Genomic DNA, 230,686 nt, shown 5'->3' with positions numbered 1-230,686 from the left:
TGGTTTTGGATCATAGTTTCCTTTTTCTAAAAATCTTGGAACCGTATCGTTAGCATTCGTTGAAGCTACAAAGTGAGCTATAGGCAATCCTAATCTTTTGGCCATAATACCAGCACAAATATTACCGAAGTTGCCGCTAGGGCAAGAAAGAATAATCGGTTTGTTGTGTTTTTTTAATTGTTGGTACGCAAAGAAAATATAAAACATCTGAGGCAACCAACGAGCTATGTTAATCGAATTGGCTGAGGTTAGGTTTTTGTGTTTCAAACTTTCATCTAAGAAGGCCTTTTTGACCATATCTTGACAATCATCAAAAACGCCATCGACTTCTAACGCCTTTATATTCTGACCTAAAGTAGTCAATTGTCTTTCTTGAATATCACTGACTTTACCTGATGGATATAGAATAATTACTTCAACCCCTTTAACACCTAAAAACCCACTAGCTACAGCCCCTCCAGTATCTCCAGATGTTGCTACTAAAACGGTAACGTGTTTGTCATCATTACGGTTAAAATACCCCAAACAACGCGACATGAAACGAGCACCTACATCTTTGAATGCCATTGTGGGGCCGTGAAATAATTCTAATGAATAGACATTATCTTCTACTGGCACACAGGGAAAATCAAAACATAAGGTTTCCGCTATGATGCGTTTTAGTTCCTTTTCTGGAATTTCATCACCCACGAATTGTTTAATGGCTTCATAAGCTATTGCTTCATGGGAAAGTTGTTCTATATTTTGAAAGAAAGAATCGGGTAGAGGAGTTATGCTTTCTGGGAAATACAACCCCCTGTCGGGTGCAAGTCCAGCAACAACTGCTTCTTGAAAACTAACTTTATGAGATTTATTGTTTAGACTGTAATAGTTCATAATTCGTAATTCGTAATTTCTAATTAACTTCGTTCAGTTCGGCTTTTTAGCCTCGAGTCGTAATTATTTTTGTTCCTTCATCATTTACTTTTGAAATGTGAATATCAAAAGCAATTCCGCTGTTGGAGTAGGCATTACTCATGCTTTTGGCAACAGTATGAGCACTGCATTCTCCTTTGCACAAAGCAAATATTGAGGGTCCAGCACCAGAAATTCCAGCACCTAAGGCACCAGCTTCTAAAGCACTATTTTTTACTTGGTCAAAATTCGGAATCAAGTGCTTTCTAGCGGGTTCTACAATAACATCTTGCAAAGAACGACCTATGAGTTCGTAATCCTTAGTATATAAACCAGCAATTAATCCACCCAAATTTCCCCATTGGGTAATGGCACTTTTTAAAGGAACCGTTGGTGAAAGTACCGCACGAGAATCGGAAGTTTTGACTTCAATATGCGGATGTAACACCACAGCATAAAGTTCGCTAGGGCTTTCGATTTGAATAACATCCAAAGGATTATACCCTCGCACTAAAGTAAAACCACCTAAGACACAAGGCGCTACATTATCGGCATGTTCGCTACCGCTGGCTACTACTTCGCCTTTCATGGCAAAATAGACTAACTCGTGTTTGGAAAAAGGTTTTCCTAAAAGTTCGTTGATACCAAAAACAGCACCAGCAGCACTAGCAGAAGAACTGCCAATACCACTACCAGCTTTTATCTTTTTATGGATTTCGATTTCAAAACCAAAGTCGGATGAGGTCGCATTCAATAAGGCCAAACCTGCTACTCCAGCTACATTTTTTTCAGTTTCTAAAGGTAAATCGGCCCCAACAATTTTAGTGATTCTGATTCCTTTTTCTGTGACTTTTCTAATAATCATTTCATCACCAATGCCTTCTAGACACAACCCCATTACGTCAAAACCGCAATTGAGATTGGCTACAGTGGCGGGGCAGAATATTTTGATTTCGTTTTCCATGAGTTACACGTTACCAATTCGAATCACATCTGCAAAAATACCAGAGGCAGTAACCGCAGCACCAGCACCAGCACCTTTGATAATTAAGGGTTGATCAACATAACGGTCGGTATAAAATTCTACGATATTGTCTTTTCCTTCTAAGTTATAAAACGGACTTTCTTTTGGAATAAATTGCAAACCAACCGAAGCTTTTCCGTTATCGAATTTGGCTACGAATTTAATACGAGAATCTTTTGATTTGGCTTCAGCTAATAGTTTGTTGAAATGGTCATCATGTTTGGTTAACGATTTAAAGAAGTCGTCGTTATTAGTGGTGTCCATGCATTCTTTCGGAAGGAAACAATTGTTTTCGATTTCTTCAATATCCATTTGGTAACCGCTTTCACGGATTAGGATTAAGATCTTACGAGCCACATCAACGCCACTTAAATCAATTTTTGGGTCGGGTTCTGTAAATCCTTGAACACCTGCTTCTTTAACTACATCATGAAAATTGTATGTCTCATTAAAATTATTAAAAATAAAGTTCAAACTACCTGATAAAACGGCTTGTATTTTGTTCACTTTATCTCCTGAAGCAATCAAGTGTTTTAGGGTATCGATGATAGGTAATCCAGCCCCAACATTCGTTTCAAATAAGAAAGGAGCATTGTATTTTCTAGAAAGGTTTTTTAGGTTTTTATAATTGTTGTACTCAGAAGAGCAAGCAATTTTATTACAAGTAACCACTGCGATATTTTGGCTTAAGAACTTGTCATAGATATTGGCAATGTCATAATTGGCGGTAATATCTACAAAAATACTGTTGCGTAAGTTGAGGTCTTTAGCTTTGGCAATAAAACTATCAACATTAGCTTTTTCGCCATTAGTTAAAGCTGTTTTCCAATCTTTTAAATCGATTCCGTCTTCGTTAAAAACCATAGTTCTTGAGTTGGCCATGGCAACAACACGAAGATTGATTTTTAGATTCTCTTTTAGGAATTTCTTTTGTTGACTGATTTGGTCAATGAATTTCTCACCCACATTTCCAACCCCCATTACGAAGAGATTTAATTGTTTGGTATTGTCTTCAAAGAAACGTTCGTGTAAAGTGTTTAGTGCTTTTTTAACGTCTTTTTCATTGATTACCACTGAGATATTTCTTTCAGAAGCCCCTTGAGCAATAGCTCGAATGTTGACATTGTTTTTACCCAAAGTACTAAACATTTTACCGCTAATTCCTTGATGGTTTTTCATGCTTTCGCCTACCAATGCTACTATGCATAAATCTTTCTCAATACTAGTTGGGTCTATTTTGGCTTGAGCTATTTCTAATTCAAAGGCTTTATCAATGGCTGCTTTGGCTCTATCGGCATCCGAGCTCAAAATCCCGATACAAATCGAGTGTTCTGAAGACGCTTGAGTTATAAAAATAACATTGATACCTTCGTTTGACAAAACTTCAAAAAGTCTTTTTGACGAACCGGCAACACCAATCATTCCGGAGCCTTCTAGAGTAAGTAATGCTATATTATCTATATGTGATATTCCTTTAATTGGATTCGCGGAAGCATTTGGATTATTGGAGATTAGCGTTCCGTATACTTCAGGTTCAAAAGTGTTTTTGATGAAAATTGGAATGCTGTCTTTTAGTACAGGTTGTATCGTTGGCGGATACAATACTTTGGCTCCAAAATGAGACAATTCCATAGCTTCTTGATATGAAATAGTTTCAATAGGTTGGGCTTGTTTTACCACTTTCGGATTGGCAGTGAACATTCCGTTAACATCGGTCCAAATTTCTAAAACATCGGCTTTTACGGCTGCTGCAATAATGGCTGCTGTGTAATCAGAACCTCCTCTTCCTAGAGTAGTAGTATTTCCATCTAAGGAAGACGCTATAAATCCTGGGAATAAAACTACTTGATTGGTATTGCTTTTGAAATAATCAGCAATTAGTTTATTAGTGATATCAAAATCAACACTGGCTTTTCCAAAATTGGAATTTGTTTTTATTAGTTCGCGACTGTCTTTAAAGGTGGAATTGCTTACTTTTTGTTTTAATGCTACCGCAATAATTTGAGAAGATAACAATTCGCCAAAACCAGCCACAATATCAGCCGTTCTATTCGATAATTCACCCAAAAGGTAACAACCGTCAAGTAAAGTTTTTAAAAGGTTAATCTCGCTGTTTATTTTTTCGATAATCTCACTTTGATCACTTAATGGAATCAATTGGTCAATTGCTTCTTTGTGTTTTTTATCGATATCACTGATAATCTCTTTGTAACTTTTATCTTTTGAGGAGGCTGTTTTTCCTGCCAATATTAGCAAATCAGTCACTCCACTGAAGGCCGATACTACGACAGCTAGTTTATCTTCTTTGCTTTTGTTGCTAACAATTGCTATTGTTTTTGAAATATTTTCTGCATTGGCTACTGAGGTACCGCCAAATTTTAATACTATCATTCGTTCTATTTTTTAGGGAAATATAAAGTCATTATTTTTTCTCTTTCGCAAGGAAAGAACAGGCATAGGATTATATGAAATGATTATACCCCAAATGGGGTTGTAGTTGTTGTGGTTGTAGCAACAGTAGTAACCGCTAAAGAATTAGCTGAAGGCGTTAAAGATTGTATGTTGCTAGTTTTCCACATAAGTTTCCCAAAAATAGCATTTTTTGTGTAGTAAAAAAGGTTTGGTGTTATTTTTATTAAAATCTTATTTTTAAAGGAATGCAGAAAATATATTGGTATTTTTTCTATCAGATAGACATTTTTGTTACTAATTCTACAATAAAATAGTAGAGACAAAACTTGTTTTTTAACGATTGTTTATGGAATTTTGAGCACAATTTGAACACAAACAATGGAAAACATACACTACATCAGTACGGAAGTATTGAGTTTAGAGCAGTTACAAGAAATTATCTCTCAGCATAAAACACTTTCTCTTTCGGAAGAAGCCAAAGTCAACATTCAAAAGTGCCGTGATTATTTAGATAAAAAAATGGCAACTAATGATAAGCCTATTTATGGCATTAATACTGGTTTTGGGTCGTTGTGTAATGTTAAAATTTCCAATGAAAACTTATCACAATTACAGGAAAATCTTGTAAAGTCGCATGCTTGTGGTACTGGCGATGAAGTTCCTGGTGAGATTGTCAAGATTATGTTGTTGCTGAAAATTCAATCCTTGAGTTATGGACATTCGGGTGTACAGTTGGTTACAGTAGAGCGTTTGGTAGATTTTTACAATTATGATATTCTTCCTGTAATTTATACACAAGGGTCACTTGGGGCTAGTGGCGATTTAGCACCTTTGGCTCATTTGTCATTGCCCTTATTAGGAGAAGGAGAAGTCTATTATGATGGATTTCGTCAACCGGCCAAAAAGGTCATGGAAAAGATGGGTTGGGAGCCGATTGTATTGCAATCGAAAGAAGGATTAGCCTTGCTTAACGGCACACAATTTATGAGTTCGTATGGAAGTTATATTTTATTGAAAGCGATGAAATATTCTTATTTTGCTGATGTAATTGCCGCTATTTCTTTGGAAGGATTTGATGGTAGAATAGAACCTTTTGATGAATTGATTCATATGGTTCGTCCTCATAAAGGGCAAATTGTAACCGCTAGGAGAATGAAACAATTGCTAGAAGGAAGTCAAATTATTGCTCAACCTAAAGCACATGTTCAGGATCCTTATTCTTTCCGTTGTATTCCACAAGTGCATGGTGCTTCAAAGGATACCATTGATTATGTAAAAAAAGTTTTCAAAACCGAAATCAACTCGGTTACCGATAATCCTAATATTTTTATTGGGGAAGATGTCATTATATCAGGTGGAAATTTCCATGGACAACCATTGGCTTTAGCTTTAGACTTTTTAGCCATCGCTTTAGCAGAACTAGGTAGTATTTCTGAAAGAAGAACCTACCAATTAATTTCTGGGTTACGTGGTTTACCTGCGTTCTTAGTAGATAATCCTGGATTGAATTCTGGATTTATGATTCCACAATACACAGCAGCGAGTATTGCCAGTCAAAATAAACAATTGGCTACTCCAGCCAGTGTGGATAGTATTGTTTCGAGTAACGGACAAGAAGATCATGTGAGTATGGGGGCCAATGCTGCTACGAAATGCCTTAAGGTTATGGAAAATCTAGAACGAATTTTGGCCATAGAATTGATGAATGCTTCTCAGGCTATTGCTTTTAGGAATCCGTTACAATCGAGTGAATTTATAGAGATGTTTTTAAAATCCTATCGCGAAGAAGTTTCTTTAGTGAAAGAAGATAGGATTTTGCATTACGATATTGAAAACTCGGTAGCATTTTTGAATAGCTTTATGGTGGAGATAGAGGACTAGTAATCTTTAATAACTAGGCTTTTATTATAGTGGTTATCATTTTGAATTCACTATTAGCTTTGAAACAATGGACGGTGTTTACTGGAATTATCATGCCTTCACCCAAAGTGAGTTTCCAATCTTTATTGCCTATAGTCACTTCTGCTTTACCATCAATGATTTGGACGTAGGTATCATATAATGCTGTTGCTTCACAAAACCTTTCTTTTTTATCATAAGCCACAACTGATAATTTTCCACCGCTATTCTTTATAATAGTTTTACAAACGATAGTATCGGGAACGTACTCTACAATTTCGAGTATGACGTGAGCTTGTGATTTTGGTAAACCATTATGGCTTTTCTTATCACAGGTTTCAGTGTTTTTTGATGGCATTTTGTCTTTTATTCAAAGTTCACCAAATAACAGCCGTTTTGGGTTATAGAAAAAAATAAATAATTTATATAATTCATAGAATTAGGCTAAACTTATTGGGATAATTAAGGTATTTAATTCAAATGCAACATAAAACTTAACAAGCCTAAAATAGCAGGAACTGCTTGAACAAAGAAGATTCTTTTAGAAGCGGTCATAGCTCCATAAACTCCAGCTACTAGTACACAAGCTAAGAAAAAGATAGCGATGTATTTACTCCAAGTAACATCAGTAATAAATAGCGACCAAATCAAACCAGCGGCAAGGAAGCCATTGTACAATCCTTGGTTAGCGGCCATTACTTTTGTCTTTTCAAATTGGTCTTCGGGTATGGTTTTAAAAACCTTTTTGCCATAAGTAGTCCACGCAAACATTTCGAGCCAAAGAATATAGACGTGCAAGGCTGCAGTATATATAATGATAAGTTGGGAAAGTAAGTTCATAATTATTGGTTTTGGTTATCAAAAATCCGTTCAATTCGTTTATCAGGCACTAGCCACATCAAGGCCACAAAAATGTATATTCCTCCAGAGATAGCAGGATAATAATTGGCAAACAATACTGCAATGACGTATAGAATAGGGGATGATTTTCCTTTAATATCTGACCCTAAAGCTTTTGATAATAGCGAATCTTTACCATGTTTTTTCAGAATTAGACTTTGTAAAATATAATAAGCTATTCCATTCATCAAAAGTATTATACCATATAACATCATTGGAAAAGGAGCAAAGTGATTCTCTCCATTCCAGGCTGTAGCAAATGGAATTAGGGATAACCAAAATAGCAAATGCAAATTTGCCCAAAGGATTTTACCATTTACTTGTTTTACCGTGTGCATCATATGATGATGGTTATTCCAATAAATGCCAACGTAAATAAAACTTAAGATGTAACTTAAAAACTTAGGCAATAAAGGTTTTAAAGCTGCACAAGAAGCCCCTTCAGGAAGTTTGAACTCTAATACCATTATGGTAATAATAATAGCTAAAACGCCATCGCTAAATGCTTCTAGTCTAGTTTTGTTCATGTTCTAATTGTTTAAGGCTCCCAATGTTTTATGAATTTTTCTTTTGTGATGGGTTTGTTTCAATGTTTTATCTCCCGAAATTACACTAATGTTTCCGTCAATTTCCATCATGGCTAATTTTACATCTTTAAAATATTCTACACCATGTTCCCGAATAACTTCTTCTAATTCTTGTGAAGTAATTTCTAATTTAGCTAAAGCTTTAAAATCAATAATGCCATCATGAATTAAAATTTCAGGTTTGTCTTGTACCAATTGCGTGATGGTTTTTGAGTTGTACATGATTTTTTTCAGAATAAAATTGATAACAAACAAAACTAAAGCTGCAACTAAACCGCCTTCAAGTGAAGAATTATTACCCACCATTGCATTTTGAACGGCATTACTAATTAACAAAATCAGAATAATATCCGCTGTGTTGAGTTGTGAAAGTTCTTTTTTACCAAATACACGTAGGGCTATCACCATAAAAAAATAAACGGCTATACTTCGAAGTATTATGTCGAGATAAGGATTCATAACGGTTTGATTTCTGTTTTCAATTTAAAATTCTTTTCAATGGCTTTAATCATTTCGCCTGCAATGTCTTTATTGGTAGCGCCTTCGATACCTTCTAATCCTGGTGAAGAGTTTACCTCCAATAGCAAAGGTCCTTTTGAGGAACGAATAATGTCAACACCAGCTACTTTTAAATCCATGGCTTTTGCAGCTTTAATAGCTATTCGTTTTTCTTCTGCTGTTGGTTTGATAATAGAAGCTGTTCCTCCCATATGAATATTGGCTCTGAACTCCCCAGGAGCTGCGGCTCTTTGGATAGCTGCTACAACTTTACCATCTACAACAAATAAACGCAAATCTTTCCCATCGGCTTCTTTTATAAATTCTTGTACTAAAATGTTAGCATTCAAACTTTTGAAGGCATTAATTACGGATTCTGCTGCTTTTTTAGTTTCTGCTAAAACGACTCCCTTTCCTTGTGTGCCTTCTAATAATTTCACAATCAAAGGAGGGCCACCAACCATTTTTATCAAATCGTCGGTATCTAAAGGAGAATTGGCAAAACCTGTAGTAGGAATATCAATTCCATTTCGCAATAATAATTGTAATGAAAATAGTTTGTCTCTCGATTGTGTAATGGCTGCAGCCGAATTTAAACAATATACTTTCATGGCTTGAAATTGTCTGGTTAGTGCGCAACCATAAAAAGTAATGCTAGGACGAATTCTAGGGATGATAGCATCAAAATTATCTAAAATTTTCCCACCTCTATAATGAATCTCGGGTTTATCGGCATCGAGTTTCATATAACATTCCTTGATGTTTAGAAAATGCATTTGGTGTCCACGCATTTCTCCTGCTTCCATTATGCGTCTGTTACTATACAAATCCGGATTACTGGCTAAAAGACCAATTCGCAACCCTTTATTATTCGGCTCAGAATCGGCGTATAAATCTTTTAAATTTTCTGCAGAGGTTTGTCCTAAAAGGTATTTCTGTTCAGGATCAACCAAAATCCTACCACTCATAGCCTCACGACCTAGTAACATTCGAAATCCCATGGAGTCCCGATTGGTTAAAGTCATTTCAATTTCCCATAGGTCATTCCCAATTTTGATATTGGTTTGAATCACATAACGTTGTTCTCTAAAACCACTGGAGCTTTTAACTATTCGTTTGTCAATCAGCTTGGCTTCACAATGAATAATGGTTTTGAGATTATTTTGTATGGGGTTGATATCAAATTTCACCCAGTTTTCTCCTTCTTTTATAAAAGGCGCAATGTTGATGGCATGTAAAGCAGAAGTTTTGGCTCCAGAATCTACACGAGCTTTAATGGCAGGCAAACCTAATTCGGGAAAGGTGCACCATTCCTCAGAACCTAATATGATTTTATCTTGTGGCATGGAAAAAAATTAAAAAACCACGAATTCTCGAATTACATATTGTTATTCATTCGGGAACTCGTGGTCTAAAATTAATTAATTTAACTCTTAACTAGTTGGCTTTTTCGCTTTTTTTATGGTAACGGTCAACTCTTGCATTGTTTCGTCTAAATCCATAAAAATTTCATCACCTGATGCTATTTTCGAAGTAATTATTTCTTCTGCTAGAGCATCTTCTACATATTTTTGAATGGCTCTTTTTAATGGTCGAGCACCAAATTGTTTATCAAAACCTTTTTCAGCAATGAACGCTTTGGCTTTGTCAGAAAGATTTAATGTATATCCTAATTCAGCAACTCTTCCATATAATTTTTTCAATTCAATTTCGATAATCAAATCGATATCGTGTTTCTCTAACGGATTGAATACAATTACATCGTCAATTCTGTTTAAGAATTCAGGAGCAAAGGTTTTCTTCAAAGCATTTTCGATAACGCTTTTAGAATTGTCATCAGCTTGTGCAATTTTAGCAGCAGTTCCGAAACCAACTCCTTGTCCGAAGTCTTTCAATTGACGTGCTCCAACGTTAGATGTCATAATGATGATAGTGTTTTTGAAATCGATTTTACGACCCAAACTATCAGTAAGATATCCATCATCAAGTACTTGAAGCATCATATTAAACACATCTGGATGTGCTTTTTCAATCTCGTCTAAAAGTACTACACAGTATGGTTTTCTTCTAACTTTCTCTGTCAATTGTCCGCCTTCCTCGTAACCAACATATCCAGGAGGTGCACCAATCAAACGAGAGATAGCAAATTTCTCCATGTATTCACTCATATCGATACGAACTAATGCATCTTCTGAATCAAATAACTCTTTGGCTAATACTTTAGCTAACTGTGTTTTTCCAACACCAGTTTGTCCCAAGAAAATGAACGAACCAATTGGTCGATTTGGATCTTTCAATCCAGCACGATTTCTTTGAATTGAACGAGAGATTTTAAGTACTGCTTCGTTTTGTCCAATTACTTTGCCTTGAATTAATTCAGGTAAGTGAGCTAATTTATTGCTTTCTGTTTGTGCAATACGATTTACTGGAATACCAGTCATCATTGATACAACATCGGCTACATTATCTTCGGTTACTCTAATTCGATTGGTTTTCGAATCTTCTTCCCATTGTTCTTGAGCGATGGCAAGATCTTTTTCTAATCGTTTTTCATCATCACGAAGTTTGGCTGCTTCTTCATATTTCTGTTTTTTCACGACAGAATTTTTAAGGTCACGCACTTCTTCTAATTGACGTTCTAAATCTAAGATTTGTTTAGGAACATCAATATTAGTTATGTGAACTCTAGAACCGGCTTCATCCAAGGCATCAATAGCTTTGTCTGGAAGGAAACGTTCTGACATATATCTGTTTGTTAATTTAACACACGCTTCGATTGCTTCGTCTGTGTAAATTACATTGTGGTGATCTTCGTATTTGTTTTTGATATTATTCAAAATAGTAATCGTTTCTTCAACAGAGGTTGGTTCTACAATTACTTTTTGGAAACGTCTTTCTAAGGCACCATCTTTTTCAATATATTGTCGGTATTCATCCAAGGTTGTAGCACCAATACATTGTATTTCCCCTCTTGCTAAAGCTGGCTTAAACATGTTAGAAGCATCAAGAGATCCTGTTGCTCCACCAGCACCAACGATAGTGTGAATTTCATCAATGAAAAGAATGATATCGTCATTTTTCTCTAATTCATTCATCACCGCTTTCATTCTTTCTTCGAATTGTCCACGGTATTTTGTTCCAGCAACTAAAGAAGCCAAATCTAATGTTACGACTCTTTTGTTGAACAAAATTCTAGATACTTTCTTTTGGATAATACGCAAAGCTAAACCTTCGGCGATAGCAGATTTACCAACACCTGGTTCTCCAATAAGCAATGGATTGTTTTTCTTTCTTCGACTTAGAATTTGTGAAACTCTTTCGATTTCTTTTTCACGACCAACAACTGGGTCGAGTTTACCTTCTTCCGCTAATTCTGTTAAGTCACGTCCAAAGTTATCTAAAACAGGTGTTTTGGATTTTTTATTGGTCTTGTTAGCCGGATTATTGAAACTACCTTCTTTCAAACTGTCATCTTGTCCTGAGTCATCATTATAAGATTCGTTTGTTGGTAAATTATCATTAAAATCTTCTTCGTTTGGTGTCATATTCAAATACTGTTCTTTAACTACGTTATAGTCTATTTTTAGACGATGCAATAGTTTGGTTGTTGGGTCATTCTCATTTCTTAAGATACACAATAATAAATGTGCCGTACTGATCGACGAACTTTGAAAAACTTTTGCTTCTAAAAAGGTAGTTTTCAAAGCGCGTTCCGCTTGACGAGTCAAGTGTAGGTTCTTTTTTTCGTTACTGATTTCAACATTTGGGTTAGCTGGACTTAATATTTCAACCTTTTTTCTCAAATGTTCTAAATCAATGGAAAGATTATTGAGAATAGTAATTGCTTTGCCATTCCCATCTCTTAATATTCCAAGCATCAAATGCTCAGTCCCAATAAAATCGTGACCTAAACGCAAAGCTTCTTCCTTGCTGTAGGTTATCACGTCTTTTACTCTTGGTGAAAAATTATCATCCATAAATATATAATTGGTAATGTAAATTTAGTTATTCGAATTGATTCTAACAAAAACCATTCCCGCTAAAAGTACTGTCAGCTAATTGACAAAAAAAAAGCCAATAATAAAAGTAGTTTCATCACTAACTTATTAACCAAAAAACGTCCCTATTTTGTTAATAAATCATTGAAATTTCTGGACTAAAAATGCCTCTAATTTTTTTTAATTACCCTATATTAGCACGTTTCGAATTAAAAGTAATTTTTATTAAATAATTTATAAAATATGTCTGACGGAGAAAGGTTAATTCCTATTAACATCGAAGATGAAATGAAATCAGCTTACATCGATTATTCGATGTCAGTTATTGTCTCAAGAGCATTGCCAGATGTGCGTGACGGTTTAAAACCAGTGCACCGAAGAGTGTTATATGGAATGTATGATTTAGGAGTTTTTTCTAATAGAGCTCACAAAAAATCCGCAAGAATTGTTGGAGAAGTTTTAGGTAAGTATCACCCTCACGGAGATACTTCGGTTTATGATGCCATGGTTCGTATGGCTCAGGAATGGAGTTTACGTTATTTATTGGTTGACGGTCAAGGTAACTTTGGTTCTATTGATGGTGATAGTCCAGCAGCAATGCGTTATACTGAGGCCAGAATGAAAAAGATGTCGGAAGACATTATGGCAGATATCGACAAAGAAACCGTTGACTTTCAATTAAACTTTGACGATACGTTACAAGAACCAACCGTAATGCCAACCCGTGTTCCTAATTTATTGATTAACGGAGCATCAGGGATTGCAGTAGGTATGGCCACTAACATGGCGCCACACAATTTAACTGAAGTTATTGATGGGACATTAGCCTATATTGATAATAATGATATTGAAATTGACGAATTAATTACACACATCAAAGCACCTGATTTTCCAACGGGAGGAACCATTTACGGAATGGAAGGCGTTCGTGAAGCTTTCAAAACAGGAAGAGGAAGAATCGTTATTCGTGCTAAAATAAGCTTTGAAGAATCCAACGGTAAAGAAGCGATTATTGTTTCTGAAATTCCATATCAGGTTAACAAGGCAGAAATGATTAAGAAAACTGCCGATTTGATTAATGATAAAAAAATCGAAGGTATTTCAAATATCCGAGATGAATCGGATAGAAACGGAATGCGTATTGTTTACGAATTAAAGCGTGATGCTGTTCCCAATGTAGTTTTAAATACGTTATATAAGTTCACTCAGCTGCAGTCTTCTTTCAGTGTCAATAATATTGCATTGGTAAACGGAAGACCACAGATGTTGAATGTAAAAGAATTGATTCATTATTTCGTAGAGCATCGTCATGATGTTGTTATCAGAAGAACACAATTTGAATTGCGTAAAGCCGAAGAAAGAGCTCATATTTTAGAAGGATTAATTATTGCTTCCGATAATATTGATGAAGTTATTGCCTTAATTCGTTCTTCTAAAGACGGAGATGAAGCTCGAGGTAAATTGATTGAAAGATTTAGTTTATCTGATATTCAAGCTCGTGCTATTGTAGAAATGCGTTTACGTCAGTTAACAGGTCTTGAACAAGACAAGTTAAGAGCGGAATATGAAGAAATCATGAAATTAATTCAACGCTTGAGAGATTTATTAGCAAGCAAAGAATTGAGAATGGAATTGATTAAAGAAGAGTTAATTGAAATCAAAGATAAATACGGGGATGCTCGTCGTTCTCTTATAGAATACTCTGGTGGCGATGTTAGTATTGAAGATTTGATTGCGGATGAAAATGTTGTAATCACTATTTCTCATGCGGGTTATATCAAACGTACTAACTTATCAGAATACAAAACACAGAATAGAGGAGGAGTTGGACAAAAAAGCGCAGGAACCAGAGATCAAGATTTCTTAGAGCATATGTATGTAGCGACTAATCATCAATACATGATGTTCTTTACACAAAAAGGGAAATGTTTCTGGATGCGTGTCTATGAAATTCCAGAAGGAAGCAAAACTGCCAAAGGAAGAGCGTTGCAAAACCTTATCAACATTGAATCTGACGATAAAGTAAAAGCATTTATCTGTACACAAGATTTAAAAGATAAAGAATACACCAACAGCCACAACCTTATTATGGTGACCAAAAAAGGTCAGGTTAAGAAAACATCGTTAGATAAATATTCGAAACCTAGAGTTAATGGAGTTGCTGCCATCACCATCAGAGAAGATGATGAGTTATTAGGAGCACAATTGACTAATGGTCAAAGCCAAATTATATTAGCTGTTAAGTCTGGAAAATTAGTTCGTTTTGAAGAAACTAAGACTCGTCCAATGGGAAGAACAGCTTCTGGAGTTCGTGGAATTACTTTAAAAGATGAAACTGACGAAGTGATAGGAATGGTAACCGTAAACGATATGGAGAGCGAAATCCTAGTGGTGGCAGAAAACGGTTATGGAAAACGTTCTTCACTTGATGAGTACAGAATTACCAATAGAGGAGGAAAAGGAGTGAAAACCCTAAACATTACCGAGAAAACAGGAAAACTGATTTCTATCAATTCGGTTACAGATGCTGATGATTTAATGATTATCAACAAATCGGGATTGACTATCAGAATGGCTGTCGAAGATTTACGTGTAATGGGAAGAGCCACTCAAGGCGTTAAACTGATCAACATCAAAGGAAACGATTCTATTGCAGCCGTTACCAAAGTAATGAAAGATGATGTGTCTGAACCCGAATTAGATGAGGATGGAAATGTAATCGAGGTGGAAGCTATCGAAAGAGTAAAACCAGTATTAGAAGTTCTTGAAGACGATGGTTCAGTAGATGATGATGAGGAAGATGACGACGATATCGTTGAAGATGATGATAGTGAAGACGATTCAGAAGATGATGAATAAGTAATCAATAATCACCAATTAAATTATTTTAATTGGTGATTTTATTTATAAATAATAAAACAAAAAAAATGAGAATTAAACACATTATGCTTGCTTCGGCAGTATTAGTTTCTGTTTCGTCTTTTGCGCAAAAAGATGAGTTAAAAAAATTAAAAAAAATTTATGACAAAGAAACTCCTTCAGCAAACGATTTAGTTGAATATAAAGCAAATTTGGATAAACTAGCGCCTCTTGCCACAGAAGAAGGTGACAAGGTTTATTATAATTTTTATAAAGCAAATACCTCAGGAATTGAAATGGCATTGTTAGGACCAAATCCTAGTCCAGCTCAATTATCAAAATTTCTTTTACCAAATACTATTTCTGAGTATGCAGAAGCATCAAGTGCAACTTTAGCGTATGAGAAAAAAACAGGTAAAAAGATTTTAACAGATGATATTGAAAATGATGTGGCGGTCTTAAAACCTATTCTTTTTAGTACAGCTATTAGTTTTGGTGAAGCCAAAAAATATAAAGAAGCAGCAGATGTTTTGTACGCCTTATATCAATTGGATAAAAAAGATCAAGACAAATTATTTTATGCGGCTAGTTATGCTGTTAATGCATTAGATTATGATAAAGCATTAGATTATTACAATCAATTAAAAGTATTAAATTATTCTGGAGAGGGAACGGTATATTGGGCTACCAATAAAGCATCTAAAAAAGAAGAAACTTTTAATACTAAAAATGAAAGAGATGTTTTTGTAAAAACAGGTACTCATGAGAAGCCAAGAGATGAAAAGTTAGAATCTAAACGAGGTGAAATTTATAAAAATATTGCCTTAATATTAGTCGATAAAGGTAAAATAAACGAAGCTAAAGCTGCTGTAGCTGAAGCAAAAAAAGAAAACCCAAATGATAGCTCCTTAGTATTGACAGAAGCAGATTTGTATTTGAAAGTTAACGATTTTGATACCTACACTAAGTTAGTGAATGAAGCATTAGCCAAAGAACCTAATAATGTTGATTTAGTATATAACTTAGGGGTTATTAGTGGTAATGCTAACAAACTTGACGAAGCGGAAAAATATTATAGAAGAGCGTTAGAAATAAATCCCAATTATTTTGATGCTAATTTAAATTTGGCGGAATTAAAACTGAGAGCAGACACTAAACTTGTTACTGAAATGAATAAGTTAGGCACTTCAGAAAAGGACAACAAAAGGTTTGAAGTTTTAAAAGGGGAAAGAGACAAGAATTTTAGATCGGTATTGCCTTATCTTGAAAAAGCAGTCGAATTGAAAGGGGATAATGATGCTGCTAAGAAAACATTATTAGGCGTTTATAAAGCACTTGAAATGACTGATAAGGTTAAAGAGCTTAAAGCTAAAATGTAAATAAGAATCAATAATTAAATATAATAAAAAAGTCCCGACCTAAAATCGGGACTTTTTATTTCCTAAACTAACCAAATTATATTAAAAAATAATTATGCAACACCGTTTTCTTGAGTAGAAACTTTTTTCAAGAAAGATCTGATTAATACACTGTTTGTATTGATACCAGAATTAATTAATTGTTTTTTGCTGAATGTTCCGTTTGATGTATTGTTTGAAGTTTTTTTAGAACCCATAAACCAAACTGCGAAATCCATTGAAGAAGCAACAGCGTTATCAGTAGCGATAACAGTTGTAGTATCTTTAGAAACAGAAACCTGAGTTGAAGTAGTTGCAACAACACTTGTAGTGTTAGTTTGAGCAAATGCTCCAGTTGATGATACTACTAATAATAAGAATGCAACAAATAATTTGATGTTTGTTTGAGTTCTGTTGTTATTAGCTGTTGTCATAATATTTTGGTTTTGTTGTTATTTCTGATTCAAAACTACTGCAACACCTCAACGGATGGAAATATTTTCGATAACTAACCTTAAAAGTCGTTTAATCGACAAATTCAATGAATTCGGGGGTTTTCAGCGTTTTTTTTGTGCAGTTCATCTATAAAATGTTAAAAAAAGAGGTATTTCATCGATGAAAAACCATAATTTTCTATGAACTACATCATCAGAAAGATTATCGTAACAACAAATGACCAAATAGTGACAAAATCTTAGTAAATTAGCCTCATAATATTTTATTCTGTCAAAATGAAAGTCGAGCAAAAAGGACATACTACTACTATTAGAAACACACAATGTAGTTCCGCAGAGTTTTTTCAAAAACTAAATCATGAATACGCTAGCTATAAATCTCAAAACTTAATTATCGATTTATCTCATGATAAAGAGGTAACGATGAATGATATTAAACTGTTCCTTGACATGTCTAATAAGCATAAGGAGAGTAAAAAGTCAATTATATTAGTTACCGATTCCATTAATTTTAATGATGTTCCTTCCCAACTCATTGTAGTACCTACTCAGCTTGAAGCACATGATATTATAGAGATGGAAGAAATAGAACGTGATTTAGGTTTTTAAAATAACCTTTCAACGCACTCTAAATTTTATAACTGTAAACTAAATAATGAAGTTAACCATATTGGGCTGTTATGCCGCAACTCCACGATCCATTACTAATCCAACTTCACAAATATTAGAAATTAGGAATAGAATGTTCTTAATAGATTGCGGAGAGGGAACTCAAGTTCAGTTACGTAAAAACAAACTCAAGTTTTCTAAAATTAATCACATCTTTATTTCCCATTTGCATGGTGACCATTTTTATGGTTTGGTGGGTTTGATTTCAACTTTTATGTTGCTCAATCGACAAATGGATTTACATGTATATGGTCCAAAAGGCATTAAAGAGATTATTCTATTGCAATTGCGTTTTTCTAATTCTTTTACTGGATATAATTTATTTTTTCACGAATTGACTTCTACTGAAAGTATCATTATTTATGAAGATGAAAAAGTATTGGTAAAAACAATTCCTTTAAAACATAGAGTATATACGAATGGTTTTCTTTTTCAGGAAAAGATAGGAGATAGGAAACTTAATATTGATGAAGTTAATAAGTACAAAATAGAAGCTTGTTATTTTCAGAAAATTAAAAATGGAAGTGATATTACACTTGATAATGGTACTTTGATACCAAATGCTGCAATTACTTTTGATCCAATTCAACCCAAAAGTTATGCTTTTTGTAGCGATACTATGTATGACGAAACGGTAATTCCATTAATCGAAAATTGTGATGTACTATATCATGAAACCACTTTTTTAGAATCGGAAGCTGAAAAAGCCGAATCAACCATGCATAGCACCGCAAAACAAGCCGCAGTGATTGCCAAGAAAGCAAATGTTAAGCAATTGATTTTAGGACATTATAGTACTCGTTATGCTAATATTAATTTGTTTCAACAAGAAGCTCAAACTATTTTTCCAAATGCACTTCTTGCGGATGATGGTAAAGTTTTTGAATTTGAATAACTATAAACTCTTTAAATTTGCAATTATATATCTAAACAATGGAAGATTTAAGCAACTATAGAAAGTCCTATGAAAAAAGTCAACTTTTGGAAAGTACTATTCCAGAAGACCCAATCAATTTATTTCACCGATGGTTTTATGAAACCAAAGAATCGGGTGGAGTAGATGAGGTTAATGCTATGACAGTCGCTACTATTGGTTTGGATGGTTTTCCAAAATCGAGAGTGGTACTGCTTAAGAAATTTAATGAGGATGGTTTTATTTTTTATACCAATTATAATTCCGAAAAAGGGAAAGCTATTCTCAACAATCCTAATATTTGTCTTTCTTTTTTTTGGCATAGTATGGAACGACAAGTCATTATTAAAGGTATTGCAGAGAAAACTTCGAATGCCATTTCTGATGCATACTTTGAATCTAGACCCGATGGAAGTAAGCTTGGTGCAATTGTTTCCCCTCAAAGCGATATCATCCCCTCAAGAGACTATTTAGATGCTAAATTAAAAGAACTCGAAAAACTATATGAGGGTAAAGAAATTCCTCGTCCTATTAATTGGGGTGGTTTTTTAGTTCGACCTTTAGAAGTAGAATTTTGGCAAGGAAGGCCTAATAGATTGCATGATAGAATAAGATATAAATTACAAGATGACTTCAATTGGAAAATTGACCGACTTTCTCCATAAAGTTACATAATATAACATTTTATAGTAAACCATTCTTTTTGAATGGTTTTTTTGTTTTAAACAAACTATAATTTATCATCGACGAAATGCAATAAAGTAGGAAATATTCTTATTATAAACACAATAAAGTGTATTTAATCGATTTTATTTGCTATTTAAACGGTAAAAGTAGTAGTATTGTCTAACCAAATCAAACAATACGTTCTGTCAATATTAACTAAATAAAGTGTTTGCCCCACATCTACTTTATTAAAAACTTAACCTACTACTATGAAAGCAAAAATGTTTAGAGCATTGTTGCCGTTAGCAATCGTGTTCACTATGGTTTCTTGTTCTTCTAACTCTTCAGAAGATAATTCAACTGCCAATAAAGTTGTAACTACTTACAACTATAATGACACCGAATTAAAACTAATCACGCTTATCAACAATCACCGTCAAAGTATTGGATTGAATGCTCTAGAAGTAATCAATCACATCTCTTACAAATCAGAAGAGCACAATATTTACATGATTGATAATAAAGTGGTGAACCACGATTATTTCCAACAAAGATCAGACAATCTTATTGCTGTATTAGGAGCTACAAGAGTAGCCGAGAACATCGCCTACAATTACCAAAACGCAGAAAGTGCTTTCAGTGCTTGGATGAATAGTTCAGCTCACAAAGCCAACATAGAAGGTGATTACACTCACATAGGTATATCAGTTTCCATAGATCCTACAACAGGAAAAAAATATTACACAAATATGTTCATTAAGAAAAAATAATGACATACTGTACAAAAGAAAAATAGTTTGATTATTGTTTTGTTTGATTTTGACAGATCGGAAAACCCACTAACTAAAGTGGGTTTTTTTATTTAATTATTTTAAACTTCCTACCATATCTTCTGGTTTCACCCAGGCATCAAAATCATCAGCAGAAACATACCCTAATCGAACAGCTTCCTCTTTTAAAGTGGTTCCGTTTTTATGAGCTGTTTGGGCTATTTCAGCAGACTTATAGTAACCAATCTTAGTATTTAAAGCTGTTACAAGCATCAAAGAATTATCTACTAACTCTTTTATTCTAGTATAATTAGGTTCAATACCACTAGCGCAATGCTCTTCAAAGGAAACACAAGCATCTCCAAGTAAACGAGCCGATTGCAAAAAGTTAGCTGCCATCACTGGTTTAAAGACGTTTAATTCGTAATGGCCTTGCATGCCACCAACTGAAATCGCAACATCATTCCCAATAACTTGAGCGCAAACCATAGTCAAAGCTTCACATTGTGTTGGATTTACTTTTCCTGGCATAATGGATGATCCTGGTTCATTTTCAGGGATTAGGATTTCTCCAATACCAGAACGTGGACCAGAAGCTAACATTCTAATATCATTGGCAATTTTATTCAAGGAAACGGCTAATTGTTTCAAAGCGCCATGACTTTCCACAATGGCATCGTGCGAAGCTAAAGCTTCGAATTTATTAGGTGCAGTTACAAACGGATGACCTGTGAATTTGGCAATATATTCGGCAACTTTTACATCATAACCTGCTGGTGTGTTTAATCCAGTTCCAACAGCAGTTCCGCCAAGGGCAACTTCTGATAAGTGAGCTAAAGTGTTTTTTAAGGCTTTAATTCCGTAATTTAATTGAGCTACATATCCTGAAATTTCTTGACCTAAGGTAAGAGGTGTAGCATCCATCAAGTGGGTTCTTCCAATTTTTACCACATTCATGAATTCTTTAGATTTTGCATCCAAAGTATCACGAAGTTTTTCTACTCCAGGTAAGGTGGTTTCAACAGCAGCTTTATAACAAGCAATGTGCATTCCAGTAGGGAAGGTGTCATTTGATGATTGCGATTTGTTTACATCATCATTGGCTTTTACTAGTTGTTCGCCTTCGCCAATTTTAAATCCAGCTAACACTTGAGCTCGATTAGCAATTACTTCATTCACGTTCATGTTGCTTTGCGTTCCTGAACCCGTTTGCCAAATTACCAATGGAAATTCATCGGCTAATTTACCAGCAAGGATTTCATCGCAAACAGTGGCAATGGCATCGCGTTTTTCAGTTGAAAGCACTCCTAAGTCACAATTAGCATATGCAGCAGCTTTTTTTAAATAAGCAAAACCTTCTATAATTTCTTTAGGCATTGAGGCCGATGGCCCAATTTTAAAGTTATTTCTAGAACGTTCCGTTTGGGCACCCCAATATTTATCGGCTGGGACTTTAACTTCACCCATTGTGTCTTTTTCTATTCTGTATTCCATTGTGTATTATTATATGTTAATAAGTAGTTTTAAATCTAGCCCCGATAGCAGTGGAAATCCTTTTTATTGTTTTCTGTAAAGTGTTCGTCATTTGCAATTTACATCCTGAACAATAAAAAGATTGCAACGGATAGCGGGAATTGGCTCCTAAAATCCAGCCCAAATTTACGGATAAAAACTAGTTAATAAAAATTGATTTTGTTTTTGGATAGGAGAATTATTCGGCTTACATTTGCGTATAATTCAAAAAATTCCGGAAAACATGTTTGAATTTCAACAGTATTTAGGTTTCTTAGCTTTCTTAACCATTTTAACCATTGGTTTTTGGTTAATGATGTTCTTAATCACTTTCATAGTTCCTTATTGGATTTTTGGAGGAATGAGAGAATTTCTACAAGAAAGAAGAGCTAAAAAAGAAGCCGAGCAAACAGCATAGTTTAGTCTATTTGTTTATGAAAAAGCCCCGAATTTCGGGGCTTTTTTATTGTTGTTATCCTGGGAAATCTCCGTTATCATTATTGTCTTGATTTCCTTTTGGTCTTTTGTCTTTCTCTTTTTCGTTTTTCTGAACATTAAAGCGATACACAAAAGTTAAGTTAATTTGTCTCACTCTCATTTGCATTTCGTTGTAGGAACTCAGACTTGGAATATTAGTTTCTGATATTCTTTTTCTGGAATTGAAAACATCGTTTATATTCAAAGTTATAGTGGCTTTATCTTTTAAGACATCTTTACTAAAACCAAGATTGGCTGCTAAGATTCCGAGTGTGCTTCCTTGTGTCGTATTTTGTGGAGCGTTATAGGTGGCGTTGGTTTGAAACTCAATTTTATAAGGAAGCGTAATTCTTGAATTTAGTTTAGCAAACCAACTACCTGCTGCTATATCAGTAGTTTGATATATTACGGTTGGAGAGCCATTTAATTGGTATTGATAATCGCCTTTTAGTTTGCTTTTGAAAATATTAAAATTACCATTCAATTTCCACCATTTAATTGGGGAGTAGTTTATGTTAAATTCAAAACCAACTCTGATATCAGTGTCTAAATTTACTGGAGTTGATATTGTTACTGGAGTTACAACTGTTTGTCCATTAACTGTAGAAGTCACGACGTCGCCATTGGGTCTTCTTATAAATTGAAAAGGAGCATTTGTCTTGTTGTAATACAAAGTTGAAGTAATAATAGTTTTTCCGATTTTTTTCAATACGCTAAGCTCTACAGCATCCGTTAAAGAAGGATTGATGTCAGTGTTTCCAACAAATAAATTGATATTACTAGAATAGTTGGAGAATGGGGATAAGAATCGGTAACGTGGTCTTGAAATTCTTTTACTATAATTTAAAGAGATATTAGTATTGTCATCAACCTCATAATTCAAGAAGGCACTTGGAAAAAAGTTATGGTATTTTTTGTTTTTGAAATCATTGGTTGTTAGCAAATTGATGTCAATATTAGAATCTTCATAACGAACACCGAATTGATAGGATAACTTTTTAAATTTTGACCCAAATTGAGTGTATAAAGCATTGAACTTTTCTTTGTAATCAAAAGTATTTGTGTAACTAGTATATGGAGTATAATTGCCAAAACTATCAAGACTTCCAACATTATATTTCGTTAATAATGTATTGAAATCTCCTTTGTATCCCGCTTCAAACCTACTTTCTTTACCGATAGGTAATGTATAATCAGCTTGTAGTAGATTTTTGCCTTGTGTTTGTAAATTATTGGTAGACTCAATTAATAAATCGCTTATAGCTCCAGTATAACTATTAGTAATTGTTGCGTAATCGTTATCTAAATTTTTTGAAGTTGTGAATAATAGCGTAAGATTGTGTCCGTCTTTTTTGAATTGTTTAGAAAAAATAGAATTGTATTCTATGTCTTCCGTTTTGGTGAACTGATCTGTAAATCTATTTTGATAGAATACGTTATTAGTTTCATTATTGTATAAATCATCATAAATAGGACTTGACCCGTTAGCTTTTCTGTATGAAAATGAATTGGTCCATGTAATTGATGGGTCTAAATACCAATCGGTTCCAAATCCATAATTAAAACCTTTTCTAGCATTTTCTCGATTGATGTTTTCGTCAATGGTTTTGGTTAATGCTCCGTTAGTATCAAAATATTGAGTATTGTTAATTCCTTTTCCTTTTGATTTACTATCGTTTATTCCGAGATTAGTGAAAAGATTAAAGTTTTTCGTTTTGTAATTAAATGTTCCAACTAAGCTATAGTTTTTTGGATCTCCTGCAGTAGCAGCAATAGTTCCATTAACTCCTAGATTTTTCCCTTTTTTCAAAACGATATTGATAATTCCACCACCCCCTTCAGCATCATATCGGGCAGAAGGATTTGAAATAACTTCAATTTTATCTAAGGCATCGGCAGGAATTGATTTTAAAGCATCGGCAATATTAATAGCTGTTGAAGGTCTTCCATCAATGAATATTTTTACATTGCTATTCCCTCTCAAACTTACATTTCCATCACCATCTACGGATACAGAAGGCACATTATCAAGAACATCACTTGCTGTTCCTCCTCTTGCCGTTAAATCTTGTCCAACGTTGTAGACTTTCTTATCCAACTTGATTTCAACAGCTGCTTTTTCCGTTTTGACTACTACTTCTGTCAATTGAGTAGCATCTTCATCTAAAGCTGTAGTCCCCATATTGGTGTTTCCAGAAAATTGTTTTTTAGATAAAACAGTAGGTTTAAATGAAATGAATTCTAATGTTACATCATAAACTCCTGGAATAATTTCAACAGAATAATCTCCCTTGTTATCCGTTATTCCACCAAAAACTAATTTAGGATTTTTATTGTTTTTTAGAGTAATCGTAGCATACTCAAGAGGAAGTTTACTAGTTTTTTCAATCACTTTTCCTGTTATAATGATTTTAGCTCGTTCAGGTCTTTGTTGAGAAAATAGTAAAAAACTATTGAAAGTAAAGAGTAAAGTAACTAAGAGTTGAAATTTTTTCATCAGAAATTTTTTCTAGATTAATGTCGCAAAAGTACGTTTTGGTTGAAACTTCATTTCCCAAATCTTTGTTAAATAACAAATGTTTAGGTTAGATAAAACTTTCTAATTTGTCTATTTCTCTACCAATTATTGCTTTATCTCCATCAATGACAATAGGTCTTTCGATTAAAATGGGATGCTTTGCCAAAGCTATTATTATATCCGAATCAGACATGGATTTGTCTTTGTAATTTTCAATCCAAATGGTTTCCTTTTGACGAACGATTGCTATCGTTTTGAGATTGAGTTTTTTAAGTAATACCTCTATTTCATTTATGGTAAGAGGATTTTTTAGATAATCAATAATTTCAAATTGTTTATTAGAATTCTTTAGAAAAACTAAACAATTCCTTGATTTTCCGCATCTTGGATTATGAAGTATTTGCAACATCTTTTTTTTACAAAGTAATATATATTTTTAATAGAAAAAAGTTAATTTAGGCGAAACAAAAATGAACCCTATGTTTTTAGAAAATGGCTTTTTACCACAAAATAAATTTTGGCGTTATTTAGTTGGATCATTAATAATATTTCTCGCTGCTACTTTGGGTCAAATACCTTGGGTAGTTGCAGTTGCTATAAAATCTTTCAAATCAGGGAAACCATTTCCAACAACAGAAACGGGAATGATGACTTTTTTAAATCTAAATATCACCCTTTTTTTATTGTTATTTTCCTTTGTCGTTGCTTTTATTGCGATCATTTTAGTCATAAAGTATTTTCATAAACAAACCTTATTATCGGTTACAACCTCTAGAAAAAAAGTAGATTGGAAAAGAATTATATTTTCCTTTTCACTTTGGGGTTTATTTACTGCAGGCTCAACATTGGCAATGTATTATAATAATCCATCTGATTTTGTTTATAATTTTAAACCTATTCCGTTTTTAATTTTAGCAATTATAGGAACCCTTTTAATTCCAATTCAAACCAGTACAGAAGAATATGTTTTTCGTGGGTATTTAATGCAAGGTTTTGCAGTTTTAGCAAAGAACCGCTGGTTTCCTTTAATTATGACTTCTGTAATTTTTGGTTCTATGCATATTGCTAATCCAGAAGTAGAGAAAATGGGGTATATCATTTTAGTATATTACATTGGAACAGGTTTTTTTCTGGGTATAATTACATTAATGGATGAAGGAATGGAGCTGGCTCTCGGGTTTCATGCCGCCAATAATTTAATTACAGCATTATTAGTAACATCTGATTGGTCAGCTTTTCAAACGAATTCTGTTTTTAAAGATGTTTCTTCCCCTTCAACAGGCTTTGAAATTTTGATTCCGGTTTTCGTTATTTTTCCGCTGCTATTATTTATCTTTAGTAAAAAATATCATTGGTCTAACTGGAAGGAAAAACTTACTGGAACCATTGAAATTAAATATTCTGAACCTACACAAAATCTAGAAAATAATGAGTAATCCAACCTACGAAAATGTACACAATCAGTTCAAATTGAATGGCTTTCATCTCGACAGAGAAGATTTGTGTCGTGTTGCCTACAGTTTTATTAAAGAAGGAGAAGATTTTGAGAAGCCTGTAGGTAATTTTCTATTAGATTGGTTTGACAGTAAAACTTACATCCAAATGGAAACTTCTGGAACAACAGGAGATCCTAAAACAATATCTGTGAGTAAACAGGCTATGGTAGATTCTGCCATAGCAACAGGTGATTTTTTTGATATTCATCCAGGAAATAGAGCATTACAATGTTTGCCAGTAAAATATGTAGCAGGGAAAATGATGTTAGTTCGCGCCATGATTTTGGGACTCGACTTAGAATTTGTAGCTCCAAGTTCACATCCCATGAAAAATAATGAGATCAATTTTGATTTCGTGGCTATGGTTCCGTTACAAGCTCAAAATTCTTTATCAGAATTAAAAAAAGTAAAGAAATTGATAGTTGGTGGAGCTGCAGTTAGTAAAGCATTGGAAAAGCAATTGCTAAAATTGCCAACGGAGGTTTATGAAACTTACGGTATGACCGAAACCATAACACATATTGCTGCTAGAAAATTAGGAGAAAAAGCGTTTACTGTTTTACCAAATGTTACCATTTCTTATGATGATAGAAATTGTTTAGCGATACATGCACCCAGAATTTCTCCCGAAGTAATTATAACCAATGATATTGTAGAATTGCTAAATGAAAATCAATTCATTTTCCTAGGAAGGATGGATAATGTCATCAATAGTGGAGGAATAAAACTAATTCCTGAGCAAATCGAAAATAAGTTAGCCAATAAAATACACCAACGATTTTTTATTACTTCCAAACCTGATGCTGAATTAGGTGAAAAAGTGATTTTAGTTATTGAAGGTGAAAAGCAAGATTTTGATAACACTCTTTATGAAGGCTTAGATAAATATGAAAAGCCAAAAGAAATTATTTTCATTTCTAATTTTAAAGAAACTGCTTCTGGTAAAGTTTTAAGGAAAGAAACCATGATATAAAAAAATCGTCCCTATTGTGTAGGGACTTTTTTTTATATAATGTATTTTATTTTTCCATTTTAAAATAATAATCTGCCGAGTGTTTTCCGCTACCATAGATAGTGTAAAAAATACTAAAACCTAAAGTTATTGTTGCTATTAACAAATTCATCACATTCATTTCGCCAATAAAATTGAGTAAAACAGCACCAATAAGTATGGGCAACTGAGCAATCAAAGCCCAACGAGTAAGTAGTCCAAAAGTAATCATAATTCCTCCCATAATATGAGCAGCAGCTATATAATGAAAGGTTAACATGCCTCCAAGAAAGTTACTAATAGGAGCAATGACATCTTCAAATCCTCTGTTGTTGCTTATGAAATAACCACCTTTATAAATTAAAAATAAACCTAATGTAATTCTTCCTGCATCGAACCATAATGTAGAATGGGAGTTGGCCCATTTATTCAAGCCTTTTACTGAAGTATCCATAATAACAAAGTTTAAAATTTAAACTAAGTTACTAATTTTAAGTTAAATACGTGTTATTTGGATAAAAAAATTATGTACGACTTAATTAACATTGATGTAAAAATCATTGGTTTTAACTTCTATTTCTTCTATGGATTTTATCTTTAATTTTGAGGTTGTCCATTTTATAGTTGGAGTTATTATGGTATCTTTTCCTTTAATTTTTATCCCCACAGGCATAGAAAAACTTTTCTCGTCTAATTTCCAACGATATTGTAATTTTCCGTTATTTATTTTTAGTTCTAATACAGGAATATTGGCATGTCTTAGATATTGGTCAAAAATAGGGTTTAGCTTTAATCCTGTTTCTTTATTAAAAAAAGCAACTACAGTTTCCGTATCGATAATTTTATTGTGGAATGTCTCAGAATACTTTAAGAATGTTTTCCACCATTTGTCATCATTATTTACAACATGTCGCAATGTATTCAAGAACAACGCTCCTTTTTCATACATATCTGTTGCTCCTTCTTTATTGACGCCAAACGGTCCAATGATAGGTTTTAGATTTTCAATATTTCTTTTTAATCCATTGATGTATTGTTGCCCTTTTTCATAACCAAATTGGCATTCTACATAAACAGCTTCCGTGTAGGTTGTAAATCCTTCATGAATCCACATATCAGCGGAATCTTTTGAAGTGATGTTGTTACCAAACCATTCGTGACCACTTTCGTGTATGGTTATGTAGTCAAATAGTAATCCAATTCCAGTAAAAGAACGATCCATACCAAGGTAGCCTTGTAGATATTTATTACCGTAGGCAACAGCACTTTGATGTTCCATACCTAAATAAGGAGTTTCTACTAATTTGTATCCATCATTGGCAAAAGGATAGGGACCAAACTTACTTTGAAAACAATCCATCATAGGTTTCACTTCTTCAAAATGAACTCTGGCTTTGGCTTCATTTTCTCGTAAAACATAGTAATCTAAATCTAAACCTTTATAGTTTTCATGGATATGAACATAATCGCCAATACTGACATTTATGGAGTAGGTGTTTATAGGATTTTTGACTTCCCAATCCCAACGTGTATAACCATTTTTTAAATCTTCACTTCCCGTCAGTCTTCCATTGGAAACATCCATCAACCCATTGGGAACGGCTACTTTTATAGTGGCTCCAAAATCAGGCTCATCGCTTTGAGAATCTTTTACAGGATACCATAAACTAGCTCCAGTTCCTTGACAGGCAACACCAACCCAAGGTTTTTCTTGGCCATCTTTAGTAAATACAAATCCACCATCCCATGGAGCTCTCTTGGCAATTATGGGTTTCCCCGAATAGTAAAAACGTATTTTTTCATTGGCCCCAGTTTTTAAGCCTGATGGGAAATTGATAAAAACAGCGTCAAATTCTCTTTTGTAATCTAGTTTTTTAGTGTTATAAATTATAGAATCGATTTGCATGTTTTCAAATAAATCGACTTGAATTTTAGTCGTATTTGAAGCAACTTTAAAGGAAATATCATTATAACCTGAAACCGATTTGTCATCAATATTGACTTTGATATTCAAATCATAATGCAATACGTCATAAGAGGTGCGCTCCGGTCTTAAACCACCTTGAAGAGAGTCTTTTCGGGTAAAAGTTTCTTGAGATGAAATGAATTGGAAACTAATTAAAGCAAGGAAAATGTAGTGTGTTTTTTTCATTATTATGACTATAAAATCTTAGGAGTTAGTAGAATGGGTTTTAGCTTTGTTACACCTGAATAACACCCAAATTAAATTTCTTTTCAATAGGGGAGTGGTTTGCTGCTTCTATTCCCATAGAAATCCAGGTACGAGTTTCTAAAGGATCAATGATGGCATCAGTCCACAATCTTGCTGCAGCGTAATAGGGAGAAACTTGGGCATCATACCGTGCTTTGATTTTGTCAAATAATTCTTGTTCTACTTTTTCGTCAACGGTTTCGCCTTTAGCTTTTAGCGATGAAGCTTCGATTTGTGCTAATACTTTAGCAGCTTGAGTTCCTCCCATAACGGCTAGTTCCGCACTTGGCCAGGCAAATATTAACCGAGGGTCATAAGCTTTTCCACACATAGCATAGTTTCCGGCACCATAGGAATTCCCAACTATTACTGTGAATTTTGGTACCACCGAATTAGAAACAGCATTTACCATTTTGGCACCATCTTTAATGATTCCACCATGTTCTGATTTAGACCCCACCATAAATCCAGTAACATCTTGAACAAATACTAATGGGATTTTCTTTTGATTACAATTGGCAATAAATCGTGTGGCTTTATCAGCAGAGTTGGAATAAATTACTCCCCCAAATTGGATTTCTCCTTTTTTGGTTTTAGAAACCGTTCTTTGATTGGCCACAATTCCCACAGCCCATCCGTCAATACGAGCATAGCAGGTGATGATAGATTGTCCATAATCGGGTTTGTACATGTCCATTTCTGAATTATCGACAAGACGTTTTATAATTTCCATCATATCGTATTGGTCACTACGCGATTTTGGCAGAATTCCATAAATATCTTTTTCTTCTAAGGCTGGTTTTTGAGAAGCTTCTCTGTTGAAACCGGCTTTTTCATAATCCCCAATTTTTCCAACGATACTTTTAATTCGATCTAGAGCATCTTTATCATCTTTTGCTTTATAATCAGTCACACCTGAAATTTCGCAATGTGTTGTGGCTCCACCCAATGTTTCATTATCAATATTTTCACCAATAGCTGCTTTTACTAAATAACTTCCAGCCAAGAAAATACTTCCCGTTTTATCTACAATCATGGCTTCATCACTCATAATAGGAAGATACGCTCCTCCAGCAACACAACTGCCCATAACTGCTGCAATTTGAGTAATTCCCATGCTACTCATTATAGCATTGTTTCTAAATATACGTCCAAAGTGTTCTTTATCTGGAAAAATTTCATCTTGCATTGGCAAATAAACTCCAGCAGAATCGACTAAATAAATAATCGGCAATCGATTTTCCATGGCAATCTCCTGAGCGCGAAGATTCTTTTTGGCTGTAATAGGAAACCAAGCGCCAGCTTTTACTGTAGCATCATTGGCCACAACAATGCATTGTTTTCCTTTGATGTATCCCATTTTCACTACAACTCCACCAGAAGGGCAACCACCATGTTCTTTGTACATTCCGTCCCCAACAAAAGCTCCTATTTCTACACTTTTTGCTTTAGCATCAAGCAGATAGTCTATTCTCTCTCGAGCTGTCATTTTACCTTCGGCATGTAATTTTTCTATTCGTTTCTCTCCACCGCCAACTCTAACTTTAGCAAAGCGTTGTTTTAAATCAGTTAGTAAAAGTTTGTTATGATCCTCGTTCTTATTGAAGTTAATGTCCATAGTAGTTAAAGGTGCTTTTAAGTATTGTTTTGATTGAGTGCTAAAATACGAAAACGTTTTCAATAACATAAAGTAGTATATTTGATTTTATCCTATAAGTTTTGGAAAGCTTTTTTAATTTGTTAATATTCTCTTAACATTAGAAGAATACATTTGTACCATTAAAATGAAATTAAAATGTCTTTAAATACTATTTTCCAGTTTTTAGTTCCGAAGGATAAAAAGTTTTTTCCTCTATTTGAACAAGCTTCAACTAATTTAATTTTACTAGCTGAAACATTGCACGAAGCAGTAAATGCTCCAAAATCAGAAAGAGAAGAATATTACAGAAAAGTTGAAGAACTTGAAGCTGTCATCGAAGAAATTACCCATAAAACACACTTAGAATTAAGCCGAAACTTTATCACTCCATTTGACCGTGAGGACATTCACTCTTTAATAAAAGCGATTGATAACGTGGCTGATAATATGCACGGTGCAGCTAGTAGAATGCGTTTGTATCAAATTGAAAAAATCACTAAATCTATTCGTAAGTTAACCGAAATTAATTTGGAAGCTTGTCAATTAATTGGTCTTGGAATCAAAGAATTGAAAGTGATGAATCACAAGAACATTAAAGATACCTGCAAAAAAATCAATAAGTTAGAGAGTAAAGCAGATTCTGTATTTGATAAAGCAGTTGCTGATATCTTTGAAAACGAAACTGACGCTAAAAACGTTATCAAATACAAAGAAGTGCTTTCTGCTTTGGAAATGGCCTCTGATAAATGTAAAAGTGTATCGAATGTAATGGAGCAAATCTCTGTTAAACATTCATAAATTATAATCAATTAGGAAATTATGACATTACTAATTGTAATTATTGTCCTTGCCCTGATATTTGATTATATCAATGGTTTTCATGACGCTGCTAACTCGATTGCGACTATTGTTGCCACTAAGGTATTAACACCTTTTCAGGCTGTACTTTGGGCTGCTTTCTTTAACTTCTTAGCCTATTGGGTTTTTGGATTTGGAGTTGCCGATACGGTTGCTAAAACAGCCAATAGTGCGAGTATTGACTTGGTTGTAATCTTAGCCGGAATCATTGCGGCAATTATCTGGAATTTATTTACCTGGTGGAAAGGAATTCCATCATCATCTTCACACACACTTATTGGTGGTTTTGCAGGAGCAGCTATTGCTCACGGTTTTCGTGGAGTTACCGATCCGGAGCATTTTGGATTTAAGATTGTTAACTGGTACAAAGCAGCTAAAGAAGGCGAGTTATTGCCATCGGGCGTGTTCGTCGTTATTGCTTTTATTGTTTTTGCACCGTTGTTGGGAATGTTAATATCTTATTTCATTTCCTTATGGCTTATGTATTCCTCCAAGAAAAATATTTACCCAAAAATACTCACTGTTGTATTGATGTTTTTGGTTGCCTGGTTTTTATCAAGTGTTTTAAAATTTGATATCGAGGCAGACCCAACAAAAAAATATTTATTTAATAGCCCATTTTGGTATTTCGTAAGTGAACCATCCAATATTAAATGGTTTTTGGTTGGAATTATATTTTATAGTCTGGCAATTTTTAATTTATTCTTCAGTAGCTTTTCTACGGCTAAAGCCGAAAAAGTTTTAAAAAGAATGCAGTTGCTTTCATCAGCAGCATTCAGTTTAGGACACGGTGGAAATGATTCTCAAAAAGTAATGGGAATTATAGCAGCAGCAGTTGCCGTTTATTTAAGAATAAATCCACACGTAAATATGTCAACAGGTTGGTTAGATTTAAATGTAATTTTACCAGATGACGATAAAGGAATTAAAGCACATATGCCGGGCTGGATTCCGTTAACCTGTTACACAGTTATTGCTTTAGGAACATTGAGTGGCGGTTGGAAAATCGTTAAAACAATGGGGTCTAAAATTACTAAAGTAACTGCTTTTGAAGGCGTAGTAGCAGAATCTGCAGGTGCATTAACTTTGTTTACAACTGAACATTTTAAAATACCGGTATCAACAACACATACTATTACAGGATCTATTATTGGGGTTGGAGTAACCAAAAGAGTTTCGGCCGTTAGATGGGGCGTTACTGTTAAACTTCTTTGGGCTTGGGTATTAACCATTCCAGTCTCAGCTCTTTTAGCAGCTATGGTTTATTATTTACTTAGATTATTTTTATAAAAATTTCATATACCGAAAAGCCAACTGTACTGTTGGCTTTTTTTATAAGCAGTTCTTATAGGTTAAGAAATCATTTGCTAAACATCAATTAATTGTAAATCGCAACACAAACAACACTACAATATGAAAAAAGCACTACTACTGATTGTCTTACTAACTTCAGTATCGATGTATTCCCAAGTCATTACGACTAATAAATACAACGACCTTAAATTATCTACTTCGCCTTATTACAGTTATAAAAAAGGAATAGGCTTAACCACTCCGGATAGCTTATTTCAGTTGAACATTCGATTTAGAATGCAAAACAGAATAACCTACATCAAAAACGAAGATGAAAATGGAGGTTATGACGGACAAGTGCGTCGTTTGCGTTTGCGTTTTGATGGTTTTGTTGTCAATCCAAAAATTCTGTTTGCCTTGCAATTATCATTTGCGCCCGGTGATGTTGGTGTAACCAAAGAGGGGCAAAATTTAAATGTAATACGCGATGCGGTAGTTTATTACAGACCAAACAAACACTGGAGCCTGGCATTTGGACAAACCAAATTACCAGGAACAAGGCAAACTGTAAATTCATCCGGAGCATTACAGTTGACGGACAGAACAATCAATAATGCCAGATTTGGCATTGACAGAGATTTTGGTTTTCAGGTACATAATTTAAATGAATCGCCAGATAAATTCTCGTATAACTTCAAAACCGCACTTTCGGGAGGAGAAGGTCGAAATCAAACCGGTAAAGCCGATGATGGTGTGGCTATCACAGGAAAAATTGAGCTAATGCCGTTTGGTTCTTTTGCCAAAGACGGAATCTATTTTGAAGGCGATATTCAACGCGAGAAGAAACCAAAATTATTGCTTTCAGGAGCCTTTCAGCAAAATAACCATGCCAGAAGAACCATGGGAGAAACGGGAAGCGATTTGTATGAAACCAGAACCATAAAATCGGTTTTGCTTGATGCAATGTTTAAATACCGAGGTTGGGCAGCTATGATGAGTTATATGTCGAGAACCACCAATGAAAATGCCATAACCGAAAATCCGGACGACACAACTATAACTAATTATGTTTATGTTGGAAGCGGCTTTGATTACCAACTAAGTTATATTCTTCGCTCCAATTATGAAATAACTGGAAGGTTTTCGACACAAAAAGCGGGTGATGATATAAAAGCATTGACTCCAAATACCAATGAATATAGTCTTGGTGTTACCAAATATATTTGGGAACACACATTTAAACTGCAAAGCGAATTGACATTTGACAAATTGAAATTCGATAATGGTGAAACTAAAAATAACTGGTATCTGCGCTTTCAGGTTGAAATCGGAATTTAATTGACAATTAACAATTGTTTCATTTTTGATTTCCTAAATTTGATATTCTAAAATTGAAAAAAATATGAAAACTAAATTACTCTTGTTGGCTCTGATAATGCAAAGTACGACTTCCGTTTTTTCACAATCTAAAACAGTGGAATATAAAGATGGTAATCAAGTGCTAAGTGGTATCAGCGTTGCCCCTTCTAAATCATTAAAAAATAAACCAGGTATACTAATTCTTCCTGCTTGGATGGGAATTGATGATCATGCCAAAGACAGTGCTAATCGATTGGCTGCTATGGGCTACACTACTTTTGTAGCTGATATATATGGTGTAGATCAAAGACCTAAAGATTATTCTGAAGCAGGAAAGAAAGCAGGTTATTTTAAGAAAAATATAAAGGAATATCAAACTAGAATTCAACTAGCATATGACCAATTGATTAAACAAGGAGCTAATCCAGACGATATTGTAGTGATGGGTTATTGCTTTGGTGGAACAGGGGCAATAGAATGTGCTAGAACGAACATGAAAGTAAAAGGGATTGTATCTTTTCATGGAGGTTTAGGTCGTGATGAAACTAGAACAATTGATGCCATTACTCCAAAAGTACTTGTACTTCATGGTGCCGATGATCCATATGAATCAAAAGAAGAAATCGAGAAGTTTCAAACCGAAATGAGAACCGCAAAAGCCGATTGGCAAATGGTTTATTATGCTAATGCTGTTCATTCTTTTACCGACAAAAATGCAGGAAATGATAATTCAAAAGGAGCCGCCTATAATGAAAAAGCAGAGAAGCGTTCTTGGGAAGCTATGCTTACTTTCTTAAAAGAAGTTTTATAATAAATTATCACTTTTAAAATAAAGCCCAAAACCTACATAAGTTTTGGGCTTTATTTTTTTAGAAAACTGTTGAAAACGATAAACTTAAACCCTGTCAGCAATTCTCTTAACATAAATTTAATACAAAGGAAATCTAATAGTAATGAACCGATAACATCAACTTAATTTAGCGGTTGTTCCTTTGCCTCAAAATTAAAACAAACTTTATGTTAAGATTTAAATCATTATCGGTTATCTTTTTTTTGTTGCTAGTTAGTATAGCAAAAGGACAAATTACAACTTCATCATTAACGGGAAGTATCTCTAGTCAAAATGCCCCTGTAGCTGAAGCAAATGTATCGCTAATTCATTTGCCAACCAATGCTACTTATGAAACAACAACCAATAAACAAGGAAGATTTAGTTTAGACAATCTAAATGTTGGAGGTCCGTACAAAATTGTGGTAAAAAGTATGGGCTTTCAAGATTATACCAATTCTCAAATTCAATTATCATTAGGTGATAATGACTTGCACGCTATCGAAATTGAAAAAAATGTTAATGCATTGCAAGAGGTAACAGTGGTTGGGAAAAAAGGGTCTAGCAGAAATGGTGGTACCAATATTACCCAAGCTGTTATCAATGGGTTGCCTAACATAAACAGAGGTATACAAGATGTAACTAAACTTGTTCCTCAAAGTGCCAATAACTCCTTTGCTGGTACTAACTTCAGATATAATAATGTTACTATTGATGGTTCTATAAATAATGATGCTATTGGATTTAGCCCTTCCTTAGGTGGACAATCTGGAACTTCAGGAATGCCAGGAAGTAGCACCCGAACTAATTCTATAAGTTTAGATGCTATTCAAGACGTTCAAGTTTATATCGCTCCTTATGATGTGAAATTAGGAAATTTTCTTGGAGGAAGTGTAAATGCTGTTACTAGAAGTGGTACTAACAAAATCTCAGGATCAGTTTATAGCTATGGAAGAAATGCGGCTATCACTGGCAAAAACAATGCAGGAGATGGTTCAAAAATGCCAAACTCATTCGAAGATTACCAATTAGGTTTCAGATTGGGATTACCAATAGTGAAAGACAAAGTGTTTTTCTTCACTAATGTTGAATACACTAAAAGAATAGATCCGTTATTCTATAACTCAGGCGATACAGATGCAAATGGAAATGTTACTTCATTAATTGATAATACAGTTGCTCAAACCATCACTAACTTTGTACAAACGAAATATGGTTTTGATGTTGGTTCATACAATAGTTATGACAACTATTCGATGAGTAGAAAGTTTTTTAATAAAATTGATTGGAAAATAAACAACAAACATTCGCTATCGATAAGAAATAATAGTGTTTTTGGAGAAGCTTCCAACTTAGAAAGAGACAATAAAAACTTCCGTTTTGCTAGTTTGAATTTTATACAAAAAAACACCGCTATTAGCACAGTACTTGAATTCAAAAGTCACTTTAATAGCAGATGGTCAAACTCTTTTATAGCAGGGTATTCGAGTATTAAGGATTATCGTGAGCCAACATCAGGAAATATCATGTTTCCACAAGTTGAAATTGGATATAATGGTGGTACCATATTTTTAGGAAATGATAGAGAAGCTACCGTTTTCAACATGAAACAGAACACTACTGAAATTACCGATAATTTGACTTATAAAGTGGGTAATCATACCTTATTATTTGGAACACACAATGAGCTTTATGATATCAATTATGGATTTGTAAATGCCTTAAACGGACGAGTTTCTTATAAAACTTTGGCTGATTTCTATGCAGGAACACCATCACGTGTAAGAGGAACATATCCTTTTGATGGTTCAACAAGAGACGAGATTTTCAATAATCCTTACGCAAAATTTAATGTAAACATGTACAGTGGTTACATACAAGACGAAATTAAAATTGGAAACAAATTGAAAGTGGCAGTGGGTTTAAGAGTTGATTATACAGATTTACCTAATAAACCAAATTTAAGCTCTCAAGTACAAACGTCACCTAATGATCCAAATTATGGTACTACATATGAATACACTCATTTAAGTGATATCAAAAATAACTTCTTTACTTCCGCTTCTCTTTCACCAAGATTTGGATTTACCTATAACGTAAAAGAAGATAAATCCATTGTACTTAGAGGAGGTTCAGGGGTATTTACTGGAAGAATTCCTTTTGCGTGGTTAGGATATGCTTATTACAATGATGGTGTAGGTTATGCTAGTTTTGATAGAAACAATTTAACAGCGGCCCAAGTTGCTGCCAACGGAGACCCATTAGCCGCAGGAGGATTGAACGGATATCATGATGCTTCTCCAAAAATTCAGGCTGATTTAATTGACAATAAGTTTAAAATGCCACAAATCTGGAGAAATTCATTGGCAGTTGATTATACTATTAAAGGATACAAATTATCGTTTGAAGGAATTTATACAAAAGTAATTCAAGATTTGATGTTCCAACAAGTGAACAAAACTGATAATCCTACTTACTTCTCCTACGATGTTAATCACGAAATGCCAATTTATTCCGCTAACATCAATCCCGCTTTTTCTAATGCTTATATGTTGTCTAATACCAATCAAGGATACCGTTATAGTTTAACAGAAATGGTTTCTAAGACTTATGATTTTGGATTAAACTTTATGGCTGCTTATACTTATGGACAAGCCAAAGACATTAGTAACGGAATTAGAAATTCGATGGAAAGTAACTTCCAATTGAATCAATCTTTAAGTCCTAATAACCCTCAATTGGCCACCTCTAATTTTGATATCAAACACAGAATTGTTGCTAATCTAGGATATGCTGTTAATCTAACTAAAAATAATACATTATCAGCTAATGTTTTCTTCAATGCACAATCTGGAAATCCATTCACTTGGGGATTTGTAAATTCTACAATAGCAGGAACTGGACAAGCTGCAGGTTTGGCTTATATCTTTAAAGACGCTACACAAGCGGCTCAATATATTGGTGTAAATGCTGCTGGAGTTCCTTCGGCTACTGCTGCACAACAGGTTGCCGATTACGAAGATTTTATCAATAACAATGATTATTTGAGTAGTAGAAGAGGAAAGTTTACCGAAAGAAATGGTGATTTCACTCCATGGAACATCCAAACTGATATGAGAATTATGGATGAATTTAGAATATCAGATAAAAAAGATAATGTTCATACAATCCAATTTTCAATTAGTATTATCAACGTTGGTAACTTAATCAATAAAGATTGGGGAAGAAGTTATTTTGTTCCCAATACGTTCAATTCAACAGCAAGTATTGGATTAACTAAAACAGGAAATTTAAGTGCTAATGGTGACCCAATCTATTCCTTTAGTAAACCAACTTCAGCACCTTATGTTGTTGATCAATTTGCTTCAAGATTCCAAGCGCAATTTGGAGTAAGATATTCATTCTAATACCCATAAAATGAAAAAATTAAAACCAGTTATCATCGTATTTTTTATGTTTTTATCTACAGTGGTTTCAGCTCAAATCACTTCAGCAACATTAAATGGTAAAGTAACCGATGGCGAATTACCCATTGCCAATGCTACAATAAAGATTATTCATTTGCCAACTAATGCTAGTTTTGATACTACAACGGATAAGAAAGGAAGATTTAGTTTAGATAATTTAGATGTTGGAGGTCCCTATAGAATTTTGGTTACCGGAAAAGAAATTGACGATTACAAAAAATCAGGGATTCAATTAGTCTTAGGCGATAATGATATGGTTAAAGATATAATTGTATACAGAAAGGATGTTAGTGTTGATAAGGAAACATCAACCAATGATGCAACACTCACTTCTCAATAAATAAAGATGTTTGTTTCTAAAAAGGGTATGACTGTTATAAGTTGTACCCTTTTTGTATAAAATACAAAAGTCGATCTGGAGCGATCGACTATTGCGGTGAGGTGTAACTTCCTTTCGGAATCCTCGTTGCAAATATAGGACTTAATTGTGAATGGTAAATGATGAATTGTGAATTATTTTTAATTCTTTATTTTCATTCACATTTATTTTGAGTCTCTTACTAATCTTTTTAAAATAGCCCATTGTTTTAGCGCATCACGAGCATCAATAGCTGGATACCCTAATACTGTTTTTCCGGCTTCAACATCACCCGCTACGCCTGAACCAGCTCCAACAATAGCTCTGTCTCCAATTGTAGTATGATCTTTTATAGAAGCGCTTCCGCCAATGATAACTCCGTTTCCTAAAGTTACAGAACCAGCTAAACCTGAATTACCAGCCATAATACAAAACTTTCCAAGCTTTGAATTGTGTCCAATTTGAACTAGATTATCTATTTTGCATCCATCACCCAGTACAGTAGAACTGAATTTTCCTCTGTCTACACAAGAGTTAGCGCCAATTTCAACACCATTTCCAATGATTACATTCCCGATTTGAGGAATTTTTACCAAGCCTCTTTCAGCACAAGGTCGGAATCCAAAACCGTCTGCACCAATGGTACAATTGGGATGTAAGATGCAATACGCACCAATATGACAACGTTCTCTTACTACGGCACCTGACCAAATAGTGGTATTTTTACCAATGCTGCATTCATCAAGAATAGTAACATTAGGATATATAGTAACATTTTCACCAATGGTGACATTAGGCCCAATATAACTTCCAGCACCAATCCGAACTCCATTTCCAATCGAAACAGAATCATCAATTACAGCTGTGGGATGAATATCTACTGAAAAAACAGGAGCAGCAGGAGCAAAGAGTTCTAGCACTTGCGACATCGCCAAATCAGCATTTTTTACTTTAATAAATGCACGATTTTCGCCTGGTTCTATAGCAATATCTTGATTTACTACTGCTACACAGGCTTTAGAATCTGCCCAAAACTTTTCATATTTTTTATTGCCAATAAAGGAAATTTCGGTTTCGGCTGCAATTTCTAATTGTTCTGGTGCTGTGATTTGGCAAGATGTTGAACCAACAATTTCGCCATGCAAAACATCGTTGATTTCCTGAATGGAGTATGAAGTCATTTTAAAGGTTTGGTTAGGATAGGAAGCAAATAAAGGAATTTGAATTTAAATTTCCTAAAAAGAAAGTCAAAACTATTCTTCTTTTTGACCCATCATCATCAAATAAGCTTTTAAAAATTTATCAATATTCCCATTCATAACTCCATCTACATCGCTAGTCTCATAGCCTGTTCGTACATCTTTTACGAGTTTGTAGGGTTGCATCACGTAGTTCCGAATTTGGGAACCCCACTCAATTTTCATTTTACCAGCTTCTATATCTTTACGTTGTGCTTGTTGTTTTTTTAATTCAATTTCGTACAATTGGGAACGAAGCATTTGCATAGCCCGTTGGCGATTGTCTTGTTGTGAACGTGTTTCCGAACACTGAATCTGAATTCCAGTAGGTTTGTGTACCAATTGGACTTTGGTTTCTACTTTGTTTACATTCTGTCCACCTGCACCACTGGAACGTGAAGTCGTGATTTCAATATCGGCTGGGTTGATGTCAATTTCAATACTGTCATCTACCAAAGGATAAACATAAACAGATGCAAAGGAGGTATGGCGTTTAGCATTACTATCAAAAGGTGAAATTCGCACCAAACGATGTACTCCATTTTCCCCTTTGAGATAACCAAAAGAATACTCTCCTTCAAACTCTAAAGTCACCGTTTTAATACCTGCAACTTCACCTTCTTGAAAGTTCAATTCTTTGATTTTATAACCTTCTTTTTCGCCCCACATCATGTACATACGCATCAGCATAGAGGCCCAATCGCAACTTTCTGTTCCTCCAGCACCAGCCGTAATCTGAAGTACAGCACTTAAACTGTCTCCTTCATCAGAAAGCATGTTTCTAAATTCTAGATTTTCAATATGGGTATTGGTGAGTTCATAATGCGAGTCGAGTTCTTCTTCTGAAGCATCGCCTTCTTTGAAAAATTCGTAAATAATTTGAAGCTCTTCCGCCATAGCATTGCCTTTCTCAAAATCTTCCACCCATTTTTTCTTTGAGCGCAAGTTTTGAACAATAAGTTCTGCTTGTTTTGGATTGTTCCAAAAGTCGGGAGCGAAGGTCTTTTCTTCTTCGTTGGTAATTTCTATAAGCTTGGCATCAATGTCAAAGATACCTCCTCAACGCACCAAGGCGCTCTACAATACCTTTTATTTGTTCGGTATTTGTCATAAATAATGTAGTTTTGTAATCGCAAAAATAGGGACAAATCCCGAATACTAGGTATATAAAAAAATATTTATGGAAATTAATTTAATCAGTGATACGGTAACTAAACCATCAGCAGAAATGTTGCAAGCTATGTTCAATGCCAAAGTAGGGGATGATGTGTTTAAACAAGACCCCACTGTGAATGCCTTTGAAAAAATGGTAGCCGAGTTGTTTGGCAAAGAAGCAGCGCTTTTTTTTCCCACCGGAACGATGGCAAATCAAACGGCAATTAAATTAAATACTAATCCGGGAGACCAAATTATTTGTGATAAATGGTCGCATATCCACTTGTATGAATCGGGAGGAGCTTCTTCCAATAGCGGTGTAAATTTCAATTTGTTAGATGGGAGCAGAGGGATGATAACTGCGGAACAAGTTAAAGAAGGTATAAATGACCCCGAGTTTTATCATACGCCAATGTCAAAAATGGTGGGTATTGAAAACACTACCAACAAAGGAGGAGGTGCTTGTTACGAAATAGAAGAATTACAAAAAATAAAACAAGTTTGCGTTGACCATAATTTGAAATACCATTTAGATGGTGCTCGTTTGTGGAATGCTATGATTGCTAAAAAACAACACCCTAAACAGTTTGGGGAATTATTTGATACCATTTCTGTTTGCTTTTCTAAAGGATTAGGGGCACCCATTGGTTCGGTTTTACTTGCTGATGGCGAGACTATGCATAGAGCACTTCGTATTCGTAAAATATTTGGCGGAAACATGAGACAATCAGGGTATTTAGCTGCTGCCGGAATTTATGCTTTGCAGAATAATATCAATAGACTAGAAGAGGACCATAGAAGAGCCAAAGAACTGGGAAAACAGTTGTCTCAATGTTCTTGGGTTTCCGTTGTTGAACCCGTAGAAACGAATATTGTTGTTTTTTCGGCACAACCTCATATTCAAGACCAATTAGTTATTGAAAAATTGAAGCAAAAAGGCATTGCTATTAGCTTGTTAGCCAAAGGAAAACTCCGTATGGTAACTCATTTAGATTATAAACAAGTGATGCATGAATATGTTTTGGAAGCTATTGATAAAATGACGTTTTAGGTTATTTAATTTTCTCTATTGCTTTTCTTACCTCGAGAATGTCGGGTTGTTGTCTTTCACATTTTTGAACACCATCAGGATACTTATCTTTAATGAATTCGTTATAATCATTGCAATTTTTAAAGATGTTAAACTCTTGATTTTTAACATCCCAAACAACCCCTTTGCCATTTATCATGGTGTTTGCTAGTGCTCCACCAGTTGCACCACCCACTCCTCCATAAGCAAAACCTTGTGCCCATTGATTTGCTAAAGAGGCCTCGAGATAATAATAATTCTGACCACCGCTTAAAACCCGTGTAAAACTATTCGGAAATTCGTTTGTTTGTGCCCTGTCGGTTTTATTTCGGTTTTCTAAAATAGCCCTAATCTGAAAGTAAAGATGTCCTTTATAACAAATGGCAAAGACGTCTTTTATCTTTTCATCAGTAGCTTTATAATAAAAAAAACAATTGTCTTCAATCTTAGTCAGAACTGGTTTTTCAAATCCATACATACCTTTAGCAACTACTTCATCTGACGAGCTGATTCTTTCCTTTATAAAATCTTCTTTTGTTATGTATATGCCATTGCGACGAAGTTTCAACGAACCAGCTTCTTCACGCATTATTCGGAGTTTTTCATTCATTTCCATTTTTTCTTTTTCTTCAACAGCATGTTGTCTATCCTCATTAGCTTTTTTTACATCATCAGCGGTTTCAACGGTTTTATTGGTAAAAATCCTTGACATTTTATCATCTTCTACATATTTAATTTCTTTAATAGCAAGCTCTTTTTCAGTGCCTGAAGCTACATCGCTAAAAGCAAATTTACCATTGATTAATCTCAAATTATTGAAAGCTATTTTTAGATTGTCTGCTAAAATAATTGTACCTTTTTTAGCTAATTGATTTTGACCATTACCGCAGTAAAAAGTAAGAAGCAATAGCAAAAAGAATAGTTTTGATTTTTTAGTCATAAGTTATAGAGAAATAGATTTGTATGATTCTTCATTTCAAAAATATAATTCTTTTTATAAATCCTACTCTCAAATCTATTTTAGTTAATTTTAACTATATCCATTCGACTTTTAAATTTTAATTGACAAATGCCAAATTTTACTAGTAATAAATTTGGGCTTTGTTTAAATTAAGTTCGTAACAAGTCTAATACAAGTCTAATACAAGTCTAATACAAGTCTAATGAAAATGATGTTTTCATTAGACTTGTTATAGTAATACTAAGGGTTTATATTGCAGTTATCACGATGATAGCCCCAGTAAGAGTCCGGTTAGGAATGAAATGCATTGTTATTTCGATTCTCTATTGCTTTCCAATTAATAAAACGGGCAGAGCTTTGTTAATTTTTAAGTGCATAACTTAGTGTTAAATGACATAAGGTAGCCTGCAGAATAGTTATTTTTGTATTTAATAATACATATTTTCATGCCGAAAACTAAAATACTTCCTCCAAAAGCCAAAATCATTCCTCATGCAATGGAAAAACATGGGCATATCCGTACCGATAATTATTATTGGTTAAACCAAAGAGAAAATCCCGAAGTAATTGATTATCTCCATCAGGAAAACGAGTATTACCAGCAAGCTACAGCACATACGGCAACTTTTCAACAAGATTTATTTGAAGAAATGAAAGCCCGCATCAAGGAAGACGATGAGTCGGTTCCTTATTTTTATAATGGGTATTTCTATATAACTCGCTTTGAAAAAGGAAAAGATTATCCAATTCATTCCCGAAAAAAAGGAAGTTTGGAAGCTAAAGAAGAAATTCTTTTTGATTGTAATGAAATGGCAAAGGGACATACCTATTTTAATTTAGCTGGATTAAGTATTAGTGAAGATAATAATTGGGCAAGTTTTGGAATAGATACTGTTTCGAGAAGACAATATACTATTCAAATCAAGAATTTAGTAACAGGAGACATTCTGCCAATAAAGATAGAAAACACTACTGGAGGAGCCACTTGGGCAAGCGATAACAAAACCCTTTTTTATTCCAGAAAAGATGAACAAACTTTACGTGCTGATAAAATTTATAAGCATAAAGTTGGTACAAATGCTTCTGAAGATACGTTAGTTTATTTTGAAAAAGATGAGACCTTTGATGTTTCGGTATACAAATCAAAATCAAAGAAATATTTGATTATTACTTCTGGTAGTACGTTAACAACTGAATACCAAATACTTTTGTCGGCAACACCAGATGATAAGTTTAAAGTGTTTCAAAAAAGAACGCGTGGTTTAGAATACTCGATGTCGCATTTTGGAGACTATTTTTATATTGTCACCAACAAGGACAAAGCCACTAATTTTAAACTAATGAAAACGCCTGAGAATGCTACTTCTAAAGAGCATTGGGTTGATGTTATTCCGCATAGAGAAGATGTTTTATTAGAAGATATAGATATTTTTAAAGACTATTTAGTGGTTTCGGAACGGTTCAACGGATTGAATGCCATCCGAATAATGCCATGGAGTGGGAAAGGAGCCTATTATTTGCCTTTTGACAGCGAAACCTATATGGCTTATACTACCACTAATCTTGATTTTGATACAGAAATTTTGCGTTATGGTTTTCAATCTCTTGCAACACCAGCTTCGGTTATCGATTTTAATATGAAAACGAAAGAAAAAACAATATTGAAAGAACAGGAAGTATTGGGAGGTACATTTGATAAAAACAATTATAAAGAAGAACGTCTTTGGGCAACTGCTAGTGATGGGACGAAAGTGCCAATATCTTTGGTTTATCGAAAAGAAATTAAACCAAATGGTAAGAATCCACTCTTATTGTACGCCTATGGTTCATACGGGGTTACGATGGATTGTCATTTTTCATCAGTTAGACTATCATTATTAGACAGAGGATTTATTTATGCTATTGCTCATGTTCGTGGTGGAGAAGATTTAGGAAGAGCCTGGTATGAAGATGGAAAATTGTTAAAGAAAAAAAATACGTTTACTGATTTTATTGATTGTTCTCAATTTTTAATTGATGAAAACTATACTTCAGTACAACATTTATATGCCGAAGGGGGCTCAGCTGGAGGTCTTTTGATGGGAGCTATATTAAATATGGCACCAAATTTGTATAATGGGGTCGTTGCCCAAGTGCCTTTTGTTGATGTTGTAACTACTATGTTAGATGAAACTATACCATTAACTACAGGAGAATATGACGAATGGGGTAATCCTAATGTAAAAAAATATTATAATTATATGCTATCGTATTCCCCTTATGACAATGTTGTTGCACAAGACTATCCAAACTTATATATTTCAACAGGTTTGCATGATTCTCAGGTACAGTATTGGGAACCAGCCAAGTGGGTGGCAAAATTACGCATTTTGAAAACCGATAATAATCAGTTATATTTGGATACCAACATGGAGGCAGGACATGGAGGTGCTTCGGGAAGGTTTGAAGCGCTTAAAGAAATCGCCAAAGAGTACAGTTTTTTATTAGATTTAGAAGGAATAAAAAAATAGTTAAAAATATTTTATTAAATTTGCAAAGTTTGGAAGTATCTATTTGTTGACTTCTAAATATTGCTTGACTAATTTATTTATGAAAGAAGATATAAAAGCTCACGATAATGTTTTAGGACTAATAGGGAATACTCCATTAATTAGACTTAACAAAATCACCGAATCTTTACCAGGAAATTTTTATGCTAAGGTTGAAGCCTTCAACCCAGGCCACTCCACCAAAGACAGAATTGCTGTATATATTATAGAAGAGGCAGAAAAACAAGGAATTCTTTCTCCAGGAGATACTATCATTGAAACTACCTCTGGAAATACTGGTTTTAGTTTGGCAATGGTAAGTATTATCAAAGGATATAATTGTATTTTGGCAGTTAGTTCAAAATCTTCTAAAGATAAAATTGACATGCTACGCAGTTTAGGGGCTAAGGTATATGTTTGTCCAGCCCATGTTTCTGCAGATGATGATCGTTCTTATTACAATGTAGCCAAGCGTTTGCATGAAGAAACAAAAGGTTCTATCTATATTAATCAGTATTTTAACCAATTGAATATTGATGCTCACTACAAATCAACTGGTCCTGAAATTTGGGAACAAACGAATGGAAAGATTACTCATTTGATTGCTTGTAGTGGGACAGGAGGAACTATTTCTGGAGCGGCTAAATATTTGAAAGAAAAGAATCCGAATATTAGAATTTTAGGAGTAGATGCTTTTGGTTCGGTGTTGAAGAAATACCATGAAACTAAAGAGTTTGATGCTGATGAAATTTATCCTTACAGAATTGAAGGTTTGGGTAAAAACTTAATTCCAACGGCTACCGATTTTGATTTGATTGATCATTTCATGAAAGTAACGGATGAGGAGAGTGCTCATACTACTAGAGAAATTGCTAAAAAAGAAGGATTGTTTGTAGGATATACTTCTGGGGCTGTTATGCAGGCCATTAAGCAATATTCTGAAGAAGGAGAATTTGATGAAAATAGTAATGTGATTGCCATTTTCCCAGATCATGGTTCTCGTTATATGAGTAAAGTGTTTAGTGATGACTGGATGAATGAACAAGGTTTCTTTGACAGTGTGAATGCTGAAGAAGCACAGAAAGTAGAATTTATTAAGTAGTTGTTCGATAGAATAATTATTTTCAAGATATTAAAAAACTCCAAAGTAATTTGGAGTTTTTTGTTTTTATAAATGGTTCGATTTAGACTTTTAAAGCACCACGAAATCCTCTTACGGCATAGTAGGAGGAGGCTCCGTTGTGGTAAATGAATATAGTATCGTAGCGGAAATCAGCGAATAGGGCGCCTCCTAGTTTTCTTATCCTGTCTGGTGTTTTTATCCAGCTGGATGTTTTGGTATCGAAGTTGCCTAGTTGTTGTAATTGTCGGTATTGTTCTTCTGTTAGGAGTTCAATTCCCATATTGTTTGCAACATCGATGACATTGCTTTCTGGTTTGAATTCTTTTCTTGAGTCTAGAGCTTCACGATCATAGCAAAGGCTTCTTCTGCCTTTTGGACTTTCTGGTGCGCAATCGAAGAAAATGTATTCCTCAGTGGTTTTGTTATAGGCTATGACATCAGGTTCACCACCTGTTGTTTCCATTTGATGTAGCGACCAAAGTTTGGCAGGATTAGCTTCTAACTTTATTTGAATTTTGTTCCAATCAATATCTTTATGACGGTGGGTATTTTTTTCGAAGCGAGTTTTTAAAATACTTAGGAGTTCCGTTTGTTGTTCTGGTGACAACTCTTTTTTAGTTTCCATTGTCAGTGTATTATTTTGATTTGTTTGTCGATTTTACTTTTCCCGTTTTATAATACTCTTGCAGCAAGGTTCATTACTTTGTTGTATTTGGTTAATATTTTGGATTCCCGCCTTTGCGGGAAAGACAGGGAATTTTACACTTTTGCAGGATGGTCGAACACTCTTCGCGGATGCTCCAACACTCTTCGTGTATGCTCCAACACTCTTCGCGGATGCTCCAACACTCTTCGTGTATGCTTCAACACTCTTGCAGGATGCTTCAACACTCTTCGCGGATGCTCCAACACTCTTCGCGGATGCTCCAACACTCTTCGTGTATGCTCCAACACTCTTCGCGGATGCTCCAACACTCTTCGTGTATGCTTCAACACTCTTGCAGGATGCTTCAACACTCTTCGCGGATGCTCCAACACTCTTCGCGGATGCTTCAACACTCTTTGCGGATGCTCCAACACTCTTGCAAGATGCTTCAACACTCTTCGCGTATTCTCCAACACTCTTCGCGGATGGGTTGATCCATCCTATATGACATCTCTACCTACTTCTTGTTAGCTATTGGAAAACTGAAGGTTGCTTAGGTTTTTATATATTCCGTTGTCTATGGCTAATAGTTCTTTGTGAGTTCCTTGTTCGGTTATAGCGCCTTCATTTAGGACTAATATCGCATCTGCATTTCTAATGGTGGCTAAACGATGGGCAATGATTATACTTGTTCGTCCTTTCATTAAAGTTTCTAGGGCTTCTTGCACTAATTTTTCACTTTCGCTATCTAGAGAAGAAGTGGCTTCATCTAAGATTAAAATACTTGGATTTTTTAATAAGGCTCGCGCTATAGCAATACGTTGGCGTTGTCCACCTGAGAGTTTAATGCCTCTTTCTCCAACTAAAGTATCAAATTTTTCTGGAAAACCGTTGACAAACTCTAAGGCGTTGGCTTGTTTGGCTGCTTTAAATATTTCTTCTTCTGTAGCATCGGGTTTTCCATAGGCAATATTTTCTCGAATGCTTCCTCCAAAGAGGATTACATCTTGAGGCACTATGCTCATGTTGCCACGAAGATTTTCTAGGTCGTAGTCGTAGATGTTTTTGTCATCGATTAAAATTTGGCCTCCATCAATATCATAAAAACGAAGTAAGAGTGCTGAAATGGTTGATTTACCAGCGCCACTTGGTCCGACAATGGCTATTTTTTGTCCAAAATTAGCTGAAAAGCTAACATCTTTTAAGACTTGAATTTCTTTCCGAGACGGGTAGGAGAAGGCTACGTTTTTGAAAGTAACATTTCCTTTTATTTTTTCGATAGGTTGTTTTTGACCTGCGTTGATTTTTTCTGGTGTTTCTTCTAATAGTTCAAAGACTCTTTCTGTAGCTCCGACAGCTTTTTGGATTTGGGCATACAATTCGGCTATCCCTCCAAAAGAAGCTCCGACAAATGTAGAATAAAGGACAAATGATATTAATTGACCTACACTCATTTCCCCTTGAATACTAAGCGTTACTCCATACCAAACTACGGCCACGATAGAACCGAATAAGCAGAAGATGATGAAGGAAGCAAAGTAACCACGGTATTGACCGCCTTTGATAGCGATTTTTACGATTTCATTTATTTTTCCTTTGTAGCGGGCTATTTCGTACCATTCGTTGGCGAAGGCTTTTACGTTGCTAATGCCTTGTAATGTTTCTTCTACTATAACTTGGCTTTCGGCTACTTGGTCTTGTACGTTTTTAGAGAATTTACGAATAAATCTTCCGAAGATTACAGCGGCTACTGCTACTAATGGGACTACGGCCAACATCATTAATGTTAGTTTAAAACTTTCGGATGCTAATAGAATTACGCCACCAATGATTAAAATAAATTGTCTTAAGAATTCGGCTATAGTAGAAGTTAGGGTATCTTGAATTTGAGTAATATCGGAACTGATACGGCTGTTTAATTCGCCCACTCTTTTTTGAGAGAAGAAAGTCATGGGTAGCTTAATCAGGTTACTGTATAAGGCTAGTCTAAGATTTGCTAAAGTGTTTTCGGTGAAATTGACGAATAGGGATAGTCTAAAAAAGGAGAAGAAGGATTGTAATAGTAAGATGCCGACTAAGCTTAAGGCTATGGTATTGGTTAAATGTGTGTCCTTATTTTTGACACAATCTACTAACATTCCCATTAGTTTGGGGAAGGCGAGGGCTGTAGCTCCGGTTAGTAAAAGAAATACCAAGCCTACATAGAATTTCCATTTATGATGATCGGCATATTTAAAGATTTGGATTGCTTTATTTAGAGAGTTGGTGTTGATTTTTGCTTTAGGCAAATCGTTTTCTTGAAATCGGGCCATTGTATTTTTTTTACAAAAATATAGGATATGTTGGAATTAAATGATGAAACAGTTTATAATAAAAACAAAAAATGTCAATAGGATATAAAAAAAAGAGACGCAATGCATGCGCCTCTATTTATTTGTGAGTTAGTTTTTTTATGATACTTAAGATAACGTTGCTAAAAGTTCTTCCAAATAGGTTAGTGTCATGGTGAATCCACCTTGGAAGCCCATTTCGATCATTTTTTCCATACGTTCTCGCGATTCATTATAAATGACAATACTGACTTTTGTGATTCCGTTTTGTTCGCTGAAGTTCAAATCCCATTCGGAACCCGGTAATTCAGGGTTTTCGTCTTTGTCAGCAAAAGCATTCAAGTATTTAAAATTTGTTTTTGGAGAAATGGATGTAAACTGTTGAAGCGACCAATGTTCCTGTCCTTCAGGGCTTACCATGGCGTAAAAGCGGCGTCCGCCAACAATGAAATCCATAACTTTAGTTTTAGAAATCCATGGTTTAGGGGCCCACCATTGGTCAAGGATTTCATGTTTTGTAAAGGCGTCCCAAACTAATTGTAGTGGTGCGTTAAATTCTTTGGTGATGAATACTTTTTTTTCTTCTTTATCAAAGGTAAAGTCGAATAGTAAATTGTTGCTCATTTGGTTTCTTTTTTAAGGGTTGCTAATACTTGGTCTAGTTGATTGAAGCGGTCTTCCCAAATTTTTCTGAATTGGGTTAACCAACTATCGATTTCTTTCATTTTTTCGATTTGGAGGGAGTAGTAGATTTCTCGGCCTTGTTGTTCTTGTCTTACCAATTCACATTCTGTAAGCACCCGAAGGTGTTTGGAAATCGCTTGTCGCGAAGTATGGAAATTATCGGCAATGGCATTGGGCGTTAAAGCTTGTACTGCTATTAGTGCGATTATTTCTCTTCTGGTTGGGTCGGCAATGGCTTGAAAAATGTCTCTTCTAATTTCCATCTTGTTTTATTTGCTACTATATGGTTGCAAATATAAATGCAATTATTTGGTTGCGCAAATTTTTTTGGAAAATATTTTTGATACTGAAGGTTGAAGAGCAATTATCTCATCATAGTATGATTAACGTTATTTTCATCATACTTGGCTTTAAAGCGAATGAGGTTATCGAGGTTGATTTCACCTTTAAGGTCGATTACTTTTTCTTCAAGCAGTAAGGATAGGAGAAATTCATAGGTTCGGCTACGGAAGTTTTTGTTTTCTATAGTAGTCTTTTGTTGGGTAAAGACTATTTTTTTGCTGTCATCGACTTTGCTTTCTGTATTATTGTTGTCGACAATCACAGTTACTATTTCTTCTTTGGTATTTAGTTTGTAGACACACAATTCATTACCCATGGCTTTTTTGGTAAAACTAAAAGTAGGAGTGTCGCTCACATAAATGATTTCTTTTTTTAGTTTGACTTCTTGTGCTGAAAGTGTTAACGTTGCAAGTAAGGTTATGATAAAACTTAGGTATTTCATGATGATGATTTTGATAGTAGCTAAGGTATGAAATTATGGTAACAAAAAAACGCCAAGCATTGCTTGGCGTTTAGATAAAAAGTCTAAATTACTTTTTCTTAGGAGTTTCGTTTTCCTTTTTGGTGTCCATCATTTCCATTAGTTTCATCCCTAGTAAACCACTGATTCCACCTTCTGATCCGTTGTTGCCGGTGATTAGTACATCAGGAATTACTTTGATGTTGCCTTTACCAATTTCTTCTGTGATTTTGTATTTGGTAAAGTTATCTCCACCCATTGCGGATACTTGCAATTCATAAGCTTCTGCTGTTGATTTACCGATAGCCATGATTTTCTCAGCTTCAGCTAAACCAGTTTTGGATATTTTTTCTGCTTCCGCACTTGCATTTAATTTAGTGGCTTCTGCTTGAGCACCGGCTCTTGCTTTAGTAGCTTCGGCTTCGGCATTGGCACGCATTTTTGTTGCTTCGGCTTCGGCGTTTACGTTTAGTTTTAAACTAGTAGCATCCCCTTCGGCTTTCTTAACGGTGGCGTCGGCAGTACGTTGCGCAATTTCAACACTTTGAGAAGCTCGAACGATTTCTTTTTGCATATCCGCAATCGCCGTTTCTTTTTCCATACCCTGACGTTGCTCTTGAGCCATTCTTTGGGTTTGATAAGTTTTTTGTTCTTCTTCGGCAATCTTTCTGTCGGTTAAGGTTTTCATTAATGAATCGGGGGGAACGATATCTCCAATTAGCGTATCTACAGCATTAACATTGTATTCGTCTAGCACCACTTTGATATGATTTTTAGCCGATTCTTGACGTTCTTTACGAGTACTCAAGAAAGAGATAACATCGCTTTCTTGCGCTGAGTTACGGAAATAGTTACCAATTGTTGGTTCTAACACTTGTGATACTAGGTTAGTCATACTACCAAAACGGGCTATTACTTTAGGAGCTTCGTTGGCAGGGACATGTATAATTTGAGATACATCAAGATTGAAAGGGAAACCATCTTTTGAACGCACCGTAATGGTACATAAGTTATTGTCTAAATTATGGGCTTCGCTACGAGCATCTGCCCAGTTTAATACTAGGTTAGTTGTTGGAACAGGTTCCAATTTGGTAGTATATTTATTTAAAGCATATTTACCTGGACCTAGGGGTTCCATCCAAACACCACGTTGTCCTTTGGATACAATATTACCATGTTTGAATTGATCACCAGTAACGTCTTGACCATCTTCACCAATGTATGATATTACTACACCAACATAACCAATGGGCACATCGGTCATTGGGTTTTGTTCGATTTGGATGGCCCATGTGTTGATGTAATAAGAACCAGCTAACATCACTTGAGGTTGTAAACCACGATTACCTCCTTTTTCTAGAAAGGCGTCAAAGTCTTGAAAATTATTATGTCCTTCTACATTTTTCCCAGCAATTTGTCCTTGAGGAATGGGTTCCCCATCAAGAGCGGTAACGATACCAATCATATTTTCATAGATTTTTACCTGATCAACTTCAACAATTTCGAAAAGAAAGGTATTAATACGGTAAGAACCTGTTGTTATGAAGGCAGATTGACGACCTTTTTGTCCTCCATTGTTTAAGAAAGCAGTAGCATCTTGAAAGTTATCGCTATCGACTTTACGAGCTAATATTCGTCCTGTTGGGATTTCTTTTCCGTCTTTACTTAATACCAGTCCAATTTTTCCTTCTGGGATAATGGTAAAGGAAGTCATATCAATAGAATATTGCCAAATCCATTTCATCCAATATAGTCCTGGAGCTAATGTTTGCGCTTGATACCCCGCTTCTCCTTTGGTGGCAATGATTCGTCCATCGGGTAATGATTTGTCGGCTCCGAAAAGTACGAATTTTTTGGTTACTAAACCAATTTTATCTTCGGGAACTATTACCATTCCAAAGAATACACGTAAAACAAATTTGTAAAGAATAATAGATAATACTAAAACGATTATCCACCAATAAGATAAAATTCCATCCATTGTTATTAGAATTAGATTAAAAATAAAATTGTGATTTTTAGGTTAGATAGTATTGGAAAACGAATAGGTATCAAATTGTAGTTCATTGATGTTGTCGCTAATGAGCGTTATTTTAGAATATTTTCTAGAATAAAAATCTGTTATTTTACGGTGATGTTTATCAAATGTTACAAAATTTTCAGGAATTTTTTATAAAAAAAATAAGTAATTAAAAATCAAAAAAATAAAAAGCCTTTAAGTAAATAATTGATTTTAATTTTTTTAATTGTAATTGTGTTGTTTTTCTTATATTAATGTCGTTCGATCTTATTGCTACAATTCAATCAGGCATACCTTTAGCAAGCTATTTTTTTTAAACTTTAATTATAAAGCCATTTTTTAAATTTTATATGATGTTGATTAGTCTAGTTTTACACGATATGACAAAGCCCCAATCCTAGTTGTAGTTCTCTAATAATTAACCTGCAACTCAAACCAACTCATGAAAAATTTTTACTGGCTGTTTTGCAAATCAAATTGTACTCTATTATTCCTTTCTTTTGGATGCATTTCTTTTGCGCAATGTATACCTGATTTTGGTGCTGCTTCTCACTATGCTTTATTCACAATTAATGGAGCTATTGGGAATACAGGGATATCATCTATTAACGATGATATAGGAACTAATGTAGGTGCGATTACTGGTTTTGAAATGCCAACTGTTGTTATGGGGAGTGTCCATCTTCCTGATGCCAATACTGACCAAGCATCAACAGATTTGCTATCGGCTTATACCAAGTTATTTAATACCATTGCAACTAATATATCACATGCACCAGCCTTTGGTAGTGGTGAAACTATTCACCCGGGCATTTATGCCATCGGAGGTGCTGGATCGGTGGCAGGCAATCTTATTTTGGATGGTGATGGAAATCCTAATGCAATTTTTATTTTTAAGATTGGAGGTGCTTTTACAACTGCAGCGGCAACTTCTATAAGTTTGGTGAACGGCGTTAAACCTTCTAATGTTTTTTGGATAGCCAATGGAGCTATAGCTATGGCTGCTGGCACTACAATGAAAGGTACATTGATTGCGAATAATGGTGCGGTTTCTATGGGAGACCAAGGTTACCTTAATGGAAGATTGTACTCTACAACAGGAGCCATTGCAGTATATGGAACCACGGTTGATGTAGAGGGGATACAATTAGGAATTGCAAATGGAGGGTCGCTTTCTTCTAATCAAGCCATCTGCTCAGAAACTTCTCCAGTAGATTTAGTGTTGTCTGGTTATTCAGGGACAATTACTAAATGGGAAAAATCCAATGCATCAAATTTTGCAGCACCTATAGTTATTAATAATACACTTGATATCTTATTGGGTAGCACAATTGGACATTTGAATAGTACAACTTATTTTAGAGCAGTTATTCAAAAAAATGGATGTGAGACAACAACGTCCAATTCCCCCTCTGTTGTAATTATAATAGATTCAACCACTTGGGATGGTAGTAGTTGGAGTAATGGATTACCTTCTTCTTCAAAATCAGTTGTTCTATCAGGAAATTTTACTTCTACAGCAGATTTTTCAACTTGTACTTTGACAATTGACAACGATGCTAATGTTACAGTAATTTCGGGAAAAACAGTTACTATTAATGGATCTTTGGTTATCAATAATGGTAGTACTTTCACTCTCAATAATGATGCTAATATGTTACAATTAGAAGGTTTTGATACTGTGGGAAAAGTTACCGTTAAAAGAGACACTTCTTTATTAAAACGTTTGGACTATGTTTTATGGTCATCTCCAGTACAGAATCAGTTAATGCAGTTATTTTCACCATTTACCGTAAGCAATCGGTTTTATTATTATAATACCGAATTAAATCTTTTTGAACAGGTACCTTCTTTGTCAACAGCAACTTTCAATATAGGTTTACCTAATTTAATTCGAATGCCCAATAATCATCCTTCTGCAGGTACTGTTTGGAACGGATCTTTTTATGGACAACCTAACAATGGCAATGTGGATCTTGAAGTAGTTGATAATACCTATAATGCGGTTGGAAATCCCTATCCATCTGGTATTAATGCCAATGCCTTTATTTTGGCTAACAATCTTACCGAACCTTTATATTATTGGAGAAAAACCAATAACGCCGATAACAGTTCTTATGCTGTATATACTACAGCTGGAGGAACGGCAAATAATGATGGTGATTTACAACATTTAACACCAGGAGTTATCATCCCAATAGGTGAGGGTTTTATAGTTAAAAGTACCTCTCAAAATATTAGATTCGATAATTCGATGAGAGCGTCAGCAGTCAATGTTGCTTTTTTAAGAACTGTTGATGAGAAAAGTAGTTTATGGTTGGATATGACATCTGTTAGTGGTTTTTTTGGGGAGCTATTGATTGCTTATATGCCTAATGCTACCCTTGGTATTGACAATGCTATTGATGGAAGATTTTTTAACGATAGTCAAACAGCATTAACCTCAATGATTGCTGGTGAAGAATTTTCTATTCAAGGGAGACCCTTACCATTTACTTCTAATGACATAGTGCCATTAGGATTTAAAACAGGAACTGCTAATACCTATACAATTTCATTACATCATTTTGATGGGCTTTTTGCTTTGGGTCAAGCTATTTTCTTACGAGATAATACTACAGGCGTTATTTCTAATCTTAAAACTGATTCGTATACTTTTTCAACAACAGCAGGTGTATTTAATAATCGCTTTGAATTGATCTATCAAAATACTTTATCAATTGTTCCTTCTACACTTACTTCCGATGATGTATTAATTTATGGAAAAGATTCTCAACTTGTTGTGAGTACAGGTAAAATCCTAATGTCAAATATAAAAGTATTTGATTTACTTGGCAAATTACTTTTGGAAAAAAGAGATATAAATGATACAGTAACTATGATAGATAGTAATTTTTCCAATCAAGTGATATTGGTTAAAATAACTTCTGAATCTAATGAAACGGTGACTAAAAAATATAGTAAATAAAAAACCTTCCACATTAGTGAAAGGTCTTTATTTTATGAAAATACAACGTAGTATAATTTATTCCTGCATCGTATGATACACGTTCATCACGTCATCGTCTTCTTCAATTTTTTCTAAAAGCTTTTCAACATCGGCTACTTGAGCTTCTGTTAGTGTTTTAGTGATTTGTGGGATTCTTTCAAAACCTGAGGATAGGATTTCGATACCACGGTTTTCTAATTCTTTTTGAATGGCTCCAAAGCTTTCGAAAGGAGCGTAGATTAGGATATCGTCTTCATCGGCAAAGATTTCTTCGGCACCAAAGTCGATGAATTCTAACTCCATTTCTTCAATATCAATATTTTTATTGGCGATACGGAAGTTGCAAGTATGGTCAAACATGAATTCCACTGAACCTTGTGTTCCCATCGTACCGTTACATTTGTTGAAGTAACTTCGGATATTAGCAACAGTTCTATTGTTGTTATCAGTAGCAGTTTCGATTAAGATAGCGATTCCGTGTGGAGCATAACCTTCGAATAGCACCTCTTTATAGTTGGCTGTATCTTTATCCGTTGCTTTTTTGATGGCACGTTCTACGTTGTCTTTTGGCATGTTAGCTGCCTTCGCGTTTTGGATAACGGCTCTCAAACGAGAATTGGCTTCCGGATTAGGTCCACCTTCTTTTACGGCCATTACAATGTCTTTACCAATACGAGTAAAGGCTTTTGCCATGGCTGCCCAACGTTTCATTTTTCTTCCTTTTCTGAATTCAAATGCTCTTCCCATTTCTAAAAAATGTATTTATGTTTTTTATCGGTTGCAAAAGTAACTTATCCAATGCAATTTCAAAAATTTGATTTTATTTTTTGTAAAAAGGTAGCTTTACCACTTTGGCCGCTACTTTGTTGTTTCTAATTTGGATGAAGATTTCGCTATCTACTGCTGCATATTCGGTTTTTACATAACCCATTCCGATTCCTTTTCCTAGACTTGGCGCCATGGTTCCTGAGGTTACTATACCTATATTATTACCATTAGCATCTACAATTTCATAATCGTGACGTGGGATACCTCTTTCGGTTAATTCGAATCCGACTAGTTTACGAGAAACACCAGCTTCTTTTTGTTTCTTGAGGTTTTCTGAATTGGTAAAATCTTTAGTGAATTTAGTTATCCAACCTAATCCAGCTTCTAATGGCGAAGTAGTATCATTGATGTCATTACCATACAAACAGAATCCCATCTCGAGACGCAAAGTATCACGAGCTGCTAATCCGATAGGTTTGATGCCAAAGGCTTTTCCGGCTTCGAAGACTTTATTCCAAACTTGTTCAGCATCTTCGTTTTTGCAGTAGATTTCAAATCCACCCGAACCTGTGTATCCTGTTGCTGAAATAATCACGTTGTCAATTCCGGCAAACGGACCTACTTCAAAGTGATAGTATTTTATGGCTGACAAATCAATGGAAGTTAAGGACTGCATAGCTTCAACCGCTTTTGGTCCTTGAATGGCTAGTAAAGAATAGTCTTCTGAAATGTTTTTCATATCCACACCTAAATCGTTGTGAGCCGAAATCCAGTTCCAATCTTTATCGATATTAGAAGCATTGACTACTAATAAATATTGGTTTTCTTCCATTCGGTATACGATTAAATCGTCAACGATTCCTCCATCATTGTTGGGTAAACAGGAATATTGAGCACGACCAATTTCTAATACCGAAGCATCATTGGAAGTTACTTTTTGGATTAGAGCTAATGCATTCTCTCCTGTTAATAGAAATTCGCCCATGTGTGACACATCAAAAACGCCTACGCCATTTCGTACCGTTTCGTGTTCGGCATTTACGCCTTCGTATTGTACGGGCATGTTGTAGCCAGCAAACGGAACCATCTTGGCACCTAAACTTTCGTGAATGTGTGTTAATGCAGTATTCTTCATTATATAATTGTGTGTTTTTTATTTTCTAACGAAAGGAGGTAATAATTTGCTGGATACTTCGCCAAAGCCAATTCGGATAGAACTATTTTGACAAAATCCTTTCATAATTACGGTGTCGTTGTCGTTGATGAATTTACGTTCAGAACCATCGTTCATTTTGATTGGATTTTTTCCACCCCAAGTTAATTCGAGCATAGACCCAAAGCTATCAGGTGTTGGTCCTGAAATGGTACCAGAGCCCATCATATCACCTGAATTGATTCGGCAACCATTTGAAGTATGATGTGCTAATTGTTGGGACATGGACCAATACATATATTTGAAATTCGATTTTGTCACGAGGGAAGGTTCTACGTTTTCGGGTTCTATGTAAACTTCTAGATTGATATCAAAAGCGTTTTTTCCTTTTTGTTGCAAATAGGGAAGTGGCATTGGTTCCTGACTCGGGCCTTTGCAACGGAATGGCTCTAAAGCATCCATAGTAACAATCCACGGCGAAATAGAAGAGGCAAAGTTTTTAGCTAAGAAAGGTCCAAGTGGCACATATTCCCATTTTTGAATATCTCTTGCGCTCCAATCGTTCAATAATACCATTCCGAAAATATAATCTTCGGCTTCATTAATTGGAATATTTTCTCCCATAATGTTAGCATCAGTTGTAATGAATGCTGTTTCAAGTTCAAAGTCGATGGAACGTGAGGGTCCAAATACAGGAGTATCTTCTCCGTTGGGTAATGTTTGTCCCATAGGACGGTGTACTGGAATTCCAGATGGAACAATAGTAGAACTTCTTCCGTGATAGCCTACAGGAATGTGAAGCCAGTTAGGCAATAACGCATTGGTAGGATCACGGAACATTTTACCAACATTGGTAGCGTGTTCTTTACTGGAATAAAAATCAGTATAATCGCCAATTAAAACGGGTAATTGCATTTCAACATCTTCCATTTTGAAGATTACGATATCGCGATGTTCTTGATTATCTCTTAGTTTAGGATTGTTACTGTCAAAAATATCACCAATACGATTACGAACTAATCGCCATGTTTTTTTACCATCAGATATAAAATCGTTCAAGGTATCTTGCATGAACATATCATCGGTCAATTCAATTCCTTCAAAATAATTCAGTTGCTGTAGAGCACCCAAATCGATAGCATAATCGCCAATTCGCGTTCCGATTGTGATGACATCTTCTTTGGTTAAGAAAACGCCAAAAGGAATATTCTGAATCGGGAAGTCGCTGTCTTTGGGAACAGTAAGCCAAGATTTTCGTTTAGGATTGTTGGTATTTAAGGGCATGATGAGTTAATTTAGTTGTTGAAAAATTCAGTAATCAAATATATCATTTACTATTAATTTACCAAACCATTTTTGTAATTTTGAGCGCAAATAATCGAAATAATTTCAAATGCAACGCGACAAACAAATTTTTGACCTTATCCTAGAGGAACAAGACAGACAAATTCACGGAATTGAACTAATTGCATCAGAGAACTTTGTGAGTGATCAGGTGATGGAAGCAGCCGGTTCGGTATTAACTAATAAATATGCAGAAGGCTATCCAGGCAGAAGATATTATGGGGGTTGTGAAGTAGTAGATGTTATTGAACAAATTGCTATTGATCGAGCTAAAGAACTTTTTGGTGCTGAATATGTTAACGTGCAACCTCATTCAGGTTCTCAAGCCAATACAGCTGTTTTTGCAGCTTGTTTGAAACCGGGAGACAAAATCTTAGGTTTTGATTTATCGCATGGCGGTCATTTAACTCATGGTTCTCCTGTGAATTTTTCAGGGAAATTATACTCTCCTTCTTTTTACGGAGTAGAAAAAGAAACGGGTGTTTTGAATTATGATAAGATACAAGAAATTGCTACGAAAGAACAACCTAAAATGATTATCGCGGGAGCATCAGCTTATTCTCGTGATATGGATTTTAAACGTTTCCGTGAAATTGCGGATAGCGTTGGAGCTCTTTTATTAGCAGATATTTCTCATCCTGCTGGTTTGATTGCTAAAGGATTGATGAATGATCCAATTCCGCATTGTCATATTGTAACCACAACCACTCATAAGACTTTACGTGGACCAAGAGGTGGCATTATTATGATGGGGAAAGATTTTGAAAATCCATGGGGTTTAACCACTCCAAAAGGAGAAATCAGAATGATGTCGCATGTTTTGGATATGGCTGTATTTCCAGGAAACCAAGGAGGACCTTTAGAACACATTATTGCGGCTAAAGCGGTTGCTTTTGGTGAAGCTTTATCAGACGAGTTTTTTGTGTATGCTATGCAAGTACAGAAAAATGCTAAAGCTATGGCAGCAGCATTTGTTAAAAGGGGCTATGACTTAATTTCAGGAGGAACTGACAATCACATGATGTTGATTGATTTGAGAAACAAAGACATTTCTGGTAAAGATGCTGAAATTGCTTTAGGCAAAGCGGAGATTACTGTGAATAAAAATATGGTTCCTTTTGATGATAAATCACCATTTGTAACTTCAGGTATTCGTGTGGGAACACCAGCGATTACTACACGTGGAATGGTGGAAAGCGATATGGAAAGTATTGTAGATTTAATAGATCGTGTGCTTACTAATCATACTAATGATGAACTGTTAGAAGAAATTGCAGACGAGGTAAACGACATGATGAGCGAGAGAGCTATTTTTGTTTATTAATATATAGTTTATAAAGAATAAGTAAGCCTTCAAATCTCATTTTAAAGGCTTTTTTTATATGATAAATGTTTCATTTTAACTGCTAGAATTGTTGTAAATTTGAGAGTCAAAATTATGTAAATGCCTAATCGATGAAATGTTGTAAAATACTACTCTGTTTATCTCTTATTCTTATTGTTTCTTGTGCTAAAAAAGACAAAGGAGAAATCAAACCTACTAAAGGTGACATAACTGAAAGTGTCTATGCTTCTGGAGTTGTAAAATCTGAAAATCAGTATACCGTTTATTCTACTGTGAATGGGGTTTTGCAAAAAATCAATGTCACTGCAGGACAAACCATTACTCAAGGACAAGCCTTATTTCAAATCGAAAGTGACAAAGCTTCTTTAAATACAGAGAATGCTCGTTTGGCTTATCAACTAAGTCAGGAAAGCAATCATTATGTACAGGATAAGATTTCGGAAATGGAGACTAAAGTCCAAGCAGCAAAAGACAAATTGGCTTTAGATCAATCGGTTTACAATCGCAATAAGAACATCAAGCAATATAATGTGATTTCTGAAGTGGATTATGAGCGTGTAGAGTTGGCGTATAAAAATTCGAAATCTAATTATGAAGCCGCTTTGAAGCAATTATCTCAACTAAAAGAGCAATTGAAGAATGAGCAGAGCCGAAGTAATATCAATCTTAAAATCAATCAAAAAGCACAAAGTGATTTTACCATTAAAAGTGCTTTCTCTGGCGAATTGTTTGATGTGTTAGTTAAAGAAGGAACTTTGATTACTACACAAACTCCGTTAGCTGTCATTGGAGAGAAAAACTCTTATTTATTGGAATTGGATGTAGATGAAAATGATATGGTTCATGTAAAGATTGGTCAATCAATGGAAGTGACTATGGATAGTTACAAAGGTAAAGTCTTTGAAGCCACAGTTGATAAAATTTACCCCATTATGGATGTGCGTTCTAGAACTTTTAAAATAGAAGCTCATTTTACCAATCCACCAAAGCAATTATATCCTAATCTTACTGCTGAAGCTAATATCATCATCCAAACCAAAAAGAATGTATTAACTATACCCAAAAGCTATTTGATAGACAACGAATATGTTTTGGTGAATGAAGATCAAAAACGCAAGGTGAAAATAGGTTTAAACGATTACCAAAATGTGGAAATTCTGAGTGGATTGAATGCTGAGGAAACTATATACAAGCCGAAATAATGAACTTTAAACTCATTTTAAACATAGCCTTGCATTTGCTTCGAGCGCGATTGAAACAAACTGTTGTTGCTGCGGTTGGAGTAACTTTTGGTATCGCTATGTTCATTACGCTGGTTAGTTTTATGAACGGGATGAATGATTTATTAGATGGATTGATGCTCAACAGAACGCCACATGTTCGTTTATATAACGAGATTAAACCTTCTGAAAACCAGCCTATTTCTTTTTCAAAAAAATATAAAGACAATACCAATTTTATTTCTTCTGTAAAACCTAAAGATAGAGGCAAAGCCATCTACAATTGCAAGTCGATTATCCACGCCTTAAAACAAGATAAACGCATTATTGATGTGGCTCCGAAAGTCACGACTCCAGTTTTTTTTAACTCGGGAACTATAGAACTTTCTGGAGTAATTAATGGTATTGATGTATTAGCAGAAGAAAAATTATTCAAAATAAGCGACTATATTGTTGATGGGAAGGTGTCTGATTTATTGCAAAACAATAGCATTATAATTGGTAAAGGATTAGCCAACAAAATGCTTTTGCAAAAAGGAGATATTATTAAAGTTACCACTTCCAAAGGTAATTTGTCATCTTTAAAAGTTGTCGGAATTTCTCAAATTGGTATTGCTGATATTGACGATGCGATGAGTTATACTTCTTTAATTACGGCCCAAAAACTTTTGGGAGAACCCACCAATTATATCACTGATATACAAGTTAAAACCTATGATATTACAACGGCTCCAGCTCTAGCCAAAGAGTTTAAAGAAAAGTTTGATTTGGATACTATCGATTATCAAACCACCAATTCCCAGTTTGAAACTGGTAGTTCCATTAGAAGTATTATTTCTTATGCCGTTGGGATTGTATTGTTGATAGTGGCTGGCTTCGGAATTTATAATATTCTGAATATGATGATTTTTGAAAAGATGGACAGTATCGCTATTCTTAAAGCCACTGGCTTTTCAGGGAATGATGTTAAATGGATTTTTATCTCATTATCGATGATAATCGGATTTGCTGGTGGATTGTTCGGTTTATTTTTTGGCTATATCTTATCGAATATTGTTGATATTATTCCGTTTAATACAGCCTCATTGCCCACTATTAAAACCTATCCTATTAATTATAATCCAATGTTTTATATTATTGGAATTACGTTTGCTATGATAACCACTTTCGTAGCAGGTTTATTCCCAGCTTTAAAAGCGAGTAAAATTGATCCTGTAGAGATCATAAGAGGTAAATAGCATGAGTGATAAAGTTTTAGAGACCAAAAAGTTAACCAAATATTTCTACGACCCAATAAAGTTTCAGGTCTTGAAAGAAATAGACATGAGTATTAATCATAGTGAATTTGTTTCCATAGTTGGAAAATCAGGTTGTGGTAAATCTACTCTGTTGTATTTGCTCTCTACTATGGATACGGATTATGAAGGGCAATTGTTTATCCATGATGAATTGATTACCGGAAAATTAGACAAGGAGTTGGCCCAAATTAGAAATGAAAAGATTGGTTTTGTATTTCAGTTTCACTATTTATTATCGGAGTATAATGTCTTGAAAAATGTCATGCTACCAGGAATGAAACTCAATAAATTATCGGAAGCAGAAATTGAACATAATGCTATGGAACATTTGCGAACGCTTGATATGGAGGACCAAGCCTTGAAAATGCCGAATCAATTGAGTGGTGGACAAAAACAAAGAGTAGCCATTGCAAGAGCGTTAATCAATAATCCGTTAATCATCATGGGAGATGAACCTACTGGGAATTTAGATAAAAAGAACAGTGATTTGGTTTTTGATATTTTCAATAAATTGGCCATCGAAAAGCAACAAACACTCTTGATTGTAACGCATGACACTGATTTTGCCAAAAGAACCAACAGAACCATAACCATGGAAGACGGAAAGATTATTTCCTAACTTCAAAAAAATTCTGATTAGACGAAATCAATTTTCCAACCTATCGTAAAATATGTATTTTTGACCTATAATTTTTAAGCCACTTTAGTATGGGAGTATTACGTTTAGAACTGCCAACCGACCCAAGATGGGTCAACATTGTAGAGAAAAACATTGAAGAAATTCTAACGGATCATGCTTGGTGCGAACAAAAAGCGGCCACGAATGCCATAACTATCATTACTAATAATTCGGAGCATGAAGATTTGGTTACCGATTTATTGGCTTTGGCCAAAGAAGAATTAGACCATTTTGAGCAAGTGCACGATATCATCAAAAAGCGTGGACTGAAACTAGGTCGTGAGCGCAAAGATGATTATGTAAACGAATTGGCGCAATACATGAAACGTAGCAATACAGGAAGCCGAGTTTCAGGATTGGTGGAACGTTTGCTTTTTTCGGCTATGATTGAAGCCCGTAGCTGTGAACGTTTTAAAGTACTTTCAGAAAATATACAAGATGAAGAGTTATCCAAATTCTACAGAGAATTAATGGAAAGTGAGGCAGGGCACTATACTACTTTTATAACCTATGCAAGAAAATATGGGAAAGGCATTGATGTTGAAAAACGTTGGCGCGAGTGGCTTGAGTTTGAATCGCAAGTCATTGCTAATTATGGGAATAAAGAAACCATTCACGGATAGTGAATCACAGTATTTTGCATACTTATTGATTTATAGCAAGGCTTACAAAAAAATCATAAGGCTTCAACAAAAATATGATAAGGCTTAAATCAAATGCTTGTTGATAAATTCCTGATTACTTTTTTAGAAAATCCTATCGAGATACTTTCAAAATTATAAATTTGAATCCATAGAATTTTAGTAAAATGAGAATTGAAACCGACATAAAATTAGGATTTAAAGATGTTATGATACGTCCAAAACGTTCCACTTTAAACAGTAGAGCGCAAGTGAGTTTGGAGCGCGAATTTAAGTTCATGCACAGTACCGCGACTTGGACAGGAATTCCAATAATGGCTGCCAATATGGATACGGTGGGGACTTTTGAAATGGCGTTGGCTTTAGCTAAAGAAAAACTATTTACGGCAATACATAAACATTACACAGTACAGCAATGGAATGATTTCATTAAAAATGCTCCGGCTGATATTTGCGATTATATAGCCGTTAGCACTGGAACGGGAAAAAATGATTTCAAAAAGATTGCCGAAATATTTGAATCTAATCCTCAACTAAAATTCATTTGTATTGATGTTGCCAATGGCTACTCAGAGCATTTTGTTGATTTCTTAAGACAAGCCCGAAAACAATATCCAAATAAAGTAATTATTGCTGGTAATGTAGTTACTGGTGAAATGGTAGAAGAATTGCTTTTAGAAGGTGCCGATATAGTGAAAGTGGGAATTGGTCCAGGTTCTGTTTGTACTACTCGAGTAAAAACCGGAGTTGGGTATCCGCAACTTTCAGCCATTATAGAATGTGCCGATGCAGCTCATGGATTAGGAGGCCATATTATTAGTGATGGAGGTTGTGCCATTCCTGGCGATGTGGCTAAAGCTTTTGGAGCAGGTGCCGATTTTGTAATGCTTGGCGGAATGCTAGCAGGACATGCCGAAAGTGGTGGTGAGATGATTGAAGTTAATGGCGAGAAGTTCAAACAGTTCTACGGAATGAGTTCGGAAACCGCTATGAAGAAACATGTAGGAGGTGTGGCGGAATATCGTGCAAGTGAAGGAAAAACAGTTCAAGTTCCTTTTAAAGGCAATGTGATTGATACCCTTCATGATATTTTAGGAGGCATCAGAAGTACCTGTACTTATGTTGGAGCTTCTAAATTAAAAGAGTTGACTAAACGAACTACTTTTATCCGAGTAATAGAGCAGGAAAACAGAGTATTTACAAAGTAATTATTTTATAATCAAATCATATTTCTCTAATAATCCTTTCAAACCATCCGTTGAGAAAACCGCTTTCTTAAGTTTGTTTTTTTCTGGATCTATGGTATAGTCGTAGCTGGTGTAAAAATCGGTTTTATTGGCAATGGTGTCAATAAATACGGCTCTTCTTAGGTTGCAATTATCAAATACGGCTTCAGTTAAATCACTCGCCATAAAATCTACCGAAATCATACTGCAATTGATGAACTGCATTTTTTTAAGTTTTAAGGCGTAGAATTTGGCATAATCCAACAAGCAATCTTTAAAGTTAAACTCATAAATCACTTGGTCTGTCATAGCAAAGTTAACCGCAGTAAAATCACATTTGGTAAACTGAACGCCACGTAAGGACACATAATTGATTTTGGTTTCCTTAAAATTGCAATCAAAGAAATTACAATCTATAAAAGTCACGGTTTGAAAGGTACAATCGGTAAAATCACAATTGTGGAAGGTACAGTTTTCGTAATCTTTGTATTTGATATCGGCTTCTAAAAAGAAGACATCTTCAAATTTTTCGTCAAGTATATAATCAGAGGACATAGGAGTTTTTAAAGTTGGTAAAACTAAAGAATTTATTTGGTTAGTTCCCCTAATATCAATTCAGTTTATGTTAATATAACGATAAATAGAGTAGAGGTCAAAATCCATTTGTTGCAAAACACTAAATTTACAAAACTATCCCAACAGATTTTTTTAACTATGGATAATGAAAACTCTTCTGCATCAAAGCCCTCCGGATTTTTTTATAAAAACCCTTCTCTTAAAATAAAAGAGTTTCAATCTTTTCTGGCGGCTCGTTTCGGACTTCTATTTGCACTCAATATGCAATCTACTATTTTATACTATTGGGTTTATCATATTACCAACAGTAAGTTATCTTTAGGGTATGTTGGTCTAGCCGAGGTTATTCCAGCTATTGGTTGTTCTTTATTTGCTGGCCATTTCGTTGATTTGAATGAAAAAAGAAAAATGGTTATGCTTTGCCTAACAGGTTATGTGTTGATTGCTATTTGTCTTTTTATAATTGGTATGCCAGTGGTAAGTGGCTATTTCTCTGTTTCCACAATAGTTTTGGCCATTTATGGTTTTGTATTTCTAGGTGGTGTATTGCGCTCGTTTTTTAGTCCATCGATGTTTTCTTTATTTGGATTGGTTGTCCCACGTGAACATTATGCCAATGCTACTAGTTGGAGCAGTATGTCTTGGCAAATGGGTTCTGTTTTAGGGCCATTAGTGGCTGGGATTTTCATTGCATGGAAAGGAATTACAGCTGGACTATTCGCAGTCATTTTAATAGAAATACTTTTGTATATCCCTGTTTTATCTATTTCGGTTAAACCAATATTAAACAAAATTAAAGAACCTGTTTTGCAAAGTGTAGCAGAAGGCTTGCGATTTGTATTACGAACTCCAACGCTTTTGGCAGCGCAATGTTTGGATATGTTTTCGGTATTGTTTGGTGGAGCAGTGGCTTTATTGCCAGTTTATCAAAAGGAAATTTTGCATGTAAACGAAATGGGCTTTGGAGTTCTTAGAGCCTCTCCTGGAATAGGTGCTTTGATTACCTTGGGATTACTAGCTTTTTTACCATTAAAAAACAAACCAGGGAAGAAACTCTTTTTATGTGTAACCGGATTTGCCTTATCGATAATTGTTTTCGGGATTTCTACTAACTTTTATCTTTCGGTCGTGATGCTAATCCTTTCTGGAATGTTTGATGCCGTGAGTGTTGTTATCCGAAGTACCATATTGCAATTAGTAACACCCGACGATATGCGTGGCCGAGTTTCGGCAGTGAACACCATGTTTGTTAGTTCCTCTAATGAATTTGGCGATTTCGAAAGTGGGGTAATGGCGCATTGGCTTGGAACTGTTAGGGCCGTGGTTGTTGGAGGTTGTTTGACTATGGGAGTTATAGCCATTACTTTCTTTAAAGCGCCTCAGTTGCGTGAATTTGATTTCGAGGATAAAAGGAAGGAATGATGTAGACTTTAACTAAAAATTAATACTCGTTCTAGCTACTTTATGAACGCTATAGTGTAATTTTAAAAATTATGGAAAAGCATACTAAAAAAGGTTTTTTATTCAAAAAATACGAAGCACCCTTTCAATCTCCTTTTGATAAATTATTTGAAATTTTCAAAGAGTTGATTACCCATACTTCAGGTGATTTTGAGGAAGCTATCGATTGGTTACGACAATTGGATGTGGAATACAAACTCACAGATTCCGATTACACTATTGATGACTTTATTGAGGATTTAAAGAAAAAAGGCTACATCAGAGAAGAACTCAAAGAGGATGGGACTTCTGGAACGGGTATAACAGCTAAAACGGAACGAGCCATTCGGCAGCAAGCTTTAGACCAAATATTTGGTAATCTTAAACGCTCTGGTTCAGGAAACCATAAAACTAAGCATTCGGGTAGTGGAGATGAACAAACAGGTGAATATAGAGAATACCATTTTGGGGATAGTTTGGAAAGTATTTCTTTGACAGAAAGTCTGAAGAACGCTCAAATTAATAATGGAGCTGACGAATTTAGATTAACAGAAAACGATTTGGTAGTCGAAGAATCAAAATTCAAAGCACAAATGAGTACCGTTTTGATGATTGACATCAGCCACAGTATGATTTTATATGGAGAAGACCGAATTACTCCAGCCAAGAAAGTGGCTATGGCTTTAGCAGAATTAATCACCACTCGTTATCCAAAAGACACTATTGATATTTTGGTTTTTGGAAACGATGCTTGGCCCATTGCCATCAAAGATTTACCTCATTTAAAAGTAGGCCCTTATCATACCAATACCGTTGCCGGATTACAATTGGCAATGGACATGTTGCGAAGAAAACGCAATACCAACAAACAAATCTTTATGATTACCGACGGAAAGCCTAGCTGTGTTCGGGAAAAAGATGGAACGTATTATATGAACAGTAACGGATTAGACGAATACATTGTAGAGCAATGCTACAATCAAGCCGCTCAAGCCCGAAAACTTCACATCCCAATAACCACTTTTATGATTGCCAATGATCCTTATCTGCAAAAATTTGTCAATCGTTTTACGGAAGCCAATCAAGGAAAGGCTTTTTACACAGGATTAAAAGGATTAGGAGAAATGATTTTTGAAGATTACGAAACCAATAGAAAGAAGAAAATTAAATAAGACTATGAAAACAGAAAATATAAAAACACTAGGCGAATTAAAGAAATCAGGATATGTTTCTCGAAGTATTAAAGACGAGTTGAGAGATAATCTTAGGACTAAAATTAAATCAGGGCAACCTACTTTTGAAGGTGTACACGGATTTGAAAATACGGTGATACCCGAATTAGAGCGCGCTATTTTATCAAGGCATAACATTAATTTGCTTGGTCTTAGAGGTCAAGCGAAAACAAGGCTTGCCAGAAAAATGATTGAACTTTTGGACGAATACATCCCTTTTGTTTCAGGTTCAGAAATTAATGATGATCCATTCAATCCCATTTCTCGTTTTGCCAAAGATTTAATAGCAGAACATGGCGATGCTACTCCCATTTCTTGGTTACACAGAAGCGAACGTTTTTCAGAAAAATTAGCCACTCCAGATGTAACGGTTGCCGATTTAATAGGAGATGTTGATCCGATAAAAGCAGCTAATTTAAAATTGTCGTATGCAGATGATAGAGTGATTCATTTTGGAATGATACCCAGAGCCAATCGCTGCATTTTTGTAATCAATGAATTACCCGATTTACAAGCCCGAATTCAAGTAGCCTTGTTTAATATTTTGCAAGAAGGTGATATTCAAATACGTGGTTTTAAGTTGAGAATGCCTTTGGATATGCAATTTGTATTTACAGCCAATCCAGAAGATTATACTAATCGTGGTAGTATTGTAACTCCTTTGAAAGATAGAATAGGTTCTCAAATTTTGACACATTATCCCGAAAATATTGCTGTAGCCAGAACCATTACCCATCAAGAAGCTAAATTAGATCAACAACAATCAGATTCCGTTAATGTTCCTTCATTAGCTAAAGATTTATTAGAGCAAATTGCCTTTGAAGCCCGAGAAAGTGAATTTATAGATAATAAAAGTGGAGTGAGTGCCCGAATGACTATTACTGCTTATGAGAATTTATTAAGTACTGCCGAACGTAGAGCTTTGAAATCAGATTCAGAAACAACAACGGTACGATTATCTGATTTTATGGGTATTATTCCAGCTATAACAGGAAAAGTAGAATTGGTTTATGAAGGGGAACAAGAAGGAGCTGCTGTGGTTGCTCAACATTTGATAGGAGATGCAATCCATACTTTCTTTCCTGCCTTTTTTCCAAAAATAGAAAAACTAGAAAAAGATATTGACGCCAGTCCATACGCTAAAATCTTAGAATGGTTCTTCACGGAAACAGGTTTTGAATTGCTAGATGATGCTTCGGATGAAGAATATAAAAAACAATTGGATGCTGTTAAACCTTTAGAAGATTTAATACAGAAATACCAACCTGAGTTAGCCAAAGAAGACAAGTATTTTCTAAAAGAGTTTGTGCTTTGGGGCTTGGTAGAATATGATAAATTAAGCAAAGATAGAGTAGAGGAAGGCTATCAGTTTAAGGATTTGTATAGTAGTTATATCAATAAATTGTAATCGAACAAAAAGTAAAAACCCAACTAAATCATAGAGTTGGGTTTTTTGTTATATAAGGATTTTGCTTCGCAACATCCATCAAAGCTCCGCTTTGATAATCCCTTAAAACAAAAAAAATGATCAAGTAAACTTGTCATTTTTTTTATTTCAATGAATTAATTCGTGACCTCGACTGGATTCAAACCAGTAACCTTCTGAGCCGTAATCAGATGCGCTATTCAGTTGCGCCACGAGGCCTTTTTTGTGGGTGCAAATATAGGTAATACTATTAAATTCCCAAATGAATAACTAAATTTATTTTGATTTTAATGCTCGAGTAGTAACATAATAACGCCAGCCTATAATAGCCATTTGCCACTTTTTGGCTTTTGCTAAATCCAATTGTTGCTTGGTAAAGCTAGGTAAGAGCAGTTTGTTTAGTTTAGCGAGTACTTTGTACATGAGTAAATAGTTTCAGTAAAAATAAAAAAGACCACTGAATTAGTGGTCTTTTTGTTTAAGCTTTTTGTGTCTTTAAACTGGATTTGGCATTTTGAAGTTCTTTTTTAGCATTCTCCATTTCTTCTTTTGCCTTTTGCATCTCTTCTTTTGCTTTGATCATTTCTTCTTTAGTACTATCTAAATCTGACTTTGATTTAGTGGACTTGTCTGTCTTAGCAAAAGGTTGTCCTGACATCATTTGGTCAATTTGCTCCTGCATTTTTTTCATCTGCTCTTGCATATTGCCAAAGCCATTACCATTAAAATCTGGCATTTCAGTGCTGCTAAAGGATTCTACCTTGTTGTTCTTTTTGATATCTTCTAGTTCTTCTTTAGTGTAATCATCACCGCCTTCAACTACATTGCCGTCTTGAATCACTAAAGGTTTTTTACCGTCTTTTTGAATGATTACTTTGGAACTGGATTGTCCAAAAGAACTACCGTTAGGGAATTCAAAATGATATTGTTTGCCTGGTAAACCATCTTTGTCATCATTAAAATTGAAGCCTTTCATCATGTCGTTTGGATTAAAACCATTCGCTAATGCATTACCTGACATGAAATCAGAACCACTTCGTTCTCCAAATCCTACCTCATCATCTTGCTTATAGAATTTGATAGTGTTTATAGGTTTTTGGTTGTCTAATGTCATGCTACCTTTACTTCCCCCTTTATCGGCATAATCTACTTTAATAGCTGTAATTTCACCTTTGTCATTTCGTTTTACATCCGAATAAGATATGATAACTCCATGCTCTTTTAAGGCTTTTATGTCATCATTCATTTCACTTTCAGGAGTGTTTTTATTCCAAGTCATGAAGATGTTGTCATTCGTCTTTTGATCAGATGATGTGAAAGATTTTTTACCTTGTGCCAATACACTCATTTGAAACAGAGAGAGGCATACAAGAGAATAAAACAATTTATTTTTCATAATATTAAAAATTAAAATGGTTTATGAGATGTATTAATAATCAGAAACAAAATTATAAGGATTGCTTTTTTTGTAAAAGTCCTTTTGCAATTTTTTAACTATTTCGACTTGACTTTTTTTAGTTTAGCTCTTTCGTTATCTAATTCCGCTTTGGCTTTTAGCATTTCCGCTTTAGCTTGTATCATTTCCTCTTTAGCTTGTATCATTTCAGCTTTGGCTTTTTCCATTTCAGGTTTTGAGGCTTCTATTTCAAGTTGTGCTCTTTCCATTTCTTCTTTTACTTTTTTCCAATCTCCATTAGCCATTCTTATTTGTTTTTTTATAATTGGTTTCATTCTCTTCATTTGAATCTTTGCATTTGCCATAGCTTTGTTTCTGATTTTAACAGCATCTTCCCAGTTGATGTAAATTTGTTTTTTGTCACCATCAGAAGAAGATGAATTGTCATCAATATATAAATTTTTCATAGTTTCTTGTATGGTTTTGTCATCTGTAATTACCTTTCCATTAATAATAACTAAAGGCTTATCACCATTTTTTCTAACTATTACTTTTGAGATTTTATCATTCATCTCAACTCCTTCTGAAGCATCTGGAACTTCAGAAATTTCAGGAGCCTCAGGCGATTCTGGTGCTTCTGGCGCTTCCATATCAAAGTCAAAATCAAAATTACCGGTAACATCAAGGCTATCATCAGCATTCATAGCATATACAGCCTCGTCGTTAGTTGCTTTGTAAATTCCATGTCGTTTTCTGTCTACCTTATTTCTAATGGCACTAATTTCATGAACGGTACCATGTTTTACACCAAAATCATACACTCCATTCTCCATCCTGTTAGTATAAATAAAGATATTGTCTATCGGTGTACTTTGGTTAATTCTTAATTCTTTTTTTCTACCGTCTTCGCATTTCATTTTGATGCAAATTCCAGTGATTTCACCTGCGGAGTTTCTTTTTATTTTAGAAACTTCGGTTACAATCTTTTCTTCTTTAAAAACATTTTTTAATGTCTTTAAACTTTTATCGGTTTCTTTGGAGTCAAAAGTAATATCTGCACCTTGATGTGTTTCCACAGATTTAGGGGTATATGATTGTTCTTTTTCTTGAGCGATTGTTTTAATCTGAAACAAGAGTACAAATCCGATTAAGGCCGGAATGATAAAGGCATATTTGACAAGATTTTTTTTGTGCGATTGACTAGTGTTTAACATAACGATTCGTTTTTTGATTAATGATTGATAAAAATGATTAGTAATAGATAAGCAGTTGTGATTAGAAACTACTTTAAGTAAAGCGTGTTGATAGGCATGTCGGTCTTCCATTTGCTCAATGGCTTTTTGGTCGGCGATGTATTCTAAATTTTGAGTGATTGCTTTTTTATAGAGCCAAACAAATGGATTGAACCAAAAAATAGCCGTGAATAATTGCACTACTATAACATCAATGGAATGGTATTCTTTACTGTGTATTTGTTCGTGAAGAATAATGCTTCGTAACTCGGTATCAGAATAAAAATCAGAATTATATACAATGTAATTGAAGAAAGAAAAAGGAGCAATGTTACGCTCTAAGTCAACTAATGTATAGCCTTCTCTTTTAAAGGTTTGCTGTTTGTGAAGCATTCGGTAAAGAGATAGTAAATTAAGCACAATTTTAGCCACCAAAACAAATGTCACTAGGCAATAACTAACCCAAATTAGTTGCATCCAATCGAATGCTTCAACAGGGAGTAGTTCTTTGATTTTTGCTGGAGTCTGTTGCGCATAGGCCACTAATTCTTCTATCGAAATCTTAGGTTTTGTTACCCATATTATTTTCTTGATAAAGAATAAGGGTAATAGGAGTGAAGTAATTAATCCGCTTAACAGAAACCAACGGTTGCTATTGAAAAAAGTATCTTTTCGTACCAAGAAATGATAAGCCAAATAAAATAAAGCTAACAAACCACTTGCTTTTGCTAAATACAGGACCAGCGCTTCCATTTTATTTCTTATTTTCTATAATGGCTAAAATCTCTCTCAACTCTTCTGCAGATATTTTTTCTTCTTCAGCAAAAAAGGACACCATATTTTTATATGAACTATTAAAATAGGTATCGATAGCGGTATTCATAAAACGCTTTCTGTAGTCTTCCATTTTTACAATAGGGTAGTACTGGTGGGTGTTTCCATAGGCATTATGGGAAACAAATCCTTTGTCCTCTAAGTTTCTAATAATGGTCGAGAGCGTGTTGTAGTGCGGTTGCTCCTCCGTAATTTCCGCCATGACTTCTTTTACAAATGCTTTTTTTAGCTTCCATAAAATTTGCATGATTTCTTCTTCTTTGTTGGTTAACTTTTGCATGATTCCTTTTATTTGAAATCGAAAGTACAACTATATTTTTAGTTACACAACTATTTTTATAGTTATTTAACTATTTTTTAAGTAATAGAAGATAAAAAAGAAATAAGTGCTTGATTTATATAGGTTTATTTTCATTCTGAATCAAACGAAAAACCCAAATACCAAAAGATACTCCTAATAAACCAAGTATCCCCATGAATAGCCAATTCATTTGATACCCAAAATATTCTATGATTTCCATACCTACTTTAGCACTTAGGATGTGTGCTAAGCTAAAGCTCATTGTATAAATCGCCATGTAACGTCCTTCATGACCCTTGGGAGCCCGACTCAATGCCACCGAATTAGAAAAAGGAAAAGCAAACATTTCACCAAAAGTCATAAAGAGCATCATGATGATGAGGATACCAACCCAAGCATTTAACAACAATAAAAACACGCTGATAGACATCAAAAGACAACCTGTAGCTACTACTTTGACTTTACTTATTTTATGTCTCTCAACATAACTTACTATAGGCATTTCCATAAAGAAAATAATTAGACCATTCATCGTTAACAACAAACCTGTTTGAAACTCGGTTAAATTAAATTGCTCTTTGTGATATAGCGGAATAGTTGTAAAGACCTGAAAGAATAAAATCCCTGAAACCAAACAAGTAAATAGAAATATCCAAAATGGTTTGTCTTTGAATACCGAATGGGTCAATACATCATCAGGGTGTTTCTTATCAATAAAAGGAGATTTTTTCTTTTCTTTTACTTTGATCCAAAAGATTAGAATGGCAATGATACAGGTAGCACCATCTGCCCAAAACAAGCCACGATAGCCAATATTCATAATGATTAAGCCTCCTAAAGCTGGTCCAGCCGCAAAGCCTAAGTTGATAGCCAAACGAACTAAGGTCAGTGCTCGCGTTCGGTTCTCCGGTTTTGCATAGGCACCTAGGGAAACAAACATAGCAGGCCGATACATATCTGCCACAACCATAATAGAGAACATTCCAATACAAAGCCCCAAAAAGCTAGTAATAAATTGGATAGCAAAAAGCATCAATCCACTAACCAAAAGACTAAATATCATGATCCTGTAAAAGCCAATCTTGTCTGAGAGTTTTCCACCTAGCCAAGAACCTATAATAGAACCCGTACCAAAACATACCATTATCCAACCCACTTGGCTATAGGAGAAATGCAAATCTTCCTTTAAATACTTGGAAAGAAAAGGCAACACCATAGTCCCAGCACGATTAATAAAAGTGATTAGGGTCAGTATCCAAATCTCTCTTGAAAATCCTTTGAAGTTATTGATGTAGCGTTGAAAAGCGGTTTTGAGCATTGCTTTTTGATTGATGTCGTAAATTTACAAAGTTCTTATTTACTTTTGAGTTTCCCTTTTTAAGACTTTTACACTATTTTTACACATGGATTTTTTCAATCTGCATACTCATAAATTCACTGACAATTCCACAATCATGGAATTGGTCAACCAATATCCTTGGGAGTTTGATGCTACTATTCCTTTTTATTCTGTTGGGATTCATCCTTGGTATATAAAAGAAGACCGATTAGAAAGTGATTTAAAAACCATAGCCGAGAAGTTAGCTTTACCGCAATGTTTAGCCCTTGGCGAATGTGGTTTAGACAGGCGTATTGAGGTCCCCATACCATTGCAGATAGAAGTCTTTGAAAAGCAAATTGCTTTAGCAGAAGAACATCAAAAGCCTTTAGTCTTGCATTTGGTGGCTGCATTTGATGAATTGTTGGCGATTAAAAAGCGCTTAAAAATTAGTGTCCCCATTATTATTCATGGGTTTTCCAAGAATAAACAAGTTGCTCAACAATTGTTGGATAATGGTTTTTACCTTTCATTTGGGAAATATTTGTTGCGGAATCCTGAGCTAAGAGAAGTATTTCAAAGCGTACCTAACGACCGATTCTTTCTGGAAACTGATACGATTGACGAAACTTTGATAGAAGTCTACACGCACGCAGCCAACTATAAAAGGATGACTTTAGCCGAAATTCAAGCGCAAGTTAGCACAAATTGGAAAAAAGTATTTGAAGATTTCAAATAGTTAAAAGCAAGACTTTTTTCTCAATATAGTTTTATTTTAATCAAATTCAGCTTCTTCTTTCTAGTGAGTTAATGACATATTCTTGTTTGTATTCCCTTTTGAATAGCTTTTATTTTATTATAAATAAAAGTTAAAATTTCAATATTAATAGTAATACTATTATCTTTGCGTGAAACTCTAATACTATGGATGCTATTTTATCAAACTTAAAAATACAGGTAAACGAAAAAATTTATGTAAAAGATCCTGAGACTTCTACATTGGGTAAAAAAATAATACAAGAAAGTATTATCCTGATTGATGAAATAGGTTTTGAAGACTTTACTTTTAAAAAACTAGGAGAGCGAATTGGTTCCAATGAAAGTTCTATTTATCGCTATTTTGAAAGTAAGCATAAACTCTTATTGTATTTAACCTCTTGGTATTGGGGTTGGATAGAATATCGAATGGTATTTTCAACTTCCAATATTGCTGATAGTTTTGAGAAATTGAAAAGAGCCATCACCATAGTGACCGAAAAAATTGAAGATGACAACAACACTCTTCACATCAATGAAGCTATTTTAAACCGAATTATCATTGTACAATTTACCAAAACACTTTTAACTAAAGAAGTGGATGAAGAAAACAATGAGGGTTTCTTTATGGTGTACAAAAGAGTCATCAACCGAATCATAGAATGTATTCAGGAAGTAAATCCTGAGTATTGGTATGCTAAGAGTTTGGCATCTTCTATAGTGGAAGGTTCTTTACACCAACATTTTTTAAAGGATCACTTGAAAAGCATCACTAACTATGAAGGGAATCTGTCGCCAACCGATTTTTATCTTGATTTAGTTCAAAAAGTAATACGCAAATAACTATGACACAAACAGCCTCTCAACGATTAATAAGCCTCCTTAAACTGGATAGAAAAGACATCTCCCAAATCTTCTTTTACGCCATCTTTGCTGGACTAATCAGTTTATCCCTTCCCTTGGGTATTCAAGCCATTATCAATCTAATTCAATCGGGCAGAGTAAGTGTCTCATGGATTGTACTGGTCTTTATAGTTATTGCTGGTGTAGCATTAGTGGGTATTTTGTCCTTAATGCAACTGCGTATCACCGAAAATTTGCAACAAAAAATATTCATACGTTCTTCTTTTGAGTTTGGCTTTCGATTGCCTAAAATAAAAACAGAAGAACTCTATAATCAATACCCACCAGAGTTGGCAAATCGTTTTTTTGATACCATAACCATTCAAAAAGGGGCTACGAAATTGCTTATCGACTTTTCGACAGCGTTACTACAAATTACTTTTGGTATCCTCCTGCTTTCGCTATACCATCCTTTCTTTATTTTCTTTGGTTTCTTATTGTTGTTGCTGTTGTATGTAATCTTTAAGTTTTCCTATAATTCGGGGCTTTCTACCAGTATGAAGGAATCTAAATACAAATACAAAGTAGTGAGCTGGTTGCAAGAAATGGCACGAAATAATTTTAGCTTCAAAAGAACTTCCAACTTTGATTTTGCCCTAAGTAAAAATGATCGTTTGGTTTCAGAATACTTGTCTTATAGAGAAAAACACTTTACTATTATCAAAAGACAGTTTACACAACTGATTGTTTTTAAAATCATCATTACCGCCGGATTATTATTAATAGGAGGGTATTTGGTACTGAATCAAAAGATGAATATTGGTCAGTTTGTGGCTGCCGAAATCATTATTTTATTAGTCATTAATTCTGTTGAGAAAATAGTTATTGGGTTAGAAACACTTTATGATGTATTGACCGCAGTGGAAAAAATAGGACAAATTACCGATTTAGAAATAGAAGAAACACCGGTAAAAACAGCCGATTATTGTTACACCAACATTCAGTTAGCAGCAGAAAACCTAAGCTATAAATTTCCAGATGCCACGGATTATGTACTGGAAAAAATAGACCTAACGATCAATCAATCGGATAAAATATATTTAGAAGGAATCAATGGCTCGGGTAAAACGACTTTGATTCGGATTTTATCTGGCTTACTTCAGCCTACCTCAGGTTCGTTGTATATCAATGATGATACGTATAGAAAAATAGATTTAGAACAGTTTCGTTCCCAAATCAGCACTATTATAACTGGTGAAACTCCTTTTGAAGGAACCATCCTGGAGAACATCACTTTTAACAACCCATTGATAACACAAGAAGATTTAAAATGGGCGATTGATAGTCTTAAACTAGGCGATTTTATCAAATCTTTACCCAAAGGATTAGATACTAAAATCTTCCCAGAAGGCAAACAACTCTCTTCTTCGAATGCCCAAAAAATTCTACTAGCTCGAAGTATCATCAATAAACCTAAAATCCTTTTTTATGAAGATGCTTTAGATAAAATGGACAATGCTACTGCTAACGAAGTAATTGATTTCATTACATCAAAAGAAAATAATTGGACTTTAATAGTATCCTCTAAAAATGACTATTGGAAACAAAAATGCAATCGAAGCATTACCATGAGTGAGGGAAGTATCATTAATGACATTAAACACTAAAAGTATGCTTAACATTTCAAATAAAACTAATATAGCTGAAAACATAGAACGATACAGCACCTTTAAAAGTTTAAGTGAACGCCCCCATTATCGTATTCTGAACAAAATAATAGTAGCCGTTTCTATTCTGGCTGTCGTTATTTTGTTTTTACCTTGGACACAAAACATCTCTGGAAGTGGTGCTGTCACCACCTTAAAACCTGGGCAAAGACCTCAAACGGTTCACTCTGCTATTGCTGGCAGAATTGAAAAATGGTATGTCAAAGAAGGCGACTTTGTAAATAAAGGAGATACCATACTTTTTATTTCGGAAACCAAAGAGGATTATCTTGATCCTAATTTGGTAAAAAACACTCAAAGCCAACTAAAAGCCAAAGAAATGGCTGGTAAATCCTATGGTGGAAAAGTAACTTCGCTTGAGGCTCAAATTGCAGCTATACAAAACGAACGTCAATTAAAGATGCAACAAGCCAAAAATAAAATCAGACAATCGACGCTTAAAATAAAAAGCGACAGTATGGACTTGGTAGCTGTTAGAACCCAAATTAAAATTGCAACTACACAGTTCAATCGTTCACTATCATTGAACAAAGAAGGCCTAAAACCGATGACTGATGTAGAGGAGAAACGCTTAAAACTTCAAGAAGTAGAGGCTAAAATTATCACGCAAGAAAATAAATTATTGGCTAGTGAAAACGAATTGCTAAACGCCAAAGTAGAAGTAAACCGTATTATGGCGGAGTATAGTGAAAAAGAACAAAAGGCAAGAAGTGACCAGTACACAGCACTAAGTAGTCAATATGATACCGAAGCGCAAGTGAATAAACTCCAAAATCAATATGCGAATTACCAAATCCGTAATGGAATGTATTATATCAAAGCCCCACAAAGTGGGTATGTCAATCGAGCTTTGCAATCGGGGATAGGGGAAACTATTAAAGAAGGCACCCAAATCGTAAGCATTATGCCTTCTAAATTTGATATTGCTGTAGAGACTTTTGTCAATCCAACCGACTTACCGTTACTACACAAAGGGGAGAAAGTAAGGGTTTGGTTTGATGGTTGGCCTACCATTGTTTTCTCGGGTTGGCCCAATATGTCGTATGGTACCTATGGTGGGAAAATTGTAGCTATCGAGAATTTCATAAGTGACAATGGAAAGTTTAGAGTGTTAATTGCTCCTGATGAAAACGATGTGCCTTGGCCAACTAAAATCAGTATTGGTTCTGGTGCACAAACCATGGCTTTACTCGACAATGTTCCCGTTTGGTTTGAACTGTGGCGAACCCTTAATGGTTTTCCACCTAATTATTACCAACCCAAAGCTAACCTTCAAAAAGATAAGAAATAATGAAAGCATTTGTTTTAGGAATTCTTCTTTTCAGTCTTTCTGCATGGAGTCAAGCCAATGTTTCCAAAGAGCTTACCTTCGATGAGTTTTTAGGCTATGTCAAAAAATACCATCCTTTGGTTAAAAGTGCCAATCTACAAATCAGTTCGGCTCAAGCCAATTTAATGATGGCGCGTGGTGGTTTTGATCCTAAGATTGAAGTAGATTATGAGCACAAGCAATTCAAAAACAATAACTACTACTCCTTGCTCAATAGCAGTTTTAAAATCCCAACCTGGTATGGTATAGAAATCAAAGCCGGATTTGATAACAATGATGGCATATACCTTAACCCAGAAAATACAGTTCCTAATCAGGGATTAACCTCATTGGGAATTTCCGTTCCTCTTGGTCAAGGGCTGTTAATTAATCAACGAATGGCGGATTTACGAAGAGCTAAGGTTCAAGTACAATTGAGTCAAGCCGAGAGAAATTTGACGGCAGTGGCGTTGCTACAAGAAGCATCTAAAGCTTATTTTAATTGGAAGCGGAACTTCAGTGAGGTACAACTCTATCAAAAATATTTAACCAATGCCCAAGAACGTTTTAAAGGGATTGCCAAATTGATAGAACAGGGCGATAAACCTGCTATTGATAGTGTTGAAGCGGGTATTATCGTCAGAAACCGTATGTTGAGTTTGGAAGAATCTAAATTGAAATTGACTAAGACCAAATTAGAATTCTCTAACTTCCTTTGGCTAGAAAATAATATTCCTCTGGAGTTGCAAGATGATATTATTCCTGAAGAAAACTTGATTGCCACCATAAAAGAAACCTTGCGAATTAATGACTTAATGATGGCCAATCAAACCCTAGAAAAACATCCAAAGATAAACGCGCTCCAAAGTAAAATAGAAATGTTAGGCATAGAACTTAAACTCAAAAAGAATATGCTTTTGCCTAAAATAAACTTAGGGTATTCCTATTTGTCTGAGCCCAGTTATATTGACAACTATAGGTTTCAAGATTATAAAGTAGGGGTTAACTTTTCTTTCCCTTTGTTTTTACGCAAAGAGCGAGGTAGTTTGCAATTGACTAAGTATAAACTTCAAGACATTCAATTCAATTTAGATTTGGAACGGCTGCAGTTGAGCAATAAAATAAAAGGACAACAAACAGAAATTCAATCTTTAGAAAAGCAACGAGAACTAATTGTTCGTTTAGCCAAAGACAACGAAACTATGCTGGCTTCAGAAGATAGGCTCTTTTCTTTTGGCGAAAGTTCTCTTTTTTTAATCAATACTAGAGAGAACAATTTAGTCTCAGCACAACTAGCGCAACTCCAAATAGAAAACCGTTTTTTTGAATCCAATGCCGCTTTGTATAGTATCATGGGAAATCCATAAGAACGGGATTGAGATTTGAATCAAAGTGTTAATAGCTATCTATCCAAGAAAAATGTTCGCTTGTAATTCTATCTTTTTCTTGTCGAATAAACGCTAAATAAGCAGTCGCTGCTGGACTCATTTTTTTACTTTTTAGCCAAATAAGGGTCCAGTTAGTCACTATAGGCAGTTTTTTAGAAGATATAATTTTAATTGTACCATGCTCTAGTTCGTTTTTTAATCCTATCAAGGGCATAATGGAAACACCTAACCCTGCAATTACCGCTTGTTTTACTGCCTCGTTGGAGGTAAGCTGCAATTTCATTTTGGCTTCAATGCCTTGTTGACTTAAATACTGCTCCATCGCAATTCGGGTGGCCGAGCCTTCTTCTCTATAAATTAGTGGTGTGTTAGATAGGAACTGATCAGTTTTCTTAACATCTGGAAAAGCACTGTTTTTATTGGCTACCAAAAATAATTTATTGGTTAAGAGTACTTCTGATTCCACTTCAACTCCTGAAGGAACAGTAGATACTAAAGCAAAATCGACCTCATTATTCTTTAGCGAATTGACCACTTTCAATTTATTGGTCACATCCATTTCCAGCTCAATCCCGGTATTTTTATTCATAAAATCCGATAAGAAATAAGGTAGTACATATTTCCCTGTAGACACTACGGATATTTTTAACTTACCACTAAGCACTCCTTTAAAGGCAAAGGTTTTGTAGTTGATGTTATAAACTTCATTGATAATATTCTCAGCAGCTAAAGCAATTTCTTTACCAAATTCGGTTACATACAATTGTCTGCCAATCACTTCTGTTAGCGGAATTTCAAATTGATCTTGCAAATTTTTTAACTGAATGGATACTGCGGGTTGGGTCAAATGCAGTTCTTCTGCAGCTTTCGTGATGCTTTTGGTTTGTGTGATTTTTAAAAACACTTGCAACTGATGTAACGTATAATTCATAAATAATGTTTATGTATATCATAACAAATATAAATAAAAATATATGATATATAATGCACAATTTTGCCATGAGTTTTTAAAACAACTAATTAATGGAAGCCATAGAAAAAAAAGAATTCCAACTTATAGATGGCATTTTTAGCCCAGATGAGGCCAATGCTGTACTGACGAATCTTATTACCAGTAAAATTAACTATCATAATTTGGATGACTTTAGCCACTTTGTCCGTAGTGACCGAAATATTGAACATTCTAAAAAACGCATTTCGGAGTTGATAGCAACCAAAAATGATATGAAATCATTTATTGCTATGGCTAAAGAAAAAGGATGCCATTTAGTTATTAAAAGTAGTATCGCTATCGAAATTACTAAATAATGTTCTTGAACCGAAAATTACTTATCGCAACAAAACATCATAAAGAGCAAGTCATTGCTCCGCTGTTTGAAAAAGAACTGGGCGTCTCCTGTTTTGTCACGGATAAATTTGATACCGATGCTTTAGGGACCTTCTCTGGAGAAGTTCCAAGAAAAGATGATGCGCTGACGACTCTTCGAAATAAATGCCTCCTTGCTATGGGAAAGAATCATGCTGATTTGGTTATCGCTAGTGAAGGTTCGTTTGGCGCTCATCCATCGGTTTTTTTTGCGGCAGCGGATGAGGAACTAATGATGCTGATGGATACTAAAAACGATTTAGAAATAGTAGTGCGAGAGATTAGCATGGACACCAATTTTAGCGCAGCAACCATTACTAATGAACCTGATTTACTTGAGTTTGCCAAACGCGTTAATTTTCCTTCACACGGACTCATATTAAAACCCGCTGAAGAAGATTACAGCCAAGTAGAAAAAGGAATTACGAATCTGGCAGATTTAAAAAGACATTTTCAAGACTTTAAAGAGGCCTATGGTAGCGCTTATGTGGAGACTGATATGCGAGCCCATTGCAACCCAACCCGAATGAAGGTAATCGAAAAAACCGCTCAAAAACTTTTGCAAGCCCTATTATCAAAATGTCCTGACTGTGCAACACCTGGTTTTACGGTTTCAAAAGCTTTACCCGGATTGCCCTGCAGTTGGTGTAATACTCCAACAGCCTCTACACTTAGTTTTTTATACACCTGTAAAAAATGCAACTATAGCCATGAGGTGTTATATCCTCATCAAAAAACCAAAGAAGACCCCACTTATTGTGACTTATGTAACCCCTAATTTAAATTACTATGATTAGTACCGACCTATATCAAGCGGCCCAATTACTATACCATAATCAAAATGTTGCCATTCCTACGGAAACAGTATATGGCTTGGCGGGTAATATATATAGTGAAAAAGCCATCAGCAACATCTTTGCTTTAAAAAATCGACCCCTGGTGAATCCACTCATTGTGCATATTGGCAGTAGGGATCAAGTAGAAGATTTAACTATTGATGTATCTGAATTGGCTCAAAAACTAATGGACAAATTTTGGCCAGGCTCTTTAACTTTAGTGTTGAAGAAAAAGGAAACGGTGCCTACTATCATAACAGGAGGAAAAGACACCGTTGCCATACGAATGCCCAATCATCCGCTAACGCTTAAATTATTACAATTATTACCTTTTCCTTTGGCAGCACCCAGTGCTAATCCCTTTGGTTGTATAAGCCCAACATCAGCCTCTCATGTGGATCATTATTTTCAAGAAAAATTGCCTATGGTTTTGGATGGAGGAAGTTGTCAAAACGGATTAGAATCGACCATCATCGGATTTGAAAACCATCAGCCTATTTTATACCGATTAGGCGCTATTGCGCTAGAAGACATTGAAAATGAAATTGGACCTATCGCTATCAAAAATTTCGAAGAACAACATCCCAACGCCCCCGGAATGATGGCTAGGCATTATGCCCCAAATACCAAAACGATAATGACTTCCAATGTAAAAGAAGTCCTCCATTTACATCAAGGGAAACGAATAGGACTATTGCTTTTTGACACGAAAATAACAGATGAAAAGATAGTACATCAAGAAATACTCTCTGAGCAAGGCAATTTAAAAGAAGCGGCAGCTAATTTATATGCAGCTCTCCACCGATTAGATGCTTTACCACTCGATGTGATTCTGGTAGAACGGTTTCCTGACAATCAACTCGGAAGAGCTATTAACGACAGACTAAAAAGAGCGGCTACGGCTAAGAATACAATTTAAAAACTAAACTAATACTAATGATGAACAACAAAAGAATTCCATTATTGATTTTAATGACAGTAGGCATACTGTTTAGTGGTTGTAAATCGAAAGCCAATTTAGACTATTCCAAAGCAACTATCATCAACCATTCGGTGCATACCAAAGAAGAACAGCAAGCTATAACTCCGGATGAAGTGCTGAAACAATTCAAAGAAGGCAACGAACGCTTCCGAAATAGTGAGCTTACCATCAGACAACATTCAGAAACCATCAGGAAAGCCGCTACTGGAGGACAATATCCAGAAGCTATGGTCTTGAGTTGTGTAGACAGTAGAGTTCCAGTAGAAGATGTATTTGATCAAGGGATAGGAGATGTTTTTGTAGGTAGGGTAGCGGGTAATTTTGTAAACACCGATTTACTAGGCAGTATGGAATTTGCTTGCAAAGTAGCTGGTGCCAAACTTATCATTGTCATGGGACATCAACATTGTGGTGCGGTAAAAGGAGCTATTGATGATGTAAAGCTAGGCAACCTTACGGAAATGCTTCAAAATATAAAACCAGCAGTAGCCATGAGTCAAAATTTTGACGGCGAAAAATCATCCAAGAATGAAGCTTATGTAAAACTAGTGGCCCAGAATAATGTTCGTAACACCATTGCTCAAATACGAGCCAAAAGTGACATCCTACGCGCTATGGAGCAAAAAGGCGAAATAAAAATAGTAGGTGCCTTTTATGTCCTTCGTACGGGAGAACTTCAGTTTTTAGACTAAACCAATACTTTACTAATTTCTTTTAAAACACTAATATCATGAACCTTAACTTACTTTTAGATAATCTAACGAATCCTGCTTTATTGTTTTTCTTATTGGGTATTATTGCTACCAGACTCAAAAGCGATTTAGAAATACCACCGAATTCATCCAAATTCATTTCGTTGTATCTTTTGTTTTCTATTGGCTTTAAAGGCGGACAAGAATTGGCACACAGTCATTTCACTCCAGCTATTTTATGGTCGGTTATTTTTGGTATGAGCATCGCTGTATTGATTCCGTTATATTGCTTTTTCATATTGAAACGAAAATTCAGTATTGAAAACGCTGGAGCCATTGCAGCAGCTTATGGATCTGTTAGTGCCGTTACTTTTGTGACTGCGGTGGCTTTTTTAGAAATCCAAAAATACACTTTTGGAGGACACATGGTAGCCGTGATGGCGCTTATGGAAGCACCTGCTATTGTAGTAGGTGTGATTTTGATGCGAATGTATAGTAAAAACAGTGCCTCTGAAACCAGCTTATCTTCAGTTTTGAAACATTCCTTAACCAATGGGAGTGTCTTATTGATTTTAGGAAGTTTGATTATAGGCTTGCTGGCCAGCGAACAACAAGCGATGGGAATAAAACCTTTTACTACGGATATTTTTAAAGGGTTCCTAGCTATTTTCCTTTTGGATATGGGAATTGTTAGTGGTAAAAAACTCAACGATTTCTTCAAGAGTGGTTGGTTTGCTGTAGCCTTCGCCATACTAATTCCGTTGATTAATGGTTGTGTTGTGGCTTACTTAAGTCAGCTAGTAACCACAGAGGTGGGGAACCGATTCATATTAGCCATCTTAGCTGCCAGTGCTTCTTATATTGCGGTTCCTGCCGCTATGAAAATCGTGGCTCCTAAAGCCAATCCGGGATTGTTTTTACCCATGGCCTTGGCTATCACTTTTCCGTTTAATATTACGCTTGGATTTCCTATCTATTTGAGTGTCATTCTTTCTTAAAATACTGTTTTTTATAGTTTGGCTCGATTTTTGTTCGGGTTTTGTTCGGTAAGGGGTAGCACAACCCCGAACAAAACCCGAACAAAACCCGAAGAAAAGGTATTTAAAAAGAATAGAGTATGGCTAAGCTTTTAACAAAAGAATTTTTTAAGGCAAGGTTTTATGACTTACTGGCTTATCCTTTGAGGGATATGATGATACTTCGTGAAATAAGTGGTTTTACCAAAGAAGCACTTAAAACTTCACCTCAATATGAAAATTGTAGAAAAACAGCGAGTGAGTTTGGTCGTGTATCTTCTTTGTGCAAAGAAGTCCGAGTAGCCTTGAAAGGCATTTTACCCCAACAAAACAATTTGGTAGTAGTTAATACTTTCACCAAGAAAATGCGGGGCATATTGAATTATGATACGCTAAACGAAAAAGGCAATCGAGAATTAGCTACTGCCTTTAGTACCCAAGAAGGAAGGGAATTGTTGCTTGGCTATGAGTTTAATCCGGATACTAAAATGGTACTTGATTATGCGTTATTAGAAAACACTTTGGAGGTAAATTTAAATACTATTATTTTTACTAAATACTCTAATAGTGTTGGATTTAGAGTTCATAACTTAGTATATAACTTTAGAACAAATAATCATGAAGCAGTAAGTTCTGATTGGGTATTTGAAAGTAAAGTTTCCTTACCAGAAAAGGTGGTTTTAGAGCTACCTAGTTTACCTAATGCTGAAGGAACAATGATAACTTTAGTAGAAACCCAGTTTTATAAAGTTACTAAAAAAGGTTTTGTATCGATGGAAGATGATAGGACTAAGAGTGTACAGGTGGTGGGAGTAAAGGAGGTCTAGCTGAAATTACTATACAGCTAAGAAAGGAAAATAACCAAAGTCTGTTTTAGTCGTGAGGTTCTATATGTATTAATACATGTCCTAATTCAGGAATCTCCAATCTTAACGTATCTTTTAATAGGTGAGCTAAATCGTGCCCTACTTTTACGGTAATGTTAGCATCAACGATAGCGTGTAAATCGACATGGTATTTCATCCCTGCTTTTCTGATAAAACACTTTTCTGTTCCAATAATCCCCTTTACGGTTAAAGAGACTTGCCGAATAGTATCTACTAAATCATCATACCGATGTTCGTCCATTATTTCTCCAAGTGCTGGTCTGAAAATAAGATAACTATTGTATACAATAAAGAAAGAAGCAAATAGGGCAGCCCAATCATCAGCCGATTCATATCCCTTTCCTAAAATGAGCGCAATAGAAATTCCGATAAATGCGGCTACTGATGTAATAGCGTCGCTTCTGTGGTGCCAGGCATCGGCTTTTAAGGAGGAGCTATTGGTTTGTTTGGCTCTTTTCATAACCTTTTGAAAAGAATACTCTTTCCAAATAATAATCAGTAGTAAAATAAGTAAGGTCCAAGATTTAGGCAAAGCATGAGGAGTACCAATGTTTTGAACGCTTTCGTAAGCAATTATAGTGGCCGAAGTAATTAAAAAACCAACTACCAAAAAGGTAATTAAAGGTTCTGCTCTTCCGTGTCCGTAGGGATGGTTCTCATCGGCAGGCTTATTAGAATATTTGATGCCAAACAAGACTAAAAAAGAGGAAAAAATATCAGTTGTTGATTCAATAGCGTCGGCAATCAAAGCATAGGAATTCCCAAAAAAACCCGCTACCCCTTTTATAATGGCCAGACTTATATTGCCAATGATACTAAAGTAGGTGGCTTTAACGGCTGTTTGTTCGTTTGTCATCTTTGAGGTAAATCACCACATTTTATGGCTTTGAGATTAGGGAATATAGAAGCACTAATGCGTTGTATACAATACGGTCAAAGATACGCACAAATGTTGAATTAAGAATCGAAATAGTGCTTGGAGAAAATAGTTAGCGCTATAGTTTTAGTACAGTTCAATAAATCAAATTGTTTGATTGTTACTTTTCGTTAAATAACTTTAGGTATTCCTCCATAGTTTCTAATCCCATTTCCTTTCTTAGTTGGTTGATTTTTTCGGGGTATTTAAGTTTATATGGGGAATGGACACCCATCGAATCCCAAACCATTTGGGTTCCGTATAATTGGGGTTTGTTTTCATTCTTTCTCACTCGGTCATACAAATACGCATAGTTTTGTTTGTTAACGTTATTGGATTGGAGTTCTTTTTTCATGGCTTTCAACACTTTCTTTTGAAAAGCGACATCATTGTCCGCATGCTGTACTAGTAACCAAAATTGTAATGAAGCTTCTTTGCCATTTTCTCGGATACCTGGAAAACCATATTCTTTAAAGTATTTTTTTACTACTAGCGCATTCCTATCACATAGTTTATTGAACTCCACATCCATAGAATCGCTATATTCTTTTCGTTCTACTTTTTTTATGTCGTATTCCTGTGCTTTTTGGTCTTTTACATACCTATCCTTTAAATCTAATTTCATCGTTTCCGTGTATGGAATTTTAGGTTTACAGGCTAAGAAAGAGAAAAGCATTACGCTATATAAAAGGAGTTTTTTCATTTAGGTTGTTTCTGATGCTAATTGATTAGTAATGACTTTAAAGGCTTTGAATGTTTTATTAGTTTTTATTCCTTTGACAAAATCAATGTTTTGCCTCCTAAGACGCTATAGGTTTTACCATTAAAATTAAAATATAAGGGTAGGGCACTTGGATTGTAAACCATTTTTTTATCCACAGAAAATTTAAGATTCCTAAAGGCATTGATGTAATCTACTAGATCAATTTGTGTAGTGTAATGAATCGAGGGATTATTGGCCACCATTTTAATAAACTTTTCGGTTTCCTCCCAATACGCGGGGTTGTTTCCCATTTCCCAGGAATGCCCCCAAATGTCTAATACTGCTAGTTCTTTGGTTTGTAGAAAGTCGGTAATGATTTGATAAAAATGGGCTAACTCTTTGGCGTCTTTTTCAGGTTGGTTAGGTTCCCAATGAGCTTTGGCAAATTGATGCACTGTGGGATGCCACATAAGAAAGTTTTCAGGGATTTTGAAATTATACGTATCATCAACAGTGCGAGCATATTCAATACCTAGGCCATGTATAGCATCAAGTACTACTTGATTATTATTTCCAAAGGGATAAGCCATGCCTCTAACAGGGTAATTCACTAGTCGTTCCAATTCTTTTCGGTCTTCTATTACCTCATAAACAATGTCGGGTTTAGATAGCGTGGTTAAATTGGGATGGTTAAAAGAATGCACCGAAACTTCATGACCTGCGTAAAGCTCTTTTATTTCCTCTTTAGTCAAGTAATCCTTGGTTCCCAGTTTGTTCGAATTCAGATGAAAGGTTCCAATGACCTTATATTTATTCATTAGTTTGACTAACTGTCGGTCTTCTGTTCTTCCATCATCATAACTCAACAGCAAAGCTTTTGATTTCCCACCAGGAAAAAGCATTTCAACTGGCATACCACTTTGCACCGAATTCGGATTAGTTTGGGCTACGGAATAGTGGAAGAAAAAAAGCAGTAATACCGAAATAGATAATGACTTCATTAGGTTTTAATTGGTTGTTTAAATGATTCACAGTGGTTTTAAGTCGCTTGTTTATAGCAGATAATCTTATTTTCAAATAACTAATGTAGTACTTTTTAAAAGACTATTTCGAACCCATAGAATATTAATTTTTCCTAATGCCTATTTTTAAAAGCCAGATTTTTAAGAATTTTAAGCACTTCTGTACTTTTTAAAGAACCAAACTTTCAGCAAATCAGCTGTCAGTATATATAAAGCTACAATTAACACCATAGCGCCAAGATTTAATAAAGGTAATGGCGTTAAACCAACATCATTAGCAAAGGGTAAATAGGGTAGACAAAGGGTCAAAACTAACCCTACTATACTTAGCATAAACAGGTATTTTCCGGGTTTACTTTTGAAAAAGTTCTTATGGGTTCGGATAATGAATAAAATAAACAACTCGGTTAGGATAGATTCTATAAACCACCCCGTTTGAAAGGCTGATTCCTTTACTTTTAAAACATAATAAAGTGTAGCAAAGGTAATCACGTCAAATAACGAGCTGTGTATTCCAAAAATTACCATATAGTTTCGGATAAACTTTAAGTCCCATTTGCCCGGTCGGTCTAGTTGCTCTTGGTCGACATTATCAGAAGCTACGGTAAGGTAAGGGAAGTCGGTAATGAAATTCATCAAGAGAATTTGCTTAGGTAGCATCGGTAAAAAGGGTAACAACAAAGAAGCAATCGCCACACTAAACATATTACCAAAGGTAGACCCTGTATTGATAAAGATATATTTCAAAGTATTGGCAAAGGTTTTTCTACCTTCTTGTATACCATCCACCAAGACCATTAGGCTTTTTTTCATTAGGACGAAGTCGGCTGCCTCACGAGCAACATCTACTGCATTCTCCACAGAAATACCTACATCAGCGGCGTTGATGGCAGATACGTCATTAATTCCATCACCGATATAAGCAACCGTATACGACTTTCGCAAAGCCATAATGATGCGTTCTTTTTGTTGAGGCTCTACTTCGGCAAAGATGTGAGTTTCTTTTACCAGCTTATACATGGCTTCGGTACTGGTAGCAAACACTTCCGAACCGGTGAGTATTTTAGGATTCTTGATGCCAATTTTTAAAGCAATCGAAAGGGCTACGTTTTTATTATCCCCTGTAATTATTTTTAACCCTACTTGTAATTTATTCAGTTCACTAATGGTTTCCACAATCCCTTCTTTGATAGGGTCTTCTAATAAAATAAAGCCAGCAAAGATCATTTGGGTTTCCAAACCTTTAGCAATAGGTTCTTCTCCAATGTTTTTATAGCAAATGGCTATCGCTCGAAGTCCGTCAACACCAAATTGCTCATATCGTTTTTCTACTTCTGTTTTATGAGATGCAATGTCTTCTATAGTTCCATTATCAAGTTTTATTTGGGTACAGATTTCAAGGATTTGGTTGTAGGCTCCTTTAGTAATTAGTATCGATTGGCTGTCTTTTTTTACAGCAATGCTCAATCTTTTACGAAGGAAGTCATAGGGTATTTCACCGAGTTTCACAGGTACAGTATTTGATGCAATTTTTACTTCTTTTAAAGCATCGTCAATAGGGTTGGAGTACCCACTTTCAAAGGAAGCATTCCAATAAGCGAGTTCTTTTACTTCTTCATTTTCATTGCCAAATCCGTTGACTAGACCATTTACTTTTATGGTTCCTGTGGTTATCGTCCCCGTTTTATCAGTGCACAACAAATTAACTTCGCCTAGGTTTTGAATGGAAGCTAGTTTTTTAACGATTACTTTTTTGGCTAACATTCTTTTGGCACCAGCGCTCATGGCAATGGTGGTAATGGCAGGAAGTAGTTCAGGAGCCATGCCTACTGCTAAGGCTAGAGCGAAAAGAGCTGACTCAATAGGGCTTTTATGATTAATTAAATTAATAACTAATATAAAGATGGAAAGCACTAAAGTTATTTTCATCAGGAAAAACCCAAAGTCTTTGATTCCCTTTTCAAAAGTAGTTTCTACATTTCGTGTAGCACTTTGAGCAATACTGCCGAATATAGTGTTACTGCCTGTTTGAATGACTAGTGCTTTGGCATTACCACTGACTACATTGGTTCCTTCCCAAAGGCAATTGACTCTTTTGGCTAATTCTGTAGTAGCTTCTAGTTTGCCCTCTTGTTTTCTAACGGGATAGGATTCTCCAGTAAGGCTCGCTTCATTGGCATACAATTCGTTGCTTTCAATAAGTAAACAATCTGCTGGAATCATATCGCCTGCTTTGAATAACAACACATCGCCCACCACAATTTTTTCGGCATTCATTTGCGTTTCTACACCTTCTCGGAGCACATTGCATTTTAGAGTAATCATGGATTGCAGTTTTTCCACGACTCTTCCGGCATTTCGTTCTTGAAAAAAGCTCAATAATCCTGTTGATAGCACAATAAACAAGATAATAAACACATCCGAAGTGTCGCCAAGAAAGGCAGAAAGCAATACGGCACCAATAAGCAAAAGCATTAATGGACTTTTAAATTGTCCAAGCAACAATTTTATATCTTTCTGTAATCGGGTATCTGTTTTTTTGTGATTATCTGAATTGCGCAATAGGGTAGCCGCTGCTTTTTGAGATAAGCCTTTGTCTGAACTTCCTAATTGTTGGAACCAATAGGAGGAGTCGAATTGCCAAAACGTAGTATCGTCAGTAGGTTGCATAAGGAATATTTGTTTTAAATGGTTTACCTTGATGCTTACAAAGTAGTTAGGTTGTTTTAATTAAAGCTCTAAAAGAATCTATCTTTAAATACTATTTTACGATACGGTGTTTTAAAGAACGCATCGGCCTTTTTATTAAATTCATCCGCATAGACTATTAAGGTGCTGTGACCAGAGCTGGGTACTATCCATAGATAAGCGTTTTCAATATTTTGAAAAATGGTTAAAGTGTGACTTGGGCGAAGTACATCGTGGTCTCCACCCACAACCAAAGTTGGTGCTTTTATTTTCTTTAAATCGGCTACAGGAATATGAGGTTCTTCTGCCAACAAGTGGAATAGTTTGTAGGCTTGCTTTTCTTCCGCTGTTTTATTTTTGATGTCTTTAATTTGCTTATAAATTTGATCCGCCCAATCGTGGATATCGGTCTCTACTGCAATGGTATCCGGTTCTAGATTGGCTCCAGTGACCATTAATTTTTTTACCTTTTCGGGATGTCTTATGGCTAGTAATAGCCCATTGATACCCCCATCGCTCCATCCAATGACATTAGCAGAAGGGACGCCTATTTTGGTCAATAGTTCTGCATAATCATCGGCCATCATTTCGTAGGACAGCGAGTCTTTGGTATCAATAGATTTGCCTTGTGAGCGACTATCGGCTATAATGACTTTATAGTTTTTGGCGAAGACCGGAATCTGTTTAGCAAAGTTGTTAATGCTTCCACCATTGCCATGAATCAATAATAAAGGTTCACCGGTTCCGTAGACTTCATAATACATTTTAAAACCTCTCATCTCGCAGTATTTCCCTGCTTTGGGGTCTTTACCATAAGTGGTGGTTTGCATTAGTTTGTCGAAGTCTTTTTTTAGGGCTTCTATGTCTTGTTGGGCAGAAACCGAAAGCGATACGAATAATAAAGCGATTAGTGTTTTCATAATGTTAGTGGATTAGTATATAATACAATACACCCCAAATCGTTATAAAAAATAGTCCGGGATATACTACTGTGGTTAGATTCTTTTTAAGTTCTTTTTTGATGAAGGCTAAATAAAGCACATAAAGTAAAAAAAGGATGATCATAACAAAAGGAATAAAGAGTCTCATGGTAAGTGTGGTTTAGAAATATAAATCGATGAAGAAAGCATTCTTTACAGTAAAAATAGTAAAAACATCGTTACGATTTGTTTATTTTTGCCACTTCAAAAATTCGTAATTGACTATGGCAAAATGGCAAGAAAGAGCGGCACTTTTATTTAAACCTGAAGGATTAACTAATTTAACGAACGCCAAAGTAATGGTGGTCGGACTTGGTGGTGTGGGTTCGTTTGCAGCTGAGTTTTTAGCTCGGGCTGGAGTGGGCAACATGACTATTGTAGATGGTGATGTGGTAGATATTACTAACATTAACCGACAATTACCAGCGTTGCATTCTACAGTAGGAATGCCTAAGGTACATGTGGTAGGCGACCGTTTGATGGATATTAATCCGGAGTTGATCTTGACTAGAATAGAAGAATTCCTTTCTCCAGAAAGAGCTATGGAAGTAGTTACCCCTGATTTTGATTATGTTTTAGATTGTATAGACAGTGTTACTCCAAAACTGAATTTGATTATTGCTTGTAAAAGAAAGCGAGTTAAGGTCATTTCAAGTATGGGGGCAGGCGGAAAGATGGAGGCTTCTAAAGTAAAAGTAGCCAATATTAAAAATACAGTGAATTGTCATTTGGCCAAGACCATAAGAAAGCGGTTGAAAAAGGTTAAAATAGACAAATTAAAAGTGGTTTATTCTACTGAAATACAAGATGCTAGTAGTTTGAAAATGACGGATGGCACAAACTATAAAAGGTCTTTTTATGGCACTAACAGTTATATGCCAGGGCTTTTTGGACTCTATGCCGCTGAAACGGTTATCCGACATTTGTTGAAAAAAGAATAGTTTTCCCTACTTCGTAATTTCTAATTTGTAATTCGTAAATTTTAAATGATACAAACCGTACTATTTGACATGGATGGGGTCATTGTAGACACCGAGCCAGTACACCATTATGCTTACAACCAACAATTCAAGCAGTTGAATATCGAGGTAACACCTGAGATGTATGCCTCGTTTACGGGTAATTCTACTAAGAATATTTTTGAGCGTTTGAAAGCTGAATTTCATTTGGAACAAGACGTTGCAACATTGGTAGCGACGAAACGTGATTTGTTTAACGATGCCTTTGATAAGAAAGAAGATTTGTTTTTGTTAGAGGGAGTAGAAGACTTGATTAAAGATTTGTACCATAACGGAATGCAATTGGTGCTAGCCTCATCATCAGCCCACGTTACTATTAATAGAATTTTCAATCGCTTTGGGTTGCATCAGTATTTCTCTCATATCGTTTCTGGAGAAGACTTTCCGAAGTCGAAACCTGATCCGGCTATATTTCAACATGCGGCTTTTTTGTCCAAAACCCCAATTGAGAACTGTATCGTTATTGAAGACAGCACTAATGGTGTTATGGCGGCTAAAGCTGCTGGAATCTATTGCATTGGTTATGATAGTTTTCATTCTAAAATGCAGGACTATTCCCTTGCGGATATGGTGATCACTGATTTTAAGGAGTTGAGTTATGAGAAAATCCGTGATATAAATTCATAAAAAAAGCCAGTTCTCACTGGCTATTAGTTGTTATTTTTAGTGGAAGTCTTATTTTTTAACTTCTACTTTAACGTTTTTTCCTTTTACATCTACACCGTTGCTATCTACTTTTACTGAAGTTCCTTCTTCTGTTTTGGTAGCTGTGGTATCTTTTACCATTACGGTGTCGGTCTCAACTGTATTGGTAGTTGTTTCAATAGTGTCCGTTGTTTTTTCTTCTTTTTTTCCGCAAGATGATAGCATAACTAATGACATCAATCCCAAACATAATACAATTTTTTTCATAAAAATAATTTTTAAGTGAATGGTAAAGGTAGTCTAATCGAGTGGGCTAAACTATTTATTATCAAAGTATTAATTTACAACTTATCCAACAGCTTCTTTATAGATTTTTAAGCAACGTTCTCTAGCTTCTTTGTGATCTACAATAGGTTGGGGATAGGTCAATGTATTAAACTCCGGAATCCATTTTTTGATGTAGACTAAGTCTTTATCAAATTTCTTGATTTGTTCGGTAGGATTGAAGATTCTAAAATAGGGAGCAGCATCAACACCACTACCTGCAGCCCATTGCCAGTTGCCTACATTGCTGGCTTGTTCGTAATCGAGTAGTTTTGAGGCAAAGTAGGCTTCTCCCCAGCGCCAATCAATTAGTAAGTGTTTGCATAAAAAACTAGCCACTATCATTCGCACTCGGTTGTGCATGTGTCCGGTGGTATTGAGTTCACGCATTCCAGCGTCTACAAAGGGATAGCCAGTTTTTCCTTCACACCATTTTTGGAACAATACTTCGTTATTATCCCAATGAACCGAATCGTACTTGGGTCGGAAGCTTTTGTTTACCGTATGAGGAAAGTGCCAAAGGATTTGCATAAAGAATTCCCGCCAAATCAATTCTTTTAGAAACGTTTCATTTTTGCTTTCTATGGCTTTAGCCACCATTTGCCGAATGGATACCGCACCAAAGCGTAAATAGATACCCAAATAAGACGTTTTATTCATCGCTGGGAAATTGCGAGTAGCTTCGTAGTTATCGATGAGAGTTGTTGAAATATCAAATGGAGTGACTTGTATGGTTGAAGGTTGAAATCCAATATCCGATAAACTTAGAAAAGGATAGGAGTGAAGCGCTATTTTATCCTTCAGTTCTTCGGATTTATAATGAACCATTTGGGTCTTTTTGAAGTTCTCTTTCCATTTATTGGAATAAGGAGTATAAACAACATAAGGTGTTCCATCCTCTTTGACTACTTCACTTTTTTCAAAGATGACTTGGTCTTTGCTAGTTTTAAATTCGATATCGTATTCTTTGAACAAATGGTATAACTCTAAATCCCTTTTACGGGCATAGGGTTCATAATCGTGATTGGTATAAACTACTTTGATGTCGTTTTCGGTAAGTATTTTGTTGAATACTTCAAAGGGCTCTCCATGAAAAATGGCCAATGACTTTCCAGTTTTCTGAAGCTGGTTTTGAATCTTTTCTAGTTGTTCGTGAATAAAGGTAACCCGTGCATCGTCTTTAGGTAATTGCGATAAAATGGTCTCATCAAATATGAAAATAGGAAGCACTTCTTCGTCACTAGTTAAAGCGTGAAAAAGTCCAGCATTATCTTCTAATCGCAAATCGCGTCGAAACCAGAATATATTCATCGTTACAATTTAGGCATTTACTAATAAAGTTGACATTCCACCATCCACATGAAAGATTTGTCCAGATACCCAAGAGCTTTTTTCCTCTAATAGAAAGCTTGCCATTTGGGCTATATCTTGAGTAGTTCCCACTCTTTTTAAAGGATGACGTAAAGCTGACTTTTCTTTTTTCTCATCAGTACTTAAAAACTTGTCAGCCAAGGGGGTATCGGTTAGTGATGGTGCTATTACATTCACTCTTATTTTAGGGGCATATTCGGCTGCTAATGCTTTGGCAAAACCTTCTATGGCTCCTTTAGCTGCAGCAACACTAGTATGAAAAGGCATTCCCATGCTAACCGCCACGGTACTAAACAAAACAATACTGGATTGTTCTGAAGCTGTGAGTTGGGGTAAAACCGTTTGAATCACTTTTACCATAGCAAAGAAATTAAGTTGCATATCACTTTCAAAGGTTTCTAACTTTAAGCCTCTAAACGGACGTAAATTAATACTTCCTGGGCAATACACCAAACCATCAAGAACGGCAGGTAGTTTTGATACATCTAACGTATCTGTCGTTGCATCAAAAGGAAGGTGTGTTACCTTCAACCCTTCTAAATTAGCATCAGTTCTTGAAGCAATAAAAACGTTATTTTCTTTTTGTAATTCTTTTGCTAAAGTTAAGCCAATGCCATAAGAACCTCCAATCAATAGTATGTTTTTCATTTTATTGTGCTTTAAATTCTCCAAATAGTTCGATTAGTTTGTGTTTACGGTATTCAAAGATTTCATTCAGTTTTGGTTGTACCAAAAAGGGATGTACCATTTGACCAAGAATTCCCATAGGTACTTTGTAATCTACAATGTCTTCCATTTCAACTCCTCCAGGGATTTCTTTTAAAAAATGTTTGTGATGCCATAAAGCATAAGGACCGAAACGTTGTTCATCAACAAAGTATTTTTTATCAATAACATGGGTGATTTCGGTGACCCATTTCATTGGAATACCGAGAACTGGAGTGACAATGTATTGAATGATTTGTCCAGCAAACATTTCTTTATCGTCTCCTGAAAGGGTTTTAAATCCCATATAATCAGGCGTTATTACTTTTAAGTTTTTTGGATTAGATAAAAACTTCCATGCTTCTTCAAGACTAATTGGGAGATTTTGTTTGGTATGTAAAGTGTAAATTTTCATTTGTAATTTTTAGTCAAAGATAGCAACTATTGTTTAATTAAAACACAAATAAGTTAAACAAAATATATTTAGGTTATTCTTAACATATGTACGTTTATAGTATTTGTAATTTTGGGAAACTTCTAAAAACTCAACTCATGAAAAGAATTATTTTTGTTTTAACTTCTATTATTGCGACTTATGTTCTTAACGCTCAAGTAAAAACCCCACAGCCGAGTCCACATTCAACGTTAACACAAGTGGTTGGTCTAACCGATGTTACGGTAGATTATTCAAGACCAAGTGCTAAAGGAAGAGTTATTTTTGGTGATTTGGTTCCGTTTGGTAAGCTTTGGAGAACAGGAGCTAATGCTAATACAACAGTAACTTTTAGTGATGATGTGGTCATTAATGGAACCACATTGAAAAAAGGAAAATACGCTTTATATACTACTCCAAAAGCAGATATGTGGGAAGTAATTTTCTACACTGATACTGATAATTGGGGAACACCTGAAAATTGGGATGCAAACAAAGTGGCTGTTTTAGTAAATGTTGACCCAGTGGCCTTGAACAATGCTATTGAATCGTTTACTATTAACGTTAATAATTTAACCAATGATAGTGGTACTTTAGACATTGCTTGGGAAAAGACAATGGTTTCAGTAAAGTTTGCTGTTCCAACACAAAAGACGGCTATGGCCAGTATAGAAAAAACTTTAGCTGGACCAAGTGCTGGTGATTATTTTTCTTCTGCACAGTATTTTTTCCAATCTAATGGTGATTTGAATAAGGCGTTAGATTATGTTAACAAAGCTGTTGCCATGACTAAAGCTGGTGAGGATGTTCCTTTTTGGTATCTACGTCAAAAATCATTGATTCAAGCTAAATTAGGAGATAAAGTAGGTGCGATTGCTACTGCTAAATTGTCATCAGCAGCTGCTGAAAAAGCTAAAAACAATGATTACGTAAAAATGAACAATGACAGTATAAAAGAATGGAGTAAAAAATAATTCTCTTTTTTAAATAAAATTGACCACGATTTCTATTCAAGATTTCGTGGTTTTTTTATGAGATAGTTTTTTTGCGTTTTACTAGTAATTGCGCAAGCATTGATAAAATAACGGTCAATGAAGCTCCTATGAAATTCAACCATAAATACCCAAGCTTTTCTTCACCCGTGGGGTAAATGTGAATGGTGTAATAGTAGATGAAGAATATCGTAATTTGACTAATAAAAGCACTGTAAAAGATGGCATTCGCTTTTACAAATTTGATATAGAACCCAACTAAAAATACTCCTAAAACGGTTCCATAAAATATAGATCCCACTATATTTACCAACTGAATTAAATTTTCAAATAAAGTTCCCACACATGCAAAAAGAATGGCTATAACACCCCAAAGTAGTGTAAAATATTTAGTTGCATTCACAAAGTGTTTTTCTGATTTTTCTCCTTTTACATTTCGTTTATAAATATCGATAGCTGTTGTAGAGGCCAATGCGGTTAGCCCGGAAGCAGAGGAAGACATTGCGGCCGAAAGAATTACAGCTAATAAAAGACCTATCAAACCTGATGGCAAATAATGTAAAATGAAATAAATAAAGACATAATCCTTATCGTTGGTTTCTGCTTTTTCATCCACTTTCGCAATGATTTCTTTGGCCTCGTCATGTAAATCTTTTTCTTTACCAGACAACGATATTAGTTTTTTTCTCAGGATAGGATTGTCATAATTTTGATTTAAATGATCGATGTACAATAGGTTAAATTCTTTCTTTTCCTCAGATAATTGCGTTAATTGATTTTCAAGAGAATGATATTCTTGGGCGTATTTTGATTTTTCAATGGCAACTTTGTTCACAGGGTTAAACGTAAGCGGTACGGGATTGAATTGAAAGAACACAAAAACCATTACTCCAATTAGTAAAATAAAAAACTGCATAGGCACTTTTAGAAAGCCATTCATAATTAATCCCATTTGACTTTCCCTATCTGACTTCCCTGATAAATAACGTCCTACTTGAGATTGGTCGGTTCCAAAATAGGAAAGCATCAAGAAGAAACCTCCTGTGATACCACTCCAAAAAGTATAACGGTTTTGTGGATCGAAAGAAAAATCCAGGATATTCATTTTGTCATTCGCCCCAGCAATATGCATAGCATTGGAAAAAGTCATATCATTGGGTAACAAGTGTAATATCAAAAAGAAGGTAATAATCATCCCGCTCATGATAATAAACATTTGTTGTTTTTGGGTCACATTTACGGCTTTTGTTCCTCCAACGAAAGTGTAGATGATTACTAGAATTCCGATGATAACATTAAGCATCGTAAGGTTCCAACCTAAAATAGAAGAAAGAATAATAGCAGGCGCATAGATGGTTAACCCAGTTCCTAAACCACGTTGAATTAGAAATAATATTGCTGTAAACGACCTCGTTTTTAGATCAAATCGCTGTTCGAGGTATTCGTAGGCGGTAAAGACTTTTAGCTTGTGATAGATAGGAATAAAAGTCATAGAGATAACGACCATGGCTATTGGTAAACCAAAATAGAATTGGACAAATCCCATACCGTCATGATAAGCCTGCCCTGGAGTAGATAAGAACGTAATGGCACTAGCTTGAGTGGCCATAACAGAAAGCCCAACAGTCCACCAAGGAGTTTCTTTGTTTCCTAAGATATAATCTTCTACATTTTTACTTCCTTTGGTTTTATATACACCATAGAAAACAATGAATAAAAGTGTTACCGATAAAATGATCCAATCGAGCTGTTGCATATTAGAAAAATAATTGCATTAGAATAAAAAAGATGATGATGTAAATGGCATTCATCACTAAAACCCAGGTGTAACTATTCTTCCAAGCCGATATTTTTTTGTTTTCCATATTACTTTCCTATTGCGATGATATTGGCTAATAATCTATAGGCACCGGGAACGCCTTCCGGTAATTCTCTGAAGAAACTTAATCCAGTGTAAACATAATTTCCTTTTCCGTATTTGGCTATTAATAAGGCGCCATTTTTAGGGGTTTCCCCTTTGTCATTGGCAGAAAGAATAGGAGTGAAGTTTGCATCCCATTCATTTGGATAATATAATCCTTGTTCTTGTTTCCATCCTTTGAAGTCATCGGCTGTAATTTTATTGGGCGTGTTCAAAATAGGATTCCCGTAGGCTAAAAATCGAACTTCTGCATTTTCTTCAGTAACTCTATCACGAGATATTTTAAGCATAAAAGGGGCAATGTCTTTAGTTACTAATTCATCGGTGGTATTGTATTGAACAATCATAGTCTTCCCATTTTTAACAAAATCAAGTAAGATATTTTGTTTGAAAGCCAATTCATTTACCACATTGTAGGCACGAATTCCAGTCATAACTACATCAAAGTTAGCAAGTTTTTCAGCAGCTATTTGTTCTGGTTTTAAGATTTCAACATCATATCCCATTTGCTGTAAACATTTTGGAACTTCATCACCAGCTCCCATGATATAAGCAATCTTTTCATTTTTGGTTTTGATGTTTAATCGAATCCCTTTCGCTTCAGCCGATTTTAAAACTATTTGGTTATAGATGTGTGAGTAGTTGATATCGATTTTACTTTTATCGAATGTTTCGTCATTAACGGTCACTAAACTTTTTATAACGACTTCACTCGCTTCTTTAGAAGGAGAAACAGTAAAAGTGGCCACTATTTCTTCTCCTTTTCTAGTCATGGTAAACGGAATTTCTGCAGGTGTGACTTTCCAGTTTTCAGGAACTTGCAATTTTACAGTACCTTGAATGTTTTCTTTACCAGCTTTTACTTTTACGCTGACGGTTTTTTCTTTATCGGAGTTGAAAATATAGACTTTTTCAGCAAAGCTTGAGGTAACGGTTGGAACAATGTCTAAAGGTTGGTAGACTTCCCCTTTCACTTCGTCATTATATTTATACACTACATTTTTTTCAAATGGAATCACCACTCCGTTAATTTCAGTCATGAAAGTAACTTTAATGAGGCGTAATACATCAGGATTTCCAATATTTCTTTGGTCGTCTACACGATACATACCAACGGTTCCTTTTTGGTTTAGCCAATAAGCATTGGTGTAATCAATAGTGTTAGGTATTTGAATTGAAATAGTCTTGTTAATCGGTTTATTATTGATCAGTTCAGTGACAGACAAATCATTCGTTGAATACGGAAACGTTTGAATGGCCTTCCAATTTATGGTAGCATTACTTCTGTTAATGGCTTCTAATTTTACTTTAAGAGTAGTTCCAGGGGTAACTTCTTGACTTGGAGCTATAGCTTCAAGATAAAGGCCGGCGCAAGCTTCAATAACTTTTTTTAGTTCTTCTGATTTAATGGTTCTCCAATGGGAATCCTCTAATTTTTGAAGTAATGCATAGGCTTTTACCAATTCAGGAATACTAGCAGAAGGGTTTTTAAAATCAAAGTTTTTTTCAACAGCAGCTAGAATTGCCCCAATTGGTTTTCCATCAGGAACTCTATTCCATGTTGTATCAATTCCATCAAAGAGGTTGCTATTGTCTTTTGGAGTATCTCCTTTTAAGAATTCTAAATATTCATCTTCCTCACCACGAGTTCCAGTAGAACCAAATCCTTGTGATTGATGACGACTTCTGCTTAAAGCGGCAATTTCTTGATTGGATTTACCCAAAGACGGGTAATAAGTTCCTAATTTTAAATCTATTAAATTACTTTTATCTGCGGCATCAAATTTTTCTTTGCTACCATAAAACCACCAAGACGTATTAAAAAACAATCGTTTAGGTTTCCAAGTCTCTACAAAAGCTAACTGATTTGGAAAAACTTTGGAATCACTAGCTTTATCAAAAGCTTCAAAACTTAGCATTGCTGAGGATGTATGATGTCCGTGAGTAGTTCCTGGAGAACGATGATCAAATCTATTGATAATGACATCAGGTTGAAATTTTCGGATGACCCAAATAACATCACTAAGCACTTGCTCCTTATCCCAAATTTGCAATGTTTCATCAGGGTTTTTAGAGAAGCCAAAGTCATTCGCACGAGAGAAGAACTGTTCTCCACCGTCAATTTTACGGGCTTCAATAAGTTCTTGAGTTCTTATAACCCCTAAAAGTTCTCTGAGTTCTGGGCCTATAAGATTTTGTCCTCCATCACCACGAGTTAATGATAAATACCCCGTTTCTGCTTTTACGTTATTTGAAAAATAGGAAATTAATCGATTGTTCTCATCATCTGGATGTGCCGCAATATATAGTACAGAACCTAGAAAGTTTAGTTTCTGAATTTGACTATATATTTCTACTGCGTTAGGTTTTGCAGGTTGTTGCGCTACTAATTTTAGACTTACTAATAAAAGAGAAAAGAGTATAAAGTGTTTCATGGATTCAGGTTTGCCATTTTTCAAATATACTATTATTTAAAAAGTGTTTTTTGTTTTTTCATTTGTTTAACAATTTATTGTTAGGAAATGTATAAAATAAAAAGACCTTCTGTCGGGGGGCAGAAGGTCTTTTCAACTAAATATAAACTAAACATGAATGAATTTATTCGGAAGATGCGGTTTGATTTGTAAATCGTCCTTTTGCATTATAAGGATACATCTTTTTGTGAACACTTAATAATTGATAAGGTTCATCACCATCGTAATCAGTGATGGTAACTTTAACTTTATTGTATATTGAATAACCACCAAAGTTAGCTGGTAATTCATCAGCTGTTTCCCATTCTCCTTTGACTTTATAATAATATACCATTTCAAGGTTGTCAAAGTAGGCTTCTAAATTTGGAAAATAGAAATACCGTACATAACAATTGGTCTTTGCGTCAATAGGTAGCGATTCTTTATCAGCAGCCATATCTTGAGAATAAAAGTTACTCGAAATCATGGCAACACATAGCACCGTAAAAATTTTAAGCTTTTTCATGATTTTGTAGATTTGGGTTTAACAAAACAATCTTAATTGATTTCTGAGACAAATATACTAATATATTTTATATATAATCGATAAAATACATTTTTTATCGATAAATTGCATATTTATTATAATTAAGTAGGAAATAATTTATCTAAATAATTGATAATTAGCATTTTAATCTTATTGTAGTTTGTTTAAAAAATAAAAGCAAGGATTTTTTCCTTGCTTTTATAGATTATTTTCTAATAATTACCCTTTTTTATGACCTTTACCACGTCCGTTGCCTTTCCAATTTCCATTGTGGTTACCATTATCATGTTCCTTTCTTTTCCAATTATTACCAACATACTTTATTTTATGTTGTTTGTAAAAGGAATAAGGAGCATTTCCATGGTAATCATTTAAATATACGGTTTGCCCATGATATAAATCATATCCTCTGTATTGTCTTGGAAGGTATGCTGTTCGAGTCCAAACCCCATTTCTCATATAAATATAACGTTTAGCAGGAACATCATAATAAGTATCAATATCGGGAAGATAGTAGTATTGTACCTCTGCAGGAGCTGCAGGGGCCCAGACTGGAGGAGTTCCAAGATTAACATTAACTGAAACTTGCGCTTGACTATTTATCGTAAACGTAAAAAGCAATGCCAGTATAACTAATTTTGTAATTTTCATAGTAATTTGATATTTGTGGTTTAATCAAAATTACTTTGATAGAAGAGAAAAGGTGTTACAGAATTAATTCTATAATTTATATAATTAAAGGTTTAATCTGTAAATTCTTGGTCATCAAATTTTTGTTTGACGATAGAAATTCCTTTTTGAAGTAGCAAATTATTGGGATAGGTTATACGTTCTCCTTTATCTGTTTTTAAATAAATATGAAAAGCTTTGATATCTTCTATTTCAGCTTGAATAGGAAAGTCTTTATCATGTACTTTTATAATGTCTCCAATTCGGAATGGAAAAAAGAAGAACAGTATTATACCCGAAGTAATATTACTTAAAATAGACCATTGGGCAAACATGGCCACTCCAACCACTGTTGTAACGGAAGATAAGGTTAGGAAAATATCTTTTTTCTGAACTCCCCAAATAACTATTAGCCCAAACACAGCCAAAATATTAATTAACAAATGAATGTATTTGATAACCAAATTCGTTCGATGCTCCATAATCAAAGATAACTTAGCGTATCGTCGAATTAGTTTGGCAGTAATAATTCGGAGGAATATCACTATTACTAAAAGTATTCCAGTAGCCATAACCTCTTTGGTAAAATTAGAGAAGAATTCCATGGTTTCTTTTGTTTGAAATTAATTAAATGCTATTCTTCAATGGTATCATTAGTGTTATTTGAGTCCGTTTCAAAAGTATTTGTAGATGGTATGTTTGGGTTACCCTCTTCTGTGTTGAAATTAATAGGAGATGTAGAACTACTGTAATTATAAAGAGGGATTTTGATTTTATGCCACTCATAGGTTTTTGGTAAGTCATCTCCAAGTAAATAGCCCCATGGTTCAAGAGAATCAATTCGATCAAAAATTACTTTTATAATGGCAATAATAGGGATTGCTAAAAACATACCCGTTATGCCTCCTAAAACATTTCCAATGATGATTCCAACAATAGAAACAAAAGCATTGATTTGCACTTTTGAATTAACAAATAGGGGAACCAAAATGTTATTATCAATGAGTTGTACAACAACGTTCACGATAATTACACCCAGTACAATGGATAAATCAGTTGAACCCGATAGGGAAACTATTATAGTTAAAGCACCAGCAAATAAAATTCCTATGTAAGGAACTAAATTTAGTATGCCCGTCAAAATTCCGAGAAGTATAAAATATTGTACTCCAATCATCCATAAACCGATGGTAGTTAATATAGAAACGGCTACCATTTCGAAAAGTAAGCCCACAACATAACTTTGCACTGCCGTTTTAATTTGGAACAAGATTTCACGTAGTTTTTTATGGTCCTCTGGTTTGTATAATTTACATAAAAAAGTGATGAAAAGATTTTGATACAATAAAAACAAAAAGGTGTAAATAGGGATCAAGGTTAGGTTCAATGCCACATCAGTAAAAGAATTTAATGTAGTACTAACAATTTCAGTACTGGAGTCTATTCCTTTTTTTGTGGCTTTATTTAGAATTTCATTTTGTTCTTTTTTACTCAAGTGAAAATTGTCTCTAATGAGTTGCTGAAAATGGTCTAAATGATAGTAAAAATTACTTTTAATTTTTGACCAATCGTTAGCCATGTCCGTTACTTGCATTGAAATAAAATAGAAAAGACCTAAAAAAATCAATACAAAAAGTACGATAGCAAATACAACTGCAATAAAGTGTGGAAATCGAAGTCTTTTAATTAAAAAAGAGACTACAGGACGTAAAATAATAGCAAACAAACAAGATAAAAGTATTGGAAAAATGATGTCCTGTCCAAAATAAAGAATGACAAAAAGTCCAATTAAACTCAGTAAAATAGCAGTAAACTTAATATAGAAAGGAAATTTTATAAATTCAGACATAGTTACTTATTTTTAGTAAAGTTAAGTCTTTCCTTTTTCTTTCAAATATATTTACTCAAATACTGGTAGACTTTTTCTGTTGGTAACCCTACAACGTTGGTATAAGAACCCTCAATTTTAGTAATTCCTATTAACCCAATCCATTCCTGAATGCCATAAGCTCCAGCTTTATCAAAAGGTTTACAGCTTTCTAAATAATAGTGGATATCAGCGTCTGAAAGTTCGTTGAAGGTCACTTTTGTTATATCATATATAGTATCCGTTCTAGTTATCGTTTTAAAACAAACAGAGGTGATTACTTCATGGGTTGTATCGGATAAAGATTTTAAAATATTAAAAGCATCATCATAATCTTTTGGTTTTCCCAAAGCTTTATTATTTAACCAAACGATAGTGTCGCTTGTGATTAATAGCTCTTTTTCTTTAAGCTCGTCAGCAAAGGCATCAGCTTTTAATTGTGCCAAATAATTAGTGATTTCAATTCCTTGAAGTACATCAGGATAAATTTCTTCAATGTCTTTTAGTCTGATTTCAAAATTCAAACCTAAATCTTTGAAAAATTGTTGTCTTCTTGGCGAACCTGAAGCTAAGATAATTTTATAGTCTTTCAGTGTATTACTTAACATTGTATTTTATATTTAAAGTAATAACTAAAACAGAAAGTATTCCGAAGAAAATTATCCATTTCAAGACCTTACTTAGCAAATGAAACTCTTCTTTTGAATTGGCATTCCAGATTTTAACCAAAAAGAAAATCATTGGTGATACTATAAAAATTAGCCCATAAATGACAGCATAATAAAGTCGATGCTCCATCAAATAGGTATTGATGTACCAAAGTAAAATAAGCGTTGCTATAATTCCTAAACTAAAAACAACTTTTGAAGTATTTTTATTTCCAATGGAAATAGGTAAAGTGCTCATTCCTTGATTGTAATCGCCTTCTACATCCTGCATGTCTTTAACAATTTCTCTTATCAGATTTAGGACAAAGGCAAAGACTGCATAATCAATTAACATGGAAAACATAATGCCCATTTCAGCCCGATTTCCTTCATAGGTAGCTGGCAATAAATCAAATAATCCAATGATAAGAACACTGAATGAAAGTAGCAAAGCCACTATTATATTACCAATTAAAAGCATTTGTTTTAAGCTTGTGGCATACATATATAAAGTAGCTGATAGTATAATAAAGGCTCCAGTAAAACTTGGTCTTTGAATTATATTAGACAGGTAAAAACCTATACCAACTCCCACGATATTTAATACAAAATACAGGTTGTAGGCTGCTTTTTCAGATATTCTTTTACCAACAATTATAGTATCAGGTCTGTTATCATAATCGGTTTCTTGATCTAAAATATCATTAATAACATAACCAGCAGCAGCAATCAATACCGTTGATAAAACTAACAATCCGTATTGAAAATGATTTAAAGCCAAAGGAATATTTTGAAACTTTAAAAATCCATAACGAAAAATAAGCTGCATAAAGGCAAGCAATAATAGATTTTGATAGCGTATTAATTTTAAATAATTCATTTTGTCTTATAGGTATATTACAAATAAAGATTAATCGTGTTTTCCGTCATAATACAAATGCCATTTGCCTTGTACTTTCATAACTTGTTCAATGATTTCACGTACAGCACCTTTGCCTCCTTTTTTGTGTGAAATGTATTTTGAAATCGTTTTAATTTCTGGGCTGGCATCTTGTGGGCAAACGGGTAATCCAACTAATTGCATCACATGATAATCTGGAATATCATCACCCATATATAACACTTGTTCCGCATCAATATGGTAAAGTTCAATATATTCTCTAAACGTAGCTACTTTATCTGGTGATGCCAAATGAATATCAGTAATCCCTAGATTTCTAAGTCGGATGCGAACGCCTTCGTTGTTACCCCCAGATATGATACATACATTATAACCACTTTCAATAGCCGCTTTCATAGCAAAACCATCACGAATATTCATAACTCGCAACATTTCACCCGTTGGAGTAATGTGAACACTGCTGTCTGTTAAGACGCCATCAACATCAAAAATAAAAGTGGTGATGTTGTTTAGTACTTCTTTATAACTTTTTCCCATTATCGATAATTGATTTTGTTAGCAATTTATAGATTTCTTTTTGGTTTTCATCTGTTAAAAACGCAAGATGTTCGTTGATGGTTTGAGTATCTTTACGTCTTGCTGGACCAGTCTGCGCCTCAGTAGGAGTGAGGGTTGTAATTTTATTAGCCGTTTCTAGAATCAATGGTTTTAGAGCGTCAAAAGGCAATTCATTTTCTTGACAAATATCATAACCAATTTGATACAAATGATTCGTGAAATTAGAAACAAATACAGCCGCAATATGCAACGCTTTTCTTTGTTTGGAATGGATTCTGTTTACCGAATTTGAAACGGATTTAGCTACTATTTCAAGTACTTGATAATCGGTGTCATTTTGAGCCTCAACAAAAATTGGAATGCCGCTAAAGTCGACTTCTTTTGCTTTGCTAAAGGTTTGTAACGGATAAAAAACACCTTTTCGATTTTTGTCGTCAAGCACTTCCATAGCCATACTTCCAGAAGTATGAGCGATTAATTGGTTTTGAAAGGGAATCTGTTTAGAAACTTCACTGATAGCACTATCGGTAACTGCTATAATGATTAAATCTACTGGAAGTAAAGCTGTAAAATCTGAAATGATTTTTGCCGATGTTGCGATTGTAGCCATGACATTTGGTTTTCTTGAATACACTTGAACTAATTCAATTTCAGTAGTTTTACTGAAAGCTTGAATCAGATGTTGCGCAACATTTCCAGAACCAATAATTGACACTCGAATCATGGGGCTAAATTATCGATTTTTTTTATTTTTATGGGAATCAATAGGTATAAAAAAACCACCTCAATTGAGATGGTTTTAATTTTCTTTTTAAGATACATCAACCGTTGTGGCTTCTGCAATCTTTTTATAAGTTCCGTTTTCTAATTTCTCTCGGATGGCATCAAAAGCCTTTAATGTCTCATCAATATCAGCCAAGGTGTGAGAAGAAGTAGGGATCATTCGCAATAATATAATTCCTTTTGGGATAACCGGATACACCACGATAGACAAGAAGATGCCATAGTTTTCACGTAAATCGTTTACCATAACCATTGCTTCAGGAATAGAACCTTCTAAATAAACAGGTGTAACGCAAGTATTAGTGTCACCAATATTAAATCCCTTTGCTCTCAAGCCACTTTGTAGAGCATTTACGTTTTCCCAAAGTTTATCTTTCAATCCTGGATTGTCTCTCAACAATTGTAGTCTTTTCAAAGCACCCACCGTTTGAATCATTGGTAAAGCTTTAGCAAACATTTGCGAACGCAAGTTGTATTTTAAATAATCAATAATGTCTTTATCAGCAGCTAAGAATGCTCCTATACTCGCCATAGATTTGGCAAAAGTAGAAAAGTACACATCAATACCATCTTGGCAACCTTGCTCTTCACCAGCACCAGCACCTGTTTTTCCTAGGGTACCAAACCCATGAGCATCATCAACAAGTAAACGGAAATTGTATTTCTTTTTCATTTCCACAATTTCTTTCAACTTACCTTGCTGACCGCGCATTCCGAATACACCTTCTGTGATGAATAGGATTCCGCCACCAGTTTCCGTAGCCATTTTAGTAGCACGTTGAAGGTTTTTCTCCATGCTTTCTAAGTCATTGTGTTTGTAGGTAAATCGTTTTCCCATATGCAAACGCACGCCATCTATAATACAAGCGTGAGCATCTACATCGTAAACAATAATATCGTTTTTAGTAACCAATGCATCAATAGCTGACATGATTCCTTGGTACCCAAAGTTTAATAAATAGGCAGATTCTTTATGAACAAAAGCTGCAAGTTCTTTTTCCAATTGTTCATGAGCATCCGTATGACCACTCATCATACGAGCTCCCATTGGATAAGCCGCACCATATTTTATAGCTGCATCAGTATCCGCTTGACGGACTTCACGATGATTAGCAAGACCTAAGTAGTCATTCAAACTCCAGTTCAAAATATCTTTGCCGTGGAATTTCATTCTGGGTCCTAATTCACCTTCTAGCTTTGGGAAAACATAATAGCCTTCCGCTTGAGAGGCCCATTTTCCTAGAGGACCTTTATTATTTTGTATTCTTTCGAATAAATCTTTTACCATAATCACTTTGTGTTTTAGTCGGTGCAAAAGTAATTATAAAAAAAGATTAGTCCTAATCATTAGAATCAGAAAATTGTAAACCATAAAATGTTGAAAAGTAGCTAAGTATTTAGTTAACCAATAATTTAATAATCTCAAACAAAGTATCCTTATCCACTGGTTTGGATAAATATTTATTCATTCCAATTTCGATGACTCTGGTTTTGGTCGTTTCCATAACATCAGCAGTTAAAGCAATTATCGGGATAGATTTTTTAGCTTCTCCTGCTTCTCCATTTCGAATGGCTATAGTAGCTTCATAGCCATCCATGATGGGCATTTGTAAATCCATTAGAATAATATCGTAATCATTCTCTATAAGTTTTTGAACGCCTTCTTGTCCATTGTTAGCAAAGTCAACTGTGGTGTTCAACCATTTTTTGGTAATCATTTTAATCACCATCTGATTCATGGCATTATCTTCAACCACCAAAATTGATTTTCCTTTTAAATCATAATCAATAGAAACAATGCTTGTTTGCATTTCTTTTTTGATTTCAATAGTTTCATAATTCAAATCAATACTGACTACTGTTCCTAGTCCAGGAGTACTGTCCACTTTGATTTTGCCGTTATGAAGATTTACCAAGTGTTTTACAATGTAGAGTCCGAGTCCTAAACCTCCAAACTTTCTTTTATTAGTGATACCTTCTTGTGAAAAAGAATCGAAAATACTATTTATTTTTTCTTTAGAAATTCCGACTCCGGTGTCACTTACTGTAAAGGTGATTTGTACTTTATTGTCTTTTGCTTTTTTAGCATCTACCTTAAATTTGATAAAGCCTTCATTGGTAAATTTAATTGCATTACTAAGGATATTTTGGAGTATTTGACTCAATCTAGCAATATCTCCATTAACCATTTGTGGTAAATCATCTCCCTTGATAAATGTGAATTCTAAGCCTTTATCTTTAGCTTCCCGAGTAAAATTAGTAGCGATATGTTCTACTGTTTTTACCAAATCAAATTCAGAAAGTTCTAGTTTAATCTCATCTTTTTCGATTTTAGAGAAATCCAAAATATCGTTAACAGAATTTAATAAGCTGTAGGTGGAATATTTTATGATTTGACTACTATTTTGTGTCTGCTCATCTTTAGAATCATTAGCTAATGTCTTTGCAGTGTTTAAAATAGCATTCAGTGGAGTACGCAATTCATGGCTAATGTTGGATAAGAAATAAGATTTCAATTAGTTCATTTCCTCCGACTTTTGAAGTGCCACCGTTTGTAATTCTTCTCGCTCGTTTTTAAGGTTTCTAATTAAATTGGCCATCGAAAGGGAGAGGAATACGACTTCCATTCCGGTGCCGAGCTTTGAACCATTTTCTGTCCAAAAAGTAAGCGGTAATACACTAAAGTTTTTTAGAATAAAAACCACAAAGCCTGTGATAAGGAAGAAAATACCGGTCGCAAAAAAACGATCAAGTTTTCTTGTTCTGATGAAGATTATAAGTTGAGAAGTAATAATTAATAACAACAAAATAAGCCCTAAACCATTTGCAATAGGATAGGTGTAGTGTAACGCTTTTGGAATAAAAAATAAAGACAAAAACAGCAGCAGATCTAAAACATATAATATATAAAAAATCTTGTTTATAAAAGGATTATAGTCTTTTATCTTCAAATACACTTGAGCATAACGCCCTAGAAAAAAATTAGCAAAACAAGCAAAGATTATTACTGCATGTAAAGAAAACCAACCCGATTGCGGAGTCACAAATTTATAGAAATAACCATCTATCGAAAATTGAAGTAATCCAATAAAAACAACATACATGCTATAAAAGAAAAAGGTTCTGTCTCGCATTGCAAAGAAAAAGAACAAATACAAAATGGCGGCAATGATTAGTATTCCATAAAAGAAACCAAAAATGAATTGTTCAAACGAACTTTCCTCCAATATATTTTCAGAGGAATGCAGGACCATTGGCATTGAGAGTTGTTCACCATCGCTTTTCACATGCAAATAAAATTGTTGCTGTTCATGGGGTGCCAAATTTATTTTAAAAATGGTTTTACGAACCTTAAAACTCCTTTGATTAAAGGGAATAGCATCTCCGCTGATGTATTTTGTAATTTGATTATTTGGCTTTATGATGAACAATTCAGCTACATCAGTTATAGGTCTGGCAGTTTCAAAAAAATAATTTAACTCTTCATTTGAATCATTTTTTAAAGCAAAGCGAAACCAAAAATTATGATTAGTAAAGCCAAAGTCCATGTTCTGATTTTTCATCGGTAAGAATTGGAACGCCTTAATAGTTCTGATTTGTTCTAATGAAACATCAACTTGACCCACATCAACATACTCAGATTTAGTATGTATGGATATTGATTTTTCAATATTGCTTTCGTGCAGAAGAAATTGAGCATTGAGTTCTTGAGAAGTTGCAAATAAACCAAATAGAAGGCTTAGTATTCTGAACCAATTTATAAAAGTAAATAGTTTTTTCATGAATGGTAGGTTAGTGGTATTATTTACGAATATAAATTACTAACAGATTAAACAATTATTAAAAAAGGCAAAAAATTTAAAAAAAAGGAAATGGCGATGTTCATAACTTATTGAAATTGGGAAGAAGTTACAGAAACATCTTATGCTATTGAATGCAACAAGCAGCCCTAAATTATAGAATAGTCAACTAATATTAGTCTATTATTTCACTTTTTGAATTCATTATAAAATTTTAACAAGCTATACTATTTATTAAATATGAAATAGCATTAAGTTTGTTGGTTCGTAAATTAATTATAATGAAACCAAATTTTTACCTAATATCATTAACGATACTAGTAGCAAATGCTTTAACAGCAGTTGCTCAAAACAAAATACTTTTTGATGCAACTAAAGCAGAAATGTGTAGTAATGCCGATTGGATTATTGATGCCGACAATCATAATATTTATTTCAATAGCACCACACATATCCCTTATGTAAGTTCAGGCTCTACGACAGGAGCTTCCAATCCACAACGTATTCCTACTCCAGCACAATCTGGAATTACTTCAACAACTCCAGAAACCTATTGGGATGGTGGTATTTCAGCATTTGCTGTAGATTGTGCAAAACAAGGCTACATTGTTGAATCATTACCTTATAACGGTACTATATCATACGGAACAGCATCAACTCAAGATTTAAGCAACTATAAAGTTTTTGTTGTTACTGAGCCTAATACATTATTCACAGTTTCGGAAAAAATAGCCATTATGAATTTTATTGCCAATGGTGGTGGATTAATGATGATATGTGATCATGCTGGTTCTGATAGAAATTTTGATGGGAATGATCCGCCTACCGTTTGGAATGACTTTTTATCTAACAATGGAGTTGCCAATGATGGTTTAGGAATATTGTTTGATATTACTTCGGATGTTAGTGGTAATTCAACTTCATTTGCTCCATTGACTGTTACGAGTCCATATTATAGTATTTTACACGGAACATTTGGGGTTCCTTCACAAGTTAAATGGACTAGTGGAGCAACAATGACAGTAAATACAACTAATAACACTTCTGTAAAAGGATTGGTCTTTAAATCGGGCTCAAGCACAACTGGGACTACTAATGTATATGTTGCTGCATCGACTTATCAAGCAGGAAAAGTATTTGCAGTTGGAGACAGTTCTATAATAGATGATGGTACAGGAGATACAGGAGATACTTTATATACTGGTTATACTGTAGATGCCAGTGGAAATCATCAAAAATTACTCATGAATGGCTTAATTTGGTTAATAACTACTACATTATCAGCAAGTGACTTTACTATAGATAGTAATCATTTCACTATAGCACCAAATCCTACTCAAGACAAACAAATTCATTTTACATTTTCACTTGACGAAGTTCAAAACACCACGGTTTCATTAATAGATACATTAGGAAGAATAGTAAAAGAAGTGTCATTTAATGATCAGCTAACTACAGGAATAAACTACCAAACCATTGATGCTAGTGATTTACAAGCTGGAATATACAGTTGTAAGTTTTCAACACCTACAACTAGCAAAAGTGTAAAAGTAGTATTGCAATAAAAAAGAATCTCTATCAAATGAAGCTAGTCTTTGCCTCCAATAATCAAAACAAAATCAAAGAAATTCAATCCTTACTGCCTGATACTATTCAAATTTTAAGTTTAGAGGCAATAGGTTGTCATGAAGAAATTCCAGAAACTGCCAATACTATTGAAGGGAATGCCATCTTAAAAGCCAATTATGTTAGCGAAAAATATGGCTATAACTGCTTTGCTGATGATACTGGTTTAGAAGTCGAGGCTTTGAATGGTGAACCTGGAGTTTTTTCAGCACGATATGCAGGGGAACAGAAAGATGCCAGCGACAATATGGACAAATTATTGGACAATCTCAAAGATAAAACCAATAGAAAGGCCAACTTTAAAACCGTTATTTGTCTTAATCTAAACGGAGAACAATATCTTTTTACTGGAATTATTAATGGCAAAATCATTACTAAAAAAATAGGAACTAACGGTTTTGGTTACGATCCTATATTTATAGCAGATGGGTATACTAAAACCTTTGCTGAATTGACTTTACAAGAAAAATCAGCTATTAGTCATCGTGGTTTGGCGGTGAAGCAATTAGTAGATTTTTGTTCTAAATTGTAGTGCATCAGTTGTATCCCTACTGCTTTTAAACTTACAACTCACAACATGTAACTTACAACTACTTAATTATCAATAAATAACAAATTAGTTTATATAGTATTTAAAGTCTACCTTTGCACCAAATTTTAAAATACAATATGAATAAATTTGAACAATTAGGTCTGAATGAGTCGTTACTGCTGGCGATCAAAGATCTAGGATTTGAGAATCCGTCAGAAGTGCAAGAAAAAGCGATTCCAGTACTATTGGAACAAAACACAGACTTAGTAGCTTTAGCACAAACAGGTACAGGGAAAACGGCAGCTTTCGGTTTTCCACTAATCCAAAAATTAGATGCTGAAGACAGAAGTACGCAAGCGTTAATTTTATCCCCAACGCGTGAGCTTTGCTTACAAATCACCAATGAGATTAAACAATACTCAAAATATGTAAAAGGTTTACATACAGTGGCAGTTTATGGTGGTGCTAGCATTACAGAACAAGCCCGAGAAATTAAACGTGGAGCCCAAATTATCGTAGCTACTCCAGGGAGAATGCAAGACATGATTAATCGTGGTCTTGTCAACATTAAAAACATCAGTATCTGTATTCTTGATGAAGCGGATGAGATGTTGAACATGGGATTTTATGAAGATATCGTTTCGATATTATCGGATACTCCAGACGAAAAAAACACATGGTTGTTCTCAGCAACAATGCCTGCAGAGGTAGCGAGAATTGCTAAGAAATTTATGCATGACCCTGCTGAAGTTACTGTAGGTTCTAAAAACTCTGGTTCAGCTACTGTTTCACACGAATTTTACTGTGTGAATGCTCGTGACCGTTATGAAGCACTAAAACGATTGGCAGATGCTAATCCAGATATCTTCTCTGTAGTTTTTTGTAGAACTAAAAGAGATACTCAAGCTGTTGCTGAAAAGCTAATTGAAGATGGATACAATGCAGCTGCTTTGCATGGCGATTTATCTCAGGCACAACGTGATGGTGTAATGAAATCGTTTAGAGGTCGTCAAATTCAAATGCTTGTTGCGACTGATGTTGCGGCTCGTGGAATTGACGTTGATAATATTACACACGTAGTAAACTATCAATTGCCAGACGAAATCGAAACCTACAATCACCGCTCTGGTCGTACAGGTCGTGCAGGTAAATTAGGAACTTCTATCGTAATTATCACTAAAAGTGAATTGCGTAAAATTTCTTCTATCGAAAGAATCATCCAACAAAAATTTCAAGAAAAAACGATTCCTTCTGGAATGGAAATCTGTGAAATCCAATTATTGCACTTAGCTAATAAAATTAAAGATACTGAAGTTGACCATGAAATAGATAACTATCTTCCGGCTATCAACGAAGTGCTTGATGGTTTATCGAAAGAAGAATTAATCAAGAAAATGGTATCGGTTGAATTCAACAGATTCATCAATTACTACAAAAAGAAACGTGATTTATCAGGTGAAAAAGGTGGTGAAAGAAGCGAACGCAGTTCAGAGCCTAGAGAAATTAGAGCTGGAGATCCTGTTCGTTATTTCGTAAACATTGGCGCTAGAGATGATTTTGATTGGATGCAATTGAAAGATTTCTTAAAAGATACTTTAGATTTGGGTCGTGATGATGTTTTCAAAGTGGATGTAAAAGAAGGGTTCTCTTTCTTTAATACCGACGGAGAGCATACCGACAAAGTGATGTCAGTTCTTAACGGATATGATTTGAACGGAAGAAGAATCAATGTTGAAATCTCTAAAAACGATGGTGGAAGCCGTGAAAGACGTGACCATAACGGAAGAAGTGGTGGTGGAGAAAGAAGAAGCTCAGGCGGATTCAGAGGGGAACGCAGTTCCGGTGGAGATAGAAGAAGTGGTGGTGGTAGTTTCGGACCAAGAAAAGAAGGTGGTTTCCGTAGCGAAAGAAGTTCTGCTCCAAGAGAGGGAGGTTTTTCATCTGACAGACCAGCCAGAGAAGGTGGATTCAGAAGCGATAGAAATGCTGCTCCAAGAAGAGAACCTGGTTCCGCTCAAAGAGGGGAAGAAAGAGCGCCAAGACGTTCTGAAGGAAGTACTGATAAACCAGCTGGACGTTCGTTTGAAGCTGCTAAAAACAGAAGACCAAGAAAAAGCTAACGCTTTTAAATTACCAATTAGAAATTACGAATTACGATTGTAAATCTTAATAATCGTTTTATATAGAACTCCGTTTTACCAAGGTAAAGCGGAGTTTTTTTTTCAAACCAACACCTAATTCGTAATTATTAATTTGACGTTTTGTTAATTTTGTTCTAATTCTAGCTGTAAACTTTACAATATCTTAAAAGAGTTTCATACTTTTAAACCGTCAAAAACAACCATGAGATATTTTACCATTTTCTTTTTATTTCTATTTTCCCTAAGTGCTTCAGCACAAAATAATCCGCTTCCTCAAAAAGTTACTGGAACTATAGTTAATGATAATACTTCTTTACCTATTTCTAATGTAAACGTTATTAATGTAAATAAAGTAAAAGGTGTAGTGACGGATTCCAAAGGATATTTTGAATTAGAGGTCAATGTTAGTGATACGCTTCACATTTCTTCTCTTGGATATCAATCTTTAAAGATTAGAGTAACCAATGATTGGTTAAAAAACGGCAGTGCTAAAATTCTATTAACGGAAAAAGCCATTGCTCTAGAAGAAGTTATAGTAAGAAAATACGATTTAACAGGCTATCTCGAAATTGATTCCAAACTAATTCCCGATAAAGAAAATTATAGATACAGCATTTCTGGTTTATCACAAGGATATGAAACTGGAGATACTTCACCTGGGGCTTTTTCTAAAGTGTTAGGTTCTATTTTTAATCCAGCCGATATGTTGTATAATTTCTTCGGTAGCAAATCCAATGAGTTGAAGAAGCTCAAAAAGATGAAGAAAGATGATACTGTCAGACATCTATTAGAATCTAAATTTGATAGAGAAACACTAGGCGTCTTGCTCGGTATTGATAAAAAAGAAATAGCCGAAGTCCTTACCCGTTGTAGTTATTCTGAAGAGTTTATCAAAACAGCTAACGACTTGCAAATCATGGATGCCATCAGTGAATGCTACGAACAGTATAAGGTGTTGAAAAAGAAATAGTTTTCTACTTAGATTCAATTATTTTGAATAATACCTTGCCTCAATTCGCTTAATATCTTTAATCGAATTCTTAGCCCAAGCTAATCTTTTTTCTAATAATTCTTCTTCAGAGAGTTGCCAATTCACATTGGATTGGCGTAGGCGAGTGGTTATATCCTGAATGATAATAGCCGCTGAAACAGAGATATTCAAACTTTCCGTAAATCCTACCATTGGAATTTTCAAATACCCATCCGCTTTACTCATAACTTCTTCTGAAAGTCCTTCTTTTTCAGTACCAAAGAACAAAGCGCTTTTTTTACTTATGTCAAAATCATGTAATAAACAGGAATCATTGTGTGGTGTAGTAGCAATAATTTGATAGCCTTTATCTTTTAGGTTTTCAATGCAAGTAGTGATGTTTTCAAACTTATTAATATCTACCCACTTCTGAGCCCCCATGGCAATTTCCTTATCAATGTCTTTCCCAAAACGTTGTTCGACAATATTAATTTCCTGAATCCCAAAAACCTCACAACTACGCATCACAGCACTCGTATTATGAAACTGAAAGACATCTTCTACCGCAATGGTAAAATGATTGGTTCTATTGGATAATACTGTAGCAAATCGCTCTTTGCGATTATCTGTTAAAAAATCTTCAAGATAAGCTAAGTAATCAAGGTCTATCATGGGTATTATTTTTTACAAAAATAAGATTTTTGTTTTCAGAATTAAACAAAAACAAGTAGGGGGGATTAAATTCGATTTGTTATTGATATATAAACCCTTAGAACGAAACAAATGAAAAAAATCTACTCACTTGTAGCATTTGTATATATGCTCTTCTCAGCAACTGCCATTTTTTCTCAAGTTCCTTCCTTTTCTCATATCGTTATTGTAGTTGGTGAAAATACAGCATCTACTGCTGTTTTTGGAAGTTCAAATGCGCCTTATATTAATGCGTTAGCTGCTCAAGGTGCAAAATTCACGAATTCATTTGCTTTATCACATCCAAGTCAGCCTAATTATTTACAACTCTATTCAGGGAGTAATCAAGGAGTAACTACGGATGGAGCTATTGCATCAAAATTTACTACAGCTAACTTAGGAAGTGAATTGATAACCGCTGGAAAAACATATATTACTTATTCTGATGGCTTGCCTTCTGTTGGTTATGATGGGACTTCTAGCGGTAGTTATGTCAGAAAACATAATCCTGCTGCCAATTGGATGGGTAATGGAACCAACCAAATATCAACAACTACTAACCAACCCTTTACGGCTTTTCCAACTAACTTTAATAGTCTTCCTTCTGTGTGTTTTGTAATGCCCGATTTATGTCACGATGGACATGATAGTTGTGCGCCATTAAATAATACCATATTGCAATACGATACTTGGATAAGTCAAAATTTAGATGCCTATAAACAATGGTGTATCAATAATAATTCATTGTTGATTGTAACTTATGATGAAGACGATTTTACACCAACAAACAAAATAGCCACAGTATTTTATGGAGCACGTGTTCTTGTTGGAGAGTATGCTCAAACTATTAATCATTATAACCTATTGAGAACGATTGAAGATTCAAATGCCTTATCAAGTCACGCTGGTAGTGCAGCTACAGCTACTCCAATTGACTATTGTTGGACAACTTTAGGTATTGGTACTACCACTAGAAACGAATTGAAAATAGTTCCGAATCCGGTAGGGGCTGATTTCTTGAACTTTGTTGATTCTCAAAATACAGGTTTAGAAAACAATCAACCTTATACTATAGTTAATATGTTAGGTCAAAAAATGACATCTGGCATCATTGAAAATGATAGAGTAGCTATCACTGATTTAGATAAAGGTATTTATTGTATTGAAATTGCTGAAGCCGACAAAATAATAGTTGAAAAATTTATAAAAGAGTAATATTTTTTACATCCACTCTTTATCATTCTGTTCTTGCGTTACTAACTATCTATTCGCTTCTGATATCCAATGAAATTGTCTTTCCGCAAGAGGAAACTGTTTTTCATTTCTTAGCAACTCATAAAACAAAGTGTCTTTTTTAACTTTGCCTTGTAATTGAATAGTTTTACTATCAATAACTTTATAATTCATTACAAATAAAGTAGTAGAGTCAGCTGGTGTAGTTTTAAAAGCTATAGTTTGTTTTTGTTTATCGGCAGTATAAGCAAAATAACCTCTTCCATATTTTACATCAAATAAAGTATCTCTAGTAGTAATACTTCCATTACCTCCTTTATCAAATATAAAATCTTTCCAAACTAAAGTATCATTGGCAACAATAGGCAACAGTTGATTATTTTTTTTAAATGTTTTAATGCTATAAACTCCTTGTTTGATAGGACTTTTTTCAACAATTTGATCTTCTTGATACCAACCCCAAGCTTGATAGAACGAAAGACCAACACCAGCTATGATAAATACCACTTTTAATACATAGCGTCCCATTCGTTGCCATTTCTTTGTGTAAATAAAATTATAACTACTTATTGGAGTCGTTGTTTTATTCAATACAAAAATATCTAAGTAGTATTTACTATCCCATACCACCAAAAACAAACAACCAATCATTAATTGCATGGAAAATAATTTTACTGGAATATCATAACTCAAATTAAGAACAAAAACATTTATAAAAACACCAAGTCCAACTAATAAACCAAGCGGTATAGTTCTTCTGTATAAGAGCAATACTCCAACAATAATTTCCATGACACCTGAAAAGGTTTGATAGGGTACGGAATACCCAATGTGCATCCAACAAAGTCGCATGGGTAAAAAATCTCCTAATGGAGTGGCTAATTGACTTAAACTTGGAAAAGGCATTTGCAAGGCAAAGAGTTTGATAAACCCATAACTAAAAGCCACCATGGCAATGTTATAGCGAATTAGAGTTAACAACCAATAGGAAAGCGCTGGTGCATCATTTCTTTTTCTTTTAATAAATGTCCAAAACAAAGCCAATACAACGGATATAATAAGAATCGTATAAAACTCAGCCCAAGCATAAGAAGTATCTCCGCTTCCATAACCTTCAAGGTTCAGCGTGTTTTTTACATGTAAAAACCAATCGTTACATCTAAACACCAGCCATTGGAATGCTTTTGTATACCAATCTATTAAATTGCTTATGCCAGGAATGAAACTTAATAACGTCCAAGGCGCAATAGTGAGTAAAAAATATATGAAGAAAAATCTAAAAATGGTATTTTTGAACTGTTTCATACAAACTGATTTTTAGTAAAACTAGTAAATTACTGTAATTTTATAAAAAATATTTGACATGAAAAAGAAACTAGTTGTTTTAACAGGCGCAGGCATCAGTGCCGAAAGTGGTATCAAAACCTTTCGTGATGCTAATGGATTGTGGGAAGGTCATGATGTTATGGAGGTAGCTTCTCCTGAAGGGTGGCTCCGAAATCAAGAAGTAGTCTTAGACTTTTACAACCAACGAAGAAGACAACTTCACGAAGTAAAACCTAATAAGGGACACTTAGTTTTAGCCGAATTAGAAAAAGACTTTGATGTACACATCATTACCCAAAACGTAGACAACCTTCATGAACAAGCGGGTAGTAGTAAAGTATTGCACTTGCATGGTGAATTACTAAAGGTTAGAAGTACTAAAAACGAAGCCTATATTCTGGATTGGAATGGTGATTTAGTTCTTGGTGATGTAGATGACAAAGGCAACCAACTACGTCCTCATATAGTTTGGTTTGGCGAAATGGTTCCAGCGCTTGAAGAAGCGGTAACCATAACAGAACAAGCCGATTATGTTGCCATTATTGGAACATCACTTCAAGTATATCCTGCTGCCAGTTTGATGCACTATGCTAATCCAAAAGCTCTTGTTTTCTATATTGACCCAAGACCCGCTAGCATTAACAACCTCCAAAATCTCTTAGAAGTTATTCCCATGAATGCCACAGATGGAGTGCCTTTTTTAAGAGAAAAACTAGTACATTTAAAGTAGAAATTGAACACTATTCCTTATTTTTGCCATACAAAACAACAACACAACACATGCCACTATCCACTCTAAATGCTGTTTCTCCCATTGATGGAAGATATAGAAGCAAGACTAAATCGCTTTCAAATTATTTCTCTGAAGAAGCTTTAATTAAATACCGCGTTTTGGTTGAAGTGGAATACTTCATCGCTTTGTGCGAAGCTAATCTGCCACAATTACAAGGAGTGGATCCAAAAGTCTTTGAAAGCTTAAGAAGTCTCTATAAAAACTTCCGCACGGAAGACGCCATTTGGATAAAAGAAACAGAGAAGACCACCAATCACGATGTAAAAGCGGTAGAATATTTTATCAAAGAAAAATTTGAAACCTTAGGATTGTCAGCGTATAAAGAATTTATTCATTTTGGGTTAACCTCACAGGATATTAATAATACCGCTATACCATTATCTACTAAAGAAGCCTTCCAAGAAGTTTATTTGAAATCTTTAATTGGAGTAATAGCCAAGCTAAAAGAATTGGCTATGGAGTGGAATGATATTCCGATGCTTGCCAGAACTCACGGGCAACCCGCCTCACCAACTCGCTTAGGAAAAGAGATTCTAGTGTTTGTTGAACGTTTAGAAGAACAAATGCGTTCCCTTTTTAATATTCCGTTTGCGGCTAAGTTTGGAGGGGCTACCGGAAATTATAATGCCCACCATGTAGCTTATCCAAATGTAGATTGGAAGCAATTTGGCACCACTTTCGTCGAAGATACGCTAGGTTTACATCATTCTTTTCCAACGACACAAATAGAACATTACGATCATTTTGCGGCATTTTTTGATGCTTTAAAAAGAATCAATAACATTATCATTGATTTAGATCGAGACATTTGGACCTATGTATCGATGGAGTATTTTAAACAAAAGATAAAAGCAGGGGAGATAGGTTCTTCGGCTATGCCACACAAAGTAAATCCTATTGATTTCGAGAACTCAGAGGGGAACTTAGGGATTGCCAATGCTATATTCGAACATCTTTCTGCCAAACTCCCTATATCAAGATTGCAACGCGACTTAACGGATAGTACCGTGTTGAGAAATATTGGAGTGCCAATAGGACATACATTAATTGCTTTTGATGCTACCTTAAAAGGATTAAATAAGCTTTTACTCAACGAATCAAAATTTGCCGAAGACTTAGAGAAAAACTGGGCTGTTGTTGCAGAAGCCATTCAAACCATTTTAAGAAGAGAAGGCTATGCGAATCCATATGAAGCTTTGAAAGGATTAACTAGAACAAATACCGCAATTACTAAAGAATCAATTCATGAGTTTATTGCCACCCTTGACGTTTCTGATGAAATTAAGGTCGAACTGATGCAGATTACGCCGAGTAATTATACAGGGATATAATGGTACTAAGGAAGAGGATATGAGAAAAGAAAAATAACTTATGGTCTTATCCCTTTTTACTTATCCCTTACAAATACTCCCCATGTTGTGTAATATCCAATCCTAATTCCTCTTTATCCTCACTAACTCGGAGTGGAGTAATTTTATTGACAATATAAAAAAGAGGATACGAAGCCGTAAAAGCAAAGATAGAAACACAAACCAAAGCAATTAATTGATTGGTAAACAGCTTGGTTTCTCCAAATAATAACCCTTGGTCTACTACAGCTGGATTGATGGCTTTTGAGGCAAAGACACCTGTTAAAACCATTCCGGTCATCCCGCCAACTCCGTGACAGGCAAATACATCAAGGGCATCATCAATTTTTCCTTTTGGAAATTTACTAACGGCAAAATTACTAACGATACTAGCTATGATTCCAATAGTGATAGCATGAGGAATGCTCACATAGCCTGCAGCTGGAGTTATAGCAACCAAACCTACCACCGCACCGATACAAGCGCCCATAGCTGAAAGTTTATGCCCTAATATTTTATCAAAGAAGACCCAAGCCATAGCAGCGGCAGCGGCTGCAACTGTTGTCGTAGCTAAGGCTTGAACAGCAAGACTATTAGCCCCCATAGCAGAACCTGCGTTAAATCCGAACCAACCAAACCATAATAATCCAGTTCCTAATAAGACATAGGTAATTCGAGCCGGATTGGTTTTTTGGACTTTTCTTTTTCCTAAAAACATGGCTCCAGCCAATGCAGCCCAGCCTGCACTCATGTGTACTACTGTGCCTCCAGCAAAATCTAAAACACCCATCTTAAAGAACACCCCATCCGGATGCCAAGTACAATGAGCCAATGGAGCATAAACAAACAAAATAAACAATACCATAAAAAGGAGGTAAGCCCAAAATCGTATTCTTTCGGCAAAGGCTCCAGTGATTAGAGCTGGGGTAATAATAGCAAACTTTGCCTGAAATAGAGCAAAAAGTAGTAATGGTATAGTAGGCGCTAACGACCATGTGGTAGAAGTACCTACATTATTAAAAAACAAATTGGGTATTGGGTTTCCAATAAAACCCCCAATAGAAGGACCAAAGCATAAACCATAAGCTATGACTATCCACAATATACTAACAATGACCATAGCCATAAAACTTTGCAACATGGTGCTAATTACGTTTTTCTTGCCTACCATTCCCCCATAAAAGAATCCTAAACCTGGCGTCATTAGTAGTACTAAAGCCGTAGCTACAATCATCCAAGCCATATCACCAGTGTCAAATTTTACCACTGAAGTAGGGGTTGAGTTGTTTGTGAAGATAAGATTGGAAAAGAAAGTTAAAATCAAAATCGTGGTGAGTATCACGCTTAAAACAATTTTTCTTGTAGACATAACTAAGGGGTTAAATTTTCGTAAAAATATTAAATATTTATATATACCCTATAAAAAATAACATCAGGTAACTACTTTTATTGAATTTTAAATAGTAGCCCTATTTTATTTAGGGGTAGCAAGTATTTTTAAAAAATATTGCTGATTTGCTAAAAATTGCAACAGTACTTGTCCAATTAAGAGTGGCATATTTATTGTGGTTTGTTCAGTATAAGTCTAATACAACTCTAATACAAGTCTAATACAACTCTAATGAAAAGGCTAAAATCATTAGACTCGTTAGGTACTAATCATATACTTGTTATAGAGTTAACTAAAACAAAATACGATCATGGCAAGAGTAGGCAACAAAAATCAGTTGAGAGGGGCTATAGGCCCAGTTATTTTTCAAGAGCGTTATGGCAAATCATTTACCCGTATCAAACCAGATAAGATACGACAAACGAATGCCACTAAAGTCAGTAGTAGTGAGTTTCAATATTGCAGTACTTGGAGTAAATGGATTCGCATCGGACTAAAACCATTATGGTTAGGAAATACCGATCCTTTGGTTAGTCAAAAATTATCTGGAGCACTCTATGCAGCATTACAAAAGAACACTGCACTTCCTAAGGGACAACGCAATTGGAGTAATACCGATATGAGTAGCCTTAAAGGTTTTGAAGTGAATTCCCAATCGCCTTTTGAGAGTTATTGTAAAGCAGACATTGGTGTGGAGTTAACTGTTTCTCGTACTCTAAAAATTACGTTGCCCGAGATGATTACAGCACAGACTATTCGGTATACAGAAGACTGTACCGATGCCGAAGTAATCTGTAGCATAACGGCGAATAACTTAGCTGCGGGAGAATTAATAAGTACTGTAGCAGAGCATTTTACAATTCCTAAATCAAGCACTACTTTAGATTCTTCTCTCTTTGAAAGCCAACCCTTGCCAACGGATTGTATGATTATTGTAGCGGCACAATTAGTGTTTTTTAAATGCAATAGGATTAACGGACGTTATGCTTTGAATAGTAAAAAAATAAACCCCAGCGTCATACTTTGGGCTAGGGTTTGATAGAATGGTTATTGGTATTTGGTATTTATTCAATAAGAATTTCAATATCATTACTATTTTTCTGCTTTCGGTCTCTTCCTGTTATAGCATAGAGAACAGTATGGGTTATTGAAAATGGAAATGGGAATACTTCAAGCATTGAATCTTTAACAATTATATCATTATAATTGTGAGCCGATATTTTAAACTTACCATAGTCGTTAATTTGGAAAGTATAGAACTTTATGGCTTTTCTACCCGATTTAAAATCTCTTATTTTTAAGTATTTCTCCGTTAATTCGATTTCGGTATTGGTTTCCATATTGACGACCTGAATATAAAAATCAGGATTTGTTTTAATGTAATGTCCGCCCAGAATATAAATGGCATATTCTCCGTAATAGAATTCCGTTTCGACGGTATCCGTAATGTTAAACTTTACTTTCATTCAAATTATCTAGAATAATTCGGTGCCTCTTTAGTAATCGTCACATTATGTGGATGACTTTCGCCTATACCGCTGGTAGTAATTCTAACAAAACGACCCGTTTCTTGCAAAGTGGGAATGTCCTTGGCACCACAGTATCCCATTCCGGCACGAAGTCCACCAACGAATTGTTGCATGCTTTCGTTTAATTCGCCTTTATAAGGTACTCTTCCAACAATGCCTTCTGGAACTAATTTTTTAATATCGTCTTCCACGTCTTGGAAATAACGGTCTTTAGAACCATCTTCCATGGCTTCAATAGAACCCATTCCTCTATAGGATTTGAATTTTCTTCCTTCAAAGATGATGGTTTCTCCCGGAGATTCTTTGGTGCCAGCTAATAAAGAACCTAGCATTACCGAATCAGCACCAGCAGCAATAGCTTTCGGAATATCGCCTGTGTAACGTATACCACCATCGGCAATAACAGGAACACCAGTGCCTCTTAAAGCAGCAGCGACTTCTAAAACGGCAGAGAATTGAGGAAATCCAACGCCAGCTACTACTCGAGTAGTACAAATCGAACCTGGACCAATACCTACTTTAACCGCATCGGCACCATTCTCCACTAAATACAAAGCGGCTTCTGGAGTAGCAATGTTACCAACAACCACATCCAAATGAGGAAACTTGGCTTTCACTTCTTTTAAAACACTTACGACACCTTGTGTGTGACCGTGGGCCGTATCGATGATTACGGCATCTACTCCAGCATTAACTAAAGCAGTAGCTCTTTCTAAAGCATCGGCCGTAACTCCTAAAGCAGCGGCAACTCTTAGACGTCCAAATCGATCTTTATTGGCAATAGGTTTTTGAGCCAGTTTCGTAATATCTCTAAACGTAATTAAGCCGATAAGTTTGAAATCATCATTAACTACGGGAAGTTTTTCAATTTTATTTTTTTGGAGTATGACTTCGGCTTCTTGCAAAGTAGTTCCTTCTGCAGCGGTCACTAGATTTTCAGAAGTCATGACTTCCAATATCGAACGTGAATTTATTTTTTCAAAACGTAAATCACGGTTAGTGGCTATTCCTTTTAATATTCCGTTTTCATCTACTACAGGTATGCCACCAATACCATATTCTTTCATGGCTTGTTTGGCATCACCAACTGTAGCGGTTAGGGGTAAAGTGACTGGATCGATAATCATTCCGGCTTCAGCTCGTTTTACTTTTCTGACTTTGGCCGCCTGTTGCTCAATGGTCATGTTTTTGTGTAATACTCCGATGCCGCCTTCTTGTGCCATAGCAATCGCCATAGAGCTTTCGGTTACCGTATCCATTGCAGCAGAAACGATAGGAACATTTAAAGTAATGTTTCTCGAAAACTTCGATTGGATACTGACTTCGCGTGGTAAAACTTCGGAATAATTGGGGATGAGCAGTACATCGTCGTAGGTTAATCCTTCTCCAACGATTTTAGTAGTGTGTGCTTTCATTGCAATTTGTAGTTGTAGTTAAATTGCGAGCAAATATAATAATCTTTACCCAAATAAAGCCGTTAAATTCATCTTAAATAACTAACTTAGTAAACAATACTTAATTCTTCGTCATGGCAGAAAATCAAAAAATTAGCAATGGACTTTCAGCCAATGAAGTTATTGTTTCGAGGAAGAAGAACGGTATCAATTCTATTGAACACCAACAAAAAAACCATTTTCTGATATCAGTACTCGAAATGATAAAAGAGCCCATGTTTCTGCTCTTAGTGTCGGCTGCTAGTATCTATTATATTACTGGAGATTATGGCGATGGTGTTTTTATGACGCTAGCTATTTTGTTGGTGGCTACTATTTCCTTGTTTCAAGAAGCCAGAAGCAGAAACGCCATCGATGCTTTAAAAAAGTTATCTCAACCTAAAAGTAAAGTCATTAGGGATAGTAAACTAATTGAAATTCCAAGTGAAGAAATTGTGTTAGGAGATGTGATTCAAGTGGAAGAAGGCACTTTTATTCCGGCTGATGCTATTATTTTACAATCGAATGATTTCTCCGTTAATGAAGCTATTTTGACAGGCGAGTCTTTATCGGTTTTCAAAAGTGAATCGGCTGAAGTGAAGCAAGTATTTCAAGGCACTATCGTTGCCACGGGTTTAGCGATATGCGAAGTAACGGCCATCGGCAATCAAACCAGTTTAGGAAAAATAGGCAAAAGTCTAGAAGCCATTGAAGAAGAGAAAACGCCATTACAAATTCAGATTACCCATTTTGTGAAGAAGATGTCTGTCGTTGGACTGATCATTTTTGCCATTGTTTGGGGACTGAATTACTTTCACTCCAAAGCCGTTTTAGATAGTTTGCTAAAGGCCTTAACTATAGCCATGAGTGTTATTCCGGAAGAAATCCCGGTAGCTTTTACCACTTTTATGGCATTGGGAGCTTGGCGTTTGATGAAAATGGGAATCATTACTAAACAAACCAAAACGGTTGAAACCTTAGGAAGCGCTACAGTAATTTGTACGGATAAAACGGGCACCATTACGGAGAACAAAATGAGTTTGGCACAATTGTATTTATTCAAATCGAATACCATTGTAAACACCGACATAAAACTAAATCCGGAAGCCGAAGAAGTTTTGAGTTATGCCATGTGGTCTAGCGAACCCATTCCGTTTGAAGCTATGGAACTTGCGGTTCATGAAGCTTACGCCCAATTAGAATCGGTTGATGAAAGACCTCATTTTAAATTAATTCACGAATACCCCTTAGGAGGAAAACCTCCCATGATGACTCATGTTTTTGAAGATGCTAACGGTAAAAGAATTATTGCTGCTAAAGGAGCTCCGGAAGCATTACTAGAAGTCAGCAACTTATCGGATAAAGAAAAAAATCAAATTGCAACCGCTATAACAACTATAACTAATCAAGGATATCGGGTTTTAGGAGTAGGAGTAGCGGATTTTTCAGGAAATGATTTTCCTAAGACACAGCAGGAATTTAAGTTTACTTTTAAAGGATTAGTTGCTTTTTATGACCCGCCAAAAGCGAATATTCAACAAGTATTTGAAACCTTTTATAAAGCAGGAATACAAGTTAAGATTGTTACAGGGGATAATGCAGCTACCACATCCACAATTGCTAGACAAGTAGGTTTTAAAGGAGCTGACAAAGTTTTAAATGGTGATGAATTAATGGCAATGGATGAAGCCACTTTAAAAGTAAAAGTGATGGAAACAGCCATTTTTACACGTATGTTTCCTGAAGCCAAGCTTAAAATTATACAAGCACTAAAAGACAACCATCAAATTGTAGCTATGACTGGTGATGGTGTTAATGATGGACCTGCTTTAAAATCGGCACACATAGGCATTGCCATGGGTAAAAAAGGAACTGAAATTGCAAAGCAAGCGGCTAATCTAATATTGATTGATGATGATTTTAGCAAAATGATTGATGCTATTGCTATGGGAAGAAAGATTTACCTAAATCTTAAAAAAGCCATTCAGTATATTATTTCGATTCATATTCCTATTATTCTGATTGTGTTTATTCCATTGGCTTTGGGATGGATATATTCTACTATCTTTACCCCAGTTCATATCATTTTTTTAGAAATCATTATGGGGCCAACTTGTTCCATAATTTATGAAAATGAACCTATGGAACGGAATTTAATGTTGCAAAAACCTAGACCGTTGACCACTACTTTTTTTAATTTAAAGGAAATAACGATTAGTATTATTCAAGGGCTAGTAATTACTTTAGGATTGCTTTTTGTGTATCAATATTGTGTTGATGCTGGTTTTTCTGAAAAGTATACACGAACCACTATTTTCTTGACTTTGATAACCTCTAACATCTTTCTGACTTTAGAAAACCGCTCTATTTATTATTCCATTTTCACCACCATTCGTTACAAAAACAATTTGGTTTTGATGATTATAGGCATCACTATTGCCGTAACCTCATTGTTGTTGTATGTCCCTGTTTTTTCAAGATTCTTCTTGTTTGAAAAAGTGGATAGTGCGCAAATAGGATTTAGTGTTTTGGTGGCTTTTGTCTCAGTAATGTGGATAGAAATTTATAAGCTTTTCAAAAGGAAAAAGCATTAGTGAAATTCGCCAAATAGTTTAGACGCTTCATTATAAGAGCTTTCAAAACTCATTGGACTAGTATTGGTGACAGCTTTTTGTTGGGTAAAATAGGAGAGGAGTTTCTCTGTGGGCATATTCCCTGTTAAGTCATCTTTAGCCATTGGGCAACCGCCAAAACCTTGTATTGCGCCATCAAAACGGACACAACCGGCTTGGTAAGCAGCATTTACTTTCTCATGCCATTTGTCTGGAGTGGTATGTAAATGAGCCCCAAATTCGATACTAGGGTATTTCGGAATTAAATTGGAAAACAAATAAGTGATGACCTCTGGAGTAGAGCTTCCAACAGTGTCGGAAAGCGATAAGATTTTAACCCCCATATTGGCTAACTTTTCAGTCCATTCGCCTACAATTTCCACATTCCAAGGATCACCATAAGGATTCCCGAATCCCATAGAAAGGTAGGCTACTACTTCTTTATTTGAAGCATCGGCAATGTTTAATATTTCTTGAAGGGTTACTAAACTTTCCGCAATGGTTTTATGGGTATTCCGCATTTGAAAGTTTTCGGATATGGAAAAGGGAAAACCTAGATACTGAATTTCTTTATGAGTAGCCGCCATTTGAGCTCCCTGAGTATTGGCAATAATGGCTAAGAGTTTGCTTTGGGTTTGGGATAAATCTAATTGTGCTAAAACTTCTGCAGTGTCTTGCATTTGAGGTATCGCTTTAGGGGATACAAAACTTCCAAAATCAATGGTATCAAAACCTACACGGAGTAGTGACTGAATGTAATCTACTTTCTTCTGAGTAGGGATGAAAGTTTTAATGCCTTGCATGGCATCACGTGGACATTCTATAATTTTAACTGTACTCATTTGCTCTTCAAAGATAGAAAACAATTATTTAAAGAAATTACATATATTTGAAAAAAATCAAACCTATGAAATTTAAATTTATACTCCTTCTGTTAGTTTTTCCTTGCGTTTTATTTTCACAAATAAATTTTGAAAAAGGGTATATAATTGGTAAAAATAATAATAAAACAGAATGTCTGATAAAAAATAAAGATTGGTTAGAAAACCCAACAGAGTTTGAATATAAATTAGATCAAAATTCGGATATTATTATAGGGGATTTGAATACCATTAAAGAGTTTGCTATCGAAAATGAAGTAAAATTTATAAATACTGAGGTTAAGATTGATAAATTCAATAATGAACCAAAAAATGTGGAGTTCAATAAACGTAATCCTGAATATACAAATGCAAATGTATTTTTAAGAGTTTTAATAGATGATAAGTATAAACTTTATGAATACAGAGTATACAATCATATTAGTTTTTTTATTCAAGATGCGGGACAATATCAGCAGCTTATCTACAAAAAATACATCGATGATGACTTACAAGTGGTAAGTAATAATTTGTACAAACAACAATTAGCCACTTATCTTTCACAAGAGAATTTGGATTTGACTGTTTTTGAGCGACTGAATTATAGCCGATTTGATTTTGAGAAGCTATTTAAAAAAGTTGGATCAAAGAATGTCGTTACTGAAGAAATCAAAAAGGTAAAGTATAAAAATGCTTTCCGTATTTATCTGCAACCTGGATTTAGTATGGTTTCCCCTTCGATTACTGCCCGTGATAATTATGGAAGTTATAGTTTTAAGTCAGGTTCAAAGCTAATTTTCAGACCTGCAGTGGATTTAGAATATAATCTGCCCTTTAATAAAAACAAATGGAGCATTTTCATGAATCTTAGTGCCATTAATTATAGTTTCAACGGAACTGGAAAATATTTGACAGGTATCTATAGTAGTGATATCGCAACGGATATGAGTTACAAATCAATGGATTTAGGTTTGGGAGTTAAGCACTATCTTTTTTTAAACAGCAAATCTTCCATTTTTATTGACGGCGCCTATAATATTAGCATGTCAACTAATGGAAAAGTGACGTATAGTAGTAATTTTCAAAGTTTAGAGGCAACGAATGAAAATTACTTTTCATTTGGACTAGGATACAATTACAATAATTTAATTGGTTTAGAAGCTAAGTATACCAGCAAAAAACCGTTTACTTCATCTTATTATATGGATGCCGATGTGAGCCTAATTTCCTTTATCCTAAGTTATAATATATTGCACAAAAAGTAATTTATTTCAAAAGTGCTTTATTGATTTCGGTAACTAATGCTGGGCCTTCATAAATAAATCCGGTATACAATTGGATTAAGCTAGCTCCAGCTTCTAGTTTTTCTAAAGCATCTTCAGGAGAATGGATTCCGCCTACACCAATAATTGGAAAGGCATTATTGCTTTTTTTCGAAAGAAAACGAATCACTTCAGTTGAACGTTTAGTCAAGGGTTTTCCAGATAATCCGCCTATCTCCGTTTTATTTTCTGAATGTAGCCCTTCTCTTGAGATTGTGGTGTTAGTGGCAATCACACCGGCAATTTTGGTTTCGTTTACAATTTCAATGATATCCAATAATTGTTCGTCGGTTAAATCGGGTGCTATTTTTAATAGGATAGGTTTTTGTTTTGGTTTTCCTAAATTTTTATTCTGAAGGGTTTGCAATAAATTAGTCAACGGCTCTTTGTCTTGTAAGGCTCTAAGATTTGGAGTATTTGGGGAACTAACATTGACTACAAAATAATCGATATAATCAAATAATGCTTCAAAACATAGTAAGTAATCAGAAGTAGCTTCTTCGTTGGGAGTGACTTTGTTTTTACCGATGTTACCGCCGATTAAAACGCCGTTATTCTTTTTTAATCTCAAAACTGCAGCTGCAACTCCGCCATTATTAAATCCCATTCGGTTAATAATAGCACTATCTTTTTTTAATCGGAATAAGCGTTTTTTTGGATTTCCGTCTTGAGGTTTTGGCGTTAAGGTTCCTATTTCAATAAATCCGAAACCAAAGTTCGATAGCTCTTTATAGCACTTAGCATCTTTATCAAATCCGGCTGCTAATCCCACTGGGTTTTTAAATTTTAGACCAAAGACTTCACGTTCTAGTCGAGTATCTTTTACTTCGTATATCGATTTTAAAAGATTTGAAACAAACGGAATTTTGGATATAAATCGGATAAAACTAAAGGAGAAATAATGTACTTCTTCGGGATCAAACCAAAATAAAATGGGGCGAATTAGTAATTTGTACATGAGTTGTGTTGTTGTGTTACAAAAATAGAAATTCAAATTCATTTTTCATTTTTAAATCAATAAATTAAATACTATTTTAGCCAAACAATAGTTATTACATGATTTCAGAAGAACAGTTTCAAAAAGAACTTACTATCATTATTCAAAACGGAATCCGAGAGGATATTGGTCCAGGGGATTACAGTTCCTTGGCTTGTATTCCTGATGCTGCTCAAGGGAAAGCCAAACTTTTAGTAAAAGATACGGGTATTATTGCTGGAGTGTCATTCGCTAAAATGATATTCGAAAACGTAGACCCTACTTTAGAAATAGAAACCTTCATCAATGATGGAGCAGCGGTTAAGCATGGCGATATTGTTTTTCATGTTTCTGGAAGTTCGCAATCCATTTTGAAAGCGGAACGATTAGTATTGAATTCGATGCAAAGAATGTCGGCTATAGCTACCAAGACAAATCAGTATGTCAAATTATTAGAAGGTACCCAAACTAAGATTTTAGACACCCGAAAAACGACACCTGGATTTCGAGCTTGTGAAAAATGGGCGGTTACCATTGGAGGCGGAGAAAACCATCGTTTTGCCTTGTATGATATGATTATGTTGAAAGACAATCACAATGATTTTGCAGGAGGAATAACGAAAGCTATTAACAAAACCAAGGCCTTCTTGAAGCACAATAATTTAGACTTAAAGATTATTGTTGAAGCTCGAAACCTAGACGAAATAAAAGAAATTTTAGAAAACGAAGGTATTTACCGAATCCTAATTGACAATTTTAATTTTGAAGATACTCGCAAAGCTGTTGCAATGATTGGCGATAAGTGTTTAACTGAAAGTTCCGGAAATATTAATGAGAAAACCATTCGAGAGTATGCTGAATGTGGTGTCAATTATATTTCCTCAGGTGCATTAACGCATTCTGTTTATAATATGGATTTAAGTTTAAAAGCATTTTAAATGGCACAAACATCAGAAAATACATTTTCAAAACTTCCTGTAATCAAGCAGATAGTTTATTTATTGAACAAAATAAAATTACCATGGCTTCATGGAATGTCTTTATATGAATTACTCGACTTATATTTTGCAGGTATTGTTGAGGGAGATATTTCTTATCGGGCTACAGCGATTGCTTTTAGCTTTTTTATGGCCTTGTTTCCGTTTGCGCTTTTTATACTGAATCTTATCCCATACATACCCATTCAAGGTTTTCAAGAAGATTTTTTAGGATTCGTTCAGCAAAGCGTTCCACCAACGACTTATGATGCTATTTATAAAATCATTAACGATATTTTGCATAATAGTCATAGTGGATTGTTGTCTACAGGGTTTGTCATGGCTATTTTTTTAATGACCAATGGAGTCAATGCCATTCTAGGTGGTTTTGAAAGTTCGCATCATATTCATGTTTCCTTAAAGCGTAAGTTTTTCAAACAATATGTTGTGGCACTAGCTTTATCAATTGTGCTGTCATTTTTACTTTTAATTACTGTGGCAGCGATTGTAATCTTTGAGGTTTTTATTCAAAAAACAAAAATTCAGGATGTCTTATCGGATAAAATTCATCTGATTGAAATGGGAAGATATGGTTTCGTTATTTTAATGATATTGATGGCTACTTCTTTATTATTTCGCTTTGGTATTAAAGGGGACAGAAAGAGATCATTCATCTCTATTGGCTCTGTTGTCACTACGATTTTGATCATTATTTCGTCTTACTTTTTTGGAATTTGGGTAGTGAAATTTTCAAAATATAATGAGCTTTATGGTTCAATAGGTACTTTGTTAATTGTAATGTTTTATATTTGGATTAATTCAATGGTTTTGCTTTTAGGCTTTGATTTGAATGCTTCCATTAATCATATTAAACGTGAGAAACAAAAAGAATTAGATACACTATGAATATAAAGGTAAAAGCATTACTCGTTTTTTTGTTCTTTTTCCAAATCAGTTTTTCACAAACGGTTTTAGGAAAATGGAAGACTATTGATGATGAAACTGGAAAAGAGAAAGGCATTGTTGAGATTTTTGAGCATAAAGGCAAAGTGTATGGCAGAATAATTGAAATTTTTGAAGCCGATAAAAAGCATCTTAAATGCGAAAAGTGTGAAGGCGACGAGAAGAGTAAACCTATTTTAGGAATGGTTATCATTAAAGGATTAAAATTTAATGATGGAGTGTATGAGGGTGGAAAGATTCTCGATCCAAAAAATGGGAAAAGTTATCATTGTAAAATAACCTTAGAAGGGAAAGATAAATTAATTGTCAGAGGCTATATTGGTATTCCTCTTTTTGGAAGATCACAAACTTGGATTAGACTAACATAATAGTACTAAAAATGAATTATTTCATTGAAGTTATCATTCCACTTTCATTACCTAAAACCTTTACATACAAGATTTCAGAAGCTGAATATACTTTTATTAAAAAAGGAATGCGAATTGCAGTTCCATTTGGAAAAAGTAAAATCTATACAGCACTTGTAGTCGACTTACATCAGACTCCGCCAACCCTTTACGAAGCCAAAGAAATTCATCAAATTCTGGATGATAAGCCTATTGTAAATGAATTCCAAATCCATCATTGGTTTTGGATTGCGACTTATTATATGTGCACTATTGGTGATGTCTATCGTGGTGCTTTGCCATCGGCTTTATTGTTAGAAAGCGAAACTATTATTTCTCAACTAACGGAAACCTTTGTTGATGAAACAGCATTGTCAGACGATGAGTTTTTGATTTATGAAGCATTGCAACATCAGAGCTCTTTGAAAGTGCAAAACATTGTTGATATTCTCAATAAGAAGACGGTGTTGCCAGTTATTCAAAAGCTGATAGCTAAAAATATTGTTACACTTGAGCAAGAAATTCACGAAGAATACAAACCTAAACTCATAAAATATATTCGATTACACGAAAATTATTTAGCTGAAGAAAATTTGATAGCACTTTTGGATGGTTTAAAATCGGAGAAGAGAAAAAATGTTGTACTTCAGTATTTTCAATTACAAGCTCGGGAACGAAAACCCATTGCTCTAAAACAACTAATAGAAACTGCTCAAACCTCTGCTTCAATAATTAAGGCATTGGTTGATAAATTAATCTTTGAGGAATATTACATTCAAGAAGACCGAGTAAATTTTGATGCCAATAAAATAGATTCTGAATTTACTTTAAGTGATGCACAACAAAAGGCGCATGATGAAATTGTGGATTTATTTGTTTCGAAAGAAGTTTGTTTGCTGCATGGTGTAACCTCTAGTGGCAAGACCGAAATCTATACTAAACTCATTGAAAAGTATCTTGCCGACGGTAAGCAAGTCCTATATTTATTGCCAGAAATTGCTTTAACAACACAATTAGTTTCTCGTTTGACAAAACACTTTGGAAATAAAGTGGCCGTTTTTCATTCCAAATACAGTAATAATGAAAGGGTAGAAGTTTGGAATAATGTTAATCAAAATTCAGAAAGTGCTCAAATCGTAATTGGAGCGAGGTCGGCTTTATTTTTACCTTTTTCCAATCTTGGTTTGATTATAGTAGATGAAGAACATGAACAAACCTTCAAACAACAAGACCCTGCGCCACGTTACCATGCTCGTGATGCTGCGATTGTTTTAGCCAATACCCATCAAGCTAAAGTTTTATTGGGCTCGGCTACTCCAAGTATTGAGACTTATTATAATGCTACTTCTGGGAAATTTGGTCTAGTAACATTGAAAGAACGTTTTGGCAATGTTCAAATGCCAGAAATTGAATTGGTTGATTTGAAAGACAGTTATTTCAGAAAGAAGATGAATGGGCATTTCAGTTTAACTCTGATTGATAATATAACTGAAGCTTTTGCCAATGGAGAACAAGTAATCTTGTTTCAAAATCGGAGAGGATTTTCCCCAGTCTTAGAATGTATGAGTTGTGGTCACGTTCCTCAATGTCCTCAATGCGATGTGAGTTTGACTTATCATAAATATAAAAATCAATTGCGCTGTCATTATTGTGGTTACAATATGTCAAAGCCAACGAATTGTCATGTTTGCTCGAGTGTTGATTTGGAGACGAAAGGATTTGGTACTGAACAAATCGAAATAGAGTTGGCCGAATTATTCCCAACCAAGAATATAAAGCGAATGGATCAAGATACAACTCGCGGTAAATACAGTTTCGAAAAAATTATTGATGGATTTAAGAATAGAGAAATTGATGTTTTGGTGGGAACCCAGATGCTGGCCAAAGGATTAGATTTTGATAATGTGAGTTTGGTGGGGATTATGAATGCAGACAATATGTTATATCATCCTGATTTTCGAGCTTTCGAAAGAAGTTTTCAAATGATGACTCAAGTTTCAGGTCGTTCAGGTAGAGCAGAGAAACGAGGGAAAGTGATTATTCAGACCTATAATCCGTTGCACAATGTTATTCAACAAGTGACTAATAATGATTATGAAGGGATGTATAAGGAACAATTGTATGAGCGAAAGATTTATTATTATCCTCCTTTCTATCGTTTGATAAAAGTGACCTTAAAGCATCGTGATTTTGAAAAATTAAAAGAAGGTTCGATGTGGCTCTATCAAGTAGTACAGCAAAATCTAAGTATACCAGTTCTAGGTCCAGAAGAGCCAGCTATTGGAAGAATCCGAAATGAATACATTCGGACCATAATGATTAAGATTCCAGGAGAAACGGGATTGCAAAGCACAAAAAAAACTATTCAGAAAGTTCTGAATAGTTTTGATTTGGTTTCACAATACAGGACTATAAAAGTGACTGTAAATGTTGATTTTTATTGAGTAAATTTAGGCAATAGCTAAAGCTTTAATTAAATCTTCTTTTTTGTTTCGGCTTAGCGGAATTTTAGTAACTCCTATTTCAGCGAATTTACTATTGAAACGTTCTACTTTATCTATATTAATAATATAGGACTTGTGAACTCTGATAAACTTCTCTTTGGATAAATCCTGTTCAAATGATTTCATCGTAGAAAGAACAAGATTGCTATCTTCTTCAGTAACAACTTTTACATAATCTCCGTAAGCTTCAATCCACTTAATTTTATTGGTATAAATTTTAAGTTTTTTAAGATTACTTTTAATAAAGATATGTTCTCCTTCTTCTTCTTGATTTTCTTTTTTAAGCAAATGGAAATCCATTGCTCTTCTCACGGAAGCATTAAAACGATCAAGAGCTATCGGTTTTTGTAGGTAATCCGTAGCGTCATAATCGAATGCTTTCATAGCATACTCTGCTTTTGACGTGATAAAAATAATTTGAGGTTTAACTTTTAATCCGTCAAGAAAATCAAAACCACTAATGACTGGCATTTCAATATCAAGGAAAATTAAGTCAACGGTATGAACCGACATGCAATTTTTTGCTTCAATTGCATTAGAAAAATCACCAACTAAGTGTAGGTTTGGGTGATTATTTACTAACTTTGCAATGATCATCCTCTGAATGGAACTATCATCAACAACAACACAATTTAGTTTCATAATTTTTAGAATTATAGATTTGGTTTGGTAAAAATAGATACTTTTTTTTAATCTACCAAGCATTTTGTCGATTATTTTTGCTTTTAAACGATATTTTTTACTTTTGAACGATTTAAGGCAACTTGTGATTGTTAATTAAAATAACTTTTATATCTTCGCGCCCAATTTAAAATTTAATCATAATTATTATGAATCATTACGAAACTGTTTTCATCTTAAATCCCGTTTTATCTGAAGTTCAGGTAAAGGAAACAGTAAGCAAATTTGAAGATTTTCTTACTGCAAAAGGAGCAAAGATGGTATCTAAAGAGGATTGGGGCTTGAAAAAATTAGCTTACGAAATCCAAAACAAGAAAAGTGGTTTTTACCATTTATTCGAATTCCAAGTATCAGGAGAAGCTTTAATTGCTTTTGAAACTGAGTTTAGACGTGACGAGAGAGTTATGCGTTTCTTAACTGTAAGTTTAGATAAACACGCAATTTCTTGGGCAGAAAGAAGAAGAACTAAATTAAAAGAAGCAAAAGCAAACTAATCATGGCAAATTTACAACAATCAGCTTCAGGAAAAAAAGACGGAGATATCAGATATCTTACTCCTTTAAACATTGAGACCAACAAAACTAAAAAGTATTGTCGTTTCAAAAAATCAGGTATTAAATATGTAGATTATAAAGATCCTGATTTCTTATTGAAATTTGTTAACGAGCAAGGTAAAATTTTACCACGTCGTTTAACAGGAACTTCATTAAAATACCAAAGAAAAGTATCAGTAGCTGTTAAAAGAGCTCGTCACTTAGCTTTAATGCCATACGTGGCCGATTTATTAAAATAATAATTAAACAATAGTTGTTGGTTTCCCGTTAATCGGAACCTAACTTCTCTAATAAAGGACAACAACATGGAATTGATCTTAAAACAAGACGTTCAAAATTTAGGATTTAAAGACGATGTAGTAACAGTAAAAAACGGTTACGGTCGTAATTATTTAATCCCACAAGGTTTTGCTGCTTTAGCAACTCCTTCTGCTAAAAAAGTATTAGCAGAAAATTTAAAACAAAGAGCTTACAAAGAAGCTAAGATTGTAGATGATGCTAAAAAATTAGCAGAAGCTATCAAAGCTTTAGAGATTAAAATTACAGCAAAAGCTGGTGGAGAGAAATTATTCGGTTCTATCACAAATATTGATATTGCTGCTGCTTTAGAAGCTGCAGGTCAACCAATCGATAGAAAGTTTATCACTAGTGGTGTTGTAAAACGTACTGGTAAATACACTGCTTCTGTGAGATTACACAGAGAAGTTGTGGTTGAATTGCCATATGAAATTGTAGCTGAGAAATAATATTTCAACATACAAAATAGAAAGTCCCGATGAAAATCGGGATTTTTTTTTAATCTACTTTTAAAAGATGAAGTATAAAAGACTAACCAAAGAACAATTCGAAGCTTTACACAAAGAGTTTAGCAATTTTTTAGCCTCTCAATCTATTGATAAAACGGAATGGGATTCAATTAAAGCTAATAGACCCGAAGTAGCAGAACAAGAGTTAGATGTTTTTTCCGATTTGATTTGGGAAGGCGTTTTGACTAATGCTAATTATTTAGAACATTTTTCTAAAAACCATATTTTCTTGTTTCATTGTCAAGAAAAATTAATTCAATCTATTGTTTTGAAAGCTTTGGAAACACAAGTTGACTTTATGCAAAAAGAAGGTTTGCAATGGTTAAGTGATAATTTATTTACGGATACAGTTGAGATTCATATTGGCAAAAAGGAGTATCAAGAGGAAAGAAACAAAGCCATTTTTGATTTGATTACAGAAGGTGCAATATTAAGCGATGGACAATTATATCTTCAAATAAACGGAATAATTCAGTCGTAAAGTTTATTCCTTTTCAAAAAATATTGGCTATTTTAGTGCACACAATTTGCAACTATTATAGCCAATTTCTTTTATGGATATTCAGAAAACAATTCAAGATTTAAGAGAAGAACTTAATCAACACAATCACAATTATTATGTGTTAGATACTCCAACGATTTCTGATTTTGAATTTGACCAAAAGCTAAAACAGCTTCAGGAACTAGAAAATCAACATCCTGAATTCTTTGACGAAAATTCTCCCACACAACGTGTTGGAGGTACCATTACTAAAAATTTTAATACTGTAGTTCATGATTACCGCATGTATTCACTTGATAATTCCTATTCCAAAGAAGATTTATTGGATTGGGAAAACCGAATCCAAAAAGTCCTTGGAAATGTAAAATTGCAATATACTTGTGAGCTTAAATACGATGGAGCTTCTATTAGTATTACTTATGAAAATGGAAAATTGCAACGTGCTGTAACTCGTGGCGATGGTTTTCAAGGGGATGATGTAACCAATAATATTAAAACAATAAAATCAATACCGCTACAATTAAAAGGAAACTTCCCAGAGCGATTTGATATTCGTGGAGAAATCATTTTGCCATTTGAGGGTTTTGAAAAAATGAACCAGGAACTTATTGAGATAGGAGAAACTCCTTACTCTAATCCGAGGAATACCGCTTCAGGTAGTTTGAAATTGCAAGACAGTAGTGAGGTGGCTAAGCGTCCTTTGGAATGTTTATTGTATTTTATTGTTGGCAATAATTTAAACATTACCACCCAATTTGAAGGATTAGAATACGCTAGGAAATGGGGATTCAAAGTTCCGAAAGAAGCAAAATTAGCCAATTCAATAGAAGAGGTGTTTGATTACATAAATTATTGGGATACCCATAGACACCAACTTCCTTATGAAACGGATGGAGTTGTTATTAAAGTCAATGATTTTCATCAGCAGGATGAATTGGGTTATACAGCCAAATCTCCACGCTGGGCCATGGCCTATAAATTTAAAGCGGAACAAGTAACCACAGTTTTAGAATCGATTTCTTATCAAGTGGGAAGAACTGGTTCAATTACACCTGTTGCCAATCTAAAGCCAGTACAATTAGCAGGAACGATTGTTAAAAGAGCTTCATTGCACAATGCAGACCAAATAGAAAAATTAGACATTCGCATAGGAGATTCGGTTTTTGTGGAAAAAGGAGGGGAGATTATCCCCAAAATAATTGGAGTTGATTTGACTAAAAGGAGTTCGGATTCAGTGCCTACAGAATATATTTCACATTGCCCTGAATGTAATTCGGAATTAGTTAGAACCGAAGGAGAAGCTAATCATTATTGTCCTAATTTTTATGGTTGTCCACCACAAATTATAGGTAGAATTCAGCATTTCATTTCGCGCAAAGCGATGGACATCGAAGGTCTTGGTGGGGAAACGGTAGCATTACTTTACAATAATGGTTTGGTAAAGGATTATGCAGACTTGTACCAATTAAAAGTAGAACAAATTCTGCCTTTAGAACGTATGGCTCAGAAATCGGCTGAGAATTTGGTGAACGGAGTCCAGAAATCGAAGGAGGTACCTTTTGAACGAGTTTTGTATGCTATTGGTATTCGCTATGTTGGTGAAACTGTTGCAAAAAAATTAGCTAAACATTACAAAACCATAGATGCTTTGCAGAGTGCTACCATGATGGATTTGATTTTGGTTGATGAAATAGGTGAGAAGATAGCACAAAGTGTTTTAGAGTTTTTTGAGAATGAAGAAAATGTCAGAATCATTGAACGATTAAAGGAATATGGGGTACAATTAGAGTTGGTTGAAAAATTTAATCCAAATGCTACAAATATATTAGAAGGAAAAATCTTTGTCGTTTCAGGAGTATTTTCAATGTTTTCACGTGATGATTTGAAAAAAAGTATTGAAGATAATGGAGGTAAAGTTGGTAGTTCTATTTCGGCAAAGACCGATTTTGTTATTGCTGGTGATAACATGGGCCCCGCTAAATTAGAGAAAGCTAACCAGTTAAAAATTTCTATTATTTCTGAAAATGATTTTATCGCAATGATTAACTAACCAAATAAAAACAAAGAGTTGTATTTGTTTATTTTTTTTAACTTATTTTTATATACACAATTAAAGCAAAATAAAGAGAATGAAAAGTATGTATTTAGATATATGGAAAAAAGACACTTTGACAATTTTATTATTGTCTACTTTTTTTATTATTTCCATTATTGAAATCATAGCAGAATATGATGCTAATAAGGTGTTGATTTGGTTAACAAAGCCCCTTATATTACCACTGCTAACACTCTATTATCTGAAGCGTTCAAAAAGAATCAACATTCCATTTATCGTTGCATTATTATTTAATTGGATTGCTAATATAATTTTTATTCAAAACACATTTCAATTAATAGTTTTAGGTGTTTTTTTCTTTTTAATATATAGGGTTTTAATCATCTATATTATTGTTAATAAAGTTAATATGCCTAATTCAATTCCTTTAATTATTGGTTCATTACCTTTTATATTTATCTATCTGTCAGTGACTTTTTTTACTTATAATACTTTAGGGGAAAATGTTTATTTATTTTTAATACAAGGTGTATTTACTATATTTTTAGGTGGATTTAGCCTAGGAAACTACATTATGGTATCAAATAAATCAAATACTTTATTGTTTTTAAGTACCATCTTAATGACTTTTAATCAATTTATATTTCTTATGAAATTCTATTATGGCGAAGCTAATTTGTTTCAAGCTGTTGCCATGTTGTTATTTGTTTTTGGTCAATTTTTATTGACAAAATATATGCTACACACCGAAAAGAAAAAATATAAATATGAAATTGCCAATAGTTTAACAGAAAATTGTTAACTCTTGAATTTAGTATCAATGCTGAAGAAAACAAACATAACAAACACCTTAACAATATGCTATTTTGTGATAGCAATTTTTGAAGTTTTAGCTGAGTATTTGGTTAACAAACCTATTATATGTTCACTTAAACCATTATTGCCTTTGTTTTTAATTGTGATTTATTGCCTAGATTCAGATAGAAAAAACATTTTATTTATAATAGCATTGCTACTGTCTTCATTAACGAATATACTTTTTATTCCAGATACTCCGATGTTCTTGTTTTATGGTATAATAGTCTTTACCTTGCATCGTATAATTACTATCTACCTTATCTTTTCATTACAAAAAGTTATAGATTATATTCCAGTAATAATTGCAACTTCTCCGTTCTTACTGATCTTCTTTTACTTGTTTTCAGAAACACCAGAAATTCCACAAAATAGTTTTTACATCATCATAGTTCAAAATATCCTAATATCAGTGCTTACAGGAATAGCACTTTCGAGTTATGTTATGAATGATAACAAACAGAATTCTATTTTGTTAATCAGCGCCTTACTTTTTGTAATGTTGCAGTTTGTGATTTTTGTAGAAAAATATTTTTTAACTAATGAATTTGAAGACTTTTTTAGACCAACAGCAATGACACTTAATGCGTTGGCCTTTTACTCCTTTTACAAATATGTCGTAACAGCAGAAAAATCAAACCACAATAATGGACTTTCCTGAGGCTAGTTTAGTCTTATCATTATCAAAATAAAAATCAATTCTACCTAGGTTTACACCATAGCATCCCACTTGGTTTACCAAAACTTCTTTGCCATCAGCATTTGTCAAGATGGTGGGTTTGTCAAGGAAGGTATGAGTATGTCCTCCAATAATTAAGTCAATATCTTTAGTTAAAGTAGCTAATTTAACATCGCAAATTTTGTCTGGTTCATCTTTGTATTTGTATCCAATGTGAGACAAACAAATTACCAAATCACATTTCTTATCATGTTTCAAAATCCGAGCCATGTCTTGCGATATACCAACAGGATCATTGTAGACCGTTTCTTTATAATTCTTTTTGTCAACAAGACCTTCTAAACCTACACCAAGTCCAAAAACGCCTACTTTGATTCCGTTTTTATGGAATATTTTATAAGGTTTTACATGGCCATCCATAATGGTGTTTTTAAAATCATAATTAGCCGAAACAAACTCAAAATTAGCATTAGGTAATTGAGCATATAATCCATCAATACTGTTGTCAAAATCATGATTGCCAATTGTTGCCAAATCATATTTCATCATGCTCATCAATTTGAATTCCAATTCACCACCATAATAATTAAAATAAGGAGTTCCTTGAAAAATATCACCTGCATCAAGTAACAATACATTTGGATTTTCCTTTCGAATAGATTCAATTAAAGCTGCTCTTCTAGCAACTCCCCCCATATTAGGATTCTTTGGATGATTTGGTGGAAACGGGTCAATATAACTGTGAACATCATTAGTATGAAGTATTGTCAATCTATTAGATTCATTAACTTTAAAACTACTCAACGATAAACCTCCAAGTCCAAATAAAAGGGAACTTGCAGCTGTTCTTTGTATAAAATCTCTTCTTTTCATGATGCTATTCTTTGGTAATTCTAATATCCTTGTTGGCTATGATAGTTTTGTTTTCTTTAAAATAATCGATGATAATATTTCTAAGCTTATAGTCTAAACTATATTTTTCAATTCCCTTTTTGAAGAATAACATATTATCATTTCCGTAGGACAAATAATCCGATGTGGCAACATAATATATTTTGTTAGTATCTAATGGATTTCCACCTACCAATATATTCTTGGGTTGATTGTTTTTGTCAATAGTAAAAGTCATTCCTTTCAATGGATGTGGCTTTTTTTCGGCAATGATATAATTAACTATTTCTAAAATCTGTTCTTCCTTGAGTGCAACTACTACAGCGGTATTTTCAAAAGGCATTATTTCAAATGCATTACGAGCAGAAACATTTCCTTTAGGAATTATGGTTCGTATTCCACCATGATTCATTAAGCAAATGTCAATCGATTTTTTTTCTCTTAATTGAAATACTTTGTTAGACTTTTCGAATGTAATGTCCGCTAAAAAGTTTCCCATTGGGGTTTGCCACTCTCCAGATTTATCTATCGTCTCGGGGGCGTAGGATAAAACAGTATTCAGGTCGGTGTCGATTTTGGCTCGATAGGGTTTTATAAAGTTTTCAAGCTCAGCAACTTCACCATTTTTATCGGTAATTCCAATTTCTTTGCCTTCAATTTTGTTTAAGGTGATTTTTTTTTCGGCACAAGAAATAACAGCCGCAAATGTTAATAATAAAACAAAATGTTTTACTACACCGTTATAGTTTTTTAGTTTTACCATCGCTTTTGGCACTAATTTTAGTAAATTTGTAATTCAAGTAAAAGTAGTATGTTTTTAAATTACTTCAAGGATTTTTCAACAAAAAAAATAGTTAAAAATAGTTTATCCAATGTTAAACATTTAGCTTCCGATAAAGTAATCACTACCGTTGGGATTATATTTGACGAAAGCTATTTTTATGAGAAAGAAGCCTTAGTTCAGGAGTTGATTCAAAACGGAATAGTCGAAAATGAAATTAAAATTCTAGTTTATAAAGACAAAATTAAAAAGAATGAAACTTTTGACTATCCTGTCTTTAGTAACAAAGATTTGAGTTGGAGAGGAACTGTTGATAAGAAAGAAGTGAAAGAATTTGTTAAACAACCTTTCGATTTATTAATCAATTATTACGATACCGAAAAGGTAGCTTTACTATTAGTTTCGCACTTGTCCAAAGCAAGCTTTAAAGTTGGTTTTTCAGCTGTTGACAAGCGATTGAATCATTTTATGATTAATACCAATGCGGAAAACTATAAAGTATTCACGGATGAGTTATTCAAATATTTAAAAATTCTAAACAAAATATAACATGCAATCATTAATAGGAACTGGAGTTGCGCTTGTTACACCATTCAAAAAAGATTTTTCTGTAGATGTTGAGGCTTTAAAAGCTATAGTGAATTTTCAGATTGATAATGGAATTGATTATTTAGTCGTTCTTGGAACTACTGCAGAAACTGCAACCCTTTCAAAATCTGAAAAAGAATTAGTCATAGAAACTATTGTTGATGCTAATAAAGGAAGATTGCCATTAGTTCTTGGAGTAGGGAGTAATAACACTCATGAAGTTGTTGAAGAATTAAAATCAAGAAATTTTTCAGATTTTGTTGCCATCCTTTCTGTTTCACCTTATTACAATAAACCAACACAAGAAGGTATTTACCAACACTTTAAAGCCATCGCAGAAGCTTCACCACTTCCAGTAATTTTATATAATGTTCCTGGTAGGACCTCAAGTAATATGTTGCCATCAACTATTATAAGATTAGCCAATGATTTTAAAAATATTGTTGCTGTTAAAGAAGCTGCAGGTGATATTGTTCAAGCTATGAAATTGATACAAGACAAGCCCAAAGGCTTTTTAGTAATTTCAGGTGATGATATGATAACTTTACCAATGATTTTAGCAGGCGGGTCTGGCGTTATTTCGGTCATTGCAGAAGGTTTTCCAAAACAATTTTCAGAAATGGTTCATCTTGGATTAAACAAAAAAGTGGATGATGCTTATAAATTGCATTATCTTTTGGCAGATTGTATTGACCTAATATTTGAACAAGGAAACCCAGCAGGAATTAAAGAAGTCTTTACATCATTGGGGTTGTCAGAGAATACAGTTCGACTACCATTAGTAAATGTGAATGAAGATTTAGCAAATCGCATTCATAATTTCAGTACTAAAATTTCAAAAATGTAGATTATTTGAAGGACAAAAAAATATTTTGTAATCAATAATTAATAACTAAATTTGCAGTTGATTTTTTAAACACCAAATCCGTTTAAAATCAGCTGAATTAAATAAAAAAATGAAAAAAATTCTAGCCCTATTTGCTGTAATTGTATTTTTAACTTCTTGTAGTGATTATCAAAAAGCATTAAAATCAGAAGATGTTGCTGTTAAATTTGCTTCGGCCACCAAAATGTACGAAACGAAAAAATATGGTAAAGCTATTCGTCTTTTTGAACAAATTGCTCCAGCATATAAAGGAAAACCTTCTGCTGAGAAAATGTTTTATATGTATGCACAATCCTTATATAAAACGAAACAATATTATTTAGCTGGGTATCAGTTCGAGAGCTTTGTTGCCAGTTATCCAAAAAGTGAAAAAATAGAAGAAACTTCGTTTTTAGGAGCTAAATCATTTACTTTTTTGTCTCCAGTTTATAGTTTAGATCAAACAGAAACCAACAAAGCTATTGATAAACTTCAGAATTATATTGATAGTTATCCCAATGGAAATAATCTAACAGAAGCTAATACTCTAGTAAAAGGATTGAGAGAAAAACTAGAGAAAAAAGCATTTGAAAATGCTAAAATTTACAATACTATTTCCGACTATAAAGCCGCTATGGTAGCTTTTGATAATTTTATTATTAATTACCCTGGTACGCCATTTAAAGAAAAAGCATTGTATTACAAATTGGACTCTGCCTATTTATTAGCTATTAATAGTATTCCTTCAAAAATGAAAGAAAGACTTGAAAGCGCTAAAGTAGCTTATCAAAATTTAATGAAATTTAAAGCTGATACTGAATATAAAGCAAAAGCTGACGAAATGTTAGCCAAGATTGATAACGATTTAAAACAATTTTCTAAATAAAAAGTCATGGATTTAAAAAAGACGAATGCACCAGTAAATACAATTACATACAACAAAACTGTTATTGAAGAGCGTACTGGTAATGTTTACGAAGCAATAACAATAATGGCTAAAAGAGCAAATCAAATTAATTCTGAAATCAAAAAAGAATTAACCGAAAAATTAGAAGAGTTTGCTACTTACAATGATAGTCTTGAAGAAATCTTTGAAAACAAAGAGCAAATCGAAGTTTCTAAATACTACGAAAAATTGCCAAAACCACATGCATTGGCTGTTCAAGAATGGCTTGATGATAAAATTTACTACAGAGACACTACAAAAGACTAATTAAGATGTCTGTTTTAAGCGGTAAAAAAGTACTACTTGGTGTTTCCGGAGGAATTGCCGCATACAAAACAGCAACATTAGTTAGGTTATTTATAAAAGCAGGTGCACATGTCCAAGTGATCATGACACCTGCTTCTAAGGATTTTGTTACACCGTTAACATTATCAACCCTTTCAAAAAACCCAGTTCATTCTACTTTTTATAACGAAGAAGATGAGAATGCTCAATGGAACAATCACGTTGAATTAGGACTTTGGGCCGATTTGATGCTAATTGCTCCAGCAACAGCCAATACATTATCTAAAATGGTAAATGGCAATTGCGATAACCTTTTAATTGCAACCTATTTATCAGCAAAATGTCCAGTTTATTTTGCTCCAGCAATGGATTTGGATATGTATAAACATCCTTCAACTATAGCCAGTTTTCATACCTTAAAGCAATTCGGAAATAGTATTATTCCAGCCGAAACGGGTGAACTTGCCAGCGGATTATCCGGGGAAGGAAGAATGGCAGAACCTGAAAACATCATCGATTTTCTCGAAAAAGATTTGGAAAGCAAATTGCCATTAAAAGGGAAAAAGATTCTGATTACGGCTGGTCCAACTTATGAAGCTATTGATCCCGTTCGTTTTATTGGCAATCATTCTTCGGGTAAGATGGGTTTCGATATTGCCGAAAGAGCAGCAGATTTAGGTGCTTACGTATTTTTAATTTCAGGACCTACACACTTAAATCCGAAAAATCCCGTTATTAATTTAATTCGAGTGACATCGGCTAAAGAAATGTATGATGCTTGTCACATCTATTTTACAGATATGGATGTCGTTATTTGTGCAGCAGCTGTTGCAGATTATAGACCCAAATTTGTAGCAGAGCAAAAGATAAAAAAAGCAGATGCCGATTTATCTATTGAACTTGAAAAGACACAGGATATATTAGCTTCATTGGGGAAAATTAAAACAAAACAATTTTTGATTGGCTTTGCATTAGAAACTGAAAATGAAATTGATAACGCTAAGTCGAAAATTCAGAAAAAAAACTTAGATTTGATTGTTTTAAATTCGCTTCAAGATGAAGGGGCTGGTTTTGGAAAATCAACCAATAAAATAACTTTTATCGACAAGGATTTTAATATTGAGCCAATGGATTTAAAATCGAAAGAATTGGTTGCAAATGATATCATGAATAAAGTAATTTCAAATTATGAAAAAAATAGTTAGTATTCTTTTTTTGTTATTTATAGGAGTAGTGGAAGCCCAACAATTAAATTGTACGGTTCAAATCAATTCAGATCAAATTACAACAGCTAATAATCAGATTTTTAAAAATTTAAAAAATTCCATAAGTGATTTTGTAAATAAAACAGATTGGACAGGAGAGGAGTATAAAGCAAATGAAAAGATAAATTGCTCCATGGTAGTTATAATTAATAGTTACGATTCCAATCAATTTACAGCGACTCTTCAGGTACAATCTACAAGACCTGTATTTAATTCTACATATGCTACTCCAGTATTTAACTATAACGATAAAGATTTTAGTTTTCGTTATATTGAATATGAGAATTTACAATTTAATCCCTCTAATTTTGATTCTAATTTAGTATCCGTTTTAGCCTATTATAGCTATATGATTCTTGGTTTTGATGCCGATACTTATTCTTTAAAAAGTGGTAACAAATCGTTTGAAGTGGCACAACAAATAATGACCGTTGCTCAACAAGGAGGTTATAAAGGATGGAGTCAGGGTGATGGAAACCAGAATAGATATTATTTAGTAAATGATGTTTTATCGGGAACTTATGATGCCTACAGAGAAGCATTATATCAATATCATAGAGAAGGTTTAGATACTATGACCTCCGATTTAAAAGCTTCAAAAGATAAAGTGATTAGTTCAATTGCTACACTCTCAAAGTTATATGCTATACGTCCTAATGCTTTTTTAACCAGAGTATTTTTTGATGCTAAAGTAGATGAAATTGTTTCTATTTTATCTGGAGGTCCAAAAGTTTCATTGTCTGAAACAATTGATACTTTGAATAAATTATCCCCTCTCAACACAAGTAAATGGTCAGCAATTAAGTTATAATTAGTACATTTACTACTTAAATTTTACTTCATTACCTGATTATGATTACATCGTTATCTATTGAAAATTTTGCGTTAATAGAAAAATTAAACATTAATTTTTCTGGTGGGTTTTCAATTATAACAGGTGAGACAGGAGCAGGAAAATCAATACTTTTAGGGGCCTTAGGATTAGTTTTAGGAAAACGAGCTGATTTATCTTCCCTTAAAAACGCATCGGACAAATGTATTGTTGAAGCCAACTTTTCTATAGCGAAATATGATTTAAAATGGTTTTTCGAATCTAATGAATTAGATTATGAAGATGAAACCATCATCCGTAGAGAAATATTACCCTCTGGAAAATCTAGAGCCTTCATCAATGATAGTCCAGTAAACCTTCAAAAATTACAGGATTTAAGTTATTATTTGATTGATATTCATTCACAACATCAAACTTTGGAATTGTCTGAGGAAGAATTTCAATTCAAAATTATTGATGCCATTGCCAACAATAAAGAATTATTGTTAGAATTTCAATCTGCTTTAAAAAAATACCGCCAGACAAAATCCATTTTAGAAGCTAAAAATAGTTCCTTTTCTGCCATTTTAAAAGAGAAAGATTACAATGAATTTTTATATACAGAACTAGAGTCAGCTAATTTAAAAGCAGGTGAGTTAGAAGATTTGGAAAAGACTTATGAAACTTTAAACAATGTTGAATTTATTAAAGATAATCTATCTTCACTTTTAGCATTAGCTAATGAGGAGCAGTTTGGACTTTTAAAAAACTTGAAAGAATTCAAAACGACACTGCAAAAAAATGGTCATTTTTCACCTGAATATCAATCTCTTTTTGAAAGAACAAACTCTATTGTTATCGAATTTGATGATATTGTTAAAGAATTGAATCGCGAATCTGATATGGTTTTCAACGATCCTGAAAAAATGGAACTCATCAATCAAAAATTACAACAGATATATGCATTACAAAAGAAACACCAGGTTTTAAGCGTTGAAGAATTATTAGAAATTCAAAATGAATTGGAAAACAAAGTGGTTTCTGTAACTACGTTAGAAGATGAAATTGCACAACTTGAAATAAATATCAAGGATTTTGAAGTCCAGTTGGATACTATAGCTTCTAAAATCAGCCAAAGTAGGAGAGAAGCCGTTCCCCATTTAAGTCAAAAATTAATCGAGATTCTTAATCAATTAGGAATGCCTAATGTTCGATTTGAAATTTCAATTAGTCCTTCTGAATATTATCATAATAACGGAAAAGACACTCTTCAATTTTTATTTTCTGCAAATAAAGGAACGGATTTTGGATTGTTAAAAAAAGTGGCTTCAGGAGGTGAAATGTCAAGAATAATGCTCGCTGTGAAATCTATTTTATCTAATTACTCCAAGTTGCCAACCATTATTTTTGATGAAATTGACACAGGAGTTTCAGGAGAAATTGCTAATAAAATGGGAGAAATAATGAAAGTAATGAGCCATTCAATGCAGGTTTTTGCTATAACGCATCTACCTCAAATTGCTGCTAAAGGGGCAAATCATTATAAAGTATTCAAAACAATAGTAGGAGAAAACACGGTATCGGAATTGAAACTACTAAATAATGATGAAAGAATAATAGAAATTGCTGAAATGTTATCAGGAAAAGAGATTTCAGATTCTGCTATGAATCATGCTAAAGCATTGTTGAATTGAAATTCGAATTTATTACTTTTGTAACACATTAAAACTAATATAAAAATAGTAACTATATGATTATTGAACCAAGAATGCGAGGGTTTATTTGTTTAACTGCTCATCCCGATGGTTGCGCTCAAAATGTTAAAAATCAAATTGATTATGTAAAATCCAAAGGGCAAATTGATGGTGCAAAAAAAGTCTTGGTAATTGGAGCTTCAACAGGTTTCGGATTAGCATCAAGAATTACAAGTGCTTTTGGTTCGGGTGCCTCAACAATTGGAGTGTTTTTTGAAAAACCACCAACAGAAGGAAAAACTGCGACTCCAGGTTGGTATAATTCAGCTGCGTTTGAATTAGAAGCACAAAAAGTAAATTTGTATGCTAAAAGTATCAATGGAGATGCTTTTTCAAATGAAGTTAAACAACAAACTATTGACATGATTAAAGCTGATTTAGGTCAAGTGGATATGGTTATCTATAGTTTAGCCTCTCCTGTACGGTTACATCCTGTTACAGGTGTTTTACATCGTTCCGTTTTAAAACCAATTGGACAAACTTTTTCAAATAAAACAGTTGATTTTCATACTGGAATTGTTTCTCAAGTTAGTATTGAACCTGCTACTCAAGAAGATATTGATAATACTGTTGTAGTTATGGGAGGAGAAGATTGGTCAATGTGGATGGAAGCCTTAAAAAATGCTGGAGTTTTAGCTGATGGAGTTACAACAATAGCTTATTCTTATATTGGGCCAGAAGTTACTGAAGCAGTATACAGAAAAGGAACAATCGGACGCGCTAAAGATGATTTAGAAGCTACCGCTTTTAAAATTACTAACAGCTTAACATCATTAAATGGTAAAGGCTACGTGTCTGTAAATAAAGCCTTGGTCACACAAGCTAGTTCAGCAATTCCTGTAATACCATTATATATTTCTTTGCTTTACAAGATAATGAAAGCTGAAGGAGTGCACGAAGGATGTATCGAACAAATTCAAAGGTTATTTGAACAGAGACTTTACACAGGAAAAGATATTCCAACAGATGAAAAAGGCAGAATAAGAATTGACGATTGGGAGATGCGTGACGATATACAAGAAAAAATAAAAGATTTATGGGCAACAGCAACATCAGAAAATCTAACTCAAATAGGAGATTTAGCAGGCTACAAACAAGACTTTTTAAATCTATTCGGTTTTGGAATTCCAAATGTTGATTATAATGCTGAGTCTAATGAATTATTACTAATACCTAGTATTAATAATTAATTTATCACAGGTTTTTTAAATGCAATTATATAAAACTCACAAATAATTTGTGAGTTTTTTTTATTTTATTTACATTTATAAAAATTAACTTTATAAACAACAAATTATGATGAAAAAAATTACTTTATTATTACTATTTTTAATAGGATCAGTTACATCTTCATTTGGTCAATTTTCAGAAGGTTTTGAGTCTGGAATTCCGGCAACTTGGACAGTAATCAATGGAGGAGATACTAACACTTGGGCAGCCAATACTTTTACACCTCATGGTGGTACTGGTGATGTATCTATTGGCTATTCTGCTACCGCACATGATGATCATTTAGTAACTCCAGCAATTACTGTTACGGCAGGTTCTACTGACAGGATTTCTTTTTGGGCTAGAAGTAGAGATCCTCTTTATCCAGAAGTTTTTGATGTAAAACTATCTACTACTACTGCTGCGGCAGCTGATTTTACAGTAACACTAGAAGCAGGTGTCGCACCAGCAAGTGGAACTAATTTTTACCAATATTTTTATGATTTATCAACTTATGTTGGGCAAACAGTTTACATCAGTATTTACTCATCAACAACTGATCAATTTAGATTAGATATTGATGATTTTGTTAATGATGCTATACCAAGTGTTGCTCCTAGTTGTGCAGCTAATCCAGTTTCAACTCCAAATGCAACTTGTGGAAATTTTGCTTCTACAATTTCATGGGATGCTGTAGCTGGTGCAACTGGATATAATTTAACAGTGGGAACAACTTCAGGAGGAACTGATGTAGTTAACAATGTAAATATTGGAAATGTATTAACTTATAATTTTCCAACACAAACTCCAGGAACCACCTACTATTGGAAAGTTGTTCCGTTTAATGCAGTTGGACCTGCTACTGGGTGCACAGAAAATAGTTATACAACTTTCGCCTCTGGATGTTACTGTGATTCTTTACCAACAAGTAATGATGGTTTAGGTATCACTAATGTTACAATTGGAGCTACAAATTTCCCTAATGGTGATGTTACTTATTTTGATAACTCAGCAACTTCAGTAAATTTAGCTCAAGGGCTTACATCAAATGTTGCCATTACTTTTTCAACGGGATATACATATGATACTAATATTTGGATAGATTTTAATAATGATTTTGATTTTGATGACGCTGGTGAACTAGTTCAAACTGGTATAGCTTCTACAAATGCAGATCCAACAACATTAGACGCTTCATTTAATATGCCAGTTACAGCTCCACTTGGTCAGCATAGAATGAGAATTGGTGCAGCTGACTCAGGTCAAGTACCACCTGACCCATGTTATTCTGATACATATGGTGTTACTTTAGATTTTACAGTTAATATTATTGTTGCACCGACGGATTTACCTGACTATGCTAATTTGCAATACCCATATACGCAAACAATTGCTGCGGGTGGGAGTTTTACTGTTTATGGAAGAGTTTATGAAGGTGGTTTAACAGATACTACTACTGGACAAGCACCAGGCATTAATGCTTGGGTTGGATATAGTACTACTGATGCTAATCCAAACACTTTTACAAATTGGGTTCCTGCCACTTTTAATGTTGAAACTGACGGAGGAAATAATGATGAATATCAAGCTATTATTGGTGCAACTTTAGCTCCAGGAACATATTACTATGCAACAAGATTCCAATTAAATGGAGGTGCTTATGTTTATGGAGGAACTAATTATGGTTTCTGGAATGGTACAGATAAAGTAAATGGAGTATTAACAGTTACACCACCGCCACCTGTTACACCAAATTGTGACCTTGCTTCTGCCTTACCTGATCCTTCATTAGGGGGTAGTACATGGACAAGACCATTAGCAGGAGGAACAGGTCTATCAGGTGTTGGAATTGGCGTTTCATATCATATTTATGGACCATTTACAGTAGATACAACAGGGTCTTATACTTTTACTAGTACTCAAGATTTTGACGGAATGATTTTTGTTTATCAAAATTCCTTTGATCCAAATAATCAATTAACAAACTTTGTTGCAGGTAATGATGATTCTGGACCAGGATCTGTTATCACTACCGATTTGACAACAGGTATTACTTATTATTTTGTAACAACATCATTTTCTCCAACTGATTTTGGTAATTTCTCTACAGATATAACGGGAGCAGGAACAGTAACTTGTGGAACTTTAGGAGTTCCTGGTTTTGATAATAGCAACTTTGCTTATTATCCAAATCCAGTTAAAAATGTTTTGAATTTGTCTTATAATCAAGAAATATCGAATGTTGAAGTGTTTAATATATTAGGTCAAAAAATAAGTACTAATAAGATTAACGCAAGCACTGCTCAAATAGATATGTCAAATTTATCAAAAGGAGCATACATGGTTAAAATAACATCTAACGATCAAATTAAAACTATTAAAGTTATAAAAGAATAATAGTAAAATATTTTCAATGTTAAAAACCACCTACCATATAGGTGGTTTTTTTTATTATGTTTATTTTTGCACCAAATTAACTATTAACTATATTACAAATTATGAAAAAAATTACTTTATTGTTCTTTTTGATTGGAACATCTTTTTGGGGTAAGGCTCAAGTTCTTAATCAAAATGCTGGTTGGCCAAATTCAGCATGGACTTTAACCGGTTCATATCTTGCAACTGGTATTCAATCTGACCCAACTTTGACCGCAAATTTTGCATTTAATGATGATGCTACTGCTTCAGGTCATGAAGATAATATAGCGGCAGAATCACCCGTTATTAATTTGACACCAGCTTTTAATGCTGGAGAAAAATGGCTAACAGTTTCAACTCAATATGTTTACAGATATTTAGCAAATGATGAATTAGTTTTTCAATATTGGAATGCCGATACTTCATCTTGGGTTAATTGGGGTACTAATTTTGATGCCTTAGGAAATTATACTACCGATACAAACTATTGTTCTGGAACTCCTTCTACTTATACTTCAGCTGTACTTAATATTGCTGGATTTACACCAACTCAATTATCAGGTTTCAAATATAGAATTTCTTATGATGATGATCCAGCTGGAGCTGATTGGAATTATGGTTTTTGCTTTCAATCACCAACAATAGCATCATCTACTCCACCATTATGTCCTAGTCCTACAAGTTTAGCTGCAGTTGTAACAAATAACTCAGCACTTCTTTCTTGGACAGAAAATGGCTCTGCTACTTTGTATAATGTTGAATATGGTGCAAATGGTTTTACCCAAGGTACAGGAACTTTATTGTCAGGTGTTTCAAATTCATACAATCTTACTGCATTAACATCAAGTACTGCTTATTCTTATTATGTGCAATCAAATTGTGGAGGATCGGCTGGAACTAGTACATGGGTTGGCCCTTTTAATTTCACAACTTTATTTTCACCTCCTGCAAATGATAATTGTTCAGGTGCAGTTGCATTAACAGTAAATCCTAATTATGCATGTGGATCAGTTACTTCAGGATCTACTCAAGGTGCAACTCAATCATTGGCAGCTACACCTTGTTTTGGAAATCCTGATGACGATGTTTGGTTTAGTTTTGTTGCTACAGCAACAAGTCATAAAATTGTATTATCAAATATTGTAGCAGTTGGAGGGACAGGAACAAGCGTTGATGCTTATATGCAAGTGCTTTCTGGTTCTTGTGGCTCTCAAACTTCTATTTTATGTAGTGATCCTAATACAGCAACACCAACAGGTTTAACAATTGGTCAAACTTACTATGTTAGAGTATATACTTATGGTACAACAAATAATATCACTTTTACTATTTGTGTAGGTACACCGCCACCGCCACCAGCAAACGACGAATGTACTGGAGCTATAGCTTTAACAGTAAATCCAGATTATGCTTGTGGTACAGTTACTGCGGGAACTGTTGCTAGCGCTACAGCTTCTGCTACTGATGCAACGGCTTGTTTTGGCACTGAAGATGATGATGTGTGGTACTCTTTTGTAGCCACTCAAACTACTCACAGAATTAGTTTAACCAATGTTGCTGGTTCTGTTACAGATATGTTTCATTCCCTATGGACTGGAGATTGTGCTGCTTTAACATTAGTTGCAGGTTCATGTTCAGATGCAGATGTTAGCAATCCAACTGGATTAGTAGTTGGTCAAACTTACTATGTAAGAGTTAACACTTATACTGCAACATCAGGACAAGATACTACATTTAATATTTGTATTGGAACTACACCACCACCAGCTCCAACACCGGCTAATGATGAATGTTCTGGTGCTATTGCTTTAACTCCTGGAGGTTCATTTACCACCTACCCAATTATCGGTACTAGTGCCGGTGCAACAGATACAGATGGTTTAACACCTTCTTGTCAAACTAGTTTTACAAACAATGTATGGTATAGCGTTGTTGTTCCAGCTTCTGGAAATATTACAATTGAAACACAAACTACAGGTTCAGGATATACGGATAGTGTGGTTACTGCTTTTACAGGAACTTGTGGATCGTTAAATGCAGTAGGTTGTGATGATGACGGAGGTCCTGCTGGTGCTAATAACTTTATGTCTATTTTATCTTTAACAGGTCAAACACCTGGTAGCACATTATATGTATCTGTATGGAGATACAACTCAGGAGCAGGTGTTGATGGAACTTTCAATATTTCAGCATATGATTCTTCTTTATTAAGTAATAGTTCTTTTGATAGTGCTAATTTTACATTTTATCCAAATCCTGTAAAAAATGTTTTGAATTTATCTTATAATCAAGAAATTTCAAATGTAGAAGTGTTTAATTTAATAGGACAAAAAGTTAGATCAAATACAATTAATGCTAACGATGCTCAAATAGATATGTCAAACTTATCTAATGGAGCTTACATAGTTAAAGTAACATCTAATAACCAAGTGAAAACAATTAAGGTAATGAAACAGTAATTGTTTTTTTAATATCTATATAATTAAAACCACCTAATTTTAGGTGGTTTTTGTTTTTTATAAAACTTATATTTGTTAAAATTTTCGCGATGTATTTTTCAATTATCATACCCGTTTATAATAGACCAGATGAAATCAATGAATTATTAGAAAGTCTTGTCATTTCTGATTATTATAAAAAATTTGAAGTTGTTATTATTGAAGATGGATCGACAATAATCTGTAAAGAGGAAGTTGATAAATTTAAAAGTAAATTAAATATTTCATATTACTTTAAACAAAATTCAGGTCCAGGTGATTCTAGAAATTATGGAATGAAATTAGCAAAAGGAGATTATTTTATAATATTTGATTCTGATTGCATAATTCCAAAACAATATTTGTCTGAAGTTGAAACGGAATTGAATAGAAATTATGTTGATTGTTATGGAGGTTCAGATGCTGCTTTAGAGTCATTCTCGGACATACAAAAAGCAATTAACTTCGCTATGACTTCTTTTTTAACTACTGGAGGAATTCGTGGGAGTTCAGAGAAAATTAACAAATTCCAACCTCGTAGTTTTAATATGGGAATATCAAAAAAAGCATTTGAGACTTCACATGGATTTGGAAATATTCATCCAGGAGAAGATCCAGACTTGACCATAAGATTATGGAAATTAGGATATGAAACTAGACTATTTAAAGACGCCTTTGTATATCATAAACGAAGAATAGATTGGGATAAATTTTCCACTCAAGTTACTAAATTTGGGAAGGCTAGACCAATTTTAAATAGCTGGTATCCTGAATATAGTAAGCTAACCTTCTTTTTTCCTACCTTTTTTATTTTAGGCTTTTGCATATCATCATTTTTGTTTTTATTTGGAATTCAATTTCCTATTTTTTTTTACGGAGTATATTATCTAATGCTTTTCTTTTTAGCTTGTATTCAAAATAAGAGCCTTAAAATTGGTTTCCTATCTTTAATTGCAGTGAATACACAATTCTTTGGATATGGAAGAGGGTTTTTGAAATCTTATTTAAAAATAATAGTATTAAAACAAAAGCCACAAGAAGCATTTCCTGAATTATTTTTTAAAGCAAAATCATGACTAAAGTTATTGGGTTAACGGGTGGAATAGGAAGTGGAAAAACAATGGTTGCAAAATACATTCAATCATTAGGATACCCAGTTTACATTGCTGATGACGAAGCTAGAAAAATAACGGAAGACAAAAAAGTAGTTCAAAAAATTGCTGAAATATTTGGCAATGACATTATTGAGAATGCTTCTGTTAGTAGAGAGAAACTTTCTAAAATTGTTTTTAATAATTCAGATAAACTACAAAAACTAAATGCTATCATTCATCCATTGGTTAAAGAGCATTTTGATTCTTGGTTAAAAAAGCATAAAGATTTTCCATTAGTTTTCAAAGAAGCTGCGATATTATTTGAAAGTGGTAGTTATCAATACTGCGACTTTGTTATTACTGTAACTGCTCCGTTAGAAACTAGAATTTCAAGGGTTGTAGAGCGCGATAAAGTATCTAAAGACAGTGTCTTGAAAAGAATTCAAAACCAATGGACTGATGAACAGCGAATTGCAAAAAGTGATTTTGTAATTGATAATATTTCTGTTAAAGAAACCTATAAACAAATAGATCAAATTCTTAAAATATTGAAAAATCAATAAATTAAGCTCAAGATGTTAATGTTTGGTTAATGTATTTATTGCATAAATGTTAAAATGCTAAATTTGTTTAATGAATAAATTGTTTTTTCGCTTACTGGTTATTTTGATGAGTTTATCCCTAATCGGTATAATACTTGTTCAAGTTTATTGGTTTGATAAATCTTTCGAGAATAATGAAGAACAATTTAAATATCATGTCAAGCAAGTTCTAGGAAATGTTGCAGATAAATTACAAGATCATGAAAGGTATTCCTATTATGAAATGTATAATCATCTAAAAGATAGTACTGGTAAAACACCTAAAAAAAGTGATTTTTTAGAATTTGGTTATTATCAAAGAGACTCCAGAACTAATGAGACTATAATTTATTCAAATAGTATAATTTCTGAAGATTACGGAATTTCTTCCTCGTTCTTTGACAAAAAATTAGACAGTGTAAAACTCAAGAATTTCTCTTCAAAAAGAAAAACAGAAATTTATAATGGCAATATTGATAATTCAGGTCTAAAACAAAAAGCTACACCAGATATAAAGATTGAAAAATCGGGACGTTTGGATTTATTAGATAACGCTCAATTTGAAATTTTCTTTAAAGATTTTGCAGCCACAAGACCTATTCAAGAAAGAGTTTCTAATGAATTAATGCAAAAATTATTATCTGAGGAACTAAATGAATATGGAGTAAAAACACCATTCGAATTTAACGTTTACAGCAATGGCTTAGCTACAAAAATAAAATCAGAACGTTTTAAATATGACAAACAGTCAACGTATTCGATACCCATATTTATAGACAATGAGGGTAATAACAAATACCAATTATTGTTAACGTTTCCTCAAAAGAAGAAATTTTTATTTTCTGAATTAATTGGAATCTGTGTTTTATCAATTGTTTTTACATTAATCATAATTATTGCTTACTCAAGTGCTTTAAATCAATTAATAAAACAACGTCAAATTTCTGAAATCAAAACCGATTTTATTAATAACATGACGCATGAATTTAAAACCCCGATTGCAACCATCAATTTAGCTTTAGATGCTATAAAGAACCCTAAAGTGATTGAAGATAAAGAAAAGGTGCTTCGTTATTTGCAAATGATTAAAGATGAAAATAAACGAATGCATGCTCAAGTTGAAAATGTATTGCGTATTTCTAAATTAGAGAAAAAAGAGTTAGACATTACTAAAGAATCGAACAATATTCATGATATTATTGAAGACGCCATTGAACATGTAAACCTAATTGTAGAAGATAGAAATGGTGTTATAACGAAACATTTTAATGCCTCTAGAACTTCAGTATTATTAAACGATGTTCATTTTACGAATGTAATTGTTAATATTTTAGACAATGCTATTAAATATTCACCTAATGAACCAATCATAGATATTGAAACCGAAAATGTAAAAGAGTTTATCATTATCAAAATCAAAGATCAAGGCTCAGGAATGAGTAAAGTAGCACAAAAAAGAATATTTGAAAAGTTTTATCGCGAACACACAGGCGATTTGCACAATGTAAAAGGTCACGGATTAGGATTGGCCTATGTTAAGAGAATTATTGACGATCACAACAGTCAAATTTTTGTTGAAAGTGAAAAAGGAAAAGGAAGCACATTTATAATTAAAGTCCCACTCATAAATTAAAATAAAATTACTATGGAAACTAATAAAAAAGTACTACTCGTGGAAGACGATCAAAACTTTGGAATCGTTTTGAGAGAATTTCTAACATTAAATGATTTTGATGTTACATTAGCCAAAAACGGTATGGAGGGTTTTGAAAAATTCAAAAAAGACAATTTCGATTTGTGTATTTTGGATGTCATGATGCCCTACAAAGACGGTTATACTTTAGCTAAAGAAATCAGAGAAAAAAATAAAGATGTTCCTTTGATTTTCTTAACGGCAAAATCAATGAAAGAAGACGTCTTAAAAGGATACAAAGTAGGAGCTGATGATTATCTAAACAAACCATTTGATTCAGATGTATTATTGATGAAAATAAAAGCCATCATTCAAAGAAAAGCGGCAGAGAATAAAAATGAACCTGCTAAATTTGAGTTCCAAATAGGAAGATTCCTTTTAAATTCTAAGCTTCGTTACTTAAAATTAGACAATAATGAACCTATCAAACTTTCTCCTAAAGAGTCTGAATTATTGAAAATGATGGCAACTTATGAAAACGATTTAATGCCAAGAGAATTAGCTTTAACTAAGATTTGGAGAGAAGACAATTACTTTACTTCAAGAAGTATGGACGTTTACATTGCCAAATTACGTAAATATATCAAAGATGATCCCAATGTTGAAATCTTAAATATTCACGGCGAAGGCTTTAGACTAGTCGTAAAAAAATAAGCATAATGGCTTCAAGAAATTGGAGCCATTTTTATTTACAATCTATTTGGAGTGCGAAACAAGTTTTGTCAGATGAACTTACAGTAAATACCATTGGATTTTCGGTTTTACTCTTTCCAATAGAAATAGTTTCCCCTAAGGCAACTTCTTTTAAATAATTCATTTCAAAACTTATAATCTCCCGATTTTGTATTGTTCCTGCATCAATTGCATCCAAACACCATTCAAGGTATTTTACACTATTAGCATGATTAACAATATCTAAATCTGAAAGCAGGATTTTTTTTTCAGCTAAAAATGTTTTAGCAAAGGTGGTGTCAATTTTAGAAAATTGCAATTCAGTTGCTTTATCATCTGGATATTTTTTAAAATGTTCGTGTGGCAAAGCCAATGACTCAGGGCGACGCGTACTGGTATTAAATACTGCCCAAAAAGTTTCACACCCTACTATTTTTTCATCACCTATATAAAGTTCCAAACAACGGACAGAACGTGAGTTTTCTAATGAATTAATCCATGTTTTTACTGTTACAACTTCTTTCCATTTAGGTAATCGTTTAATTTCAACTCTCATTCTACTCAAAACCCAAGCCTGATGATGCTCTTGCATATCACTAAAACTAATACCTCCTAACTCGGCATGAACACCAGCCGTTAATTGCAAAATGTTGCATAAGTCGGTATATTTCAAATAGCCATTAGGATAGCATTGCAAAAAATTAATTTCCCAATCTTTAGATAGTATAGAAGTAAAGTCCTTTGAAATGGGCATTATAACTTTGAGTTTATATAATTAATAATTTCATTGGCCTCACTTTTAAAATCAAACCATTTTACATTTTCCGTATTTCTAAACCATGTCATTTGTCTTTTGGCAAAACGTCGAGTATTTTTCTTGATCTCCTCAATTGCAAATGCTAATGAAATCGTTCCATCAAAATAATCAAACAACTCCCGATAGCCAACCGTTTGTAAGGCATTAAGTTCTTTATTAGGATACAATGTTTCAGCTTCCTCTAAAAGGCCTTCATTCATCATAATATCCACACGTTGATTAATTCTGTCATACATAATTTCTCTTTCTGCTTCAAGTCCAATTATAATAGGAGTGAAGTTGCGTTCGTTTTTCTTTTGATTAAGAAATGAAGAGTAAGGTTTCCCAGTTCCGTGGCAAACGGTAACAAACCTTTTCATACGTTGTGGATTTTGTAAAGTTTGAGGGTTTTCAATCTCCATTTTTTGATAATAATCAAAGTCTAATTTTTTCAACTCCTGCTGAAGGTAAGTGATTCCAAGTGCTTCAAAATCAGTGTTTATTTTTTCTTTAATTGTATTTTCAATTTCTGGAAAATCATCAAATCCTTTCAGTATTGCATCTACATATAATCCTGAACCTCCAACCAAAATTTGAATATTATTTTTCAGAAATAACTCATCCAACTTTGTAATAGCTTCCTTCTCAAAATCACCAACGGTATACTTTTCAAAAATAGATTTATTTTGTATGAAATGATGTGTAGCCGAATGTAATTCCTCTTTACTAGGAACGGCTGTCCCAATTCTCATTTCTTTATAAAACTGACGACTATCGCAAGAGATAATATCACATTCAAAATGTTTTGCCAAAGCAATGCTTAAGGAAGTTTTTCCTATAGCTGTTGGACCAATTATGGTAATTAAGTAATTCAAAACTTAACAATCTTAATCACTTTATTGCGACGTAAATACCCTTGAATTATAGTTCTGGTGTCACGATTGTTTTGCATCGGAATGATAATATTCTTTAGTATCTCAATGTTGTTAATTTGGTAATTCAAATCATAAAAACAATAGCCTTTATAAATTCCGTTTTCTATCAATACAGCACAGCGTTCATCAACCGATCTTCCTCTATCAACAATAACCATATTGTCGTTTTCAAAAGCCATTTCGGTCATAAATTCATGTACACGCTCATTATATAATTCGGGAGCTTCTTTGCCTAAACAAGCGCCATTACATTCTTTTATTTTGTATTGAAAACAACCATTTTGGGTTTCGTATAAGCCATTTATTTTTTGACATAAATTATACTTTTCAGTAATCTTTAAAAGTGAATTTTTTCCTTCTTGGATAGAAGTAAATGAAGTGATTTCCTTTTTTCTACCATCCGCTTTTAACAATTTTAAAGCCAAATAACCCTTTTCATTTTTCTCAGAATACAAAGCCCATTGAAATATCGTTTTTCGTTGTGAACGATTGTAAATAGGTTTGTTGATTTTAATTTCTTCGCTTTCTTTCAAAAGAGCAATCAATTCGCTTCCGGTAACTTCATAAGTTACGGCAAATACTTCGCGTTGAATTTTTTTGCTTTTTCCTGAGGTTCCTGTAAAATGCTGATTAATTCTTTTTTTAATATTCCGACTTTTACCAATATAAATCAAATCGCCTTTCTCATTATGAATATAGTATATCCCTGTTTTGGAAGGCAAACTTTCAACTATATCAAGCAACTTCGGAGATAATCCTTTTTTGATTTCGGCTTTTATTAAACTGATTAAAATCTCCTTCTTGACATCTTTTTCCAAAAGCATTTTGAACAATTTAACGGTAGCCATAGCATCTCCACTGGCACGATGTCTATCTGTTACCGGAATGCCGAGCGCTCTAACTAATTTTCCTAAACTATAAGAAAGTTGTCCTGGAATCAATTTTTGTGAAAGCTCCACCGTACAAAGTGTCGGCCTAATATAGTCATAGCCTAATCGACTGAATTCTGTTCGCAAAATTCTATAATCAAAGGAGGCGTTGTGAGCTACAACAATGCAATCTTGAGTAATCTCGATGATGCGTTTGGCAATTTCATAAAACTTTGGGGCAGAGCGCAACATGGCATTATTTATCCCTGTTAATTTTACCACAAAAGGCTGAATTGGTTTTTCGGGATTAACCAAACTAATAAATTGATCTACCACTTCATGTCCGTCAAATTTATAGATGGCAATTTCAGTAATGCCCTCTTCGTTAAATTGACCTCCAGTGGTTTCTATGTCGAGTATTGCGTAAATAAGACTTGTATTTAATGTTTATGATCTTCCTCCAAATATACTACTTCCAATGCGAACCATAGTACTACCACAATCAATAGCAAGCTGATAATCTCCAGACATTCCCATAGAAAGCGTTGTAAATTGTGAATTGTGAATAGTGAATTTATCAAATATGGATTTTAAATGCTGAAATTCTTTTTTGATTTGAACTTGATTATCAGTAAACGTTGCCATTCCCATTAAACCAATCACATTTATATTTTCTAAGCTTTTGAATGTAATTGAATTCAAAAGCTCCTCTAATTCTTTCTCATCTAAACCAAATTTGGTTTCCTCTTCAGCTATATATATTTGTAGCAAACAATTAATAACTCGATTATGTTTCTTCGCTTGCTTGTTGATTTCTTCTAACAACTTCAAACTATCTACACCATGAATTAAACTCACATATTCTGCCATGTATTTCACCTTGTTGGTTTGTACGTGACCAATCATATGCCATTCAATATCTTTCGGCATGACTTCCCATTTTTCAGTCATTTCTTGAATTTTGTTTTCACCAAAAATACGTTGACCTGAATCATAGGCTTCCATCAAATCGGCAACAGGTTTTGTTTTAGAAACGGCTACAAGAGTTACCTGAGAGGGTAGAGAAGACTTTATTTTAAGAAGGTTTTGTTGAATTGACATAGTTACCCTTTTGGCTTGAAATAGATTTCTAATTTCCCCATTTCTTTTGGTGCTGATTTATCAACATTCAAAATCATCACTATTTTTTTCTTTTCTAAAGAAGTTATAGTCGATTTTAAAACACCATTAACCAGTAACTCAATATTTTTCTTTTTAGAATTGTATTGCCATTTCCCAGATATGGTTCCGTTGGCTAAATAGGTATTGTCAGATTTAAACGTATATGTCAATGACTTCATTTGTCCCATCTTTTCTACCTTCAGACCACCCATCATGGCATAATCAGCTACCCAAGCTTTACACAGATTCTTATTAATAGCTTCTTTTTTAGATATGTTCTGAGAATAAACAGTTCCAGATAACAATAATAATATAAGTAGTTTTTTCATTGATAAGTTGTTTAATTATAATTCATAAACCATTAATCCACTTCTGAATTTAGGTTCGATATATGTACTTTTAGGAGGCATAATCAAGTTGTTATCAGCCAAAGCTTTGATTTCAGAAATATCAGAAGGGTAGAGCATAAAACCTACTTCAAATTCACCTTCATCCACCAATTCTTTTATAGTGGCAATAGATTGCTTGCCTGGAATGTATTCAATGCGCTCATCATTTCTCAAATCTTCAATACCTAACAAAGGTTGCAATACTTTATCGTATAAAATTTGGGCATCTAAATTCTGTAAAATAGAAGGTTGCTTATTTTCTTGTTTATAGAATAAAGCATAAAAATGGCCATCGAGATACATACCGAATTCAAACTTACTTTGTGGCTTCCACAATTCTTGCTCTTTGTCTTTAATGATGAAATATTCAGAAAGTTTTTCAATAAAATCTCCTTTAGAATAGCCATTCAAGTCTCTTATGATTCTATTGTACTCATAAATTTTTACATTGCTTTCTGCTATCAAAAAACTCATGAAATAATTTAGATTTTCATTACCTAAATGATGGTCTTCATCATAAAGTAATTCTGCAGAAGCCGAACGGTGGTGGCCATCTGCAATATATAATTCTGGAATATTCTCAAACTGAGTTTGCAACCACTTAATTTCTTCATCGGTTTCAATTTTCCAAACTTGATGTTTCTCTTTATTGGTGGTCGAATAATTATAAATGGGTTGGCTTTTTTTCTTATTAGCAATCCAAGTATTTAGGGTTTCATTATCTGGATAAGTTATTAAAACGGGCTCTGTGTTGAAGCCAGTTTGATGCAAATAATCTTTAAAATATTCCACACGATATTGCAAAGTGTCTTCGTGTTTTTTAATGATATTATTCTTGTAATCTTCAATGGAAGTGCCAGCTACAAAACCTGTGAATGTCTGCACTTTAGTTTGGATTTCATATAGAAAAAAAACGGCTTTGTCTTCTTCCATAAAAATCCCTTCTGTTTTAAAATCTTGGTATTTATGAGTAACTCCTTTAAAACGTTTGTCCAATGTAATTTTTTGAGAATACATATACGCTGGATGAATCACATGTAAAAAGGAATACGGATTAAAACTCAACCAAGCAGCAAGCTCAGCCGAACTATAATCATCATAATTTCTGCAAGTCACCAAGGCTACTTTATCGGGTGTTGGACGAACCGCTTTAAAAGGGATTATTTTGCTCATGTTTTAAGCGAATTGTTTCGAAACTTTCTCTGCTTTTTTAGATTCCGAATAATCATAAAAACCTTCTCCTGATTTTACTCCCAATTTACCAGCCATAACCATATTAACTAAAAGGGGACAAGGAGCATATTTTGGGTTTTTAAAACCTTCATACATCACGTTTAATATCGAAAGGCAAACATCAAGTCCAATAAAATCGGCTAGTTGCAAGGGTCCCATAGGATGTGCCATTCCCAATTTCATAACAGTATCAATCTCACTCACACCTGCAACTCCATTGTACAAGGTTTCGATGGATTCGTTAATCATTGGCATCAAAATTCTATTGGCAACAAATCCCGGGTAATCGTTGACTTCAGTTGGAGTCTTGCCTAATTTCAATGATAAATCCATAATGATTTTAGTCACTTCATCCGAAGTTGAATATCCTCTAATTATTTCCACCAATTTCATTATCGGAACTGGATTCATAAAATGCATTCCAATCACTCTTTCAGGATGCACTACTTGTGCCGCAATTTGTGTAATAGAAATCGAAGAAGTATTGGTAGCCAAAATCACATTGTGATCGCAAATGTCACTCAGTTGTTTGAAGATACTCAATTTCAATGTTACGTTTTCTGTTGCGGCTTCCACTACTAAATCGGTTCCCACAACACCGTCTTTTATATCGGTATAAGTGATAATGTTACTTATAGTTTTATGTTTGTCTTCTTCAGTAATGGTTCCTTTAGTTACCATTCGGTCAAGGTTTCCGGCAATAGTAGCCATTCCTTTTTCCAATGATTTTTCCGAGAGATCAATTAGTTTTACGGTAAAACCGCATTGTGCAAAAGTATGAGCTATTCCGTTGCCCATAGTTCCTGCGCCTATTACAGCTATTGTTTTCATTATGTTGAGTTAGTTTGATTTTTGTTTCATAGAATCGATAATCATATAAGCCACACGTAAGGCTTCTGTTCCATCTTCTAAAGTAACTATTGGTGTAGTATTGTTATTGATGGCATCTGCAAACGTTTCTAATTCGTCTAAAATGGCATTATTGTGACTAACTTCAGGATTAGCAAAATAAATTTGTTTTTTTTCGCCTTCTGCATTTTGCAAAATCATATCAAAATCTCCAGGCACTTCAGGAGCTTCTTTCATTTTCACTACTTCACAAGTCTTATCTAAATAATCTACAGAAATATAAGCGTCTTTTTGGAAGAAACGTGACTTACGCATATTCTTCATAGAAATTCGACTCGAGGTAATATTAGCTACACATCCATTATCAAATTCTATACGAGCATTAGAAATATCAGGAGATTGACTCAAAACAGATACACCACTAGCATGAACCTCTTTTACTTTTGATTTTACAACACTCAAAATAGCATCAATATCATGAATCATCAAATCCAAAACTACAGGCACATCAGTACCACGCGGATTGAATTCAGCCAAACGATGCGTTTCAATAAACATAGGGTTGTCAATCATATTCTTCACTGCTGTAAAAGCCGGATTAAATCGTTCCACATGACCCACTTGTCCTTTGACTTGGTATTCTTTGGATAAAGCAATAATCTCTTCCGCCTCTTCCACTGTGGTAGAAATAGGTTTTTCTATAAAAACATGTTTTCCAGATTTGATAGCAACTTTAGCACATTTGTAATGAGAAAGGGTAGGAGTTACAATATCAATAACATCTACAGCGTGAATTAATTTGGCAATAGTATCAAATTGTTTGTATCCAAATTCGGCTTCAATTTTTGCACCATTTTCATGATTTTCATCGTAAAAGCCAACAAGTTCGTATTTTTCAGATTGTTGTAATAAACGCAAGTGTATTTTTCCGAGGTGACCAGCACCTAAAACGCCAACTTTAAGCATAAAAATAAATTTTATCAAAAATAGAAATTAATTAATAATTGGGAATTGATAATTGATAATTTGTTTTCTATTTTTACGAAATAAATTACTACCCAAATTGAAAGATACAAGCAAACATCAAGGACTTCGAAATCAACTAGCCAAATTATTAGAAGAAAAAGGGATTACTGACTCAGCCGTTTTAGATGCTATTCGAAAAATTCCGCGCCATTTATTCTTAAACTCCAGTTTTGAAGATTTTGCCTATCAGGACAAAGCCTTTCCTATTGGAGCTGGGCAAACCATTTCTCAACCCTATACCGTAGCCTTTCAGAGTCAGTTATTACAAGTTAAAAAAGAACAAAAAATTCTTGAAATTGGTACAGGTTCTGGGTATCAAACCGCTGTTTTAGTGGCTATGGGAGCCAAAGTGTATTCAGTAGAAAGACAAAACGAACTCTTTAAAACTACTTCCGCTTTATTACCCAAATTAGGCATCCGACCAAAACATTTATCATTCGGTGATGGCTACAAAGGATTACCTAATCACGCTCCGTTTGATAGCATCATTGTTACCGCTGGAGCACCTATTATCCCTAAAGCCTTAATGGCACAATTAAAAATAGGAGGAAGGCTCGTTATTCCTGTTGGTGATAAAGAACAAGTAATGACCATGCTCATTCGCAAAAATGAAACACAGTTTGAAAAGCATGAATTTGGTGATTTTAAGTTTGTTCCTTTATTAGAAAATAAAAATTAATATATTGCATCAGTCTCAACTAAATTGTGAGTTTATATGAAAAAAACAATTACTATTTGCCTTTTAATTTCTCAATTTGTAATCTCACAAACAACAGAAACTAAAATCTGGAATTTACTCTTAAACAACAAAAGAACAGAAGCCAGAAAACTATTTGATCAAGAACTTAAAGCAAAAAAAAATGCGTCAATAGATGTTTTTCTACTAGATAATTTTATTGATTTAGAAAGTGGTAAAAACGATTATGATGATGCTTTTATAAAATCTCTCGCTGCATTTCCAGAAAGTAACTACTATATAAATCCATTATTTAGAAGGCAATTTATCTTAGATGAAATCCAAACAGTAGGTTTCAACGATAATACTTATAAAAAAATAGATGCTATGGCTTTCTTGGATGTTTTTAAAAATAATCCAATCGTCATATACTACAAAGCCACAGCGGATAGAAATAGAAAAGATTATGCTGGTTTTGCCAATCATATAAAGCAACTAAATTCTATCATGGACTGGCAATTTTGTGGTCCGTTTGAAAACTTAAACGATAGCGGAATTGATACAGAATATGAACCAGAACTATATCCTAAAAATGACAAACAATTTGATGCTAATAGTAATGGTATAGTTTCTTGGTATAATCCTAAAATAATTCAAAATGAAGGATACCAAACGTTCTCTAACGAAAATGAATATGGAAATGCCATAATGTATTCTCAAGTATTTGTAGATAACCCTGTTGAACAAGAAGTTGTTTTTAATTTTGGGATGAGTGCTTCCCTTAAAATTTTTGTAAACGATGTAGAAGTATATGGAAACACCCTCAACAAATTATCGGATCTAAATGCTTATAAAATTAAATTGCTTTTACCAAAAGGAACGAATAGAATCCTTGTGAAATCAGCTATTACAAATGGAAATAGCTATTTCTTTTTAGCTTTAACGGATAAGCAAAACCAACCCATTTCAAATTTAACTTATAATAACAGTTATAAAGAGTATACCAAATCAACCACACAATCCCTTAAGGTGGAGGAAATAATCCCAGATTATGAGGCTTATTTTGTCAATAAAGTAAAAGCTAATCCAACTAATGTCTTTTATAAAATTTTACTTTTCGATTCATATATTCACAATAGAAAATTAGAATTGGCCCAAGATATCATTGAAGATTTAGACAAACAATATCCAAACAGTTCAATGATAAAAATTCGATTGGCTAAATACTACAATTTTAAAGATGACGATCAAAAGCTTGAAGAAATCAAGAAAAACATAGAAATTCAAGATCCGGATTATTATTTTGCCTTAGCCACCAAAGCCCAAAATACAGATTGGATATCATCTATCAGTATGACCGAATTAGAAACATACCGAGATAGAGCCAAAAAATTGAAATCTCCTTTAATAGGGATTTTATATGATTTTTATATCAATGCTAGAAACTCTAACATAGATGCGATGATTGTTAACTTAGATGAATTGTTCGCTAAATCAAACAACAGTGAATTTTACATTACAAACTTAGCCAAGTTGTATGATACTTTAGAAAAGAAGAAAGAAAAAACAATAGCAATGCTAGAAGAGTTAGTAGCAAAAAAATCCAATTTTGATGCTTTAAGTAAATTAGTTGTCTACTACAGAGATGCAAATCGTAAAGAAGATATTAAGCGTTTGTTCTTAGAAAGAAAGAACACTTTGCCATATTATACAGGCGTAGCATCTGATTATATTAGCATTTTAATTGAAGAAAAAAAATACAATGAAGCTTTAGAAGAAATCAATAATTCTTTAGCGCTATTCCCTTACTCTTTTTACTTATTAGAACAAAAAGGACAGGTTTACAATTACATGTCGAATGTAAAAGAAGCCGAAAAATATATTCGACAATCTCTATCGCACAATTCTGGTAATAGCGAATTAAGAAAACAATTATATGATATTACTAAAACCCCTGATGAGATAGAAGAAATAGATATCAAAGACAAATACAAAGCCATAAAAGAAAGAAGAAAATCACAACTTAAAAGTGATTATGGTGTTGTAACATTATTTGATGAATATATCGTTAATATTTTGCCTGAAGGGGGAACAAAATCAAAAGTAGTTTTACTTTATGAAATCACAACAGAGAAAGGTATAGAGGAAATGAAGGAATACAATTTAAACACCAATTCTATTACATTACAAAAATCAGAAATTGTAAAAGAAGATGGTAGTTTGGTTCCAGCAGATAAAGGGGAGGGGACTTTGGTTTTCCCTAATTTAAAAGTGGGTGACGTAATTTACTTGGAATATGAATATTTCAATAATTCTAGCGGAAGATTTTATAAAGATTTCAATTTGAGTTGTTATTTCAACAGCACTTATCCAACGGTAGAATCTATGTTTGCTATCATCAATCCAACGGATGTTAAGTACAACACCAAATTTAGCAATGGCGATATTGTGCCAACAATCAAAAAAATAAATAATAAAACGTGTACTATTTGGAGAAGAACTAATGTTCCTGCCATGCCATTATTGGAATCAAATTCAAAAAATTATAATGATTTAACGAATTCTGTTAATGTTAGTTCTATTAAATCATGGACAGATATCTCAAACTGGTATTCCGATCTAGTAAAAAAATCACTTAAACTAGACAAAATTACCAAAACCACCTTTGACCTTATTTTTCCTAATGGTTCAGCCGGAATGAATCAGGAAGATATTGCCAAAAAGATATACACTTACATCGCAGAAAATATCAAATACAGCTCACAAGATTTTAGACAAAGTGGCTATGTTCCTCAAAAACCATCCATAACCATTACCACCAAACTTGGAGATTGTAAAGATGTTTCAACACTTTTCGTCGCACTAGCGCAATTAGCAAATGTTAAAGCAAACTTGGTTTTGGTTTCCACAAACAATAACAGTGCACAGCTAATGTCATTACCTTCAAGAGAATTCAATCATTGCATCGTAAAAGCTATTATTGACGGTAAAGAGGTGTTTTTAGAATTAACTGATAAATATTTACCTTTCAAAGCTTTGCCAATTTCATTATATAAAGCCAATGCCTTAGTTATTTCTTTTGATAAAGCCGAAAACGAAAAATCATCAATTATAAAAATACCGTTCGATAGCGCAATCAAAAATGAAATTATTACCAATAGTGTTGTAAATCTATCTGAAAATGAAATTACACTAACGAACACTCATAAAGTTATTGGAGCCAGCAAAGCTTATTTTAATGAATTATTTTCAGAGGCTACAACTGATGACGTAAGAAAAAAAGAATTAGAAGAAGATTATAATGCCAAACTCAAAAAAAATATCAAGCTTCAAAACATCAAATTAATAAACAATAAATCCCTTGATGATAGTATTGAGTTTGAAACGAAACTTTTAGTTAATGAAAAAATCAAAAATGTTGGAAACCTAAAAATTGTTGATTTACCTTTTATTGACAAAGTATATACGCGCGATATAGTAGCCGAAGAAAACAGAAATTACGATATCAAGTACATAACCTACGAAAATAATCTAGACTATAATTCTACTATTGTTTTAAATATTCCAGCCGACAAAAAGTTCACAGAAATTCCAGAAAACAAAAGCTATACCTATAAAAATCACAGTTATTCTATAAACTTCGAGTTGATTAAACCTAACTCTCTAAAAGTCTCCAGAATAGTAACAACACCATGGGACAATATTACAACTGCAGAATACGCTGATTATAAAAAATACGTAGAGGAAGTGATTGCCAACGAAGATCAAGTTGTCGGTTACAAATAATAAAAAAATCCACCTAATGGTGGATTTTTTATTTAATACATCTTTTTAATTCTGTCAATATCTCTTTTAGTGTCTTGCTCTTTTAGAGATTCTCTCTTGTCATAAGTCTTCTTTCCACGACAAAGCCCAATATCCAATTTAGCTATCCCTTTTTCATTAGTAAACAACTTCAACGGAATAATAGTAAGTCCTTTGGTTTCAGCATTTTTTTCAAGCTTTCTTAACTCTCGTTTATTCAATAACAATTTACGCTCGCTTTTAGCTTTGTGATTAAATTGATTGCCATATAGGTATTCATCAATTTGGGTATTGATAGCAAATAACTCGCCATTGTGAAACTCACAAAACCCTTCAGTAATATTCGCCTTTCCTAAACGTATGGATTTAATTTCTGTACCAGTTAAAACAATCCCAGCAGTATAGGTTTCGATTATTTCATAATCAAATTTAGCTCGTTTATTAAGGATGTTTATTGTTTTTAACATAGGAGCGCAAATGTATGAATTCTTCAAGCAATTTGGGAAGAAATTAGCAATAAAAAAAATATTCAAACTATGATTTATATCAGTTTTTTGGAGAAATCTTCCCGCTAATTTTGACCTATAATTTTAAACCAAAAATCAAAATGAAAAAATTATTATTAGCAGCAGGAATCGTCTTAGTTACTTTAACTGCTCAAGCACAAGAAAAAAGTCAAGGTCTTAAAGGCGCATGGTGGGCAACAGCTCAATTTGGTTACCAACAAACAAAATCGGGTGATACTAAAGGAACCAATTTAACTGTTTTACCATTAGCAGGGTATTTCATTTCACCATCAGTTACTGTTGGAGCTGGGGTAGGTATGATAAACATCAAAGCCGAAAATGCTACTGGTACAACTGCTAACACTAACTTAATAGTAGTTGAACCTTTGATTAGAAAATATTGGAATGTAGCTGGTAATTTCTATTTCTTCGGGCAATTAGCCGCACCAATTATTTCTGGTAAAGAAAAAGAAGCAGATACCAAAGTATCTCAATATGGTCTAGCTATGTCTGGTGGTATGGATTTCTTCGTGACCAAACATTTCTCAGTAGAGTTTTCTTATGACTTGGCCAATTTTACATCAACTACTATCGATCCAGCTACCGGAAACAAAACTACGGTTACTAATTTCTCACTTGCTCACGTAGCTTCTGCAGATCCAACTTACATTAGTGCCCTAGGTGGAAGTATGCCAAACTTGACTACTCCATTGTCATTCGGATTCAAATTCGTGTTTTAATTTATGAGTTAATAGGTTAGTAATCCGACTTGTCGGATACTAGAAACCGCCTTTCTTGATTGATTGGCGGTTTTTTTATTGTTGTTTTTCAGAAAAAATGTTAAATTGCTCGTGTCAAACCAATTAAAACCAACAAATTATGTCCAAAAGAATTATCAAACTACTTCTTTTATCATTGATTATTTTCTCATCCTGTTCCAAAGAAGACTCAATGGATAAAAACGCTATCGTAATTGAAGACTCCAAAAAAGACCCACTAACACCTGCTCAAATCAATGCTAAAATAGACCAAGCCTTAAACACTAACCACACCTTCAATTGGAGTGATGCCGATTCACATCTTCTTTGGAGTGCAGTAGTAAAAGGTAATAACGTCCTAACCATTGGTTTCGGTAATTCGAAAAATGATTTCGAAAGAGCCAAATCTTCTAACAATGCGCAAATCCAAAAAGAACTCTTAGCCATCATCACCTCTTATGAAGGAACTACTTTAGACAAGGTGCTAATCAATGCCGATGCTCAGCTAAATCTAATGGATGTCATGGTTACCAAACAAGAAACCATAATAGCCTTACGTCAATCACAATACATTCGCTATATAGAACCTGCTGACTATAGATATTTAGAAGTACGCGATGCTCAAAGTCGTTCTAGCGCAGGTACAAGCTCAGGTTGTGGCTATGATGCCGAAGTCTTGGCTGCAGCCGATTATACAACCATAACGCCTAACGCAAAAGTGCCTTGGACATTCACCCAACACAATATCCCTAATGCTTGGAGTTTAAGCACAGGAGCCGGAATAACCATTGGTATAGTTGACACTGGAGTTTCGCCAAATCAATCGCTGTTAGGAGCTAATTTCAATAATGGATTGTCCTCAGGAAGAAGCATCCAAAAAAACGGAGTATATGTTGATTCTATTTGGCCATGGAGCACCGGATATGATGGTGTAAATGATTTATGCGGACACGGAACTAGCATGGCGGCCACAGCTGCAGCACCAAGAAACGATAAAGGATTGCCTGTGGGTGTTGCTTACAACGCAAATTTAGTTACTTACAGAGCCGCTTACAATGTAGTTTTAGATGGCTATCAAGAACAAGAAGGCGTTAAAAAAGCGTTCACCGCTTTAGCCGATAATGCTAAAGTAAAAATCATTTCCATGTCAATGGGATACATTTTCTCAGTAGGTAAAATAGAAGATGCTATCAAATACGCCTACGGAAAAGGAAAACTAATCTTCTGCGCCGCCGGAACTTCTACCAGTTTCACCACGTTTGTTGGCGTAATCTTCCCAGCTTGGATGCCTGAAACAGTAGCCGTAACCGGAGTAAAAGAAGGGGCAACTTACCAGGCCTGCAGCGATTGCCATACAGGCAGCAAAGTCGATTTCACGGTAGTAATGCAAAGAGCCGCTTCAGGAAACACAGTACCAGTAGATAGCTACTACGAAAACCAAACCGATTACATTGGAGGTTCCTCAGTAGCCACGGCCACCACAGCAGGAATAGCAGCCCTAGTTTGGTCTAAAAACCCAACCTGGACCAGAGACCAAGTCCTAACCAAAATGAGACAATCCGCCAACCTATACCCAAACAGAAACGCTGATTTCGGGTACGGAAACATCAATGCTTTCTTAGCGGTACAATAAACATAAGCGTCAGTTCGAGTGTCCCGATTTTAATCGGGATGTATCGAGGACCTTTAAAAATACAAAAGCCCGACTTATAGAGTCGGGCTTTTTAGATAAATAAATGCCTATGATACTTTATATTTAAAATCCCTTTAGGGATGTAATACGGGTAGAAAAAAATCAATCCAAAAATAATCCCTTTAGGGATGATATAAATTACCTATCATGAATTATACAAAAACTACTCTTTAATAAACTTCCCTGTAGCACTTCCTTTATCACTAGTCATTCTAACAAAATAATTGCCACTTTGCAACCCCGAAACATCAATAGTGTCATTCGGATTAGTAATCACTTGCACTAATTGACCAAGTGTATTGTAAATACTCAAGGAGCTAATTACAACATCTTGCTTAGTAGTAATAGTCAAATTATTCTTTGCAGGAACTGGCGACAAAGTAAACACACTTCCAAAATCAAAATCCTGTGTCCCCAAAGTAGCGATAGTAGTCGTTGCGGTATTAGTAACAATAGGAAAATTATAATCAAAGTAAATGTTAGCACTATTACTAAACGTATTGCCTACAACAAGGGTAGGTAAGGTTTTAATCTTAAACGCTACATACCCAGTATTCGCTCCAGTAGCAAAAGGCAAGTTGATGTTTTGAAAAATAAACTCTACCTGATTAGTATTTGAAATTCTAGTAGTATAAGAAGCACTACCACTCAACGGAACCAAACTACTAACATCAAACTTAGTAGTATCAATAATATCTTTTACCACAATGTTATGAGCATTAGCCGTACCATTATTCTCAAAACGGACTAAATAATGCACATACTGTCCCACCATACTTGGAGTAATAGTAGTTCCTTCAATACAAGTTTTGTCATTGGGGTCAAAGGAATTAATTACAGTTTGATTCAAATAGGATACATTATCAAGAGGTGTTTCATCTGTACTATTTGTGATAGTTGCATTATAGCTCAAAATATCTCCTCCGTTTACTGCCGGAGTTTCTGTTGGCGAATTCACATTCAATACAACTGTTATTTCTCTTGTTTCAAATGGCAATAAGTTGCTAAAATTCCAACTCAAACTATTGGTAGCCTGACTGTCTAAAGTTGGTATAGCCGAAACATAATCTAAAACTCCATCGTCAAAAATTAAGTTTACTGAACCATTTTGCGATGCTGTTCCTTTGTTTTTATAAATGATTTTATAATTGACATCAAAACCTGGTCTTGCAACACCAATAGGAAGGATAACAACTTCTAAATCATTATGAATACCGTTAGCAGTAACACAAAAGTCCTGAACAAAAGGGCTCGAGGTTGTTGGAAAATCAACCGTTACTGTTGTGGGTGAAATACTAAAATAGGTTGGGTTTTCTAAAGTTGGTGTTAGCGTTTGTGTGCCAGCTTGAATGTCATATTGATAAGCTCCTGAAGCATCAGGTATTATGGTGCCAGTATTGGTTCCGTCTGTAATAGCCAAGTTTAAACTAGGAAGGTTTATATCTAAAACATCACAACCATTAGCATTGCTATCATAGCGATTGTTCCCTTGAATAGTATAGAAATCACCACCAGGAGTAAAACTACAATACGAATTAACATGGCAGTTGGTATAACCATATTGTACTATTTTAGTTTGAACGTCACTAACTTGATTATCATCAGCACAGATATATTTTAGATTAGGATTATTTGAAAATTCTAAAAAAACTTCAATAGCACCGTTTTTTAGAAACAAAGTGTTTAGTTGATTATTTGAACAATTTAATTGTTGAATATTAGTCAAACCACTTATATCTATACTCGTAAGTTGATTATTTAAACAATATAAAACTTGAAGATTAGTCAAGTCACCTACATTTAAGCTTGAAAATTGATTACCATTACAAACTAAAATTTGAAGATTAGTCATGCTGCTTACATCTATACTTGGCAGCTGATTATTTGAACAATCGAAATTAGTAAGATTAGTCAAACTACTTACATCGATACTTGGAAGTTGATTACTGCTACATTCTAAAATTTGAAGATTAGTCAAGCCGCTTACATCTAAACTTGACAGTTGATTATTGGAACAATTAAAACCATTAAGATTAAGCAATCCACTTACATTTATACTTGACAGTTGATTATTGGAACAACCTAATTCTCGTAGATTAGTTAAGCTGCTTAAATCTAAACTCGTAAGTTGATTATTGAAACAATATAAAATTTGAAGATTAGTCAAGCCAATTACATTCAAACTTGACAGTTGATTATTGCCACAATATAAATTAGTAAGATTAGTCAAGCCACTTAAATCTAAACTTGAAATTTGATTATCACTACAACTTAATCCTTCAAGATTAGTCAAACTACTTACATCTAAACTTGACAATTGATTGTTATAACAACCTAAAGTTTTAAGATTAGTCAAGCCATTTAAATTTAAACTTGGAATATGATTATTTGGACAATGTAAATTTTGAAGATTAGACAAGCCATTTAAATCTAAACTTGAAATTTGATTATGGGCGCAACCTAAAGTTTGAAGATTAGTCAAGCCAATTACATTTAAACTTAAAATTTGATTATCGGAACAATCTACATATTGAAGATTAGTCAAGCCACTTACATTTAAACTTGGAATTTGATTATTTGTACAATTTAACCTTCGGAGATTAGTCAATGCGCTCACATTTAAATTGGTAAGATTATCATTTATACATGTTAAAACCTGTAGATTACTAAAACTTTCTATTCCTGTTAAATCTGAAATAGAGACACTACGTAACCACAGCCATTTAATAGCTAAAGCTTCACTTACTTGTATTTCCCCATCATTGTTGGTGTCAACACTATTATAACTTGTAACATTTCCACCGTCATCAGGTGTTTGTGTTGAGGCGATATTAATTGCTGCATTCGCCGCCAACAATCTCGCCTTAAAATTCGCATCCGGAATATTAACAATCTGCGCCTTCCCAACAAATCCAAGTAACGTAATAACGAAAAGAGCGTAGTATTTTTTCATAAAAATAGTTTGAACCTCAAAGAGATAGAATTCCATTGTAAGATAATGTTACTTAAAAAAATATCCTTTTAAACTGTCAAACGGATAATCTTTATAACCTGTCAAGTTTAATCATAAAAATACCTCCAAAAACTCCGAAACTCCTTATCACATATAGGCTAGAGGTCATTTCTTTAATACACCTGCTTATCTTATTAATACATCAGCTCACCTTGTTAATACAATTGCTTATCTTGTTAATGCAACTGCTTGCCTTGTTAATACAATTGCTTATCTTGTTAATGCAACTGCTTGCCTTGTTAATACAATAGCTTATCTTGTTAATGCAACTGCTTGCCTTATTAATACAATAGCTTATCTTGTTAATACAACTGCTTACCTTATTAATACAATTGCTTATCTTGTTAATACAACCGCTTACCTTATTAATACAATGGCTTATCTTGTTAATATACTTACCTTATAATTGCAATTGCCCAAAAGTGTAGTTTTATAAAAGCTTTCTTTAAAAATGATTAGAGCAAGGGAGTTGTAGTTAATTTTCCTAATTTTACCCCATGCAAAACAACCCGTCAAAAGACCCTCTTCACGGCATGACCCTCCAAAAAATACTGGAAATTCTAGTAGACTATTACGGTTTTGACACCCTCGCTGAACTAATCAAGATTAAATGCTTTACCAACGACCCAAGCATCAAATCAAGCCTAACGTTCCTAAGAAAAACCGACTGGGCCAGAAAGAAAGTTGAAGAGCTTTACATTAAAACCTTGCCAAAGCTCAACAAATAGTACTAATAAAACGTCACTTCGAGTGATTTCGTCATTTAGGACGGAATTGTATCGAGAAGCTTAGGGCCTCCAATTCCTTTTTAGCAAAGAATAAATCACGGTGTCCCAATATTTGCCATCCCACAACTCATTCTCCAAGATGTGAGCTTCCTTCACAAAACCATTCTTCTGTAAAACCCGTTCCGAAGCAATATTATCAGGATCAATAACCGCCTCAATCGAATGCAATTGCATTTGCTCAAATCCATAAGCTACCACCGCTTTAATCGCTTCAGTAATATACCCTTTACCATTAAACTCTGGAAGCGACATATACCCAATCTCCGCACGATGATTCTCCGGCTGAATTCGGTAATGCCCAATAATACCAATAATCTTAGGCTCCCCTTTGATAGTAATACCCCAATTAATGCCAATGTTACCCTCAATCTTCTCCTCAATCATCGCAATATGGGCCAAAGCATCTTCTCGAGTTACTGCCAAAGGTCTCGGAATGTATTTCATAATCTCAGGATTCCCTCTAAGCGCCAAGACTTCATCTGCATCGTTCTCATCAAGTCGACGCAACAACAGTCTCTCGGTTTCTATATTCTGAAAAGGATGGAAGTTGATAGTTAGCATAACAATGTTTTTTAGTTAATTTACCTAAATGGATACAATTTAATTATTTTTATATTAAACACATACAAACATAGTTTTTTACAAACTTTACCAAGGCGTTTTACTTTGTCATAGCAAAATATAACTATGTGATACCAAGAATTGGTCTATAACAATCTTTTTTCTATCTAACTATGTGTTTAATTTTTTAAATATTGAATTTATATAATTACATCAAACAGCATAAAATTATAAAATTTCAATACTAAATTGATACCCTGCAGAAGAATCAACAGCTAATAACTGAATCCCTTCCTTATCTTCAATCCGCCCCGAAGCATTCAAAACATCCGAATAACCTACCCAAGGCTCCAAACAAATAAAAGGTGCACCCAATTTAGTCCATATCCCAAAATTAGGAAACCCCTCAAAACTAAAGTTTAAAATTGGCTGTCCTTTCTCAAGCAACTGTATTCGTTTAGACACCATCGACTTAAAAATCAAAGCATCTTGCTCAAAAAGTGAGTAGGAAAGGGGGAGTTTACTATCATATAAGGCAATAGTTTTTATTTTATCAGATAACAAATCGTGGTCTAAAGTATAACTAATCAAACTTTCATTAGGTTCAAATAACAAACTGTAATCTTCAAATGCATGAGGCAAAGCCAATGCCGGATGGCCTCCAATAGCATAATACATAACCTCTGAACCTTTATTAAATACTCTATAACCAATATGCAACTTCGATTCCTGAAGAGTATAAACAACCTGCAATTCAAACGAAAAAGGATAAACACTCAAACTCTCCGAATCCGAAACTAAAGAAAAAACCACTTCATGTTCACTTTGGGAAACCAATTCAAATACTCGGTCTCTAGCAAAACCATGACGCGATAGGGTATAGGCCTTATTCTTATAAGTAAAAGTACTATCCTTCAAAGTTCCCACAATAGGAAACAAAATAGGGGAGTGCTTCCCCCAATAATCCGGATTTCCCTCCCAGATATATTCTGTTTGGGTTCCCATACGTTGCAATGAAACCAATTCAGCCCCTTTATGCCGAATCGTAGCCGATAATTTTGAATTAGTGAGGGTTGTTGTCACGTGCATTTATTTTAGATTACAAATATATTTTATTATCTCATTTTACTATCAGAAGTTCACAAAAAGAAGGAAGAATTTATCATCGATGAAATGCAATAAAGTAGGAAATATTCTTATAATGAACACAATATAGTGTATTTCATCGATTTTATTTGCTACTTTAACGGTAAAAGTAGTAGTATTGTCTAACCAAATCAAACAACACGTTCTTACAATACTATTTAAATAAAGTGTTTGCCCCACATCTACTAGCTTTAAATAATATATTCTGTCAATATTAACTAAATAAAGTGTTTGCCCCACATCTACTTTATTAAAAACTTAACCTACTACTATGAAAGCAAAAATGTTTAGAGCATTGTTGCCGTTAGCAATCGTGTTCACTATGGTTTCTTGTTCTTCTAACTCTTCAGAAGATAATTCAACTGCCAATAAAGTTGTAACTACTTACAACTATAATGACACCGAATTAAAACTAATCACGCTTATCAACAATCACCGTCAAAGTATTGGATTGAATGCTCTAGAAGTAATCAATCATATCTCTTACAAATCAGAAGAGCACAATATTTACATGATTGATAATAAAGTGGTAAACCACGATTATTTCCAACAAAGATCAGACAATCTTATTGCTGTATTAGGAGCTACAAAAGTAGGTGAGAACATCGCCTACAATTACCAAAATGCTGAAAGTGCATTCAGCGCCTGGATGAATAGTCCAGCTCACAAAGCCAATTTAGAAGGTGATTATACCCATTTTGGGATTTCAGTTTCGATAGATCCTGCAACAGGGAAAAAATATTACACAAACATGTTCATTAAGAAAAAATAATGACATACTGTACAAAAGAAAAATAGTTTGATTATTGTTTTGTTTGATTTTGACAGATCGGAAAACCCACTAACTAAAGTGGGTTTTTTTTATTTAAATCCTAATCTGGTTTTCAATTTTAAAAATAACAAAGCTATAGAATAAGCATCATCCGAAGCAGAATTTCGTTCACTTTGCGGAATTTTATAATGCTTCACTAAATCATCCAATGAAAAAGATTTCGTAATATCCATCAACTTTTGATGCATAATCTCCACATCCAAAGCCTCATTCTTTAGTTTACCACATTCCATTTTTTCCAATACACTATTAATCATTTCAATATCAAAATGAATTCGGTGACCCACTAAAACAGCATTGCCAATATATTCAACAAGAGCTTGAATAGCTTGTGGCTCAGCTAATTTTGATAATTTACTTTCGATTAAAAATTCATTAGACAACCCATTGTCATGAAGGTATTTGTATTGCAAAATGACCACTTCAAAATTATCTCCAATACGAATAATATCATTAACAACAGCTAGAGCTCCAAAAGATAAAATAACATCCTTTCTTGGATTCAAACCAGTCGTTTCTGTGCTTAAAATGACATATCTGTTAGGTTTGGTTTCAAATTTTGCTAGATATAATTTCCAAAAATCGGGGTATTCCTTGTTTATATTTTTAATCCAATCAAGCATAATTTATGAGAATTGGGTTAATTGAAATTTATCTTTTATTAATTCTTCCAATTCTTTCATTGGAGACAAGGCATTCTTAAGTCTTTCTTTATCTACCTTAGACATTTCCTCCACATTAATATAATCACCAGAAGTATCATTTTTAAGTCCTTCCAAAGTTCTAAACTTAGATAAGATTAAAAAGGCATCGGCACAATTCAAATAGATTTCAGAAAATTTAGGGTCAGCAATAGCCAATTGCTTAAATCGCAAATAGGTATTATTAATTCCTTTTAAATTCAAACTAATAGCAAATAAACGAGCAGCATCAACTAAAGGCATAATAGCTCTATTTTTGATATCAAACTTTCCTTTGTTTTCGCCTTCTTCTTCCAAATTGAATTTTTTGAAAAAGTTAAGAGGAGGATTTTTCCTTAAGGCATCATTCCCAAGGTAATCAAAGAATAGGGCATTGTTTCTACTATTCTTGAATATTAAGTCATTCAGAGCATCTTCAATTTTACTTTCCCCAAATACAATTTCATAATCAAAAAAGATACTGCTAATATCATTAGATTTTTCACCAGGGGTTTTCATCCAGTTATTATACTGTTTAATCCAATCGGATAAGGATTTACACCAAAGCATATTACTAGCCATATGCCCATTAGGACAAAATTGATAGCCCACTTTTTCTAAAATAGAAGTAGCTCTTTTGGCCAATTTTAAAAAGTAATCTTTAACATCTCTATAATTTTCAGCCGCTACATCTTCAAAAACTAAAATACTATCTTGATCGGTCAATAAAAACTGTTCTTTCCTTCCTTGACTTCCAATACTAAACCAAGCAAATCGGGCTGGAGGTGAGCCTAAATCAAGAATAGCCAATTCAATGGAACGTTTTATAATAGCTGTAATGATTTCTCCAGAAATATTATAAATATGAGGTAACGGAATATTCTTAGCAATCGAAGTTTGTATCAATTCCGTTAATTTTTCACGAACTAATTTAAGTTCCTTAGGAGATAGAGATCGTTTAATCTCTTTAATTAAAACTCCAGGGTTATTAGCTTGAGCTACAATTAAATCATGCTCTGAAATAATTCCTTTAACCTCTGATTTATCGGAACCATCAACAGTTACACACAAGTGACTAACATTGTGTTTTAACAATAAAAGTTGAGCCTCAGCCACAGAAACATTCTCAGGAACAGTAATCACCGGAGAAGACATTACTTTATCAATAGTACTAATAAGTGGAAATCTTCCATTGGCAATTTTTGATCTAAAGTCAGTATCCGTAATAATTCCGATTGGATAGTTTTGCTCAGTAATAACGGCATTATCCATTAAATTTTCTGTCATCAATTGAGCCACATCTTTAACAATAGAAGTAATGGCTACTTTTAAAGGGGTTTTATTATATGCTAATGACTGAAAATATTGTATTTCATTTTGCTGATTTTCCCCATAAACATTATCTGTTAAAAGTCGACCGCGGTTTTCTTTATCAAAAGGATTTCTAGTATTTGTAGCAAAGCTTTCTAACAAAAAGTCTAAAACTTGCTGATTCTGAGCCACAAAAGGCTTAAATGAGTTGATAGGAATGGCATATACAATACTGTCTTCACGGGCCTTAGCCGTCATCATATAGTTGTTTTTAGCAAAAAAAGGTCGTAAACCAAAGACATCACCAGGATAGCATTTATTTAATAATGTTTCTTCAGCATCAGCAATAACGGAAAGATTTATTACACCAGAAGCCACCACATAAAAACTATCATGCAGTTTATCATTTATTTGAAACAACGTTTTATGTTTGTCTAAATTTACAACGCCAATACTTGTGGCAACTTGTAAAAGTTCAACGTGAGTCAAATAACTAAATGGTGCGTATTCTTTTAAAAAATTGGCAATATTTTCAGCAACAGAATTACTCATTTAAAATTTATTGTATGAGTTACAAAAATAACAAAGGTTTAGAGAAGTAAAAGACTATTGTTAAAAAGATTTTAAAACTAAATATTATGCATAGAGGTGTTCGTTTTTGAAATAAACTATTTTACATAATATAAATTATGATTTAAAAATATTAAATAATATAAAGTAATATTATTGATTATAAAATATTAATTATAAGCAAAATAAACTCCTTTATCTAAATAATAAAATTTAAAAATTAATTTCTCTAAATAATTTACCAATAGCTAATGTTAATTTAGTTTTATAATCCTCAATCAACCATTCTCGATAATTTTTACTAGTTTTTCCTAAACAATTCACATATCGCTTAATCCGACTTTCAATATCATCATTTAAAAGTTTAGATAACATTCTTGCTTGGGTAAGTTCTTTTGTATTCTCAACACACATTAAAGCATGTTGCTGTATTGATATCTCGAGAACTTCTTTAGAACGTTTATTCAAAGCAGTTATTCTTTTAAATTCTCCTTCAATATCAATAGTTATGTTAGTCGTTTTGGAAAACATTTTTCTAACATCATCAGGCATTACATATTTGAAATTATTTTCGATTTCAACATCATCTCTTAAACTTTCCAAATAATATTCAGGTGATTTAAAGATATGTTGCCAATCTACTGGGTCATTCCACAATCCAAATCGTAATGCATTATTTCCTAAATCAATAACCGTAAAATTATCTTTATTAGGCAATTTTCTAGAACCACGTCCAATCATTTGAAAATATAATGTTAATGATTTGGTAGCCCGATTCAATATAATACTTTCAACCGTTGGTTCATCAAAACCTGTTGTCAATATACCAACAGAAGTTAAAATAGCATCTGGTGTTTTCTTGAACCAATGCAAAATATCTTTTCTATCTTCAGCAGATGTAGTATTGTCAAGATGCTTAATTGGAAATCCAGCTTCTCTAAAAGTCTCATATACATACAATGAAGTATGAATTCCATTATTGAAAATCAATGTTTTCTTTCCTAATGATTTTTCGGTGTAAGCATGCAGTAATTTTTCTTGCATTACCATATTCATATACAAATCATCAGAAGATTTAACTGTGTAATCACCATTAATACCAACTTTTAATGAAGTTAATCCAACATCATAACTATAAGTTGTTGCTTTTGCTAAAAACCCTTTATCAATCAATGATTGAATAGTATCACCAACAATTAATTCATCATAATTGTTATGCATCGGTAACTTGATATTAGAACTCAATGGTGTAGCGGTAACTCCTAAAATAAAAGACTTTTTAAATTGACTAAATAGTTTTCTAAATGAATTGTAATGTGCTTCATCGATAATAACCAAACCCACATTATCAATCATTAACTTCTCATCATTCAATCGGTTTTTCAACGTTTCAACCATAGCTACGAAACAAGAATATTCATCTTGATCTGGCAATTCTTTGATGTTACTATTGATGATTTTGTTTTTGACGTCGAATCCTTTAAGCATTTTTGAAGTTTGCTTACAAAGTTCAATTCTATGAGTTAAAACGACTACTTTTTTATTGTGTTGAGACAAATAACGTCTAACAATTTCAGAAAAAATAACTGTTTTTCCTCCACCTGTTGGGAGTTGATAAAGCAAATGATGATCACTTGGAGCGTTATCTAAACGATCAAAAATTTTGTCAATATCGCCTTTTTGGTAACCGTAAAGTTCCTTTTTCTCTTCAATTTCGGTAATAATATCTTTTTGAGACATAGCGATTTGTACAATTTTGCAAAAGTACACCTAAAAAAGAGTTATCTCCAAAATTAAATAATTTATTTACAATAATTTAATATTCGAAACGCTCAACTATTGCACTGAATTCATATTGATTAACCCAATTTTGTTGAATAGCTTCTTCCTTTAGAGCTTCTACTCTACTTTTAAATTCATCCAAAATACCATTTTCAATTAAAAAGCTTACAGCTTGTTGAAAAGAAGTGAGCATACTTTTAAAAAACAATTCTTGTTTAATGACTTTTTCTGAAGAATAGGCTTGAGCAATTTCAATGGTATACAACATGATATCTGCAATCATAAAAACATCAACACCTAACGAAATAAAATGTTTTATATATTTCTGTGCCACTGAACGACGCATTTTAGCTTTTTTCCCTTTAATAGGGAAATATTCATTGGAAATTTTAAACTTGGCTTCCTGTACTAGTTTATTTTCATTTGGATTAAAAACAAAATCATAATAGACCTTTACATCTTTAAATTTATCATACATCTCAACAAGTTGCTCTTCCAATTGAGTTTTGTTTAGTTCATTGAGATACTTTTTTAAGTCGCGCTTGCTCATCGTTTAGATTATAAAAGCAAAAGTAACGGCTTTTTAGCGGACTTTATGAATGTTATTATTTAATTTTGTCGCAAATAAACATACAATGACCAAAGTTTTTAAGTTCATAGCCATTTCAGAAGGCATATCCTATTTAGTGCTATTTTTTAACATGTTAGTAATCAAACCCAATCATTTTGAATTATATAAATCATTGTTGTTTCCAATCGGAATGGCTCATGGTCTGCTATTCATCAGTTACGTGATTATGGCATTTCGAATTAAAAATAATCAGAATTGGGATTTAAAAGATTTATTTGTTGTACAAGTAGCTTCCCTATTGCCATTTGCTACTTTTTATGTTGAAAAAAAATATGTAAAAAATGCATAAACTCGTCGAAAAAATATTTGGTTGGTGCTATCTACTATTCAAAAAATGGGATTTTGGAGAGACGCTTGCTGCTTATCTAAGTTTGGCCATCAACATAGTTGTTTTAGCTATTTTATCCTATATCATTTATTTGATATTCCGATTTTTATTGGTTAGAACTATGATTGTTATCGCAAGAAGAACTAAAACTAAATTCGATGATTTATTAGTTTCTAATAAGACCGCTAAATATATTGCGCATCTAATTCCGCTACTGTTTATTTACAAATGTGTTCCTATTATTTTGGAAAACTTTGTCTATTGGGAATCCGTTTTTGGTAAATTAGTTGGCATTTATATTGTTTTACTAAGCTTATGGATATTTAAAACCATTCTGCATGCTATTAGAGATCATTTAAAACAGAATCCATCATTCAGTGATAAGCCAATTGATAGTTACATTCAGGTAATTATGATTGTGTTGTGGATTTTTGCTTTTATTTTCATCATCTCCAAGATATTTGATATTGATACCAACACTATGTTGGGAACCTTTGGAGCCATTTCAGCAATCATTATCTTAATATTCAGAGATACTATTTTAGGGTTTGTGGCGAGTGTTCAAGTGTCGTTGAATGATATGGTTCGTATTGGTGACTGGATTACTTTTGACAAATTTGGTGCTGATGGTGATGTGATTGAAATTAATTTGGCAACAGTAAAAGTTAGAAACTTTGATAATACCACCACAACAATTCCAACCTACAGTATGATTTCTGATTCTTTTAGAAACTGGCGAGGAATGTTAAATTCTGACGGACGTCGAATCAAAAGACATGTTTTAATCAAAGCTAGCAGCATTCGTTTTTTAGATGATAATGAACTATTAAAATTAAAAAAAATACAATTAGTTAGTAGTTACATAGACCTTCGTCAGACAGAAATTGAGAAATACAATACAACACACCAAGTTGATAAATCAATTTTAATCAATGGAAGAAACATGACTAATTTTGGATTATTCCGAAAATACATTACACAGTATTTAAGTCAATATCCCGGTTTAAATAAAGATATGATTTTACTTTGTCGTCAATTACAGCCCACGCCACAAGGGATTCCTTTAGAAATCTACACTTTTTCAAACGATAAACGATTTGAAAACTACGAATATATTATGGCAGATATTTTCGATCATGTGTTCGCTTCTATTTCTTATTTTGACTTGGAAATCTATGAAATGCCATCAGGAAAAAGTGATTATGTAGAATAAGTTTTACATTGCATTCAATTAAATATAAAAAAGTTGATTATTAATAGGAAACATTTATATTTGTAGCGATTTAACATTTTATTATAATAATAACAAATCAAAATATATGAAGAATTATCTACTATTATTGGCAACAATTTTTTGCTTCTCTTTATCTACTAGTGCCCAAGGTCCTAACAAAAACAAGAAAAATAAAAAAGGAGATTTAGAACTTATTGCTGCAGAGCCTGACAAAGAGCTAGTTGGAGAAACATTCAATAGATGGTCAGTAGAAGCTGATTTCGGTCAAGCTAAAGGATCAAAGCCTTATACTGATGGTTATTATGCTAATAATCCTGGTAAGTTTTTTGGTGGAATTGACATAAATCATGTTGGATTTGGTGCTAGATATATGTTCAGCCCAAAATTCGGTGTTAAAGCCAATTTTAATTTTGATAATCTTCAAAAACAAGGTGACTCTGGAAGTCCAGCATTTCAAATGGAACACATCCAATTCTCAGGTGAAGGTGTAACCAATTTGATTCGAATATTTGATATTCAAAAACAAGCTAAAAGATTTGGATTATTATTCCATTTTGGTTTTCAAATTTCACGCATGCAACCTAAAATCGGACCTTATGCAAACGTTCATGAATGGAATGGCGGAGTTGTTGGAGGTATCTCACCACAATTTAGAATATTTAAAAACGTAAGTATATTTCTTGATTTTACTGTTAATTCAAATGTTAGACAACATTTTAACTGGGATGGACAATCATTTTCTGACCCAAAAAATAACTTAACAGGAAGTTTATTTAGATCTACTTTTGGGGTGTCATTAGCACTTGGAAAAGGTAAAATTCATGGAGACTGGGCTATTATTAAAGATAAAAACGATAAGCGTTTAGATTCTCTAAATAACAAAATTGGAGAAATAGAAGACTTGATGAATGATAGCGATAAAGATGGTGTGCCAGATTATTTAGATGTTGAACAAAATTCTATTGCTGGTGTTGCTGTGGATACTAAAGGTAGAATGGTTGACAAAAACAACAATGGTGTACCAGATGAGTTAGAGAAATATGTTGCTAATACTATTGCAACTAATAATAACACTACAACTGCTGCTGCAACAGAAAATGCTGTGTTAACTCTTATCAATGATGGTTATATAGCTGCTTATTTTGACCCAGCTAAATCACAACCAAATCCTGCATCAGCTAGTAATATAGGTTTCATTCTTAATTACTTGAAAAACAACCCTGACAAAACTGTTGATATCACAGGTTTCGCTGATGAAATTGGAAGTAACGAATACAACAACAAATTGGCAAGCGATAGAGCTCAAGCGGTTAAAACTATCTTAGTTAAAGCTGGTATAAGTGAGTCTAGATTGAATATCTTATCAAACGGAGAAGATAATTCAGTAGATAAAAAATCTGATTGGGCAAGACGTCTAGTTCGTAAAACACTATTTAAAGTCAAATAATAATTAACAATTAATTATTAATAACTATAAAAAACCTCTGTATTTGTACAGAGGTTTTTTTTTAACTTTAAAATAAAAATCATGGAAGCCAGAGATAACAATGTTCTTGAATTAAGAGGTGAAGCATTAGGAGTAATCAATATTCAGTCTTCATCCGAAGAACTATTTCAAAATAAAACCCTCCGTCCTATTTTGAAATTGCAAAATGATTTATTCATCCAAGTCTTTATTAATTATGCCATAAAACAAAAAGGTGCCTTTTTTGAGCTATCTCCTGATAAAAAAATGGCATACATAGAAAATGTTATCCAACGTGATATCAAGTTTCGAAACTCTTTAAAAGGAATGATTATCGCCTTTTTTACTTTAGAGGAATACGCTGAATATATTCAAATCTCATCCAACTTAAATAAACGAATGATGAATATGCTCATAGAACGTTTAAAAAGCCAAGTGCAACTTATCGAAAAGTGATTTTAAAACTGATAAATATTAAAATCATCTTTTGATTTCAGGGTATTTATTAAAGAAAATTCAAAAACTAAATATCTTTAAAAAGTATATCGCAATAGTTCTCTATTTCTTTATTTTTATCAATTTTACAACGAATTTTTCATTATAATTGTTTAACTAATAACAATTTATGAGAGAAGAATATTTTAAATGGTATTCACCGAATTTGAGTCGTGAAATTGAGATGTTGGTTTTTGGACATGCTGGTTATCCAGTCATCCTCTTCCCTACTTCTATGGGAAGTTTTCATGAAAATAAAGACCAAGGTTTGATAGAAAGTGCCAGTTGGTATATTGATCAAGGCTTAATACAAATATTTTGTCCCAACAGCATCGATAAAGACAGTTTTTACAATCGTCATATTCATCCCGTTCATCGCATTCAAAATCATGCTTGGTATGATAAAATGATTTGTCACGAAATTGTTGAACGTGTAAAAAACAATACCGGTGCTGGTAAAGTTGCTGTTGCTGGATGCAGCTTTGGGGGCTATCATGCGGCCAATTTTGCTTTCAAACATCCCGGATATGTAAGTCATATGTTTTCCATGAGCGGAGCCTTTTCTATAAAGAGTTTTATGGATGGCCATTGGGATGATGATGTATTTTACAATTCCCCTGAAGATTATCTTCACGGATTAAACGATGGTGAATTATGGAATATGGATATTATTTTAGGAACTTCTAACTGGGATATTTGTTTAGATGCCAATTTAAAACTAAGCAAAATTTTAGCACAACGAGATATTCCACATTGGTTGGATATCCGACAAGATCGTGAACATGATTGGCCTGTATGGCGTGAAATGTTTCCGCATTATTTATCTCGGATTAAGTTTTTTTAAAAAGAACACTATATAAAGAAACTAGTTCTCACAATTAAATTACTAGAACTATGAATTAAATTACTAGAACTGTGAATTAAGTTACTAGAACTCTCAATTAAATTACTAGAACTATGAATTAAATTACTAGAACTGTGAATTAAATTACTAGAACTCTCAATTAAGTTATTAGAACTGTGAATTAAATTACCAGAACTCTCAATTAAGTTACTAGAACTGTGAATTAAATTAGTAAAACATTAAACTAAATAAGTATTAGACAATAACAGAATCAGATAAACATAGTAAACATGAAAAAGATTGGAATATTATTTGGTATGGAAGATACCTACCCACAGGCATTTATCGATAGAGTAAACTCAAAAGGCGAGAAAGGAATTATTGCTGAAGCCGTTTCCATTGATAAAGTAGTGCAAAATAAAGGTGGCGAATATGCCGTAATTATTGATAGGATTTCTCAAGATGTCCCTTTTTATAGGGCATTTCTAAAAAATGCAGCCTTAACAGGAACTAATGTAATCAATAACCCATTTTGGTGGAGTGCTGATGATAAATTTTTCAATAACTGTTTGGCCGATACTTTAGGTGTACCGTTACCCAATACAGTGATTCTTCCTTCTGCAGAACATCCTACTGATACTACTTCTAAATCGTTTAGAAACTTAAAATATCCTATGGATTGGGATGGAATTTTTGATTACATCGGGTTTCCAGCATACATGAAACCCTATGCTGGTGGTGGTTGGAAAAATGTATACCGATTAGAAAACAAGGAAGAGTTTTGGCAAAAGCATCAGGAAACAGGCCAATTAGTTATGCTTTTACAAGAAGAAATTGTATTTGAGGATTACTACCGAGTATATTGTTTGGGTTGCAAAGATGTCCGCATCATGCCCTACGAACCAAGAAACCCGCATCATCTTAGATATGTAGTTGAAAATCCAAATACAGATAAAAAACTGATGGCTACCATCAAAGACTACACCTTACGTCTTTGCAAAGGGTTAGGCTATGATTTCAATACCGTTGAGTTTGCCGTTCGTGATGGAATTCCTTATGCTATCGACTTTGGAAACCCTGCTCCTGATGCTGAATTGACTTCGGTAGGTGCTGAGAATTTTGAATGGGTGGTAGAGACTTCTGCTAAAATGGCAATCGCTGCAGCCAAAAAACAAAAACCAGGACAAACCAATTTAACTTGGGGAACCTTTATTAAAGAATCAGCAGCCCAAAAATAAAATGGTGTTTGCTAAGTAATACAAAGAGTGATGACTAAAAAATTACCCATATTTACACTTGGTGTAGAAGAAGAATATCAAATCATTGATCCACAAACTCGGGATTTGCGTTCGCATTTATCCAAAATTGTAGATGGCGCCAAAATCATTTTAAATGAACAGGTTAAAGCCGAAATGCACCAGTCTGTGGTAGAAGTTGGAACCAATATTTGTAAAAATGTAGGCGAAGCTAAACAAGAAATTCGTTTTCTGCGTAGCAAAATTGTGGAACTGGCAGACAAACAAGGATTGGTTGTAGGAGGCGCTGGAACCCATCCGTTTTCAAGATGGCAAGACCAACCCATTACAGACGACCCAAGGTACCATCATATTGTAAACGAATTGCAAGATGCTGCACGTTCTAATTTGATTTTCGGAATGCATTGTCATGTGGGTATTGAGAACCGCGAAATTGGGTTACAATTAATGAATCAAGCTTGCTATTTCTTGCCTCATATTTTTGCGTTATCCACTAATTCTCCGTTTTGGGAAGGAAGGAATACAGGGTACAAATCCTTTAGAACCAAAGTTTTTGATAAATTCCCACGTACTGGTTTGCCGGAATATTTTGATAGTGTTCAGTCGTATGACAACTATTTAGAGACTTTGGTAAAAACCAAATGTATCGACAATCCGAAAAAAATTTGGTGGGATTTACGTTTGCATCCGTTTTATGACACCATTGAGTTTCGTATTACGGATATGAGTTTAACGGTTGATGAAGCCATGTGCATTGTAGCAGTGATTCAGGCTATTGTGGCTAAATTGTATAAACTTACTATGGCGAACACCAGTTTTAATATCTATAGAATCGCTTTGATAAAAGAGAATAAATTCCGTGCTGCACGTTATGGCATAGAAGGCAATATGATTGATTTTGGTTTGCAAAAAGAAGTGGATACAAAATGCTTAATTCATGAGTTACTTGAATTTATTGATGATGTAGTTGATGAATTGGGTAGTCGAGAGCATATCAATTATGTTAATACTATTTTAAATGAAGGAACTGGTGCCGACAAACAGTTAGCAGTTTTTGAAGCTACACAAGATTTGACCAAAGTGGTGGATATGATTACCAGCGAATTCACTAGAGGATTGTAAATGAAAAAGGTATATTTGCACCATTAAATCAATAGCATGAACCACCAAATAAGAATAGCAGTTTTAGATATGTACAACGGAGAACCTAATCAGGGAATGCGCTGTATTATTGATATCATGAATAGATTCAATCAAATAGTTACGTTTCAAATTTTTGATGTTCGCGGTAAAAGTGAATTTCCCAATATTGAAAAGTTTGACATCTATATCTCTACTGGTGGACCAGGAAATCCATTAGAAGGCGATGGCAATTGGGATTTAAAATGGTATGATTTCATCAATCAGTTATGGAATTGGAACAAGGAACAAAAAGTAAAAAAACACGTTTTGTTTATTTGTCATTCGTTTCAAATGGCTTGCCATCACTTTGGCTTGGCCGAAATAACTAAAAGAAAATCAACCTCCTTTGGGGTAATGACCATTCATAAAACAGAAGCAGGAATGAATGATCCTATTTTAGAAGGTTTAGAAAACCCGTTTTATGCTATTGACAGTCGGGATTATCAAGTGGTACAACCTAAACTAAGTATATTTAGCAAAAAGGGCGCGATGATTATTGCATTGGAAAAAATAAGAACTTACAGAGAATATGAGCGAGCCATTATGGGCGTTCGTTTTTCGGATGAGTTTGTTGGTTTGCAATTCCATCCAGAAGCTGATGCTTTGAGTTTTATTGCCAATTTGAAGAACAAAGAAAAAAGAGAAAGAATTATTGATATGAAAGGAAAACAAAAGTTCCGTGACATGTTAGAAGATTTACTAGACGAAGATAAAATCTATAAAACCAACGAAACCATTATTCCTAATTTCCTACGCATTGCTATCAATGATTTAATGAAACACAAAAAAGCGTTATCCAATTGATTAACTAGTGATTAGTAACAAGCTTTGAACTGATTACTTGACTAATCACTATTCACTAATTACTAATCACTATGAATTCTAACTATAGAACACTTTTCAATCAAAATTTCACTATTGAAAAATACGACGATTTAATTCAAGACATTACCTCTGATTTTGATTATAAAGTTACCTTTCGTATTGGTGAAACGCCATTTTTTATCCCAAATGATTTGAAAGAACAATTGTTGGAAGGTTGTCAGCAAGTGATTGATTTTATTCAAAAAGAGGATTTTAAAGCACTTACTAATAGAGCATTAGAATTGAATCGAAAAGTACCTAACGAAGATAATCATACTACCTTTTTAGCTATTGATTTCGGGATTTGTGAAGAAGAAGGTTCCATTGTTCCTAAGCTAATTGAAGTGCAAGGATTTCCGTCTTTGTTTAATTTTCAGAATCATTTGTCTCAAAAATTTGTCGACCACTACCCTTTCCTATCAGAACTAACCCCTTTTCTTAACGGATTAAATCAGGAAAGTTATTTGCAATTAATAGAAGACGTTATTTGCAATAATTATCCAAAAGAAAATGTTATCCTGTTAGAAATTGAACCAGAAAAACAAAACACAAAGATAGATTTCTATTACTGTCACAGAGATTTAGGGATTCCAATTATTTGTGTAACCGAATTGTATCAAAAAGGACAACAACTTTTCTATAAAAATGAAAAAGGAGTAGAAATTTTGGTAAAACGAATCTACAATCGTGTCATTTTTGATGAATTGGATTTACGCACCGATTTGAAACTAAACTTTGATTTCTCTTCTGATATGGATGTAGAATGGGCAGGTCATCCGAATTGGTTTTTCCGAATTAGCAAATTCATTTTGCCTTACCTAAAAGGAAAATATTTTATAGAAACTACTTTGCTTTCGGATTTAAAAGAGATTCCTGCGGATTTAGAGAATTATGTTTTAAAACCATTGTTTTCTTTCTCAGGAAGTGGCGTAATTTTCCATGTAAAAAAAGAAGATATTGAAGCTGTAAAAGAAAAAGATTTATACATCCTTCAGAAAAAAGTAAATTATAAACCTGTCATTCAATCGCCAGATGGTAAGGTAAAAGCAGAAGTTCGATTACTAGCTGTATGGAAAAAAGACGCTCCTGCTCCTACTCTAGTTACCAATTTAGTTCGATTAAGTCGTGGTGAAATGATTGGAGTAAAATTCAATAAAGACAAAGATTGGGTGGGTGGAACGGTTGGAATGTTTGAAAAATAAATTACAAATAGTTCTTTTTGATTTGTAGAAAACTCTTTTCTGAATTCACTAATTCATTAACAACTTCCTTTCTTAAAGATTCAAAATCGTCATATTTTAAATACTTAGCCCAATCAGTTTCCGTCAATACTTCTTTGATAGTTCTGATGGTTTTGGCAGTATCTTTAGCATTTCTAAAAACCAAATTCTGCTGATTATTGGAGCTTAGTTTGTGATAAAAATTGGCTTCTTGTGTTTCAAAATTGGCTTCAATAAAGAAAAGTTTTGAAGTATCATCATTAGAATAAAAATCAGCCCAATTAGCATATCCAACAATATTGTGTTGACTTTTGAACTCGGCTAAAGGAACTAAACGCCAATGGCAATTAGCCACTCTTCCCCAATGATTGGAAATACGATACAAGCCTTTGTCAGTAAAAATGTATTGACTACCCGATTGACTTTTATAACTAATCTTTAAATCGCTTATTTCTTTAAACAAAACTTCCTTCCAAATACAGAAAGTGTGTTTGTGAAAATTGTGTTTACTATAGATTTTATTGGCCACTACTATTAATGCAATTTCTTTACTGCTTCTTGTTGAGCAACGGTTGCAAAATCTCGGATTAATCGTTCTGCATAATCGTCAAGTAACGCCCTAACTCTTGTGTGATTGTCACTTTTTACAATCAAACCAGCATGATAATCTAAAGGAACTCTAAAACAAACTTCTGCATCATTAAAGCCAGATAAATCAGGGTGTTCAAACTTGGAAAGTGTCAATACAATACCTGCAAATTCTTGCTTAATTTTAGGCAATTTATATTCTTGTCCTTTTACTAAGGCATCTTCAATTTTTGCCCATTCTCCCCACAAGTTTACTCCAGATGCAGCCTCAACCATTTCAGCTAGGTGAGCACCCCCAACACGAGAAGCTGTTTCTAGAAAATAAATTTTTCCGTCATCATTGCATTTGATAAACTCAGTGTGGTTCGCACCATGTTGCATTCCAAAAGCTTTTAATACTTGTTCATTTACTTTCTTGATTTGTTTATCATCTTTAGTATCATATGGAATATTGGCACTTCTGAAGATACCCCCACCTTGAGAAATTTCCATTGGTGTGGCCAAATATTGTGAAGTAATTGAAAATAAAGTCTTTCCTCTCCAATTTAATCCATCACAATGAAAAACAGCACCAGGTTTGAATTGTTCTACTAAATATTTGATTCGATTGGTATCCCCAAGCTCGTGTATTTTTTGCCATAATTCCTCTTTTGAATATACTTTCATAATTCCCGAAGCAGAGGCTTCTGAACGAGGCTTTAAAACCCAAGGAGGTGAAACCGTATCAGCAAATTGATTGATTTCTTCATCATTAAACAAAGAACTAAACGCAGGAATAGGAATACCAGCATCTTTAGCTTTCATTCTCATAGCCAATTTATCACGGAAATACCTTCCCGTGGTTTGTCCCATTCCATCGATTCTAAGATTTTCTCTTAGATAGGCTGCTTTTTCAACATCAAAATCATCTAAAGCAACAATGCCATGAATCTTTTTATGACGCATCACACTAGCGACCCCGGCTAATAATTCTTCTAAATTCCAATCCACATCTTGTCCAGGCATGAAAAAAATATCATCAATATACTCAAATGCCCATGGCTTTTCCCGAAGTTTTTCGGAAGTAATCAGGTATACTTTATTTCCTTGCTTTTTCAGATTAATCATGAAATCGTTTCCTTTGAAATAATTGGAAACACAGATGAAATTTTTAATTGGACTTTCCATACTATTACAGATTTTCAATAAAGTTTGTGATTAAGTGAACTCCATAGGCCGTGGCATGTTTGGTTTTGGCAAATTCATCATCACCAAAAGCCACTCCAGCAATATCAAGATGTGCCCATGCACTGTGATTATTAGTAAAAAATTCTAAAAACTTAGCAGCAGAAATAGCGCCAGCAACAGGTTTTCCAGAATAGTTTTTTACATCCGCAATTTCACTGTCAATATCAGGTTTATAAGCATCCCATAATGGTAATTGCCATAAACGCTCACCAATTGCATCACCAGCTTCTTGCAATTTTATTGATAATTCCACATTGTTAGTAAACAAGCCAGCACATTCATAGCCTAAAGTCCCAATAACGCTTCCTGTTAATGTGGCCAAATCAATCACAGTTTCTGGTTTATAATTTTTTATCAAATAAGATAATCCATCGGCCAAAATCAATCTCCCTTCAGCATCAGTGTCAATGATTTCTATGGAATGTCCAGCATAACTTTGTATAACATCGCTTGGTAAAAAGGATTGCGCATCAACAGAATTCTCACACGCAGGAACAATAGCCGTCACACGGACAGGTAATTGCAAATCAGCAATCAATTGCATCGCTCCTAAAACAGCAGCTCCTCCCGCCATATCGCACTTCATTTGAACCATCCCAGCTGTTTTAATATTTAAACCTCCTGTATCAAATGTAATTCCTTTGCCAACTAACCCTATGTGCTTTTTAGCATTCGCCGGATTGTATTCCATGATGATGAATTGAGGCTCTTGAGCGCTTCCTTTTCCAACAGAAAGAAAAGAATGCAACCCTACTTCGGTAGATTTTTCTTTGCCAAAAACAGTTACTTCAAAACCATGTTTTTTTCCTGATTCGGTGGCCCAATTAGCTAAATATTTGGGGGTGACTTTATTAGGAGGCAAATCAACTAAAGCATAGGTTTCAAGTTGTGCATTTGCAATTTTAATCGCTTTAGCTATTACTTCACCAAAGTCTGTATTGGCAATATAATTCAATTCGAAATCCGAGTTCAAAAAGGAATGGATTTCCGTTTTTTTGTAATGCCCTAAATTATAAGTTCCTAATAACAAACCAGAAAATGCAGCCTCTACTTGAGTTTTATTGAAGTTATCTGGAATAACTAAAGCTACATTTTTTCCGAAAACTTCTTTTTGTTTAGCAGCAATTCTTCTGAATATAGTTTTTAAAGATTTATAATCTAACTCTTTTCCTAAACCAATAAACACATGAGTGCATTCGTATTTTTCAACCAAATAATGGGTATCTTTTTTTCCGTAAAACACTTGAGAATATACTGAAACTCCATGATATTCAATAGGTACGATGCTTTTGGCTGTAGTTTCAAATACTGGAATTAAAATTGTTCCTTTAAAACTATCGAGGTTTTGTTTTTTTATAATTTTATTCATGCTTTAATATTGCTTTTTGGGTATTCATGAATCTTTGATTTCATAAGTTATTCATCTTTGTTGCTAAAGTAAAGCCATTCAATAGCTTTGGGGAATTCATCACTCCAATAACGCTCATTATGTTTGCCTTCGATATTTATGCTTAAACGAACTTTCATCATATCGGCATATCCTTCTTTTTTTAATAATCTTTTCTTAAAATGTTGCACATGATCTATCATAGTAGCACTTTCATCACCACCTGCATAGAGATAGATTCGGGTATTTTGAGGTTCATCCATGTCTAAGAACGACAGTTTGATTTTGGGCACGACCCAAAGCGATGGCGAAAATATCATCAGTTTACCAAATACTTCGGGATACATAATTCCAGAAAAGATACTAACTAATCCTCCCATAGAACTTCCTCCTATTCCAGTATTAGTTCTATCAGATTTAGTTCTAAAATTACTGTCGATAAAAGGCTTAAGCGTTTCTGTTACAAATCGAATGTACTTTTTTCCTTGACCATTTCCGAGAACGGTATTACCCACATTGTATTCTTTAATTCGCTCTTTTTCTGCATGTTCGACGGCAACAATTATTATTTTACCAATTTTATATTCCGCCATTACGGCTAACTTTTTATCTATTTCCCAATTGCCATATTTGGCTTTTTCGTTAAATAAATTTTGAGCGTCTTGTAAATACAAAACTGGATATTGTTCAGTTGATGTTTCGTAATCATGAGGTAATAAAGCCCAAACTCTTCTAGTTTTATTTAACTGTGGGATTTCAAATTCTTCTGAAATCAAATGTACTTTAGGTAGATAATTAGATTTAAAGGGTAGCCAATTGTGTCTCCATTTTGCAACATGTTCTTTATGAACACCGTTTTTCTTTTTACAAGAACGGTTTTCAGTTCGATTGCCATATTTATCAATCTCTACTTCACTCCAATCACCTCGTGTGAATTTGTATAGCATTTCTTCAGGATAAACGAAGTCATGAGCAAATTTAAAATGGTACAAGCCATGCTCCACTTTTTCCATTTCGAAACGTTTATCTTGTGTAACCCAATTATTAAAATTCCCTGAAATGTATACAGGACGGTCGTCATCTTCATCAGTTGTCAAAAGAATATTGAGTTGAGGCTCAATAATTTTTTTAACTTCTTGTTCGTCTGTCACGATTTCTTGTTCTTTATTCATGTTTTATTGAAGTATGCTAATAAGCGTAAAAATAACTTTTTGGATTTGGATAACAAAGTCTTTTACCGAAATATATGGATATTTCAGTTGAAGGGAAATGTTAGTACAAAAATGTATTTTAATAACTATTTTTTTGAGAATATAGCATAAAAAAAGACCTAACAGTTGAAACAATTAGGTCTTCTCAAAACTTATGTAATTAGTATTTAATCTTCGTCTTTATTTTCCTGCGCTTCAGGAGTTGATGCTTTATAGTCTTTTCTGATTTCCGTATGACGGATTTCTCCACCAGAAGTGCCAACTTGTTGTGCTAAAAATACACCCACAAAAGCAATAACTAAAACCAAATAGGAAACCAACTTAGCTTTACTATGATTTTTAATGTTAGTATACAATCCTAATAATGAAACTACGCCTAAAACATATAAAACTAAAGCCAATTTTTCGGCCATTTCTTCGTGTTCGTGAATAATTTGCTTGCCAACAGTAGGCATGTCTTCTACCATTTCTTCAGCTCCTTCTCCAGTTCCCATACTAAAAGCCGCGAAAATAGCTGCTATTATAAACAAAACATAAGAAACATTCTTTACTGTATTGTTTTTTAATAATAAGCCTGCAATCAAAATACCTAACCCTAATATCGTTCCAATGATTGGAAAATGATTGACTACTAAATGATAATGTGCGTCGGTCATACTATTTTTATTTAAAGTTGAAATCAAAGTTACTATTGTAAAGTCGAAAACAAAATGATTATTATCATTTATTTTGAAAACCCTAATATTACTTTAGTTCCTTTGCCTTCTGTGCTTTCAATTTTTAAATCAATTTGAAGTAAAATGCACAAACGTTTAACAATTGACAATCCCAAACCAGTTCCTTTAATTTCAGGGTGTTCATTTGATTTAGAGCGATAAAATTGATCAAATATTTTTTGCAAATCTTCAGAGGCAATTCCAATTCCAAAATCTGAAATTGTACAAAATACTTTATTGTTTTGTTCTGAAATATCAAACGAAATTGTACCATTTGAATTGGAATACTTTATAGCATTTGTCAAAATATTATTAACAATAATAGAAAACAAATAGAGGTCAGTTTGAACATAAAAATCCTTTGAAAACAGAGCTTCACAATTAAGCTTTTTATCATTAATAATAGAAGAATTTCTTGAAATTATATCTAAAAAAACAGCATTTAGGGATACCTTTTCAATTTTTAAAGATTGTTTTTGGTCTTCAAAACGAGCCAATAAAAGCAATTCGTCTACTAAGAAGTTTAATCGGTTGACTTCATTGATACAGAAATCTATTTTTTCTTTATACTCTTCTGGATTTCTTGGTTTTCTTACCAAAACTTCTAATGTTCCTTTGATAACTGCTAAGGGAGTTCTGAGTTCATGAGAAGCATCAGAGGTAAATTGTTTTTCACGTTCTATAGCATTCTCGACTCGATCCAATAAATTGTTTATAGTTTTAGAAAGCAAATGAAGTTCGTCCTTATTTTGTGGTAGTGGAATCCTAGATTTTAAATTATCTTTAGTAATAATATTTGAGGTTTGTATGATTGAACTAATAGGTTTAATGCTTCTACCTGCAATAAATCTAGCAATAAGAAAGAGTACTATAAGTATAAATGGATAGGATACTAAGAGGATAATAAAAAGGTTATGCAATACCATAGCTGAATCTTCCAAAGACATTGCGACAATTAGATATCCAATAATTTTAGTGTTTTGATATAAAGGGACTTGTATCTGTCTAACAGAAGTATTTTCTAACCTACCATCAAACAAAACATTGTTAATGGCTTCGGGATAGTAATTTAATTTTTTTTGTTTAAGGTTTGGGGATTTATTTACTAAAGCCCCCAATTCATCTACAAATTGAATAAAAGCTGGACTAATGTCTACTTTATTGAATTGCATTTTCTTCCATTGCTTCTCTCTAATTAAAAGAACACAATTTTCTTTGACTTCAATTTCTTTGAGATGCTTTGTTACTTCTGTCTTAATATCATTATTAACTTTAACATAAACACTAAATCTCACGATAGCATAAATAACACAAAACACTACGAAAATCAATAGCGCTGTAGAAATTAGGTAATTGGAAGCTATTCTATTTTTAAAGGAAAGTTGTTGCATCGTTACATTTAATCTTTGGCAAGATATCCTACACCACGAATGGTTCTGATATAATCCTGTTCAACTTTTAAGTTCAGCTTTTTTCTAATGGAATTCATAAAAACATCTATGACTCCCGTTTCATATTCAAAATGAATGTTCCAAACGTCTTGAATGATTTGGCTTCTTGAACAAACGCTGCCTTTATTTTTAATGAGATAATATAGAAAATCAAGCTCTTTTTGTGTTAAGATAACATCCTTTTTATTAACTGTAACTTTATGTTTTTGGTAATTAATTTCAATTGGTCCTAATGTCAATATTTCTTGTTCGCTTATTTCTCTAAGTTGAACTTTGATGCGTTCCACTAACTCATCAAAACTAAAAGGTTTTTTTATATAGTCATTGGCTCCTGTTTTTAAACCTTCAACGGTTTCTTGAACAGTATCTTTTGCAGTTAAAAATATAATTGGGATTTTGGAATCAATTTCTCTTATGCTCTTACATACTTCAATCCCATTCATTTTGGGCAACATCCAATCTAAAAGGACTAAATCAAATCTTTTAACTTTAAAAAGCTCAAAACCATCTAAACCGTTATTAGCCGAAGAAACTTGATACCCTTCTTCTTCTAGGCCTTGCTTTAAAAAATTTACAATTCCTTCTTCGTCCTCTACTATTAATAAATGCAGCATGCTTGTCTAATTTCTTTTTGATAAAGATAAATCAAATTAAAAGTAATAGACAACCTTCCCCTCTTTTTTAAGGAAAAATTAATTTTTGAAATTTTATATAATGTTTATGAGAACACTCTAAATAGAGAACACATCTCTTTCTTTTAATGAATCTAATAATCATTGATTGCTCAAAAGTTAACATAGTTTAATGCAAAAGTATTTTTCTTTACATTTGCCTTAAATACCACTTAATGATGAAGCAAAGATCTTTCCTTGCTATAGCTTTTATGGCTATATCTTTTACGTTGACATATGGTCAACAAACTGTAGTTGAAAATGATTTTAATGTTGTTTATACTAAATCTGATATCACTATACAATTTAATCAGCAAAGCGATTTCGTTACTAATGCAATTGATGTTACTAGTAAATTGCCAATTTCTATTAAAAAAGAAGGGAACAATTTCATTTTAGAAGATTTAAAACCATCTGAAATCATTCGTCTCGAATATCAATCAACTAATCAAAAGACTGCAACAGCAAAGACAACTTATTTAGCAACTCCTTCTGTTTCTTCAGGTACAATTAACGTATATTTCAATCATGAAGTGAACACTAGTTATGCTCAAATACAACCAGCGGTAAATTTATCTAATACCTTAGATGACATGTTAATAACCTATATTAATGCTTGTCAAAGTACCATGGATATTGCTATATACAATTCATCATCCCCAAGTTCGACTACCGGAATTGTTGGAGCTATCAATGCGGCTTATGCCCGTGGAGTTCAAGTAAGATTAATTTATGACGCTAGTACTAGTAGTTCCATGTTATCATTACTAAATTCTAATATACCAACTCTAGGAAGACCCGATGTTGCCAATGGTGGGATCATGCATAATAAATTTGTGATATTCGATGCTAACAATAGTGACCCAAATAAACCTTATGTATGGACAGGTTCAACTAATTGGACTACAGCTCAAATTGATGGACCAGATAAAAACAGTGCTATAGTAATTCAAGATCAAGCACTAGCACTAGGATATAAAATAGAATTTGAAGAAATGTGGGGTAGTAATACCATGATTCCCGATGCCAATTTGGCGAAATTTGGTTCAACCAAAACTGATAACACGCCACACAACTATATCATAGGAGGAAAAACAATCAACAGTTATTTTAGCCCAAGTGATAATGCAACCTCTAAGATTATTCAGTGTATAAACTCTGCTAATTCTGATATTGAAATCGCAACCATGGTTTTAACTAGAAGCGATATTTCTACTGCTATTACGAATAAATACAGTGCAGGATTAACCAATATCAATATTGTGATGGATACTCAAAATCCAACCGGAAATAAATTTACCGTTTTAGAAGCTGCTTTACTTCCTAGCCATGTAGTAAAGTTTACTAATAGTGGAATAATGCACCATAAGTTTATGGTAGTTGATAATTTTAATGCTGCTTCTGACCCTTTGGTTTTATTGGGATCTCACAATTGGAGTAGTGCTGCTGAAAATTCAAATGATGAAAACACACTGATTGTTCATGATTTAAATATTGCTAATCAATACTATCAGGCTTTTGCTTGGATGTATTTAGATGCTGGTGGTACTATGTTAGCCACGCCTCAATTTGAAACAAATGAATTTGCAGTTTATCCAAATCCAACTAATTCAGATTTTACTATAAGAACTAAAAATAATGATGCCTTAGAAAATGCTACTATCAAAGTATACGATATGTTGGGCAAATGTGTTTTTACCAATCAATATACTTCTTTAACTGACGAGAGAGTTTCTTTAAATAGTCAAGCAACCGGGCTTTATTTTGTGAAAATTGAAAGCAATGGAAAAAGCTGGAGTTATAAATTGATAAAAGAATAAGTTCTTTAAACCAACTATAATAATCCGTTATACTTTCTAACAAACCATTCAGTTGCTAAGGACAGCGATATCAAAACTAGCAACCAAATCCAATCGATCAAAGGTGATTTTTTGATTGTTGTTTTTTGTATGGCTTTATAACTGTCATCTGCTAAAAGTTCTTTCACTAAAGTATCCACTTGATTAGGTAGAAAAGCTTTTCCGTGAGTTTGAGTAGCCAATTGATTCAGCTTATTCCAATCTGGATTTACGAATTGTTTTTCTATGTCAAAATCCAAGACTTCAAAACTACTGCTATAAGAAGAATTAGAGTTTAATTCTTTTACCATAAAAGAATAATTTCCCGCTGATAGTCCATCTAAATTAGCTTGAAAAGAATTTGTAGCTCTAAGTAAATCGTAATTTTTAACTTGTTTTGTCTTAGAATTAGTTGCAGAAATAGTCAAACGTGCTTTTTCATCTAATTCATAATTTTTATTGAAGTATTGTGCCGTTATTTCAATTCCTTCTCCCGAATTATAAAAACGTTCATGATTAACCACCAAAGACTTTCGAGCATTATTAGAGGCTAAATATTGAATGGTTTTGTCTAAGAAAATATCAAAATCTGTAAAACTTTTATTGTTTACATAACTCTCTGCCCTCCATTTCCAAATATTTTCTCCAAATAAGAATGCGCTTCTTATGCCTCGATTCTCACTAAAAGATAACAAAGGTTGATTAGTGGCAATATTCCGAATCGTTGATGTTAACAAAGTGTTTACATTTCCTGAGGATGTTATTGCCCCAAATGAATTTTCTATTGGTGGAAATTGTTCAAATCCAATATTGTCTAAAGCAAAGAGATTGAATTGCGAATCAAAAGAAGCCAAATAGTCTTCTTTCTGCCCCGTCATTTTAAAAGCAAAAGTCTTTTGATTTTGATTTAAGAAATTAAAATCGGTATCATTCCCTGTTATAATCCAAGTATTGATTTTTGCATTTTCGTTTTGATCAAATATAGATTTAAATGTTCCGTTGGGTTGGTATAAGATTAAAATATTATAATCGCTTAAAGATTTAATTTCATTAGGTTTAAGGATAGTTACTTTTCTTTGTGCATTAGATTCAATACTGCGTTTGATAGCGCCTAAATCAGGATGTGGAAAACTAGAAACTAAAGCGACTTCTGTTTTTTGATCAATTACTTCTACTGCAAAATTTTTGACATTATTATAAGTATTCTTCTCAGATTCTTTTGAAGTTATACTTGCTTTTAGAATTTGAAGCCCTACTCTATCCGCCGGCAATAATACATTTATAGTGGCTGACTTTTTAGTAGGTGAAAATGCAAGAGTTTGTTCGTTTAAAACGGTATTTCCTTGAGTAATTTTAAAGGAAGCATTTATTGATTTTTTTCCAGAATAATTCAAAAATACTTCTACTGGAAATTTATTTTTATGAAAAGCATATTTGTTGACATTTAACTGAGCCACTTTTAAATCGAAATATGTTGTTGTATCACCAACTACTAGTGGATAAACTTTATTGTCTGGATTGAATCCAAACACATAATCTTCTCCTGATGTCTGATTTCCATCTGAGATTAAAACCGTTGGAAAATGTTGATTTTTATATATGTTCTTTAAGTTTTTGGCAACAACATCTATACTAGTTTGCTTTCCTTTAAAATTTATAGTGTCAGAAGGTAAAAAGTCGGCATCAAATTGATAGGACTGCAAGTCAAACTTATCGGCTAGGGCAGCGTTGTTTTTCAATTGCTCAAATACTTCCAAGGCTGATTTGTCAGCTTTCAAATCTTTTATCGATGATGAATTATCAATAACTATTGGTAAAGGCGTTTTGATCGTTTCAATTGTTTTTCTGGAAATGACTGGATTGATTAACAATAATAGCAAACCAAAAACACTAAAGAAACGCAAAAAAGCCAAAAACAAATTCACTTTGGATTTGCTTTTGACTTTATAAAAATAGTGGTAAAATGAAACACCAGCAGCAATTAGTATTGATACAAGTAATAACAGGATTGTTGTGGTATTCATTAAATGAAATTTTTTAAAATATTAGGTTAACATTCCACCGCAAACATTCAAGACTTGCCCAGAAACATAGGCACTCATATCGGAAGCAAAGAAAAGACAGGCATTTGCCACATCTTCTGGAGTTCCGCCACGTTTTAACGGAATAGAATCTCTCCAACCTTGAACCACATCTTCGTTTAATTTGGCCGTCATTTCAGTTTCAATAAATCCGGGTGCAATGGCATTACAACGAATATTTCTTGATCCTAATTCTAAAGCTACTGATTTGGTAAAACCAATCATTCCAGCTTTTGAAGCAGCATAATTGGCTTGACCAGCATTTCCTTTAACGCCAACAACCGAACTCATATTGACGATAGAACCTTTACGGTTTTTCAACATAATTTTCTGAACGGCTTTTGTCATATTGAAAACAGATTTCAAATTGATTTCAATTACTTTATCAAAATCCTCTTCACTCATACGCATTAGAAGATTGTCTTTAGTGATTCCAGCGTTGTTGATTAACACATCAACATTTCCAAACTCAGCCAAAACATCATCAACTAATTTTTGTGCTTCATTAAAATCAGCTGCATTTGATTTATATCCTTTGGCTTTGATTCCCATAGCCGTCAATTCATTTTCTAAAGCTAAAGCTGATTCGGCAGAGGAACTATAGGTAAATGCTACATTAGCTCCATGTTGAGCAAACACTTTCGCAATTCCGCTTCCTATTCCTCTACTTGCGCCAGTTATAATGGCTACTTTTCCTTCTAATAATTTCATGTTATAATAGCGTTTAATTTGATAGCCCAAATATAGAATAATTTATACTTAGTAAAAAATCATTTATATTTAAACCTTTAGTATCATTGTATGTTGAAAAACACTGACTAAACCAAAAGATGATTAACCAAACCCATTTTGAAAAATTATACCATGAGTATCGTATACTGGTGTTCAATGTGGCGTTGAATTATTTGCAAAATCTTGAAGATGCTGAAGAAGTTACACAAGATGTTTTTGTAAAAGTCTATTACTCCTTAGAAAACTTCAATCAAAAATCTTCCTATAAAACTTGGATTTACCGAATTACTATCAATCAATGTTTGGATTTTATCAAAAAGAAAAACAGTCAAAAGCGCTTTTTTATTTTTGGGAAGAAAAGTCAAAACGAACAGGAGTATTTAAACACCGCTACTTTTGAACATCCTGGGATTTTAATGGAAAACAAAGAAGATGCCGCTATATTATTTGAAGTAATTAATTCGTTAACCGAAAATCAGAAAACCGCTTTCCTCCTATCTAAGCTAGATGGATTAAGTAATCCAGAAATTGCCGAGATTATGCAACTCAGTATTTCATCTGTTGAATCATTGATTTTCAGGGCAAAAGGTGCTCTTCAAGAAAAATTAGCTGAAAAATTTAAAAATTATCGCAAGAAATAAAATTAACATTCGTCTAAGCAACTATGGAAACAAATAATTGGATAGAAAAAATACTAAACAGCACTAACGGAATGACTCAAGTTTCTCCAAGTGATGATTTATTTTCAAAAATCCAACAGAGGATAAACCTGCAAAATAGAGTTTCTCCAAAAACAGTTTGGCTAGTAGCCGCCTCTATACTCGTTTTAGTTATGATTAATATTACCGTTTTGAAAACTAAAACCAAAGACAAAACACAAACCTCCACTTCCTATCTCGAATCAACATTAAATCAAAGCAATCAGTTATATTAATAACTATGGAAAAAACTAAACTTTTAACGATCAGTATCATCGGATTATTGTTGCTTAATTTGGCAACTTTAGGTTTTCTATTTTTAAATGGACCAAGAGGTCATAAACCTCCTTTTGACGGGCCTCCTCGTGAAGGTCATAAACCAAAAGAAATCATAATCAACAAATTACATTTTGATGCCAATCAACAAAAAGAATATGATAAAATTATTCAGTGGCATCATAGTGAAATTGAAAGACTAGATAGCAATATTCGACAAACTAAAAATGAATTGTATTCTCAGTTATCAAATTCTGAAGTCAATGTGAAAACAAAAGACAGTTTAATTGCAGTTTTAAACTCCTATCAAAATCAAATTGAACAAACCCATTTCAAACATTTCGAAGACATTAAAAAAATATGTCATAAAGAACAATTGGAAGATTTCAACGATTTGACAGAAGAATTGTCAAGAATTTTTGCACCAAAGCCACACGAACCAAGACATGATTAAAAAAGGAGTTCTTTCTATTTTACTTTTATTATTTTGTTTTAAGAGTAATTCTCAAAGCAAAACAGATTCATTGAATCTCAATTTCAAAGTAAAATACAAACAATTCCCTTTAGCTTTAAACCAACAATATATCACAACTAATAATGATACTATAACACTTGAAACCTTCAAATGTTACATCTCCAATATCGAAATTCATTACACTGATCAATCAATTTACAAACAAAAAGATAGTTATCATTTGATTGATTTTGAAAATCCTAGTTCATTGATTTTTCCAATAACTACTAACAGTGATAAAACCATAAGCAAAGTAATTTTTACCATTGGTATAGACAGTCTAACGAATACATCTGGAGCCTTGAGTGGCGAATTAGATCCATCTAAAGGCATGTATTGGGCTTGGCAAAGCGGTTATATCAATATGAAAATTGAAGGAAAAAGCTCAAGCTGTAAAACACGAAAGAATGCTTTTCAGTTTCATCTTGGGGGTTATTTGAAACCTTATAATGCTATGCGAAAGATCGAATTGGTTTACAATAAAAAAGTAGAGCAACTTGATGTTATCATAGATTTAGAGAAATTCTTTTCTACCATAAAATTATCTGAAATCAATAGCGTGATGATTCCCGGTAAGCAAGCCATGCAGATGGCTAATTACGCTACTAACATGTTTTATATAGAATGAGAATCCATTGGAAATACTATTCATTATTAGGAATAACACTCCTACTTTGCTTGGCATTTTCCAATCAATTCACCACACCTTTATATTTAGAAGTTCCAAAAGGTTGGCCAAAACCTAGATATGATTTTAATCGAAATCCATTAACTGAAGAGGGATTTCAGTTGGGCCGACATTTATTTTACGATCCTATTATTTCTAGAGATAGTACTATTTCGTGTCAAAGTTGTCATTTACAACAAACCGGATTTACGCACGTCGACCATCAATTAAGTCATGGGATAGAAGGTAAAATTGGTACTCGAAATTCGATGGCACTTATCAATTTAGCCTGGAATAAAGACTTTATGTGGGATGGAGGCGTCAATAATTTAGAAGTGCAGCCTATCAATCCAATAACGAATCCTCTAGAAATGGACGAAAGTTTAGATCACGTTGTAAACAAATTGCAAAAAAGTGAAAAATACCGAATCTTGTTTACCAAAGCTTTTGGAGATGATAAAGTTACTAGCCAACGTATACTTAAAGCATTAGCGCAATTCATGGTGATGCTAAAATCGTCTAATTCAAAGTATGATAAAGTGATCCGAAAAGAAGAACAATTCAATTCACAAGAACAACAGGGTTATGCTTTATTCAAAACCCATTGTGCTTCCTGTCATAAAGAACCTCTTTTCAGTGATGATAGGTTTGAGAAAAATGGTTTAGTAATTGATGAAACTTTAAATGATTTAGGACGAATAAAAATCACGAACAAACCCGAAGATTATTTGCGCTTTAGAACACCTACATTGCGAAACATCCAATTCACATTTCCCTACATGCACGATGGACGATTTAAAACCTTAACTGAAGTGATTAAACATTACAATTCCTTAGGACATGATAAAAGTTTACCCAAAGAATTAGCAGAACCTATGATGCTTTCTGATAATGATAGAGTAGATTTAGTAGCGTTTTTACAAACCTTAACCGATAAAGAATTTCTTTTTGACAAACGATTCGGTTTCCCAAAAGAATAAATTTTAATTCCCTACGCAAGAATATAAAAGTAAGTACGTCTAACAAAGAATAACCAACCCAAAAAATATGAAAAAATCTTTCATTACTTTATTTGCCATATGTAGTATATCGCTACTTCATGCCCAATACAATACCATTGCAATGCCTGAGGCTTTATATGGAACTACTTTTAATTTAAACATTCATGAATCAACCAAACAACTACGTACTGGTAATTTGACGGTAACAGGATCTATTAATAATGAAAGTTTTTGGGGACCAACTTTAATCATCAATAAAGGAGATGAAGTTCATATGAATGTAACCAATAATTTAAATGAATCCACTACATTACATTGGCATGGAATGCATCTTCCAGCAGTAATGGATGGTGGTCCTCATCAAATTATTCCCGCTGGTACACTTTGGCAACCTTATTGGACAGTAATGAATCAAGCTTCAACCCTTTGGTACCATCCTCACTTACATGAAACCACACAAGAACAAATCACAAAAGGAGTTGGAGGTTTTATCATCGTAAAAGATCCCGCAGAAGCCGCATTAGCGTTACCCAGAACTTACGGAGTGGATGATATCGTTTTAGCACTAACTAGCAGAAGTTATACCACCGCTAATCAATTTGACTCACCTCCTACTTCAACCCGAGTGTATGGCGATTATATGTTAACCAATGGGACTCCAAACGGACAAATCAGTATACCAAAACAATATGTTCGTATGCGAATCTTAAATGGTGAAATTGAACGTGGTTATAATTTGGGTTTCAGTGATAACAGAACTTTCTATATCATTGCCAATGATGGTGGTTTACTAAATGCCCCAGTGGCTGTAAGTCGAGTTAAACTTATGGTGGGAGAGCGTGTTGAAATTATGGTGAATTTAGGAAACGATACAGTGGGTTCTTCAGTAGATTTAAAAGCCTATAATTCTGGACAAACTTTAGGTTTTCCTGGTGGTGAACCTAATACAAGCGGACAATTCGGAAGTTTGTTGAACAATATTGATTTCACTGTTTTGCATATTAATGTAGCCGCTACAACGACTGCAACAACTCCAATTACTGCTGTACCTTCAACATTAATTAACAATACTTACTGGACTGCTGCTAATGCAACGGTTACTAGAGCCTTAACAGTAACAGGAGGTCAAGGACCTACTCCATTTTCTTTGGACAATCACCCATTTGTTTATGATTATATCGATAAAACAGTTAACCTTAATGATATTGAAAAATGGACCGTTACCAATAATAATATCTTCGGTCACTCCTTTCATATTCATGACATCGAGTTTAAAATTGTAGCTCGAAATGGTTTAGCTACTAGTGTCGGAACTCATGAAAATGGTTGGAAAGATACTTTCTATTTACCAAGAAATGAATCGGTAACTTTTGTTGCTAAGTTTGATGATTTTGCTGATGCCGATGTTACGCATCCTTATATGTACCACTGTCATTTTGCTGGACATGAAGATGGAGGAATGATGGGACAATTCATTGTTACTAGCACATTAGCGACTAATCAGAATACCTTAAACACCGATTTTAATTTGTACCCAAATCCAGCTCAATACAAGTTGTATATTAATCTTAGTGATGCTTCTACTGAAATCTATTATTTGACTATCACTACTATTGAAGGAAGGACTGCTATGATGTTACCACAGCCACAATGGCAAAACGGAATTGATATTTCGTCATTGGCTTCTGGAATTTATATTGTACAAATGATGGACAAACAAACGAAATCGGTTACTACTAAAAAATTCATTAAAAAGTAAATTATGAATCGAATTGAATATTTATTAATTGCCATTTTGCTTGCAGTACTCTACTTGAGTTTTGCTACTATTGGTGATACTTTAAATTCAAAATCCATCAAAAACTTTAGCTTGAAAAATGTAGATAATAAAAGCATCTCACTGTCAAGTTACAGGAATGCCAAAGGGTTTATGGTTATATTTACTTGTAATAAATGCCCGATGGCCAAATTCTATTCAGATCGATTGAACAAATTAAATGCACAATACAAAACAAAGGGAGTTTATTTATTAGCTATTGATGCTATGGATACTTTAGCTTATAAAGAAGAATCTTTTGCTTTGATGCAGAAAAAAGCAAAGGCTGACAAACTCAATTTTCCTTATTTACAGGATAAATTACAAGTAGTGGCCAAACAATTTAATGCTACACATACTCCCCAAGCTTTTGTCATTTGGAAAAACAAATCTGGCAATTACGATATCAAATACGAGGGAGCAATCGATGATAATGCAGGTGATGCTGGTAATGCAAAACCTTATTTAGCAGAAGCTGTTAACGAGCTTTTACAGAACAAATCAGTTACTAACGCCAAAACAGAATCTTTTGGTTGTAGAATATTTTACAGAGGTGAGCAACAAAAAATGAAACCCCAATTATTAAAATAATTAGTTATGAAAAAAGTAGTACTCTTAAGTTTATTAATGTTAAACGGAATTTTATCCGCACAAACTAATCCAGCTATAATTTCTTGGTTGATTAACACCACTGGAATTACTGGTCGTCATTATGTTGCAGGAAACTCAACTCCTATTACAGATGCAGTTCAGGCAAATGTTCAATTAGTACAATACAATACAACCTATGCTTATATTTCGGCAACTGGAATTCCAGCCTATATTACAGGCCCTTTTCAAGATGGTAATCCTTCCTTAGCCACAGCCCAAAATAAAATATTTAGAATTCCATTAGCTCCAGTACAAGGCACGGGAACAGTTGCTACAACAGGAGGAAATATAGGCGTTTTTAAAAACGGAGTAGCATTATTTGATTACAGAGATGGAGTAGCTTGGAACAATGCTACAAGTGCTTTATGTGGTGGTCCTGGAAATTCTCCTTGTCCCGGGGACCAACGGCTACACAAGCTTGGAATAGAGATGCAATTCCAGCAGAACGTGCTGGTTTTGATTGTGCTAAAGCGCATCCGGCTATGGGGAATTATCATCATCACCAAAATCCAAGCGCATTCAATTTAGATTTAGTAGTATCCTCTAATGTATGCGATTTATATCCATCAGATGGTTTGTATGTGATTAATCCGTCACAACATTCGCCTTTATTGGGTTTTGCCTATGATGGTTTTCCTATTTATGGTGCATACGGATATACCAATACTGATGGAACTGGAGCTATAGATCGTATGAAATCTAGTTACCAACTTCGAACCAATACAACCAGAACAAATGGTCCAGCTATTAATGCAGTTGTTGGAACTCAAACTTTTTTTAATGGTTATTTTAGAGAAGACTACGAATATGTGGCACATCCTAGTGACCCAACCTATTTAGATGCACACAATGGTCGTTTTTGTGTAACTCCTGAATATCCTGCTGGTATTTACTGCTATTTTGCCACCGTTGATGCTAATCATAAATCAACCTATCCTTATGTAGTGGGACCAACGTTTTATGGAAATATAACGGTTTCAACTGTAACAAGTGTCCCTAGCGGAACCACAACTTTAGCAACTAATGCTGTTCAAAATTCTGATTTTAAAGTGGTAATTGCACCAAATCCTGCATCAGACTTTATTGCTATACAAACTCCAATGGCTGAAAATGATATGGACGTTTATCTGGTAAACGAGCTAGGTCAGATAGTAAAATCATCTAAAATTTTGCAAGGAAGTACATTGTCTATTATCGAAACTGATACCGTTTATAATGGTATTTATTTTGTAAAAGTGACTGATGGAAAGAATGTTAAAACAGTTAAAGTCATAATTAATAAGTAGTTTTTAAGAATTTTAGTTAGCAACAAAAAGGTTTATTCATAGTAGTAAACCTTTTTTTATTAATTTCACCTATATGAAAAATCAATGCATAAAAATTATTTTTTTACTATTGCTTTCACTTCAAATAAATGCACAACGTAATGTAGTTGTAATAATTGCTGATGATTTAGGAAAAGAATTTTGTGATATCTATCCAGATCATGCCACCAATACAGTACATCTTACTAATGTTAGAAGATTACTTAATAAAGGTATTCTTTTTAATAACGCATGGGCCAATCCATTATGCTCCCCTACTCGTGCCGGAATGTTAACTGGACGCTATAGTTTTAGAACTGGAGTTGGAGATGTCGTTGATGGAAGTAACACCAAATTAAGTTTATCAGAAAACATAATCCCTAAAGTATTAAACATTTATAACCCTAATGGTATTTCCAAAGCCTTATTTGGTAAATGGCACCTAACCTCTTTTGCACCCGTTGGATATAGTTATCCAAATACCATGGGGTTTGATCATTTTGAAGGCAGTCTTACTGGAGCTTTAGGGCAACCCGGTCAACAAGCAAATGGATACTACAATTGGACCAAAATTACCAACGGAGTAAGTTCTACATGTACCAACTATGCTACTACCGAAAATGTAAATAATGCTATTGCTTACCTTAATAACCAACCATCGACAAAACCATTTTTTATATGGCTTGCTTTTAATGCCCCACATACACCTTATCAATTACCTCCAGCTAGTTTAATTACGAATACAGGATTAACTGGAGTTCAAGCAGACATAACAGCTAATCCCACTCCTTATTTTCAAGCAATGGTAGAAGCTATGGATAACGAAATAGGTCGTTTTTTTGATTATTTAATCAGTATAGGGAAATGGGATAACACCGATTTTATTTTTATTGGTGATAATGGTGATGACTCTTATGTAGCGCAATCCAATCCAGCGAAAGGGAGTGTTTACCAAGGAGGAATAACCGTCCCTTTTATAGTTTCTGGACCTGATGTAGTTAACCCAAATAGAACTAGCGATGCCATGGTAAATACGGCTGATATTTTTGCTACCGTTTTAGAAATGTTTGGAGATACCAATTGGCAAAACCAAATTCCAACTACTACAGTTGATAGCCATAGCTTGATGCCTATTATAACTAATACAGCTACAACTACCAGACCATGGGCATTCTCTGAAGTATTCAGAAATACTCCATTAGCTTCTGATGGAAAAGCTATTCGTAACGCTGATTATAAATTATTAAAATTGGCAAATGGTACAGAAAAGTTCTTCAATCTGACACTCGATGCTAGCGAAACTAATAATTTATTAGTAACTAGTATGACAGCAACAGATATTGCCAATTATAATTATTTATGCAATGAAATGGCTACTTTAGTAGGAAGCGGAATTACTTGTACGGCTTTAAGTACTGATTCCTTTTTGAATACAAACGAAATATTTGTAATTCAAAATCCATTTAAAAATAACATAATTATAAATACTATTTCCAACGAAGACACTTATGAATTGTATAGCATTAAAGGAGAAAAAATCAAAGAGGGTAAAGATTTATCTAATCAAGACTTCTCTGCTTTAGCATCGGGAGCGTATTTAGTAAAACTTATTACCCAAAACAAAGTCTTCAAAATTATTAAAGAATAATTAAGAATATGAAGCATTACTCCCTAGTAATTATTACTGTTTTATCTCTAATGGGTTTACTCAACAAGTCAACCAAAACTGACGTATACAATTCTACAAAACATAAAACTTCCTCCTCTCACCAAAACATGGTCTTTATTCCTGGGGGTGAATTTGAAATGGGTGGCGATAATAAGCAAGCTTTTCCAGATGAATTTCCTAAACACAAAGTAACTTTAGATGGCTTTTGGATGGACTGCACGGAGGTGACAAATGCTCAATTTACAGAATTTATTAACGCTACTCATTATGTTACTACAGCTGAGAAAAATATAGATTGGGAAGAACTAAAAAAACAACTGCCGCTCAATACTGCTAAACCACCAGAGAGTAAATTACAACCAGCTGCCTTGGTTTTTCAAATTCCAGACAATGATAATGACTATTGGTGGAAGATGGTGCCTGGAGCCGATTGGAAACACCCCGAAGGTCCACAATCAACAATCATAGGTAAAGAGAATTATCCTGTAGTGCAAATCTCTTGGGATGATACTCAAGCTTATTGTAAATGGGCAAACAAACGTTTACCTACTGAAGCCGAATGGGAATATGCTGCTCGAGGTAAACTCAAAAATAAAATCTATACATGGGGAAATGAACCTATTAATCAAGGTAAGCCTAAAGCCAATAGTTGGCAAGGCAATTTCCCAATTAAGAATACTAACGAAGATACTTTCTTGAAATTAGCTCCTGTTGAATCATTTGCCCCTAATGGCTATGGTCTTTATGATATGGCCGGCAATGTTTGGGAATGGTGCGAAGATTGGTATGATGCTAGTTATTATACAACTGTTTCCAGAGGGATTAAAAACCCAAAAGGTCCTACTAAAGGATATGATCCCGATGATACTTCAGCACAAAAACATACCATTCGTGGTGGCTCATTTTTATGTAATGATGGCTATTGTTCTGGATATAGAAATGCACGCCGTATGAAAGAAACTCCAGATACTGGAATGGAGCATATAGGTTTTCGATGTGTTTCTGATAAATAAAAAGCACCATAACAAGCTAACTTGAATGATTTGCGCCGTACTTGAAATCATTTGCGCCGAACTGAAAATCATTTGCGCCGAACTGGAAATCATTTGCGCTGACCTTTGAATCATTTGTGCCGACCTTGGAATTGTTTGCGCTGAACTGGAAATGATTTGCGCCGAACTGGGAATGATTTGCGCCGATCTAGGAATTGTTTGCGCCGACCTAAGAATCATTTGTGCCTACTTAAATTAAATAAAAAAGCCTCGGTTTCCCGAAGCTTTCCATATTACATAATCTCTTTAAGAAATATTATCCCATTACTTCTTTCACTTTTTTACCAATTTCAGCAGGAGAGTCTACTACGTGAATACCGTTTTCTCTCATGATTCTTTTCTTAGCTTCAGCAGTATCATCGGCACCTCCCACGATAGCACCTGCGTGCCCCATGGTTCTTCCTTTTGGTGCTGTTTCACCAGCAATAAATCCAACTACTGGTTTACGGTTTCCATCGGCTTTAATCCATTTAGCAGCATCTGCTTCTAATTGGCCACCAATTTCACCAATCATTACGATACATTTGGTTTCAGGGTCATTCATCAATAACTCCACTGCCTCTTTTGTAGTAGTTCCAATAATTGGGTCACCACCAATACCGATAGCTGTTGTGATTCCCATACCTTGTTTTACTACTTGATCCGCTGCTTCGTATGTTAATGTTCCTGATTTAGAAACAATCCCTACAGTTCCTTTTTTGAATACAAAACCTGGCATAATTCCCACTTTTGCTTCTTCTGGAGTGATTACTCCTGGACAGTTTGGACCAATTAATCGACAATCTCTTTCTTTGATATACTCATACGCTTTAATCATATCCGCCACAGGAATACCTTCAGTAATTGCGATAATTACTTTGATCCCTGCATCAGCTGCTTCCATAATAGCATCAGCCGCAAAAGCTGGTGGAACAAAAATAATAGTAGTATCGGCTCCAGCTTGTTCAACTGCATCTTTAACCGTGTTGAATACCGGTCTGTCTAAGTGTGTAGAACCACCTTTTCCTGGAGTTACCCCACCAACGACATTAGTACCATACTCAATCATTTGAGAAGCATGGAAAGTTCCTTCGCTTCCTGTAAATCCTTGAACTATTATTTTTGAATTTTTATTAACTAAAACGCTCATGTTTGATTTGTTTATTGGTGTTTATTTTTTTGTGTAGCAAAAGTAGAAAATAGTAATTAGTAAACCCTAATTAGTCATTAGTTTTTTTGCAAAATTACTATAGTTGACTCATTTGATAGCCTCTGTATAATTTGTTGTTTTTTAATTCCCATATCACCATAAAGTTGGCCAAAAGCATTTCTTCTCTAGGGTTCTCAATGGTTTTTACATAGTGAGAATACCGTACAGCAACGGTATTTCCTTCTTCAATGATATGTGTGATTCTGGCTTTAGAACGAACATACGCTTTACCTAGCTCAGTAGTTAAATCCAGTATTTCCTGATGTTTCAGTTTCAGAAAACCTTTGGTACTATGCCATTCTAAAATTACATCTTTGTGTAAAAGTTTAGAAACACTATCGGTTTCTAATAAAACATCGGATTTGTAAAAGGCTTGAACGATTTCTTTAGCGCTCATTTTGTTTCAATTTGGTTAAAATTTCAGGTATCTTTTTAAGGTAGGCAAACTGCTTCATTTTCTCACGGGCTTCATCGATTGGAGTTCCGTAATAGGTCTTACCTCCTTCTACTGATTTACTAACTCCGGTTTGTCCCATAATCACTGCTTTGGCACCTATGGTAATTCCGCTAGTAGTACCTGATTGTCCCCACATGGTAACTTCATCTTCAATAACTACACAACCTGCAATACCCACTTGCCCGGCAAATAAACATTTTTTACCCACAATAGTATCGTGACCAATATGCACTTGATTGTCTAATTTAGTTCCGGCCCCAATGGTAGTATCGCCTGTAACTCCTTTATCAATAGTACACAACGCACCTATTCCTACATTGTCTTCAATAACCACTCTTCCACAAGAAAGCAATTGGTCAAACCCTTCTGGACGTTTTTTATAATAAAAAGCATCAGCACCAAGTATTGTTCCTGAGTGAATAATGACATTATCTCCAATCACGGTATTATCATACACAATCACACCAGCATGCAACAAACAGTTTTCCCGATAGTTACATTGTGTCCGATAAAACAATTTGGTTGAATACTAGTTCCTTCTCCGATAGTTGCAGAAAGTGATATACTCAAGTTCGCTGCTGTAAAAGGTCGGAAGTGTTTGGTAAGCGTATTGAAATCTCTAAAAGGGTCATCAGAAATCAATAAAGCTTTCCCTTTTGGACATTCCACTTCTTTGTTTATTAAAACAATAGTGGCTGCCGATTGCAAGGCTTTGTCATAATATTTAGGATGATCCACAAAGACTATATCACCTGGTGTAACGACATGAATTTCGTTCATGCCTTCAACAGGAAAATCATCAGCACCCACATAATGGCAACCGATGATTTCAGCAATCTCTTTTAAAATATGTGCTTTAGGAAATTTCAAAATTATTCTTTTACTCTTTCCATGTATGAACCCGTAGCGGTATCAATTTTGATTTTGTCCCCTTCATTGATGAATAAAGGTACATTTACTGAAGCACCTGTTTCTACTTTAGCTGGTTTAGTAGCATTAGTAGCAGTGTTTCCTTTAACACCTGGTTCAGCATAAGTAACTTCTAAAACAATAGAAGCTGGCATATCTACAGAAAGCGGTAAATCCGTTTCGGTATTGATTTGAACCATTACAACAGTTCCTTCTTTTAACAAGTCTGGAGCATCAAGGACTTTTTTATCTAAAGTGATTTGCTCATAAGACTCGGTATTCATAAAATGAAACTGATCTCCTTCGGCATATAAAAACTGGAAATTTTGCGTTTCTACACGAACTTCGTCAATTTTATGTCCAGCTGAAAAAGTGTTATCCAATACCTTACCGTTAGTTAAGCTTCTTAATTTAGTTCTAACGAAAGCAGGACCTTTTCCTGGTTTAACGTGAAGGAATTCGATGATTTTATAAATATCGTGATTGAACTTAATGCATAATCCGTTTCTAATATCTGATGTAGATGCCATTATATTATTTATTTATTATTGGTAATTTGTTTATTTGTTTTTCATTAATAAGAACCTGAGTACCCTTTCATAATACCTCTTGAAGAGTTTCTGATAAAATCTAAAATTTCATCACGCTCAGGCGAAGCAGACATTTCGGCTTCAATAATTCCCACTGCTTGAGAAGTATTATAATTTTTTTGATACAGAATTCTGTAGATATCTTGAATCTCTCTAATTTTTTCAGAAGTAAATCCTCTTCGACGAAGGCCAACAGAATTTATACCTACATAAGAAAGAGGTTCTTTTGCAGCTTTAGTATAAGGAGGGACATCTTTACGAACCAATGAACCACCAGAAATCATAGCATGATCTCCAATGTGAATAAATTGATGAATCGCAGCTAAACCTCCGATTATAGCAAAGTTACCTACAATTACGTGTCCTGCTAAAGCCACACCATTCACGATGATAGCATTATCCCCAATATGACAATCGTGCGCTATGTGAGCCGTTGCCATGATTAAGCAGTTGTTTCCGATCTTAGTTTGACCAGAAGCTATAGTACCTCTGTTGATGGTAACACATTCTCTTATAGTAACATTGTCTCCAATTACCGCAAGTGATTCTTCTCCTCCAAATTTTAAATCTTGAGGCACAGCTGCTATTACAGCTCCTGGAAATATATTGCAATTTTTACCAATTCGTGCGCCTTCCATGATGGTAACATTGGAACCAATCCAAGTACCATCTCCAATAACTACATTGTTATGGATGGTGGTGAAAGGTTCTATTACAACATTTTTGGCAATTTTTGCACCTGGATGTACGTAGGCTAAAGGTTGGTTCATAGTTTATTGTTTTTTAGCGATTTGAGCCATTAATTCTGCTTCAGCCACTAACTTCCCGTTAGCGTAAGCTTTAGCTTGCATATGACAAATTCCTCTTCTTATTGCGGTAATCAATTCGCATTTAAATATTAAAGTATCTCCTGGAAGTACTTTGTGTTTGAACTTCACATTATCTATTTTCATAAAAAATGTCAAGTAATTTTCTGGATCTGGAACCGTACTTAAAACTAGAATACCTCCCGTTTGTGCCATAGCTTCAACGATTATAACCCCTGGCATAACCGGAGCTTCAGGAAAATGCCCTACGAAGAAACCTTCGTTCATAGTAACATTTTTCATCCCAACGACATGACTGTCTGACATTTCAATAATTCGGTCAATGAATAAGAATGGTGGACGATGCGGTAGGATGCTCATGATTTTATGAATATCCATTAAGGGTTCTAAATTCAAATCGTAAACTGGAACTTGATTGCGTTGTTCTATTTTGATGATTTTAGAAAGCTTCTTAGCAAACTGTGTGTTTACAAAATGTCCTGGTTTATTAGCAATAACTTTTCCTTTGATTCTTGTACCAATCAAAGCTAGATCACCAACTACATCTAGTAGTTTATGACGAGCTGCTTCGTTTGGATAATGTAAAGTTAAGTTGTCTAGAATACCATTTGGCTTGACCGAAATAGAGTCCTTACCAAAAGCAACTTTAAGGTTTTCAATCGTTTTTGGCGAAATTTCTTTATCTACATAAACGATGGCATTGTTCAAGTCGCCCCCTTTTATTAGACCATTATCTAAAAGTGTTTCTAACTCATGAAGGAAGCTAAAGGTACGAGCATCGGCAATTTCAGTTTTAAATTCTGAAATGTTTTTCATTGTGGCGTTTTGTGTTCCTAATACTTTAGTCCCAAAATCAACCATAGCCGTTACTTGATATTCATCTGATGGCATAAGTAGAATTTCACTTCCTGTAGCTTCATCTGTAAAAGAAATTACTTCTTTAACAACATAGTAATTACGCTCAGCCTCTTGTTCTATTACACCTGCTTTTTCTATTGCTTCTACAAAAAACTTAGAAGAACCATCCATAATAGGTGGCTCAGATTCGTTTAATTCAATAATTACGTTATCCACATCACAACCCACAAAGGCTGCTAATACATGTTCTGAAGTTTGGATTTTGACACCTAATTTTTCAAGATTTGTCCCTCGTTGTGTATTCACCACATAATTGGCATCTGCTTCAATAACTGGACAACCTTCTAAATCTACTCTGACAAAAGTATAACCATTGTTAACTGGAGCTGGTTTAAACGTCATTTTTACTTCTTTTCCAGTATGCAGTCCAACACCAGTTAGTGAAATCTCGTTTTGGATGGTTTTTTGTTTAACCATTGGGTAAGCTATTTTAAGTTTAGTTAGTATTCTTTTTTAATTCTTCTATATCCGCAACAATCTTAGGCAAATTTCTAAAATGCACATATGATTTGCTGTAATCTCCATAGTTAAAAGCCGGTGAACCTTGAATGGTTTCCCCATCAGCTATATTTTTTCCAATGCCCGATTGTGCTTGTACACGAACATTGTTCCCTATTGTTAAATGCCCAGCAATCCCCACTTGTCCACCGATTAAGCAATTGTTACCAATTTTAGTTGATCCTGCAATTCCTGTTTGTGCCGCAATTACAGTGTTTTCGCCTATTTCAACATTATGAGCTATTTGAATATGATTGTCAAGCTTCACTCCATTTTTGATTATGGTAGAACCTAATGTAGCCCTGTCAATTGTAGTATTAGCACCAACATCAACATTGTCTTTAATAATCACATTTCCAATTTGAGGGATTTTAGAGAATGTTCCATCGTCTGTTGGAGCAAATCCAAAACCATCAGAACCAATAATTACTCCAGAATGAAAGTTACAATTATTTCCAATTTCTGTTTCGGAATAAATTCTTACTCCTGCAAAAAAGATACAATTATCACCAATAACTACATTATCGCCTATGAAACAGTTGGGATATATTTTCACGTTATTTCCAATGACTACATTTTTCCCAATATAGCTGAAGCTTCCCAAATACAATTGTTCACCATAAGTAACATTTTCAGAAATCACAGAAGGTTCTTCGATTCCTGATTTCATTAATTTTACTTGGTTGTAATATTCCAATAATTTAGAAAAAGATTGATAGGCATCTTCTACTTTAATTAAAGTAGTTTTGATTTCACCTTCTGGCTCAAAAGTATTATTGACAATGGTTATTGTCGCTTCGGTAGTGTAAATGAAATTGGCATATTTTGGATTAGCTAAAAATGTTAGCGAACCTTCAATTCCCTCTTCAATTTTAGCCAATTTAAAGACTTCAGCATCTGGATTGCCAACTACTTCGCCTTCAAGAATTCCTGCTATTTGAGCTGCTGTAAATTTCATCTTATACTAATTTATTTTTCATCGTAATAAGATGGAACTCACAAGATAAAGTCTCGCTTGAATATTTCAAAATGTTTATAGCTCGTTTCATCGCCACAAAAGTATAAAAAAATCAATTTTAATATTAATATTCTTCAAGTTGTTTTGGAAAACAAATAAAATATTTGGTCACAGGTTTTGATAGTGCTTTCAAATTCAATTGATCTGAAGCCTCTACTACATCTTCAATCGTTTTGTCTTTCTTTAAAATTCTTATAGGCTCAGCCTCTTTACTATACGCTTGATTTTTTATTTTTCCTTTAAAAATAAAATATTTAGCTTCTTGTTGAGTGATATTATTTTGCTTTGCAAAACGAATAGTCATTTCTTCCAAAACTTCAACTGGGAATTTCTCGCTGTTGAGTCTTATTTTTGATAAATCTCTATTGATAATCATTTTACTCAAACTACTCAATATAAAATCATCGTGGTATTGCCAGCTCTTTAAAGCACTAATAATATCAAAATCATCTAGTTGAGCAAATTTATCTAAATTATCATTTGAGAAATTTTCAAGTGTGATTTTATGCTCCATAAAATACTTTAATGGACGACTGCACTCTACTTCAATTCCTTTATGAAGGAGTTCTTTAGCTCTTTGCAGTGTTTTGGTTAAAGTTAATTCGGCGACCAAACTTGTTTTGTGCAAATAGGCTTGCCAATACATTAACCTTCTTGCCATTAAGAATTTTTCGATGGAGTAAATTCCTTTTTCTTCCATGACTAATACATCATCTACGACATTGATCATTTGAATTAATCTGTCCGAATTAATATTGCCTTCTGCTACTCCCGAATAAAAACTATCGCGTTTTAAATAATCCATTCTATCCATATCTAGTTGACTAGATATTAATTGTAGCATAAATTTTCTGTGATATTCTCCTTTGAAAATCTGTATAGCCAAACTTAATTGGCCTTCAAATTCATCATTTAATTTGTTCATAAACAACAATGAAATTTGCTCATGATTTATTTCTTCCACTATGCTGTGTTCCATGGCATGAGAAAAGGGTCCATGCCCGATATCGTGAAGTAAAATGGCAATGTATAACGCATTTTCTTCTTCTTTTGAAATTACCACTTCTTTAAAACGGAGCACTTCAACTGCTTTTTGCATGATGTGCATAGCTCCGATGGCGTGGTGGAAACGAGTATGATTAGCCCCAGGGTAAACCAAATAAGACAATCCCATTTGGGTAATCCTACGCAAGCGTTGAAAATAAGGATGCTGAATTAAATCATAAATCAGCGTATTAGGAATGGTAATAAAACCATAAATCGGGTCGTTGAATATTTTTAGTTTATTAGTATTGCTCAAAACTTAATCGGTTTTAGTAAATGTATGAATTTATGCCAACTCCTTGAAATATTGCTTCAACAATTTGTCGTTTTCTCTAGTTGGAGTAAATACTTCTAGAATCGTTGGTTGATCGTTTTGCTCGAATAAATGTTTCAATCCTTTGGTTAAAGATTTTGAATCACTTGCAATAACATAATCCAATCGATACATTTTAGCCAAATGTTCAGCGGTTAAACAGTGTGAGGTTTCAAAATAAGTATTAAATGTTTCTGATTCTTGATGACCTGGCAATATTCTGAAAATACCACCACCGCCATTATTAATTAAAATAATTTTAAAGTTCTTCGGAATATAATTGTTCCAAAGCCCATTGCTGTCGTATAAAAATCCGATATCACCCGTAATCAAAACGGTTGGTTTATTACTTCCCACAGCAGCTCCAATAGCCGTTGAAGTGCTACCATCTATTCCGCTAGTTCCTCTGTTACAAAAGACCTCAATGCTTTGATCAATATCAAATAATTGGGCATAGCGAATGGCCGAACTATTACTAATTTGCAATTGGATGTTCTTGGGCAAACTCGAAAGTATTATTTCAAAGGCTTTCAAATCCGAAAATGGAACATTTGAAAGATAAACTGTGTGTTTTGCTTTTCGATTGTTGTGAATATTTTGAAAAGTGGCTTTATAATCACTTTCACTATTTTTTACAAAAGGCAAAAACTGTTTAAAAAACTGGTTGGGATTGACTTGAAAATGCTTAGTTAAAATACCAAATGTATCGTAAGCTCTCCATTCATCAATATGCCAATGGTGTCTTGGTTTGTATTTTCTTAGGAAGGCTTTAATTCTTTTGGAAACTATCATTCCACCAAACGTAATCAGAATTCTTGGTTGCAATTTCAAAAATTCTGCTTGTGAAAAAGGGGTGATTACATTATCAATATTATTAATAAAACTTGGATGATGTAGATTCGAAGTGGTTTCAGTCATTACCACTACTGAAGGTATGGAGGCTAATTGATCCAACCATTGTTGTTCAACAGCGTTAGGTTTACATTCTCCGACCAAAACCAAAACCTTTTTACTGTGATTCCACAAGGTAGAAAAAGCAATAATATCATCTACATTGACCAAACGATGTGGTAAAACCAAACCTGTTACATTAAAATCTACCGAAAGTTTATTGGTGGTTTCATACAATGGTTCTTCAAATGGAACGTTGATATGTACTGGACCTTTTCGGGCAATAGCCACATTAATAGCTTCATTGATAAAAACATCGTTGGCTTCTGACTCCGCTTCGGTTAGATTAGCATTGTATAAAGAATGATTTATAAAAACATTTTCCTGACAAATCGTTTGTCCATCACCAATGTCAATCTTATCAAAAGGTCGGTCAGCCGAAATAACGACAAATGGAATTTGACTATAGAAAGCCTCGGCTAATGCTGGATAATAATTTAGTAAAGCTGAGCCCGAAGTACAAACAACAGCAACTGGTTTTTGTGTTTGCTGAGCTATACCTAAAGCAAAAAAAGCAGCACAACGTTCATCAACAATACTGTAGCATCGAAATTTTGGATTGTTAGTAAATCCAATGGTGAGTGGTGCGTTTCTTGAACCAGGCGAAATAATTATATCATGAACTCCTTTGGCATGGCATATTTCAATAATACTTTGTGCCAAAGGTATTTTAGGATAAATCATTGTTGATTTTTTAAAGGGAAACAAAGATACAAAGAAATGTGTTTAAAAAACTATCCTTTTACTCTTCAAATGGATGCCACATAACTTAAAATTTAGTTGATTTTTTATACATTTGATACTATGGAAATTACTATTAGACCTTACATTACAGAGGATGTCGAAACCATAGTTGCAATTCTCAATTACTACATTGCCAATTCCACTGCCTTATATGATTATGAGCCAAGAACTTTTGAACAACAAATAAGCATCTTTGAGGATAAACTAAACAAAGGTTTTCCCATAATTGTGGCCACTATTGAGGAAAGAGTAGTTGGTTTTGGATATTATAGTGAGTTTCGTTTTCGAGAAGCCTATAAGTACACTGTTGAACATTCTGTTTATGTTCTGCCTAATGAACATGGAAAAGGAATTGGGAAAAAAATTATAGACAACTTAATTGAGTTAGCTAAAAAACAAAAATTACATACCATGATTGGAGTCATAGATGCTGAAAACGAAAGCAGTATAGCTTTTCATACTCAAATTGGATTTAACACGGTGGGGATAATTAAAGAAAGTGGTTATAAGTTTGAAAGATGGTTGCATAGTGTCATTATGCAATTGATGTTAGAATAAATATTGAATTAATTAATCTCTTTACAAGATAAATAATGAAAAGAAGGAATTTTATAACTACTACTGCGCTTGCAGCTATTGGAATTACGAGTGTTTTGACATCATCATGTGAGACGAAATCAAACAAGTCAGAATCTGATAGTACTGATGATAAGCTAGAAGATGATTTTGAATTGAATGAAATCACTATTGCTGAGCTTCAAGAAAAAATGCAATCCGGAAAATATTCTTCGGAACAAATTACCAAACTATACTTAGATAGAATTGAAGCTATCGATAAAAACGGTCCCAAAATAAATGCCATTATTGAAATTAACCCAGAAGCATTAGCCATTGCCAAAGCCATGGATAAAGAGCGAAGAGATGGAAAAATAAGAGGGAATCTTCATGGTATTCCCATACTGATTAAAGACAATATAGATACAGCTGATAAAATGATGACGACAGCAGGTTCGCTGGCATTACTTGGAAACATTGC

208 protein-coding genes, 1 tRNA gene and 1 pseudogene (2 of these 210 running past the window's edge) are annotated in these 230,686 nt (G+C 34.0%); 108 read left to right on the top strand and 102 right to left on the bottom strand.

Annotation, left to right across the window (positions count from 1 at the left end; genetic code table 11):
- The 3 genes in view from thrC to thrA are tightly spaced (at most 46 nt apart) and all read right to left on the bottom strand, a layout consistent with a single transcriptional unit that may run on beyond the window.
- A protein-coding gene (thrC, locus tag OLM53_RS03210) for a threonine synthase (protein ID WP_264521619.1) crosses the window boundary here: on the bottom strand, window positions 1–876 show its 5' portion. 414 nt of this gene lie to the left of the window's left edge; only the first 876 of its 1,290 coding nucleotides appear in the window; the start codon lies at window positions 874–876; its stop codon lies beyond the left edge, outside the window.
- A gap of 46 nt (window positions 877–922) precedes the next feature.
- Entirely contained in the window at window positions 923–1,858 is a 936-nt protein-coding gene (locus OLM53_RS03205) for a homoserine kinase (RefSeq protein ID WP_264521618.1), read from the bottom strand.
- A 3-nt stretch (window positions 1,859–1,861) separates the two neighbouring features.
- Window positions 1,862–4,309, bottom strand: a complete 2,448-nt coding sequence (gene thrA / locus OLM53_RS03200; protein WP_264521617.1) for a bifunctional aspartate kinase/homoserine dehydrogenase I — start codon at window positions 4,307–4,309, stop codon at window positions 1,862–1,864.
- Between the two features lie 399 nt (window positions 4,310–4,708).
- On the opposite strand from thrA, the gene hutH reads away from it, so the two are divergent.
- Window positions 4,709–6,211 (top strand): histidine ammonia-lyase, encoded by a 1,503-nt coding sequence (gene hutH / locus OLM53_RS03195; protein WP_264521616.1) that lies wholly within the window; start codon window positions 4,709–4,711, stop codon window positions 6,209–6,211.
- A gap of 13 nt (window positions 6,212–6,224) precedes the next feature.
- On the opposite strand, the gene OLM53_RS03190 is transcribed toward hutH, so the two are convergent.
- The 6 genes from OLM53_RS03190 to OLM53_RS03165 all read right to left on the bottom strand — a co-directional run bounded on the left by OLM53_RS03190 (window position 6,225) and on the right by OLM53_RS03165 (window position 12,191).
- A complete protein-coding gene (locus OLM53_RS03190) occupies window positions 6,225–6,587 on the bottom strand; it encodes a cupin domain-containing protein (RefSeq protein WP_264521615.1) in 363 nt (120 codons plus the stop codon).
- A 113-nt stretch (window positions 6,588–6,700) separates the two neighbouring features.
- Entirely contained in the window at window positions 6,701–7,069 is a 369-nt protein-coding gene (locus OLM53_RS03185; RefSeq protein WP_264521614.1) for a DUF1304 domain-containing protein, read from the bottom strand.
- Between the two features lie 2 nt (window positions 7,070–7,071).
- Entirely contained in the window at window positions 7,072–7,656 is a 585-nt protein-coding gene (locus tag OLM53_RS03180; RefSeq protein ID WP_264521613.1) for a TMEM175 family protein, read from the bottom strand.
- A 3-nt stretch (window positions 7,657–7,659) separates the two neighbouring features.
- Window positions 7,660–8,175, bottom strand: coding sequence for a DUF421 domain-containing protein (locus tag OLM53_RS03175; protein WP_264521612.1), 516 nt, complete (start codon window positions 8,173–8,175; stop codon window positions 7,660–7,662).
- Complete coding sequence (rimK, locus tag OLM53_RS03170; RefSeq protein WP_264521611.1) at window positions 8,172–9,560, bottom strand: 30S ribosomal protein S6--L-glutamate ligase; 1,389 nt, start codon at window positions 9,558–9,560, stop codon at window positions 8,172–8,174. Before rimK ends, OLM53_RS03175 begins: the two co-directional genes overlap by 4 nt.
- Before the next feature lie 87 nt (window positions 9,561–9,647).
- The gene (locus OLM53_RS03165) at window positions 9,648–12,191 is read right to left on the bottom strand and encodes an ATP-dependent Clp protease ATP-binding subunit (RefSeq protein ID WP_264521610.1); all 2,544 of its coding nucleotides are present in this window, start codon (window positions 12,189–12,191) and stop codon (window positions 9,648–9,650) included.
- A gap of 264 nt (window positions 12,192–12,455) precedes the next feature.
- On the opposite strand from OLM53_RS03165, the gene gyrA reads away from it, so the two are divergent.
- Together gyrA and OLM53_RS03155 are read left to right on the top strand one after the other, a co-directional pair.
- Entirely contained in the window at window positions 12,456–15,071 is a 2,616-nt protein-coding gene (gene gyrA, locus OLM53_RS03160; protein ID WP_264521609.1) for a DNA gyrase subunit A, read from the top strand.
- Window positions 15,072–15,139: 68 nt separating this feature from the next.
- Complete coding sequence (locus OLM53_RS03155; protein ID WP_264521608.1) at window positions 15,140–16,450, top strand: tetratricopeptide repeat protein; 1,311 nt, start codon at window positions 15,140–15,142, stop codon at window positions 16,448–16,450.
- A 92-nt stretch (window positions 16,451–16,542) separates the two neighbouring features.
- Here the strand turns inward: OLM53_RS03155 and OLM53_RS03150 are convergent, their stop codons facing one another.
- Window positions 16,543–16,902 (bottom strand): hypothetical protein, encoded by a 360-nt coding sequence (locus tag OLM53_RS03150; RefSeq protein WP_264521607.1) that lies wholly within the window; start codon window positions 16,900–16,902, stop codon window positions 16,543–16,545.
- 297 nt (window positions 16,903–17,199) lie between these two features.
- Between OLM53_RS03150 and OLM53_RS03145 the strand changes: the two genes are divergently transcribed.
- The 4 genes from OLM53_RS03145 (at window position 17,200) to OLM53_RS03130 (ending at window position 19,941) form a co-directional block, all read left to right on the top strand.
- On the top strand, window positions 17,200–17,532 hold the full coding sequence (locus OLM53_RS03145) for a ribonuclease Z (RefSeq protein ID WP_264521606.1): 333 nt from the start codon (window positions 17,200–17,202) through the stop codon (window positions 17,530–17,532).
- A 46-nt stretch (window positions 17,533–17,578) separates the two neighbouring features.
- On the top strand, window positions 17,579–18,487 hold the full coding sequence (locus tag OLM53_RS03140) for a ribonuclease Z (RefSeq protein WP_264521605.1): 909 nt from the start codon (window positions 17,579–17,581) through the stop codon (window positions 18,485–18,487).
- A gap of 38 nt (window positions 18,488–18,525) precedes the next feature.
- A complete protein-coding gene (gene pdxH, locus OLM53_RS03135) occupies window positions 18,526–19,170 on the top strand; it encodes a pyridoxamine 5'-phosphate oxidase (RefSeq protein ID WP_264521604.1) in 645 nt (214 codons plus the stop codon).
- Window positions 19,171–19,440: 270 nt separating this feature from the next.
- Complete coding sequence (locus OLM53_RS03130; RefSeq protein WP_264521603.1) at window positions 19,441–19,941, top strand: CAP domain-containing protein; 501 nt, start codon at window positions 19,441–19,443, stop codon at window positions 19,939–19,941.
- Window positions 19,942–20,037: 96 nt separating this feature from the next.
- Here OLM53_RS03130 and fumC read toward each other — a convergent pair whose 3' ends face one another.
- Window positions 20,038–21,435, bottom strand: coding sequence for a class II fumarate hydratase (gene fumC / locus OLM53_RS03125; RefSeq protein ID WP_264521602.1), 1,398 nt, complete (start codon window positions 21,433–21,435; stop codon window positions 20,038–20,040).
- A 262-nt stretch (window positions 21,436–21,697) separates the two neighbouring features.
- Between fumC and OLM53_RS03120 the strand changes: the two genes are divergently transcribed.
- A complete protein-coding gene (locus OLM53_RS03120) occupies window positions 21,698–21,871 on the top strand; it encodes a hypothetical protein (protein WP_264521601.1) in 174 nt (57 codons plus the stop codon).
- Between the two features lie 54 nt (window positions 21,872–21,925).
- Here OLM53_RS03120 and OLM53_RS03115 read toward each other — a convergent pair whose 3' ends face one another.
- Together OLM53_RS03115 and OLM53_RS03110 are read right to left on the bottom strand one after the other, a co-directional pair.
- Window positions 21,926–24,427: a TonB-dependent receptor domain-containing protein gene (locus tag OLM53_RS03115; protein ID WP_264521600.1), complete on the bottom strand. Its 2,502-nt coding sequence runs from the start codon at window positions 24,425–24,427 to the stop codon at window positions 21,926–21,928.
- A gap of 88 nt (window positions 24,428–24,515) precedes the next feature.
- Window positions 24,516–24,857 carry an ArsC/Spx/MgsR family protein gene (locus OLM53_RS03110; RefSeq protein WP_264521599.1) on the bottom strand — a complete coding sequence of 114 codons (342 nt, stop codon included), beginning with the start codon at window positions 24,855–24,857 and terminating at the stop codon, window positions 24,516–24,518.
- Between the two features lie 70 nt (window positions 24,858–24,927).
- Between OLM53_RS03110 and OLM53_RS03105 the strand changes: the two genes are divergently transcribed.
- Both OLM53_RS03105 and OLM53_RS03100 read left to right on the top strand, forming a co-directional pair.
- Window positions 24,928–25,884 carry a CPBP family intramembrane glutamic endopeptidase gene (locus OLM53_RS03105; RefSeq protein WP_264521598.1) on the top strand — a complete coding sequence of 319 codons (957 nt, stop codon included), beginning with the start codon at window positions 24,928–24,930 and terminating at the stop codon, window positions 25,882–25,884.
- On the top strand, window positions 25,877–26,917 hold the full coding sequence (locus OLM53_RS03100) for an AMP-binding protein (RefSeq protein ID WP_264521597.1): 1,041 nt from the start codon (window positions 25,877–25,879) through the stop codon (window positions 26,915–26,917). Before OLM53_RS03105 ends, OLM53_RS03100 begins: the two co-directional genes overlap by 8 nt.
- Before the next feature lie 46 nt (window positions 26,918–26,963).
- On the opposite strand, the gene OLM53_RS03095 is transcribed toward OLM53_RS03100, so the two are convergent.
- From OLM53_RS03095 to OLM53_RS03085, 3 genes are all read right to left on the bottom strand, one after another.
- A complete protein-coding gene (locus OLM53_RS03095) occupies window positions 26,964–27,389 on the bottom strand; it encodes a DoxX family protein (protein ID WP_264521596.1) in 426 nt (141 codons plus the stop codon).
- Window positions 27,390–27,470: 81 nt separating this feature from the next.
- Window positions 27,471–29,087 carry a M1 family metallopeptidase gene (locus tag OLM53_RS03090; protein WP_264521595.1) on the bottom strand — a complete coding sequence of 539 codons (1,617 nt, stop codon included), beginning with the start codon at window positions 29,085–29,087 and terminating at the stop codon, window positions 27,471–27,473.
- Between the two features lie 49 nt (window positions 29,088–29,136).
- Window positions 29,137–30,765: an acyl-CoA carboxylase subunit beta gene (locus OLM53_RS03085; protein WP_264522413.1), complete on the bottom strand. Its 1,629-nt coding sequence runs from the start codon at window positions 30,763–30,765 to the stop codon at window positions 29,137–29,139.
- 177 nt (window positions 30,766–30,942) lie between these two features.
- Between OLM53_RS03085 and OLM53_RS03080 the strand changes: the two genes are divergently transcribed.
- The 6 genes from OLM53_RS03080 to OLM53_RS03055 all read left to right on the top strand — a co-directional run bounded on the left by OLM53_RS03080 (window position 30,943) and on the right by OLM53_RS03055 (window position 38,932).
- Window positions 30,943–31,584: a DUF47 domain-containing protein gene (locus tag OLM53_RS03080; RefSeq protein ID WP_264521594.1), complete on the top strand. Its 642-nt coding sequence runs from the start codon at window positions 30,943–30,945 to the stop codon at window positions 31,582–31,584.
- 21 nt (window positions 31,585–31,605) lie between these two features.
- Window positions 31,606–32,934, top strand: a complete 1,329-nt coding sequence (locus OLM53_RS03075) for an inorganic phosphate transporter (RefSeq protein WP_264521593.1) — start codon at window positions 31,606–31,608, stop codon at window positions 32,932–32,934.
- 123 nt (window positions 32,935–33,057) lie between these two features.
- A complete protein-coding gene (locus tag OLM53_RS03070; RefSeq protein WP_264521592.1) occupies window positions 33,058–34,275 on the top strand; it encodes an OprO/OprP family phosphate-selective porin in 1,218 nt (405 codons plus the stop codon).
- Between the two features lie 64 nt (window positions 34,276–34,339).
- Window positions 34,340–35,107 (top strand): dienelactone hydrolase family protein, encoded by a 768-nt coding sequence (locus OLM53_RS03065; protein ID WP_264521591.1) that lies wholly within the window; start codon window positions 34,340–34,342, stop codon window positions 35,105–35,107.
- A gap of 206 nt (window positions 35,108–35,313) precedes the next feature.
- On the top strand, window positions 35,314–38,532 hold the full coding sequence (locus OLM53_RS03060) for a TonB-dependent receptor (protein ID WP_264521590.1): 3,219 nt from the start codon (window positions 35,314–35,316) through the stop codon (window positions 38,530–38,532).
- A gap of 10 nt (window positions 38,533–38,542) precedes the next feature.
- Entirely contained in the window at window positions 38,543–38,932 is a 390-nt protein-coding gene (locus OLM53_RS03055; protein WP_264521589.1) for a carboxypeptidase-like regulatory domain-containing protein, read from the top strand.
- A gap of 203 nt (window positions 38,933–39,135) precedes the next feature.
- Here the strand turns inward: OLM53_RS03055 and lpxD (OLM53_RS03050) are convergent, their stop codons facing one another.
- Entirely contained in the window at window positions 39,136–40,131 is a 996-nt protein-coding gene (gene lpxD / locus OLM53_RS03050; protein ID WP_264521588.1) for a UDP-3-O-(3-hydroxymyristoyl)glucosamine N-acyltransferase, read from the bottom strand.
- A gap of 72 nt (window positions 40,132–40,203) precedes the next feature.
- Window positions 40,204–41,299 (bottom strand): peptide chain release factor 2 gene (gene prfB, locus OLM53_RS03045; protein WP_264521587.1). Its coding sequence is split into 2 segments (ribosomal slippage): window positions 40,204–41,235 and window positions 41,237–41,299, totalling 1,095 coding nucleotides; the frame shifts between segments, so codons are not numbered across the junction.
- Between the two features lie 69 nt (window positions 41,300–41,368).
- Between prfB and OLM53_RS03040 the strand changes: the two genes are divergently transcribed.
- Entirely contained in the window at window positions 41,369–42,394 is a 1,026-nt protein-coding gene (locus tag OLM53_RS03040; protein ID WP_264521586.1) for a threonine aldolase family protein, read from the top strand.
- Between the two features lies 1 nt (window position 42,395).
- Here the strand turns inward: OLM53_RS03040 and OLM53_RS03035 are convergent, their stop codons facing one another.
- On the bottom strand, window positions 42,396–43,352 hold the full coding sequence (locus OLM53_RS03035; protein WP_264521585.1) for a hypothetical protein: 957 nt from the start codon (window positions 43,350–43,352) through the stop codon (window positions 42,396–42,398).
- A gap of 467 nt (window positions 43,353–43,819) precedes the next feature.
- Here OLM53_RS03035 and OLM53_RS03030 point away from each other — a divergent pair, with 467 nt between their 5' ends.
- Together OLM53_RS03030 and OLM53_RS03025 are read left to right on the top strand one after the other, a co-directional pair.
- A complete protein-coding gene (locus OLM53_RS03030; RefSeq protein ID WP_264521584.1) occupies window positions 43,820–45,883 on the top strand; it encodes a S9 family peptidase in 2,064 nt (687 codons plus the stop codon).
- Between the two features lie 79 nt (window positions 45,884–45,962).
- Window positions 45,963–47,003: a PLP-dependent cysteine synthase family protein gene (locus OLM53_RS03025; RefSeq protein ID WP_264521583.1), complete on the top strand. Its 1,041-nt coding sequence runs from the start codon at window positions 45,963–45,965 to the stop codon at window positions 47,001–47,003.
- Between the two features lie 82 nt (window positions 47,004–47,085).
- Here OLM53_RS03025 and OLM53_RS03020 read toward each other — a convergent pair whose 3' ends face one another.
- A complete protein-coding gene (locus OLM53_RS03020) occupies window positions 47,086–47,649 on the bottom strand; it encodes a DUF4256 domain-containing protein (RefSeq protein ID WP_264521582.1) in 564 nt (187 codons plus the stop codon).
- 142 nt (window positions 47,650–47,791) lie between these two features.
- On the opposite strand from OLM53_RS03020, the gene OLM53_RS03015 reads away from it, so the two are divergent.
- Window positions 47,792–48,178, top strand: coding sequence for a hypothetical protein (locus OLM53_RS03015; protein ID WP_264521581.1), 387 nt, complete (start codon window positions 47,792–47,794; stop codon window positions 48,176–48,178).
- Between the two features lie 19 nt (window positions 48,179–48,197).
- Here the strand turns inward: OLM53_RS03015 and OLM53_RS03010 are convergent, their stop codons facing one another.
- The 5 genes from OLM53_RS03010 to OLM53_RS02990 form a co-directional block, all read right to left on the bottom strand.
- Entirely contained in the window at window positions 48,198–49,982 is a 1,785-nt protein-coding gene (locus OLM53_RS03010) for an ABC transporter ATP-binding protein (RefSeq protein WP_264521580.1), read from the bottom strand.
- A gap of 147 nt (window positions 49,983–50,129) precedes the next feature.
- Complete coding sequence (locus OLM53_RS03005) at window positions 50,130–50,624, bottom strand: SRPBCC family protein (RefSeq protein ID WP_264521579.1); 495 nt, start codon at window positions 50,622–50,624, stop codon at window positions 50,130–50,132.
- The gene (locus tag OLM53_RS03000) at window positions 50,621–50,941 is read right to left on the bottom strand and encodes an ArsR/SmtB family transcription factor (RefSeq protein ID WP_264522412.1); all 321 of its coding nucleotides are present in this window, start codon (window positions 50,939–50,941) and stop codon (window positions 50,621–50,623) included. Before OLM53_RS03000 ends, OLM53_RS03005 begins: the two co-directional genes overlap by 4 nt.
- A 107-nt stretch (window positions 50,942–51,048) precedes the next feature.
- Window positions 51,049–51,468, bottom strand: a complete 420-nt coding sequence (locus tag OLM53_RS02995; protein WP_264521578.1) for a hypothetical protein — start codon at window positions 51,466–51,468, stop codon at window positions 51,049–51,051.
- A gap of 88 nt (window positions 51,469–51,556) precedes the next feature.
- Entirely contained in the window at window positions 51,557–53,467 is a 1,911-nt protein-coding gene (locus OLM53_RS02990) for an SPFH domain-containing protein (protein WP_264521577.1), read from the bottom strand.
- A gap of 481 nt (window positions 53,468–53,948) precedes the next feature.
- Between OLM53_RS02990 and OLM53_RS02985 the strand changes: the two genes are divergently transcribed.
- On the top strand, window positions 53,949–56,474 hold the full coding sequence (locus OLM53_RS02985; RefSeq protein ID WP_264521576.1) for an ice-binding family protein: 2,526 nt from the start codon (window positions 53,949–53,951) through the stop codon (window positions 56,472–56,474).
- Window positions 56,475–56,531: 57 nt separating this feature from the next.
- On the opposite strand, the gene OLM53_RS02980 is transcribed toward OLM53_RS02985, so the two are convergent.
- From OLM53_RS02980 to fahA, 3 genes are all read right to left on the bottom strand, one after another.
- Window positions 56,532–57,242, bottom strand: a complete 711-nt coding sequence (locus OLM53_RS02980) for a YebC/PmpR family DNA-binding transcriptional regulator (protein WP_264521575.1) — start codon at window positions 57,240–57,242, stop codon at window positions 56,532–56,534.
- A gap of 73 nt (window positions 57,243–57,315) precedes the next feature.
- Entirely contained in the window at window positions 57,316–58,398 is a 1,083-nt protein-coding gene (gcvT, locus tag OLM53_RS02975; RefSeq protein WP_264521574.1) for a glycine cleavage system aminomethyltransferase GcvT, read from the bottom strand.
- A gap of 18 nt (window positions 58,399–58,416) precedes the next feature.
- On the bottom strand, window positions 58,417–59,700 hold the full coding sequence (fahA, locus tag OLM53_RS02970) for a fumarylacetoacetase (protein ID WP_264521573.1): 1,284 nt from the start codon (window positions 59,698–59,700) through the stop codon (window positions 58,417–58,419).
- A gap of 109 nt (window positions 59,701–59,809) precedes the next feature.
- Between fahA and glyA the strand changes: the two genes are divergently transcribed.
- The 6 genes from glyA (at window position 59,810) to OLM53_RS02940 (ending at window position 66,151) form a co-directional block, all read left to right on the top strand.
- Window positions 59,810–61,084, top strand: a complete 1,275-nt coding sequence (glyA, locus tag OLM53_RS02965) for a serine hydroxymethyltransferase (RefSeq protein WP_264521572.1) — start codon at window positions 59,810–59,812, stop codon at window positions 61,082–61,084.
- A gap of 131 nt (window positions 61,085–61,215) precedes the next feature.
- On the top strand, window positions 61,216–62,307 hold the full coding sequence (locus OLM53_RS02960) for an efflux RND transporter periplasmic adaptor subunit (protein ID WP_264521571.1): 1,092 nt from the start codon (window positions 61,216–61,218) through the stop codon (window positions 62,305–62,307).
- The gene (locus OLM53_RS02955) at window positions 62,307–63,563 is read left to right on the top strand and encodes an ABC transporter permease (protein WP_264521570.1); all 1,257 of its coding nucleotides are present in this window, start codon (window positions 62,307–62,309) and stop codon (window positions 63,561–63,563) included. Before OLM53_RS02960 ends, OLM53_RS02955 begins: the two co-directional genes overlap by 1 nt.
- 1 nt (window position 63,564) lies before the next feature.
- Entirely contained in the window at window positions 63,565–64,242 is a 678-nt protein-coding gene (locus tag OLM53_RS02950) for an ABC transporter ATP-binding protein (RefSeq protein WP_264521569.1), read from the top strand.
- 89 nt (window positions 64,243–64,331) lie between these two features.
- Entirely contained in the window at window positions 64,332–64,925 is a 594-nt protein-coding gene (locus OLM53_RS02945; protein WP_264521568.1) for a tRNA-(ms[2]io[6]A)-hydroxylase, read from the top strand.
- 185 nt (window positions 64,926–65,110) lie between these two features.
- Window positions 65,111–66,151 carry a GMP reductase gene (locus OLM53_RS02940; protein WP_264521567.1) on the top strand — a complete coding sequence of 347 codons (1,041 nt, stop codon included), beginning with the start codon at window positions 65,111–65,113 and terminating at the stop codon, window positions 66,149–66,151.
- Here the strand turns inward: OLM53_RS02940 and OLM53_RS02935 are convergent, their stop codons facing one another.
- Complete coding sequence (locus OLM53_RS02935) at window positions 66,152–66,724, bottom strand: pentapeptide repeat-containing protein (protein ID WP_264521566.1); 573 nt, start codon at window positions 66,722–66,724, stop codon at window positions 66,152–66,154. It abuts the gene before it with no gap.
- A 159-nt stretch (window positions 66,725–66,883) separates the two neighbouring features.
- Between OLM53_RS02935 and OLM53_RS02930 the strand changes: the two genes are divergently transcribed.
- The 3 genes from OLM53_RS02930 (at window position 66,884) to OLM53_RS02920 (ending at window position 70,825) form a co-directional block, all read left to right on the top strand.
- On the top strand, window positions 66,884–68,167 hold the full coding sequence (locus OLM53_RS02930; RefSeq protein ID WP_264521565.1) for an MFS transporter: 1,284 nt from the start codon (window positions 66,884–66,886) through the stop codon (window positions 68,165–68,167).
- A 71-nt stretch (window positions 68,168–68,238) separates the two neighbouring features.
- Complete coding sequence (locus OLM53_RS02925) at window positions 68,239–69,357, top strand: vWA domain-containing protein (protein WP_264521564.1); 1,119 nt, start codon at window positions 68,239–68,241, stop codon at window positions 69,355–69,357.
- A 4-nt stretch (window positions 69,358–69,361) separates the two neighbouring features.
- Window positions 69,362–70,825 (top strand): magnesium chelatase, encoded by a 1,464-nt coding sequence (locus OLM53_RS02920; RefSeq protein ID WP_264521563.1) that lies wholly within the window; start codon window positions 69,362–69,364, stop codon window positions 70,823–70,825.
- A 163-nt stretch (window positions 70,826–70,988) separates the two neighbouring features.
- Here the strand turns inward: OLM53_RS02920 and OLM53_RS02915 are convergent.
- The 6 genes from OLM53_RS02915 to OLM53_RS02890 form a co-directional block, all read right to left on the bottom strand.
- A tRNA-Arg gene (locus OLM53_RS02915) sits at window positions 70,989–71,062 on the bottom strand.
- A 57-nt stretch (window positions 71,063–71,119) separates the two neighbouring features.
- On the bottom strand, window positions 71,120–71,266 hold the full coding sequence (locus OLM53_RS02910; RefSeq protein WP_264521562.1) for an SsrA-binding protein: 147 nt from the start codon (window positions 71,264–71,266) through the stop codon (window positions 71,120–71,122).
- A gap of 55 nt (window positions 71,267–71,321) precedes the next feature.
- Window positions 71,322–72,239 (bottom strand): hypothetical protein, encoded by a 918-nt coding sequence (locus OLM53_RS02905; protein WP_264521561.1) that lies wholly within the window; start codon window positions 72,237–72,239, stop codon window positions 71,322–71,324.
- A 98-nt stretch (window positions 72,240–72,337) separates the two neighbouring features.
- Window positions 72,338–74,224 (bottom strand): M56 family metallopeptidase, encoded by a 1,887-nt coding sequence (locus tag OLM53_RS02900; protein ID WP_264521560.1) that lies wholly within the window; start codon window positions 74,222–74,224, stop codon window positions 72,338–72,340.
- 1 nt (window position 74,225) lies between these two features.
- The gene (locus OLM53_RS02895) at window positions 74,226–74,585 is read right to left on the bottom strand and encodes a BlaI/MecI/CopY family transcriptional regulator (RefSeq protein ID WP_264521559.1); all 360 of its coding nucleotides are present in this window, start codon (window positions 74,583–74,585) and stop codon (window positions 74,226–74,228) included.
- Window positions 74,586–74,700: 115 nt separating this feature from the next.
- Window positions 74,701–75,924 carry an MDR family MFS transporter gene (locus OLM53_RS02890; protein ID WP_264521558.1) on the bottom strand — a complete coding sequence of 408 codons (1,224 nt, stop codon included), beginning with the start codon at window positions 75,922–75,924 and terminating at the stop codon, window positions 74,701–74,703.
- 85 nt (window positions 75,925–76,009) lie between these two features.
- On the opposite strand from OLM53_RS02890, the gene OLM53_RS02885 reads away from it, so the two are divergent.
- From OLM53_RS02885 to OLM53_RS02865, 5 genes are all read left to right on the top strand, one after another.
- Window positions 76,010–76,663, top strand: a complete 654-nt coding sequence (locus OLM53_RS02885; protein ID WP_264521557.1) for a TatD family hydrolase — start codon at window positions 76,010–76,012, stop codon at window positions 76,661–76,663.
- Between the two features lie 185 nt (window positions 76,664–76,848).
- A complete protein-coding gene (locus tag OLM53_RS02880; RefSeq protein WP_264521556.1) occupies window positions 76,849–77,523 on the top strand; it encodes a TetR/AcrR family transcriptional regulator in 675 nt (224 codons plus the stop codon).
- A gap of 2 nt (window positions 77,524–77,525) precedes the next feature.
- A complete protein-coding gene (locus OLM53_RS02875) occupies window positions 77,526–79,190 on the top strand; it encodes a peptidase domain-containing ABC transporter (RefSeq protein WP_264521555.1) in 1,665 nt (554 codons plus the stop codon).
- A gap of 4 nt (window positions 79,191–79,194) precedes the next feature.
- Window positions 79,195–80,541, top strand: coding sequence for an HlyD family secretion protein (locus tag OLM53_RS02870; RefSeq protein ID WP_264521554.1), 1,347 nt, complete (start codon window positions 79,195–79,197; stop codon window positions 80,539–80,541).
- Window positions 80,541–81,926 (top strand): TolC family protein, encoded by a 1,386-nt coding sequence (locus tag OLM53_RS02865; RefSeq protein ID WP_264521553.1) that lies wholly within the window; start codon window positions 80,541–80,543, stop codon window positions 81,924–81,926. The genes OLM53_RS02870 and OLM53_RS02865 overlap by 1 nt, the downstream gene beginning before the upstream one ends.
- 28 nt (window positions 81,927–81,954) lie before the next feature.
- Here the strand turns inward: OLM53_RS02865 and OLM53_RS02860 are convergent, their stop codons facing one another.
- Window positions 81,955–82,878: a LysR family transcriptional regulator gene (locus OLM53_RS02860; RefSeq protein WP_264521552.1), complete on the bottom strand. Its 924-nt coding sequence runs from the start codon at window positions 82,876–82,878 to the stop codon at window positions 81,955–81,957.
- 92 nt (window positions 82,879–82,970) lie between these two features.
- Here OLM53_RS02860 and OLM53_RS02855 point away from each other — a divergent pair, with 92 nt between their 5' ends.
- The 6 genes from OLM53_RS02855 (at window position 82,971) to OLM53_RS02830 (ending at window position 87,666) form a co-directional block, all read left to right on the top strand.
- On the top strand, window positions 82,971–83,255 hold the full coding sequence (locus tag OLM53_RS02855) for a hypothetical protein (RefSeq protein ID WP_264521551.1): 285 nt from the start codon (window positions 82,971–82,973) through the stop codon (window positions 83,253–83,255).
- The gene (locus tag OLM53_RS02850; RefSeq protein ID WP_264521550.1) at window positions 83,255–84,091 is read left to right on the top strand and encodes a DUF6671 family protein; all 837 of its coding nucleotides are present in this window, start codon (window positions 83,255–83,257) and stop codon (window positions 84,089–84,091) included. The genes OLM53_RS02855 and OLM53_RS02850 overlap by 1 nt, the downstream gene beginning before the upstream one ends.
- A gap of 11 nt (window positions 84,092–84,102) precedes the next feature.
- Window positions 84,103–85,068, top strand: a complete 966-nt coding sequence (locus tag OLM53_RS02845) for an L-threonylcarbamoyladenylate synthase (RefSeq protein WP_319799858.1) — start codon at window positions 84,103–84,105, stop codon at window positions 85,066–85,068.
- Window positions 85,069–85,085: 17 nt separating this feature from the next.
- On the top strand, window positions 85,086–85,823 hold the full coding sequence (locus OLM53_RS02840) for a carbonic anhydrase family protein (RefSeq protein WP_319799857.1): 738 nt from the start codon (window positions 85,086–85,088) through the stop codon (window positions 85,821–85,823).
- Window positions 85,824–85,861: 38 nt separating this feature from the next.
- Window positions 85,862–86,821, top strand: coding sequence for a sodium-dependent bicarbonate transport family permease (locus OLM53_RS02835; RefSeq protein ID WP_264521549.1), 960 nt, complete (start codon window positions 85,862–85,864; stop codon window positions 86,819–86,821).
- Window positions 86,822–86,940: 119 nt separating this feature from the next.
- The gene (locus OLM53_RS02830) at window positions 86,941–87,666 is read left to right on the top strand and encodes a hypothetical protein (protein WP_264521548.1); all 726 of its coding nucleotides are present in this window, start codon (window positions 86,941–86,943) and stop codon (window positions 87,664–87,666) included.
- Window positions 87,667–87,712: 46 nt separating this feature from the next.
- Here the strand turns inward: OLM53_RS02830 and OLM53_RS02825 are convergent, their stop codons facing one another.
- The 5 genes from OLM53_RS02825 to OLM53_RS02805 form a co-directional block, all read right to left on the bottom strand.
- Window positions 87,713–88,582 (bottom strand): cation diffusion facilitator family transporter, encoded by an 870-nt coding sequence (locus OLM53_RS02825; RefSeq protein ID WP_264521547.1) that lies wholly within the window; start codon window positions 88,580–88,582, stop codon window positions 87,713–87,715.
- Between the two features lie 181 nt (window positions 88,583–88,763).
- Window positions 88,764–89,345, bottom strand: coding sequence for a DUF6624 domain-containing protein (locus OLM53_RS02820; protein WP_264521546.1), 582 nt, complete (start codon window positions 89,343–89,345; stop codon window positions 88,764–88,766).
- 65 nt (window positions 89,346–89,410) lie between these two features.
- Window positions 89,411–90,346: a polysaccharide deacetylase family protein gene (locus OLM53_RS02815; RefSeq protein WP_264521545.1), complete on the bottom strand. Its 936-nt coding sequence runs from the start codon at window positions 90,344–90,346 to the stop codon at window positions 89,411–89,413.
- A 171-nt stretch (window positions 90,347–90,517) separates the two neighbouring features.
- A complete protein-coding gene (mgtA, locus tag OLM53_RS02810; RefSeq protein WP_264521544.1) occupies window positions 90,518–93,037 on the bottom strand; it encodes a magnesium-translocating P-type ATPase in 2,520 nt (839 codons plus the stop codon).
- 68 nt (window positions 93,038–93,105) lie between these two features.
- Entirely contained in the window at window positions 93,106–93,975 is an 870-nt protein-coding gene (locus tag OLM53_RS02805) for an alpha/beta fold hydrolase (protein WP_264521543.1), read from the bottom strand.
- Between the two features lie 284 nt (window positions 93,976–94,259).
- Between OLM53_RS02805 and OLM53_RS02800 the strand changes: the two genes are divergently transcribed.
- Window positions 94,260–94,976 carry a tRNA threonylcarbamoyladenosine dehydratase gene (locus tag OLM53_RS02800; protein WP_264521542.1) on the top strand — a complete coding sequence of 239 codons (717 nt, stop codon included), beginning with the start codon at window positions 94,260–94,262 and terminating at the stop codon, window positions 94,974–94,976.
- A gap of 45 nt (window positions 94,977–95,021) precedes the next feature.
- Window positions 95,022–95,681: an HAD family hydrolase gene (locus tag OLM53_RS02795; RefSeq protein WP_264521541.1), complete on the top strand. Its 660-nt coding sequence runs from the start codon at window positions 95,022–95,024 to the stop codon at window positions 95,679–95,681.
- Window positions 95,682–95,729: 48 nt separating this feature from the next.
- On the opposite strand, the gene OLM53_RS02790 is transcribed toward OLM53_RS02795, so the two are convergent.
- From OLM53_RS02790 to OLM53_RS02775, 4 genes are all read right to left on the bottom strand, one after another.
- Window positions 95,730–95,966: a hypothetical protein gene (locus OLM53_RS02790; protein ID WP_264521540.1), complete on the bottom strand. Its 237-nt coding sequence runs from the start codon at window positions 95,964–95,966 to the stop codon at window positions 95,730–95,732.
- An 81-nt stretch (window positions 95,967–96,047) separates the two neighbouring features.
- Window positions 96,048–97,334 carry a cryptochrome/photolyase family protein gene (locus OLM53_RS02785; RefSeq protein ID WP_264521539.1) on the bottom strand — a complete coding sequence of 429 codons (1,287 nt, stop codon included), beginning with the start codon at window positions 97,332–97,334 and terminating at the stop codon, window positions 96,048–96,050.
- Between the two features lie 9 nt (window positions 97,335–97,343).
- Window positions 97,344–98,042, bottom strand: a complete 699-nt coding sequence (locus OLM53_RS02780) for an SDR family NAD(P)-dependent oxidoreductase (RefSeq protein WP_264521538.1) — start codon at window positions 98,040–98,042, stop codon at window positions 97,344–97,346.
- Window position 98,043: 1 nt separating this feature from the next.
- A complete protein-coding gene (locus OLM53_RS02775) occupies window positions 98,044–98,514 on the bottom strand; it encodes an SRPBCC family protein (RefSeq protein WP_264521537.1) in 471 nt (156 codons plus the stop codon).
- Between the two features lie 137 nt (window positions 98,515–98,651).
- Between OLM53_RS02775 and OLM53_RS02770 the strand changes: the two genes are divergently transcribed.
- Window positions 98,652–99,506 carry a DUF2911 domain-containing protein gene (locus tag OLM53_RS02770; protein WP_264521536.1) on the top strand — a complete coding sequence of 285 codons (855 nt, stop codon included), beginning with the start codon at window positions 98,652–98,654 and terminating at the stop codon, window positions 99,504–99,506.
- Window positions 99,507–99,561: 55 nt separating this feature from the next.
- On the opposite strand, the gene OLM53_RS02765 is transcribed toward OLM53_RS02770, so the two are convergent.
- The 13 genes from OLM53_RS02765 to OLM53_RS02705 all read right to left on the bottom strand — a co-directional run bounded on the left by OLM53_RS02765 (window position 99,562) and on the right by OLM53_RS02705 (window position 113,652).
- Window positions 99,562–101,280 carry a sodium:solute symporter gene (locus tag OLM53_RS02765; protein ID WP_264521535.1) on the bottom strand — a complete coding sequence of 573 codons (1,719 nt, stop codon included), beginning with the start codon at window positions 101,278–101,280 and terminating at the stop codon, window positions 99,562–99,564.
- A 110-nt stretch (window positions 101,281–101,390) separates the two neighbouring features.
- Window positions 101,391–103,880 (bottom strand): PIG-L family deacetylase, encoded by a 2,490-nt coding sequence (locus tag OLM53_RS02760; protein ID WP_264521534.1) that lies wholly within the window; start codon window positions 103,878–103,880, stop codon window positions 101,391–101,393.
- Between the two features lie 163 nt (window positions 103,881–104,043).
- A complete protein-coding gene (locus OLM53_RS02755; protein WP_264521533.1) occupies window positions 104,044–104,424 on the bottom strand; it encodes a hypothetical protein in 381 nt (126 codons plus the stop codon).
- 240 nt (window positions 104,425–104,664) lie between these two features.
- Window positions 104,665–105,096, bottom strand: a complete 432-nt coding sequence (locus tag OLM53_RS02750; protein WP_264521532.1) for a hypothetical protein — start codon at window positions 105,094–105,096, stop codon at window positions 104,665–104,667.
- A 92-nt stretch (window positions 105,097–105,188) separates the two neighbouring features.
- Window positions 105,189–105,719, bottom strand: a complete 531-nt coding sequence (locus tag OLM53_RS02745; RefSeq protein ID WP_264521531.1) for a mechanosensitive ion channel family protein — start codon at window positions 105,717–105,719, stop codon at window positions 105,189–105,191.
- 29 nt (window positions 105,720–105,748) lie between these two features.
- The gene (locus tag OLM53_RS02740) at window positions 105,749–106,963 is read right to left on the bottom strand and encodes an AI-2E family transporter (RefSeq protein WP_264521530.1); all 1,215 of its coding nucleotides are present in this window, start codon (window positions 106,961–106,963) and stop codon (window positions 105,749–105,751) included.
- Window positions 106,964–107,004: 41 nt separating this feature from the next.
- A complete protein-coding gene (locus OLM53_RS02735; protein ID WP_264521529.1) occupies window positions 107,005–107,589 on the bottom strand; it encodes a Maf-like protein in 585 nt (194 codons plus the stop codon).
- Window positions 107,579–108,508 (bottom strand): geranylgeranylglycerol-phosphate geranylgeranyltransferase, encoded by a 930-nt coding sequence (locus OLM53_RS02730; protein ID WP_264521528.1) that lies wholly within the window; start codon window positions 108,506–108,508, stop codon window positions 107,579–107,581. Before OLM53_RS02730 ends, OLM53_RS02735 begins: the two co-directional genes overlap by 11 nt.
- 30 nt (window positions 108,509–108,538) lie before the next feature.
- Window positions 108,539–109,066 (bottom strand): KdsC family phosphatase, encoded by a 528-nt coding sequence (locus OLM53_RS02725; RefSeq protein ID WP_264521527.1) that lies wholly within the window; start codon window positions 109,064–109,066, stop codon window positions 108,539–108,541.
- The gene (locus OLM53_RS02720; protein WP_264521526.1) at window positions 109,050–109,811 is read right to left on the bottom strand and encodes a Rossmann-like and DUF2520 domain-containing protein; all 762 of its coding nucleotides are present in this window, start codon (window positions 109,809–109,811) and stop codon (window positions 109,050–109,052) included. The genes OLM53_RS02725 and OLM53_RS02720 overlap by 17 nt, the downstream gene beginning before the upstream one ends.
- Window positions 109,812–109,898: 87 nt before the next feature.
- Window positions 109,899–111,158 carry an aminotransferase class I/II-fold pyridoxal phosphate-dependent enzyme gene (locus OLM53_RS02715; RefSeq protein WP_264521525.1) on the bottom strand — a complete coding sequence of 420 codons (1,260 nt, stop codon included), beginning with the start codon at window positions 111,156–111,158 and terminating at the stop codon, window positions 109,899–109,901.
- Between the two features lie 109 nt (window positions 111,159–111,267).
- Window positions 111,268–112,386, bottom strand: a complete 1,119-nt coding sequence (locus tag OLM53_RS02710; protein WP_264521524.1) for a hybrid sensor histidine kinase/response regulator — start codon at window positions 112,384–112,386, stop codon at window positions 111,268–111,270.
- Entirely contained in the window at window positions 112,387–113,652 is a 1,266-nt protein-coding gene (locus tag OLM53_RS02705; RefSeq protein WP_264521523.1) for a 7TM diverse intracellular signaling domain-containing protein, read from the bottom strand. It lies immediately after the preceding gene.
- 299 nt (window positions 113,653–113,951) lie between these two features.
- On the opposite strand from OLM53_RS02705, the gene OLM53_RS02700 reads away from it, so the two are divergent.
- The 4 genes from OLM53_RS02700 (at window position 113,952) to OLM53_RS02685 (ending at window position 118,939) form a co-directional block, all read left to right on the top strand.
- Window positions 113,952–115,235, top strand: coding sequence for a T9SS type A sorting domain-containing protein (locus tag OLM53_RS02700; protein ID WP_264521522.1), 1,284 nt, complete (start codon window positions 113,952–113,954; stop codon window positions 115,233–115,235).
- Between the two features lie 17 nt (window positions 115,236–115,252).
- Window positions 115,253–115,828 (top strand): non-canonical purine NTP diphosphatase, encoded by a 576-nt coding sequence (locus tag OLM53_RS02695; RefSeq protein ID WP_264521521.1) that lies wholly within the window; start codon window positions 115,253–115,255, stop codon window positions 115,826–115,828.
- Between the two features lie 137 nt (window positions 115,829–115,965).
- Window positions 115,966–117,948: a DEAD/DEAH box helicase gene (locus OLM53_RS02690; protein WP_264521520.1), complete on the top strand. Its 1,983-nt coding sequence runs from the start codon at window positions 115,966–115,968 to the stop codon at window positions 117,946–117,948.
- Between the two features lie 223 nt (window positions 117,949–118,171).
- Window positions 118,172–118,939 carry a carboxypeptidase-like regulatory domain-containing protein gene (locus OLM53_RS02685; protein WP_264521519.1) on the top strand — a complete coding sequence of 256 codons (768 nt, stop codon included), beginning with the start codon at window positions 118,172–118,174 and terminating at the stop codon, window positions 118,937–118,939.
- Between the two features lie 18 nt (window positions 118,940–118,957).
- On the opposite strand, the gene OLM53_RS02680 is transcribed toward OLM53_RS02685, so the two are convergent.
- Window positions 118,958–119,611, bottom strand: coding sequence for a TrmH family RNA methyltransferase (locus tag OLM53_RS02680; RefSeq protein ID WP_264521518.1), 654 nt, complete (start codon window positions 119,609–119,611; stop codon window positions 118,958–118,960).
- A 111-nt stretch (window positions 119,612–119,722) separates the two neighbouring features.
- On the opposite strand from OLM53_RS02680, the gene OLM53_RS02675 reads away from it, so the two are divergent.
- Window positions 119,723–120,844, top strand: coding sequence for an alkaline phosphatase family protein (locus OLM53_RS02675; RefSeq protein ID WP_264521517.1), 1,122 nt, complete (start codon window positions 119,723–119,725; stop codon window positions 120,842–120,844).
- 45 nt (window positions 120,845–120,889) lie between these two features.
- Here the strand turns inward: OLM53_RS02675 and OLM53_RS02670 are convergent, their stop codons facing one another.
- Window positions 120,890–122,167 carry a hypothetical protein gene (locus OLM53_RS02670; protein WP_264521516.1) on the bottom strand — a complete coding sequence of 426 codons (1,278 nt, stop codon included), beginning with the start codon at window positions 122,165–122,167 and terminating at the stop codon, window positions 120,890–120,892.
- 58 nt (window positions 122,168–122,225) lie between these two features.
- On the opposite strand from OLM53_RS02670, the gene OLM53_RS02665 reads away from it, so the two are divergent.
- Both OLM53_RS02665 and purB read left to right on the top strand, forming a co-directional pair.
- Window positions 122,226–122,918, top strand: a complete 693-nt coding sequence (locus tag OLM53_RS02665) for an SIR2 family NAD-dependent protein deacylase (RefSeq protein ID WP_264521515.1) — start codon at window positions 122,226–122,228, stop codon at window positions 122,916–122,918.
- A 50-nt stretch (window positions 122,919–122,968) separates the two neighbouring features.
- Window positions 122,969–124,312 carry an adenylosuccinate lyase gene (gene purB / locus OLM53_RS02660; protein ID WP_264521514.1) on the top strand — a complete coding sequence of 448 codons (1,344 nt, stop codon included), beginning with the start codon at window positions 122,969–122,971 and terminating at the stop codon, window positions 124,310–124,312.
- Between the two features lie 67 nt (window positions 124,313–124,379).
- Here purB and OLM53_RS02655 read toward each other — a convergent pair whose 3' ends face one another.
- The gene (locus OLM53_RS02655) at window positions 124,380–125,699 is read right to left on the bottom strand and encodes an ammonium transporter (RefSeq protein ID WP_264521513.1); all 1,320 of its coding nucleotides are present in this window, start codon (window positions 125,697–125,699) and stop codon (window positions 124,380–124,382) included.
- A 331-nt stretch (window positions 125,700–126,030) separates the two neighbouring features.
- On the opposite strand from OLM53_RS02655, the gene OLM53_RS02650 reads away from it, so the two are divergent.
- Complete coding sequence (locus OLM53_RS02650; RefSeq protein WP_264521512.1) at window positions 126,031–126,759, top strand: hypothetical protein; 729 nt, start codon at window positions 126,031–126,033, stop codon at window positions 126,757–126,759.
- 25 nt (window positions 126,760–126,784) lie between these two features.
- On the opposite strand, the gene OLM53_RS02645 is transcribed toward OLM53_RS02650, so the two are convergent.
- Together OLM53_RS02645 and guaB are read right to left on the bottom strand one after the other, a co-directional pair.
- On the bottom strand, window positions 126,785–127,186 hold the full coding sequence (locus OLM53_RS02645) for a hypothetical protein (protein WP_264521511.1): 402 nt from the start codon (window positions 127,184–127,186) through the stop codon (window positions 126,785–126,787).
- Between the two features lie 5 nt (window positions 127,187–127,191).
- On the bottom strand, window positions 127,192–128,664 hold the full coding sequence (gene guaB / locus OLM53_RS02640; protein WP_264521510.1) for an IMP dehydrogenase: 1,473 nt from the start codon (window positions 128,662–128,664) through the stop codon (window positions 127,192–127,194).
- Between the two features lie 113 nt (window positions 128,665–128,777).
- Here guaB and OLM53_RS02635 point away from each other — a divergent pair, with 113 nt between their 5' ends.
- Window positions 128,778–131,276: a cation-translocating P-type ATPase gene (locus tag OLM53_RS02635; RefSeq protein ID WP_264521509.1), complete on the top strand. Its 2,499-nt coding sequence runs from the start codon at window positions 128,778–128,780 to the stop codon at window positions 131,274–131,276.
- Here OLM53_RS02635 and OLM53_RS02630 read toward each other — a convergent pair.
- Window positions 131,273–132,136: a hydroxymethylglutaryl-CoA lyase gene (locus OLM53_RS02630; protein WP_264521508.1), complete on the bottom strand. Its 864-nt coding sequence runs from the start codon at window positions 132,134–132,136 to the stop codon at window positions 131,273–131,275. The two genes, OLM53_RS02635 and OLM53_RS02630, sit on opposite strands and share 4 nt — an antisense overlap.
- Window positions 132,137–132,201: 65 nt before the next feature.
- Between OLM53_RS02630 and OLM53_RS02625 the strand changes: the two genes are divergently transcribed.
- A complete protein-coding gene (locus OLM53_RS02625) occupies window positions 132,202–133,419 on the top strand; it encodes a hypothetical protein (protein ID WP_264521507.1) in 1,218 nt (405 codons plus the stop codon).
- 1 nt (window position 133,420) lies between these two features.
- Here the strand turns inward: OLM53_RS02625 and OLM53_RS02620 are convergent, their stop codons facing one another.
- Complete coding sequence (locus OLM53_RS02620; RefSeq protein WP_264521506.1) at window positions 133,421–134,434, bottom strand: quinone-dependent dihydroorotate dehydrogenase; 1,014 nt, start codon at window positions 134,432–134,434, stop codon at window positions 133,421–133,423.
- Window positions 134,435–134,532: 98 nt separating this feature from the next.
- On the opposite strand from OLM53_RS02620, the gene nadC reads away from it, so the two are divergent.
- From nadC to priA, 4 genes are read left to right on the top strand one after another with little or no spacing between them, the layout of a single operon-like run.
- Window positions 134,533–135,390 (top strand): carboxylating nicotinate-nucleotide diphosphorylase, encoded by an 858-nt coding sequence (nadC, locus tag OLM53_RS02615; RefSeq protein WP_264521505.1) that lies wholly within the window; start codon window positions 134,533–134,535, stop codon window positions 135,388–135,390.
- Window positions 135,391–136,335 carry a YihY/virulence factor BrkB family protein gene (locus OLM53_RS02610; RefSeq protein ID WP_264521504.1) on the top strand — a complete coding sequence of 315 codons (945 nt, stop codon included), beginning with the start codon at window positions 135,391–135,393 and terminating at the stop codon, window positions 136,333–136,335.
- Window positions 136,332–136,760, top strand: coding sequence for a DUF2147 domain-containing protein (locus tag OLM53_RS02605; protein WP_264521503.1), 429 nt, complete (start codon window positions 136,332–136,334; stop codon window positions 136,758–136,760). Before OLM53_RS02610 ends, OLM53_RS02605 begins: the two co-directional genes overlap by 4 nt.
- An 11-nt stretch (window positions 136,761–136,771) precedes the next feature.
- Window positions 136,772–139,222 (top strand): primosomal protein N', encoded by a 2,451-nt coding sequence (gene priA / locus OLM53_RS02600; RefSeq protein WP_264521502.1) that lies wholly within the window; start codon window positions 136,772–136,774, stop codon window positions 139,220–139,222.
- Window positions 139,223–139,228: 6 nt separating this feature from the next.
- Here the strand turns inward: priA and OLM53_RS02595 are convergent, their stop codons facing one another.
- The gene (locus OLM53_RS02595; RefSeq protein WP_264521501.1) at window positions 139,229–139,924 is read right to left on the bottom strand and encodes a LytR/AlgR family response regulator transcription factor; all 696 of its coding nucleotides are present in this window, start codon (window positions 139,922–139,924) and stop codon (window positions 139,229–139,231) included.
- Window positions 139,925–140,112: 188 nt separating this feature from the next.
- On the opposite strand from OLM53_RS02595, the gene rpsF reads away from it, so the two are divergent.
- From rpsF to OLM53_RS02560, 7 genes are all read left to right on the top strand, one after another.
- The gene (gene rpsF, locus OLM53_RS02590; RefSeq protein ID WP_136152298.1) at window positions 140,113–140,457 is read left to right on the top strand and encodes a 30S ribosomal protein S6; all 345 of its coding nucleotides are present in this window, start codon (window positions 140,113–140,115) and stop codon (window positions 140,455–140,457) included.
- A gap of 2 nt (window positions 140,458–140,459) precedes the next feature.
- Window positions 140,460–140,756: a 30S ribosomal protein S18 gene (rpsR, locus tag OLM53_RS02585; RefSeq protein ID WP_131476582.1), complete on the top strand. Its 297-nt coding sequence runs from the start codon at window positions 140,460–140,462 to the stop codon at window positions 140,754–140,756.
- A 66-nt stretch (window positions 140,757–140,822) separates the two neighbouring features.
- Window positions 140,823–141,263 (top strand): 50S ribosomal protein L9, encoded by a 441-nt coding sequence (rplI, locus tag OLM53_RS02580; RefSeq protein WP_264521500.1) that lies wholly within the window; start codon window positions 140,823–140,825, stop codon window positions 141,261–141,263.
- Between the two features lie 67 nt (window positions 141,264–141,330).
- Entirely contained in the window at window positions 141,331–141,804 is a 474-nt protein-coding gene (locus tag OLM53_RS02575) for a DUF6495 family protein (RefSeq protein ID WP_264521499.1), read from the top strand.
- A 73-nt stretch (window positions 141,805–141,877) separates the two neighbouring features.
- The gene (gene ligA, locus OLM53_RS02570) at window positions 141,878–143,875 is read left to right on the top strand and encodes an NAD-dependent DNA ligase LigA (RefSeq protein ID WP_264521498.1); all 1,998 of its coding nucleotides are present in this window, start codon (window positions 141,878–141,880) and stop codon (window positions 143,873–143,875) included.
- Window positions 143,876–143,954: 79 nt separating this feature from the next.
- Window positions 143,955–144,683, top strand: a complete 729-nt coding sequence (locus OLM53_RS02565) for a lysoplasmalogenase (RefSeq protein ID WP_264521497.1) — start codon at window positions 143,955–143,957, stop codon at window positions 144,681–144,683.
- 66 nt (window positions 144,684–144,749) lie between these two features.
- Window positions 144,750–145,397 carry a lysoplasmalogenase family protein gene (locus OLM53_RS02560; RefSeq protein ID WP_264521496.1) on the top strand — a complete coding sequence of 216 codons (648 nt, stop codon included), beginning with the start codon at window positions 144,750–144,752 and terminating at the stop codon, window positions 145,395–145,397.
- On the opposite strand, the gene OLM53_RS02555 is transcribed toward OLM53_RS02560, so the two are convergent.
- Together OLM53_RS02555 and OLM53_RS02550 are read right to left on the bottom strand one after the other, a co-directional pair.
- Complete coding sequence (locus OLM53_RS02555; protein ID WP_264521495.1) at window positions 145,371–146,288, bottom strand: bifunctional metallophosphatase/5'-nucleotidase; 918 nt, start codon at window positions 146,286–146,288, stop codon at window positions 145,371–145,373. The genes OLM53_RS02560 and OLM53_RS02555 overlap by 27 nt on opposite strands.
- Before the next feature lie 4 nt (window positions 146,289–146,292).
- Window positions 146,293–147,069: a 5'-nucleotidase C-terminal domain-containing protein gene (locus tag OLM53_RS02550; protein ID WP_264521494.1), complete on the bottom strand. Its 777-nt coding sequence runs from the start codon at window positions 147,067–147,069 to the stop codon at window positions 146,293–146,295.
- Window positions 147,070–147,117: 48 nt separating this feature from the next.
- Here OLM53_RS02550 and OLM53_RS02545 point away from each other — a divergent pair, with 48 nt between their 5' ends.
- The 14 genes from OLM53_RS02545 (at window position 147,118) to OLM53_RS02480 (ending at window position 163,727) form a co-directional block, all read left to right on the top strand.
- Window positions 147,118–147,636 (top strand): DUF6913 domain-containing protein, encoded by a 519-nt coding sequence (locus OLM53_RS02545; protein WP_264521493.1) that lies wholly within the window; start codon window positions 147,118–147,120, stop codon window positions 147,634–147,636.
- A gap of 1 nt (window position 147,637) precedes the next feature.
- The gene (dapA, locus tag OLM53_RS02540) at window positions 147,638–148,522 is read left to right on the top strand and encodes a 4-hydroxy-tetrahydrodipicolinate synthase (protein WP_264521492.1); all 885 of its coding nucleotides are present in this window, start codon (window positions 147,638–147,640) and stop codon (window positions 148,520–148,522) included.
- A gap of 109 nt (window positions 148,523–148,631) precedes the next feature.
- A complete protein-coding gene (locus OLM53_RS02535; protein WP_264521491.1) occupies window positions 148,632–149,426 on the top strand; it encodes an outer membrane protein assembly factor BamD in 795 nt (264 codons plus the stop codon).
- A 6-nt stretch (window positions 149,427–149,432) separates the two neighbouring features.
- Entirely contained in the window at window positions 149,433–149,753 is a 321-nt protein-coding gene (locus tag OLM53_RS02530) for a DNA-directed RNA polymerase subunit omega (RefSeq protein WP_121313610.1), read from the top strand.
- A 5-nt stretch (window positions 149,754–149,758) separates the two neighbouring features.
- Window positions 149,759–150,976, top strand: coding sequence for a bifunctional phosphopantothenoylcysteine decarboxylase/phosphopantothenate--cysteine ligase CoaBC (coaBC, locus tag OLM53_RS02525; RefSeq protein ID WP_264521490.1), 1,218 nt, complete (start codon window positions 149,759–149,761; stop codon window positions 150,974–150,976).
- Window positions 150,960–151,847: a DUF4835 family protein gene (locus OLM53_RS02520; protein ID WP_264521489.1), complete on the top strand. Its 888-nt coding sequence runs from the start codon at window positions 150,960–150,962 to the stop codon at window positions 151,845–151,847. Before coaBC ends, OLM53_RS02520 begins: the two co-directional genes overlap by 17 nt.
- Window positions 151,848–151,888: 41 nt before the next feature.
- A complete protein-coding gene (gene recN / locus OLM53_RS02515; RefSeq protein ID WP_264521488.1) occupies window positions 151,889–153,541 on the top strand; it encodes a DNA repair protein RecN in 1,653 nt (550 codons plus the stop codon).
- A 56-nt stretch (window positions 153,542–153,597) separates the two neighbouring features.
- The gene (gene fabV, locus OLM53_RS02510) at window positions 153,598–154,791 is read left to right on the top strand and encodes an enoyl-ACP reductase FabV (RefSeq protein ID WP_264521487.1); all 1,194 of its coding nucleotides are present in this window, start codon (window positions 153,598–153,600) and stop codon (window positions 154,789–154,791) included.
- Between the two features lie 106 nt (window positions 154,792–154,897).
- A complete protein-coding gene (locus OLM53_RS02505) occupies window positions 154,898–157,207 on the top strand; it encodes a T9SS-dependent choice-of-anchor J family protein (protein ID WP_264521486.1) in 2,310 nt (769 codons plus the stop codon).
- Between the two features lie 101 nt (window positions 157,208–157,308).
- Window positions 157,309–159,687 carry a T9SS type A sorting domain-containing protein gene (locus OLM53_RS02500; protein ID WP_264521485.1) on the top strand — a complete coding sequence of 793 codons (2,379 nt, stop codon included), beginning with the start codon at window positions 157,309–157,311 and terminating at the stop codon, window positions 159,685–159,687.
- Between the two features lie 89 nt (window positions 159,688–159,776).
- Window positions 159,777–160,781, top strand: a complete 1,005-nt coding sequence (locus OLM53_RS02495) for a glycosyltransferase (protein WP_264521484.1) — start codon at window positions 159,777–159,779, stop codon at window positions 160,779–160,781.
- Window positions 160,778–161,362, top strand: a complete 585-nt coding sequence (gene coaE, locus OLM53_RS02490) for a dephospho-CoA kinase (protein ID WP_264521483.1) — start codon at window positions 160,778–160,780, stop codon at window positions 161,360–161,362. The genes OLM53_RS02495 and coaE overlap by 4 nt, the downstream gene beginning before the upstream one ends.
- Before the next feature lie 70 nt (window positions 161,363–161,432).
- Window positions 161,433–163,013 carry a sensor histidine kinase gene (locus OLM53_RS02485; RefSeq protein ID WP_264521482.1) on the top strand — a complete coding sequence of 527 codons (1,581 nt, stop codon included), beginning with the start codon at window positions 161,433–161,435 and terminating at the stop codon, window positions 163,011–163,013.
- Between the two features lie 12 nt (window positions 163,014–163,025).
- Window positions 163,026–163,727 (top strand): response regulator transcription factor, encoded by a 702-nt coding sequence (locus tag OLM53_RS02480; protein WP_264521481.1) that lies wholly within the window; start codon window positions 163,026–163,028, stop codon window positions 163,725–163,727.
- Window positions 163,728–163,758: 31 nt separating this feature from the next.
- Here OLM53_RS02480 and OLM53_RS02475 read toward each other — a convergent pair whose 3' ends face one another.
- The 8 genes from OLM53_RS02475 to OLM53_RS02440 are packed head-to-tail and all read right to left on the bottom strand — an operon-like array spanning window position 163,759 to window position 170,943.
- Entirely contained in the window at window positions 163,759–164,499 is a 741-nt protein-coding gene (locus tag OLM53_RS02475) for an acyl-[acyl-carrier-protein] thioesterase (protein WP_264521480.1), read from the bottom strand.
- Window positions 164,499–165,416, bottom strand: coding sequence for a tRNA (adenosine(37)-N6)-dimethylallyltransferase MiaA (gene miaA, locus OLM53_RS02470; RefSeq protein ID WP_264521479.1), 918 nt, complete (start codon window positions 165,414–165,416; stop codon window positions 164,499–164,501). The genes OLM53_RS02475 and miaA overlap by 1 nt, the downstream gene beginning before the upstream one ends.
- Window positions 165,413–166,774, bottom strand: a complete 1,362-nt coding sequence (locus tag OLM53_RS02465; RefSeq protein ID WP_264522409.1) for an exonuclease domain-containing protein — start codon at window positions 166,772–166,774, stop codon at window positions 165,413–165,415. The genes miaA and OLM53_RS02465 overlap by 4 nt, the downstream gene beginning before the upstream one ends.
- Before the next feature lie 18 nt (window positions 166,775–166,792).
- Window positions 166,793–167,446 (bottom strand): YggS family pyridoxal phosphate-dependent enzyme, encoded by a 654-nt coding sequence (locus OLM53_RS02460; protein WP_264521478.1) that lies wholly within the window; start codon window positions 167,444–167,446, stop codon window positions 166,793–166,795.
- Window positions 167,447–167,448: 2 nt separating this feature from the next.
- Entirely contained in the window at window positions 167,449–167,835 is a 387-nt protein-coding gene (locus OLM53_RS02455) for a hypothetical protein (protein WP_264521477.1), read from the bottom strand.
- A 15-nt stretch (window positions 167,836–167,850) separates the two neighbouring features.
- The gene (locus OLM53_RS02450) at window positions 167,851–169,068 is read right to left on the bottom strand and encodes a DUF1015 domain-containing protein (RefSeq protein ID WP_264521476.1); all 1,218 of its coding nucleotides are present in this window, start codon (window positions 169,066–169,068) and stop codon (window positions 167,851–167,853) included.
- 3 nt (window positions 169,069–169,071) lie between these two features.
- Window positions 169,072–169,959, bottom strand: a complete 888-nt coding sequence (locus OLM53_RS02445) for a 3-hydroxybutyryl-CoA dehydrogenase (RefSeq protein WP_264521475.1) — start codon at window positions 169,957–169,959, stop codon at window positions 169,072–169,074.
- A 9-nt stretch (window positions 169,960–169,968) separates the two neighbouring features.
- Window positions 169,969–170,943 (bottom strand): Gfo/Idh/MocA family protein, encoded by a 975-nt coding sequence (locus tag OLM53_RS02440; RefSeq protein WP_264521474.1) that lies wholly within the window; start codon window positions 170,941–170,943, stop codon window positions 169,969–169,971.
- Between the two features lie 97 nt (window positions 170,944–171,040).
- On the opposite strand from OLM53_RS02440, the gene OLM53_RS02435 reads away from it, so the two are divergent.
- Both OLM53_RS02435 and OLM53_RS02430 read left to right on the top strand, forming a co-directional pair.
- Window positions 171,041–171,682: a protein-L-isoaspartate(D-aspartate) O-methyltransferase gene (locus tag OLM53_RS02435; protein WP_264521473.1), complete on the top strand. Its 642-nt coding sequence runs from the start codon at window positions 171,041–171,043 to the stop codon at window positions 171,680–171,682.
- A 36-nt stretch (window positions 171,683–171,718) separates the two neighbouring features.
- Window positions 171,719–175,465: a DUF3857 domain-containing protein gene (locus tag OLM53_RS02430; protein ID WP_264521472.1), complete on the top strand. Its 3,747-nt coding sequence runs from the start codon at window positions 171,719–171,721 to the stop codon at window positions 175,463–175,465.
- A 32-nt stretch (window positions 175,466–175,497) separates the two neighbouring features.
- Here the strand turns inward: OLM53_RS02430 and smpB are convergent, their stop codons facing one another.
- Window positions 175,498–175,950 carry an SsrA-binding protein SmpB gene (smpB, locus tag OLM53_RS02425; protein WP_264521471.1) on the bottom strand — a complete coding sequence of 151 codons (453 nt, stop codon included), beginning with the start codon at window positions 175,948–175,950 and terminating at the stop codon, window positions 175,498–175,500.
- A gap of 140 nt (window positions 175,951–176,090) precedes the next feature.
- Between smpB and OLM53_RS02420 the strand changes: the two genes are divergently transcribed.
- Together OLM53_RS02420 and OLM53_RS02415 are read left to right on the top strand one after the other, a co-directional pair.
- Complete coding sequence (locus tag OLM53_RS02420; RefSeq protein ID WP_264521470.1) at window positions 176,091–176,729, top strand: porin family protein; 639 nt, start codon at window positions 176,091–176,093, stop codon at window positions 176,727–176,729.
- Window positions 176,730–176,868: 139 nt separating this feature from the next.
- On the top strand, window positions 176,869–178,380 hold the full coding sequence (locus OLM53_RS02415) for a S8 family peptidase (protein WP_264521469.1): 1,512 nt from the start codon (window positions 176,869–176,871) through the stop codon (window positions 178,378–178,380).
- Window positions 178,381–178,603: 223 nt separating this feature from the next.
- On the opposite strand, the gene OLM53_RS02410 is transcribed toward OLM53_RS02415, so the two are convergent.
- A complete protein-coding gene (locus OLM53_RS02410) occupies window positions 178,604–181,393 on the bottom strand; it encodes a leucine-rich repeat domain-containing protein (protein ID WP_264521468.1) in 2,790 nt (929 codons plus the stop codon).
- A 557-nt stretch (window positions 181,394–181,950) separates the two neighbouring features.
- On the opposite strand from OLM53_RS02410, the gene OLM53_RS02405 reads away from it, so the two are divergent.
- Window positions 181,951–182,181: a VF530 family protein gene (locus OLM53_RS02405; RefSeq protein ID WP_264521467.1), complete on the top strand. Its 231-nt coding sequence runs from the start codon at window positions 181,951–181,953 to the stop codon at window positions 182,179–182,181.
- 60 nt (window positions 182,182–182,241) lie between these two features.
- Here OLM53_RS02405 and OLM53_RS02400 read toward each other — a convergent pair whose 3' ends face one another.
- Complete coding sequence (locus OLM53_RS02400; protein ID WP_264521466.1) at window positions 182,242–182,802, bottom strand: GNAT family N-acetyltransferase; 561 nt, start codon at window positions 182,800–182,802, stop codon at window positions 182,242–182,244.
- Between the two features lie 228 nt (window positions 182,803–183,030).
- On the bottom strand, window positions 183,031–183,891 hold the full coding sequence (locus OLM53_RS02395) for an aldose 1-epimerase family protein (protein ID WP_319799856.1): 861 nt from the start codon (window positions 183,889–183,891) through the stop codon (window positions 183,031–183,033).
- Between the two features lie 328 nt (window positions 183,892–184,219).
- Between OLM53_RS02395 and OLM53_RS02390 the strand changes: the two genes are divergently transcribed.
- Window positions 184,220–184,720 (top strand): CAP domain-containing protein, encoded by a 501-nt coding sequence (locus tag OLM53_RS02390; RefSeq protein ID WP_264521464.1) that lies wholly within the window; start codon window positions 184,220–184,222, stop codon window positions 184,718–184,720.
- 89 nt (window positions 184,721–184,809) lie between these two features.
- Here OLM53_RS02390 and OLM53_RS02385 read toward each other — a convergent pair whose 3' ends face one another.
- The 4 genes from OLM53_RS02385 to OLM53_RS02370 all read right to left on the bottom strand — a co-directional run bounded on the left by OLM53_RS02385 (window position 184,810) and on the right by OLM53_RS02370 (window position 189,673).
- Window positions 184,810–185,403 carry a PolC-type DNA polymerase III gene (locus OLM53_RS02385; RefSeq protein WP_264521463.1) on the bottom strand — a complete coding sequence of 198 codons (594 nt, stop codon included), beginning with the start codon at window positions 185,401–185,403 and terminating at the stop codon, window positions 184,810–184,812.
- A 3-nt stretch (window positions 185,404–185,406) separates the two neighbouring features.
- On the bottom strand, window positions 185,407–187,323 hold the full coding sequence (locus tag OLM53_RS02380) for a DUF294 nucleotidyltransferase-like domain-containing protein (RefSeq protein ID WP_264521462.1): 1,917 nt from the start codon (window positions 187,321–187,323) through the stop codon (window positions 185,407–185,409).
- 231 nt (window positions 187,324–187,554) lie between these two features.
- Window positions 187,555–189,081, bottom strand: a complete 1,527-nt coding sequence (locus OLM53_RS02375; RefSeq protein ID WP_264521461.1) for a DEAD/DEAH box helicase — start codon at window positions 189,079–189,081, stop codon at window positions 187,555–187,557.
- A gap of 76 nt (window positions 189,082–189,157) precedes the next feature.
- Window positions 189,158–189,673: a DUF6155 family protein gene (locus OLM53_RS02370; protein ID WP_264521460.1), complete on the bottom strand. Its 516-nt coding sequence runs from the start codon at window positions 189,671–189,673 to the stop codon at window positions 189,158–189,160.
- Between the two features lie 85 nt (window positions 189,674–189,758).
- Between OLM53_RS02370 and OLM53_RS02365 the strand changes: the two genes are divergently transcribed.
- The 9 genes from OLM53_RS02365 to OLM53_RS02325 all read left to right on the top strand — a co-directional run bounded on the left by OLM53_RS02365 (window position 189,759) and on the right by OLM53_RS02325 (window position 198,624).
- Window positions 189,759–190,043 carry a DUF3817 domain-containing protein gene (locus OLM53_RS02365; protein WP_264521459.1) on the top strand — a complete coding sequence of 95 codons (285 nt, stop codon included), beginning with the start codon at window positions 189,759–189,761 and terminating at the stop codon, window positions 190,041–190,043.
- Window positions 190,036–191,295, top strand: coding sequence for a mechanosensitive ion channel family protein (locus OLM53_RS02360; RefSeq protein WP_264521458.1), 1,260 nt, complete (start codon window positions 190,036–190,038; stop codon window positions 191,293–191,295). The genes OLM53_RS02365 and OLM53_RS02360 overlap by 8 nt, the downstream gene beginning before the upstream one ends.
- A gap of 106 nt (window positions 191,296–191,401) precedes the next feature.
- Window positions 191,402–192,763 (top strand): OmpA family protein, encoded by a 1,362-nt coding sequence (locus OLM53_RS02355; RefSeq protein WP_264521457.1) that lies wholly within the window; start codon window positions 191,402–191,404, stop codon window positions 192,761–192,763.
- A gap of 81 nt (window positions 192,764–192,844) precedes the next feature.
- Window positions 192,845–193,237 carry a glyoxalase gene (locus OLM53_RS02350; RefSeq protein WP_264521456.1) on the top strand — a complete coding sequence of 131 codons (393 nt, stop codon included), beginning with the start codon at window positions 192,845–192,847 and terminating at the stop codon, window positions 193,235–193,237.
- A 169-nt stretch (window positions 193,238–193,406) separates the two neighbouring features.
- Entirely contained in the window at window positions 193,407–194,120 is a 714-nt protein-coding gene (locus OLM53_RS02345; protein WP_264521455.1) for an esterase family protein, read from the top strand.
- Between the two features lie 290 nt (window positions 194,121–194,410).
- Complete coding sequence (locus tag OLM53_RS02340; RefSeq protein ID WP_264521454.1) at window positions 194,411–195,358, top strand: ATP-grasp domain-containing protein; 948 nt, start codon at window positions 194,411–194,413, stop codon at window positions 195,356–195,358.
- 30 nt (window positions 195,359–195,388) lie between these two features.
- Complete coding sequence (locus OLM53_RS02335; protein ID WP_264521453.1) at window positions 195,389–196,498, top strand: carboxylate-amine ligase; 1,110 nt, start codon at window positions 195,389–195,391, stop codon at window positions 196,496–196,498.
- A 36-nt stretch (window positions 196,499–196,534) separates the two neighbouring features.
- The gene (locus OLM53_RS02330; protein WP_264521452.1) at window positions 196,535–197,362 is read left to right on the top strand and encodes a type 1 glutamine amidotransferase; all 828 of its coding nucleotides are present in this window, start codon (window positions 196,535–196,537) and stop codon (window positions 197,360–197,362) included.
- A 71-nt stretch (window positions 197,363–197,433) separates the two neighbouring features.
- On the top strand, window positions 197,434–198,624 hold the full coding sequence (locus OLM53_RS02325) for a hypothetical protein (protein ID WP_264521451.1): 1,191 nt from the start codon (window positions 197,434–197,436) through the stop codon (window positions 198,622–198,624).
- A gap of 1 nt (window position 198,625) precedes the next feature.
- Here OLM53_RS02325 and OLM53_RS02320 read toward each other — a convergent pair whose 3' ends face one another.
- From OLM53_RS02320 to OLM53_RS02290, 7 genes are all read right to left on the bottom strand, one after another.
- Complete coding sequence (locus tag OLM53_RS02320; protein WP_264521450.1) at window positions 198,626–199,105, bottom strand: hypothetical protein; 480 nt, start codon at window positions 199,103–199,105, stop codon at window positions 198,626–198,628.
- Between the two features lie 71 nt (window positions 199,106–199,176).
- Window positions 199,177–200,397 carry an ATP-grasp domain-containing protein gene (locus tag OLM53_RS02315; protein WP_264521449.1) on the bottom strand — a complete coding sequence of 407 codons (1,221 nt, stop codon included), beginning with the start codon at window positions 200,395–200,397 and terminating at the stop codon, window positions 199,177–199,179.
- A gap of 4 nt (window positions 200,398–200,401) precedes the next feature.
- Entirely contained in the window at window positions 200,402–201,826 is a 1,425-nt protein-coding gene (locus tag OLM53_RS02310) for a leucyl aminopeptidase family protein (protein ID WP_264521448.1), read from the bottom strand.
- A 47-nt stretch (window positions 201,827–201,873) separates the two neighbouring features.
- The gene (locus OLM53_RS02305; protein WP_264521447.1) at window positions 201,874–203,016 is read right to left on the bottom strand and encodes an alpha/beta hydrolase; all 1,143 of its coding nucleotides are present in this window, start codon (window positions 203,014–203,016) and stop codon (window positions 201,874–201,876) included.
- Between the two features lie 206 nt (window positions 203,017–203,222).
- On the bottom strand, window positions 203,223–203,711 hold the full coding sequence (locus OLM53_RS02300; protein ID WP_264521446.1) for a hypothetical protein: 489 nt from the start codon (window positions 203,709–203,711) through the stop codon (window positions 203,223–203,225).
- A 68-nt stretch (window positions 203,712–203,779) separates the two neighbouring features.
- Window positions 203,780–205,162, bottom strand: a complete 1,383-nt coding sequence (locus OLM53_RS02295) for a sensor histidine kinase (RefSeq protein ID WP_264521445.1) — start codon at window positions 205,160–205,162, stop codon at window positions 203,780–203,782.
- An 8-nt stretch (window positions 205,163–205,170) separates the two neighbouring features.
- Complete coding sequence (locus OLM53_RS02290) at window positions 205,171–205,833, bottom strand: response regulator transcription factor (RefSeq protein WP_264522408.1); 663 nt, start codon at window positions 205,831–205,833, stop codon at window positions 205,171–205,173.
- A gap of 236 nt (window positions 205,834–206,069) precedes the next feature.
- Here OLM53_RS02290 and OLM53_RS02285 point away from each other — a divergent pair, with 236 nt between their 5' ends.
- Window positions 206,070–207,713: a phospholipase D-like domain-containing protein gene (locus tag OLM53_RS02285; RefSeq protein WP_264521444.1), complete on the top strand. Its 1,644-nt coding sequence runs from the start codon at window positions 206,070–206,072 to the stop codon at window positions 207,711–207,713.
- Window positions 207,714–207,727: 14 nt separating this feature from the next.
- Here OLM53_RS02285 and OLM53_RS02280 read toward each other — a convergent pair whose 3' ends face one another.
- Entirely contained in the window at window positions 207,728–209,755 is a 2,028-nt protein-coding gene (locus tag OLM53_RS02280; protein WP_264521443.1) for a hypothetical protein, read from the bottom strand.
- A gap of 21 nt (window positions 209,756–209,776) precedes the next feature.
- Window positions 209,777–210,523, bottom strand: a complete 747-nt coding sequence (gene fabG, locus OLM53_RS02275; protein ID WP_264521442.1) for a 3-oxoacyl-[acyl-carrier-protein] reductase — start codon at window positions 210,521–210,523, stop codon at window positions 209,777–209,779.
- A 119-nt stretch (window positions 210,524–210,642) separates the two neighbouring features.
- Here fabG and OLM53_RS02270 point away from each other — a divergent pair, with 119 nt between their 5' ends.
- From OLM53_RS02270 to OLM53_RS02220, 11 genes are all read left to right on the top strand, one after another.
- Complete coding sequence (locus OLM53_RS02270) at window positions 210,643–211,185, top strand: RNA polymerase sigma factor (RefSeq protein WP_264521441.1); 543 nt, start codon at window positions 210,643–210,645, stop codon at window positions 211,183–211,185.
- A gap of 23 nt (window positions 211,186–211,208) precedes the next feature.
- A complete protein-coding gene (locus OLM53_RS02265) occupies window positions 211,209–211,478 on the top strand; it encodes a hypothetical protein (protein ID WP_264521440.1) in 270 nt (89 codons plus the stop codon).
- A 5-nt stretch (window positions 211,479–211,483) separates the two neighbouring features.
- A complete protein-coding gene (locus OLM53_RS02260; protein ID WP_264521439.1) occupies window positions 211,484–211,972 on the top strand; it encodes a hypothetical protein in 489 nt (162 codons plus the stop codon).
- Window positions 211,973–212,042: 70 nt separating this feature from the next.
- Window positions 212,043–212,660, top strand: a complete 618-nt coding sequence (locus OLM53_RS02255; RefSeq protein WP_264521438.1) for an MbnP family protein — start codon at window positions 212,043–212,045, stop codon at window positions 212,658–212,660.
- A complete protein-coding gene (locus OLM53_RS02250) occupies window positions 212,657–213,679 on the top strand; it encodes a cytochrome-c peroxidase (protein ID WP_264521437.1) in 1,023 nt (340 codons plus the stop codon). The genes OLM53_RS02255 and OLM53_RS02250 overlap by 4 nt, the downstream gene beginning before the upstream one ends.
- Window positions 213,680–213,746: 67 nt before the next feature.
- A complete protein-coding gene (locus OLM53_RS02245) occupies window positions 213,747–215,459 on the top strand; it encodes a multicopper oxidase domain-containing protein (protein ID WP_264521436.1) in 1,713 nt (570 codons plus the stop codon).
- Window positions 215,460–215,462: 3 nt separating this feature from the next.
- Window positions 215,463–216,107: a thioredoxin family protein gene (locus tag OLM53_RS02240; protein ID WP_264521435.1), complete on the top strand. Its 645-nt coding sequence runs from the start codon at window positions 215,463–215,465 to the stop codon at window positions 216,105–216,107.
- 6 nt (window positions 216,108–216,113) lie between these two features.
- Window positions 216,114–216,695: a hypothetical protein gene (locus tag OLM53_RS02235; protein ID WP_264521434.1), complete on the top strand. Its 582-nt coding sequence runs from the start codon at window positions 216,114–216,116 to the stop codon at window positions 216,693–216,695.
- Window positions 216,602–217,453, top strand: a complete 852-nt coding sequence (locus OLM53_RS02230; RefSeq protein ID WP_264522407.1) for a YHYH protein — start codon at window positions 216,602–216,604, stop codon at window positions 217,451–217,453. The genes OLM53_RS02235 and OLM53_RS02230 overlap by 94 nt, the downstream gene beginning before the upstream one ends.
- Window positions 217,454–217,526: 73 nt before the next feature.
- Complete coding sequence (locus tag OLM53_RS02225; RefSeq protein ID WP_264521433.1) at window positions 217,527–219,119, top strand: sulfatase-like hydrolase/transferase; 1,593 nt, start codon at window positions 217,527–217,529, stop codon at window positions 219,117–219,119.
- Between the two features lie 8 nt (window positions 219,120–219,127).
- Window positions 219,128–220,153 carry a formylglycine-generating enzyme family protein gene (locus OLM53_RS02220; protein WP_264521432.1) on the top strand — a complete coding sequence of 342 codons (1,026 nt, stop codon included), beginning with the start codon at window positions 219,128–219,130 and terminating at the stop codon, window positions 220,151–220,153.
- Between the two features lie 295 nt (window positions 220,154–220,448).
- Here the strand turns inward: OLM53_RS02220 and sucD are convergent, their stop codons facing one another.
- The 9 genes and pseudogenes from sucD to menD form a co-directional block, all read right to left on the bottom strand.
- Complete coding sequence (gene sucD / locus OLM53_RS02215) at window positions 220,449–221,321, bottom strand: succinate--CoA ligase subunit alpha (protein ID WP_264521431.1); 873 nt, start codon at window positions 221,319–221,321, stop codon at window positions 220,449–220,451.
- 97 nt (window positions 221,322–221,418) lie between these two features.
- Entirely contained in the window at window positions 221,419–221,778 is a 360-nt protein-coding gene (locus tag OLM53_RS02210) for a nuclear transport factor 2 family protein (protein ID WP_264521430.1), read from the bottom strand.
- A pseudogene (locus tag OLM53_RS02205) lies at window positions 221,768–222,708 on the bottom strand (UDP-3-O-(3-hydroxymyristoyl)glucosamine N-acyltransferase). The gene OLM53_RS02210 and the pseudogene OLM53_RS02205 overlap by 11 nt, the downstream one beginning before the upstream one ends.
- A gap of 2 nt (window positions 222,709–222,710) precedes the next feature.
- Window positions 222,711–223,277, bottom strand: a complete 567-nt coding sequence (efp, locus tag OLM53_RS02200) for an elongation factor P (protein ID WP_187660420.1) — start codon at window positions 223,275–223,277, stop codon at window positions 222,711–222,713.
- 44 nt (window positions 223,278–223,321) lie between these two features.
- Window positions 223,322–224,107, bottom strand: coding sequence for an acyl-ACP--UDP-N-acetylglucosamine O-acyltransferase (lpxA, locus tag OLM53_RS02195; RefSeq protein WP_264521429.1), 786 nt, complete (start codon window positions 224,105–224,107; stop codon window positions 223,322–223,324).
- Window positions 224,108–224,110: 3 nt separating this feature from the next.
- A complete protein-coding gene (locus OLM53_RS02190) occupies window positions 224,111–225,499 on the bottom strand; it encodes a bifunctional UDP-3-O-[3-hydroxymyristoyl] N-acetylglucosamine deacetylase/3-hydroxyacyl-ACP dehydratase (protein ID WP_264521428.1) in 1,389 nt (462 codons plus the stop codon).
- A 19-nt stretch (window positions 225,500–225,518) separates the two neighbouring features.
- Window positions 225,519–226,538 carry a UDP-3-O-(3-hydroxymyristoyl)glucosamine N-acyltransferase gene (lpxD, locus tag OLM53_RS02185; RefSeq protein ID WP_264521427.1) on the bottom strand — a complete coding sequence of 340 codons (1,020 nt, stop codon included), beginning with the start codon at window positions 226,536–226,538 and terminating at the stop codon, window positions 225,519–225,521.
- A 124-nt stretch (window positions 226,539–226,662) separates the two neighbouring features.
- Window positions 226,663–227,898, bottom strand: a complete 1,236-nt coding sequence (locus tag OLM53_RS02180; protein ID WP_264521426.1) for an HD domain-containing protein — start codon at window positions 227,896–227,898, stop codon at window positions 226,663–226,665.
- Between the two features lie 30 nt (window positions 227,899–227,928).
- Window positions 227,929–229,590: a 2-succinyl-5-enolpyruvyl-6-hydroxy-3-cyclohexene-1-carboxylic-acid synthase gene (gene menD / locus OLM53_RS02175; RefSeq protein ID WP_264521425.1), complete on the bottom strand. Its 1,662-nt coding sequence runs from the start codon at window positions 229,588–229,590 to the stop codon at window positions 227,929–227,931.
- A gap of 120 nt (window positions 229,591–229,710) precedes the next feature.
- On the opposite strand from menD, the gene OLM53_RS02170 reads away from it, so the two are divergent.
- Both OLM53_RS02170 and OLM53_RS02165 read left to right on the top strand, forming a co-directional pair.
- The gene (locus OLM53_RS02170; RefSeq protein ID WP_264521424.1) at window positions 229,711–230,208 is read left to right on the top strand and encodes a GNAT family N-acetyltransferase; all 498 of its coding nucleotides are present in this window, start codon (window positions 229,711–229,713) and stop codon (window positions 230,206–230,208) included.
- A 35-nt stretch (window positions 230,209–230,243) separates the two neighbouring features.
- Window positions 230,244–230,686 carry the start of an amidase gene (locus OLM53_RS02165; protein WP_264521423.1) on the top strand. The gene runs 1,180 nt beyond the window's last position, so the window shows 443 of its 1,623 coding nt (coding positions 1–443); the start codon lies at window positions 230,244–230,246; its stop codon lies beyond the right edge, outside the window.

It is taken from the genome of Flavobacterium sp. N1994 (assembly GCF_025947145.1).
Classification (GTDB): Bacteria; Bacteroidota; Bacteroidia; order Flavobacteriales; family Flavobacteriaceae; genus Flavobacterium.
This window is presented reverse-complemented; position numbering and strand designations above follow the sequence as displayed.

Excerpts from the sequence above, each read along its gene's own strand:
- OLM53_RS02300 (WP_264521446.1), bottom strand. The coding sequence starts at position 203,711 with ATGACCGACGCACATTATCATTTAGTAGTCAATCATTTTCCAATCATT.
- OLM53_RS03090 (WP_264521595.1), bottom strand. The coding sequence starts at position 29,087 with ATGAAAAAAACACACTACATTTTCCTTGCTTTAATTAGTTTCCAATTC.
- OLM53_RS02875 (WP_264521555.1), top strand. The coding sequence starts at position 77,526 with ATGACACAAACAGCCTCTCAACGATTAATAAGCCTCCTTAAACTGGAT.
- OLM53_RS02565 (WP_264521497.1), top strand. The coding sequence starts at position 143,955 with ATGAAAAGTATGTATTTAGATATATGGAAAAAAGACACTTTGACAATT.
- hutH (WP_264521616.1), top strand. The coding sequence starts at position 4,709 with ATGGAAAACATACACTACATCAGTACGGAAGTATTGAGTTTAGAGCAG.
- OLM53_RS02670 (WP_264521516.1), bottom strand. The coding sequence starts at position 122,167 with ATGAAACAGTTCAAAAATACCATTTTTAGATTTTTCTTCATATATTTT.
- OLM53_RS02350 (WP_264521456.1), top strand. The coding sequence starts at position 192,845 with ATGGAAGCCAGAGATAACAATGTTCTTGAATTAAGAGGTGAAGCATTA.
- OLM53_RS03110 (WP_264521599.1), bottom strand. The coding sequence starts at position 24,857 with ATGTTGCAAATACTTCATAATCCAAGATGCGGAAAATCAAGGAATTGT.
- glyA (WP_264521572.1), top strand. The coding sequence starts at position 59,810 with ATGCAACGCGACAAACAAATTTTTGACCTTATCCTAGAGGAACAAGAC.
- OLM53_RS02695 (WP_264521521.1), top strand. The coding sequence starts at position 115,253 with ATGAAGCTAGTCTTTGCCTCCAATAATCAAAACAAAATCAAAGAAATT.
- OLM53_RS03165 (WP_264521610.1), bottom strand. The coding sequence starts at position 12,191 with ATGGATGATAATTTTTCACCAAGAGTAAAAGACGTGATAACCTACAGC.
- OLM53_RS02450 (WP_264521476.1), bottom strand. The coding sequence starts at position 169,068 with ATGAGCAAAATAATCCCTTTTAAAGCGGTTCGTCCAACACCCGATAAA.
- OLM53_RS02905 (WP_264521561.1), bottom strand. The coding sequence starts at position 72,239 with ATGAAAAATAAATTGTTTTATTCTCTTGTATGCCTCTCTCTGTTTCAA.
- OLM53_RS02390 (WP_264521464.1), top strand. The coding sequence starts at position 184,220 with ATGAAAGCAAAAATGTTTAGAGCATTGTTGCCGTTAGCAATCGTGTTC.
- OLM53_RS02520 (WP_264521489.1), top strand. The coding sequence starts at position 150,960 with ATGAAAAAAATAGTTAGTATTCTTTTTTTGTTATTTATAGGAGTAGTG.
- OLM53_RS02655 (WP_264521513.1), bottom strand. The coding sequence starts at position 125,699 with ATGTCTACAAGAAAAATTGTTTTAAGCGTGATACTCACCACGATTTTG.
- OLM53_RS03070 (WP_264521592.1), top strand. The coding sequence starts at position 33,058 with ATGAAAAAAGCACTACTACTGATTGTCTTACTAACTTCAGTATCGATG.
- pdxH (WP_264521604.1), top strand. The coding sequence starts at position 18,526 with ATGGAAGATTTAAGCAACTATAGAAAGTCCTATGAAAAAAGTCAACTT.
- OLM53_RS02845 (WP_319799858.1), top strand. The coding sequence starts at position 84,103 with ATGATTAGTACCGACCTATATCAAGCGGCCCAATTACTATACCATAAT.
- OLM53_RS02375 (WP_264521461.1), bottom strand. The coding sequence starts at position 189,081 with ATGTCTCAAAAAGATATTATTACCGAAATTGAAGAGAAAAAGGAACTT.
- OLM53_RS02420 (WP_264521470.1), top strand. The coding sequence starts at position 176,091 with ATGAAAAAATTATTATTAGCAGCAGGAATCGTCTTAGTTACTTTAACT.
- OLM53_RS02705 (WP_264521523.1), bottom strand. The coding sequence starts at position 113,652 with ATGAAAAAACTATTTACTTTTATAAATTGGTTCAGAATACTAAGCCTT.
- OLM53_RS02545 (WP_264521493.1), top strand. The coding sequence starts at position 147,118 with ATGTTTTTAAATTACTTCAAGGATTTTTCAACAAAAAAAATAGTTAAA.
- rpsF (WP_136152298.1), top strand. The coding sequence starts at position 140,113 with ATGAATCATTACGAAACTGTTTTCATCTTAAATCCCGTTTTATCTGAA.
- OLM53_RS03065 (WP_264521591.1), top strand. The coding sequence starts at position 34,340 with ATGAAAACTAAATTACTCTTGTTGGCTCTGATAATGCAAAGTACGACT.
- OLM53_RS02460 (WP_264521478.1), bottom strand. The coding sequence starts at position 167,446 with ATGTCAATTCAACAAAACCTTCTTAAAATAAAGTCTTCTCTACCCTCT.
- OLM53_RS02440 (WP_264521474.1), bottom strand. The coding sequence starts at position 170,943 with ATGCTTAAAGTTGGCGTTTTAGGTGCTGGTCACCTCGGAAAAATACAC.
- OLM53_RS02280 (WP_264521443.1), bottom strand. The coding sequence starts at position 209,755 with ATGAATACCACAACAATCCTGTTATTACTTGTATCAATACTAATTGCT.
- OLM53_RS02990 (WP_264521577.1), bottom strand. The coding sequence starts at position 53,467 with ATGGATGGAATTTTATCTTATTGGTGGATAATCGTTTTAGTATTATCT.
- OLM53_RS02795 (WP_264521541.1), top strand. The coding sequence starts at position 95,022 with ATGATACAAACCGTACTATTTGACATGGATGGGGTCATTGTAGACACC.
- OLM53_RS03040 (WP_264521586.1), top strand. The coding sequence starts at position 41,369 with ATGGAAATTAATTTAATCAGTGATACGGTAACTAAACCATCAGCAGAA.
- OLM53_RS02550 (WP_264521494.1), bottom strand. The coding sequence starts at position 147,069 with ATGGTAAAACTAAAAAACTATAACGGTGTAGTAAAACATTTTGTTTTA.
- OLM53_RS02270 (WP_264521441.1), top strand. The coding sequence starts at position 210,643 with ATGATTAACCAAACCCATTTTGAAAAATTATACCATGAGTATCGTATA.
- OLM53_RS02400 (WP_264521466.1), bottom strand. The coding sequence starts at position 182,802 with ATGCTAACTATCAACTTCCATCCTTTTCAGAATATAGAAACCGAGAGA.
- nadC (WP_264521505.1), top strand. The coding sequence starts at position 134,533 with ATGATTTCAGAAGAACAGTTTCAAAAAGAACTTACTATCATTATTCAA.
- OLM53_RS02880 (WP_264521556.1), top strand. The coding sequence starts at position 76,849 with ATGGATGCTATTTTATCAAACTTAAAAATACAGGTAAACGAAAAAATT.
- OLM53_RS02765 (WP_264521535.1), bottom strand. The coding sequence starts at position 101,280 with ATGCAACAGCTCGATTGGATCATTTTATCGGTAACACTTTTATTCATT.
- purB (WP_264521514.1), top strand. The coding sequence starts at position 122,969 with ATGCCACTATCCACTCTAAATGCTGTTTCTCCCATTGATGGAAGATAT.
- OLM53_RS02535 (WP_264521491.1), top strand. The coding sequence starts at position 148,632 with ATGAAAAAAATTCTAGCCCTATTTGCTGTAATTGTATTTTTAACTTCT.
- OLM53_RS02890 (WP_264521558.1), bottom strand. The coding sequence starts at position 75,924 with ATGCTCAAAACCGCTTTTCAACGCTACATCAATAACTTCAAAGGATTT.
- OLM53_RS02395 (WP_319799856.1), bottom strand. The coding sequence starts at position 183,891 with ATGCACGTGACAACAACCCTCACTAATTCAAAATTATCGGCTACGATT.
- rimK (WP_264521611.1), bottom strand. The coding sequence starts at position 9,560 with ATGCCACAAGATAAAATCATATTAGGTTCTGAGGAATGGTGCACCTTT.
- OLM53_RS02645 (WP_264521511.1), bottom strand. The coding sequence starts at position 127,186 with ATGAAAGTAAAGTTTAACATTACGGATACCGTCGAAACGGAATTCTAT.
- OLM53_RS03010 (WP_264521580.1), bottom strand. The coding sequence starts at position 49,982 with ATGGCCCGATTTCAAGAAAACGATTTGCCTAAAGCAAAAATCAACACC.
- OLM53_RS03060 (WP_264521590.1), top strand. The coding sequence starts at position 35,314 with ATGTTAAGATTTAAATCATTATCGGTTATCTTTTTTTTGTTGCTAGTT.
- OLM53_RS02475 (WP_264521480.1), bottom strand. The coding sequence starts at position 164,499 with ATGCCCATTTCAAAGGACTTTACTTCTATACTATCTAAAGATTGGGAA.
- OLM53_RS02355 (WP_264521457.1), top strand. The coding sequence starts at position 191,402 with ATGAAGAATTATCTACTATTATTGGCAACAATTTTTTGCTTCTCTTTA.
- OLM53_RS02725 (WP_264521527.1), bottom strand. The coding sequence starts at position 109,066 with ATGGGAAAAAGTTATAAAGAAGTACTAAACAACATCACCACTTTTATT.
- OLM53_RS02775 (WP_264521537.1), bottom strand. The coding sequence starts at position 98,514 with ATGAAAATTTACACTTTACATACCAAACAAAATCTCCCAATTAGTCTT.
- OLM53_RS03080 (WP_264521594.1), top strand. The coding sequence starts at position 30,943 with ATGTCTTTAAATACTATTTTCCAGTTTTTAGTTCCGAAGGATAAAAAG.
- OLM53_RS02950 (WP_264521569.1), top strand. The coding sequence starts at position 63,565 with ATGAGTGATAAAGTTTTAGAGACCAAAAAGTTAACCAAATATTTCTAC.
- OLM53_RS03150 (WP_264521607.1), bottom strand. The coding sequence starts at position 16,902 with ATGACAACAGCTAATAACAACAGAACTCAAACAAACATCAAATTATTT.
- fumC (WP_264521602.1), bottom strand. The coding sequence starts at position 21,435 with ATGGAATACAGAATAGAAAAAGACACAATGGGTGAAGTTAAAGTCCCA.
- thrA (WP_264521617.1), bottom strand. The coding sequence starts at position 4,309 with ATGATAGTATTAAAATTTGGCGGTACCTCAGTAGCCAATGCAGAAAAT.
- OLM53_RS02295 (WP_264521445.1), bottom strand. The coding sequence starts at position 205,162 with ATGCAACAACTTTCCTTTAAAAATAGAATAGCTTCCAATTACCTAATT.
- OLM53_RS02285 (WP_264521444.1), top strand. The coding sequence starts at position 206,070 with ATGATGAAGCAAAGATCTTTCCTTGCTATAGCTTTTATGGCTATATCT.
- OLM53_RS02360 (WP_264521458.1), top strand. The coding sequence starts at position 190,036 with ATGCATAAACTCGTCGAAAAAATATTTGGTTGGTGCTATCTACTATTC.
- OLM53_RS02750 (WP_264521532.1), bottom strand. The coding sequence starts at position 105,096 with ATGAAAATTACAAAATTAGTTATACTGGCATTGCTTTTTACGTTTACG.
- OLM53_RS02410 (WP_264521468.1), bottom strand. The coding sequence starts at position 181,393 with ATGAAAAAATACTACGCTCTTTTCGTTATTACGTTACTTGGATTTGTT.
- OLM53_RS03055 (WP_264521589.1), top strand. The coding sequence starts at position 38,543 with ATGAAAAAATTAAAACCAGTTATCATCGTATTTTTTATGTTTTTATCT.
- OLM53_RS02715 (WP_264521525.1), bottom strand. The coding sequence starts at position 111,158 with ATGGTAAAAGATTTATTCGAAAGAATACAAAATAATAAAGGTCCTCTA.
- OLM53_RS02335 (WP_264521453.1), top strand. The coding sequence starts at position 195,389 with ATGACTAAAAAATTACCCATATTTACACTTGGTGTAGAAGAAGAATAT.
- OLM53_RS02630 (WP_264521508.1), bottom strand. The coding sequence starts at position 132,136 with ATGAGTACAGTTAAAATTATAGAATGTCCACGTGATGCCATGCAAGGC.
- OLM53_RS02935 (WP_264521566.1), bottom strand. The coding sequence starts at position 66,724 with ATGTCCTCTGATTATATACTTGACGAAAAATTTGAAGATGTCTTCTTT.
- OLM53_RS02675 (WP_264521517.1), top strand. The coding sequence starts at position 119,723 with ATGAAAAAAATCTACTCACTTGTAGCATTTGTATATATGCTCTTCTCA.
- mgtA (WP_264521544.1), bottom strand. The coding sequence starts at position 93,037 with ATGCAACCTACTGACGATACTACGTTTTGGCAATTCGACTCCTCCTAT.
- OLM53_RS02235 (WP_264521434.1), top strand. The coding sequence starts at position 216,114 with ATGAAAAAAGTAGTACTCTTAAGTTTATTAATGTTAAACGGAATTTTA.
- guaB (WP_264521510.1), bottom strand. The coding sequence starts at position 128,664 with ATGAAAGCACACACTACTAAAATCGTTGGAGAAGGATTAACCTACGAC.
- OLM53_RS02805 (WP_264521543.1), bottom strand. The coding sequence starts at position 93,975 with ATGAAAACACTAATCGCTTTATTATTCGTATCGCTTTCGGTTTCTGCC.
- OLM53_RS03035 (WP_264521585.1), bottom strand. The coding sequence starts at position 43,352 with ATGACTAAAAAATCAAAACTATTCTTTTTGCTATTGCTTCTTACTTTT.
- OLM53_RS02530 (WP_121313610.1), top strand. The coding sequence starts at position 149,433 with ATGGATTTAAAAAAGACGAATGCACCAGTAAATACAATTACATACAAC.
- OLM53_RS02250 (WP_264521437.1), top strand. The coding sequence starts at position 212,657 with ATGAGAATCCATTGGAAATACTATTCATTATTAGGAATAACACTCCTA.
- lpxD (WP_264521427.1), bottom strand. The coding sequence starts at position 226,538 with ATGAAATTTACAGCAGCTCAAATAGCAGGAATTCTTGAAGGCGAAGTA.
- OLM53_RS02365 (WP_264521459.1), top strand. The coding sequence starts at position 189,759 with ATGACCAAAGTTTTTAAGTTCATAGCCATTTCAGAAGGCATATCCTAT.
- OLM53_RS02770 (WP_264521536.1), top strand. The coding sequence starts at position 98,652 with ATGAAAAGAATTATTTTTGTTTTAACTTCTATTATTGCGACTTATGTT.
- OLM53_RS02495 (WP_264521484.1), top strand. The coding sequence starts at position 159,777 with ATGTATTTTTCAATTATCATACCCGTTTATAATAGACCAGATGAAATC.
- OLM53_RS02720 (WP_264521526.1), bottom strand. The coding sequence starts at position 109,811 with ATGATTCGAGTGTCAATTATTGGTTCTGGAAATGTTGCGCAACATCTG.
- OLM53_RS03145 (WP_264521606.1), top strand. The coding sequence starts at position 17,200 with ATGAAAGTCGAGCAAAAAGGACATACTACTACTATTAGAAACACACAA.
- OLM53_RS03030 (WP_264521584.1), top strand. The coding sequence starts at position 43,820 with ATGCCGAAAACTAAAATACTTCCTCCAAAAGCCAAAATCATTCCTCAT.
- OLM53_RS02575 (WP_264521499.1), top strand. The coding sequence starts at position 141,331 with ATGAAGTATAAAAGACTAACCAAAGAACAATTCGAAGCTTTACACAAA.
- OLM53_RS03005 (WP_264521579.1), bottom strand. The coding sequence starts at position 50,624 with ATGAGCAACAATTTACTATTCGACTTTACCTTTGATAAAGAAGAAAAA.
- OLM53_RS02225 (WP_264521433.1), top strand. The coding sequence starts at position 217,527 with ATGAAAAATCAATGCATAAAAATTATTTTTTTACTATTGCTTTCACTT.
- OLM53_RS02240 (WP_264521435.1), top strand. The coding sequence starts at position 215,463 with ATGAATCGAATTGAATATTTATTAATTGCCATTTTGCTTGCAGTACTC.
- OLM53_RS02955 (WP_264521570.1), top strand. The coding sequence starts at position 62,307 with ATGAACTTTAAACTCATTTTAAACATAGCCTTGCATTTGCTTCGAGCG.
- OLM53_RS02785 (WP_264521539.1), bottom strand. The coding sequence starts at position 97,334 with ATGAATATATTCTGGTTTCGACGCGATTTGCGATTAGAAGATAATGCT.
- gcvT (WP_264521574.1), bottom strand. The coding sequence starts at position 58,398 with ATGAAGAATACTGCATTAACACACATTCACGAAAGTTTAGGTGCCAAG.
- OLM53_RS02415 (WP_264521469.1), top strand. The coding sequence starts at position 176,869 with ATGTCCAAAAGAATTATCAAACTACTTCTTTTATCATTGATTATTTTC.
- OLM53_RS03095 (WP_264521596.1), bottom strand. The coding sequence starts at position 27,389 with ATGGATACTTCAGTAAAAGGCTTGAATAAATGGGCCAACTCCCATTCT.
- OLM53_RS02790 (WP_264521540.1), bottom strand. The coding sequence starts at position 95,966 with ATGAAAAAAATTGTATTATGTTTGGGATTGATGTCATTAGTTATGCTA.
- OLM53_RS02840 (WP_319799857.1), top strand. The coding sequence starts at position 85,086 with ATGATGAACAACAAAAGAATTCCATTATTGATTTTAATGACAGTAGGC.
- fahA (WP_264521573.1), bottom strand. The coding sequence starts at position 59,700 with ATGCCCTTAAATACCAACAATCCTAAACGAAAATCTTGGCTTACTGTT.
- OLM53_RS02680 (WP_264521518.1), bottom strand. The coding sequence starts at position 119,611 with ATGATAGACCTTGATTACTTAGCTTATCTTGAAGATTTTTTAACAGAT.
- OLM53_RS02800 (WP_264521542.1), top strand. The coding sequence starts at position 94,260 with ATGGCAAAATGGCAAGAAAGAGCGGCACTTTTATTTAAACCTGAAGGA.
- OLM53_RS02370 (WP_264521460.1), bottom strand. The coding sequence starts at position 189,673 with ATGAGCAAGCGCGACTTAAAAAAGTATCTCAATGAACTAAACAAAACT.
- OLM53_RS02265 (WP_264521440.1), top strand. The coding sequence starts at position 211,209 with ATGGAAACAAATAATTGGATAGAAAAAATACTAAACAGCACTAACGGA.
- OLM53_RS02315 (WP_264521449.1), bottom strand. The coding sequence starts at position 200,397 with ATGGAAAGTCCAATTAAAAATTTCATCTGTGTTTCCAATTATTTCAAA.
- OLM53_RS03180 (WP_264521613.1), bottom strand. The coding sequence starts at position 7,656 with ATGAACAAAACTAGACTAGAAGCATTTAGCGATGGCGTTTTAGCTATT.
- OLM53_RS02940 (WP_264521567.1), top strand. The coding sequence starts at position 65,111 with ATGAGAATTGAAACCGACATAAAATTAGGATTTAAAGATGTTATGATA.
- OLM53_RS02855 (WP_264521551.1), top strand. The coding sequence starts at position 82,971 with ATGGAAGCCATAGAAAAAAAAGAATTCCAACTTATAGATGGCATTTTT.
- OLM53_RS02325 (WP_264521451.1), top strand. The coding sequence starts at position 197,434 with ATGAATTCTAACTATAGAACACTTTTCAATCAAAATTTCACTATTGAA.
- OLM53_RS02305 (WP_264521447.1), bottom strand. The coding sequence starts at position 203,016 with ATGAATAAAGAACAAGAAATCGTGACAGACGAACAAGAAGTTAAAAAA.
- fabV (WP_264521487.1), top strand. The coding sequence starts at position 153,598 with ATGATTATTGAACCAAGAATGCGAGGGTTTATTTGTTTAACTGCTCAT.
- OLM53_RS02980 (WP_264521575.1), bottom strand. The coding sequence starts at position 57,242 with ATGGGAAGAGCATTTGAATTCAGAAAAGGAAGAAAAATGAAACGTTGG.
- OLM53_RS03020 (WP_264521582.1), bottom strand. The coding sequence starts at position 47,649 with ATGGAAACTAAAAAAGAGTTGTCACCAGAACAACAAACGGAACTCCTA.
- OLM53_RS02755 (WP_264521533.1), bottom strand. The coding sequence starts at position 104,424 with ATGAAAAAGCTTAAAATTTTTACGGTGCTATGTGTTGCCATGATTTCG.
- OLM53_RS02170 (WP_264521424.1), top strand. The coding sequence starts at position 229,711 with ATGGAAATTACTATTAGACCTTACATTACAGAGGATGTCGAAACCATA.
- fabG (WP_264521442.1), bottom strand. The coding sequence starts at position 210,523 with ATGAAATTATTAGAAGGAAAAGTAGCCATTATAACTGGCGCAAGTAGA.
- OLM53_RS02815 (WP_264521545.1), bottom strand. The coding sequence starts at position 90,346 with ATGAAGTCATTATCTATTTCGGTATTACTGCTTTTTTTCTTCCACTAT.
- OLM53_RS03185 (WP_264521614.1), bottom strand. The coding sequence starts at position 7,069 with ATGAACTTACTTTCCCAACTTATCATTATATATACTGCAGCCTTGCAC.
- OLM53_RS03140 (WP_264521605.1), top strand. The coding sequence starts at position 17,579 with ATGAAGTTAACCATATTGGGCTGTTATGCCGCAACTCCACGATCCATT.
- OLM53_RS02330 (WP_264521452.1), top strand. The coding sequence starts at position 196,535 with ATGAACCACCAAATAAGAATAGCAGTTTTAGATATGTACAACGGAGAA.
- OLM53_RS02445 (WP_264521475.1), bottom strand. The coding sequence starts at position 169,959 with ATGAAAACAATAGCTGTAATAGGCGCAGGAACTATGGGCAACGGAATA.
- OLM53_RS02340 (WP_264521454.1), top strand. The coding sequence starts at position 194,411 with ATGAAAAAGATTGGAATATTATTTGGTATGGAAGATACCTACCCACAG.
- OLM53_RS02870 (WP_264521554.1), top strand. The coding sequence starts at position 79,195 with ATGCTTAACATTTCAAATAAAACTAATATAGCTGAAAACATAGAACGA.
- OLM53_RS02455 (WP_264521477.1), bottom strand. The coding sequence starts at position 167,835 with ATGAAAAAACTACTTATATTATTATTGTTATCTGGAACTGTTTATTCT.
- OLM53_RS02865 (WP_264521553.1), top strand. The coding sequence starts at position 80,541 with ATGAAAGCATTTGTTTTAGGAATTCTTCTTTTCAGTCTTTCTGCATGG.
- coaBC (WP_264521490.1), top strand. The coding sequence starts at position 149,759 with ATGTCTGTTTTAAGCGGTAAAAAAGTACTACTTGGTGTTTCCGGAGGA.
- OLM53_RS03085 (WP_264522413.1), bottom strand. The coding sequence starts at position 30,765 with ATGGACATTAACTTCAATAAGAACGAGGATCATAACAAACTTTTACTA.
- OLM53_RS02220 (WP_264521432.1), top strand. The coding sequence starts at position 219,128 with ATGAAGCATTACTCCCTAGTAATTATTACTGTTTTATCTCTAATGGGT.
- OLM53_RS02685 (WP_264521519.1), top strand. The coding sequence starts at position 118,172 with ATGAGATATTTTACCATTTTCTTTTTATTTCTATTTTCCCTAAGTGCT.
- OLM53_RS03190 (WP_264521615.1), bottom strand. The coding sequence starts at position 6,587 with ATGCCATCAAAAAACACTGAAACCTGTGATAAGAAAAGCCATAATGGT.
- smpB (WP_264521471.1), bottom strand. The coding sequence starts at position 175,950 with ATGTTAAAAACAATAAACATCCTTAATAAACGAGCTAAATTTGATTAT.
- OLM53_RS03100 (WP_264521597.1), top strand. The coding sequence starts at position 25,877 with ATGAGTAATCCAACCTACGAAAATGTACACAATCAGTTCAAATTGAAT.
- OLM53_RS03105 (WP_264521598.1), top strand. The coding sequence starts at position 24,928 with ATGTTTTTAGAAAATGGCTTTTTACCACAAAATAAATTTTGGCGTTAT.
- OLM53_RS02635 (WP_264521509.1), top strand. The coding sequence starts at position 128,778 with ATGGCAGAAAATCAAAAAATTAGCAATGGACTTTCAGCCAATGAAGTT.
- OLM53_RS02730 (WP_264521528.1), bottom strand. The coding sequence starts at position 108,508 with ATGAATTATTTAAAATTAATACGCTATCAAAATCTATTATTGCTTGCC.
- gyrA (WP_264521609.1), top strand. The coding sequence starts at position 12,456 with ATGTCTGACGGAGAAAGGTTAATTCCTATTAACATCGAAGATGAAATG.
- OLM53_RS02960 (WP_264521571.1), top strand. The coding sequence starts at position 61,216 with ATGAAATGTTGTAAAATACTACTCTGTTTATCTCTTATTCTTATTGTT.
- OLM53_RS02505 (WP_264521486.1), top strand. The coding sequence starts at position 154,898 with ATGATGAAAAAAATTACTTTATTATTACTATTTTTAATAGGATCAGTT.
- OLM53_RS03115 (WP_264521600.1), bottom strand. The coding sequence starts at position 24,427 with ATGAAAAAATTTCAACTCTTAGTTACTTTACTCTTTACTTTCAATAGT.
- priA (WP_264521502.1), top strand. The coding sequence starts at position 136,772 with ATGAATTATTTCATTGAAGTTATCATTCCACTTTCATTACCTAAAACC.
- OLM53_RS03075 (WP_264521593.1), top strand. The coding sequence starts at position 31,606 with ATGACATTACTAATTGTAATTATTGTCCTTGCCCTGATATTTGATTAT.
- OLM53_RS02700 (WP_264521522.1), top strand. The coding sequence starts at position 113,952 with ATGAAACCAAATTTTTACCTAATATCATTAACGATACTAGTAGCAAAT.
- OLM53_RS02910 (WP_264521562.1), bottom strand. The coding sequence starts at position 71,266 with ATGTACAAAGTACTCGCTAAACTAAACAAACTGCTCTTACCTAGCTTT.
- OLM53_RS02820 (WP_264521546.1), bottom strand. The coding sequence starts at position 89,345 with ATGAAAAAACTCCTTTTATATAGCGTAATGCTTTTCTCTTTCTTAGCC.
- OLM53_RS02760 (WP_264521534.1), bottom strand. The coding sequence starts at position 103,880 with ATGAAACACTTTATACTCTTTTCTCTTTTATTAGTAAGTCTAAAATTA.
- ligA (WP_264521498.1), top strand. The coding sequence starts at position 141,878 with ATGGATATTCAGAAAACAATTCAAGATTTAAGAGAAGAACTTAATCAA.
- OLM53_RS02620 (WP_264521506.1), bottom strand. The coding sequence starts at position 134,434 with ATGTACAAATTACTAATTCGCCCCATTTTATTTTGGTTTGATCCCGAA.
- menD (WP_264521425.1), bottom strand. The coding sequence starts at position 229,590 with ATGATTTATCCTAAAATACCTTTGGCACAAAGTATTATTGAAATATGC.
- OLM53_RS02480 (WP_264521481.1), top strand. The coding sequence starts at position 163,026 with ATGGAAACTAATAAAAAAGTACTACTCGTGGAAGACGATCAAAACTTT.
- OLM53_RS02920 (WP_264521563.1), top strand. The coding sequence starts at position 69,362 with ATGAAAACAGAAAATATAAAAACACTAGGCGAATTAAAGAAATCAGGA.
- coaE (WP_264521483.1), top strand. The coding sequence starts at position 160,778 with ATGACTAAAGTTATTGGGTTAACGGGTGGAATAGGAAGTGGAAAAACA.
- recN (WP_264521488.1), top strand. The coding sequence starts at position 151,889 with ATGATTACATCGTTATCTATTGAAAATTTTGCGTTAATAGAAAAATTA.
- OLM53_RS02930 (WP_264521565.1), top strand. The coding sequence starts at position 66,884 with ATGGATAATGAAAACTCTTCTGCATCAAAGCCCTCCGGATTTTTTTAT.
- OLM53_RS03130 (WP_264521603.1), top strand. The coding sequence starts at position 19,441 with ATGAAAGCAAAAATGTTTAGAGCATTGTTGCCGTTAGCAATCGTGTTC.
- OLM53_RS02500 (WP_264521485.1), top strand. The coding sequence starts at position 157,309 with ATGAAAAAAATTACTTTATTGTTCTTTTTGATTGGAACATCTTTTTGG.
- dapA (WP_264521492.1), top strand. The coding sequence starts at position 147,638 with ATGCAATCATTAATAGGAACTGGAGTTGCGCTTGTTACACCATTCAAA.
- OLM53_RS02625 (WP_264521507.1), top strand. The coding sequence starts at position 132,202 with ATGAAATTTAAATTTATACTCCTTCTGTTAGTTTTTCCTTGCGTTTTA.
- OLM53_RS02745 (WP_264521531.1), bottom strand. The coding sequence starts at position 105,719 with ATGGAATTCTTCTCTAATTTTACCAAAGAGGTTATGGCTACTGGAATA.
- OLM53_RS02430 (WP_264521472.1), top strand. The coding sequence starts at position 171,719 with ATGAAAAAAACAATTACTATTTGCCTTTTAATTTCTCAATTTGTAATC.
- lpxD (WP_264521588.1), bottom strand. The coding sequence starts at position 40,131 with ATGACTTCATACTCCATTCAGGAAATCAACGATGTTTTGCATGGCGAA.
- OLM53_RS02605 (WP_264521503.1), top strand. The coding sequence starts at position 136,332 with ATGAATATAAAGGTAAAAGCATTACTCGTTTTTTTGTTCTTTTTCCAA.
- OLM53_RS02650 (WP_264521512.1), top strand. The coding sequence starts at position 126,031 with ATGGCAAGAGTAGGCAACAAAAATCAGTTGAGAGGGGCTATAGGCCCA.
- OLM53_RS03175 (WP_264521612.1), bottom strand. The coding sequence starts at position 8,175 with ATGAATCCTTATCTCGACATAATACTTCGAAGTATAGCCGTTTATTTT.
- OLM53_RS02555 (WP_264521495.1), bottom strand. The coding sequence starts at position 146,288 with ATGAAAAGAAGAGATTTTATACAAAGAACAGCTGCAAGTTCCCTTTTA.
- OLM53_RS02690 (WP_264521520.1), top strand. The coding sequence starts at position 115,966 with ATGAATAAATTTGAACAATTAGGTCTGAATGAGTCGTTACTGCTGGCG.
- OLM53_RS02830 (WP_264521548.1), top strand. The coding sequence starts at position 86,941 with ATGGCTAAGCTTTTAACAAAAGAATTTTTTAAGGCAAGGTTTTATGAC.
- OLM53_RS02885 (WP_264521557.1), top strand. The coding sequence starts at position 76,010 with ATGGATTTTTTCAATCTGCATACTCATAAATTCACTGACAATTCCACA.
- OLM53_RS02860 (WP_264521552.1), bottom strand. The coding sequence starts at position 82,878 with ATGAATTATACGTTACATCAGTTGCAAGTGTTTTTAAAAATCACACAA.
- lpxA (WP_264521429.1), bottom strand. The coding sequence starts at position 224,107 with ATGAACCAACCTTTAGCCTACGTACATCCAGGTGCAAAAATTGCCAAA.
- OLM53_RS02945 (WP_264521568.1), top strand. The coding sequence starts at position 64,332 with ATGGGAGTATTACGTTTAGAACTGCCAACCGACCCAAGATGGGTCAAC.
- OLM53_RS02740 (WP_264521530.1), bottom strand. The coding sequence starts at position 106,963 with ATGTCTGAATTTATAAAATTTCCTTTCTATATTAAGTTTACTGCTATT.
- OLM53_RS02485 (WP_264521482.1), top strand. The coding sequence starts at position 161,433 with ATGAATAAATTGTTTTTTCGCTTACTGGTTATTTTGATGAGTTTATCC.
- OLM53_RS02925 (WP_264521564.1), top strand. The coding sequence starts at position 68,239 with ATGGAAAAGCATACTAAAAAAGGTTTTTTATTCAAAAAATACGAAGCA.
- OLM53_RS02245 (WP_264521436.1), top strand. The coding sequence starts at position 213,747 with ATGAAAAAATCTTTCATTACTTTATTTGCCATATGTAGTATATCGCTA.
- efp (WP_187660420.1), bottom strand. The coding sequence starts at position 223,277 with ATGGCATCTACATCAGATATTAGAAACGGATTATGCATTAAGTTCAAT.
- OLM53_RS02735 (WP_264521529.1), bottom strand. The coding sequence starts at position 107,589 with ATGTTAAGTAATACACTGAAAGACTATAAAATTATCTTAGCTTCAGGT.
- OLM53_RS02825 (WP_264521547.1), bottom strand. The coding sequence starts at position 88,582 with ATGACAAACGAACAAACAGCCGTTAAAGCCACCTACTTTAGTATCATT.
- OLM53_RS03120 (WP_264521601.1), top strand. The coding sequence starts at position 21,698 with ATGTTTGAATTTCAACAGTATTTAGGTTTCTTAGCTTTCTTAACCATT.
- OLM53_RS02780 (WP_264521538.1), bottom strand. The coding sequence starts at position 98,042 with ATGAAAAACATACTATTGATTGGAGGTTCTTATGGCATTGGCTTAACT.
- OLM53_RS03025 (WP_264521583.1), top strand. The coding sequence starts at position 45,963 with ATGAAAGAAGATATAAAAGCTCACGATAATGTTTTAGGACTAATAGGG.
- OLM53_RS02895 (WP_264521559.1), bottom strand. The coding sequence starts at position 74,585 with ATGCAAAAGTTAACCAACAAAGAAGAAGAAATCATGCAAATTTTATGG.
- OLM53_RS03205 (WP_264521618.1), bottom strand. The coding sequence starts at position 1,858 with ATGGAAAACGAAATCAAAATATTCTGCCCCGCCACTGTAGCCAATCTC.
- OLM53_RS02900 (WP_264521560.1), bottom strand. The coding sequence starts at position 74,224 with ATGGAAGCGCTGGTCCTGTATTTAGCAAAAGCAAGTGGTTTGTTAGCT.
- OLM53_RS02850 (WP_264521550.1), top strand. The coding sequence starts at position 83,255 with ATGTTCTTGAACCGAAAATTACTTATCGCAACAAAACATCATAAAGAG.
- OLM53_RS02210 (WP_264521430.1), bottom strand. The coding sequence starts at position 221,778 with ATGAGCGCTAAAGAAATCGTTCAAGCCTTTTACAAATCCGATGTTTTA.
- OLM53_RS02405 (WP_264521467.1), top strand. The coding sequence starts at position 181,951 with ATGCAAAACAACCCGTCAAAAGACCCTCTTCACGGCATGACCCTCCAA.
- OLM53_RS02835 (WP_264521549.1), top strand. The coding sequence starts at position 85,862 with ATGAACCTTAACTTACTTTTAGATAATCTAACGAATCCTGCTTTATTG.
- rplI (WP_264521500.1), top strand. The coding sequence starts at position 140,823 with ATGGAATTGATCTTAAAACAAGACGTTCAAAATTTAGGATTTAAAGAC.
- sucD (WP_264521431.1), bottom strand. The coding sequence starts at position 221,321 with ATGAGCGTTTTAGTTAATAAAAATTCAAAAATAATAGTTCAAGGATTT.
- OLM53_RS02260 (WP_264521439.1), top strand. The coding sequence starts at position 211,484 with ATGGAAAAAACTAAACTTTTAACGATCAGTATCATCGGATTATTGTTG.
- OLM53_RS02345 (WP_264521455.1), top strand. The coding sequence starts at position 193,407 with ATGAGAGAAGAATATTTTAAATGGTATTCACCGAATTTGAGTCGTGAA.
- OLM53_RS02310 (WP_264521448.1), bottom strand. The coding sequence starts at position 201,826 with ATGAATAAAATTATAAAAAAACAAAACCTCGATAGTTTTAAAGGAACA.
- OLM53_RS02610 (WP_264521504.1), top strand. The coding sequence starts at position 135,391 with ATGGCACAAACATCAGAAAATACATTTTCAAAACTTCCTGTAATCAAG.
- OLM53_RS02985 (WP_264521576.1), top strand. The coding sequence starts at position 53,949 with ATGAAAAATTTTTACTGGCTGTTTTGCAAATCAAATTGTACTCTATTA.
- OLM53_RS03155 (WP_264521608.1), top strand. The coding sequence starts at position 15,140 with ATGAGAATTAAACACATTATGCTTGCTTCGGCAGTATTAGTTTCTGTT.
- OLM53_RS02665 (WP_264521515.1), top strand. The coding sequence starts at position 122,226 with ATGAAAAAGAAACTAGTTGTTTTAACAGGCGCAGGCATCAGTGCCGAA.
- OLM53_RS02385 (WP_264521463.1), bottom strand. The coding sequence starts at position 185,403 with ATGCTTGATTGGATTAAAAATATAAACAAGGAATACCCCGATTTTTGG.
- OLM53_RS02595 (WP_264521501.1), bottom strand. The coding sequence starts at position 139,924 with ATGAAACTAAATTGTGTTGTTGTTGATGATAGTTCCATTCAGAGGATG.
- OLM53_RS02995 (WP_264521578.1), bottom strand. The coding sequence starts at position 51,468 with ATGAAATACCTAAGTTTTATCATAACCTTACTTGCAACGTTAACACTT.
- OLM53_RS02190 (WP_264521428.1), bottom strand. The coding sequence starts at position 225,499 with ATGGTTAAACAAAAAACCATCCAAAACGAGATTTCACTAACTGGTGTT.
- rpsR (WP_131476582.1), top strand. The coding sequence starts at position 140,460 with ATGGCAAATTTACAACAATCAGCTTCAGGAAAAAAAGACGGAGATATC.
- OLM53_RS02380 (WP_264521462.1), bottom strand. The coding sequence starts at position 187,323 with ATGAGTAATTCTGTTGCTGAAAATATTGCCAATTTTTTAAAAGAATAC.